This window comes from Winogradskyella sp. HaHa_3_26 (assembly GCF_019278425.1).
Taxonomy (GTDB): Bacteria; Bacteroidota; Bacteroidia; order Flavobacteriales; family Flavobacteriaceae; genus Winogradskyella; species Winogradskyella undariae.
In genome coordinates this window covers 2,747,844-2,978,529 of record NZ_CP058981.1, presented here as the reverse complement: position 1 = coordinate 2,978,529, position 230,686 = coordinate 2,747,844, and the positions used below count along the sequence as shown (strand labels likewise).

The following is a 230,686-nucleotide window of genomic DNA, read 5'->3' as shown; positions in this document are numbered from 1 at the left end:
TTAACCTACATGGGATTTTCGGGATATATAAACCCATTTACAAATGAAGCTCAAGTCAACGGATTAATTTCCACTTATAAATATCCAACAACATCTTGCCACGAAGTAGCACATCAATTAGGTTACGCAGCAGAAAACGAAGCTAATTTTATTGGTAGTTTAGCGGCTATACATAATGATGATTTATATTTTAAATATTCGGGGTATACCTTTGCGCTTCGGTATTGTTTAGGCGAAATTTTTAGACGCGATCCAGAAGTTTATGCTACAATTTTGCCATCTATAAACAAAGGTATTCTTATAAATTACCAAGAGTCTCAAGATTTTTGGAAATCTTACGAAAACCCTATCGAGCCTATTTTTGAAAAAACATTCGATAATTTCTTAAAAGCGAATAATCAATCTGCAGGCATGAAAAGTTATAGCTATGTTGTTGCACTTTTAGTGAATTATTATGAAGATAAAAGCTTATAAATAATAAAACTGAGTGTTTTTAAACAAATTAAGCAAAGTTCTAAAAATGTTAAAACCTTTAGATTACAAGAACTGAAACGCTTAAATTCCTATATTTAAAATTCTAACAAAACCAGCCACAATATGATTAAAGTACATTTACGGCTGCTCATTTTCATGTGCAGTTTTTCATTATTTGCACAAGATTACTTTCCTAGTAATACTGGAGTAATAGCCAAAAACACTAACTATACGGCTTTTACTAATGCAACAATTCACGTATCACCAACCGAAACTATTGACAACGCTACACTTCTTATTAAAGATGGAAAAGTGGTTAGCGTAGGGAAATCTGTAAATATTCCTAAAAACACAACTAAAATAGATCTTTCAGGAAAAACGATTTACCCTTCTTTTATTGATTTACATACCACATTTGGTGTCGAAAAACCCAAACGAGGTGGTAACGGACCACAATATGGCCCGAGCAGAAGTGGTTTTTATTGGAATGACCACATTATGCCAGAACAAGACGTAATGACGAGTTTTAAATACGATGAAAAAACAGCAACCGAATTACAAAAATTAGGTTTTGGAGTGGTAAATACACATATGCCAGATGGTGTTGTTCGTGGTACAGGAGCTTTAATTGCTCTGAATAATAATGCAGATAATTCTATGCGAATTATAGATAGCAAAGCATCGCAGCATTTATCATTCAGCAAAAGTGTGAAGTCACAACAACGTTATCCTTCTTCTATTATGGGAAGTATGGCCTTATTACGCCAGATGTATAGTGATGCCAAATGGTACGAAGCAGGCCACATTGACACTAAAGATTTGTCTCTAGAAGCTTTAAATGCCCATAAAAACTTACTTCAAATTTTTGAAGCAGGCAGCAGAGCAAACTTAATGCGAGCTGACAAAGTGGGTGATGCATTTAATATTCAATACACTATTCTTGGTGGTGGTGATGAATATGAACGTATTGATGAAGTTAAGGGCACAAATGCTACAATTATTTTACCTATCAATTTTAAACTCGCTTATGATGTTGACGATCCATTTTTAGCAAGCACATTAACGTTAAGTGATATGCGTGCTTGGAATCAGGAACCACACAATCCAGGATTATTAGCAGAAAACGGAATTAAATTTGCTTTAACAACACACGGATTAAAATCTACTAAATCATTTTCTTCTAACTTAATAAAAGCGATTGAAAGTGGATTATCTAAACAAAAAGCACTTGAGGCATTAACTACAGTTCCTGCTGCATTATTAGGGAAATCTGATCTTTTAGGAACTTTAAAAACAGGAAGTTACGCTAATTTCTTAATTACAGATGGTGATATTTTTGAAAAGAAAACAAAGCTTTATGAAAATTGGGTACAAGGAGAAGCAAATATTCTTGAAGATATAAATACTAAAGATATTGATGGAGATTACACCTTTAAACTTGCAGGAAGTGATTTTAAGCTATCCATCTCTGGAAGTACAAGTAAGCCTAAAGCTAAACTTGAAAGCAATGACAAAAATTTAGGCACAAAAATCAATTATTCAGACGATTGGCTAAATCTTACATTTAAAACAACTGATAGTACTAAAAATGAATATACTAGAGTTGTCGCTAAAATTACGAATCTAAAAACCTTAAATGGAAAAGCAATATTACCAGATGGTAATGAAATTTCTTTTGTTGCCCTTAAAAAAGATAAAGAAGCAGCAGACAAAAAAGGGGCTAAAGCAAAGAAGGATGAAACTGTTAACAAAGCTTCAATGTACCCTATAACATATCCTAATTTAGCTTATGGATTTACAGAACAACCAAAATCTGAAACTTTACTATTTAAAAACGCGACCGTTTGGACCAATGAAAAAGAGGGGGTTTTAGAAAATACAGATGTTTTAATTAAAGACGGAAAGATTTCAAAAATAGGTAAAGATCTTTCTAGTAGAAATGCAAAAGTTATTGATGCTACAGGAAAACACATTACTGCAGGTATCATTGATGAGCACTCGCATATTGCAACTTCATCTATAAACGAAGGTGGTCAGAATTCTTCTGCAGAAGTAACGATTGAAGATGTTTTAGACGAAAAAGACATTAATATTTATCGCAATTTAGCAGGTGGCGTAACTTCTATTCAAGTTTTACATGGTTCAGCAAATCCTATTGGAGGTCGCTCTGCTATTATTAAATTAAAATGGGGAGAAACAGCAAATGGTTTAATTTATGATGATTCACCTAAGTTTATAAAATTTGCTTTAGGAGAAAACGTAAAACAATCTCGCTATAGCACCAATGCACGTTTTCCTCAATCTCGTATGGGTGTAGAACAAGTTTTTATTGATTATTTTACACGAGCCAAAGCTTATGATGCATTAAAGAAAAGCGACAAACCTTATAGATACGATGCAGAAATGGAGACACTTGCCGAAATTTTAAACGGTGAGCGTTTTATTTCATGTCATTCTTACGTACAAAGTGAAATTAATATGTTGATGAAAGTTGCAGATCAATTCGATTTTAAAATCAATACTTTCACACACATTCTTGAAGGTTATAAAGTAGCAGATAAAATGAAAGCTCATGGCGCAGGCGGATCTACATTTAGTGATTGGTGGGCTTATAAATACGAAGTAAATGATGCTATTCCGTACAATGCTGCCATTATGCATAACGCAGGGATTACAGTAGCAATTAATAGTGATGATCCTGAAATGTCTCGCCGATTAAACCAAGAAGCTGCTAAATCTGTAAAATACGGAGGCGTTAGTGAAGAAGAGGCTTGGAAATTTGTGACTTTAAATCCGGCAAAACTTTTACATCTTGATAACAGAGTTGGTAGTCTTAAAGTAGGAAAAGATGCTGATGTGGTTTTATGGACAGACCACCCATTATCTATCTATGCTAAAGCTGAAAAAACAATTATTGAAGGTGTTACCTATTTTGATTTAGAAAAAGATATGCAAATGCGAGACGCTATTAAAAAAGAAAAAAGTGAGCTTATTAATTTGATGCTTCAAGATAAAAACAAAGGTGTAAAAACGCAACCTATTAAGAAAAAAGAGCATCACGATTTACATTGTGACTCTATGGATTCTCACAACTAAAACTATTTAAAAATGAAAAACTTAAATAAAATAAACACCTTATTGTTTTTGTTGTGTATCTCATTAGGATTCGCACAACAAACACCAGCACCAAAGCAAACTAAAGATTTTGCTATTGTTGGAGCCACAGCTCATATAGGAAATGGTACGGTTATAGAAAATAGCATTATTGTAGTCAGTAATGGTAAAATTATAACCATAGGACCTGAGGCTTCTACGCCACTGACCAAACAAGCTATGGATATTATTGATGGAAAAGGCAAGCATGTTTACCCCGGATTTATTGTTGCAAATGGAACCTTAGGATTAGTAGAAGTAGATGCCGTAAAAGCCTCTAATGACTTATCTGAAATGGGAACTTTTAATCCACATATAAGGAGTATTATTGCCTATAATACGGAATCTAAAGTCACAGAATCTATGCGACCAAATGGTGTATTGCTTGGGCAAGTTGTACCGAGAGGTGGACGAATTTCAGGAACCTCATCTGTAGTGCAATATGATGCTTGGAACTGGGAAGATGCAGCCATTAAATTAGATGAGGGTATTCACATTAATTGGCCAAGTACATTTAGACGTGGCCGCAGATGGTTGGGAGAAGATCCAGGTTTAAAACCGAATGACGATTACGCCAAACAAGTTAAAGAACTAAACGATTACTTTAACGAATCTAAAAGCTATAACAACGGTAGTAAAGCCGAACGTCATTTACCTTATGAAGCTATGGCTGGTTTGTTTGATGGTTCTAAACATCTATACATCAATGCCAATGATGAAAAAGCCATTACAGATGCTGTAAACTTTGCAAAATCTCAAAATGTGGCTCATATCACTATTGTTGGTGCTTATCAATCTGGAAATTTAGCTGAGTTTTTAAAACAAAATGAGGTATCTGTATTTTTAAGACGTGTACACTCTAGACCTGAATTAGAAGATGACGATTATGACTTACCTTACAAATTGGCAAAAAAACTAGTCGACGCTGGTGTTTTAGTCGCTTTAGAACCGAGCGGACAAATGGAACGTATGAATTCTCGAAATCTTCCGTTTTATGCAGGTACAACGGTTGCTCATGGCTTAACTAAGGCACAAGCTTTACAACTCATTACAGAAAACCCTGCAAAAATAATGGGTATAGATGATTTATACGGAATTTTAGAAGTTGGAAAAAGTGCTACTCTTTTTATAAGTGAAGGTGACGCGCTAGATATGCGAACCAATATTTTAACCAAAGCATTTATAGATGGTAGAGAGCTAAGTTTAGAAACACACCAAACGGAACTTTGGAAACGCTATTCTGAGAAACCTAGTCAAGTAGATTAATAAAAAAAAGCGGGCCAAATGGCTCGCTTTTTTTATGCTTTATAAATATTAATATTACTAATCTATAACCTTAGCACTTTCTGGTTTTGAAAACATTGATTTATCTAATGTTTTTTCAGAAAGCATTACATCTGTAAATTCAACTGTATTTCTTTTTTCAGTTGGCAAGTTGTTTTCAACGTTATACCAATCTATACTTTTAGGTATCACTAAACCATTAACACTTTGCCAATTATTATATCTGATAAAATGAAAATCTGGATTTCCTTCTGCTTTTCCAAAAGTAACCGTATAAGCCAACCATTGCATTTGGCCTGTTTCTGCATCATAAAAAATCTTATACTGATCGTCTGAAGACTCTCCTACTCCAGCTTCAAAAGAAATTAGAATTCCTGGATATGTTTTTCCTTCAAAAACTAATGGCTCCGTTTCTTTATAAGACACTCCATCATCACCAAAAACGAAAGGCATTCCGTAGAAATAAAACATTAAACCTTTATAAAATTGAGGTTTTCCTTTATATGCATTACCATCTTTTTCATTAATCCAAAGGGTTTCACCATCAAATCCTTGTGTATATGTTGGTGTGTCTATTAATTCTGCTCTAGTTTTTAAATCTTTGGTCGTCTTTTCTATTCCTGTAGGTTTTGTTATAGAAAAAGAAAGCGTTTCCATTTTATTCCAAGTATCAATACCACCATGTGCATCAAAAACTTTAGTTATAGATTCTGGATAGATACTTGTGCTCACATCTTCTGTTGTCATTTTTTCAACTTCAACAGACTTTGTTGCATCTTGTTTTGTTTCATTTTTGCAAGCCATTGCAAATACAGCTAAAAGGAATACGTAAATTGTTTTTTTCATAATAGAGTTTTAAGTTGACGTCTTTGACGAAATTTATTTTAAAGCATTACAAAAAAAGCCTCAAGAATTACTTGAAGCTTTTCATTTAAAATAAGTTTTCAACCTAATTAATCCACAATTAACTTTTGAATCATTACAGAATTCTCAACAGTCAACGTTACAAAGTACAAGCCACTTTCTAAACTAGAAATATCTAAAATCGAAGAATTTCCTTCAAAATTAACAGGTTTCAAAATTGCTTTTCCTTGAATGTTGTAAATATTTACGCTTCCAGTTTCAAAATTAGACGATGCCAATTGAATGGTGACGTTTTCTTTTGCTGGATTAGGAAAGAGACTAAAACTATTACTATCAAAACCATTTACAGATAAGGTTTCTACAAATTCAGTTTGAAACGTATTGGTGATAATAGGTTCATTAAAATCGAAATAAATAGCTGCTGTATTTTCAATGACATCACCAATAGCATAACCTGTATTTGGTTTTATTTTAAAATACACATAACCATTACTGCCTGCTTCATCATCTTGTTCTGCTGGTAAGTTGATGTTATCAAAATTCCATTCTAGATTACGATCTGTTCTCGTAACCACATAGTTATGACTTGAACGTAACATATGAAAAGTCGATTCATCTAATTGTGTATCTAAAACATCTTCAATTCTAACATTGATAGCTTCTGCTGTACCCACATTTTGAAAACGAATGGTGTAATACAAATATTCATCTGATGCTGCAAAATCATCAAACAAAATATCTTTTCCATGGGATTCCATTTTATCGTTAGGATCGTAAGAACCGATGACTTCTTCGGTAACAGAAGATTCATTGTTCTCTGAAACTATATCATTCGAAGACGTTGTATACGTTGCCGTGGTGGTAACTAAATCACCAAGGTTCGCAGAGGTTGCAGTTTGTAAATTTACATTCACAATTATCGTTTGTTGAGGTAATAAATTAACAAAATCGAGACTAAAACCATCGGCATTTAGTGTAGTTGTATAATTACTATTTGTACTTATATAACTGATACTAAGATTTGAATCTAAGCTATAATTAATAGTACCTGAAGTTGTTGTTAAACCTAAATTTTGTATTATTAAATAGTTAGTATGTGCAAAACCTGGTCTTGGAGATTGTTCATTTATAAGATACACCGAAATATCTTCACAACTTTGCTCGTCTACAATTGGAAATTCTACAGCTATATCTTCTCCATTTAACACAGTGATATCTTGAAATGATGCTATAGAAACATCATAACAATCACTATATTCATCATAGAAATAATAATTGATATCAATAGTATCGGTGTCGTCATAACTCGCAATAGTAAAGTTTCCTGTAGAAGATGCTACTGCATTAATTATACCATCGTTATTGGCTTCATACGTAAAATAACCATTTGCATAATGGGTTTCATTTGAATCGAAAACAGTATTCTCGTTATCATCATAAAAAGCAGACACATTGATTAAGCCCACATCGTCACAGTTATTAAATGTTATGATAATGTCATCGGTAGAACTTGAGGAACATAAGTCATTATTTACAACAACACTATATGTGCCACTTTCCGTAACCGTCAGTGTAGCATTAGTTTCCTCCGGAATTAAAAAACCGTCAGAATACCATTGATAACTATTACCAAATTGTGTTGTTGCATCTAATTGATAAGCGTTTACACCGCATAAATTTTGATCAGTCCCTAAATCGATTTCAAAATCTGCCTTTAAAGATCCCGAATCAGGTTGACCAAAATTAGTTTGACTAATATATGTAGTCCCTTCCTGGTCGGAATAATTAGTGGTTAGAAGAATATAAATTTCATCTGATAATGCATTAGTAATCGTGAAGTTTTCTACTGAAGATACTGAATAACTACAATCGATAATATTTTGACATGAAGTACAACCTTCAACTATTTCGTCGCATGCATAATCTACCGAGTCAAAAGGCCCAAACAATACAAAATCAACATCTAAATTAGTGCCTTCAGTGCTTAACTGACTAATTTCAATTTCAATAGCTCCGTCATCATCAATTTGAAGAATATTCCAAGATGGGTTTGGTGCTGAAGCTAAACAAGACATACTATAAGAACTCGGTACTCCTGTAATATTAGGTGTTGTAATTTCATTACCATTAGAGCAAAATGCTACTGCACTTTCACATACAGTATTTGCAACGGCCTCTTTTATACACAATTCAAAAGTAGAGGTTTCGGACACCATATCTGCCGAGAAAACTCTTACATAATATGTGTTTCCAATAATTAAATTTTGAGCAACAATAGATGTACTTTCAGAACAACTTAATTCTGTCAATGCTCCACAAGTTCCCTCGAATAGTGTTAGGTTTAAATTATAGGTCCCTCCTGCTATATTTTGGATTAAAATATTTTGTATTTCAGATAAAGCTGTAAAAGAAAACCAGACATCGTCGTTTGGTACTCCAGGACAATTGTAATTTGAAACACCAGAATCCGTAGCTAAATTTATAGTACCAGAAGTTAAAACATCACAAGATATTCCACTATTAACAGGTACAACAATCGCCGCACCACATTCGTCATTAGAAGGAGGGCAACCTAAAACTTGAATGATTGAGCTATTGACACTACAAGTTTCATCTTGGTCATTGTCCACGGTAACAATTACATCAACTAAAAAAGGAAAAGGACCTATTTGATACACTCCTGTTGCTGTTACAGACGTTGTTTCTTCATTATTATTATTTGAAATTGTTAGTGAAGTGGCATCACCCAAACTCGTCACATCTACATCGATTAAAAATTGCTCTCCATTTTCACAATCATTAACCGCTTCAAATGTCACTCCTGGATTAATGCATGTAGCACAAGAAACCGTATAATTAATACCTTGTGACACACTAGAATTACTACTTTGGCAACTCCAAGAAGCATCCGAATTAATATAAAATGAAATGGAATCTCCTGTAGATTGAAAGGTAAGTCCACCGATATCACCTCCGTTTCCGTAATTTTCATCTTCTGCGGCATAACCTGGAAATGGTACACCATTAGAATCTAATACCACTAACTCATCCCATGCAGTTTCTACACTACCAGAATTAAAGGTTAAATTAAGTGGCGTACCATCTGCACTTGTGTAAGTAAGTATGATTGGATCTGTTGCCCCACCATCACCGTAACAGTAATCTTGAGTAAGTGAACCGTCTCCAACACAATCTATCACTATATTTGTTTGAAGTGCTGTTGCGAATGTAAACGGTCCTGCAAAGTTTGAATTTTCTTCGCCACATACCGATTGTACATAATAATCGTATTCAGTATTATTAGTTAAGTCTGTTACACTATAAAATGTTTCAGTAAGCCCATTAATCATGGTTCCTGTTCCTAGTGTAAAGCCTGCAACGCCATATTCTATATTCCACGAGGTTGCTGTTCCTTGTTCTTCCCAGCTTATATCTGCCGAAGTAAAGTTTAAATTATTAGCATTAAGCGCTATGGGCTCAAAACAAGTAATCAAATTTCTCACTCTAAAATTATCGACAAATACTTCTACATCTTCAATATCATCGATTTCGCCTTCTGAAGCTAATATTCCAAATTGAACGATCTCACCACTATAAGCTGTTAAATCTATAATGGGATGTTCACCTTCAACGGATACCTCTGAGTTTTCATCATAAGTTAATAGCGGTATCCATGTTGTACCACCATCATTGGTTAATAACAATTGAACCGTATCATCAGATCCCAACGTACCTGCAGTGGAATTACTATCCCATGCCATGATACCAAAATCAAAATCCACTTGAAAAGGACCACCTGACAAATCAAACTCTGGAGATAAAAGCCAATCACTTTTATTAGCTAAGTATAGGTTTATGCGATATGCACCACTTAATCCATTATTTAAAAATCCTTCTGCCAACCAAGATCCAGATCCTATATCCATAGGTCCAGATTCAGCATCTCCACTATCTGCTTCTTCCCAACATTCATTAGGTATTACAGAAAAGTCTTCATAATAATTTGGGGTAACGATATCACATTGCGCTGAAGCAATCATCGTAAAAAATATTGTAATAAAAAATAAAAGTAGTTTTTGTTTCATAATGAAGTTATTTGGGGTGGTTAAAGATATAAGAAAATATCAATTTCTTTTGATAATAAAAAAAGCCTCAGAATACACCTGAAGCTTTTCTATTAAAATATCAATTCATCTTAACTCACAATTAATTTCTGAATCGTTGATGTATTTCCAACAGTCAACTCTACAAAATACAAGCCGCTTTCTAAACTTGAAATATCTATTGTTGAAGCATTTGTTTCTAACTTAATATCATTAAGAATGATTTTCCCCTGAATGTTGTAAATATTTACGCTTCCAGTTTCAAAATAAGACGATGCCAATTGAATGGTTACGTTTTCTTTTGCTGGATTTGGGAACATGTTAAAGCGAGTGACATTAAATTCATTTAAACTTAAAGCTACTGAACTTTCAAGATAATCTGGAATCGTGTTGCTATTTGTATCATCATCCGTTGGATCTCCGTTATCATTATAATCTTCGTCTATCGTTAAAATGCCATCACCATCATCGTCGTCATCTAAATAATTCTCTATCTCATCTTCATCTGTATCCACAAATTGGTGTATTGTGTTATTAGATCGTCCTAAAACAATATTAATTTCATCTATAGTTGCAACGTTATCTCCGTCATCATCACTGTCTAAATAATTTGGAATGTTATCACCATCGGTATCATCATCTTCTAAATCTCCATTGCCATTTATATCTTCATCACTATCAATAACGCCATCGTCATCACTATCTGTACAAACTATTTCTTCAACATTAATCAAAATTATAGTTGTTCCACATCCTAATAAAGAAATAACTGAAACTTCATAAAAACCTGATTGTGTTACTGTAAGAGACGCTTGCGTTTCATCTGGTATAGGATTACCATTTAATGCCCATTGAAAACTATAATCTAAAGTAGATAGTTCTGAATCTATTACCAATGTATCTCCGACACAAAAAGAATAACTACTTTCAAAATTTAAATCAGGTAACGAATCTACATAAATATCAAAATCAACTACTGCAAAACAGCCCGTAGTATTGTTTGTTACTCTAGCATAAATAGTTTGTGGTGAAACTGTATTAGAAAATTGCGTTGGGTCTGAAATACTATTAGAACCCGAAAACGCGTCTGACTCACTGACATGATAGGTAATTGATGTTCCTGGTTCTCCGTTAAAAATAAGAAGTTCATTTACTGTTAAATCAAACACTTCGACTTCATCTCCTGTATTAATTTCATCACATAAAACTAGATCTGGTATTGTATTACTAGGTGTTGGATTTGGTAATACTCTAATAGTTAAAGTTGTAAAACCTAAACAACCTGCATTAATATCAGTCACTACAACAAATAAAGTTTGTGGATTAGCTCCATATCCATTTACTGAATTATTTGTATATGCCGTTGGATTTGTAATAACGTTGGTCTGTGCTTGTGCATCTGCATTGGTTTCATAATAAGTCACGGACCAATCTGTATTACCATTGGTAATCTCAGCATCTTTTATCGTTAAATCAAATACAGCAATCTCATCGGCATCATCATCACATAACTCCAAAGACGTTGATGCCGTAACTATAGGTGTTGGATTTACAACCAATGATAATTCAGTAGTATCATAACTTCCTGTATTATTATCTTCTAATCGCACATATATAATTTGTAACCAATCAGTATTATTGACATAAAGATAATAAAGCGCATTAATTCCATTAATGGCATCACTCTGCGTTTCGTGATATGTTATCGTATAATCTTCGGCACTTTGACTTCCTAAAACTTGTACATCTACATAAGTTAAATCGAATAAAGCAAAACCATCATTGTCATCATCGCAAACCACGTAATCATTTGGTTGATTAGCCACCTGAGCAAATGAAGTTATACTGATTATTAAGAATAGAAATAGGTTAAGTAGTTTTTGTTTCATAATAGGTTAAATTTGTGCTTCTCAAATATAGATTAAATAATATAATAATGGGTAAATCAATATCTAGCGTCCAAAATCCACTTATAAAACAACTCGTTTTACTTAAAGAAAAATCGAGACAACGTAAAAAAACAGGACAGTTTTTAATTGAAGGGAAGCGCGAATTATCTCTTGCTATTAAAGGCAATTATAAAATTGACACCTTATTGTTTTATCCTGAATTATTTTCAGAAAGCGAAGCCAATGCGCTATCACAACATGAAATAGATTGTATTGAAATTTCAAAAGAGGTTTTTCAAAAATTAGCACACAGAGACACTACTGAAGGTGTTATCGCTGTAGTAAAAACTAAAGACCATACACTTGAAGCTTTAAAACTTCAAAACAAAAATCCATTAATATTAGTAGCTGAAGCACCCGAAAAACCAGGGAATATTGGTGCAATATTACGTACCGCAGATGCTGCCAATGTAGATGCTGTGATTATTGCGAATCCTAAATCAGATTTATACAATCCTAATATCATTCGCTCTAGTGTGGGTTGTGTATTTACCACCAAAATTGCTATGGGAAGTAGCGAAGACGCTATTGCTTTTCTAAAAAAATATAATTTCAATATTTTTTCTGCTATTTTACAGGAATCGGAACCGTATCATACCCAAGATTATACTTTACCAACCGCAATTGTAGTAGGTACAGAAGCAACAGGTTTAACCGAAGAATGGCGACAAGCAGCTACCAAAAACATTAGCATCCCTATGCAAGGCGAAATTGACTCTATGAATGTCTCTGTAGCAGCAGGAATTCTTATTTTTGAAGCTAAGCGACAACGCGATTTTAAATAATTATAAACGTCAGTTCGAATGATTTTCGAAGTATAAGAAAATTGTATCGAGAACCATTATTACTAGAAAGCTTCTCTATACAAAATTCCTAAAAAAGGAATTTAACTTGAAGTGACAGAAACACACATAAAACATCATAATGACAGCACAAATACTTTTCTACATCATTATAGCCATTATCATCATCAATTTTATAAAAGATAAAGTCCTCGATGCTATAAATGCCAAACATTACAGTGACCCAATTCCTGAAACACTAAATGATGTTTACGATACCGAAGCATACAAAAAATCGCAAGCTTACAAAACCGTTAATTACAAATTTGGAATTTGGACATCATTGTTTTCATTTGCCTTAACGTTAAGTTTTTTACTTTTAGATGGTTTTGAATACGTCGATAATATGGCCAGAAGTTATACCGAAAACCCAATTCTTATCGCTTTAATTTTCTTCGGAATTATTATGATTGCTAGCGATATTATTACCACACCATTTTCATATTATAAAACTTTTGTGATTGAAGAGAAATTTGGGTTTAATAAAACAACAAAAAAACTCTTCATCTTAGATAAGTTGAAAGGTTTAGTTATGATGGCTATTATTGGTGGTGGTATTATTTCATTAATCATTTGGTTTTATCAACTTACAGGAAATCAATTTTGGTTATACGCTTGGGGAATTATAACCGTATTTACTGTCTTTATGAATATGTTTTATTCTAAACTTATTGTACCACTATTTAATAAACAAACACCTTTAGAAGATGGCGACTTACGAAACAAAATTTCAGCTTATGCCCAATCTGTTGGTTTTAATCTCGACAAAATATTTATCATTGATGGTTCTAAACGAAGCACTAAAGCCAATGCTTACTTTTCAGGTTTTGGAAACGAAAAACGGGTAACGCTTTACGACACTCTAGTAAATGATTTAGATGATGAAGAAATTGTTGCTGTTTTAGCGCATGAAGTTGGTCATTATAAAAAGAAACACATCATTTTTAATTTGGTGACTTCTATCCTACTCACCGGATTCACACTTTTTATCTTATCTATCTTTATTTCTAACCCCTTATTATCAAATGCTATTGGTGTAGAGGTTCCAAGTTTTCATGTCGGACTAATTGCTTTTGGATTGCTCTACTCACCTATTTCTGAACTTACAAGTTTGATAATGAATTACGCCTCTCGTGTTTTTGAATACCAAGCTGATGATTTTGCAAAAAATACTTATAAAGCAGAACCTTTAATTACGTCTTTAAAGAAATTATCTAAAAATAGTTTGAGTAATTTAACACCTCATAAAGCTTATGTTTTTATGCATTATTCGCATCCTACGCTTTTAGAACGCGTTGAAAATTTGAAGAAGTAACGTACTTGATTTAGATCCTCAAAATTAAAAATCTTGAATAACTCCGACACAGAATATTCTTATGTAAACACAAATGTTATTGAAGCACCTGAGTCTGATTATTTATATATTCAGCCTTCACAAATTAAAAATGCAGGTAATGGTTTATTTACAGCTATGGAAATCTATGAAGATGAAATCATTTCGTTGTTTAAAGGTGAAATTATTAACAACCAAGAAGCTGCAATTAGAGCAAAACAAGGTAATGACCGCTATTTCATCAACCTATTAGATGATACTATTTTGGATAGCATGCATACAGATTGTTATGCCAAATATGCTAATGACGCTGAAGGTTTATCTACATCTAGTAAATTTAAAAACAATACAACAATCACTTTAGATGAAGATTATAATGTTTGTATAAAAGCTTCTAGAAACATAGAACCTGGAGAAGAATTATTTTGTGGTTATGGAGAATCGTATTGGGAGAAACATAGTTAATCATAACTTAAATTCTAAATTCATATAATTTAATCATCACTCTATACCCACATTCTAAAAACAAGTTAACAATTTATTAAAGTAAATCTCGCTGATTTCACTTTATAAACAATCCATTTTTCTTAACTTTGCTAAGGATTTAAAACATTAAATAATGACTGATTTAAGAAATAAAAAAGCACTAATTACTGGAGGCGGAAGAGGCCTAGGAAAAGCAACTGCCTTAGCTTTTGCAAAAGAAGGAATAGACGTTGCCATTACAGGTAGAAATGAAGCGGTTTTAAAAGAAACAGTTTCTGAAATAAAAGCTTTAGGTGTAAATGCTATTTATTCTGTATTTGATGTAACCAATTATGAAGACGTTCAAAAAAGTATTAAAACGATAGTTGAAACACTTGGATCTATAGATATTTTAGTTAACAACGCAGGTATCGCTGCTTTTGGAACTTTAAATGATATGCCTGCTGATCAATGGAGTCAAATTATACAAACAAACGTTATGGGTATGTATTATGTCACTAAAGAAGTTCTTCCTTATTTAATAGAAAAGAACGAAGGTGAAATTATAAACGTTTCTTCTACAGCTGGATTAAACGGAAATGCAACAACTTCTGCATATTCTGCATCAAAATTTGCAGTAATCGGAATGTCTCAATCATTGATGAAAGAGGTTCGCAAAAACAATATTAGAGTTTGTACATTAACACCAAGTACAATTGCTTCAGATATGTCTATAGAATTAGGTATCGCAAGCAAAGGTACTGAGGATAGCGTTTTACAACCCGAAGATTTTGCTGAACTTATTGTAGCTGGTTTAAAATTACCTAAAAGAGCTATGTTGGCAAACGCATCATTATGGTCTACTAACCCATAATTTATTTTTACATAAAAAAAACAATAAAACCTGCATCTTATGTAGGTTTTGTTGTTTTTATAAATCATATAATTTTAACTACCTTAGAGTTCTTAAATCATAATAATTGTCATTATAATTTTAAATAAAATAAATGCTACCAGAAAACCCTTTATTTCTAATTCCTTTTTCTTCAGGTGTTATTTTTATAATTGTGGGCTTTATTATGCTCAAATTTCCACCAAAAGCAATTAATAGCATTTACGGCTACAGAACTAATGCTTCAATGAAAAATCAAGAACGATGGGATTTTGCACAAATCTATTCCTCTAAGAAAATGATAAAAATTGGCACCTTACTATCTATTATCGCTTTGACTGGATGGATTTATCAACCATCAGAAAATATTGCTACCATATTAGGCTTCTGCATATTACTTTTTGCTATAATATTTTTAATATCTATGGTTGAAAAAAAATTAAAATCAAAATTCTCAAAAGATTTATAACATTTAATTATTCTCATTATCCTCAAAAAAATTATTGCCAATTAACAACAGATTCACTACATTAGATATATGACAGAGGAAGCTATAGAAAAAGAAAATAAAGCCATTGCTAAGGCTTACAAAGATTTACTAAAAGTAAGTTACCAAACTTTAACTGATGAGGATAAAAAATTAATCCGACATGCATTTGACGTTGCTGTAGACGCACACAAAGACCAACGAAGAAAATCTGGTGAGGCGTATATTTTTCACCCTATTGCTGTTGCAAGAATCGTAGCTAAAGAAATTGGTATGGATGCGACTTCTATAGCTGCAGCTTTACTTCACGATGTTGTAGAGGATAATCCTAACTACACCATTGATGATATGGAGCAGTTATTTGGGGAAACTGTAGCGAGAATTGTTGATGGACTTACCAAGATATCTTCGCTAAAAAAAGACATGGATGTGTCTTTACAAGCTGAGAATTTCCGAAAAATGTTGTTAACGCTAAATGATGATGTTAGAGTTATCATTATAAAGATTGCAGATCGTTTGCATAACATGCAAACTATGGATTCTATGCGACCAGACAAACAGGTTAAAATCGCCTCTGAAACCTTATATATTTATGCCCCTTTAGCCCACAGAATCGGACTCTATAATATTAAAACAGAATTAGAAGATTTAGGTTTAAAATATACAGAACCAGAAGTCTACAATGATATACTAAGTAAAATTCAAGATAGTAAAGAAGACCAAGACGCTTATATTAAAGCTTTTTCAAAAGTTCTTGAAGACTCTTTAAATACAGAAGGTTTAAATTATGAAATAAAAGGACGTCCAAAATCAATCTTTAGTATTCGAAGAAAAATGCTAAAACAAGGGGTTTCTTTTGATGAAGTATATGATAAATTTGCTGTTCGAATTATTTATAACTCCGATACAGCTAACGAGAAATTCTTAGCTTGGAAAATATATTCGATCGTTACAGATCACTTTACGCCTAATCCTATTAGACTTAGAGATTGGATTTCTTCGCCTAAATCAACAGGATATGAAGCCTTACACATTACCGTTGTTGGACCAAAAAGTCGTTGGGTAGAAGTTCAAATCCGTAGTATGCGTATGAACGAAATTGCTGAAAAAGGCTATGCAGCACACTACAAATACAAAAATGCAGATGCTAAAGAAGATAATTTAGACCTTTGGATTAATCGCTTGCAAGAAGCTTTAGAAAGCAACGAAGCAGATGCTGTAGATTTTGTAGAACAGTTTAAACTTAACTTATATTCTAAAGAAATATTTGTCTTTTCGCCTAAAGGAGATTTAAAATCATTGCCTAAAGGAGCCACACCATTAGATTTTGCCTTTGGAATACATACCGAAGTTGGATTAAAAACACGAGGTGCAAAAGTAAATGGTAAATTAGTTCCTTTGAGTCACGTATTGCAAAGTGGTGATCGTGTAGAGATCATGACTTCTGAGAATGCAAAACCAAATACAAACTGGTTAGATTATGCAACCACAGCTAGAGCACGAACTAAAATTAAATCGGCTTTAAACGAAGACACAAAATTAATTGCAGAAGAAGGAAAAGAGATTTTAAGACGAAAATTAAAGCAACTTAAGATTACATTAAACGAAAGTTCAATAAATCAACTTGTAAGTCACTTTAAACTCAACACCTCTTTAGATTTATTTTACAGAGTTGGTATTGGTACTATAGACAATACTAAATTAAAAGCATTTGCATCGTCTAGAAGTAATGCATTTGTAAGCTATTTTAAAAATAAAATATATAAACCTAGCGTCCCGAAAGATATTCATAAAGAAGAAATAACTTCTAAATATGATATGTTAGTTTTTGGTAAAGAAGAAGAAAAACTAAACTATACATTGTCCAATTGTTGTAACCCAATTCCTGGAGATAAAGTATTTGGCTTTTTAACTATTAATGATGGGTTAAAAGTTCATAAAATGAATTGTCCTAATGCGTTAAGCCTACAATCTAATTATGCTTACAGAATTATGCAAGCAAAATGGATAGACTCATCACAACAAGTTTATACCTCACAGATTATTTTATCTGGTATAGATAATATGGGATTAGTAAACGAAATCACTAGACTTATTTCAGAAAACATGCATGTTAACATGAAAAGCATAAGTTTCTCTAGTGACGATGGTATTTTTACAGGAAAAATAACCGTTCAAGTTAAAAATCAAGACATGCTTAAAAAGCTAATTAAACACCTTAAAAAAATAAATGGAATTGACAAAGTAACTAGGGTATAAATTGTTATTAACTATTAATTTAAAACTTGTTCATTTCTTTCATTTTTTATCCTACTTTTTATAATTCATATCCTATAAAATTTGCTTAAATTTGCCGCTTAATTATGAATGCAACCACAGAAGAGAGTAATCAGGAAATTGTAAAGCGCGTATTTACACAATTCCTTGAAGATAAAGGTCATAGAAAAACACCTGAGCGTTACGCTATACTTCAAGAAATTTACGATAACAAAGAACATTTTGATATTGAATCTTTATATATCAAAATGAAAAACAAAAATTATCGTGTAAGTAGGGCTACACTTTACAATACAATTGAGCTACTTTTAGAATGCGCCTTGGTTCGCAAACACCAGTTTGGACAAAGTCAGGCACACTATGAAAAATCGTATTTCGATAAAAATCACGATCATGTGATACTTACAGATACAGGTGAAGTCATAGAATTTTGTGATCCTCGTATTCAATCCATAAAAAAAACCATAGAAGAGGTTTTTGATATTCAGATAACTAATCATTCATTATATTTTTACGGTAATCGTAAAAAGGACGACTAACTCAATTTAAAAATGGCAGTAGATTTACTACTTGGATTACAATGGGGAGATGAAGGCAAAGGAAAGATTGTCGATGTATTTACCTCTAATTACGACATTATTGCACGCTTTCAAGGTGGACCAAACGCAGGACACACCCTAGTATTTAACGGCAAAAAACATGTATTACATACCATCCCATCTGGTATTTTTCATGAAGACAAAGTTAATCTAGTCGGTAACGGAGTTGTTATTGACCCTGTTATTTTCAAAAAAGAACTAGATAAGCTTGAAGAGCAAGATGTGAATTACACAAAATCATTATGTATTTCACGTAAAGCTCACATTATTTTACCTACGCATCGTTTATTAGATGCTGCAAGTGAAGCTTCAAAAGGAAAAGCAAAAATCGGATCTACATTAAAAGGTATTGGCCCAACTTATATGGACAAAACTGGTAGAAATGGTATACGTGTTGGTGATATTGAATTAGAAGATTTCAAAGACAAATACAGAGCTTTAGCAGATAAGCACGAAGCAATGATTGAATTCTACAATGCAGATATTGAATATGATCTTAAAGAATTAGAAGCTGATTTCTTTGATGCAATAGAAACTTTAAAGTCTTTAAAATTTATTGACTCTGAAGAATACATTTATCAAGCACAACAATCTGGTAAAACAATTTTAGCTGAAGGAGCTCAAGGTTCTTTATTAGATATTGATTTTGGTACTTATCCTTACGTAACATCATCTAATACAACTGCCGCTGGTGCTTGTACAGGTTTAGGTGTTGCTCCGAGTCAAATTGGCGAAGTATTTGGAATTTTTAAAGCTTACACTACGCGTGTTGGTTCTGGACCATTCCCTACTGAATTATTTGATGAAGACGGAGAAACTATGGGTCGTGTTGGTCAAGAATTTGGAGCAACAACAGGAAGATCTAGACGTTGTGGTTGGTTAGATTTAGTAGCTTTACGTTACGCTTGTCAAGTTAATGGTGTTACACAATTAATTATGATGAAAGGTGATGTACTTTCTGGTTTTGAAACCTTAAAAGTATGTACTGCATATAACTATAAAGGTGAAACAATTACACATTTACCTTATAATATTGAAGAAGAAAATGTATCTCCAATATATACAGAAATAAAAGGATGGGCTGCTGATTTAACAGGAATGACTGAAGCATCAGAGTTACCCGAAAACTTAAATGGATATATTGAATTCTTAGAAAAAGAATTAAACCTTCCTATTACTATAGTATCTGTTGGACCAGACCGTAAACAAACAATTACGAGAAAAACAGTTTAATTAGAACACTATAAATTAATTGGTTTTTTTGTAAAATATAGAGTAAAGATCTTAGGTCTTATCTTGAATATTTTATAAAAAAACCTTTTTTTGTTTACAATAATCTTTAAAATAAGCTCTTTTCTGTTAAAAAAAACCTTAACAGATGCTAAAGCAATTCTAATAAGTGTTATTTTGTGAAAAATGTATGCCTCTTGAAACAATTTAAAAATCTATTAGTTCTTATTTTCTTCACCATTGCTTGCTTTAGCTTTGCTCAAGAAAAAGAAAATATCACCATAGAATATGCTGGTCAATTATTTACAGACCAAAATATTGAAGAAGGTGCTAAAGTATTTGTTAGAGATAAATCTAAACAAGTTCATTTTGTCCACAAAGGAATAAACATGTGGTGCGATAAAGCTGTTTATTACGAAGATCAAGATTTTATTGAAGCTTACAGTAATGTGGTAATGAAACAAGGAGATACCATAAATATGGTTGCCAAATACGTTGAGTATAGCGGCATATCTCAACTTGCATTTGCTAGTGGAGATGTTGTTTTAACAGAACCACAATCTACACTTAAAACAGATACACTTCATTTTGATAGAATAAAACAACAAGCATATTACAATACGGGAGGTACTGTTGTTAGAGATTCATCTGGAACAATTACAAGTCAGATTGGTCGTTATTATATGAATGATAGCAAATATCAATTTGTTAATGATGTAGAATTAGTAAATCCTGAATATACATTAAACACTGAACGCTTAGATTTCTTTACCGAAAACGGACATGCTTATCTTTTTGGGCCATCTACTATTGTTGGAGAAACAAGTACTATTTATTGTGAACGTGGTTTTTATGATACCAATAATGATGTTGGTAATTTTCAACGAAATGCTAAAATAGATTACGACAATAGAACCGTTGAAGGAGATAGCCTATTTTTTGATCGTGCTAAAAGTTTCGCCTCTGCTACAAATAATATCACCGTTACAGACACTATAAATAAAAGTCTTGCAAAAGGCCATTATGCAGAAGTTTGGCGAGAAAAAGATTCTATGTTTATTACCAAACGAGCATTAGTAATCACAGTTCAAGAAAGAGATTCTATTTTCATGCATGCAGATACCTTAATGGTTACAGGTAAACCTGAAAATAGAATTACACGTGCTTATTATAATGCACGACTTTATAAAAGTGATTTAGCAGGAAAATCAGATTCTATACATGTTGATCATAAATTAGGCATAACTCAAATGATTAATCTTAGTAGGTTTAGCTCTAATGACGCCTTTGCACTTCAACGAAAACCCGTACTATGGAATATTGGTAATCAAATGACCGGAGATACCATTCATTTAATTTCGAATCCAATAACAGAACAACTCGATTCTTTAAAAGTATTTGATAATGCTTTCTTAATTAGTAAAGACACAATCGATGTTAATGCGTTCAATCAAATTAAAGGACAACGCTTAATTGGCTTATTCAAAGACAATGAAATTTATAATATTGATATCATTAAAAACGCAGAAACAATTCGTTATTTAAGAAATGATGACACGCAATTAATAGGAATTCAAAAATCAAAATCAGGAAGTATTAATGTTAAAATTATCGATCAAGTTATTGACGAAGTTCGCTTCATAAATCAGATTGATGGTAATATTTTCCCGGATTCAAATTTCCCTAAAAGCGGAAGAAAATTTAGAGGTTTCGACTGGCGAGGTGAAGAACAACCATTATCAGTTGAAGATTTATTTAAAGACGATCCCCCTTTAGATTTACCTATAATTGAAGGCTTAAAAGAATATGTTCCGTCTGAAAATTTTATAGATGATGCAACTAATGAGCGTATTGAAGAGGCAGGAAAGAAAACACCAGAAAAAGCAAATAAGGCTGCTCGAAATCTTCCTGAAAAGAAAACAACGACACCTTTAAAAACAATGCCTCAAAAAGAATAAAACCTTAAAAAGTAACGAGACTAAAGAGCAAAAAATTGAAACAAGACTTTTTTAAATATCAAGCTCAAACGACACCACATCCATTAGCTATGGAAATTAGTCGTGCAAAAGGATCTTATATATATGATACTAATGGCAAAGCTTATCTCGATTTTGTAGCCGGTGTATCAGCATGTAGTTTAGGACATTGTAATCCCAAAGTTGTCAATGCCATTAAGGAACAAGCAGATCAATATCTTCATGTCATGGTTTATGGTGAATATATTCAGACACCTGCTGTAGAATTATCTAAACTAATAGCAAAATATTTACCCGAACCTTTAGAAGCAACTTATTTAGTAAACTCTGGTACAGAAGCTATTGAAGGAAGTTTAAAATTAGCGAGACGCTTTACGGGACGTTCAGAAATTATAGCGGCAAATAAAGCTTATCATGGTAACACAATGGGTTCACTTAGTCTTATGGATTATGAAGAACGCAAAAAACCTTTTTTACCTCTAATACCAGATATTAAACATATTGAATTTAATTCTGAAAGTGATTTAAATAAAATAACGGAACAAACAGCTGCTGTTATTCTCGAAACTATTCAAGGAGGAGCTGGCTTTATAGAACCAAAAGATAATTATCTAACAAAAGTACAAGAACGCTGCAATTCCGTAGGTGCACTTTTAATATTAGATGAAATACAACCAGGAATAGGAAGAACAGGTAAATTATTTGGTTTTGAAAATTACAACTGCCAACCCGATATTGTTGTAACCGGCAAAGGTTTAGGAGGCGGATTACCTATCGGTGCTTTTACAGCTTCAAAAGAAATGATGGATTCGCTAAGCGATAATCCTAAATTAGGACATATAACAACCTTTGGAGGAAATCCTTTGATTGCTTCTGCAGCACTAGCAACATTAAAGGAAATTACGGAATCTAATTTAATGGTTGAAGCCTTAGAAAAGGAAAAATTAATTAGAAAACACCTTCAACACAAACACATTAAAGAAATTAGAGGTCGAGGATTGATGTTAGCCGCATTAACTGAAAATGAAAATATTACAAATGACGTTATTTTACGTGCCCAAGATGAAGGATTAATTCTGTTTTGGTTACTTTTTGAAACCAAAGCAATCCGAATTACGCCTCCACTCACTATTTCAAATAACGAAATAATAGAAGGATGTAACATCATAAAATCTATTCTAGATTCAATATAACCACTAATTAGTCACATTACACAGCTAAAAACAATACTTTAACTCACTATACATCAAGTGTTTTTACAATGTTAATTATTTTGTTAAGAACATTCGTTAAAAAAATGATGTAACTTAAAGTATAACTGTATTTTTATTACAGCGAATTATTAAATATTTATGCAATACAGTCAAGAAGACGAAAACTTTTCACTTACTCGATTTGAATCGATGTTAAAGACAAATAATATTTTGTTCTTTGACTCGAATGAGTTCGAAAACATCATACATCATTACCTAGAAAACGGTAAGATTGCATTGGCTAAACGCGCTATAAAATTAGGTTTAGAACAACACCCAAGCTCTGTTAATCTTAAATTATTTAAAGTTGAAATTTATATTTTAGAAAATAAATTTCAGCAAGCTGATGATCTTTTAGATGGGCTACATAATTTAGAACCTAACAACGAAGAAATTTTTATTCAAAAGGCTAACGTTTTATCTAAACAAGATCAACATCAAAAAGCCATTAACACTTTACTTATTGCTATAGATCTTTCTAATTCACCAGAAGATGATGCTGATTTATATGCATTAGTTGGTATGGAATATTTGTTTTTAGAACAATTTGAAAATGCCATAGTCTTTTTTCAAAAATGTTTAGAAAGTGATACTACAGATTATGCTGCGCTTCATAATATTGTGTATTGTTATGATTTCTTAGACCAGAATTCTGAAGCTATAGAATATTTAAATTCATATTTAGATATAAACCCTTATTGCGAAGTTGCATGGCATCAATTAGGAAGACAATATTTTACAATAAAAGAATACGCTAAAGCTAATTCTGCTTTTGATTTTGCAATTATATCAGACGATACTTTTGTAGGTGCATATATTGAAAAAGGAAAGGTTTTAGAAAAGCTAAAAAAGTATGAAGAAGCTATTGAAAATTACAAAATAACATTAGCCTTAGACGACCCTACCTCTTTTGCCTTATTACGCATTGGTCATTGTTATGCGAAACTTAAACATGAAGAATTTGCGATACAGTTCTTTAAGAAAACAATAAGTGAAGACGTTTTACTAGACAAAGGTTGGATTGCTATTACTAAATTTTACATGAAGCAACTCAATTATCAAAAAGCTTTATATTACATTAATAAAGCGGTAATAATTGATGGAGAAAATGTAATTTTCTGGAAACTATATGCAACTGTAAATAAACGTTTAAATTTTCTTGAAGAAGCAGAACGCGGCTATAAAAAAGCGTTAGATTTAGGAAATTTTGAACTTGATACATGGCTAAATAGATCTGATGTTTTAACGACTTTGGGTGAATACGAAGCCGCTATTTTTAATTTAATTCAAGCGTCTGAATTCTACCCAGAAAATGCTGAAGTAGAATACCGTTTAGCTGGATTATATTTTTCAACTCACCAATCAGAAGAAGGACGTTTCCACCTAAAAAATGCAACACGTCTTAATATTGATTATAACTTTATTATTTCTGAATTATTTCCACAACTTACAGAAAAGCCTCTTATCAAAGCAATAATTACAGAAGCTAAAAAGACTTCTAACTAAAAGAAAATAATCTTACCTTAGCATCTGATATTTTATAACCGAATGCAAAGAAGATTTTTAGATTATTTAGCCATTACTTTAAAAGGTATTGCTATGGGAGCTGCCGATGTTGTTCCAGGTGTTTCAGGAGGAACAATAGCTTTTATCTCTGGTATTTACGAAGAACTTATTGAAAGTATTGACAAAGTAAATTTTAGTGTTCTAAAAATCTGGAAGAAAGAAGGATTTAAAACCGCATGGAATTCTTTTAATGGTAATTTCTTAATTGCTCTTTTTTCTGGTATAGCAATCAGTATTTTATCCTTAGCGAAACTAATAAAATGGTTACTACATAACGAACCAATATTACTTTGGTCCTTCTTTTTTGGACTTGTATTAGCCAGTATTCTATACATTGCAAAACAAATAAAAGGTTGGTCTATTAAGTTAGTAATAGCTATAATAATAACCTCTATTCTTTCTTTTTATATAACGTTAGCAGAACCCTTTGCTTCACCAGATAGTCCTTTTTATCTTTTATTCTGTGGTTTTATAGCTATTATAGCAATGATATTACCTGGAGTTTCAGGAGCTTTTATTCTATTAATTTTAGGTGCTTACCAAACAGCTATTGATACCATTAATAATTTAAGAGATGGATTATTAACGGGTAATATGGAACTTTTTAAAGATGCATTTTTAAACTTTTTACTTTTAGCAATCGGAGCTATTTTTGGACTTAAAATATTCTCAAAAGCTTTAAACTGGATGTTTAAACATCATAAGAATCTAACTTTAGCAATATTAACCGGATTTATGATAGGGTCTTTAAATAAAATTTGGCCCTGGAAAGAAGTCTTAAAAACAAGAATTAACTCTGAAGGAGAAGTCGTTACCTTATTAGATAGAAGTATATTACCAACATCTTATTCTGGAGAAAACGAACTTTTAATGGCTGCTGTTTTTATTGTTATTGGTTTTGCTGTAATTCTTATCTTAGAAAGTTTAGGAAAACAAAAAAATAACGTGTAATGCAAAGTACAAGAACCCTTATAGATCGCATATTTTTGGTCATTAAAGGTTTGGCCATGGGTGCTGCAAATAAAGTCCCTGGTGTTTCTGGCGGAGTTGTTGCTTTTGTTTCAGGTTTCTACGAAGAGTTCATTTACTCATTACAACGTGTAAATAAAAATGCTTTATTACTTTTAATAAATCTTAGATTTAAAAGTTTCTATCAATATATAAATGGTAAATTTTTAAGCTTACTCTTCTTAGGAATGATTGTAAGCTATTTTAGTGTTTCTAAACTACTAGATTACCTTATTGCACATTACGAACTGTATGTTTGGAGTACTTTTTTTGGAATGATCTTAGGTTCAATATACTATTTAAGTAAAGATTTTAAAGAGTGGAACAAAACAACAATACTATCCCTAACACTTGGTGTTATAGCAGGAGTAAGTGTTAGTTTTTTAGATCCCGCAACAGAAAATGACAATCTCTTTTTTGTGTTTTTCTGTGGTATTATAAGCGTATCAGGTATGACTTTACCTGGTTTTTCAGGTTCATTTATATTAATTCTTTTAGGAAATTATGTTTTATTATTAGTGGATTCTGTAAATGCACTTTACGATACGATGTTCGATATTTTTAGATGGAATTTTGAATTTGTAAATGATGTTGTCCGCATAAGAATGTTAAAAGTTTTAGCGGTATTTACATTAGGTTCTGTTGTAGGCTTAGTCACTTTTTCTCATATATTAAATTACATTTTAAAACATTATAAATTTATTACGCTTGCAACCATAATGGGTTTCATAATAGGATCTCTTGGTGTTGTTTGGCCTTGGAAAGAAACAATTTACAAAACACAAATTGACGGATCTCTAGTCTTAGATTCTGCTGGAAGACACATCATTACTAATTACCATCGTTTTTTACCTGAATTCAACAGTCAAACTTATATAGCAATTGCTTATATTGCCTTAGGAATCTTTATAGTTTTAGGATTAGAATGGTATGGAAAAAACACAAGACAACAACGTAAAGCATAAATTTGGTCTTTTAGGGCGAGATATTTCATACTCATTTTCGAGAGGATATTTTGCTAAAAAATTTGAAAAAGAAAAATTACCACACACTTATGTCAACTTCGATTTACAAAAAATCGAAGAACTTAATGATATTCTTAAAGACACATCAAATATAAAAGGGATCAACGTTACCATTCCCTATAAGGAAGAAGTAATCCCAATGCTTGATAGTCTAAACAAACGTGCAAGAAAAATTGGAGCTGTAAACACAATTAAAATCACAGGTAAAAATAAATTAGTTGGTTATAACACCGATTATTATGGTTTTAAAAATTCTTTAAAACCACATCTAAAAAAACATCATAAACGAGCACTTATTTTAGGTACAGGTGGTGCATCTAAAGCTATAGCTTATGCGCTAAAAAAATTAAAAATCAAATATGATTATGTCTCTCGTTCCAAAAAAGAAGGTGTTACTTATACGTATTCTGATCTAAATGATGCCATTATAGCTAAGCATACGATTATAATTAATTGTACACCCATTGGTACTTTCCCTAATATTAAGGACTGTCCAAACATTCCTTGCGACGCTATTACTAAAAAACATATTTTATATGATCTTATATATAATCCGGTGCTAACCAAATTTTTAGCTCATGGAAAATCAAAAAATGCAATCACTATAAATGGGGCTGAAATGCTAAGGTTACAAGCAGAAAAATCTTGGGAAATCTGGAATAAATCATAAAATATAACCAACTAGGCATTTCCTTTGTAATTAGGCTACTAGTTAGTATCTTTAACAACTTATATATTAAATAATTTGACACATGTCTGAGAATGATAACCTGCAAGAAGCAGATGGAAAAAAAGAAGTAGAATCAACTGAATCTACGCCAAAAGTACAAACTGAAATAAAAACAGAAGTCGTTTCTGAAACTGAAAAAACAGAAGTTATAGATACTGCTGAAGTTATCAATGAAGAAGTCGAAGCAGAAACTACTCCTGAAGTTATTAAGGATGACTCAGTTGATGAAATAGAAGCTTCAAATGCCGAAGATGCCGAAGACGAATCTAATGCAGAGCGTCATGAAGTTGAAGAAAAAGATTATCATGCCATGTCAATGGATGAACTAGTCGCTGAGACTAGCAGACTGTTAGAAAAACATAAAGTTCAGACGATATCTAAACATATCAATGAAATAAAAAGTGAGTTTAATTCTAAATTCAGTGAACTTCTAGAAGAGAAAAAAGAAGAATTTATTGAAGAAGGTGGAAACGAAATAGACTTCTACTATACAAACGACACTAAAAAGCAATTTAATACGCTATACAAAGATTATAAGCAAGCTATTAATTCTTATTACAAGGAACGCGAGCAAAATCTTCAACAAAACCTTGACAATAGACTACAAATTATTGAAGATATTAAAGGTTTACTTAGTGTTGAAGAAAATATGGGTACTACCTATAAAAACTTCAAAGAACTTCAAGAAAAATGGAGAACAGCAGGACCAATTCCTAGAGATAAATACAATAATGCCTGGAATACTTATCACCATCACGTAGAACGTTTTTACGACTTTTTACACCTCAATAATGATTTGAGAGATATGGATTTTAAGCATAACTATGATCAGAAATTAAAAATCATAGAACGTGCTGAAGAATTAGCTGAAGACGAAAATACGAATCGTTCTTTTAGAGAATTACAAGTATTACACAAGCTTTGGAAAGAAGAACTTGGACCAGTAGGAAAAGAGCATAGAGAAGAAATTTGGGAGCGTTTTAGTAAAGCTACTAAAGCCATACACGATAAGCGTCAGGCTTATTTTGTAGACATGGATAAAGCTCATGAAAAAAATCTTGAGCACAAAGAAGAAATCATTGCTAAAATAAATGCCATTGCAGAAAAGAAAGTTAATTCTCATAGCGCATGGCAAAGTAATATTAAAGAAATCGAAGCTTTAAGAGATGCTTTCTTTAAAGCAGGAAAAGTGCCTTTAAAAGTTAATGAAAGTACATGGTCTAAATTTAAAGGAGCTGTAAGAACTTTTAATAGAGGTAAAAATAGTTTCTATAAAGATTTAAAGAAAGATCAATTTGATAATCTTAAAAAGAAGAAAGCTTTAATTCAAATTGCAGAAGACAATAAAGATAATGACGATTTTGCAACTGTAACTCCATTGATGAAGAAAATTCAAGATGAATGGAAAACAATAGGACATGTTCCTAGACGTGACAGTGATAAAATATGGAAACAGTTTAAAAAAGCTTGTAACCATTATTTTGATAAAATGCATACAGAGCGTAAAGCAAAAGATCAACATTTATTTGATGCATTTGATAAAAAAGTAAAACTTTTAGATCAACTAAAAACATTAGAACCAACTGAAGATCCTAAAGCAGATATTAAAGCATTACAAGAAAAAATTGCTGAGTGGAAAGAGGTTGGATATGTACCACAAAACAAACGCTATATTGATGGTAAATTTTACAAAGCCATAGATGATGCTTTTGATAAAGTGAAGATGGAAAAATCTAAAGTTGAAATGATTAAGTTTGAAAGCAAACTTGAAAATTTAGCTGATCCTGAAGATACTAGGTTATTAGATAACGAATATAACTTTATTAAAAAGCGTATTGACGAAATCAAATCTGAAATTAATCAATTAGAAAATAACTTACAGTTTTTCTCTAATGTAAAATCAGATAACCCTTTAGTTAAAGACGTTCATAAGAATATAGAAAAGCATAAAACTGAACTAGAAACTTGGAAAGCAAAACTGACTAAAGTTCGCGGAATGTATAATTAAAATTTCTATAAAACTCTACAAGAGATTCATGCTTATGACAACTCCTTTTGTCATAAGCATGAATCTCTTGTGCTAAACAATAAATCAATCAGCTCCTTTTTATTTACATAATAACATGTAGCCTATAATCAATTTAAACATCTATATATTATGAGGAAAATTTTACCCTTTTTACTATTATGCCTACCTACTATCGTAGTTTCACAAGTTATCTTAGATCAAGTTGATGACTTTGAAGATTATACTATGAGCAATTGGACTAAAACAAATTCAATTCCAAATGAAAATATTTATAACGGAGGTCCATCTGGAGAAGAAGATAATTTTTTAAGAATTACTTCTAGTGGTTCTGGAGAAGATCTTGAATTAATGACTAAAAACAATGCGCAATGGAAAGGTGATTACTACCAAGGTAATCTTTCTGGTCGTATCAAATATATATCGATGGATGTAAGAAATTCTGGTAGTACAGTTATCTTTTTAAGGCTAGCTTTTCAAACCGATTATGGCCTTACTTATAGATGCAGTACTACTAATGCCATAGCTGTTTTACCAAACGAAGGATGGAAACGAATTTCCTTTTCTATACTTGAAGATAACATTACAGCACTTTCAGACCCCTTTAATTATGCAGTTACATTTGGTAGTGGTAGTCAAGGAGTAGAAGAAATGAGAATATTACATAATGATGTCCCAGCCTGGGAATCTGACCCTATTGATGCTATATTAGATATAGATAATATTATGGCTGATAGTGAAACGCTAAGCACAAAAGATATAGCGATTAGCTCTCAATTAAAACTATATCCAAACCCTAGTAATAATACCATTACAGTAATTAGTAATGAAAACGTAACTGAAGCAATTTCATACAACATTATAGATGCTTTAGGAAGAACTGTAAAAACAGGGGACTCAAAATTAAATCAAGAAATACATATTCAAGATCTCACGAATGGCAATTATATTGTTGAAATCAAAAATGATAACGGAAATATCTTAAGAAAAAAAATTATAAAAAATTAGTAGCTATTACCTATGCTGCTATCTTTTTAGCGATAGATGAAAACCCGTATACTAAGATGTCAAATATCAAAACCCATCTGATTCAACAGATGGGTTTTGCCCTAACTAAACTAAATTTTAATCTTAATTATAACCGCTAAATAATAATTAAGACTTCCTACTAAGAATACAAAAACAGGTTATGTTTTTATATATAGTAATTACGGTCAGCAAATACTTTTGGATGTTTCGTTTTTCGCTTTATGATAACTTTAACAAATCAACAAAAAACAGTAATTAACTACATCTAAATTATAAGTGATTCTAGATATATATTAAAGCAAGTAAACAGGTAGAAAGTCACATCAAAAAAAATGACAGACAGTTTACGTATTAAATAATAAGCATATTGTAAGTGAGTAGATTACTCCTTTATCAAGAATGATAAAAATAAATTATTAAAGTAATTTTGCCTCTTCCCAAAACACATCCATTTCAGAAAGTGTCATATCTTTTAAAGATTTATCTAGAGACTTCGCTTTAGTTTCAAGATATTTAAAGCGTTTTATAAATTTTTTATTTGTGCGTTCTAAAGCGTTTTCAGGACTAATATTAAGGAAGCGTGCATAATTAATCATAGAGAACATAACGTCACCAAACTCGCTTTCAATAGCGTCTTGATCACCTTTTTCTACTTCAACTTTTAACTCTTCAAGCTCCTCCTCTACTTTAGCATAAACTTGTTCAGTTTCTTCCCAATCAAAGCCAACACCCGCAACTTTTTCTTGTATACGACTTGCTTTTACCATTGCTGGTAAACTTCTTGGCACACCTTCTAAAACACTAGTTTTTCCTTCTTTTAACTTCAGTTGTTCCCAATTACGCTTTACTTCAGCTTCATCTTTAACAACAACATCTCCATAAATATGTGGATGGCGACTTATAAGTTTATCGCAGATGCTATTACAAACATCTGCGATATTAAAAGTATTAGTTTCACTTCCTATTTTAGAATAAAAAACAATATGTAGTAAAACATCTCCCAATTCCTTTTTAACCTCTTCTAAATCATTATCTAAAATAGCGTCACCAAGTTCGTAAACTTCTTCAATAGTAAGATGACGTAAGGTTTCCATCGTTTGTTTTTTATCCCACGGACATTGCTCACGCAACTCATCCATGATAATTAACAAACGTTCAAAGGCTTTTAATTGGGCTGTTTTGTCAGACATTTTTATTCTTCTTCTGAAGTATCTTTTTCTTTTTTCTCTTCTTCAAGTGCTCCTAAAAGCTCATTTTTTTGAAGTAAATTATACCATTGAATAACCTTCTTAATATCTGAAGGATATACACGGTCTTCATCATAATCTGGTAAAACTTCAAAGAAAAATTCTTCTAAAGCATCTTTACCATCTTTATGACTAATAGAAGTTGGCTCACCATTTTCTTTTTCCTTAATTTTTTTAAGGACTTCTCTTAATGGCACTTCTTCTGCTAATGTATAAATAGCGATTTCGCTAAGAATACTAATATTACTGTGCGCACCAACTGTGATACGTTTTTTATCTACTAAAGATTCTACAATGGCACCAGATCTTGTCTGTGCTACAATTTGGTATAAACCAGGTTTACCTGATATTGATAAAATTTTGTCTAAGCTCATATATATTTTATTAGCGTTTTTTACTCATAGCAGGAAAACGCATTCTGTAATCTATTTTAATCTTACCTTTTGAAATATTGGTAAGCTTTCCTTTTATTAATCGTTTTTTAAATGAAGATAATTTATCTGTAAACAGAATACCTTCAATATGGTCATATTCATGCTGAATTACACGAGCAATTAAACCATCATATTCTTCAACATGAGTTTCAAAGTTCTCATCTTGATATTGAATTTTAATTTTCGGCTTTCTAAAAACATCTTCTCTTACATCCGGAATACTTAAACAACCTTCATTAAAAGCCCATTCATCACCTTCTTCTTCTAAAATTTGAGCGTTAATAAATGTTTTTTTGAAGTTTTTCATTTGTTCACTCTCTTTTTCAGAAAGATCCTCATCATCTGCAAAAGGACTTGCGTCTATTACAAATAAACGAATTGCTAAACCTATTTGAGGTGCAGCTAAACCAACACCATATGCACCATACATTGTTTCGTACATATTTTCGATTAGTCCTTGTACTTTTGGATAATCTTTATCAATTTCTTTAGCCTCTTTCTTTAAAACAGCATCGCCGTAGGCTACGATAGGTAAAATCATAATTCTATTATTTTCGGGTGCAAAAGTACCAAATTCTGTGATAATATTCGAAATTTCAAAAACTAAATTCTAAAGCTTTTCATGTAAAAAGCTAAAATTTAAAGCTCTATGTTTTAAATCGTAATTTATAAATTAAAAAATATCAGTTCTATAATTACTGAACACTAGAAAGATAACTTTGTAAAATAAGTGTTGCACTAATCTCATCAACCAAAGCTTTATTTTTTCGTTGTTTTTTCTTTAATCCACTATCAATCATCGTCTGAAAAGCCATTTTTGAAGTAAAGCGTTCATCAACACGATCTACGGGGATTTGAGGAATTTCTTTTAATAAAAGTTTTAAGAATTTTTGAATATAAACTTCACTTTCTGAAGCTGTATTATCCATTTGTTTTGGTAAGCCTACAACAATCTTTTCAACATTTTCAGTTGAAACATATTTTTTTAAATACTCTAGCAATTGCTTTGTATCTACTGTAGTAAGGCCAGATGCAATAATTTGCATTTCATCTGTAACAGCTAATCCCGTTCGTTTTGTACCATAATCTATGGCTAATATTCTTCCCATAATACAAAGATAAGATAATAAAAAACGCTTCTTTATAATAAAGAAGCGTTTTTAAACAATCAATTTAACTAAATTAATGTAATGATTTTATCCCTCTAAAAATAAATCATATCCATAACCTATTATTAAGACACTGCATTTTCTGACAAGTCACATTTTTTTCTTAAAGAATTTTAGCTTCAGTTATTATAAAAGTATCTTTGGTTCCTAAAAAAAAATTGAAAACTTATGAAACAACTACAAACTATAATAGAAAATGCTTGGGACGATCGTTCACTTTTAACAAATGAAGAAACTATTAACGCTATTAGAAGTGTTGTAGATTTAGTTGATGCTGGTACTTTACGTGTTGCAGAACCTACTGAAGATGGTTGGCAAGTTAATGAATGGGTAAAAAAAGCCGTAGTATTATATTTCCCAATTCAGAAAATGGAAACTTTTGAAGTTGGTATTTTTGAATATCACGATAAAATTCCTCTAAAAACTGGTTATGCAGAAAAAGGAATTAGAGTTGTACCAAATGCAGTAGCAAGACATGGTGCTTACATTTCTGCTGGTACTATTTTAATGCCAAGTTATGTAAATATTGGTGCTTATGTAGATGAAGGAACTATGGTAGATACATGGGCAACCGTTGGTAGTTGTGCACAAATTGGTAAAAACGTACATCTTTCTGGAGGTGTTGGTATTGGTGGTGTTTTAGAACCATTACAAGCTGCTCCTGTAATTATTGAAGATGGTGCATTTATTGGTTCTCGTTGTATTGTTGTTGAAGGCGTACGCGTAGAAAAAGAAGCTGTTTTAGGTGCTAATGTTGTTTTAACAATGAGTACTAAAATTATAGATGTTACAGGAGACAAACCTGTAGAAACTAAAGGTGTTGTACCTGCACGTTCTGTAGTGATCCCTGGTAGTTATACTAAAAAGTTTGCCGCAGGCGAATTTCAAGTACCTTGTGCACTAATTATAGGTAAACGTAAAGAAAGTACGAATAAAAAAACCTCTTTAAACGATGCTTTACGTGAATATGATGTAGCTGTATAATACGTTACTTTCTATAAATTGAAAAAATATAATAATCCAACTGTGACAAATTGATTTACAGTTGGATTTTTTTTAACTTTAAGTATGAAAATTTTAGTTATTCAACAGAAAATGATTGGTGATGTTTTGGCGACAAGTATTTTGTTTGAAGCCATTAAACAGAAATATCCAAATTCAGAATTACATTATGTGATTAATTCACATACATTTCCTGTAGTTGAAAATAATCCCTTTGTTGATTACTTTCATTTTTTTACTCCAGAGCATGAAAAGAGTAAATTAAAACTTTTCAAATTTGCTAAAGATTTAAACAAAGAAAGTTTTGATGTTGTTATTGATGTTTACATCAAATTATCGAGTAAACTAATCACTTTTTTATCTAAAGCTAAAACTAAAATATCAATTGATAAAGGTCAAAAATCCTTAATCTACAATCACACTTTTAAACATAAATTAAAAGCTGACACCAATGCGGGTTTAGCGATTGAAAATCGTTTACAACTACTAACCCCTCTAGATATTGATCCTTTAAAAATTGTAAGGCCAAAAATATATCTTACAGAGAATGAAAAAAATGAGGCTAAACTATTTTTAGAATCTAATAATATAGATTTAGAGAAGCCATTATTTATGATTGGCGTTTTAGGTAGCGGAAGTAACAAAACCTTTCCTTTTGAATACATGGCAAAAGTGATAGATCAGATTGTTTTAGAGCAACCTGATAGTCAAATTTTATTTAATTACATTCCTAAACAAGAAGCTGATGCTAAAGCCATTTTAGATTTATGCACAGCAAAAACTAAGAAGAAAGTTTATTTTAACGTTTTCGGAAAAAGTTTAAGAAGCTTTTTAGCAATTACATCTTACTGCGATGCTTTAATAGGAAATGAAGGTGGCGCAATTAATATGGCAAAAGCATTATATATACCAACATTTACTATATTTTCTCCTTGGATTAAAAAAGAAGCTTGGAATATGTTTGATGATGGGCAAAAACATGTTTCTGCCCATCTTAAAGATTTTAATAAAGCGCCTTATCAAAATATTAAACACCCAAAAATTTTAAAATCAAAAGCTTCAGAATTATATTTAGATTTTAAACCTTCTTATTTTGAAAGTGATTTAAAAGAATTTTTAAAACTATTGAATTAGGCTTTCTTAATTCCAAACTCTGTCCATTTTAAGTTTTCTTTTTTCACTTTAGCTCTAATCGCTAAGTTTCTATCTAAAGATTCTTGAGTTTTATAACCTCTTGCGTGGTCTAAATGTAAAACGATTGCCTTATAACGAATTTGCTTCGTCTTCATTCCAAAATTAACTAAGCGTTCTCCTAATTCTCTATCTGGCCCACCATATTGCATACGCTCATCGTAACCATTAATAGCAATTAAATCTGCTTTCCATGCAGAAGAATTACAGTTATTAAACGTTGCTCCTGTTGGTGTAACGACATCTAAAAAACTAGCTAAACCATCTTTTACAGATAATTTTAACGTGTTTTTACTTCCTAATTCTCCTTTAGATTTTAACCATTTTACATCAAAACAATTGTGAGATGTAATATCATCTTCAGAAATAGTTTCACTTAAATCCATATTAAGTTTACAATACCCGCCAGATAAGAAATAACCTTTTTCTGCAAACTTAGCATGTGTTTCTACAAAATCTTCACGCGGAATGCAATCGCCATCTGTAAATAAAATATATTCATTTTTAGCCATAACAATGGCTTCATTTAATATTTTTTGACGTCTATATCCTTTATCTTCATGCCAAGCATGTGTAATATTTACAGGGTAATTTTCTTTAAATTTATCAATAAGAACTTTGGTTTCATTGGTAGAACCATCGTCTGCAATAATAATATCAAAATCTTTATAAGTCTGTACACTATAACCGTATAGAACTTTCTCTAACCAATCTATTTTATTATAGGTTGCAATAATCACTGTTATTTTAGGTAGTGCCATTGTCTATGCTTTTATTATACCAAAATTGGTATAGGTTGCTTTATTCTGTTTTGTTTCTTTCCTTATTTGCTGATTTAAAGCTAAAGCTTTTTCATTTTTATAAGGTCTATCGTGATGCAAATGTACGCAAATACAACTATAACGTACTTGTTTAAATTTAACACCATTGTTCATCATGCGCTCCCCTACTTCCCTATCTAATCCGCCATATTCCATTCGTTCATCAAAACCATTCACCTTTAAAATATCGGTTTTGTAACAAGACGTATTCATACCATCAAAAGTTGCCTTTGTTGGTGTAATTGTATTTAAAAAAATAGCTTTTTGATTTGATTTGGTTAGCTTATTAAGCTTAAAACTTTTGGGCTGACCGACTTTTAGAAGCCAAGACTTATTAAAACAATCTTGTTTAGAAATAACGCTTTTACTCATTAATTCTGTAACACTTTCTACCAACTTAAAATAGCCACCAGAAAGTGCTCTGTTTTTTTTACGTAAACGCAAATGTGTTTCTACAAAATCTTGTCTTGCAATACAATCGCCATCAGTAAAAATGAGATAATCTGAATTTGAAGCCATAATAGCTTTATTCAGAATTTTAGTTTTCTGAAAACCTTCGTCTTTATGCCAAACATGAATCACTTTTAATTCTGTTTCTGAAGAAAATTGGTCAATTATGGTTTTAGTTCTTTCATCTGATCCATCATCTGCAATAACAATTTCAAAATCAGTTACCGTTTGTAAGCTATAACTATAAAGCACCATTGCTAACCAATTTGGTTTATTGTACGTACTTATAATTACAGAGGCTTTAGTATTAGATTGCATAGCGCAAAAATACTATTTTTACAACTGTAAAAACACAAGTATGCTTAAACTATCTGGAGTTATAATTACATTTAACGAAGAATTAAATATTGAAAAATGTTTAAAATCTCTGGCTAATGTTGTTGATGAAATAATAGTTGTAGATTCTTTTTCTACCGATAAAACTAAAAGTATTTGCGAAAAGTATAATGTCACTTTTATTGAGCAAAAATTTTTAGGCTATACAGAACAAAAGAATTTTGCCTTATCACAAACAACATATAATCACGTGGTAGCTTTAGATGGAGATGAGGCCTTATCAGAAATGCTTCAGAAATCGATTATAAACCTAAAATCTAATTGGAAATTTGATGGCTATTACGCCAATCGTTTTAATAATTTTTGTGGACAATGGATTAAGCACACCACTTGGTATCCTGAAAAAAAATTACGTGTTTTTGATAAAACAAAAGCGTCTTGGTCTGGTCATAAAATACATGAGACGGTTAACCTGAACTCTAAAGATTCGAAAGTAGGAAAATTAAAAGGCGACATTTTACACCGTAATTATCAGTCGTATTCTGAGCACAATCAACAAATTGAAAAATTTACATCAATTTCTGCTCAAGCTTATTACGATAAAGGAAAAAAATCATCACTTTTTAAAATTATTGTAAATCCGACTTGGGCCTTTTTTCAATCTTATGTAATAAAACTAGGCTTTTTAGATGGCTTTAATGGTTTCTATATTTCTGTACAAACTGCTCATATTCGCTTTTTGAAGTATGCAAAATTACGCGAGTTGAATAAAAAATCTTAATGTTTTTTCTTTCTCCAGAAAAAATACTTTCTCTTAAAAGCTTCTTTCTTTTTAAAGCTTAGTGAAAATTTTTGAGAGAAAAACAACATGCGTTCTTTAACTTCATCGTGAGGTTTACCAATAAGTTTGGCATATTCATCACTTAAAACTTCAAGCATATAATCTTTAGGTGATAAACGTGCAAAATTAGCTAAACGCTCATCATAACTTAAAGTTTTAAAATCCATTCGGTTAAGATCTACCAAATAAAATTTATAATCATCACCTTCTTTTTTAATTAGCGTATTACCTGGCGAATGGTCTAAGAAATGAATTCCGTTTTCATGCAAGCTATAAGTAAACTGTGTAAACTTTCTTAGAATATTATCGTAATCATCACATGTTGGATCATCTACAAGCTTTCTAATTGTAAAATCGTATTCTAACTGTTTGCTAATATAATAACTACTCCCAAAGGTAAAAGCAGACTTATACTCTACAAAAGCCTCTGGCATTGGTGTTAAAATCCCTGCTTTAAGTAAGCGCTGTGCGTATAAAAAAGAACGTTCGGCTTTACTTTTTCTAAAAAAACGATAAACAATTTTATTTACCAAGTTAGGCACCTTAAACTCCTTAATATTATAACGTTCACCGCCAATCGTCAATATTTTTATAACATTTCGGTAACCATTACCAATCATTTCACCTTGTTGGTCAAAGTTTTCGATGGCATGCATTAACTGTTCTTTCGTTAATGTTGAATTATCTTGAATTTTTACGGTTACAGACATATAATAAACAATAGTAATCTTAGGCTGCAAAAGTAGGTATTTAATTCTTTGGACGAAAGATTAAAAGCCGCTTCAATTATAGCCGAAAGACTTCCAAATATTTCTGTAAATTTGTCCACACTTAATAATTTTCAATGTTTAAACACTATCTCATCACTCGTTTTAATCTCAAAAATAAAAATTGGGATGTCACTAAGAATAACGAAACGTTATTAACACGTGAATGGATGACGCATAGAATTGGATTATTTAGTAATTTTTGTCTTCCTTCAGTTGCTAGTCAAACCAATACCAATTTTAAATGGTTACTTTTTTTTGACGCCACAACAGATGCTGATTTTAAGACTGAAATTGAAGCACTTTTAAAACCTTATCCACATTTTAAGGCTTTTTATATTGACGGAATGGATGCTTTTCATTCGTCTATAAAATCATATATAACCGACGACAGTAAAAATACTCCTTATATTATTACATCTCGAATTGATAATGACGACTGTATTCACAAGGATTATATCTCAACCATTCAACAGCAGTTTAAATCACAAGATTTTATGGCTATTGACATATTAAAAGGTTATTCTCTTCAAGTTTCACCAGACATCATGTTAGGTAAGAAAGAACATATTTTTAACCCTTTTATTAGTCTGATTGAAAAAAATGAGACACCAAAAACCGTTTGGTTCAGCGACCATAACATGTGGAAAAAAGAATCGAGACGTATAGAAATTGCAAATCAACGTTTATGGATGTCTATTATTCACGAAAAAAATAAAGTAAACGAATTTGATGGTTACGACAATGTAAGTTGGGAGGATATAAAAACCGACTTTATTGTTTCTGATGAAATTAACACAAAAGTTTCAGAAAACATTATTCCTCATAAAGAATGGCGCTACTTAAGTTTTAAAAACAAGCTTTACGTTAATTACGTCTTAATGAGTAAGAAATTAAAAAAAGCAGTAGGCTTATATAAGATTAAGTAAGCTTATAATCCTTATTTTTACAGTAATCAATTACTACAATCAAACCTTATCTTTAATGCGATTAATACAATTTACAGCCTCTAATGGTTGGCGTGGACACGAACAAAAAATCATCTATTTATATGAAGCTTTTAAAGCTGAAGGACATGTAGAAGATCAATGGATTGTTTGTCCTATCGATTCTGAATTATATCGTATTGCAACTGAGAAAGGAATGCAAGTTATTCCGTTTGAATATAAATCGGAATACAGTTTGTCTTATGCTAAAGAATTTAAAAAATTAGCAAAAGAAAAAAGAGCAACTGTAGTATTTATTCATAGTAGCAAGGCACATACGTTAGCTGTACTTTCTCATTTTATCTACGGTATGAAAGTACCTTTAGTCCTTTGTCGTACACTTATAAAACGTGTAGACACTAACTTTTTTAGAAAATGGAAATACAATTACAAAGGCATTAAAAAAATTATTTGCGTATCTCAGCCTGTTGTAGAATCCTTAAAATTTGCAGTTAAAGATCATAGCAGACTGTCTGTTATTGGTAGTGTTACTGATATTAATAAGTTTCAGAAACAAGCACCTACGGGAATGTTACATAAGGAATTTAATATTCCTGAAGATTATAAATTAATTGGAAACATTGCTGAATTCACAGGTTTTAAAGATCACTATACTTGGGTTGATACTGTTGAAATTTTAGTAAAAGAAAATAACTTTAAAGCTAAATACATCTTAGTTGGAAAAGGGAGTATGGAACAAGACATCAAAAATTATGTTGAAGAAAAAGGCTTAACAGAGCACATTATCTTTACTGGTTTTAGGCGCGATGTTCCTGAAATTTTACCTGAATTAGATTTATTTCTATTCACTTCTAATAATGAACCTACAGGTGGTGTATTATTAGAATCTTATGCTTGTAAAGTTCCTATTGTTGCTGCTGATGCAGGAGGAATATCTGAAGTTATTGTAGATGGTGAAACCGGTCTTTTAGCAGAAGTTGGTACACCTAAAGATTTTGCTTCTAAAGTAACCTTATTAATGAATGATAAAGCACTTCAAGAGAAGTTAACAACCAATGGTTACCAATATCTTTTAGATAATTTTACCAAATCCGTTATTGCTAAAAAGATGTTTTATGAGTTAACAAAACATGAGATAAAATAAAACATGCGTATCCTTTTTTTTACAAATGAATATTCTCACCCCAAATTACCGCCAAATGGTGGTGTTGGCACATTTTTTAAAACTGTATCTCATGAATTGATTGCAAATGGACATGAGGTATATATTTATGGGTTTTCTAAAAAAAAACATAATATTAATGATAACGGTATAAAGATTAAATTTTTTAAACAATATTTTAAGGCCAATCCTTTAGCCGAACTTATACGTTCTTTAAGTTCACGATTAGGATTTCCTCAAATTACTGAATACTGGTTAGCGAAAGAGCGTAAATACTTGGCTAAAAAGTTAAAATTTTATGCTTTAAAAAATAATATTGACATCATTCAGTCCTTTACATTTAATGGTTATACAGCTTATTGGGATAATAGTATTCCATTAGTAACGCGATTTCATGGTTCAAGAGGGTTTTGGCATCATTATCTAAACAAAGGTAAAGAAGAATTAAAAATTACCATGGAAAAAAAAGCACTTTTAGCAACACCATACATCGTTGCAAACAGCCATTTTTCAAAGGAATTTATAAAAAATTATTATGATGTGGATGTGGATATCGTTATTCCTAATGGCGTCAATACAACTATATTTTCACCTGATGCAACAGTAAAAAAAATTCCGAAATCGATATTTTATATTGGTACATTATCTGAAGCAAAAGGAGTAAAAGATTTAGTAGAGGTTTTCAATTCAGTAATCATAGATGAACCTAAAGCTAAATTACACCTTATAGGTAGAGGTGAAAAATACTGGGAATTTTTAAAAACAGAAGTGTTTTCAGAACAAGCATTAAAAAACACCACATATTTCAACCATATTTCTTTTTCTAAAATTCCAAAAAAATTATCTGAAGCTTCAATTATTGCTGTTCCATCTAAAGGAGAAACTTTTGGTTTTACAATTGTAGAAGCTATGGCTTTAGAAAAAGTAACCATTGTATCCAATATTCCTGTTGCTGCAGAAATTATAAATGATGGCATAGATGGCTTTATTGCGAAAAATAATGAAGATTTTAAAAATCTAATTTTAAAAGTATTTAAAAATCCTGAAGATTATAGAACTTTAGAAAAACAAGCACGTAAAAAAGTGCTTACTCATTTCACTCAAGATAAAATGACAAGTGATACATTAGCTTATTATAAAAAAATTATTAGAAAACAATAAATCTAATTCTAAAATATTGATTATAAATGACGTCAACTTTATTCTATCTTTATAGCCTTAACGAATAAAGACGACCATTACCGTTTTCTACATTGTATAAACGCATGTATTATTTTAGCTTTAAATGAACGAGAATCAAATAAAAAATAACGTTTTAAATCTTATAGATAAAATAAATTATTTGAGTACGATTTAAAGAACTACGGCAATAAATTAAACACTATCGTTTCATCTTCAAGATTTCTAGTTCTTGGTGGCGCAGAAACTATAGGACAAACTAGTTGGAAAAGGGAGTATGGAACAAGATATCAAAAATTATGTTGAAGAAAAAGGCTTAACAGATCACATTATCTTTACGGGTTTTAGGCGTGATGTTCCTGAAATTTCACCTGAATTAGATCTATTTCTGTTCACTTCTAATAATGAACCTACAGGTGAGGTGGTGTATTATTAGAATCTTATGCTTGTAAAGTTCCTATTGTTGCTGCTGATGCAGGAGGAATATCTGAAGTTATTGTAGATGGTGAAACCGGTCTTTTAGCAAAAGTTGGTAACCCTAAAGATTTTGCTTCTAAAGTAACGTTATTAATGAATGATAAAGCACTTCAAGAGAAGTTAACAACCAATGGTTACCAATATCTTTTAGATAATTTTACCAAATCGGTTATTGCTAAAAAGATGTTTAATGAGTTATCTAAACACCAACTTTAATAGGTAATTGTATTAAGTCTCCAAGCTCTTTGTTTAATTTTTCTACTGACAAACGTTTTAAAGCTCCTGTTGGAAAAAAAGTAAGTTCTCCAAAATAGATTTTACCACTAATTGAATATAAATCGACTCTAACAAAAATAAATTCTTCAGCTAACTTTTTTGCTATAGTAACAAGTTCTTCAAAATTATCAGGCTTGGGTAAATCTTTACAAAAAAAACCTTTAGATTCTTTTGTGTTTTCTAATTTATTCCAATTTAAATCATAAACACATTTCTTATACCCATCACTTGTTAAGGTTCTAACTAATATATATTTCGGATCTCCGTGAATACAATAAAATTTATAATCAATTATATTTTCACTATCGGTTTGATCTAAATAATGTTCAGCTAAAATTCTTGGTTTAACTTTTTTATAGATACGCTCTTTATACTTATTGTAGTAATTAGATTGCATATATTTTTTCAATCTACATTTTACCTCATTAACATTAATAGTACTCTTATCACTTACAATAACATTATAGCCCGAACCATGAGTTCCTTTTAACGCGAATTGATTTGGTAAAGCATCAAAATCAATAGCTTCAACAGTATCAAAGACGTCAATAAAATCGACTAAAAAGCCTTTACCTATTTTCTGCTCAACATATTTTCTTACTTCATATTTATCTACAAAATCCTTATAATCTTCATTATATAAATTCTGATTTAGCCATTGTAACTTCTCCACAAACTCAGTTGGATTATCTAAATCTAAACGTTTTTCGTTTTTTAGATAATATTGTGCTTTTATATACGAAATATCAGAATTAGGTTTATTCTTTAAATATTTCGAAAATAATTGATAATATTTCCGCTTGATGAAGTTCATATAACAAATAATTAATCGTGTAAATGTATCAATTAAAGCTTTTAATCCGATTTTTTTACACAAAAAAACTTAACAAAATAAAAAAAAATATTGCTAGCTCGTTTCATAAATAATTATTTTTCTAATATGATATAACTTTTGATTATGATTTGTGAAGCAAAAAATAGAACTGAAGCATAATTCACAGAAGTCATAATTTGCAATAACCATATTAAATTTTAACCCAAATAAAAATATGGCACTATTTAAAGATATAAAGCTCAATCTATAATATATTTTCTAAATTTATATCCTAAAAAGTTCTGATAAACATTAGTAAAAACACCTATTGAGATACCTAATTTACAAAAGTAATGAGTAATAAAATATTTTTAGATTTACATCACATAAGAAACACAAAAAAAGGATTTGGGCAATATGCTCTTAATCTTGCTAAAGGTATTTTACAGAATGACACAGATGGATTAAATCTTTATTATTATGTTCCTCTAAAATGGTATAAACGACTTAGTAATTCAATAAACTATAAAATATATTTAGGCTTACATAGAAGGAGAAACAACTTCAATAATTATGATGTATGGCACAGTTTAACACACCTTAGTAAAGTAGAACCTCAAGATCTTGAGAAAACTAAAATTATATATACTGTTCACGATGCTATTTTTACAATCATAAATATTTCCGAAGAAAAAAGACAACCTTCAATAAAAAAATTACAAAGACAAATAGATAAAAGCAGTTGTCTTGTCTTTATTTCTAAATTTACTCAAGATTGTATTCGTAAAAATTTCACCATAAATGATAACATTCAGCAGTATGTAATTTATAACGGTAACCCAATGGAAGGTGTTAAGCCTATAATTAGCACCTCTAATGACCAGCCTTACTTACTCTGTGTTGGTGAATATAGAAAATACAAAAACCATGCTGCTCTAATCCCTATGCTCTCTCACTTAAAAGAGAACATTAATCTTGTTTTTATGGGTAAATATTCTAAAGAAAATCAAGAAAAAATACTATCTCTAGCAAAAGAACACAAGGTTGAAAATCGCATTATTTTTAAAGCTTCTGTGAGCGAAAGAAAAAAGATCGAATTGTATAGCAATGCCGAAGGTTTAGTTCACCCCTCATTAGCCGAAGGTTTTGGGTTCCCTGTTGTTGAAGCGATGTCTTTAGGTATTCCTGTATTTATTTCAAATAATACAGCACTTCCTGAAGTTGGTGGTACTGCAGCACATTATTGGGATCATTACGAACCTGAGTATATGGCAAAAATAGTAACTGAAGGTTTAGAAGATTTTAGAAAAAATAAAGAAACTAGAAAACAAGAATTATTGCTTCAAGCTTCAAAATTTTCATGGAAAAATATTTCTAAACAGTACTTAGAAGTTTATAAAGCGGTTTTAAATAATACACCTGCCTCAATCAATAAACTGAATTAGTTTTATGATAAACTCCTATGAAGAATAAAAAACAAACTTTAGAAGAAAGTGTATTAAATATAATCGGTAGAAAAACCGAATTATTCATTAGTGATATCAATAAATATCACAACGAATTAAACACTGTTGTTTCATCTTCAAAATTTCTAGTTCTTGGTGGCGCAGGAACTATAGGACAAGCTGTGGTTAAAGAAATATTTAAGCATAACCCTGTTAAATTGCATGTTGTAGATATTAGCGAAAATAATCTAGTGGAATTAGTTAGAGATATTAGAAGTTCTTACGGTTATACCAATGGTGATTTTAAAACCTTTGCTTTAGATATTGGTTCTATTGCGTATGATGCATTTATCAAATCTGATGGGAAATATGATTACGTCCTTAACCTTTCTGCTTTAAAACATGTTCGAAGTGAAGAAGATCCTTTCACCTTAATGCGAATGATTGATGTAAATATTTTTAATACCGAAAAAACCATTCAACAATCTATAGAAAATGGTGTAAAAAAATACTTCTGCGTTTCTACAGATAAAGCGAGTGACCCTGTTAATATGATGGGAGCTTCAAAACGAATTATGGAACTTTTTTTATTCCAAAAAAGTAAAGAAATCAGTATTTCTACAGCTCGTTTTGCAAATGTTGCTTTTTCAGATGGTTCTTTATTATATGGTTTTGAACAACGCATTAAAAAGCAACAACCTATTGTAGCGCCAAACGATGTAAAGCGTTACTTTATAAGTCCTGAAGAATCTGGTCAACTTTGTTTAATGTCTTGTTTATTTGGAAATAACAACGACATTTTCTTTCCTAAATTGAATGAAAATTTTAAACTATCTAGCTTCTCTGATATAGCTATAAACTTTATTAAAAACTTAGATTACGAACCTTATTTATGTAAAGATGAAGATGAAGCAAGAGCCTTGGCTAAAACATTACCGCTCTCTGGTAAATGGCCGTATTTATTAACAAAAAGTGACACCACTGGCGAAAAAGAAATAGAACTATTTTTTACAGAGAATGAAACTTTAGACTTAAATCGTTTTAATTCTATAGGGATTATTAAGCCCAATTCTGAACTGAACTTCAATGATAAAACAGCATCATTTACCAAGTCTATAAATCATTTAAAAGCAGAAAAAAGTTGGACAAAGGAAGATTTAATCACTTTATTCCATAAAATATTACCGAACTTTACCCACAAAGAAACAGGTAAATATTTAGACCATAAAATGTAACGGATGCATCATAAAATAGAAGTTGTAATTATGGCTGGTGGTAAAGGAGAGCGTTTAATGCCTTTAACCGCAAACACACCAAAACCACTCTTAAAGATTGGAGACAAACCTATAATTGAATACTGCACCGACCGTTTAGCTTCATACGGAATTAAACATATAAACATAACAGTCAATTATTTAAGCAACCAAATAATTACCTATTTTAAAGAGAACAATAAACATCAAATTAATTTTAATTACATTAAAGAACCTAAGTCTTTAGGTACAATTGGCGCTTTAAAATTAATTAAAAATTTCAGTAAAGATTACCTCTTGGTAATGAATGCCGATTTACTTACCAATGTAAATTTCGACTCTATTTTTAACGATTTTATTTCAAAAGAAAGTGATGCATTAATCGCAACTGTTCCTTACAACGTAGTTATTCCACATGATTTGGTTGAAATAAAAAAAGGATTAGTTACTCATTTTAAAAAGAAACATTCTTACTCATATAACTTAAACGCAGGTATTTATATCTTTAAAAAAGACTGTTTAGATTTTATTCCAGAAAACACTTTTTTTGACGCTACAGATCTCATTGAAACCTTATTAGAGAAGGAAAAAAAAATCAGCAATTACCAAATTTCAGATTACTGGTTAGATATTGGTAAACACGACGATTTTAAAAAAGCACAAGAAGACATAAAGCGTCTAAAACTTTAGCCTTTTTACAGGTGTTTTTAAGAATTATTAAAATATTTTAATTCTAATTTATTCTTCTATGTTAAAAAGGGTAATATTCATTTTAAAAAATTGGCCTTGTGTCGTATCTTTGCGCAGCTAAAAAATACAGTTCCTTTTTAATTCATTTTAGAGCCTCTGTACTTTCAATTATCCTATGAATCACAAACAAGCATTAAAGCACAGCATATTTAAATACATCACTCAATCTGCAGAAGAATTGCAAGTAGAAAGCTACGTCATTGGCGGCTTTGTACGCGACTATCTTTTAGAACGAGGTGATGCAAAAGATATTGATGTGGTTGCTGTAGGTAGCGGTATTGAATTAGCTAAACAAGTCGCTAAAAATTTACCAAACCATCCTAAAGTTCAGGTTTTTAAAACTTACGGAACAGCAATGTTACGTTATGATGATATTGAAATTGAATTTGTAGGTGCGCGTAAAGAAAGCTATAACGAAAATAGTAGAAATCCTGTTGTTGAAAATGGCACGCTTAAAGATGACCAAAACCGACGCGATTTTACGATTAACGCTTTAGCTTTAAGCTTAAATGAAAACAATTTTGGAGAACTTTTAGATCCTTTTGATGGCCTTAGTGATTTAGACAAAGGGATTATTCGTACACCTTTAAATCCTGATATTACTTACAGTGACGATCCGTTACGCATGATGCGCGCAATTCGTTTTGCTACACAACTCAATTTTAAAATTGAAGAGACATCACTTAAAGCTATTGCTGATAATAAAGATCGCATTACAATTATTACCAAAGAACGTATTGTTGTTGAACTCCATAAAATTTTAGAAAGTAAAACACCTTCTATTGGTTTTATTCATTTAGAACAAACAGGACTTCTTCAATATATTTTACCAGAATTAACAGCGCTTAAAGGTATTGATGAAATTGAAGGACAACGCCATAAAGATAATTTTTATCACACTTTAGAAGTTGTAGATAATATTGCTAAAACTACCGATAACCTTTGGTTACGTTGGGCTGCATTGTTACATGACATAGGAAAAGCACCAACTAAAAAATTCCATAAAAAAATTGGTTGGACTTTCCATGCACACGAATTTGTAGGTTCTAAGATGGTTTTCAAACTCTTTAAGCGTTTAAAAATGCCATTGAATGACAAAATGAAATTTGTTCAGAAAATGGTTTTTATGAGTTCTCGACCTATTGTTTTAGCTTCAGAAGTTACCGATTCTGCCGTACGACGTTTGGTTTTTGATGCAGGAGATCATGTAGAAGATTTAATGACGCTTTGTGAAGCAGACATAACAACTAAGAACCCAAAGAAATTTAAAAAATATCATAATAACTTTCAGAAAGTTAGAGATAAAATTGTTGAAGTTGAAGAACGCGATCAAGTTCGAAATTTTCAACCACCTGTTTCAGGTGAAGAAATTATGGAAACCTTTAATTTAAAACCTTCAAGAGAAATTGGGTTAATTAAAGAAACGATAAAAGAAGCTATTTTAGAAGGTGAAATCCCTAATGAACATGCAGCCGCTTTTGAGTTGATGTTGAAACGAGGGAAGGATTTGGGTTTAACTGTTGCGTTAAAAAGTAACAAAGACACAAAGTAGCAAAGACACAAAGATGAAAAACGACCATACATATCGTAAACTTTTAGTTTGGCAAAAGTCAATGACTTTAGTAACTGAAATTTATACTGAAGTGAAAGTTTTTCCATCTGATGAATTATATGCTTTAACATCTCAAATTAAAAGATCAGCAACTTCAATACCTAGCAATATTGCAGAAGGATATGGTAGAGATGGAAAAAAAGATTATTTAAGATTTTTAAATATTGCTCTTAGTTCGTTATTTGAGTTACAAACACAATTAGAAATTTCCTATAATTTGAAATTTTTAAACGAAGTTAGTTTTAATAAACTTTATAACGACACAAAAGAAATTGAACGAATGTTAACTAGTTTCATAAGAAAAATTAAAGGTTAAACTTTGATGCTTTGAAACATTAAAACTTTGAAACTTTGAAAAAAAACAAAGATAATAAGGCAGTTATTTACTGGTTATTGACCGGTTGTGCTTTAATTTTCATCATGGTTATTGTCGGTGGTATCACTAGACTAACACATTCTGGCTTATCAATCTCCAATTACAAATTAATTTCAGGGACGATTCCCCCAATGAATGAAGTAGAATGGAATGAAGCCTTCGAACTTTACAAGCAGTATCCTGAATATCAAAAATTACATAATCACTTCAACTTAGAAGAATTTAAAGATATTTATTTCTGGGAATGGATTCATAGAGTGATTGGTCGTTTTATCGGTATGGTTTTTATCATTCCTTTTATTTATTTCTTAATTAAAAAACGACTATCTAAATCTACTATCAAGAAATCTGTTATTCTACTTATTTTAGGAGGTTTTCAAGGTTTTTTAGGTTGGTATATGGTAAAATCGGGTTTAGTAGATGAGCCTAATGTGAGTCATTTTAGACTAGCAGCACACTTAACGACAGCATTTTTAACCTTTGCTTACACATTTTGGGTTGCTTTAGATTTAATGCTTCCTGAGAAAAAAGTGATTGACAAAAAATTAAGAAACTTTATAAGAATTGGTTTAGGCGTTCTTATTATTCAAATTATTTATGGCGCTTTTGTCGCTGGTTTAGACGCTGGTTGGATTCATAACCATTGGCCATTAATGAGTGATGGTAAATGGATACACGAAACTGTATTTATTGAATACAGCCCTGTTTACCTTAACTTTTTTGAAGGTAAAAGTGGTGTTCAATTTGTACACAGAACGATGGCTTATGTTGTGGTAATTTTTATCCTAGCAATTTGGTATAAGGCAAAACGAACTAAATTAACTGCTTTGCAAACTAAAGGGATCAACTTGCTTTTAATAATGGTTGGTGTTCAGTTTTTATTAGGGGTTTTAACCTTAGTTCTTGCAGTTCCGGTTATGTTAGGTGTTCTACATCAAGTTGGTGCTTTTATTTTATTAAGTGCAATGACTTTTACCCTACATCGCTTTACTAAATAATTAAAAAATATTTAACTTTGCAGCATGATTTACAGATTTAGAATTATACTAGACAACGATACAGAAGAAGATGTATTCCGCGATATAGAAATCCGCGAAAGCGATACCATGGAAGACCTACATAATACTATTACTCAATCTTTTGGGTTTGATGGTATGCAAATGGCCTCGTTTTATGTTAGTGATGACCAATGGAATCAAGGTGAAGAAATCGCTATGATGGACATGAGTGAAGCTGGAAATGAAGTAAAAATGATGAACGAAACCATCATTAATTCTTTGATTCACGAAGCTGCAACACGTTTAATATACGTTTACGATTTTATGAACATGTGGACATTCTACGTAGAATTAGGTGAAATTGTAGAAGAAGCCGAAGGTACCGATTATCCAAATTTAATGTTTGTACACGGTCAAATTCCTGATGAAGCTCCAGAAAAAACTTTTGAAGCTGAAGAGGATGAAGACGAATACAATGAGTTTGACGACGATTTAGATCTTGACGATTACGATAATTTAAATTTTGATGAAAATTGGAATTAAAATAAACTAAAGAAAATTTTTCATATTAATGCCTTGGTAATTTCGTTTCACGAAATCTAAGGCATTTTTTAGTATACTGCCCATACCTTCACTTCGTCTAAACTCTAAATCGTGAGTAAAATTATAAATTTCTTCTCGTAACATTTCAATATGTTCTTGCGTAGAAAGCGTATCATTCATCATACAATCTAACAGCAAATTTATTCTACTATTAAAACTAATCATACGTCTTGCAACAATAGAGCGTTCTTCAATTTTATATTGATCTACTGACTCTTTCTGAATTTTACGTCTCACCAACTTAACCATGTCGTGATTCTCTTTAAAAAACTGAGGTCTATAAATATTAAGCTTCCCCTCGTAACTTTGCTGATCAAAATCTATGGCTCTAATTTTATAAACAACATGATCAAAATCGTGTGTTGGCACAATGACATAATTGTAAGAACGCATATCTCCTAAAAGTCTAATTAAACAACGTTCATTAAACTTTACAAATTCTTTAGCTATTTGAGACTGCTCTACCGGAGTACATTTTGGCAGCATATCTTTCATAAAAACATCTCCAGGAATCCCTGCAATATGTTCCTCTACCAAAGTATCTTTATAAACTAAAAAGTTAAGATAATGAGGAGACAACATGTGTTCTAATTCTAAACCATAAACTCTAGAAGCATCAGCTTTTTTTACATAGAAATTAGTGTAATTATCATTCAAAATATTTCGAACCTTAATTCTAAAAGGCTGAGAATTACCGAAGGTGCAAAAATCAATAGAATCGACATTTAAATACTTAAAAATGTATTCATTTCCATCAGAAATCAAGTTAGAATATACCCGTTTTAAAGCAAAATCTATTTCTTCTCTTTCTGAGTCACTATAATAGACTCTAACCCATAATGTATCCTCATCATCCTCGTCGTAAACCTCTACAGAACCTTGAAAACGCAATAAATCGTCGTAAACAATAGGCGAACGCATATTTCTATCATATCTTTCCAGATATGATTGCAGCTTAGGGCTTATTGGGTATGACGGTTTCTTTTTTGAAATTTTTAAATCTTCCATAACATTAAATTCAGAACTAAATTAATACTTTCTATTTTTATGCTGTAACAATATAACCATTAGTTCGTCTTATTTTATAACTAACCAATCATTATCAATTTGGAACCAATACTTACAATCAGTAATCTTACAAAGAAATTCGGCTATCTAACGGCTGTTAAAAACCTAACTTTCACCATTAACAAAGGCAATGTGTATGGTATTTTAGGACCTAATGGAAGTGGTAAATCTACAACATTAGGTATCGTTTTAAATGTTGTAAATAAAACTCAAGGTGATTTTCATTGGTTTGATGGCAATATTACAACTCACGATGCGCTTAAAAAAGTTGGTGCTATTATAGAAAGACCAAATTTTTACTCTTATATGACAGCAGAACAAAACTTAAAACTTGTTTGCCGCATAAAAGGTGTCGATCATAGTAAAATTGAAGAAAAACTAGATATTGTTGGTCTATTAGACAGAAAAACACACAAATTCAGAACTTTTTCTTTAGGTATGAAGCAGCGTTTAGCCATTGCTTCTGCCCTACTTAATGATCCAGAAATTTTAATTTTAGATGAACCTACTAACGGATTAGACCCACAGGGAATTCATCAAATACGTCAAATTATAAAAGATATTGCAGCCAATGGCACAACCATACTTTTGGCCTCTCACCTTTTAGACGAAGTAGAAAAAGTGTGTACACATGTTGTGGTCTTACGTAAAGGAGAAAAACTATATTCTGGTCGTGTAGACGAAATGATTAATAGTCATGGTTTCTTTGAGTTAAAAGCTGAAAAGCAAGATGAATTATTAGGAGCCTTAGAACTGCATGATAATTTTGGAAAAATAAAAGTTGAAGGCGAATTAATTACCGCTTTTTTAAATGAACCAATGTCGGCTTCCGATTTTAATCAATTAATGTTTGATCGAGGTATTCTACTTTCTCATCTTGTAAAACGAAAAGAAAGTTTAGAAGAACAATTTTTACAATTGACAGACAACAAATAAAATCAATCCAAAAACAACAGCATTCCTTTAGCTTTAGGGATATGTAAAACTCATCATATATGTTACGTCTAATACAACTAGAATTACAAAAACTTTGGCTTAATAAAGCCAGTAGAGTATTAATTATAATATCGTTTATTTTACCATTTACCGTTTTAATCCTTTCATCAATAAAAATTAATTTCTTTGGTTTTTTCACTTTAGAACTTGGTGAATTAGGGATTTTTAACTTCCCAATCATCTGGCATATTACCACCTTTTTTGCGGCTCAATTTAAATTTTTCTTTGCCATAGTAGTAGTGAGTATGATTGGTAATGAATATAGCAACAAAACGCTAAAACAAAACCTTATTGATGGATTGAGTAAAAAGGAATTTATACTTTCAAAATTTTATACCATTGTATTCTTCTCTTTATGCGCAACCCTTTTAATTGGTTTAGCAACATTTGCAATTGGAATGTATTATTCAAGTTACACAGAAGCTTCAATAATATTTAGAGAGGTTGACTTCTTACTTGCCTATTTTGTAAAGCTTGTAGGTTTCTTTAGTTTGTGTCTATTTTTAGGCGTACTTGTAAAAAGATCTGCATTTGCTTTAGGTTTTCTTTTCATATTATTCATTGCAGAATCTATTATTTACGGAATAATGAAATGGAAAATCAATGGAGATATTGCCGATAAGATTCATGATTTATTCCCTTTACAATCAATGTGGAATCTAATTGAACAGCCAATTCAAAGAATTATAATGACTAAATTTCCAGATAATACGGATATGGTTTATGATTTTGCCGTGCATTGGTACGAGATTTTTATTGTCTTAGGATGGACTGCTATTTTTGTCTTCTTTTCTTTCTTCTTATTAAAAAAGAGAGACCTATAATTTATTAGAGTAACTACCTAAATTCTATAAGCTTATAATAACTAGAAGTTTTAAAAAATCTAGTTATTATATTGCTTATTTTATGTGTAATTTACACCTTTGGGATTTATGAAAAAATTACTCTTATTTTTACTCTTTTTATCTACTAGTATACAGTTATTTGCACAAAATGAAGCTTCCTTTTGGTATTTTGGAAACAATGCTGGTTTACAATTTAATGCACAAGCAGGTACTGTTACAGCCATAACAGACGGTCAAATAAACACTTTAGAAGGCTGCACTTCTATTTCAGATAGTGACGGGAATTTACTTTTTTATTCTGATGGACAAACCGTTTGGAATCAGGATCATCAAAAAATGGCTAATGGTGATTATTTTGCTGGCACAGGTCTTTATGGAGATCCTTCAAGTACATCTTCAGGTCTTATAGTTCCTAAACCAGAAGACCCTGACAAATATTATATTTTTACGGTAGATGAACCTCATCAGGATAATGCTAACGCTTACCCTAACCAATTTACAGGCACATATGCAGAAGGAGGATCAGTTCCTTATCAAGATGATGGTTTTAACAACGGCTTCAACTATACTTTGATAGATATGACACTTAATGGAGGATTAGGTGATGTTGATATCAATCAAAAAAATATACATTTAGTAACTTACGATACATCTATCCCCATAGAAAACCAATATAAATGCTCAGAAAAAATTACAGCTGTACGTGCTGAAGATTGTTCTTCTTTTTGGGTTATTACACACTTCGGAAATAAATTTTACGCTTTTAAAATTGATGAAAACGGAGTAGAATCAACACCCGTAATTTCAGAAATTGCCCCATATGTTCCTATTGAAGGTTACAGACGAAATTCTTTAGGTTATATTAAAACCTCTCCTGATGCTTCAAAATTAATTGCAGCCAATTACGGAGAAGCAACAATTACAGGCGAAAATGCTAGTGGTAATATCTTTTTATATGATTTTAATAATGAAACCGGTATCATTTCTAATCCACTAGAAATCTATAGTGCAGAAAATGGTAACAGCCCTTATGGTGTAGAATTTTCAGCAGAAAGCAAAAAAGTTTATGCTACCGTAAGTGAAGGTGCTTCTGGCTCTGGTACTAGTTATGTATTACAATGGGATTTAGAAAGTAGTGATATTCCTAATTCGCAACAAACAGTACATACTTCAAATTCTATTAGTTCTGGTGCTTTACAATTAGGAATTGATAAGCGTATATATAGAGCACAATTAAGCTACAACGGACATCCTACAATTTCAAAATATCTTGGTGTTATTACCAATCCTGAAGCCGATGGATTAAATGTAAATTATAACGAAGAAGGTGTGCTTTTAGATATTAATGGCTCAAATCAAAATACAAGTCGTATTGGCTTACCGCCTTTTATTCAATCTTTATTTAATTCGGAAATTGATATTATTCAAAATGGAATAAGTACTACAGAATTAAAATTATGTACTAACGATACTTACACTTTACAAGCTATTGATATTACCGGAGCAGATTATGTATGGTCCTTAGATGGTGTTCCTCTAGCTGAAACATCTTCACAATTATTGATTGACACACCTGGATTTTACGAAGTATATATTGAACCAAATAATGGAGAATGCCCTATTGAAGGTAATGCTGTTGTTGGTGTTTTTGATATTCCTGTTGCCTACCCGCTAGCAGATGTTAAAGCTTGTTTTGATACAAATACAGAATTTTACAGTTTCAATTTTACAAATAAAAATTCTGAAGCCTTATTAACTCAAGATCCTTTACTTTATAATGTGCGTTATTTTGAAACAGAGGAAGATGCTAATGCAAATACTGATGAAATTACATTTCCATATTTCAACACAAGTAATCCTCAAACCATTTTTGTTAGAGTAGATAATAACGAAAACAGCAATTGCTATGCTATTAATTCTTTTAATCTTGAAATTTTTACCACACCACAAATAGCTGAATTAAATACTATTGAAATTTGTGATAATTATGGCGATTTTATGGACGGTATTTCTGTAATTGATTTAAATCCTTTAGTTCCTACAATTAGAGGTGAACAAGATGAAAATGAAACCACAATTACGTTTCATGAATCTCAAAATGATGCAGAAAATAAATTTAATCCATTAAGCTTAACTTACACTAACACAACGGCTTTTAACGACACTATTTATATTAGAATTGAAAATACTTTAAATACAAATTGTTTCAGTACAGAAAGTTTCAATATTATAATTAACCCAATACCTGTTGCTAATACTATTTCTATTTTGCAATGTGATGAAGATGGTATACCTGAAGGATTTACCACCTTTAATATTAATGATAGATTTAGTGATATTACAGACAACACAAGCAATACTATTGAATTCTATTTATCTTCTACAGATGCCGAAAACCAAGAAAATGAAATAGACGGTAATGCTTTTAATAACTTCTTTAATCCACAAATTATTTACACCAGAGTCACTAATTCTGCTACAGGTTGTATTAATTTTAGTGAAATATCTTTAGAAGTCAGTACAACCTCATCTAACAATACAAGTTTAGAAATTTGTGATACTAATGGTATTGAAGATGGTTTTATGCAATTTAATCTATCAAATGCTGATGCTAATATTTTGGCAGGCTTATCCACAGGATTAGATTTAAATTACTACGAAACTTATGAAGACGCCTTATTAGAGACCAATCCACTAGGCACTACTTTTACAAACACGACTGCTTACCACCAGATCATTTATGGAAGAGTAGAAAATGCGAATGCATGTTACGGTATAAGTGAAATAGAACTTATTGTTTTAGAATTACCACAAGTAGAAACCGAATTTGAAACTCAATATTGCATCAACTTGTTTCCTGAAACTATGACCATTGATGGAGGTATTATTAATGACTCACCTAATAATTACTATTATTTATGGTCTACAGGTGAAGATACTTCGACCATTCAAATTGATACTCCAGGAACTTATACAGTAAGAGTCACAAATACTAATGGTTGTTTTAAAGATAGAACGGTTACTGTTTTACCTTCTAATATTGCTACCATAACTAATATTGAAGTTGTAGATGCGACTCAGAATAATTCCATATCTATTTTAGTAAGTGGTGAAGGAGATTATGAATATGCGCTTGATGATAAAAATGGATTATACCAAGATTCCAATACATTTAACAATGTACAGCCTGGTTTATATACTATTTTTGTGAGAGACAAAAACAACTGTGGTGTTACTGAGAGTCTAGTGTCCGTAATAGGATTCGCTAAGTTTTTCACCCCTAACAATGATAATGCTAATGATTATTGGCAGGTTAAAGGCATCACAGAACAGTTTCAACCAAATTCAACGATATATATATTTGATAGATACGGTAAATTAATAAAAGAACTTAACCCCTTAAGTCCTGGCTGGGATGGCACTTTTAATGGTGAAAAAATGCCAACTAGCGATTATTGGTTTAAAGTAACCTTAGAAGATGGACGCACATACACAAATCATTTCACATTAAAACGATGACAAATACCCCTACTATTTTTTTTAAGTTTATAATTTTTATTTCTTGCCTTATATTCTGTTTTACGGCAGTAGCACAACAACCTAGTGACTGCCAGTATGCCGTAACCGTTTGTGGAAGTTCTAGTTTTAGTTTAGATGTAAATGGAGTAGGAACACAAGAACTTAATGGCTCTAACACCTGTGCGAGTCAAGAAAACAACAGTATTTGGTTAGAAGTTAATATCGCGGAGGCAGGGACGCTTGCCTTTACTTTAACCCCAAGCAGTTCAAACATCTCTGAAGATTACGATTTCTTCATTTTTGGACCTAATGTGAGTTGTGGAAATATTGGACAAGCCATAAGATGTTCTACAACAAACCCTGCTGCTGCAAATCAAGGAAATAACTTAACCGGACTTAGCTCTGCATCTACTGAAACCTCTGAAGGTCCTGGTGCTGCTGGAGATGGTTTTGTAAGTGCTATTGATGCCAATGCCGGAGATAGTTATTTTATTGTTATAGATAGACCTGTAGGAAATAGCCCATTCTCTATAGAATGGACAGGTACTGCAACTTTCCCTGATGCTCCATCAAACCCTTTAACCAATACCACATCAACAAGCTTACCTAGTATTGATGTCTGTGATGATTTAGCGCCTTTTAATGATAATATTAGACAATTTGATTTCACTCAAATGACTCAAGATATAACTAACGGAGAATCGGATATAAATGTTACTTATCATACTTCTGAAAGTGATGCTAATATAAATATTGATCCATTAGGTGATGTTTTTAATAATACCACTAGTACTGAAACAATATATATTAGAATAGAAAATACAACGACCGGCTGTTATATCCTTAATGATGTAGATATTAGTGTTTCTGCACTTACTAATTTTAATACACCATCGGATTATGAGTTATGTGATGATGATTCAGACGGTGATGATCAAAATGGTATGGTAACTTTTAATTTTGATATAAAAACACAAGAAATCATAAACGGAATTACTGGTGCTAATTACGACATTAGCTATTACTTAAATCAAAGTGATGCAGAGACAGCTACTAGCCCTTTACCGACAAACTATGCAAATACAGCAGCAACGCCAACTGATATATTTGTTAGAATTGAAGATTTAGATACAGGTTGTATAGGTTCTACTTCCTTTAATATTAATGTAGTTCCTAAACCAATAGCAAATAATATCTCACTATTACAATGTGATGAAGATGGCATTTCTGAAGGTTTTACAACCTTTAATATTACTGAGATAACTAATGAAGTTACAGGAGGAAATACAGATTCTACGATTTCGTATTACCTTTCTCAAGTTGATGCTGAGAATGAAGAAAATGAAATAGATGCTAGTGCTTTTAATAATTTCTTTAATCCACAAATCATTTATACTAGAGTCACAAATTCCACTACAAATTGCGTGAATTTCAGTGAAATATCTTTAGAAGTCAGTACAACCTCATCTAACAATACAAGTTTAGAAGTTTGCGATACGGACGGCACAGAAGATGGTTTTATGGAATTTAACCTTACAGATGCTGATACTAGTATTTTGGCCGGTTTAACCACAGGATTAGATTTAAACTACTACGAAACTTATGAAGATGCCTTATTAGAAACCAATACTCTAGGCACCACTTATACAAATACAATTGCTTACAATCAAATCATTTACGGAAGAGTAGAAAATGCGAATGCATGCTATGGTATAAGTGAAATAGAACTTACTGTTTTTGAATTACCACAAATAGAAACCGAATTCGAAACTCAATATTGCACCAACTTATTTCCAGAAACTATGACCATTGACGGAGGTATAATTAACGACTTACCTAATAACTATTATTATTTATGGTCTACAGGTGAAGATACTTCGACCATTCAAATTGATGCTCCAGGAACTTATACCGTAAGAGTCACCAATACAAATGGGTGTTTTAAAGATAGAACAATTACTGTTTTACCTTCAAATATTGCGACCATAACGGATATTGAAGTTGTAGATGCAACACAGAATAATTCAATCTCTATTTTGGTAAGTGGTGAAGGTGATTATGAATATGCCCTTGATGATGAAAATGGAATATACCAAGACAGTAATACCTTTAACAATATAGAACCTGGTTTATATACAGTATATATCAGAGATAAAAATAACTGTGGAACTACAGATGCTTTAGTATCCGTTATTGGTTTCCCTAAGTTTTTTACACCTAATGATGATGATGTTAATGATTATTGGCAGGTTAAAGGAATTTCTGCACTCTTTCAATCTAATTCTTCGGTATTAATATTTGATAGATATGGAAAATTACTAAAAGAGCTCGATCCTTTAAGCACTGGTTGGGATGGCTCATTTAATGGAAAAATAATGCCTACTAGCGATTATTGGTTTAAAGTTAAACTTCAAGATGGACGCACATTTACCAATCATTTTACTTTAAAGTTATAATTTAAAATTGTTATTTTAGTACTTTAATTAAGTTAACGTATTGAAAAACAAATACTACATATTATACTTCTTTTTATTTGGCATCATAATCCCAATACATGCCCAAGACGTTTCTTTATACCAACAATTTAACGGTAGATACGATTATACAGCTATTGGTAACACGATGAATACAGTTGAAAATGGTACTTCAGGGCCTTGTACTATTTTAACCTCATCATCTGCAGACTTAACACTTAACAGTGATCAAAATGTCGTTGCAGCTTATTTATATTGGGCAGGCTCTGGTAATGGTGATTTAGACATTTCTTTAAACAATATAAATATCACAGCAGAGCGCACCTTTAGTTACGCCTTAGACACGCAACGTGTTTTCTTTGCTGCTTTTGCTGATGTAACAACAATTATTTTAGATCAAGGAAGTAACAATTATACACTTTCTAATTTTGATCTCACCAATGTAATTGCACCCTATTGTTCAACAGGAACAAATTTTGGTGGTTGGGCCATAACCGTAATTTATGAAGATACTAATCTTCCACTCAATCAACTTAATGTTTATGACGGCTTACAAGCTGTACCCGATTTCTTAAATATTACATTAGATAACTTAAATGTATTAGATAACGAAAATGCTAAAATAGGTTTTGTAGCATGGGAAGGAGATAGTTCTATTGCCGTAAACGAGCAACTCACCATTAATGGAAATATAATTAGTAATGCCCCATTAAATCCTGCTAACAATGCTTTTAATGGTACTAACTCATTTACAGGAGATACAGACTTACATAATATGGATATTGATGTTTATAATATTCAAGATAATATAAACATAGGAGATTCATCTGCAACTATTACGCTAACTTCAGGACAAGATTTAGTAATGATAAATAATATTATTACGGTTTTAAACAGTCAATTACCAGATGCAACTATTGAGATTGATAATTATATAGTGAATTGTGGCGATAATAATATCGAAGTCTTTTATACTGTAAATAACTTTAATAGTACTGATGTTTTACCTGCTAATACGCCTATCGCTTTTTATAGTAATGGAATTTTTATTGCACAAAGTGAAACCATAAATGACATCGCTATAAATGCAGTAGAAAGTAATTCTATTATCATTAATCTCCCTGAAGATATTGATCCTAACGTAAATATTTTAGCCATAGCAGATGATGACGGAACATTAAATGGTATTGTTACAGAAACTAACGAAAACAACAACAGTACTTTTATTGACATAGAATTACTTGTCGTTCCCGAAATAATAACACTCCCTAATCTTATAGGTTGTAACCAAGGTTTTGAAACCTCTACCTATAATTTATTTGAAGCACTTGAATCTATAGATTATAATACCGAAGCGGTTAGCTTTTACCGATCTCTCGATGATTTAGAATCTGAAGTTAATGCTATAAACATCCCTACAGATTATAACAACATTTTAAATCCTGAACCCCTATATATTAGAATTCAACAATCCCCATGTTACGAAATCTATAAGTTTAAATTAATTATTGAAAATTGCCCTCCACGTATTCCTGAAGGGTTTTCTCCAAATAATGACACTAAAAATGACTGGTTCAATATTCAAGGTTTATATGATATCTTCACAAACCACCAATTACAAATTTATAACCGTTATGGAGAACTAATATTTGAAGGTAATAATGACAAACCTTGGTTAGGAAAAACAAATAGAGGTCTTAACAATATAGGGAATAGAGTTCCTGTTGGCACTTACTATTATATTTTGAATTTAAATGACTCTAATTACAAACCTTTTGTCGGTTGGGTTTATGTAAACTACTAAAAAGTCAAAATTTTAATCCATTCCTCTTATTTTTTTGAAATAATATTCAACGTACTCTAAGTATCAGAAAATTTATCCTATTATTTTACTCTAAAAACTTTAAGAATCCACTTCTACTCTATTCTAAAAATAATGACTTTATAAACTTGTTATTTTCAAAATAAACCAAAATTATCACCTCTTTAAACCAAAAAGCAGTAATATTCCATACACTAAATAAGAAAACTTACTGATTTTCAACACATAAAACACCTTACTTTTCTCTATATTTCACTAGTTCAACGACTCTTTTAGTGTTTTTATGTTAACATTTAGTGTATTTCATCGTATTTTATTGTACTTTGTCTTAATATAATCTATTTTTGAACCTGATTACAGAATGTGTTTGTGCTGACCCCAAATCTACCCTTCACTAAAAACTTAATCCTAAACTAAAGAATGACCTATTTAAAATACTCCCTCAGTTTATTTATTGGCCTAATTTGTAGTATAACTTTTGCACAACAAGTTACCGTAGATAATACCCTTTCTCCTCAAGATTTAATTCAGAATACACTTATAAAAGGTTGTGTAGAAGTTTCAAATATTTCATCTCCTTCAAATGGATCTTCAATTGGTATTGGCAGTTTTGGTTATTTTGAACGTGCAGCTTCTAATTTTCCATTTGAAAATGGAATTGTACTTTCTACAGGAAATGCAAATTCAGCAGGAAACGGACAAAATAATGATATTTTAAATGAAGGCGATACAACTTGGTTAACAGATACAGATTTAGAATCTACTTTAGGAATTTCAAGTACCGTAAATGCAACATCTATAGAATTCGAATTTATTTCAATATCTAATCAAATACAATTTAATTATATTCTAGCTTCAGAAGAATACTATGGAAATTTCCCCTGTGAATACTCTGATGGTTTTGCTTTTCTTATTAGAGAAGTTGGAACTGGCGCTCCTTATAGTAATATAGCTTTAGTACCTGGAACTACAATTCCTGTGAATACAAATACAGTTCACGATGAAATTTCAGGATTTTGTGCAGCTTCAAATGAAGACTATTTTGAAGGATACAATCTTGGTGACACAAATTATAATGGAAGAACAAGCGTACTTTCTGCTACAGCAACAATTCAACCTAATGTTCAATATCAAATAAAGCTTGTTATAGCGGATCAAAATGATCAAAATTATGATTCTGCTGTATTTATAGAGGGAAATAGTTTTGATGCTTCTGTAGACTTAGGTGAAGATTATTCGACTTGTACTGCTAGTGTGGAATTAGATGGAAACATTGCCAATACTAATGCAACTTACATGTGGTTTTTTAATGACACTTTAATGCCATCAGAAAACCAAGCTACAATTACCGCTTCACAATCTGGAAATTATCGTGTAGAAATTCAATTACCTCTAGCTGATGGCTCTTGTATTATTGAAGATGAAATTAACGTTACTTTAAACACCACAGAAATATCAGATCCTATTTCTGATTACTTATTATGTGATGATCCAAGTAATGATGGTATTGAAACCTTTGATTTATCTACTAAAGATTCGGAAATCTTAGCTTCCGTTCCTTCTTCTAGTTATACAATCACTTATCATTATTCAGATACCGATGCTATTAACAATAGTAATGCCATCACAACTGCTATTCAAAATACAGAAAACCCACAACCTATTTATGTGAGAATCGAAGATACTGTTAATGGTTGTTTAACTTTTTCAACTTTCAACTTAATAGTAAATACATCACCTACAATTTCAGCCCCAACACCTTTAGAAGTTTGTGATAGCGATAATACAGCTGATGGTATGACCGCTATGGATCTTAATTTACTTATAGATGACGAAATCATACTTTCTCAACCGAATCTTGTTGTAAGCTATCATAGTTCTGCCGCAGATGCAACTGCGGGTGTAAATGCTTTACCAATGCCTTATACAAATACAAATCTTACAGAACAAATATTTGTAAGTGTTAAGAATATTGAAACAGGCTGTATTAGTACTACAACTCTAGATCTTAGCGTTATTGAGAGTCCTGCAATTAATAACGAAAGACATTATATAGATGCTTGTGATGCGGATTTAGATGGTTATGCTAATTTTGATTTAACGTCTATTATTCCTGAAGTTTTAGATGGATTAACAGGGGTTACGGTTTCCTTTCACACCACAGAAGAAGATGCGATCTCTGGATTAAATCCTATTATTGATGAAACCAACTACGCTAATGTAGGTTTTCAAGAACAAATTATATACATTAGAGTAGAAAGCACTAGCTCTAGCTGTGCTTCTGTTACTCCAATTGAATTACATACCAATCTCTTATTAACCGCTACAAACATTAGAGATATAAGCGCTTGTGATATTGGTGATGATGGTACTGAAGATTTTATTTTTGATGATATTTCGGTAGGTATTATTAACTTATTACCAGATGTTGAGATTACATACTATGAAAGTGAAAATGATAGAGACAACGGAATTAACCCTATTGATGCTTCTGTATCCTATAGTTCTACAAGTGATCCGCAAACTATATACATCACATTAGAAAATTTAACATGTTCTGAAGTTGCACAATTTGATTTAATCTTATATCCAATTATTCAATTTGAATCTGTAATTGACCTAACAGTTTGTGATGAGGATCAAGATGGATTTACAACAACAGATTTATCCGTTTTAAGTGGAGACGTTACAAATGGTGAAGAAGGTTACGAAGTCACTTATTTCTTAACAGAACAAGATGCTATAGACAATACAAATGTGCTACCTAATTCTTACACAAACACGACTAATCCTTTTACCTTATTTCCTAGAATTACATTTTCTGAAACAGGATGTTATGATTATAATTCTTTTGAAGTTACTGTGTTACCAGCTCCAGAAAGCGAAAAACCAGTAGATATTATAATCTGTGATGCTGATAGAGACGGAATATCTCAAATTAATTTAAACAATAGTATTCCTAATTCTATTCTAACAACTCCAAACCGTAATACCCGTTTTTACAATAGCTTATTAGATGCACAATCTGGTACTAATGAAATAACAAACATTGCGAATTATAATGCACAAACAGAAATAGTTTTTATGCGTGTAGAAAACGCAAGTACGGGATGTTTTACTATTGAAGAATTAAATATTATAGTAAATACATTACCTTATGTTGGAGATTTATCGAACTATATTGAAGATTATATTTACTGTGAAAATGCATCAGATGGTATTGGTGAATTTCTTTTTGAAAATAAAGATACAGAAGCTTTAGATACACAAACAGAAAAAGACGTGAGTTATTACCTAAACGCAAGTGATGCAAACAATAAAACTAATGCTATAGATAAAACAAGCGTTTATCAAAACATTAGTAACCCGCAAAACATCTATGTTAGGGTTGATAATCTAACGGATGAATCTTGTTACACAACCGCTTCTTTCTCTATAGAAGTTGGAACAAACCCAATATACAACGAACCAATAGATTGGCTTGTGTGTGATGATATTTCAAATAATGGATCTTCAGTTTTTGATTTTTCTATTAAAGCTGAAGAAATATCAGCAGGTATTCCGGATATAGAAAATGTAACATTCTATGCTTCTGAAAATGATGCTATAAATAATACAAATGCATTACCGCTTGAATATGAAAATATTGTAAATCCTCAACAGATTTATGTAAATATAGATAACGGTTCTCTTTGTCAATCTATAACATCATTTGTAATTAATGTATTTTCTGTTCCAGATGTTAGTCCTGTAGATCCAATTATAGAATGTGATACTGATACTGATGGTATTCTTCCTTTTGATTTAACTGTTGCTGAGGCTAATGTATTAGATGTAAGACAACAAAATATTGTAATTGCTTATTATACTAATTTTGAAGATTCTGAAACTGAAAGTAATCCTATTACAGATCCTAATAATTATTCAAACGTATCAAACCCACAGACGGTTTATATGAGAGTTTCAAATTCAATCTCTAACTGTTATGTAGCATTACCAATAGAGTTAATTGTAAATCAACCGCCTATTATTAATGATTTTCAAAACTATACAGCCTGTGCAAATGATACTAATACTGTTGATTTAACTGAAATTAATCCAATAGCAACAGATATTACATACAATGTATTATTTAGTTATTTTTCTAACGAAGCAGATGCCAAAGCAAACACAAATGCTTTAAATACTAATTACACCTACCAAACTAATAATGACAGTTTATTTGTAAGAGCAGAATACAGTACTACACATTGTACAATGTATTATGAATTTAATTTAAAAATTGTGCCTTTACCAATAGCAAATCAACCAAACAATTTAATAGCGTGTGATGATGATTTTGATGGTCTTTTAGACTTTGATTTATCCCAACAAGATTCAAGTATTTTAGGTGGTCAAAACCCTAATTTATTTACCGTTACTTATCACAATACAGAACTTCAAGCAAACGAAAATAATTCGGAATTAGATACAGATTACATAGCTTATGATAGTGAAATTATCTACGCTCGTATAACAAATAACACAACAGGATGTTATAGTATTACTTCATTCTCTGTAACTATAAATCCTTTACCTATAATCGATCTTGATAACCAAGTTATTTGTATCGATAATCTGCCTTTATTAGTATCTGCAAATACTAATTACTCAACAGATTCGTACCTGTGGTCTACAGGAGAAACAACACCTGAGATAGACATTACAGTTATTGGTAATTATTGGGTAACAGTCACAACGCAATCAGGTTGTGAAAGCACAAAATATTTTGGAGTTACCGAGTCTGAAACAGCAACCATAGAAACAACAGAGGTTCTCGATTTTTCAGACCCAAATAATATTACTGTTACTGTAAGTGGAATAGGAAATTACCTTTATCAATTAGATGATTTAGAACCTCAAGAATCAAACTTTTTCAACAATGTAGCTATGGGATACCATACCGTTACCATTATAGATTTAAATGGATGTGCTAATATTACTAAAGATGTTTTAGTAGTAGATATCCCTAAGTTCTTTACGCCAAATGCAGATGGTGATTTTGACACTTGGCATATTGTAGGTATTGAAACAATCCCGGGAACTATAATTAATATTTTTGATCGTTATGGGAAACGCATGAAACAATTAACTTCTACATCACCGGGTTGGAATGGCTATTATAACGGACAAAGAATGCCAACTAGTGACTATTGGTATATTGCTGAAATAAAAAGAGGATCAATTGCTTTTGAAGTTAAAGGACACTTTACATTGAAACATTAGAGAATCAAATTTGATTATCAATCATAAAAAAATTCAAACTTTAATACTCTAATATTTTCTATAACATCCTTTTTACGACACATAAACCAATGTTTATTTAAAGCCATAAAATCTTATAAGAAAGCTTTATGACTTTGAATCATAGTAAAAAAAATTCTTATGTTAATTAAATTTAGAGTCTCCTTTTTAAGATTACAGATTAACTCTTGAAGTCATTCTCGTTCAGAATATAAATAACAATTTCAAATTAATATTTATCTCTGTATTAAAATGAGCACTTAGATTATAAAATAGCAGTATTATCTATCTCTTTAAAGCAAAGTGACCTGTATACTGCTGGCCATCTAATAATCGGGTTACAAACCAATAATCATCACTTGGTAAGTCTGTACCATTTAGTGTACCATCCCATGCAAGATTACTCGGGTTTAGCACTGTAATTAGTTTTCCGTAGCGATTAAATATTTGAACGGTTTCTACTAAACTAAATTGTGGATTCTCACCAATAACAGTCCAAATATCATAGTCGCCATCTGCATTAGGCGTGAAGAATTTTGGGAATCCTAAAACTGAAATTTCTTGTTCAAGAATTTCACACCCATTATTATCTTTAACATAAACCGTATAAAAACCTTCATTAAGATTAGTAAACACATTACTCTGCTGATAATCACCATTAACATCATCTAAAGCAAACTCATAATCACCATCACCAGAAACATTAATTGTTACCGTATTGTTAGGCGCTGCTCCTTCAACAAATATGTTTTCTATAATTGCACTACTCGATGGGCTCACGGTAATTGTTCTACTAGACGAACATCCATTAGGGTCAGTTACAATCACAGTATAATCTCCTATTTCATTAATTTCATTAAATGTAGTATTGACTGAGGTAGATTGACCATTAAACAACCATTCGTAATAATAATTATTAGGTAAATCATTAAGCACACCACCTAAAATTCTAATGGTTTCCGGATATAAATTTGTGCAATAATATACTGTTTCATCAGCTTCTAAAAGCGGTGTGTATACCACACTTAAGTTTACAGTAGAAATACTAAAACATTGATTTCCATTTTTAACTTTCACATATATCGTTTGAAAATCTACCGTTGTATTTTCATAGGTATTTGGCAATGCATTACTTTCATTAAAAGCATCGTCTTCCGTTTCATAAAAATCTAACGAAGCTCCTACAGGTATTTGATTTTGAATAACAACTTCTATATCACTTAAATTAAAATCTGAAAACCCATCAACTACATCTCCATCACAACCTAATAAATCTGGAATGATCAACATATTATTAGAGGTTTGAAGTTCTACCTCTGCAATTTCATAACAATTAGCATCATTAATGACAAATGCATAAACGATTTGAGAAGCCACAGAATTATCAAAACTCTGAGGATTTAAAATAGGATTCGTATAACTTAAAGCTTCTGCTTCTGTTAAAAAGAAATCTCTAATATTTAAATCATTATCATTATTGGTAATATCATCTGAAGCTTCAAATAAATTAAACGTTGTTAATCCATCTTGATTCACATCACATTCAATTAAAACAGCATCAGATACAACAGGTAATGGCGAATACTCTATAACAACTTCACCATAAGAAACACAGCCATTAGCCAAACCAACCTCAACAGTATAAGTTCCTTCTTCAGTTACTGTATAAGTTCCACAATTAATACAACCACTAGGTTGAGAATCTACTAAAACTCCATCTTTAAACCAATCGTAAGAAGGTGTTCCAGATTCGTTTACACTTAATTCTAAAGTTTCACCTTCACATAGCGCATTTTGTGTTGCAATTAAACGATTAGGTCCCATATCTGTAGATAACTGAAAACTACCCGCTTCTAAAAAGACTACAGAATCATATCTATAATTTTGTTCGTCAGCAATAACAAGTTTTACATGGTATGTTTCATTAGGAACAACATTAGCGATTGCTGTTAGTACGGCTGTTTGTCCGTTAAAATTTATCGGCGCATTAGAATCGTTATAACTTCCAAAATATGTTTCGTTTAAAGGCGGACAACTACCAGAAACACCAGGTGTAACTGTTGTTGCTTTAACAGGCGTATTTGTATCCGGAACTAATGCTATATTTTCATACTCTATTTGACCTGTACCTGAAGTAGGACGAATTAAAAAACCAAATAAGTCAGAATACAGACAACTGTTAGAATTTCCTTCCTGGTACTCTTCCGAAGCAAAAATATATCTAAAACTAATTTGAGAGGCTACCGATGTAAAATCGAATTCTAAAATTGTAGCATTTATAGTTCCTGATTCGTTAAGTGCATTTTCTAAATCGGTATCTCCTCCCCAACCCGATGCATTATCATCGCTTATACTTGTGTTTGGACCTGGAACATTTTGAAGCCTTCCTGTACTTAAAACTAATCCACTTTCAAAAGGAAAAGTAGTACCAGAGGCATCAAAAAAACCATAACTCTGTTCTGCACTATTAAAATTTCCGCCAGAAACATTAGTAACAACAACATTATCAATACAGTTACTATCGATAAGAATATCTTCAATAAGCTGTTGAGGTGTGTATAATTGACTATCTACTGAAATATTCTGTGCAGAATTCAATAACGTAAATAGAAGGGCTATTATTAGAGAAATGCTCTTTACTTTCATTTTTATTTTTAAAGGAAGGCAAATATACATATCAAAGATTTACTAAAAACGAAATAAGATGTTAAAAAAAAATTCTAAAATTCACTAAATCTATTCATTAACTTCTTTTTTTAATAGGCTTATTTTTTCATTTATTTATGTAATACATATTTTAAATACATTATTAATTCCTTTACTTTAGCCAAGCTGTTATCGTAACTATTACTTAACAAATGGGAGCTTTTAATTATATACTTTTGCCGACCATTTTTATCTATTTTTAATGAAAAAACATATCTTTTTACTATTACCTCTTGTCCTAATTTTAAACGGTTATTTTTTAACTAACACTACAAATCACAGAACTTATAATACCAAAAATGTGACTTGCCCGGCTCCAACAATAAATACAATGAGCCCTTTTAGTGGACCAGAGAACACTGAAATCACACTAAATGGAACGGATTTTATAACTATAACAACTGTAGATTTCGATGGTATAAATGCTAATTTCACAATAATTAATGATTCTGAAATCACTATTAATGTTCCTTCTGGAGTTTCTAACAATACCAATATAACACTCACAACTAATGGAGGATGTTCTGCAACAGCACCTAATAGTTTTACTTTAATGAGTTCTGAATGTAACGTTGCCGATGAAATTTATATATCAGAAGTTTATGATGCCGTTTCTGGTGCTTACGGAGTTATAGAGATTTATAACCCAACAAACTCAACAATTAACGTAGATACTAATTACGAAATACAACGTTTTGGTGATATTGGTAATGCTGCTCCAAGTAATACAATTCCGTTAACAGGTTTAATAGCGCCACTTAGCACCTATATTATTGAAATGGGTGGTAATGGAAATTCTTGTGGTGTATTATCTACAGATGTTAGTTTTAGTACAGGAATTAATGAAGATGACGAAATTAGATTAGTTAAAAACGGTACCTCCATTGATGTTATGCATACCGCTGAAGATAGAGGTTACACCTTTATAAGAAATGCTGATGCTTCTGCACCAAGTACAACATATACACCTAGCGAATGGTTATATTTAGATACTGAAGATTGTACTGATTTAGGAGTACACACAGCAAACAACATTTCTACAACAACACCAAATTTAACACAACCTAATAATCAAGAAATTTGCAAAAACAATACTGCTACGTTTTCTGTTTCTGTAAATTCTGGTACTTATACTTACCAATGGCTAGTATTAGATAATTCAGGAAATTGGGTAAATGTTACTAATAACAGTAATTATTCTGGTGCAACAACAAATACTTTAACGGTTACAAATACCCCTGAAAGCTTTGATAATAATCAATACTATTGCATTATTACCTCATCAGATTGTAATTTAGTTTCTAATGCTGTTCAACTTTTAGTTTCTAATCCAGATGTTGACACACTATCTAATCAAACTGTGTGTTACCAATATATTTTACCAACTTTAATTGACGGTAATTATTTTACAGGAACTAACGGAACAGGGACTCCTCTTTTTGCAAATGATGCAATTGCAACTTCACAAACAATCTATATTTATAATGAAGTTGGTACGGCTCCTAATATTTGTACTAACGAAAGTAGTTTTGAAATCACTATTTCAGGAACTATAGATGTAGACACACTGCCTAACGTATCCGTTTGTTCAGAATTTACATTACCCACTTTAACAGATGGTAATTATTTTACAGGAACTAATGGAACAGGAACTCAACTGAATGCTGGAGAAACAATAACAACTTCTCAAACAATCTATATTTATAATGAAGTTGGTACAGATCCTAATACTTGTACTAACGAAAGTAGTTTTGAAATCACTATTTCAGGAACTCCAAACATAAACAATTTTAATCCTACAAGTGGGCCAGAAAACACCTTAATCACCATTAATGGTAGTAATTTTAATGATACTAATTCTGTTTCTATTGGAGGAATTAACACTGCATATACAATTATTAATGATTCTCAGATAACAGCAATTGTACCTACAGGAGCTGCAAATTCTTCTCAAATTTCTGTTTTTAGTAATGGAGGTTGTTCGGGAGATTCATTATCAGATTTTACGGTATTAGATTCAGATTGTAACGTTGCCGATGAAATTTATATTTCAGAAGTTTACGATGCTGTTTCTGGTGCTTACGGAGTTATAGAAATTTACAATCCAACAAACTCAACAATTACAGTAGATGCCAATTACGAAATACAACGTTTTGGTGATATTGGTAATGCCGCTCCTAGTAACACAATCCCCCTAACAGGTTCAATAGCTCCGCTTAGTACTTATATAATTGAAATGGGTGGTAATGGAAATTCTTGTGGTGTATTATCTACAGATGTTAGTTTTAGTACAGGAATCAATGAAGATGACGAGATTAGATTAGTTAAAAACGGGACTACGATTGATGTTATGTATACTGCAGAAGACAGAGGTTACACCTTTATAAGAAATGCTGATGCTTCTGCCCCTAGTACAACATATAATCCAACCGAATGGTTATTTTTAGAAACTGAAGATTGCTCAGATTTAGGATCACATACATCAAACAATAATTCAGCTACACCAAATATAACACAGCCTAATAATCAAGAAATTTGCGAAAACAATACCGCTACGTTTTCTGTTTCTGTAGATTCTGGTTCTTACACTTACCAATGGCTAGTATTAGATAATTCAGGGAGCTGGGTAAACGTTACTAACAACAGTAATTATTCTGGTGCCACAACAAATACTTTAACGATTACAGATGCCACGGAAGATTATAGTGGATTACAGTATTATTGCATCATTTCATCAGACGGTTGTAACCTTGTTTCCAATGCGGCTCAACTTCTAGTTTTAAATCCTGAAGTCGATATACTTAATGATGTATCGATTTGTTCAGAATTTATCTTACCAGCTCTAACCAATGGAAACTATTATACAGAAACTAACGGAGCAGGACTATTACTTAATGCAGGAGAAACAATAACAACCTCACAAACAATATATATTTATAATGAAGTTGGTACAACTCCAAATACTTGTACTGATGAAAGTAGTTTTAATATTACAATTTTTCCTTCTGTAGATTTCACCCTTAGTGATTCAAATATTGAAATAAATGAAGATACAATCACTATAACGATGGCTGACACTTCTGTTAATTATGAATATGCCATAGATAATTCAAGCTTTCAAACAGAAAATATGATTTCTTTTATTTCCGAAGGAATTCATACTTTATATGTGCAAGATTCTAATGGATGTATAATAAAGTCTCTAGATTTTGAAATCTCAACTATTGTTGAAGAATTAATTATACCTCAAGGCTTTTCACCAAATAATGATAATAAAAACGATTGGTTTAATATTCAGGGATTATATGATGTTTATCCTAACCACAAATTAGAAGTTTACAACCGCTATGGAACTTTAATTTTTATAGGTAACAATAATAACAAATGGTACGGAAAAGCCAATAAAGGCTTAATGAAAACCGATAAAATTTTACCTGTAGGAACTTATTTCTACGTATTACACTTAAATGAACCTAATACGGAATCTAAACCTCTTACAGGTTGGGTTTACCTTAATAAATAACCTCTAATTATTTTTCACTCCTAACTTAAAATAATGAAACGTATTAATTTATTAATTAACTGCATATACGCCTTGTGCTTATTTTTTACAACAACGGCGTATGCTTCAACAGACAAAAAAGCGTTAGCAGAAAACACTTTTTGTCCGGCTCCAATAATTAATACTTTCAATCCTACAACAGGACCAGAAAGCACATTAATTACTATTAATGGGAGTAATTTTAATGATGCTAATACTGTTTCTATTAATGGAATTAGCACCACTTTTACAATTATAGATGATTCTCAAATCACAGCAACTATACCAACAGGAGCTTCAAGCTCTTCAAATATATCTATTTTAAGTAATAGTGGTTGTACAGGAAATTCGTCATCAGATTTTACAGTTTTAGAGTCCGATTGTACGACTGCTGAAATTTATATTTCTGAAATTTATGATGCTTTTAGTGGTAGCTATGCTATTATAGAGCTTTATAACCCAACTAACTCTCCTGTCATTATAGATAACACTTATGTTATACTTAGATATGGAGATGTAGGCAATGTAACTCCTAACAATACTTTCGATCAAATTACAGGAACAATTCCTCCGTTAAGTACATTTGTAATTCAAATGGGAAGTGGCTCAGAATGTTCTCCCTTAAGTGTTGATTTTTATATCACTACAGGAATTAATGATAATGACGAATTTGAACTCTTAAAAAATGGAGTCTTAATCGATGTTGTAAATTCACCTAATGAAAGAGGTTATACGGTTATAAGAAATGCAGATGCACCCATACCACAAACGACTTACGATAGTAATGATTGGTCTATTAATTCAAATGAAAACTGCTCTGATTTAGGTTCACATACCGCAGATCCTATTCCCGATAATACCCCAACGATAACAAATCCAATTTCAAAAACAATTTGCGAAAATGGAACAGCTATTTTTTCAACCACAGAAGATTCTGGTACGGCTACATTTCAATGGAAATCTCTCAATGCTTCAGGTAATTGGGTCAATCTCACCAATAATGCGACTTATTCAGGTACTCAAACAAATACTTTAACCGTAAATAATGCCCCTGAGAGTTTAGATGAAAGTCAATATTATTGTGAAATATCAACAACATCTTGTACCTTAATTACAGATGCTGCTCAATTAATTATTGATGCTCCTGAGGTTGATATAATTGCAAACCAAACGGTATGTATAGAGTACATTTTACCAACTTTAACTAACGGAAATTATTTCACTGCAACAAATGGTGGGGGAACTCAATTAAACGCCGGTGATGCAATTTCAACTTCACAAACCATTTATATTTATAATGAAATTGGAACAGCTCCTAATAACTGTGATAATGAATCAAACTTTACTGTAACTGTAAGCGGAACTCCTAATGTTGACACTATCTCAAATCAAACCGTATGTGCGGAGTACATTTTACCAACTTTAACTAACGGAAATTATTTCACTGCAACAAATGGTGGGGGAACTCAATTAAACGCTGGTGCTTCAATCACAACTTCACAAACCATTTATATTTATAATGAAATTGGAACAGCTCCTAATAACTGTGATAACGAATCGAGTTTTACTGTAACCGTAAACGGAACTCCTAATGTTGATTCGATATTGAACCAAACCGTATGTGCGGAGTACATTTTACCAACTTTAACTAACGGAAATTATTTCACTGCGACAAATGGTGGTGGAACTCAATTAAACGCTGATGATGTAATTTCAACTTCACAAACCATTTATATTTATAATGAAATTGGAACAGCTCCTAATAACTGTGATAACGAATCGAGTTTTACTGTAACAATTTCATCAACACCAAACGTAGATACACTTTCTAACCAAACGGTATGTTCAGAATATATACTGCCTACACTTACGGATGGAAATTATTTTACAGGTACTAACGGAACAGGAACTCCGCTTTTTGACGGTGACACCATTTCAACTTCACAAACCATTTATATTTATAATGAAGTTGGTACAGCACCAAATAACTGCTCTAATCAATCTAGTTTTTCTGTTACTATTTCATCTACATTAAATGTAGATACAATGCCAGATCAAATAGCATGTTCTAAGTATATTTTACCAGAACTCACCAACGGAAATTATTTTACAGGTACTAACGGAACAGGCTCACCGCTTTACGCTAATAATACCATTTCGGCTTCTCAGACTATTTATATTTATAACGAAATTGGAACAGCTCCCAATATCTGCTCTAACGAATCTAGTTTTTATGTTACCGTAAACGACGCTATAGATTTCTCTTTAGACCAATCTAATATTTCTATAAGTAACGGAACTTTAATTGTTACTATGTCAGACCAAAGTATAGATTATAACTACGCTGTAGATTACTCTAACATCCAGACTTCAAATATTTTTAGTGATCTTTCACAAGGTAGTCACACACTATATGTTACGAGTGAGGATAGCTGTATTATTAAATCACTTTCTTTTGAAATTGAATCTGAACTCTTTATTCCATTATTTTTCACGCCTAATGGAGACAGAATGAATGATTCATGGACTGTTATTGACAAAAATAATATGGTAGAAAAAATTCTTATTTTTAACCGTTATGGTAAACTTTTAAAACAATTAATCCCAAATAATTATTCATGGGATGGGTTTTATAACGGACATCTATTAGAATCTAATGACTACTGGTATCTTATTACACTAAAAAACTCAAAGGAATTAAAAGGACATTTTGCTTTAAAACATTAAACACTTGGTGCAAATAACTTGTATCAATCTTTTGTTTTTAACATCATTGTAACGCTTACAGCATTTAAAGTCTAAGTACATTATTGTAACTTTGCTTTATGCGATTTAAAATTGAGTCCGAATTTAAACCAACAGGTGATCAGCCACAAGCTATTAAAAAACTAGCAAAAGGCATCACAGAGAAAGAAAAGTACCAAACACTTTTGGGTGTTACAGGTTCTGGTAAAACATTTACCGTTGCCAATGTTATTGAAGAAGTACAACGGCCAACACTAATCTTAGCACATAATAAAACCTTAGCAGCACAACTTTACTCTGAGTTTAAGCAATTTTTTCCAGAAAATGCCGTTGAGTATTTTGTATCTTACTATGATTATTACCAACCTGAAGCATACATTCCTGTTTCTGGTGTTTATATAGAAAAAGATTTATCTATCAACGAAGAAATTGAGAAGATGCGTTTAAGCACCACCTCTTCCCTACTTTCTGGTCGTCGTGATGTTATTGTCATTGCCTCAGTATCTTGTTTATATGGTATTGGAAATCCTGTAGAATTTCAAAAAAATGTAATTTCTATAGAACGAGATCAAGTTATTTCTAGGACTAAATTGTTACACCAACTGGTTCAAAGTTTATATTCAAGAACTGAATCTGAATTTAAAAACGGAAACTTCAGAATCAAAGGAGATACTGTAGATGTTTTTCCTGGTTATGCAGATCATGCATTTAGAATTCACTTTTTTGGAGATGAAATTGAAGAAATTGAAGCTTTTGATGCTCGTACAAATGAAATTATAGAACGCTACGATCGTTTAAATATCTATCCTGCAAATATGTTTGTAACATCACCCGATGTTTTAAATGGAGCAATAAAAGATATTCAAGACGATTTAGTAAAACAGTTTGATTATTTTAAAGAAATAGGAAAACATCTTGAAGCTAAACGACTAAAAGAACGTACAGAATTCGATTTAGAAATGATTCGTGAATTAGGTTATTGCTCAGGAATTGAGAATTACTCTAGATATTTAGACGGAAGATCTCCAGGAACACGACCATTCTGTTTGCTCGATTATTTTCCTGATGATTTTTTAATGGTCATAGACGAAAGTCACGTAACAATCTCTCAAGTTCATGCCATGTACGGTGGTGATAGAAGCCGAAAAGTGAATCTTGTAGATTATGGTTTTCGTTTACCTGCTGCCATGGATAACAGGCCTTTAAAATTTGAAGAATTTGAAGCGCTTCAAAATCAAGTTATTTATGTTTCAGCAACTCCAGCAGATTACGAGATGCAGAAAACAGATGGAGTTTATGTTGAACAAATAATTCGTCCTACAGGATTATTAGACCCAATTATTGAAGTTAGACCAAGCTTAAATCAAATTGATGATTTAATTGAAGAAATTCAAAATCGTGTTGAAAAAGACGAACGTACTTTAGTAACCACCCTAACTAAAAGAATGGCTGAAGAGTTAACAAAGTATTTAACTCGTATTTCAGTCCGAACAAGATATATACACAGTGATGTAGACACTTTAGAACGTGTAGAAATTATGCAAGATTTACGAAAAGGTGTATTTGATGTGTTAGTTGGAGTAAACTTACTGCGTGAAGGTTTAGACTTACCAGAAGTTTCTTTGGTTGCGATATTAGATGCCGATAAAGAAGGGTTTCTACGTTCTGCACGCTCATTAACACAAACGGTTGGTAGAGCTGCAAGAAACCTTAACGGAAAAGCTATAATGTATGCTGACAAAATTACCAAAAGCATGCAAAAAACAATAGACGAGACTAATTATCGTCGTGAAAAGCAAATAGCTTATAATACCAAACACAACCTAGCGCCTAAAGCGTTAAATAAAAGTTTAAATAGTGCTTTAAGTCAAAATTCTGTAAGTACATACAGAACAGAATTAGATGCTAAAATTGCAGCAGAACCGGAAAGTGAATACTTAACGAAAGGTGAATTAGAAAAGAAAATTAGAGAAAATAGAAAATTAATGGAGCAAGCTGCAAAAGCATTAGACTTTTTAGAAGCAGCACGTTTTAGAGATGAAATTACAGCGTATCAAAGTAAGTTAGAAAAAGTGAAATAGTTACGCAACATTTGAAAAAAAAGAAAGAAAAAAAAAAAAACGAAAACGAAAACGAAAACGAAAACGAAGATGATACGAAATTACTGGAATGAAGAATGGAAAGAAATCGAATTTGATGATAAAATTTCGGAAAAAGAAAAATTTAAAATATCAAATTACGGTAGAATTATAAACTGTAAAACAGATGAGGAATTTATTGTCAAAGAATATTTTATAAACGGATATCAAAATTTACCTCTTAAACAAAAAAAGAACGGAAAACAGACTAGTAGATACGTTCACAAACTTGTTGCAGAACATTTTCTGGAAAAAAACAACGGAATCTGTGTTATTCATTTAAATTATGACAAAACCGATAATCGAATTGAAAACCTAAAATGGGCTACTAAAAGAGAAAAAGAACTTCATCAATTTAACAACCCAAAATGGGAAGGAATTGTTAAAAAAAGAAGTAAAAATATTGGGAAATTAAGTGAAGGAAAAGTAAAGATCATTAAACGTCAATTAAAAAACAATAGAACTAGAATTAACATTATTGCAAAACGTTTTGGAGTATCTAACACGCAAATTAATAGAATTAAAACAGGAGAAAATTGGAGTTCTGTAACTGAATAAAAACGTTGATAAAAACATACTTAATCAAAGTATTAAGCTAATAAGTTATCATATATTTAATCGGAATTTTTAGATGTATAATATATAGATAAGAAAATATGATTGAAAAAGATTATATAATGCGACTTATTCAAACATTTTTTGATGCTATCAATAGAATTGTAAACAGTATTGATAATGATGATATTGAAGGAGCCAAAATACAGTTAAATAATTCGTATGGATTATTAGGAAACAAAGAAGATTACTTTCTTAATACGGAATATGAAGAATTAATTAAGTTTTTTAAATTAAAAGATGGAAATTATTTAAAACGCGTTGAGTTTTTAGCTGAATTAATTTATTTAGATGCTACAATTGAATCTAAAAAAAATCGTAAAATTGAAAAATTAGAAAAATCACAACAACTATTTCAGCATTGCGTTGACTATTCAAACGAATACTCTTTTGAAATAAATAATAAATTAATTTTAATTAATAATGAACTTGAAAAAATAGAATGATTAACTTCACTCAAACAGCATAGACATTAAACAATTAAATATCAATATCCTATATATTAATTTACTATTTTAGATTAAAGATTAAAACAACTTCAGCTCAGTAATTAAATTATAAAGAAATATGGAAAACATTATTATAGGTGCAATGATATTAGTAATCATTTTTTCAAATTTATTCAACACATAAAAACGTTAATAAATTAGTCAAACAAACAGAAGAGTTAAAAGAAAAATAGGTGATTAAAAAAATAACATCTAAAATCATTAGTTCAAAACCGAATAAAATGAACAAATTATCAACAAATAGAAACTTAATAATTGCGAATTTTACAGTTGTATCTTACTTTATATTAATTGGGCTCATTAGTATGTATAAAATAGATGCTGTTTTAATTAGCGTTTTTAAAGAGATATTTACGATACCCTTTTTAATTGCACAAATAATATTATTAGTAATTGGAACACTATTTTTAATTAAAAACAAAAAAAGTACATTAACAATAGTTAGCTTTTTGTCATTAGTAATTTGCTCTATTATAACAATCAATAGTTTCTTCTAAATAAGACTTAAAAAGTTACTGAATTAAAAAAATAGAGATCTAGTACTAATTATACTGTACCTTAAAAATATCAATTAAAAAATCTGCTGGTACCATTTTATTTGGAAAGCTCTCCATTAAATCAAGAACTCTATTTATAGAATCATGGCTTAACCCCATACGTAATCCAAAATTATGAATTTTAACCAATTGCTTAGGTGCTACTTTATGATCTAGGTTCATTAAAAGAACCAATCTATGAAACTGTACAATACGCTCACTATGCGATTTAAGATGCAAATAAGTTACAGGATGCTCAAATAAATATTGAAAATCTTCTTTAGAAATATCTAATTGCTTCGCGATACTATATAAAAAATTATATTCAATAGAATTTACACTATCTTCTGTCTGTGCAAATGCAATCATCTCAGAAAGTAAACTCAATTTCTCAACGCGATTCGTCATAATTATAAGGGATTAAATTATACTGTAAAGTTACAGAGGTCCATTATTTTATTGTCGTTGATATAATGTATCTTGTCGAAAAATTAAACGTACTTAGTCGATTTTATTAAACGTTTATCAAATTAAAACAGTAATTATACAATAAAAAAACAGTTTGTTTTTACTATATGATTAGTGTTGAAACAAAATAAACAACACAACCTAAAATACTGAAAAACAATTATTTAACCAAAAAACTAACTAACTATAAATTCAATATTTTTAATCAAAATCATTTAACTATATTTACTTATATTATGCGAGAATTATAAAAAAGCAGATTTCGCCTAGCTTGAGATAAATATTTATAATGGTAATAATCTAAATATGATTTCTATAATAGTTAGAAATCAAAATTAAAATTTATGACAAATAACGACATATTTAAAAAACTAAGAGTAGCTCATAAGCTAAGAGATGATGATATAGTAAAAATCTTAGAATTAGTAGATTTTAGAATTTCTAAAAGTGAATTAAACGCTATGTTTAGAAACGAAGACCACCCGAAATACATGGAATGTGGAGATCAAATTTTAAGAAATTTCCTTAATGGATTAATTATTCATTTAAGAGGTCCAATGCCTAAAAAGAAAGATTCTAATAAACCTAAATAAAAAAAGAGCAACATTAAAATGTTGCTCTTTTTTATTTATATATCTACAAGGTTAAAAACCTTTTAGAAAATAGCTTATGCTAATACTTCTTGCACTTTATCTGCAGCTTCTTGGAATTCAGTTGCACTCATTACATCTAAACCAGAATTATCAATTAATTCTTTAGCGATGTCTGCATTTGTTCCTTGTAAGCGTACAATGATTGGTACACTAATGTTACCCATGTTTTTGTAAGCATCTATTACACCTTGTGCCACACGGTCACAACGTACAATACCTCCAAAGATGTTAATTAAAATAGCTTTAACTGCAGGATCTTTTAAAATAATTTTAAAAGCTGCTTCTACTCTAGCTGCATCAGCAGTACCACCAACATCTAAAAAGTTAGCTGGCTCACCACCTGCTTGCTTAATTAAATCCATAGTTGCCATAGCTAAACCAGCACCATTAACCATACAACCAACATTTCCGTCTAAATCAACATAGTTTAAACCTAAAGCACCTGCTTCAACTTCAATTTGATTTTCTTCACGTAAGTCACGTAATGCAGCTAAATCTTTATGTCTGTATAATGCATTAGCATCTAAAGTTACTTTAGCATCTACAGCCATTATTTTACTATCACTTGTTTTTAAAACAGGATTGATTTCAAATAAAGAAGCATCAGATTTATCGTAAGCAGTATATAATGCTGTAACAAATTTTGTCATTTCTTTAAAAGCAAGTCCAGATAAGCCTAAGTTAAAAGCTATACGACGCGCTTGAAAAGGTAAAATACCTGTAGCAGGATCTATTTCTTCGTTATGTATTAATTCTGGTGTTTCTTCAGCAACAGTCTCAATATCCATTCCTCCTTCAGTAGAATATACAATCATATTTCTACCTGTAGCACGGTTTAATAATACAGACATGTAATATTCGTTTGGCTCAGATTCACCTGGATAATAAACATCCTCAGCAACTAAAACTTGGTGCACACGCTTTCCTTCCGCAGAAGTTTGAGGTGTAACCAAATCCATTCCTATAATTTGTCCTGCAATTTCTTCAACTTCTTTAAGGTTTTTGGCTAATTTTACTCCTCCACCTTTTCCACGTCCACCTGCATGAACCTGTGCTTTAATCACATGCCATCCTGTTTCTGTTTCAGCTGTTAATTGCTTAGCTGCTTCAACAGCTTCTTTAGCACTTTGAGCTACAATACCGCGTTGAATACGTACTCCAAAACTGCTTAATAATTCTTTTCCTTGATATTCGTGTAAATTCATTTTAATCAGAAATTTATTGGTCGCACAAAAATAAGCATACTAATAGTTTTTAGCAATAGTTTTTATTATTGATTTAAACTACTGTAAATTTGCAACATAGCAGTACATTTATTTTTATCTAACTAAGTTAAACTTTATATTTTTAAGTCTTTTATCACAGAAAATGCTTTATCTACTAAATAATCCTCAACAACTACCGTAAATTCATTTGTTGTAGATACCACTTCATATAATGTTATATTTTCCCAAGCCAAACGCTTAAAAATTTGATAATACAAACCTACGATTTTAGAATTACCATTGGGCAGATAAATACTAATTGCAGATAACTTATCTTGTAATCCTATTTGTGTTTCATTTTTAAATATCTTTAAAATACTTTCTTTTTCGGTAGTAGAAATAATAATATTACTTTCAAACATTCCGCGAGTAAAGGCGTAAAATATTTGATTATTAGCACCTATTCTATCTAATATTTTAGAATGACTTTCAATAAGTGTTTTTGAATTTTGAAATGTAAAATCACTTAAATTTGAACGTACCGTAATATCTCCTAATTGATTAAAAATCTTTTGTAAACGACTCTTATTTTCAAAATTTAAGGGTTGTTGAAACCTTCTAAGTGCCATCATTATAGCACCGTCTTTAACCGGTTTTCGTAACATTTTTGAAATTGGCTCATTTAAATCTTTAGCTAAAGCCGAAAAATTAATAATCTCTCGAGATAAGCCTTCTTCTAAAAATGGACTAGAGACAATAATCTCTTGAACACAGGATGCAATTGTTTTCATTTGTTAAATATATAACATTTTGTGTAAAAATAGATATTTTTTTACATTTATATGTTTTAAATAAGGATTACATTTACTTTTGTCCAACTAAAATCAATAATATCTAATAAAAAGATGGAACAAAACACCTTATTACAAATTGCGAAGGATTTCGGAAGTCCGGTATATGTATATGACGCTGAAAAAATCGAATTTCAATACAAACGATTAACTAATGCATTTAGTAAGGTAAAGCACTTAAAGCTAAACTACGCTGTTAAAGCACTTTCTAATATTTCAATCTTAAAGTTATTTAATTCTTTTGGTTCTGGTATAGATACCGTTTCTATACAAGAAGTTCTATTAGGACTTAAAGCAGGTTTTAAACCTGAGAAAATTATTTTTACACCAAACGGTGTTTCTTTAGAAGAAATTGAAGAAGTTGCTAAACTTGGCGTTCAAATAAACATAGACAATCTATCTATATTAGAACAATTTGGGACTAAGCATCCTAAAACTCCTGTCTGTATTCGTATTAACCCGCATGTTATGGCTGGTGGAAACACTAATATTTCTGTTGGACATATTGATAGTAAATTTGGAATTTCTATTCACCAAATTCCACTTTTACTTCGTATTATAGAGAATACCCAAATGAATATTAATGGTATTCACATGCATACAGGAAGTGATATTTTAGATATTGATGTATTTTTATATGCAAGTGAAATTTTATTTGAAACTGCTAAAAATTTCAAAACCTTAGAATTTATTGATTTTGGATCAGGATTTAAAGTACCCTATAAAGATGGTGATATTGAAACTAATATTGAAGAATTAGGTGATAAATTATCGAAACGTTTTAACCAATTCTGTAAAGAATACGGAAAACAATTAACCTTAGCTTTTGAACCAGGTAAGTTTTTAGTCAGTGAATCTGGTATCTTTTTAGCAAAAGTAAATGTGGTTAAACAAACAACCTCTACTGTTTTTGCTCAGATAGATTCAGGATTCAACCATTTAATAAGACCAATGCTTTACGGTTCTCAGCACGAAATAGAAAACATCTCTAACCCAAAAGGACGCGAACGTTTTTATTCTGTAGTTGGTTACATATGCGAAACAGATACTTTTGCCAATAATAGACGAATCCCAGAAATAAACGAAGGCGATATTATTTCCTTTAAAAACGCTGGTGCTTATTGTTACTCAATGGCTAGTAACTATAATTCACGTTACAGACCTGCAGAAGTTTTATTATATAAAGGAAAACCTCATCTTATAAGAAAGCGTGAAACTTTTGATGACATTTTAAATAACCAAGTTGAAATCACTATTTAAATAATATGAATAACGTTAATATTAATTGCGTTAATTTTTTCTTTTTTTAGAGCATAAGAGTAGGTCGTTTACAACTATATTTGATTAGTTATAAAACCCTATACACATGAAACAAATTGCGCCTAAAATTATCCGTCAAATATTCATTTTACTATTAATCATCCTCTCCGGAAGTTTAATCTTTAGTGAAATGCTACCCTATTTGAGTGGTGTTTTAGGCGCAATTACATTTTATATTTTACTCAGAAAACCAATGAAAAGCCTTGTAGATAAGTATAACTGGAAGTCTTCATTAGCAGCACTAATGCTGATGACGGGATCTTTTTTTCTTATTTTAATTCCGCTTTCTGGATTTGGTATTATGTTAGGTAATAAAATATCTGAGCTCTCTAAAAATAGTGGAAAAGTAATTGATGCTTTTAAAGAACAAATTGGACGATTTAAATTTAAAACAGGTATTGATATTAACTCTCAAATAGATACTGAAGGAATAACGACGTGGCTATCTGATGGATTACAAAATATGGCTGGTAATACATTTAACTTGTTTATTGCCATTAGTATCATGTATTTTATACTTTATTTTATGCTAACGAATCGGAAAGAATTAAGACAATCACTGCGTGATTATATTCCTATGAACACAGATAATTTAAGTGAGATTGGCACTGAAATACAAGCTATGATTAGATCTAATGCCATAGGTATTCCGCTAGTAGCCATTGCTCAAGGTATTATTGCTTTAATAGGGTTTTTAATATTTGGCATTGAAGATCCTTTCTTTTGGTTTGTAATTGTTACTATTGGATCTATGATTCCTTTTATCGGAACTTTTGTAGGTATTATACCCGTATTTATATTAAGTCTTTCTTCTGGTGACACCTTCCAAGCATGGGGTGTATTACTTTACGGAATTATCGTAGTGGGGACTACAGATAATATTATTAGATTATATGTATTACAAAAACTAGATGATGTTCACCCTTTAATCACATTAATCGGTGTTATTATTGGTGTGCCTTTATTTGGATTTATAGGTCTAATTTTCGGACCACTTTTAATCAGCATATTTATGGCTTTAGTTAAAATTTACACCAAAGAATATGGCAAATCTGTTGAGGGTCAAACCAAAGAGCAGCTATAAAAAAATTAATCCCTTAGTTTACCTGTAAAATGGTTCACTTTTTCATTTATTGGATTACCAGTAATTCTTCTGTAAACGACCAATTGGCCACAATGCCAAATAGAATCTGCTATTGGACCATTAACTTGGTTCCAAAATGGAATTTCTCGTTCGCCAAAAATGATTTTGTATTGAGAAATGTCTTCACTTGTTTTTAAAATATCAGAAGCTATTTTTAGATTGTTTAATATTCTAGTACGTAATTCGATATAAGATAATTCTTCTTTTTCATTAGAATTAGACTTCTTTAATGTTGAATTTACTATACGTTGAGATAAACTATAAATATGTTCTATAGTCTCTTTTGCAGACATACAATCTTCATTTGCCCTATAAGACAAATCTTTTACTGATAAATTATCTGTAGCCCAATAAAACCGAAACCCTAAAGCATCAACCATACGCGCAGCCATTGTTCCTGCTGTAAATTTATCAGCATATTCTGGCATTTCTGAATATGGAAGTTCTTCTTTGTTTTTACTCATTTTCTAATCTCGCTTTATAGTCATCAATTTTAGCTTTTTCTTTCGCTGGTAATTCCGGCTCCTTAATATCTGTATATTCTTTAAGTGTATCATAAAGAATTTTAGCTACAATATACCTTGCTGTTGGTTTATCGTCAGCAGGAAGATTATACCAAGGTGCATGAGGCTTTGATGTTTTATTAATAGCTTCCTGATAACAAGCTTGGTAACTCTCCCAACATTCGCGTTCATCTAAATCATCTGGTGAAAATTTCCAGTTTTTATTGGGTTTATTTAAACGTCTCAACAGGCGGTTCTTTTGCTCTTCTTTGGAAATATTTATAAAAAATTTAAAAATGATAGTGCCATTGTCAGCAATATGCTTTTCAAAATTATTAATTTGATCGAATCGCTTTTCCCAAAAAGAATCATCTACATCCTTAACAGAAGTTATATCAGGAAGGTTTTCTGACATTAAATATTCTGGATGCACTCTTGTAACTAGTACATTTTCGTAATGCGTTCTATTAAAAATCCCGAATTTACCTCTTGCAGGCAAAGCCTTAACGTGTCTCCAAAGATAATCGTGTTTTAACTCTAAATCTGTTGGCTTTTTAAAACTATGAGCAATAATTCCTCTAACATTAAATTCTTTAAATACTTCACGAATTAAACTGTCTTTACCCGCAGTATCCATTCCCTGAATACAAAATAGAACAGAATACTTACCATGCGCATACATTGCATTCTGAATTTCAGCTAAATCTTCGCTTACTTTTCTTAATTTCTTTTCTATCTTTTTTTCACTTGACTCTAAATCAAATGTTGTGGGTAAATCTTCAATCTTAATTTGAGATGATATTTTAAAATCTTCAATCTTAATATCCTTCATAATCAGTATGTTTTATTTTGAAGCAAAAGCTTTTACATCACTTTCACTAACTTCATTTCCTCCTAAAATAATGAGACGTTCAATAACATTTCTCAACTCTCTAATATTACCTGTCCAATCATAATTTTGAAGTAATTTAATGGCTTTATCAGAAAATGATTTTTCAATATTTCCGTGTTCTTTAGAAATCTTTTTAGCAAAATAATTTATTAATAAAGGAATATCTTCTCTTCTTTCATTAAGAGAAGGAACTTCAATTAAAATAACAGCTAATCGGTGGTATAAATCTTCTCTAAAGTTACCTTCTTCAATTTCCTTTTTAAGATTCTTATTGGTTGCTGCTACAACTCTAACATTGACTTTAATGTCTTTATCGCTTCCTACACGTTGAATACGACTTTCTTGTAAAGCACGTAAAACTTTAGCTTGTGCAGACAAACTCATATCGCCAATTTCATCTAAAAATATAGTTCCACCGTTTGCAGCTTCAAATTTACCTGCTCTATCTTTTGCCGCTGATGTAAACGCACCTTTAACATGACCAAACAATTCACTTTCTATAAGTTCGCTTGGTATTGCAGCACAATTAACCTCAATCATAGCGCCTTTAGAACGGTCACTTTTTTGATGTAACCAGTGTGCAACGAGTTCTTTTCCTGTTCCGTTTGGACCTGTAATTAAAACACGTGCATCTGTTGGTGCTACTTTATCAATCATGTCCTTAATACGCGCTATCTTATCACTCTCACCAATCATCTCGTAGTTTTTGCTGACTTTTTTCTTCAGCATTTTATTTTCTACGACAAGCTCTTTTCGATCTAAAGCAATACGAACGGTATTTAATAATCTATTAAGATCTGGTGGTTTGGAAATATAATCAAAAGCACCTAAACGCATTGTATTTACTGCCGTGTCTAAATCACCATGACCAGAAATCATAACCATCGGAATTTCAGGCTTTATTTTTTTTGCTGCCTCTAAAACTTCAACACCATCCATTTTTGGCATTTTTATATCGCATAGCACAAGGTCGTAATCGTTCTTTTTTATTTTCTCAATTCCTACTAAACCGTCTTCTGCTTCTTCTACTTGATAGGTGTCATTTTCTTCAGATAAAATTTTAACTAATACACGACGTATTGCTGCTTCATCTTCAATTATCAATATTTTTGGCATAATTATATTTTAAATTTTATTCCTGTTCTTAAGTAAAATGAATTTGAATCATTTAACGGATAGACTTCATCCCTATCTTCATTTCTAAGTACATTTTTAAACCTAAATGTGTGTCCACTGTATACATAAAGAACTAAATGTTTTGAAAAACAATATTCATATCCCAAACCAGATAAGGCAACAGACATTGATATATTATCTACTTTTTTTCCATTAATTTCTAAAGGGCTTTGTAAATGTGCTAAGTAACCGTCTAAGCCAACAAAAACTTGAGTCATACTTTTTTCACTAAAATAATGCTTTAAATTAGATTTTGGAACACCTAGATTAAAAGACCAAGACTCATTAACACGCCTAAAATAACTAACAAAAGGCAATGGAAAAGGCGTTCCCGCAGTTGAATTATAGGTTATTCCTAGAATTAAACGATATGGTTTCTCTGCCGTTTCGTCTCTTCTTCTATCATTAATGGTAAAAATACCTCCATTAAGAAAAATATCTTCATTAGTGATCTGATGCGTTAATGTTGATGCTATACGTGGATTAAATTTAATTCCATACCTCCAAAACTCACTTGTTTTAAAGGTATAAGCGATATTTAAATCTATAACATTGAGTGTTTGAAATAAAGAACTATCAAACGGATAATTATCTTCAAGGTTTAAAATAATTCTATTATACTCTGCTCCAAATACCAAATAATTATCTTTCTTAATTTCAATTGGATAATTAACTAAAGCCCTCAATCGTGTGTACTGATCTTGAGATTTACTTTTAGGAATAAATGAATATTCTAACCGAGCTAAATCAGTAACCTGACCTATAACAAGTTTTGAAAAACTTAAGGTTAATACTATAATTAAAATCTTAAAAGACTTCATACTCATGAATTAAATGTTTCTTTTTCTATGATTCATTACCGCTATTAATAATATGAATATCTCGCTGAGGAAATGGAATAGCAATATTATTTTCTCTAAAAAGACGATCAATTTCAAAACGAATATCACTTTTAGGAATCTGTGCTGTAAAACTATCTCCTAATGTAAAAACTAATTTAAAATCTAAAGAACTATCTCCAAAATTTGTAAAAACGACCGTCGGTGGTGGACTAGGTAAAATTTTAGGGTGTGTACTTGCGGCCTCTAATAACAACTTTTTTACCAACTGCACATCACTTCCATAAGCAACGCCAACCTCTACACTTTCGCGAGTTGTAGTTCCGTTTTGTGTCCAATTATAAAGTGAATTGGTTAAATAAAGATGATTTGGTATTATTAATACTTTATTATCTATGGTTACTGCTCTTGTAGTTCTTAGTTTAATTTCTATAATTCTACCGACTTTACCTTCAATTTCTATAATATCATCTACATGAACAGATTGATCTATTAAAATAAAAATACCAGAAATAATATCTTGAAATAAAGTCTCTAACGCTAACCCAATCCCGATTAATAAGGCTGCAGATGCTGCAAAAACAGCAGTAACATTAACACCAACACTACTTAATGTTACAAAGAGAATTATTACATATACTAACCAACGAAAATAACCGTAAACGACATTAAACTTTCCTTTGTTCTCACTAGGAATGTTTCTAGTAATGATTTTAAGAACAATTCTTAAAACAATTGTAGTGATAAAAATAGCGGTAATAACAATGATAACATCAAGTATTGAAATACTGATATTTTCACCAATTGTCATATTTTTATTGAGAAATGCCTTAGTCGTTTCCCAAGCGCTACTCTCCGTAATCGTTTCACCAATATGTTCTAAATCTTGAATCATAGATTAATATTTCAACCATTTAAAAAGTTCTTTGTAGGTTGGTTTTTTTCCGTACATCAAAATTCCTACTCTATAAATTTTAGCTGCAAACCAAACGGCAAAAACAAAGCTTGCTAGTAATAGCACTAATGACAAAGCTTGTTGCCAAAGTGGCACACCAAACGGAATACGCATTAACATAACGACAGGTGACGTTAATGGAATAAAAGAAAAAACCGTAGATACTGTTCCATGAGGATCTTCTATAACTGTAAACACACCAACATAAACAGCCAACATAAGAGGCATTAAAATTGGTAACATAAATTGTTGTGTATCTGTTTCGTTATCAACAGCAGCGCCAATAGCAGCGTATAATGAACTGTATAATAAATATCCACCTATAAAGAAAAACAAAAAGGCAATAACCAAGTTTGCTAATGGAAGATTACTAATGGCATTAATTAAATTTTCTGCCATAACTTGTGGGTCACCAGCCTGCATAGCTTGATTTACCATTTCTTGTTGCGGTGACTGCACTTGCGCTAAATCTATACCGAAAATAGCAGAAACAACAAACATTAAAACGGCTCCTAAAATGACCCAAATTACAAATTGCGTAATTCCGGCTAATGAGGTTCCTATAATTTTCCCCATCATTAATTGAATTGGTTTTACAGACGAAATAATAACTTCTATAATTCTACTTGTTTTTTCTTCAATAACACTACGCATAATCATGTTACCATAAATAATGATAAACATAAAAAGTAAATATCCTGCAGCACCACCAAAAGCTAGCTTTACAACATTGTCTATTTTAGAACTTTTTTCTCCATCAAAACTTTCTTGTGCAATATCAATATTAATTTGAGAAGCTTCTATTTGTGCTAAAGAAACTCCGTCTAACTCCAATTTCTTTTCTTTAAGTCGTTTTTCAATCTGACGTTCTAAACCAGATATAACACTTAATGAAGGTGAATCTTCAGAATAAAAATTTACATGCCCTGTAACATCATCTAGAGAATTTGTTTTAGAGATATATAAAAGTCCATAATCTTCCTTCTCTTTCACTAAAACAATAGCGTCTTCTAGACTTAACCCATTAAGATTGGTATAATTTGTATGTTCTGAATCTATAAATACATCTTTTAAATATCCTGTTTCATCTAAAACCGAAATGGTACGTTCCTTTTCATTATTTAGCTGTGATAAATAAGCTACAACTGCAATAAGCGCAATCATTATTAAAGGACTTAAAAACGTCATTACAATAAATGATTTGTTTTTCACTTTTGTAAAATACTCGCGTTTTATAATTAATGGTAAATGATTCATTATTGATTGTTGTTTACAGTTTGAATAAAAATATCACTAGCAGATGGAATCACTTCAACAAAGTGATGCACTTCTGATTTTGAGGTTAAAAATGACAATAAATCATTTGGTGATGTTTGTTCATTTATTTTAATATTCAATTTTATATCATCATTCAAGTTTTTAAAAGTTGCCGGAAGCACTTCAAATTTATCTTGAATTTCTAATAACACTTTTTCTTTATTTAAAGACTCTAATCCAACTTCGAATGTATTGGTTTTATACTGACGTTTAATATCGTTTAACTTTCCGTCTAAAACTTTATTAGATTTATGAATTAATGCTATATGATCGCATAGCTCCTCTACAGACTCCATTCTATGCGTCGAAAAAATTACGGTAGCTCCTTCGTCTCTAAGTTGTAAAATTTCGTCTTTAATTAAATTGGCATTTATAGGATCGAAACCTGAAAATGGCTCATCAAAAATCAATAGCTTAGGTTGATGAAGCACCGTAACAATAAATTGTATTTTTTGTGCTTGACCTTTACTTAACTCTTGAATTTTCTTATTCCACCAATCTCCAATTTCTAGCTTATCGAACCAATATTTTAACCGGTCTTTTGCTTCCGTTTTAGTTAAGCCTTTTAATTGTGCTAAATACAAACACTGCTCGCCTACTTTCATTGATTTATATAAGCCACGTTCTTCTGGCAAATAACCAATATCTCTAACATGGTCTCCTTTTAGCGGTTGGCCATCTAATAAAACAGAACCAGTATCTGGCATTGTAATTTGATTTATAATACGTATCAAAGTGGTTTTACCTGCCCCGTTTGGGCCAAGTAAACCAAAAATGCTGCCTTTTGGCACAGCGATAGACACTTCATTTAGTGCTTTAAAATTCCCGAAACTCTTAGACACGGAATTAGCAACTAATAAGTCATTCATATTAATCTAAATTTTAGAGGTATGGTTAGTCTGTAAATATATTAAATGTTAGAGATTCTAAAATAAGAAAGTGCTACTATTTATTTAAAGTACTAATAATTCTTTCACTCCTATAAAAGTGAAGCTTTAATTTAAACAATATATTTTAGATCTAACGAAAAAAGCTTTCTGAATAAAAAGAACTCATAAAACACGATAAATCGCTAGTTCGATTTAGAATCGAATTGGTAAAAAAACAAAACCCACCCTCATGGTTAGATAAGGATGGGAAAAAATTGCTATGAAAAAGAAAAATTACCGCTAATAAGATTAGCGATAATCAAATATACTAATTTTTATTCAATAGAAGTAGTTTAAGAAAACATATCTTTCACCTTTTCAAAAAAAGACTTGTCAGTGCTTTCTGGCTTAGGCTCAAAATGCTCATCATCCTTCATACTTTCAAAAAAGGCTTTTTGCTTCTTATTTAAAGTCTTTGGTGTCCAAACATTTACATGCACTAGTAAATCTCCACCTCCATAGCCATTAATGCTAGGAATACCTTTACCACGTAATCTTAATATTTTACCAGACTGCACACCTGGCTCTATCTTAATTCTAACTTTACCTGTAACAGTATCGATCTCTTTAGAGTTACCTAAAACGGCATCTGGCAAACTAACATACATATCGTAATGTAGATTATCACCTTCTCGTTTTAAAGTAGGATGCTCTTCTTCTTGAATTGCTACTAATAAATCTCCTGCTATACCATTTCCGGGTGCATCATTACCTTTTCCGGTAACTTTAAGCTGCATTCCGTCAACAACACCTGCTGGTATTTTAACTGTAACCGTTTCTTCTGAAACTTTTAAACCATGTGCATCTGCATCTGCTGGTTTTTTGTCTATAGACTGTCCTGCTCCTCCACAAGTAGGACAAGCAGAAGCTGTTTGCATTCTACCTAAAATAGTATTGGTTACTCTAGTAACTTGACCAGAACCACCACAAGTACTACAAGTTTTATAAGTAGTCCCTGGTGCTTGTATTTTACGTTTTACTTTAATTTTCTTTTCAACACCGTTAGCGATATCTTCTAATGATAATGTAACACGGATTCTTAAGTTACTTCCTTTAACAACGCGTTGTCTTCCGCCACCGCCAAAGCCGCTACCGCCTCCAAAGCCACCGCCTCCAAAAATATCACCAAATTGACTAAAGATATCATCCATATTCATACCTCCGCCACCGAAGCCTCCTCCGAAACCTCCGCCGCCACCGCCGCCATCAAAAGCTTGGTGTCCAAATTGGTCATAACGCGCTTTCTTATCTGCGTTACTTAAAATCTCATAGGCTTCTGCTGCTTTTTTAAACTTTTCTTCAGCTTCATTATCATCTGGATTTTTATCTGGATGATATTTTAAGGCCATTTTACGATAAGCTTTTTTTATTTCGGCATCAGATGCTCCTTTACTTATTCCTAATATGTCGTAATAATCTTCTTTCATCAACTAATTTATTCTTGATATTTTGTAAAAAAACGGTGAACCTTGTTATTATCTATTATTGTCCGATTACAACTTTAGGAAAACGAATTATTTTATCACCTAATTTATAACCATGCTCTACAACATCAATAATTTTACCTTTTAAATCTTTTGAAGGTGCTGCTATTTGAGTTATAGCTTCATGAATATCTGCATTAAAAGTATCGCCTTGTCTTACTTCTATTTTAGTTAACCCTTTATTCTCTAAAGTATTAACTAATTTATTATAAATTAACAAAACTCCTTTTCTTAATTCTTCTGCTTCTTTATCTTCCTCTATATGAGATAAAGCACGTTCAAAATCGTCTAATACAGGAAGCATAGCCACTACGACTTCTTGACTTGCTGTCTTAAACAGTTCAATACGCTCTTTGTTAGTTCGTTTTTTATAATTTTCAAACTCAGCAAATAATCGCATAAACTTATCTTTTTCTGCGACTAACTGATCTTGAAGTTGCTCTTCTACCGATCTAACTTCATTTTGCTCTACTGAATCTGCTTCTGCAGTAGTAGAATTTTGATCCTCTACATTAGGATCTTCAATATTTGTATTTTTATCTTCTTTACTCATTTTGAGTTCGTTTTTTGCTTTCAATAGTATTGGCAAAAGTACTGCCATTATTATAATAATGTCAAAATGTCATTAACATTTCTTTATCTCACTTTAACCTTTGTTTTTATATCTTCGTATTTTTAAACGAAATCAAATAAACACAAAAGATGAAGACTAATTTTTTAAGGATTTTTACATTAATTACTTTTATTGCATTTACAAGTTGTGGTGATAAAGCAAAAGAAGCCGACACCAAACAGGCTGAGGATGTTGCAGGTTCTAAATCCGATATTGTTACTTATAAAGTAGATACCGACAAATCTGTAATTGAATGGAAAGGTTTTAAACCTACAGGTTCTCACAATGGAACAATTGCAATTAAAGGTGGAAAAATAAGCACTAGTGAAGGTATTGTAAAAGGCGGGAAATTTGTTATTGAAATGAATGGTATTATTGTTAAAGATATCCCCGTTGAAGAAGAGGGGAATGCAAAATTAAAATCTCATCTTGAGAGTGCTGATTTTTTTGATGTTCAAACATACCCAAATTCAATGTTTGTAATCACAGGCTTCAAAACAAATAATGAAAGCGTGATGATGCTTTCAGGTAATTTAACGTTAAAAGAAACGACAAAAAACATAAGTTTCCCTATAAAAATAAAATCTATTGATGACAATTCAATTATGATCCTTAGTGACTCATTCACAATAGACCGTTCTAAATGGAATATCAAACATGGATCAAAATCATTTTTTGATAATTTAGGTGATAAATTTATTAATGATGAAATTGAATTAAAAATAAATTTGACAGCTACAAAATAGTAGTGTAAAGAAAATAAGTTTTAGTAAAAATGCAATCATTAAAATGATTGCATTTTTTATTCTTAATAACTTATTCTATTTAATAATTATTTAAAACTTCTATTAAAAAAAGAAAAACACCTATTTCTAGGTGTTTTTTTTCACTTACTGATTATAAGCTTTTAAATTCCCCTAAAATTTATAGACTATCAGTAAGACTAACAAAAATATAATTGTATTAATCTTCAACTAAAAATTTAGTAGCAAATAATATCTTCTCGTTAATTTGTTGGCTTAAATAAATTGATATTATTCCATTTTATAAATCTACTAACTATACTAAATCAAAAAAATACCCAATAACGGGTATTTTTTTATTCAACTATAAAATGAATTATTATCTATATAATGGAATTTTAAGACCAACATACACATCTGTAGTTTTAGAGCTACTAGATAAAAGATTTGTAAATACAGAACCAGAACCCACAGTTAAAGGTCCTAAACGAAAACCTCCACCAAAAGACACATCTCCATACTGTCTAAAACTAAGTGGTGCATAAAAACTAAACCATCTTGTTTCTAATCTTGGAGCTAACGTTGCAGTATTAAGAACAGATGTACTTAACTCCGATCCTTTTTCTACCATAGATAAATCTGCTTGAGCACTTACAAACCATTTTTTTGATAACCTATAATCTACAAGTAAATGAAGTGCCGTTGGTAATTTTATTTTTGCAGTTTCGGTTGTTTCCACTCCTAAGTAATTATTATCTAAGAACTCTTCTATATCCTCCTCATAATTTGCTGTACTTGCTGAGGCATCTAAATTATATCTACTTACTTTAGCTTCATCATAACTAATAGATCCAATATCTGTAATAGAAACTCCCACCTTAAGTTTATATTGGTTTTCATTAATTGAAAAATTATTATTAATTTTCTCTTTATACCACTGGTATGTAAAACCAATATCTAGACCTACACCTGATGTTAAATTACTAAAATCTAAATCGTCTGCATCAAAATCTTGACTTGTACCATAATTAAAGTTCCCTTGAGTTACCAATGTTTCTGAATTTGCAGAGAATTGACCTTGCAAGCCTGGACTACTCATAAACGCACTACCTGCACCTTGTAAGTATTTTAAAGTAACACCACCTTTTAAAACATGATTTGGTTTTTCAATTAAGATTCTTCCATAAGCCAAACCTATCTCTGACCAAGCGTGTATCGTACCATTTAAGTTTTTTGAATCGAAATTAAAATCATCATTAACATCAAAATCATCAACAACAGCCTCATATAATTCACCGTTTATATGATTTATATTCATATTAGCTCTAACTCTAGTAACTAAACCAATACTATTTTTTTTATTTATGTTAAACATAAAGGAAGGTCCTAAAACATCTACATTAAAAAAGAAATTATTAGCATTACTTGGAAACTTTTCACTGTCTTCTTCAAAATCGAAGCCACCATCAGAACTCATGATATCGCTAAGATTAATTCCGAAATAATCACTACCTCCAAAGACACTTGCAGATAATAAATTAACGTCGGCTCTTAAATTAGACCCAACAATACTAGATGGATTGTAAATAATACCGTGAACACCAGAATAATTATCTATAGAATGGCCAACATAGCTTTGTCCATAAGATAAACTCATAGTTAATAGAAAAACCGACAAAGTTAATAATTTTGTGTATTTCATAATTTAGTTTAGGTTGATTGACGGCGAAGTTAGAATTATAATTGATTTTAAAAAATATTATTTTTAACATGTAACACACACGTTATCAAAAATCCAACAATTATATAAAATAAAAAATACCCGATATTGGGTATTTTAATGACATACAAAAAGAAATAAAAAAAGGCTTAAAATTTATATTTTTTTTCTATTGCAAAACGCATCAATTCTCCTTTGCCTTGAAGTCCTAAAATTTTAATCATATTTTTTCGATGTGTATCTACGGTATATATACCTATAAACAATTCGGTTGCAATTTCCCTAGAGGTTTTACCTTGTGCCACTAAATTTAAAATTTCAATTTGTCTTTTTGTTAATAATCCTTTTGTCTTTTTATTACTGTTGTTCTCTGCTTCAATTTGAATATTTGAATCAAAATAAGTTTCTCCATTATAAACTGCACGTATCGCCTTTAAAACCTCATCTAAAGGTGAACTTTTCAACAAATACCCTGAAGCACCAGCATCTATCATTTGTTTAATTGCTGCTTTTTGATCGAACATGCTAAAACCTAAAATTTTAGTACGTGGCAATATTTTTTTTATTTTATTAGTTACAGCAATACCATCCATTTTAGGCATTCTGATATCAGTAATAACAACACTAGGTTCTTTTAATTGTACTAATTTTAATAGTTCTTCTCCATCATTTGTAGTCCCTACGATTTCGATATCCTTTTCCCTTTCTAAAAGTAATTCAATCCCATCAATAAAAGATTGATGATCTTCTGCTATTGCAATTCTTATCATACTGGTATATCTATTATTATTGTAGTACCATTATTAATTTCTGACTCAATTGTTAATTGTCCTTCTAAATGCTCTACACGCCTATCAATACTACTAATCCCCATACCTTTTGTAGTTTTTGATAATTGTTTGGAATCAAACCCAACTCCATCATCTTCAACCATAATATTAAGATTATTTTCGTAATTAGTTAAATGTATAATAGCATGAGTTGCCCTAGCATGTTTTATAATATTTGTTACCAATTCTTGAATAATCCTAAATATCAAAATTTCTATTGCATTCTCTAAACGTTGATCTAGACCAAAACTTTGAACTTCAAATTTTAATTCATTTTTACTTGATGCATTTTTTGCTAATTTTTCTACAGCAGGAAGAAGTCCATCTTTAGCCATCACACCTGAATTCTTTAAATGTGCCATAGCTCGAGTTTCATTGTAGGCGTTATCTAAAAGTAGACTTATCTTTTTTTCTAAATCTTTTGAATCTTCATCATTAATTTGATGTTTCATTAAATATTCGAACTGTAATCTTGCCGCTGCTAAAGTAGCACCTACACTATCATGCAAATCAGAAGCAATACGCTGTCTTTCCTTTTCTTGACCTCTAATCATTGCATTAATTGATGAGATCTCTAAACCTTTTAAAAGTTTTTCTTTTTCTGCAATTTGTTGTTGTCGTTCTTCTTTTGCCTTGTGTTGTTTTCGTTTCGAATTTCTATAAACTATAAACGTTAAAACAGAAAGGATCAATAAACTAACTCCCCAAGCTAATACTAAATTTGTTTTCTCATTTTTGTGCTTAATCCCTAATTTTAAAGTATTGTTTATATTAATTAGACTGTCTTGTGTTCTATGATTATCAATTTTTATTTTCTCTAAGGTTTGCACAGTACTAATATCATCAATAGTCGTTCTTTGATCACTTCTTAAATCTTGATATTTAATAGTTAAATCAAAATCTCGTTTTCCTTTATAAGCCTGAAAAAGGAAAAAATAAGCACCATCTATCATAGCAAGGCTAGATATTTTTTCAGCATAAAAAAGAGATTCATTAGCTGCTAAGATGATATTATCGTAATCTTTCTGCTTATAATAACCAAGAGCTAAAACATTATTTGCATGAGCTAAAATATTATAATTCCCAATAGAGTTCCCTATTCTTATTGCATCTTCGGTATATGATCTAGCTTTTTCAAATTCTTTTTTTTGAATGTAAGAATTACTGATATTAATTAATGCTAAAGCTTCTTTTTGTTCATTTTTAATCGCTCTAGACAATTTTAAACTTTCCTCATAATAAGTGATCGCTTTATCAGACTTGTAACGCCAACCATAAATATTCCCAATATTAACTAAAGTCTGAGCTATTAGAGTAGTGTCTTTAATTGATTTACTTAACTCTAATGAGTGTTCGTAATATTTTTTTGCTTCATCAAGGTTATAAATCTTCCTATAAGAAACGCCTAAATTATTGATAGCATTTGCCTGACCTCTAATATCATTTAATTCTTTATAAAGCTTTAAACTCAATCCAAAATTCTTAGAAGCTTTGGTATTATCTCCAAAAATATGCTCTATTCCTCCTAAAAGTATTAACGCATCTGCTTTTTGTTTTTTTAAGTTTCTAGCTTCTGAAAAATCAAATAAATCTAATGCCATAGCATAAGCACTATCTGTTTTGCTTTCAAAATAATTTTTAGTTATAAAATCATTGTAAGCATCTGCTCTTAAAGCGTCCTCTAGCTTGGTGTTTTCCCAAATAATTAATAAAGAATCCTTTGATTGTATTTGACTAAAACAAAAAAAAGGAAATAGAATAAGACAGAGGCTAATCTTGATATTAGTGACGTTTACTTGCATTAAATCTGTAGGGTTTTAGAATTTCCTCAGTTAAAAACTTTAATTATTTAGTTTGAATAAAGATATAATAAAACTTTATCTCAAAAAATAAATCACTAAAAACCAGATAGTTTTATAACAAAAAAAAATTACAACACAAATATCCAATATAAATACACAGCATAATATACCCAATAAAAGGTATATTTTTAGAAAAGAAATTATAAACAAGAATTGAATTAAAGCGCAATCCAATCCACGAGTTCTGACTACATAAAAACAAACTTAATAGCAGCAATCATACCTATAAAGCCAAGAAAAGCAAGAAGAACCCAAATGGTACCTTTATAATATTTTTTATGAAGTTGAAGATCTTTACGATATTGAAAAGCAATAACAATCACAAATGCAATAAAAAATAATATTCCAAAAATCAATTGACCAGTCGTAAACATCTTCTTATTTTTATGCAAAAATAAGGATTAGTATACTAATAAACCACAACTATGCAAGACAAAATAGATGCAGTAAAAGCATTTCATACCGCCTTTAAAATAGGACATCGCGAAACACCTAAAGCAGACTTAGGTCTAGACAAAAACGTGTTGCGCCATGAGCTAATGCGCGAAGAAAATGAAGAATACTTAGAAGCAACAAAAAATAATGATTTAGTAGAAGTGGCAGATGCCTTGGGTGATATGCTATATATTTTATGTGGCACTATAATAGAGCATGGTATGCAACATAAAATCGAAGAGGTTTTTGATGAAATACAACGTAGTAACATGAGTAAACTAGGAGCTAATGGCGAACCTATTTATCGTGAAGATGGTAAAGTTTTAAAAGGGCCTAATTACTTTAAACCAAATATAAAAGAGATTTTAGAATCATAAAAAAAAGCAGCCAATTGGCTGCTTTTTTATTTATTTTGTTTGAAGTTTATTTTACTTCATATTTCCAACCATGTTTATCTTCAGATAAATTATGTTGAATATCTAATAATGTTTTCTTGAATAATTTAGCATAAGAATCTTCAATTTCTGGGATTTCGAATAACTCCTCTTTATGCTCAAATGCAGAGATCACACTAATAATTGCTGCTGTACCTGTTCCAAAAACTTCTTTAAGACTGCCGTCTTTAGATGCTGCCTTAATTTCTTCAACAGTAACACGTCTTACTTCACAAGTAATCCCCATATCTTCAGCTAACTGAAGCATCGTTTTACGCGTAATTCCATCTAAAATTCGATCACTTGTAGGCGCAGTAACTAATTTATCACCTATTCTAAAAAACACATTCATTGTTCCTGCTTCTTCCAAATAAGTGTGAGTACTAGCGTCTGTCCAGATAATTTGTTGAAAACCTTTTTCTTGTGCTAAACTTGTTGGGTAAAACTGAGCTGCATAATTTCCTGCTGCTTTTGCAAAACCTACACCACCATCTGCAGAACGACTATATTCTTCAGCAATTAAAACACGTATTGGCGTGTTATAATAAGATTTTGCTGGCGAACAAATAATCATAAATCTGTAATTATTTGCTGGTGAAGCAGAAATTGCAGGTTCTGTAGCAATTACAAACGGACGTAAGTATAACGAGTTTCCAACGCCTGGCTTAATCCAATCGCTATCTAATTTTAATAAAGTTTCTAATCCTTCAAAGAAATAGTTTTCAGGAAAAGCTGGCATTGCCAAACGAGCTGATGATTTATTAATTCTTTCAAAATTTTGCTTTGGTCTAAATAGAAAAACTTTACCGTCTTCATCTTTATAAGCTTTCATACCTTCAAAAACAGCTTGCCCATAATGAAAAACACGAGCTGAAGGTTCATAAGACATTGCTTGATATGGCATCACTTTTGGAGTTTGCCACTTGCCGTCTTCATAATCACAGACAAACATGTGGTCTGTAAACAAACGACCGAAGTCTAAGTTGCTGAAATCTACCGTGTCAATTTTAGAAGTTTTAGCTGTTTCAATGCTAATCTTTTCTGTGTGCTGAGCCATAATTATATATGATTTTCAAACAAAAGTACATAATCAGCACCTTTAATAAAAGGTTATATTCCCTTAAATTGACTAAATTTGTAATTCGATAACAATTCAATTCAAAATCTATTAATAATGAAAAAAATCATTTTACTTTTAGCGATTTGCTTAACTATTTTTTCTTGTAAAAATGAATCTAAGACCGTGGAATCTACCGCTGAAGACACAAAACCTGAAATTGCTTATGCTTCTTTTGGTAAAGAAATTACAGATACAGATGCCTTAACTGCAGAGCGTATGATGGAACATTATAAGAACTTAAAAGCTGGAGATACTGTTAATTCTAAAGTAAAAGGAAAAATCATTGAAGTTTGTTCTAAAAAAGGATGTTGGATGACTTTAGATATGGACGGAGAAAACCAAGTCATGGTTAAATTTAAAGACTACGGATTTTTTATGCCATTAAATGCTGAAGGAGATGTTGTAATTAACGGTAAAGCTTTTGTTAGCGAAACGTCTGTTGAAGAATTAAGACATTACGCAGAAGATGCAGGTAAAACTGAAGATGAAATTGCGGCAATTACAGATCCTAAGTTTGAATATGGTTTTGAAGCTGATGGCGTTTTACTTAAAAAATAAATACATCTGTTTTTTATTTCTTTCCCTTTTTATACTGTCAAGCTGTAAAAATGAAGAAAAAATAACAGAAGAACCTATTAAAAAGAACGTTGAATACGAAATGTATCAGCGTTCTGAAATGGCAGGTTTTATGAATGCCATGTACGCTTACAATGTACAATTAAAAGCACAAATTATCGCAGGAGAAACACCAAGCGCTTTACCTTTAGATTTAATTAAATTGCACTCAGCAGAAATGAGCAAGGGCGCATCTAGAACTAAAAATTGGCTAAGCTTTGTAAATGTTTTTATAGAATCTCAAGAAGCCGTTGTAGATACGCTTTCTAATATTGAATTAAAAGAACGTTACAATGCCGCGATTAGCAATTGTCTTAATTGTCATAAAACAGAGTGCGTAGGACCTATTCCGAAGATTAAAAGATTACTGATTCAATAATTTTGAAACATATAAATAAAGTATCATTAAAAATACTGCATATGTTCCATGTGATTGAAAAGCAATACACATAAAAAAAAAATGAAACGTAATATTATTACCACATCAGACGGTTCTAAAACCATACAGATAGAAAAATGGAATGAACAATACCATTCTATTCATGGTGCCATACAAGAAGCAAACCACGTTTTTATGAAACATGGTTTACTTTATTATTCTGAAAAATTAGATAATAAGCTTACAGAAACCAATACTGAAGAAATCAGTATTTTAGAAATAGGTTTTGGTACGGGGCTCAATACTTTTCTAACACTAATTGAAGCTGAAAAATTAAAATTAAACATTAATTATGTTGGTGTAGAAGCTTACCCTGTTCAATTAGAAGAGATTCAACAACTTAATTATATTGAACTTATTTCGGAAACCCATAAAGCTGTTTTTGAGAAATTACACGAAACACCATGGGAAGAACCTCATCTTATTACTTCTAATTTCAAATTAGAAAAACAACAAAAATTCTTTAAAGATATAAATGCAGAAAATAGATTTGATCTTATTTATTTTGATGCTTTTGGTGCTCGTGTACAACCAGAATTATGGACTGAAGACATTTTTAAAATCATGTACAAAGCCTTAAAAGAAAATGGTGTATTAGTGACTTATTGTGCCAAAGGAAGCGTAAGACGTGCCATGCAAGCTGTTGGCTTAACAGTAGAACGCCTCCCTGGACCTCCAGGCAAACGTGAAATGTTGAGAGCAACGAAACCATTCAGCGAAATGAACAATGAACTAAATGCTAAGAGCAACGAAAATAACTTCAACATATAAATCACAAGCCTATACTTAATTTTACGTCACTTCGAGTGAAATTCTTTTTTTAGAATTTTGTATCGAGAAGTTTTCAAAGTAAAAAAGTCTTGATTTTAATAATACCTTAAAGCAATTCAACCTCTCTAAAGTGTTCCTATATATTACCATATAAAGTATATACTACTGATTACCCAAACGTTAAATCAAAACTAAACTCCATACACAAAGGAGATAGCTTTTGTACCTTTACAAAAAAAGGAGAATGACGGTTTTAATAACAGGAGCCACAGGTTTAATAGGACAAGAAATTGTAACACAATGCCACGAAGCGGGTATTGATGTTCATTATCTTACAACTTCAAAATCTAAAATTAGCAAAGAATCAAACTATAAAGGTTTTTACTGGAATCCTAAAAACAACGAAATTGACCATCTTTGTTTTCAAGGTGTGGACGCTATTATAAATTTGGTTGGTGCTTCTATTTCCAAACGTTGGACAGACAGTTACAAAACGGAAATTCTAGAAAGTAGAACAAAAACAGCACAACTTTTACAAAACACTATAAAACTACACAATTACACGATTAAGCAAGTTGTTTCTGCCAGTGCTATTGGTATTTACCCAACAAGTTTAGTTCATTATTACGAAGAAACTAATACCGAAATTTCAGAAACATTTTTGGGTAAAATAGTCCACCAATGGGAAGCGGCAGTAGATGGATTTGAATCTTTAGGTAGTAAGGTTGCAAAAATTAGAATTGGCTTAGTTTTAGCAAAAGATGGAGGTGCATTACCCGAAATAACAAAACCAATAAAGTTTGGAGCTGGTGCAGCCTTTGGAAGTGGAAAACAATGGCAAAGCTGGATCCATGTTGAAGATTTAGCCGCATTATTTGTATTTGCAGTACAACAAAATTTTGAAGGAATTTATAATGGTGTAGCACCAAACCCTGTAAGCAATAAAGAATTTACAAAAGCAGCTGCACGTGTTATGGAATGTCCCTTAATATTACCAAATATTCCGAAATTTGTTATGAAAACCATATTAGGGGAAATGCATATTTTATTATTTGAAAGCCAACGTGTCAGTTCTCAAAAAATAGAGGCTGAAGGTTTTGATTTTAATTTTCCGAATCTAAAACCTGCTTTAGAAGATTTATTATGATCTTTCAGAATTAAAAAATATCACTTCACTTTTATTTTCATCATATTACTCTGTAAATTTCTAAAAAGATAATTTCTACTTTGAAATAATTTTATATATTTACATCATTTTAACATATGTGCTATTTCACATGTGTAAAACATAGAACATGGATAATTATATTAAAACCTTTAAAGCTTTATCAGACCCAACAAGATTAAAAATTGTTTGGTTGCTTACTAATATAAACGAAAAAATTTGTGTTTCAGAAATTGTAGAGGTATTAGAAGAATATCAATATAATGTATCTCGCCATCTAAAAGTTTTAAAGAAGGCCAATTTAATTGAAGAAGTAAAAGAAGGTAAGTGGGTTTTTTACTACTTATCACCTATTAAAGATGAGTTTAGTCATATCATAAAAAATTCCATTAGCTCTATACCCGAAAAAGAAATGATTAAAGAAATGACGAAATGTAAAGCACTACTATCACATCGAGAAAAAAAATAAACTAATTTAAATAAGAATTGCTTTTTTTTACAATATCATATGTGATTTAACACATATGTTAAATATAACCTTTAATTAAACTTAATATTATGAATGAGAAATTTAATTTAGCTTTAAATGAATTTATGCACGTGGGCATAGCACTATTATTAATAATAGCCTTGGTATCTGTACTTACTGGTTTGGTAAGGGCATTTATTCCGCAAGAGAAACTACAAAAAAGATTAGCAAAAACAGGAAAGTATAGCGGGCTAATGGGAGCTTTATTAGGTATACCAACTCCATTTTGTAGTGCATCAATGGTACCTGTATCTATGGGTATGATAGAAATGGGAGCTCCATTTGCAATGGTTTTCTCTTTCTTACTTTCGGCACCGTTAGCAAACTTTGTCGTTGTCGGTTTTATTTTAGGGGTTTTTGGGTGGAAAATTGCCTTAGTCTATTTCCTTATTGTATTTATAGGCTCTGTATTAATTGGAACACTGGTAGGTAAAACATCTATAAAAAATGAAGTAAAATTAATTAATATAAATTCTAAGAAATTTAGTTCTAAACCAACAGTAACCAACTGTAGTTCTACCATTATTGAAGAAGAAAAACAAAATGAATGTAGTAATAACACAAAAGAAAAGCACAAATCCTCATCGTGTTCAACTTCAACTTGTAATGAAATAAATGAAAAAAAATCAAAATATAAAGAAGCATTAAAATTTGGATGGTCTTTATTTAAACGCATATTCCCTTACGTTTTAATTGGTGCTTTAATTAGTGCTGTTTCAACAATTTTTGTAACGGATACATGGGTTCAAAAATACTTAGGTAATGATAGTCCATTTGCTATTCCTATTGCTGCAGCTGTAGGAGTACCATTATATCTACGTATTGAAATGGCAATACCAATATTAAAAGCACTGATTCTAAAAGGGATGAGTATGGGAGCTGCAATGGCATTAATCATAGGTGGAACTGGTGCTAGTTTACCAGAAATAGCCATCATTTCTTCAATGTTAAAACCAAAAGCAATAATAGCATTTATACTTTCAGTAATGCTTATGGCAATTGTAGGTGGGTATATATTTTATTTTTTCTTTTAACGCAAACAGATACAATGAATACTATTTCAAAATTAATTAAGCAGGTACTTAATAACTGCCCTTATACCATAGCTGGTAAAAAATGTATTAGATTAATTAACGGAAATAAAAATGTTTCTAAAAAATATCTAACAAAAACATTGAAATATAGAAACGGTATAAAAACTGGTTGTAATATTTCCTTAGTTGGTATTTTTTGTCCTTTTTTTTGGTATGCTCTATTAACAGGAATGAATCAAAAAATTATAATATTAAATGCAATACATTCCTCTATCGTTATAACTATTGGGCTTATAGTTGTAATTATAAATTATTCGATACTACTTTATCATAAAAGAAGTGCTTAACTTTTTAAATTATACTACACCTTAAATTTTTAAAATTTAAAGTGTAGTATTTTAAAGTATATAATTTTCTCCAAGTATAACAGAATAATCAACAATGCGTTTCACTATTTTGTTAGGATCTTTACGGCGCCAATTAATAAACAAATCAACTTTATTAGGCAACTCTATAAATCTTACGTTTTGATTATTGGCAAACTTAAAAGAATAAGGCAAAATAGAAATTCCTAGATTTTTAGCAACAAGATTTAAAATTACACTTCCAAAATCGGATTCAATTGTGGTCTTAGGTTCAAAGTTACTCGCATTAAAAACACTACGCAATAAAGTTGAAAAATAGGTGCTATTATGCAATGCTGAAATGATAAAATTCTCATTTTCAACCATTTTTAAATCCGTAAAATTATCTTGTGTTAACCAATGATTTATAGGAACCACGAGGCAAATTGATTCTGAATATAACTTTTTTGACATGATGGTTGGATTCAATATTTCATCCCGACTTATAGCAATGTCAATGTGATAATCTAAAATTAATTTTTCGTGATTTAAATCGGTAGGCTCTGTTAATTCAATTTTTAAATCAGGCATTTCTTCAGTTAAAACATTCATCAACCGAGGTAAGAAACCCGATGAAATAGAACCTGGGTAAGCAATTGATATACTGCCCGAAGCCCCAATATCTATTTTTTTTGCTTGTATATGAATTCGGTCTAATTCATTAATTGAATCCGTCCAATGTTCTCTAAGAAATTTACCCGCAGCTGTAAGTTTTACATTTCTTTTATCGCGTTCAAAAAGTTGAATTCCTAATTCATCTTCTAAAGCTTGAATTTGTCTACTTAAGGTCGATTGTGAAATTGAAATCTTCTCTGCTGTTTTCCAGAAATGTAACTCGTTAGCAAGTTCTAAGAAATACTTTATTTGTTGAATCGTCATGATTAATGCATTTATCGCATTAGTTAATCAAAAATATGTATTTTTTAAGTTGTACCAAAGCATTTCCTTTGTCGAAACTTAATGTTTGATTCTAAATAATTTTGATCATGGGAATAGAAAACTTTATCACTTTTATATTTACAGCTTTTATTTTTGTAATAACACCAGGTATTGACACAGTTTTTGTACTAAACAAATCTATAAGTCAGGGTAAGAAATCGGGAATACATGCAGCACTTGGCATTAACTCAGGTATATTAGCTCACACATTATTTGCAGCATTAGGCTTATCTGTTTTAATTTCTAAATCAGACTATGCGTTTACAATTATTAAATATTCAGGAGCTGTTTATTTATTATACATGGGGATTTCTAGCCTTATAAATAATAAATCACTTATCACTTCTGAATCAAATAAAAACCTAGAAACTAAGAGAAAAAGTGATTTTTGGTCTGGATTTATAACCAACTTATTAAATCCGAAAGTTGCATTATTCTTTTTAGCTTTGTTTCCTCAGTTTATAAATCCTAATGACTTAGAGAATCCTATCCCTTTCATTCTTTTAGGGATTACTTTCTCTGCTATTGGAATTATTTGGTATTTATCTTTAACCTTATTTGCAGGATTATTTTCTCAAAAATTTAAAGAGAATCCTAAAGCTGGTTTATGGCTTAATAAAGTTTCAGGATCTGTTTTTATTTTAATGGGACTTATGATTGCTTTAACCTAATAGCGGAACTTTAGTTTTTATTAATCACATTATCAATCGCATAAGAATTATCCTTAACATGATGAATGATATAAGCAACAAAACCAATATGTATAAATTGTGCTGTTATGGCACCCCAGTTTTCAACGAGTGTAGAACCAAAAACAAGTGACAACAAAACAATGCCAATAGCAATTGCTGAGATTCTCGTAAATAAGCCTAACAAAACACCTAATCCAAAAATCAATTCTGCTATCGGTAAAACATAGCTAAATGGTACCGTTAATAATTCAGGAAGCATAGAATTTTCAAAAGAGGCTACTAAGCCTTCACTAAATTTCTGAAGTTTAGGCATACGAACTAATCCGTGACCGAACATGCTTAATCCTAAGGCTAATCTTATTATTAAATAGGAAGTTTTATTATGCATTATTTAGTTTTTTTGATTAAAACAACTTATTAAAAATCTTGTTTTAGTAGTGAAGCCTCTAATTTAGTAATAAAAAAAATCGAATACAAAATTCGATTCTTAAGTTATTAGAAAATGAATTAATTGGTCTGTTTATTGCTCACTTTTCAATAGTTGAATAATTTCATCATTGCCTTGTATTTCTGCATGATTTAACGCTGTATTTCCTCTGCCATCTTGGATAGATAGATCAGCATTTTTATTCAATAATAATTTAGCAATTTCTGTATGACCAAAAGTACTTACATAAATAAGTGCTGTAGCTCCATTATAATTTTGTTGGTTAATTGCAGCTCCATTTTCAACTAGAATTTCAGCAATATTTAAATATCCTTTAAAGCAAACTCCCATTAAAGCTGTGTTTCCGGATAAATCTTTAGCATTAACATCACTTCCGTTTTCTAATAAATAAGTAACAATTTCGTCTTGTTCATTATATGCAGCAAGAATTAAAGGTGTAAAACCTTTGCTATCTGCAGTGTTGATAATTGCATTATTTGAAGTATATAATGCTTTAAGTTTTTCTAAATCCCCATTTCTAGAAACTTCAAAAACAGTTTGTCCGTAACTCCCTAAAGTAAAAATTAATGTAAGAGCGAGTAAAATATTTTTCATTGTATTTTTTTTAAAATAAATAGAGAGGTCGCACTGGCAGCTCCCCCTCTACTCACCAATCATGTACTGTTATTTCTTCATAAAATCTTTAGCAGAAAAACCTAATGCTTCTGCAATACGCATTCCATAATCTCTATCTGCCTGATAGAAATAACCAATCATTGTCATCTGGATATTTTTATCTGTAACCTGACCTAAATCACCACTTAAGTTTTTAATCAAATTGTTTTGTTCTTTCTTAGTAAGCGATCTGTAAAAATCACCTGCTTGAGCAAAATCATTTGTTTTAGTAATTTTCTTTTGCGTGATGGTTACATTAGTAAGCGTCGTTTCTGATTGCTTATATTGAGTATCTTCAGATAAAGATGCTTTACTACTTGGTTGGTAGTTAACATCTGGATTTTCAAATCTTTTATTACCGGCACTATTCCAGCTATCTGAATTATAGTTTTTAGGATCTTCTAGCGGTTGGTTAATTTTTAATTGTTGAAAATTTGGTCCTAATCTGTGTCTTTGTGTATCAAAATAAGAGAATAAACGACCTTGTAGCAACTTATCTTCTGATGGCTCGACTCCTGGAATTAAAGCTCCTGGTGAAAAAGCAATACTTTCAACTTGCTCAAAATAATTTACCGGATTTTGATTTAAAGTCATGGTACCAATCTTAATTTTTTCAATTTTATCTGCTGGCCAATCTTTGGTAGCATCTAAAGGCCAAAAATCAAAAGAATGAATATCTTCAGGCTTTATCATTTGCACATATAAATCCCATTGTGGGTAATTTTTATCAGCAATATCTTTTCTTAAGCTAACTGTTGCATGTTGCCAATCTTTTCCTTGTTGAATTGATGCTTCTTCAGCAGTAAGATTTTTTTCACCTTGTTTAGATATCCAAGAGTACTTTACATAAGTTACTTTTCCTGCTTTATTAATCCATTTATAGCCATGTACGCTACTTCCGTTCATAAATTGGTAGCCTTTAGGAATTCCTAAATCAGTCCACAACCTTGTAATCATATGTGTCGCTTCTGGTACATGAGAAAAGAAATCGAAAAAACGATTTGGATCTTGTTTATTTGTTTCAGGTGAAGGCTTTAAAGAATGCACCATATCTGGAAACTTAATTGCATCTCTAATAAAAAAGATAGGCAGGTTGTTACCAACAATGTCATAATTACCTTGTTCTGTATAAAACTTTACTGCAAAACCTCTTGGGTCTCTTGCAGTTTCAGGTGAACCTTTTCCGTGTATTACAGTAGAAAAACGTACTGCTAAATCTGTCTTTTTTCCTGCTTCAGCAAATAATACAGCTCTAGTATAATCTGACATGTCTTTTGTTGCTTCAAAATATCCAGATGCTCCAGCTCCTCTTGGGTGAACAACACGTTCTGGAATACGTTCTCTATCAAAAGCGGCTAGTTTTTCTACTAAATGAATATCTTCTAATAAAACAGGTCCATATTCTCCAACTGTTTTAGAGTTTTGATTGTCTCCAACTGGCGCACCATTGTTGGTTGTCATTGTTTTCTCACTTTGTGAAAAACTTACCAAGCCTATAGATAGGATGACTAAGGTTGTAATTATTCTTTTCATGAATGCTTTTTTTATTTGTTAATGCAAAAATGGATAGATTCATAATATTAATCAAATTAATAATTTTTATATTTACATTAATAAAATCTATATAATGACACTTCAACAATTAGAATACATCATCGCTTTAGACACGTATCGGCATTTTGTAACTGCGGCAGAAAAATGTTTTGTAACGCAACCTACTATTACTATTCAAGTTAAAAAGCTAGAAGATGAAATTGGATTTTTAATATTCGATAAGAGTAAGTCACCTTTTAAACCTTCAGCTTTAGGCGAATTATTTATTAATAAGTCTAAAATAATTTTACGAGAAGTTAATGAGTTAAAAAATATGGTGAGTACCGAATTAGATAGCTTAGTGGGCGAATATAAAATAGGCGTTTTACCAACGGTTTCACCTTATCTAATTCCCTTAATTTCAGGATCTTTTGCTAAAAAATATCAAGATACGATACTTATTATTGAAGAAATGCAGTCCGATCAAATTATCTCGGCATTACAAAAAAAAGAAATTGATATTGGTATTTTAGTAACACCACTTAATGAACCTTTCATCAGAGAGATTAAATTGTACAATGAACCTTTTGTATTTTACGGACAGAAAGGAACATTTAATGACAAGAAAGAGGTTTCTGCCAGTGAAATTGAAAACTTAGATAATTTGTGGCTTTTAAAAAATGGGCACTGTTTTAGAAACCAAGTTTTAAATATTTGTTCTCAAAGTACAAACCCACAGAATATTCAATTTCAGAGTGGATCTATAGAAGCTTTAAAGAAAATGGTAGATAGTTATGGTGGATTTACTTTAGTCCCTGAAATGGCCATTAATAAAAACGACAGCGGTTGTAATATTAATTTTTCAGAGCCAAAACCGATACGCGAAGTAAGTTTAGCAGTACATCATTCGTTTGCAAAAGATAGTTTAATTGATGCCATACGTTTAGAGGTTTTAGACAAAATACCTAAAGGATTTGTGAAGAATGATCGCTTTATTAAAATTAATTGGCGTTAAGATTTCATATAAAATATGAATACCTATTAGAAACTATTGTCTAGGCAAAAATCTTATAGTATGGTTTATCTAAAATATCCTTTTGGTAATGAATAAAAAAATCCCCATAAATTCTATTAAAGAATCATGGGGATAATAAACTTTATAATTCTAATTATTAATTCTCAATAATTAGTTTTGATAATGCTTCAGGATAACCGCGCTCAATAGTTAATTGCGAAGCTAATTGATCAATGTCTTCTTTAGAAACTTGATCTAATAAAGCGTTTTGATTTGTTCTTTCTGTTATTACAGGAATAATTTCTTCTTCTTGAATCTTAGTTATAATTTGATTGGCTACCGTCAATGCAGAAGATGCTTTAACAATTTCGCTTCGAGCGTAAGATCTGTATGGAAAACTAACTTCCCCTACTCTTAAGCTTGGGTCATCTCCCGGTATTTGCTGTGCACCAAAAAGAGGCGGACCACCAACAGTGGCAGATTTAAACGACGGAACAAATTTTGTAACAGACTCGATTGCATTTTCTGTTCTAGTATTGATATCATCTGTTTTCCAACCACGAAATAATTTCTGATTAATGTCTTCTCCAAACTGAGGCTGTGCTTCATTAGTCTTAGACTGTATTAATCCATCTTTAAATAGCGTGATATTTTCTGTCATGCCATGAATCTGATAATAGTCATCACTATAAGGTGTTAACTGCACCATACCATGCGGTGTACCACGTTCTCCATGAAAAATAAGTTCAGGAATTAATCCGGGTATCGGCTGCCATTTAGAGACATAGGCTGCTTTAAATTCAATTAAACGCTCTGTGTTAATGTGTAAGGATTCGTCAAATTTCCCCGTTTTAAACCCACAAGAATTTACCAAATAATTTACTCTATAAACTTCATCTTTTGTGTAAATTTCCCAATTATAATCTACATTTTCATTTCTGACATCTTTAATATCAATTACTGAAGTATTAAGCTTTAAATTACAATTTTCGGTTTTATTTAAAGCCAATTGAGCTTGAGCTGCTAACCTAAAAAGATTCCATCCATATTCTTGAACTAAAGTTACTGGAGTCTTTAATTTTTCGTAATCAACTAATTTAATTGTATTAGAAATCCACTCGTCAGGAGTGTTCGGTCTTTCAACATTAGGTTGTTCTGCTAATTCAATTAAATCTTGTTTAGAATAAATTTTATAATAATCATCTGGGCTACCAAGAATTTCATTTAATGGATCTTCATCTATTAATGTTTTGTAGTACGCTACCAACATGTCTAGACGATTTTGAATGATATCTACAGCATATTTTTCTGATTTAGGAATGCTAATAAATGTAGGTCTTTTGTCTATAGATTCTGGAAATAAGCGTGCCATATCGATGGATTGCTTCATTAATATTCTACATTGCTCATCAGAAATATCGGGATAGAGGTTTCCACCTGCATGCAAGTGGCAAAACGGAGGTCCGTTTACAACACTTTTTTCTTGTTCAAATAAAATATTATCTATTCCGTATTTGGCCAACTCTAAAGCTGTAACTACACCCGAAACACCTCCACCTATAACACCAACATTATAAATTTTATTCATCTTAAAAAAGTTCTTGTAAATCTGCAAAACTATCGACCACTATTGTTGGGTTATAATCTGCAATATTTTCGTTATAATTATAGCCATAGCTAACACCAATACTTTGCATGTCTGCATTTTGAGCTGCAAGAATATCATTTTTAGAATCGCCAACCATTATGGTTTTCTCTATACTTGTGTTATTCTCTTTAATTAAGTGAATGAGAGGTAGTGCACTTGGTTTTTTTTCAGATAAAGAATCTTCACCAATCCAATTCTTGAAGAATTTTCTAATTTCTAATTTATCTAAAATAGGCTGAATAAAATCGAAAGGTTTATTAGTACATATCGCCATTTTATAACCTTTTTCATCTAGATAATTCAAAGTCTCTAAAACACCAGGATACATAAAAGTATCTATACAAGTTACTTCTTTATAAGCCGATAAATAAATATCAAAAGCTTCTTCTAACAAAGTTTCTGAGAGCTCTTTTTTCTTAATTGAATGCTCTAGAGATCTACGCACCAAAGGTTTTGCTCCATTACCAATAAAAGGAGTCACTTGTTCAATTGTTAATGGCGAATAGTTATAATATGCTAACATTTTATTTATGGCCAAAGTAAGATCTGGAATACTATTAATTAGTGTTCCATCAAAATCGAATATAATAAGTTCTTTTTCTTTAAAATTCACGATGCTAATTTTAAGACAAAGATGCGGAAGTTTTAATATACTTTTGAGTATTTATGTTAATATTAGGAACTATATTTTCATTGATTACTATTACAAAGGAATCAAAAAAGTAAAGCGATATAAAATAAATTTTATATCGCTTCTGTTATTTATAGATAATTCTATCAATTAAAATTACGCCTTAAAAAGGCCATCTATAGAAAGGTAGCGTTCTCCTGTATCGTAATTCATTGTCAATATTATTTTTTCGTTAGGTATTGTTTCTAATTGTTTTCTAACAGCAGCTAAAGATGCTCCTGTAGAAATACCAACCAGAATACCTTCTGTTTTTGCTATATTTTGAACTTCAGAAAAGGCTTCTTCTTTTGTTATTTTAATAGCTCCATCAATTAAATCTCTATTAAACGTTTCTGGAAAAAATCCTGGACCAATGCCTTGTAAAGCATGTGGCCCTGGTTCTCCACCCGAAATGACTGGTGAATCGCTAGGTTCTACAGCAAATACTTGTAAGCCTGTAAATTTTTCTTTCAACACTTTAGACATACCTGATATATGCCCACCAGTACCAACACCTGTAATTAAATAATCAATACCTTCTGGGAAATCGTTAGCAATTTCTAAGGCGGTTGTTGTTTCGTGTATTTTTGGATTTACCATATTTGTAAATTGAGAAGGCATCCACGCATTTTTGTTATTTTCAACAAGCTCTTTCGCTTTTGCAATCGTACCTCCTAAACCTAACTCTTTTGGTGTTAATACTAATTTCGCCCCGTATGCAGCCATTAAAGCTCTACGCTCAACAGACATAGATTCTGGCATGACTAACGTAAGCTTATATCCCTTTACTGCGGCTACCATAGCTAAACCAATACCTGTATTTCCTGATGTAGGTTCAATGATTTCCGTATCTTTTGTTAAAATATTTCTTTTTTCTGCATCTTCAATCATTGCTAATGCAATCCTATCTTTTATGCTACCGCCTGGATTAGATTTTTCAACTTTCATCCAAACATTTGCATTCGGAAATAATTTATTTAATTTCACTACAGGAGTGTTACCAATACCTTCTAAAATATTATTGATTTTCATAATTAATTATTTTTATTTTTTAAATAATTCAAAATGAGTTTAGTCTGATAAATAACATCTTTTTAAACTCATAATTTTTAGAGTTATAAAATTAATGCTTTTAAGTGGTAACAAGTAGTGATTGGGAATATCTTAAGATTTTTAGAAGTAGATTTTAAAGGAGAAAACTTAATTATTAAGATGTATTAAATCAAAAATTCACCAACCTACATTTATAGTATTGCAACTCTGTGTTTTTAATCTGTATCTGTAATATTGATGACGATAACCTCATTTGTTCTTTTATCAAATAATACTATAGAGTAATCCCAAGGAACATGAAAAAACCATGCTGAATCCTCTAAGTGATATGTGAATCTGTTTATCTCATTAAACCTATCATCATACTCATCTTTCACAAAATTTATGGCCGTTTTCCAAGCGTCTTTTACTTTTAAATTTCCATAAGCACCACCGTGGTGTAGTAATCTAGAAATGATTCCTGATAAATCAAAAATATCACTAGACCATTCCTTTTCTTCACAATTAGGTTGATCGTTTTCAATTTCTAAATCAGCTCGGCAATTAGCTAATTCTGGTCTATTAAAAAATCTTTTGATAAAAAATATTTCACTTAGCCTATTTCTAGAAGCAAACCATTGGAAGCAATAATGGTCTGATATTGAATATTTGTGAAGCTGGATACCGCCATTAATATGTGTTTTAGAAAATTTAGCTCTTAATTCTTCTGCACTTTTAGACCAATCATTTAATTCGGTAATAGTAATGTCTTCCCACATTTGAACAATTTCTAGATCCGTAGGAACTTCAGAAGTGTAATTTACTTTTAGTCTATTTGTCATATGGATTGCGCTGAAGCGGTATGTACTATTTATTTTAATACTATTTTACTCTTCGCATTTATTTCGATCCCAATGTTCTTTTAAGAACTTATTAAACACTTGTTCTTTCTGTAAGTTATCACTTGCAATAAACTCGCCACCATAAGGATTTTCTATATGCCCACAACCAATCATCGTTTCTCCGCTTAATTCATATTCTGTTTGTCCTTCGAACATTATTATTTTCAATATACCAGGGTCCATTCCGCCACGGCACATTAAAGCATATGTCATCGTTATTTCAGTTATTCCGTCATTGTCTAAATCCGTGATTGTTGTTGCTTTTGGTGTAAAACAGACAGAGAAATCTTCACCAAAACATTCAATGTAATCATAAACTCTCCACTTTTTTTTAAACACTTTTTTAGAATTACTTTTTTCAAATAAATAGACGTATAATTCAGATTTGTCATGAAGCTTAAATTCAGTTGAATTTTTATTATAATCTTTCCTTTTGAAACTTCCAGAGACTGTTTGAATTAAAATATTTTCTCCGTTAGAATCTGTCCATTTAAGGGCTTCTACAACGGTTCCTCTAAAATCAAGAGATTTAGGTATTTCATCATAATCGAGATGATCAATCTTAATTGATTTATCTGAGTTCTGTTTGTCCAAAATTCCTAACCCAATGTAAGGTTCTAATGTTTTGACTTTTTCTTTATTAATTTCAGTTTGACCAAATACAGAGTTTGAGATTATGAAAAATAATAAGATTATTAATGTGTGTTTTTTCATTTTTAGTTGTTATTTACAGCTATAAATATTACTCGTTTATTATTTTATTCCTATGAGATAAGCCCCATTCTCTCATTGTTTCAATTACTTTGTCTAAAGATTTTCCATAATCTGTAAGACTGTATTCAATTGAAGCAGGTATTGTATCAAACACTTTTCTGTTTACTAAACCATTTGTTTCTAATTCTTTGAGTTCTTTAGATAACATTCGAGGTGTTATTCCTTCAATTTGACGTTCTAATTCTTTAAATCTATGAATTTTAAAAGAAAGTGCTATAATGATAGGTAACCTCCATTTTCCGCCAACGATATCTATAACATCGCGAACAGGAAGGATGAATTTTTTACATTCTGTTGGTGTATAAATATCCGTTTCATTCTTTTTTTTATTCATATTTAAAATTGACTTTAGAAGACATACTGTACTAGAGTATATTGCTATACTTTAGTATAGCAGTATATTTTGTATATCAAATTTAATATAAATTTGCCTTTAATAATAAAAGAATATTAAATATGAAAAAGACACTAATTATAAGTTATACTCCAAGAGAAAACTCAAATACAAAACGAATGCTTGATTTCTTCATTGAAAATAATCAAGATAAAACAGAGATAACGTTTGTTGATTTAGCAGCAGAAGCTCCAGATTTATTATTAAAAGAAAATTTGAATCTTTATGTCAATCGAAATTTTGGTGGTGTAGCACTTACAGAAGAGGAGCAGAGTGTTTTAGCAAAAAACGATAAATTTAGGGATCAATTACTAGCTACAGATTTTGTAGTATTGGCAAGCCCCATGTTTAATTTTTCAGTCCCAGCAACCATAAAAGCTTGGTTTGATGCCGTTATACAATCAGGAAAAACCTTTACATATACAGAGACAGGCATTAAAGGGTTATGTGAAAATACTAAAGCTTTGATATTAATGACAAGTGGAAGTGATTTTGAAATTGAGCCTTATAAGAGCGTTAACTTTGCAACTCCGTTTTTACTTACAGCTTTTGATTTTATGGGAATTACTGCTGAAGCTATTAATAAGTTTGGAATGATACAATATGCTGATAAATCTGAACAAATGATAGAAGAGGCAAAAGAAAACATTAGAACTATTAGCGACAAATGGTATGTTTAGTGCAAAATTTTGTGAAATTTAGTTTAATGTCATTTAAGAAGAATAAACAGTAAGATGTTTATATATGAATAATGGTGTAATTAAGCACACAATTAAATACAAATTGAATATAAAGTCCTCAAATATTTTATTGCTTAGGATAAGGGTTAGTAATAAATTATATTGAGGATTATTTAATATCTTTTTTGTGCAATGAACTTAAGCTAATATTCTTCTAACAATTGTAAATACAAATTCGCTGTAAGAACCTAGCTCTGATGATACTGTAATTTCACCTCCTAAACTTACTACAAGATTTTTTACCGTAGATAAACCTATACCGTGTCCTTTTTCTCCAGTATTATCTAAATGCCCTGTCGTAACAAATAATCCAAAAATAGTTTCAATTTTGTCTTTTTCTATTCCTCTACCGTTATCACGAACTTTAAATTCATAAAACTTGTCATCAACGCTTGCTTCTATTTCTATAATAGTTTTTTCTTTATCACTATACTTAAGACTGTTACCTATTAGATTTATAAAAATCTGCTGCAACGCCGTACTGTTACAATTAATATCAATGTTTTTTTCAGGAGTTAAGATTTCACAGTTATCTTTAATACTCATTAAATCTATAACGCCTTCTAACAAATCATTAATTCCAAATTGTTGGGTATCATCGATATCGTATGAGATGCATTCGTAATGGTCTAATATTTTTGTAATATAATCGCTCATAGAAAGGGATGACTTTTTTAAATAATCTAAATATTCTTTTCCCTTGTCATCGATTAAGTTACTATATTTCTTTTTTACAATATCTGAAGTAATTATTAAATTGGCCAATGGCATTTTAAGGTCATGCGATACTACAGCTGCAAACTCTTTAAGAAGTCCGTTATGTTTTTTAAGGCTTTCTTTTGTTATCGTTAACTCATTATTTTTTGTCCGTAATAATAAGAGTCTTTCAACTTGAGCCCCTAATTTCTTTAATGCCTCTTTTTGTTCGTTATTAAGAGAATTGGGTTTATGATCTATGACACAAAGTGAGCCTAAAGGCACTCCGTGTTCTGTTTTTAAAGGTATGCCTGCATAAAAAACCACAGGCTTTTCCTGCTCTGTTAGCGGATTATTTATAAACCGTATGTCGTTTCTTGCATCTGGCACTTCTAAAATATCTAAAGGATCTAGAATGGCATGCGCACAGAAGGATACATCTCGTGAAGTTTGGCAAGCTGTCAATCCTTTTTTTGATTTAAACCACTGTCTATCTTTATCTACTAGTGAAATCAGTGAAACAGGTGTACCACAAATAAAGCTTGCAAGTTCTGTGATGTTATCATAATCATCATCAGCAACTGTATCTAAAATTTTAAGACTATTTAAAACTTCTAGGCGCTCTGTTTCGTTGTCTGGTAATTTAGCAGAAATCATTTTTTATATGGATTGATTTATCGAAAATAAAGTAAATCATTTTCTTATTTATTGAAATTTTTGTTCAATTGAATGAGACTTCAAATTGAAGGTAACGTTTTTTTGTGTATCGTTAATTAAATAGATTAGTAACCAAGTTAACAAATAACAACTTAATACACAATTTACTTTGCTCAATTAAACAACTAAAAAACATTTAATTACTCTATGATCCGTATGTATTTTTTAAGCCGGTAATTTGTTAGCCTTTTTTATCTTTTAAATATTTCAAGAAATCAACAAGATGTTGTTCTGAGTGATTTTGCATTAAATCTTTAAAACACCATTTGGCATATTTCTCACTCGCGTTTTCAAATTGCCATTTAATTTCTAACATATCCTTAATGATATCACTTAAATCGTCAATTGCATCACCTGTCACCAAGTACGCATCTGGTATTATTAAGTGAGATTCAAAAACTGAATGATACCAACCAAGATCAGGGAAATTCTCTTCAATGTTTTTCTTTATTGAGTCATAATCAAAAGTCGGATTATCTTCAAAATCTTCATCATCAAATTCTACTTCTAAATTTAGATATTCAGAATAAATCCCTACTAAGAGTTGTTGAATTTCAAGCTCTTTATTAGTCGACTCAACTTTGTCATTAAGTCCAAATTCTGTGATTCTATCTATGAGTTTCTTTAAATTTTTCAATGCTTATTTTAAATTTGTTTCAAATGGTTACAAGCATATAAAGATACACGAAATTCATCATTATTTTTAGATAAGATGCATTTCTATAATTAGGAATTATTATAAAAGAAAGCCATTCTGCAATACTGCAAAATGGCTTTCAAAACTAGGGGTACTCTTTAACTAATTAGCTAATTCCATCCACCACCTAAGGCTTGGAAAATTTTTACGTTGGCCAAAAATTGATCTCTTTTGGTTTCAATAATTTCAATTTTAGAATCTAAAGCTTCTCTTTGTGTCATTAAAACTTCTGTGTATTCTGCTCTTGCAGATTTAAAAAGTTGTATTGACAAGTCAATAGCTTCTGTCATGGCATCTACTTGTTTGGCTTTTAAATCATAATTTTCTTTCAAATTCTTAATATTAGAAAGCTCATTGGCTACTTCCATATAACCATTTAAAATTGCTTTTTCATATTCAAAAACGGCTTGTAATTGTCTACTGTTTGCATTACTATACTCTGCTTTTATAGCATTTCTATTAATTAATGGACTTACAACATCGCCAACTAAAGAGTACAAAAGGGATTCTGGTGTACTTGTTAAATATTTTGTTTTAAAAGCCTGTAATCCAACACCTGCTTGTATACCAATAGAAGGATAAAAATTAGCTTTGGCTATTTTAACATTTAACTTTGAAGCTGCTAATTCATATTCTGCTTGTTTAATATCCGGTCTATTAGCCAAAAGCTGAGAAGGAATCCCTGCCTGAATAGCATCAATAGGGCGATCAATAAAATCACCTGAATCTCTATCAATGGTCTGAGGATAACGACCTAAAAGAAAATTGATTTTATTCTCAGTTTCTACGATGCTTTGACGGATTTCAAACTTATTACTTTGGTTTTTATAAACCTCAGCTTCAAAACGTCTTACAGCTAACTGTGTAGCTCTTGCTGCTTGCTTTTGTAATCTTACCATTTTTAAAGCATTTTTCTGAATCTCTAAATTCTGCTCTATAATGTTTAACTGATTATCTAAAGCTAAAAGCTCGTAATACGAATTTGCAATTTCCGAAACGATGTTGGTCACCATGAAATTCTTACCCTCGATAGTGCTTAGATATTCTAAAACCGCTGCTTTTTTACCGTTACGCAGTTTTTTCCAAACATCTAATTCCCAAGACACATTTAAGCCTACAGAAAAATCAGTTAAAGGCTCAGGAAACTCTTCGCCATCACGAATATCTAAATTATGCTCTACAGCACCATCTCGAGTATATTCTCCTACTTTTTCAACTTCAGCACCAGCATACACATTTACAAAAGGTAAGTATTCTCCTTTTCTCACCTTAACCTCATTATTAGCCATCGAAATTTTCTGTAGCATAATGTTAAGCTCTTGGTTATTGGCCAAAGCCGTATCAATTAAAGCTATCAATTTTGGATCAGAGAAAAACGTTTTCCATTGTACAGTAGCGACATTAGAGGAATTTGATGTTTCATTTTTATACTGCTCTGGCATTGCCTTATTTTCTTCTCTTATCGCTTTTTGTGTTGGCACACAAGAAAAAAGTAACAACAAGGCGAGAACACCAAATAATTGTGATTTTCTTATCTTTATTATATTATTCATCGTCTTTATTTTTACCAAATTTTTTGAAAAGTTTTGTGAGTTTACTAATGTTTTCAGCATTAACTTCACTTTGATTAACAGCTTCACTTGCATGCATCATTTCTTCAGAAATAGGCTCACTAGCTTCATCTTTAATCAAGGTTTTACCTTCTGCCATTTTAGCAAAAATGTAATACAAACCAGGAATAATTAAAACCCCAAATAAAGTTCCTATTAGCATACCTCCTAAAGCAGAACTACCAATAGTTCGGTTTGCAATAGCACCAGCTCCTGAAGCTATGATTAAAGGAATTAATCCGGCTATAAAGGCGAATGACGTCATTAAAATAGGTCTAAATCGGGCTTTAGAACCTTCAATAGCAGCTTCTAAAATTGTAGCTCCTTGCCTTTGTTTTTGTACAGCAAACTCTATAATTAATACAGCATTTTTACCGAGTAAACCAACTAACATTATTACACCAATCTGTGCATAAACATCGTTAGCTAATCCCATACCTTTTAACATAATAAACGATCCAAAAACCCCAATTGGTAAGGATAAAATAACAGCTAAAGGCAATAAGAAACTTTCGTATTGAGCGGCTAGTACAAAATATACAAAAATGAGCACCACTAAAAAGATGTAAATAGATTCGTTACCCCTTTGGGCTTCATCAAAACTTAAACCTTCCCAAGCAATATCATAACCTTTTGGTAATTGTGTTGCAGCAACTTCTTTAATGGCTTTAATAGCATCATCACTCGTAAATCCTGGTGCAGGCAACCCTCTAATTGAAGCTGAATTGTAAAGGTTATAACGTGTAATTTCGTTAGGTCCTAATTTCTTTTCAATACTCATAAAAGCAGAATAAGGCACCATTTCACCTTCTTCATTTTTCACAAATAACTTCTCAAGATCCGTAGGTAAGCGTCTATATTCTGGTGCAGCTTGCGTGTACACTTTAAAGAAACGACCAAAACGAATAAACCCTTGCTCGTACGTACTACCAATTAAAATATTAAGGTTTTCCATGGCTGCACCAATAGTAACCCCTTTCTGCATAGCAATTTTATTGTTTATTTTCAATTCGTATTGCGGATAATTCGCAGAGAAAAATGTAAATAAACCTGAAAGTTCTTCACGTTCAGATAAAGCTTCCATGAATTCATTATTCACGCTTTCAAAATGATGATAATCTGTTGAATTTGTCTTATCTAATAAACGCATTGCAAATCCTCCAGAAGATCCGAATCCTGGAACTGCAGGTGGTTCAAAATATTCTATAATGGCACCTAAATCTTTAGTTTTTTCTTCAAGCTCTTCCATGATTTCATGAACAGAATGCTCACGATCAGACCAAGACTTCAAGTTAATTAAACATGTACCTGCATTAGACCCACGTCCTTCTGTCATAATCTCATAACCCGCTAAAGAAGAAACAGATTGAACACCTTCAGTATCTTCACATATTTTTTGAAGTTTCTTAGCCACTTCATTAGTACGCTCTAAAGTTGCACCTGGTGGTGTTTGAATAATTGCATAAATCATTCCTTGATCTTCGTTAGGAATAAATCCTGCTGGTAATACTTCATTTGTAAAGAAAATACCCGCACAGAATGCTAATAATATTCCAAAAGTAATGAAGCGTCTAGCTACTATTTTATTTAAAATCGTAACGTAACCACCTGTTAGTTTATCGAAACCTCCGTTAAACCAATCAATAAATTTATCTAATGGAGATGTGCGTTTTTTACCATGATTATTTTTTAATAACATCGCACAAAGCACAGGTGTTAACGTCAATGCAACAATGGCAGAAATTACAATAGAACCCGCCATGGTAATGGAAAATTGTCGGTAGAAAACCCCAACAGGACCTGTCATAAACGAGATAGGAATAAATACAGAAACCATAACCAAAGTAATGGCCACAATAGCACCACCAATTTCACCTAAAACTTCAGAAGATGCTTTGTATGGTGTAAGATTTTCTTCGTGCATTTTTACGTGGACGGCTTCTACCACCACAATAGCATTATCAACCACAATACCAATGGCTAATACTAAGGCGAAAAGTGTAATAAGGTTAATTGATAACCCAAACATCTGCATCACAAAAAAGGCTCCAATTAAGGAAACGGGAACAGCAATAATAGGAATTAAAGTTGAACGCCAATCTCCTAAAAATAAGAACACCACAATAGCTACAAGAATAAATGCATCTCTTAAAGTATCTATAACTTGATCGATTGAAGCATCTAAAAAATTAGAAACATCATAACTAATTTGGAAATCAATTCCTGGTGGTAAATCAACTTCTAATTCGTCTAGTTTTTCTTTTACAGCATCAATAACATCACTACCATTACTACCAAAGGTTTGTTTTAATACAATAGATGCCGAAGGTTTTCCGTCTAAGTTAGAGTAGATATCAAAAAATTCACTTCCTAATTTAACATCTGCAATATCTGCAAGGGTTACAACCTGGCCTTCTTTATTGGCTTTAATAATAATCTCTTCGTATTGCTCTGGTTCGTTATATCTGTTTTGATACGTTAATACATACTCTAAAGATTGAGCAGTTTTCCCAGAACTACGACCTAAACGACCAGGTCTCGCCAAAATACTTTGGTCTTCCATGGCTTCTAATACTTCTTCTGCAGAAATATTATAAGCACGCATACGATCTGGTTTTAACCATACTCGCATTGCATATTTTCTACTTCCTAAAATCTGAGCACTTGCAATACCATTGATACGCTGTATTTCTGGAATAATTTTAGTGTAAGCATAGTTATAAAGAAACTTTTCGTCATTGTCTTTATTTTCACTCGATAGGTTAACGTACATTAACATACTTGGCTGAACAGGAGTAATAATAACACCTTCACGTTGTACCAGTTCTGGTAATAACGGCATCACCTGATCGACTCTCGTTTTCACCCTTACTACGGCTTCATTAGGATCTGTACCGGGTTCAAAAATAACACGTACCGTTCCTTCACCTGCACTTGTAGCATCTGAAGCAATGTAACGCATATCTTGTACACCATTAATTGCTGTTTCTAATGGGATTAATGTTGAATTTACTAATACATCAGCACTAGAACCTGGATAAGCAATAAAAATATTAACCGTTGTAGGTGCAATTTGTGGGAATTGAGATATAGGTAATTGCTTTATTGCAAGGCCACCTATAAATATAATGATCACCGAAATGACAATAGCCAAAACGGGTCTTTTTATAAATCTTTTAAACATAATTTTTATAGATATAGTTAGATTTACTCTGCGTAAAGCGCTAGGTTAGATAGTACAGTAACAGGATCTACAGTTTTTGTATGAATTTCTTCTTGATCTCTTACCATTTTAATACCTTCTAATAAGATGGTATCGTTTTCAGTTAAACCTTTATCTACAATAAATAAATGTGGTAATTCTGCTCCAATTGTAATCTCTCTTTGGTGAACAACATGATCTTTATCAATTACAAAAACATATGTTTTATCTAAGATTTCAAAAGTAGCTTTCTGTGGTACTAGGATTACGTCTTTGAAAGGAACAGTCATTAAGATACTTCCTGTTTCTCCATTTCTTAAAATTCCATCAGGATTTGGGAATGTGGCTCTAAAAGCAATATTACCAGTTTCACTATCAAATTCTCCTTCAATAGTTTCAACAATTCCTTTTTGATTAAAACGCTTGTTATTCGCCATTAAAAGCTCAACATCTTTGTTGTTCTTTTTGGCTTCACTTGTAATGTAATCTAAATATTCAGCTTCAGGAACATTAAAGTAAACCCACATTTTACTGTTGTCAGATAAAGTGGTAAGTAATTCTCCTTCGTCTAAAAGACTTCCTTCTCTAGCTTCTAAATGATCCATAATACCATCAAAAGGAGCTTTGATACTAGTAAAACCTAAATGGGTTTGCGCTAAATAAACTTCGGCATTGGCTTTGTCTAATGTTGCTGTTGCCATTGCTAATTCGTTTGGAGAAACAACATTACCGTCTGCTAATAATTGTGTGTTTTCTAGTTCGATTTTTGCAACTCTAGATTCTGCTTGAGCACTTTGCAATTCGGCTTGATAGATGTTTGGCATAATCTGAAACATCCTTTGTCCTTTTTTTACGTGTTGTCCTTCATCTACATAGATATTTTTTAGATATCCTTTCTCTAAAGCTCTTAATTCAATATGCTTTATAGAATGAATTTGACTCACATAATCCTTTGTAATCGTTGTATCTTTTTTTATCGGATTAGTAACTAAAAACGTTACTTCTTCGTGTTTTTCTTCTTTGTGTTCTTTACAACTTGCTAGACCTAAAAGCATAACTAGCCCTGTAAAAACGGTTGTTTTTTTTATGATATTCACGTGTTTAAATATTTTATAAAATGATATAATTAATGAACAAAGCCCATAGGAAATGCTCTTCTAGAGTTCTGGTCTAAACTCTAAAAACTAAAAATTAGTAACAGACATTTTGAAGTGGTGTCTGTATTATATTATCAAATTATAAAAACTTGGAATTGTATATGAAGCCTAAGATTAGCTTCATGGATATCACTTTGAGGGCGATATATATTTCTTTCTAGATGATTAGAAGAATGCTCAAAGACTAATGCATTAATAAAAGCTATTTCTAGAATATCTTTATAATACAATTTCTTTACTGAAGCTTCTTCATCTTCGGCATTATTACTTTCAATAATCTCAACATATCTTCTATCATCATTATTTTTATGATGACTAATAAAAGTTGTTTTATTAAGAGCTTTACCTAAGTTAACCGCAGAATTTATCGATACACTTAAATGGTGTATTGCAGAATTGTAAGCTTGACTACTATTAACCTCATTGGCTTGTAAATGTCCAAATATACTTAGTAGTAAAACAACAATTAAAGATAGATATCTACGGAAAGTGTTTTTCATTTCAGGACTCAAAACTATAGTATTAGATTAATAATACCAAAAGAGTGTTGTTTAAAATTTTTATAAAACACATAATTAACTTTTTTTAACAAACTTACATACTACATAAATTAAGCTATTTAAACTTTATAACTGATAGCTTCGAAAAATAAAATTAATATAACTTCTTAGTTTTCAACTTACTCTCAAAAGAATATTTTAAACCGACATTTATATAAAAGCTGTTTGGTATATCAAAATCATAAACCTCATCATTATTATAATCTGTAAATTGTAAACTGTTGTAAACGGTATACCCTCCGTCTAAAGCAACATCAAAGTTTTTCCATAGTTCTAATTTGTAGCCTAAACCCAATATTGCACTTGTCTGTGTTAACATACCGGTATAATCATCTTTGTATACTTCTAAAACATCATTCAAATTACCTGTGAAACCAGACAAAGTAGCAAAACCTTCAACTTCATGTTTTTCTGCAAAAGACCATTTAACACGAGAATCTGGTACACCTATTTTATAAGCCCAATTCTCATCTATTCTTTTGGTATATGAAATTACAGGTATCGGATAATTTAAACCATACTTTATATCATAAACAGCTCCAAATGTCCAAATAGAATTATTTGCTTCACTATATTTTTCAAAAGTAATCAGCCCATTAAAAAATAAATCTTCAGACTTTATTTCATTTTCACTAAAATTTGAAGAGACCTGAGATTCTCCCATTAAATTAAAAGCCCAACTATCGCTTAAACTATGTTGGTAATTAAGTTTCAAACTAAAAGATTTAAAATTGTCTATTTCACCAGTTTCAAAAGGAACATCTTCATCAATAAAATCAAAATTTACACTTTGAACTTTACCTCCAATACTTAATTTATTCTTTTCAGTATTAATTATAGGGTAATTTAAACCTGCTTCTAATTTAGTTACACTACTAACATCAGAACTTGGCAAAAACTCTGATTTTACATAAATACCATCTGCTTCTTGAGCATACGCCATGCTAGCACCTATTACTAACATAAGAATTAATACTTTTTTCATATTCTCTAATTAAGGTTTTAAAAAAGAATGCTTAAAATCCATTCTTGTAGAATACAAAAGTGTTTAAAACAAGACACGAAAACAATTGTAATAGATAAACAGGAATACTTCATAGAACAAAATGGCGATTTTATCTACCAAAAAAAATCAGGACTACAAATCCATTAATCGCTTGTAAACACTAGGATTATGAAGAAAAAAAATTAACGAAACTTTATATAAAAGAAGGCAATAAATTTAGTTTCATACTTTTTTTGGCTAGAATAACCAATCCCTATTCTAAGTAGGACTTAAACAATTATAATTTAAACACAAAAAAGCACCTACATTTCTGTAAGTGCTTTTTAAAATTAAAATTTTTATAAATTAATTTACATCAGGAAGGTTATTATAAGCCTTACTGTAGTTTAACATTTGTTCTGTAAATGTTTTTGGCTGTGTTACTTTAATTGCAGTAATTTCACCAGCATCATTTGTATCAGGAACTAAAACAGGGTTTACAAAACCACTATAAGGTGGTGAAGGAAATTGTTTATTACGTTCTAAAACCTCAGCATGTAAAGCTTGATCTACTTTTACACCATAACCTTCTACTAAAGCTTCAACAGCTGCAAAATCACCTTCAGATTTAATACGTTGTGTTTCTCTTAATAATTGACCAAAAAGCTCATGTAACTTTTTATAATCATTAATGTTATAATACGTTTTTCCGTCTCTTGTAATTTTTTCAATGACGTTATCTGCTTTTCCTTTTTCAAAAACCCAAGCCGATACCCATTGTCTATTTCTCATGTGAGCTTCCTCAACATCATCACCAAGATTTAAACGAATCAATTGCGTCATTAAACCATTTCTGATGTAACCATCATAAGCAGCTTTTCCTACTTTTTCCCAATCTTCAACTAATCCTAATTCTTGTAATTTAGAATCGTATAAATAATATAAACCAACTAAATCTGCACGTCCTTCTTCTAAAGTCGAAGCATAATTTTTAAGCGTTTCTTTAGTTTCACCTACTCCAGGATTTAATTGCCCTGATGCATGCCCAATTACTTCGTGTAATGCGGTGTGTAATTTGTCTGCTAATTGTCCGTATTCTTCTTCTAAAAGAATTTCCTCTTCATCATTCGCAAATTCTTCTAAACGACCAGTACCTCCTGCATTATTGTATGCATTGATAATGTTTCCTAAAGACACCGATTTACTTCCTACTGCAGCTCTAATCCAGTTAGCATTTGGTAAATTAACGCCAATTGGTGTGCTTGGAGAAGAATCACCTGCTTCACCAGCAACGTTTACAACTTTGTAAGTTACACCGACTACATTTTTCTTTTTATGCTCGTCCATTAAAGGCGAATTATCTTCAAACCACTGTGCGTTTCCAGAAACAACAGCCATTTTCTTAGACATATCAAAATCATTAATCTGAACTACTGTTTCGTAAGATCCTCTGTAACCCAATGGATCGTTATACACTTCAATAAAACTATTAATATAATCTACATTACCTTCTGTTGCAGCTGTCCAAGCTACATTATAATCATCCCAAGTTTGTAAATCTCCTGTTTTGTAATATTCAATTAATAACCCTAAAGCATTTCCTTGTGCTTCATTTTCTGCAACACCTTGTGCTTTTTCTAACCACTTTACAATTTCATCTATAGCAGATCCGTATAACCCACCTGATTTATAAACACGTTCTACTAAAACTCCATCTTCTTTTACCAATTGAGAATTTAAACCATAAGATAATGGCTTCTTTGGATCTGGAGAAACTTTAGTTTTGTAGAAATTTGCAACATCTTCGTTTGTTACATCTGGTCCGTATAAATTAACAGCAGATTCTAATACATTATCTACACCTTTAGCTTGGTTTACTTTCTTAGCATCCTTATCATTAAATAACACATCAAACGCTTCACCTTCTAAAGTAGTATTGGTTGCTGTTAATAATTCATTTAAATAATCTTTATCAAAACCAGGTTTTAATTTGGCATTAGAATAATGATGATGAATACCATTACTAAACCAAACACGTTTTAAATAACTTTCAAAACTAGACCAGTTCTCTGTTGTTTTATCACCATCAAACGTAGTATATACATTTTCTAATGCATGTCTAATTTTAAGATTATGTCTATAATTCTGATCCCAAATAATATCACGACCTGCAAGACCTGCTTCTGTTAAGTAATACACTAATTTTTGCTCTTTCAAGCTTAAATTTTCCCATCCCGGAATTTGATATCTTAAAATTTTAATATCTGCAAATTCCTCTACATTGACATCAAAACCTGTTTCAACGGCCTCAACAGTTTCAACGACTTCTTTTGGCTCCTCTTTTACTTCTTCCTTACATGCTACTATAAACAATGCTAAAAGAGAAATTTTAAATAATGATTTTAATTTCATTTGATTATTTTTTTGTTATTCACAAATGTAATACTTATATCACATATCATAAAATCACTATCTTTGAAAAACCACTAAATACATCCCCTAAAATGAAAGCTTTAAAAAACGTCTTATTGCTAGTGTTAATACTTGTTATTGGCTTTTCAATCTATATTGCAGTACAACCAAATTCTTTTGATTTAACACGTAAAAGAACGATAAAAGCACCTCAATCTGTTGTTTACAATAATGTGATTGATTTTAAAAATTGGGAGTCTTGGAGTCCATGGACAGAGGCAAAACCAGAGATAAATATTACATTAAGTGATAAAACAGAAGGTATTGGTGGATCTTACAGCTGGAATGATAATGAAGAACTTGGAAATATAACGACAACAGCTACTATTCCTAAAACATCTATTACACAAGAAATGCAATTTGGTGATTTTCCAAAATCTGAAGTTAATTGGACATTTGAATCTAACAATGATGGCTCTACCGATGTCACCTGGTCTATTACTGGCAAAAATTTACCTTTTGCTTTTAAGATGTATGCTGCTTTTTCAGGTGGAATGGAAAAACAAATTGGACCAGATTACGAAAGAGGTTTAGAAAAACTAGATAGCGTAGTACAAGCCCAAATGAAAGTTTATAGTATTAATATTGAAGGTGTAACTCAGCATAGTGGTGGTTATTACTTATATAATACGATTTCTTGTAAATTCAACGATTTTAAAGATAGTATGAAAACTGCTCTAGGTCAAGTTGGTTCTTATGCTATAACACACAATATCACTATGGCAGGAAAACCATTTGTTTTATATCATAAATGGGATGAAGAAAATGATGCTGTTATTTTTTCAGCGGCAATACCTACAAATTCTCGTATTATTTCTGAAGAACCACATGTATTAACAGGGCAATTAGAATCTTTTAGAACTGTAAAAACAGTTTTAAAAGGAAATTACACAAATTTGAAAGAAGCTTGGGATAAGACCATGGATTACATTGCTTTTAATAATTTAGAAATGATTGAAAGTGGCCCAATGATTGAGACCTATTTAACAGATCCTAAAACCGAACCAAACCCTGCTAATTGGGTTACTGAAATTTATATCGCTATAAAATAAGTGAAGACTGAAAGTTTTCAATAAAAGCAAAAACAAAAAATAAATTTTAAGCTTTATTTTTACAACAAAAAAGCAAGAGAACAAATAACAAAAACTCGAATTTTGAACAGAATAAATCAAAAATTAAAAGAAGACCATAAATTATTATCCATATATTTCACTGCTGGTTACCCAAATATTAATGATACGGTTACTATAATAGAAAATCTTGAAAAAAGCGGCATAGATATGTTAGAAATAGGATTGCCTTTCAGCGATCCATTAGCAGACGGACCAACAATACAAGCTAGTTCTACAAAAGCTTTAAATAACGGAATGACAACTGCATTGTTATTTGAACAATTAAAAGATATTCGTAAAACAGTTTCTATCCCTCTAATCATTATGGGATATTTTAATCCTATGTTACAATATGGTATTGAAGCCTTTTGTAAAAAATGTGAAGAAATAGGAATCGACGGACTGATTATTCCAGATTTACCTGTTGATGTTTATAATGAAGAGTATAAATCTATTTTTGAAAAACATGGTTTAGCTAATGTGCTTTTAATTACACCTCAAACATCAGATGAACGTATTCGCTTTATAGATTCGGTTTCTAATGGTTTTATTTACATGGTAAGTTCTGCTAGCGTAACAGGAGGCAATTCTGGTTTTGGTAATACGCAAACAGATTACTTTAAACGTATTGCAGATCTAAAATTAAAAAATCCTCAAATTGTTGGTTTTGGTATCTCGGACAATGAAACTTTTACACAAGCTACAGAACATGCAAAAGGTGCTATTATAGGAAGTGCTTTTATAAAACACTTAACTAAAAACGGAGCGACTAATTTTGATGCTTTTGTATCTTCAATTAAAACTAAATCTTAAAACACTTTAACGTTTTAGCTCTAGGTTTTATGAAAGCCTTATGATAGAAAACACCCCTAATTTGTTATATTGAAGTGAACAAAAAAACAAATTATGGGAATTATAAAAGACGAAAAAAAGTTTAGAAGAAAAACGAAACAAACAAATCCTACAAATCTCACGGGAAATATAAATCAGAAAACTAATACTTTTGATATTAACCCAAACACAATAAAAGAGCAACAAACAAAAAAGTAGTTGCTGAAACATAAAAATTATAAAGTCTATTCTTATCTTTGAATAGACTTTTTTTATACTATGAATTTTCTCAACGATTGGCGATTAATAATTTTACTTTGCCTTACTCTAGGACTTGCACCCTTTTTCCCTGAACCTCATCTTCTTGGAAAAATACGCTGGATTGCAGGTGGAGCAAATGGCATGACTATTAAAGATTATTTTGATGTCTTATTTCATGGATTCCCATTTATATTATTGATCCGATTTGTCATTTTAAAAATCACTACAAAAGATTCTAAAGTTGACAATTCGTCAAAATAAAAGATTACTTAAAAGCAACTAAAATTATGTCATTAAATATTGTTTTAATAGAGCCTGAAATCCCAAACAATACAGGTAACATAGGCCGTTTGGCACTCGCTAGTGGTTCTGTTCTACATTTAGTAAAACCTTTTGGATTCGAAATTGACGATAAACGTCTAAAACGTGCAGGCCTAGATTACTGGCAACATTTAGAAGTTATTTATTACGATAACATTGAAGAATTCTTCGCTAAAAACAATGTTGAAAAAATGGTTTTCTTATCTAGTCATGGTACTAAAGATCATTGGGATATTGAATTTAAAGATGATATGTTCTTAGTCTTCGGAAAAGAATCTGTTGGCTTACCAAAACCACTTATCGAACAACACAAATCTCAACTCTTCAAAATACCGCTTTATAGTGATTCTATTAGAAGTCTAAATTTAGCAAACTCAGTAGGTATTGTTGTTTATGAAGGCTTACGAAAAATAAAATAATTAAGGCTTATTTGATGATCTTAATATTTGTGCCGTTTTTTGATGTTTCTTAATCTATAAAAAAAGGATATCAATTATGAATGACAAAGAAGCTAAATATAAAATTAGAATAAAATCTAATTGTAGTATTAATTTAGTTTTTAATTAAAAAAACTAATCTTTCTTATTCTTCTTTAAATAATTTAAATACATCTGTTCAACCTTAGTTCTAGCCCAAGGTGTACGTCTTAAAAACTTTAAGCTAGATTTTATAGAAGGATTATCTGTAAAGCAACGAATCTTAATTTGATAACCCATATATTCCCAACCATAATGAGCTTCTAAATCAGTTATAATTTGCTCTAGTTTTACGCCGTGAAGTGGATTATTGGGTTGTGTAGACAAACTATTGATTTTTAACTAATTCTTTAATCTTTATGGCTTTTTCAAAATGATCTAACTGATGTGTTTTTATCCACCAAGTTGCTGCTTCCATCAATAATGCTGGATTATCATTTTTATTTTTAAAAAATGCGTAAAAGGAAACACCTACGTGGGTTCCCTTTTGTGCTATTTTTTTATCACAGACTTCTAGTATGGTCTTTTTTAAATCAGCAGTCATAGCTTATCGTCTACTATCGTTACTTCGACTACGGCTTCTATTTTTATTTCGATCTGAATTTGAATTTTTAGACTTTCCTGAAGAGTTTCTTGAGTTTGAACTTCTTCTACGTCCCTGATTTCTATTTTGACCTGGTTTTATAGGTTCTGTTGAAGCATTCGGATCGGGTTCAAAACCTTCTACAATTTCAACCTCAATAGATTCTCCTATTAATTTTTCAATACCTTTCAAAAAAGATGTCTCATCAGCACTCACTAATGAAATCGCTTGTCCTTCTGCTCCTGCTCTACCTGTCCTTCCTATTCTATGAACATAATCTTCAGCAATATTTGGTAACTCATAATTAATTACGTGTGGCAACAAAGGGATATCTAAACCTCTAGCAGCAATATCAGTAGCAACTAAAACTCTAATAGAACCATTTTTAAATCCGGTTAAAGCCTTTGTTCTAGCACCTTGACTTTTATTTCCATGAATTGCGGCAGCAGTAATCCCTGCACTAATCATTTTTTTACAAAGGTTATTAGCACCATGTTTAGTTCTCGTAAACACTAAAACTTGTTTCCAATCCCCTTCAGAAATCAACTTAATAATAAGTCCGGTTTTCTTCCCTTTAGCAACTCTATATACTTTTTGCTCAATAACCTCTACAGCTGTATTTTCTGGCGTAGCCTCAACTTGAACAGGATTATTAAGAATAGAATAGGCTAATTTTTTAATATCCTTAGAGAACGTTGCCGAGAACATAAGGTTTTGTCTCTTTTTAGGTATTAGTTTCATTACGCGTTCTATATCACGTAAAAAACCCATATCTAACATACGGTCTGCTTCATCTAAAACAAATATTTCAACATGTTTTAATGATAATAAACCTTGGTTTTCTAAATCTAATAAACGTCCTGGAGTTGCCACCAAAACATCAATACCCTGACTTAATTTATTAACTTGTGGTTTCTGATTTACACCACCAAATATTACAGTACTTCTAATATTTAGAAACTCGCTATATTCTTTTACATTAGCATGAACTTGTGCTGCTAACTCACGTGTTGGAGTTAAAACCAAAGCTCTAATTGGCCTGTATCGTTGCGCAGAACCATTAGTAGAAAGATTATGAAGTAACGGTAAAGTAAAACCTGCTGTTTTTCCTGTTCCGGTTTGTGCTGAAGCTAAAACATCTTTTCCTTCTAATACTAGAGGAATTGCTTTTGCTTGAATAGGTGAAGGTGTTTCGTATCCTTTTTTTTGGATAGCTTTTAGTATAGGCTCAGAAAGGCCCAATGATTTAAATGACATAAATAGTGTTTATGAAGCAAACTCTATTTATTTAGGTCACTCCTTTAATTTGGTGCGAAGTTACAGTTATTTTGTCCTAACTCGACTAAATACACCATTTTATTACAAATACTAGGATTTACGCCATTGTTTAAATTTAATAAAAGGATTTGTCTTATGGTTTTTAAAAGCATGAATAGCGCTGCTAATAGTTAAAATCGCTGCACTCACAAAAGCAACATACGTAATAGTCTCTACTGTTAATTTATTAGCATTCCCTATGCCTATTAATGCCCAAGCACCAACTAAAGCAAACTCTCTCATATTTCGTTTCCAAGTTACTAGCAAATTAACAACTACAGCTATAAAAATCATTACAATTGTCCAAGTTATATGAGCGTACCCTAAACCACTCCAATCTATTTTTATTAAATAAGTAGAAACATTAGCAATACTTGCCACAGTAACCCAACCTGAATAAATAATAAACGGCCACCAAACAAAAGCAATGATAGGAAACGGTTCATCATCTAATTCCATTCTATTATTCATTACAATTTTTAATAGCGAAAAGAGCAATAAAAAAATAAAGATACAAGACACACCTGTGTATTCATAAATCCAAGCAAATACCCAAAGTGAATTAAAAAGACAAGACCATATAAACCACCATCCTGTTTTTAACACAAAATCATCGTTCTTAACTTTCACAAATAAACTTCTACCTTGATAAATAGCAAAACCTAGAAGTAACAGATAAATTATTCCCCAAATAGCAAATGTATAACCTGCAGGTGTAAATAATGATTTATAGCTATTAGAAACTTCACCTATTGTAGTGTTATTTAATAGCCCTGTATTAGACAGGTAATTAATAACTATTGTTGCAACTAGAGCAATACCATTACCTATTTGTAAAACTTTTTTCATTATACTTATATTTTAAATTGAAATAAAAAACATTCATTATATCAGCTTTTATATGCTTTGATTCTGAATGCATTTATCATTTTATTTTGCGTTTGGCCTAAAGAATTAATTAGTCTCCATAAAGTTAATTTTGTATGTTTAACTGTGAGATAAAACTAGTACATAAATCTAAAGAAATATCATGAAAACCTTAATCTATATCATCCTATTATTACCGCTATACATTATAGCCCAAGAACAAACTAGTTCAGAAAAATTCTGGAAACAACTAGAAATACATTGTGGAAAAGCATACCAAGGTAAAATTACGGCAGGCGGTGCTGAAGGTGACGGTTTTACAGGTGAAAAATTAGTGATGCATGTGCGATCTTGCGAAACCAATACAATTAGAATTCCTTTTTTTGTAGGTGAAAATAAATCGCGAACCTGGGTTTTACAAATGAATGCAGATAAGATAATGAGCTTAAAACACGATCATCGTCATGAAGATGGTTCTGAAGAAAAACTAACTCAATATGGTGGCACAAGTGCAAATGAAGGACTACCAAATCTTCAAATGTTTCCTGCTGATCAACATACTTCAACTATTTTACCAGCAGCGTCAACAAATATTTGGTGGTTTACTATAGATGAAACAAGCCTAACGTACAACCTTCGTCGCATAGGATCTGACCGATTATTTACAGTTCAATTTGATTTAACTAAAACAATTGAAACACCAAGCGCTCCTTGGGGAAGTGAGGATTAGATTATAGTACTTTACTTTTAATTTTATGCTCTAAGATATTTCAACTAACTTTCAATCATTATTATCAAGAGTTACCAAAAGTGATGTTTTATTATAAATATCCCCCTTTTAATTAGAATAGTATAATTCATATCAACTAGATAAATATTATTATGGCTAAAAATCATTTTAAATTCATTGCAATAGGATCACTATTAGTAATCTTTTCTGCTTGCAAAAACAATGTTGCTAGCTCAGAAACTACATCCGAAGATGAAGTTGTTATAACGGTTAAAAGTGATAACTTTTTAAATGAAGGATTAGCAGAACCTATTACAATTGAAAGCAGAGAACTCTCTGACGGCACTACTGCTGATTGTTACAAAATTGTTGTGACTTCAGTACCTACAGATCATGACATGGGACCTTGGTGTCCAGATAATATATCAGATGATGCTTCTGCTGGTGGTATTTGGTTAAATGATGGAAAGGTTTATGATGTAGATGGTGATTTTGTTAAAAACTTAGCTACTTTTTATGACGATGATACTTGGATGTTATACGACCAAGAAACTGGTAAAATCACAAAAACACAGACTAAGCAAGAATGCGAAGATGCTGCAAACCCCAATGTTGGAGAAGAATATCAAAATTTCTGTGTAGAATGTTTACCTTCTTACGTTACTGGAATAACACACACTTATTATATTCCTGTAACTCCTAAAAAAGCAAAATCTGCTTATAGTTTTTCTAGAGGTCCTCAAGGAAGAGGTCCAGGAGGACCACCACCAGGACATGAAAGACCTGAAAATGGAGAAAAACCAGAAAGACCAGAAGGACATGCTGGTCCACCACAGAACAACTCAACAATGCCATCTAATAGAGGCTTAGCATTTAACGGTGTTATTTTTAATGCACCAGCTCCTGTAGATAACATTTTAAGCGCCTACACTTTAGCACCTTTTGATGATGCCGGTGGACATATAAATTTAAATGAAGGCTACCATTACCATGCTGCCACAGGTATTTCTACAAAAATTAAACAAGAAGATAAGCACGCAGCAATGATTGGCTATGCTTTTGATGGTTATGGTATTTTTGAAAACACAGATGCAAATGGTAATGAAGAAACAGAGTTAGATGAATCTAGAGGACATTACGATAGTATAAGAGGTTATCATTACCACGTAGATAAAGCTGGAAATAATAATTTTATAGACGGCTTACGTGGTGAATATGCTTTATAAAAAAACTTTATTAAACATATTATTTTTTTGTTGGATGTTAGTGAGCAATTTTATTTTTGCTCACAGTCCTGATTTTTCTAATATTATTATTTCTAAAACGGAAAGTGGACAAATCATTTTACAAGTCAACACCTCACTAACCGCTTTTCAACAGGAAGTAAATTACGTTAACGGAGAAGGTGCTTACAAAAGCCCTGAAGAATTTCAAAAATTGGTGCTTAACCATTTTTATAATAATTTTTCAATTGTTATAAATAATAAAGACACTTTACAGTTTAAGAACCCAAAAGTCTATTTAGGTCATGAAACTAAATTAATCGCTGAAATAATTGGACTACCAAAAACCATTAGTTCCATTTATATTAATAATAACTTATTTAAAGATATACACCGAAGTGAATCAATCGTTATATTCTTATTAGAAGGTTTCCCTAAAGAAAAACACACCCTAAACCGTTCTAATAATTACGAATTAAATATTAGTTTGAAAAATGAGAGCTGGGAAAATATGACGATTGGTGATACGCCCCCTAATTTATCATATCTCTTATATCTCTGTATTTTAATTATAATAGTCTTAATCTTCTTTTTTATTCGAAAAAAATTCAACTAACAACAGTCCTTTCCTAATACATTTAAATAACCTAAGCCATTCTTAGATCTAAACTTTTATCTTTACTTATAAATTACTCACATACTTTAATTTACAAAAACACAGTATTCACGGGAATTAATAGACCTTAATTCATCTTCAAAAATATTATTTAGATTTATTATAAATAATTTGGTTAATAAATATTACATAAATACATTTGCCAAAATTAACTATTTATATTAAGTCTAAATAAAGCGTAAGATGAAAAATATTTTATCCAGTTTAATACTCATTATATTATTTACACAACTAGGTTTTGCTCAAAACGCAAGCCTATCTGGTACAGTTACGGATAATAACAAAACCTCACTGATTGGTGTAAACTTATTAATTAAAAATACCACAAAAGGAATACAAACTAACGAGAATGGAACATTTGAAATAACAAATATTGAAAATGGAGATTACACACTTTCAGTTTCATACATTGGATTTAAAACAAAGGAGATTGAATTTTCAATTTCTAATAACGAAAACTTAACGCTAGATAACATCATTCTTTATGAGGGAAATGAAATTTTAGAGGAAGTTGTTTTAGATGTGAATCGAAAAAATAAATTTTCACGAAAAACAAGTGCCTATGTTTCTAAAATGCCTTTAAAAAATATTGAAAACTCTCAGGTTTACAATACAATTACCAATCAATTATTAATATCTCAATCCGTTAATACTTTTGAAGACGCCTTAAAAAATGCGGCAGGTATCACTAAACTATGGTCATCTACAGGAAGAAGTGGTGATGGTGCTGGTTATTATTCTAGTCGTGGTTTTGCAGTACAACCACAATTAGTCAATGGTGTTGCGGGTATTACAAACGGATTCATTACCCCTTCAAACGTAGAACGTGTAGAGGTTATTAAAGGACCTTCTGGTACATTGTTTGGTAGTTCTGTAACTTCTTATGGTGGTTTAATAAACATCATTACAAAAAAACCTCATAGCGGAACAGGTGGAGAAATAACAGTTGCTGGTGGTTCTAACGATTTTGCAAAATTTAATGCAGATATTAATGTTAGTCCTACTGATAAATTATCTTTTCGTATCAATACAGGTTTTCAGCAAGAACATAGCTTTCAGGATGCTGGCTTAAAAAAATCAGTATTTATAGCCCCTTCAATTTCTTACAAAGTTAACAATGACCTTACGCTTAACTTTTCTTATGAAGCATCAGATAATGAACAAACTAACGAAACTTTCTTATTCTTAAACCGTTATGCTCCGTTAGCGTTTAATTCTATTGAAGAGTTAGATTATAACACAGACTTATCTTTTACAAGTAATGATGTTACTATTAATAACATTACACAAAACTATCGTGGAGAGGTTGCTTGGAAAATTTCAGACCAATGGTCTTCTCAAACCTTAATCTCAGGTGGCTTAGCAAAATCATTAGGGTATTATACTTATTTATGGAATGGCTCTGATGCACTTTTTAATTTATATGCTCAGGATACGGACTCGAGAACTAAAACAATTAATCTTCAACAAAATTTTACAGGTACTTTTAAAATTGGTGATTTAGAAAATAAATTATTAGTTGGTGCTGATTATTTAGATTATAACATTATTGACAATAGCTCTAATTGGGGTTATTTACACACTATAAATATTGATGGAGATTTAGTTTATGGTGAACCAGAAATTAACGAAGAAAACTTAAGCGCTGCTTTAACAGGATTAGGCTATTTAGATAGTGATATACGTCAAAATGTATTTGGAGCATATGTTTCTGATGTTATTAATATTCTACCTTCTTTATCTGTAATGGCTAGTGTACGTTACGATAGATTTGATTATCAAGGAGACAGAAATACAAACACTGATGATGACAATGAATATACAGAATCTACATTCTCACCAAAATTTGGAATTGTTTTTCAACCTATTATTGATGAATTATCAATTTTTGCCAACTACCAAAATGGCTTTTCTTACGTCAACCCTGAATATATTACAGATTACGATACTGGAGATGTAACATTACAAGCTTTTGATGTCGAACAAGCCAATCAATTTGAAGTTGGAGCAAAATCGAACCTTTTCAATAATAAATTAGAAGCGACTTTAAGTTATTACAACATTAATGTAGACAACGCATATTATTGGGCAACAAAAACGCAAGATGTAGAAGTTAACAGTCAAGGTGTTGAGCTAGAAGTAAATGCCAACCCAATAACTAACTTAAACATTCACTCTGGGTTTAGTTACAACGATTCTGAAATAACAGATTCACCTAGTGCAACTGAATTGGAAGGAAATCGTTACGGAGAATCTGGTGCAGAGTTCACATACAACTTTTGGGCAGACTATAAATTCTTTAAAAACTTTGGTATAGGAGCTGGGTTTAACGGTCAATCTGAATATGATACTATGACGGATTACAAAGCTGTTACTGGTAGTTTTTATATTCCTGCTTATACCATATTTAACGCTTCTATTTATTATGAAACGAGTAAGTTTAGAGTTAGTGTAAAAGCAAATAACATTACAGACGAAACTTATTTTTCTGGTTGGAGTACAGTAACACCTCAGCAAAAGCGTGTAATATTAGGTACTTTTTCATATAAATTTTAATTAACTCATACTTAAAGAGCAAGCTTAATTTGTAAGTTTGCTCTTTTTTAATTTAAAAAACAATATGTCCGTAAAAAAAATCATTTTTCAACTACATAAAATTTTAGGTTTAGCAACCGGACTCGTCGTATTTGTTGTTGCTATTACGGGCTGTTCTTGGGCATTTCGAGAAGAAATTGAAGGATTATACGACGATTACAAATATATTGAACCACAGGATGCAGCTATTCTGACGCCCACCGAAGCTAAGGATTATGCTAAAGTGGTTTTTCCTAATAATACGATTCATGGAACAGTTTTCAAAAAAAATAAAGACGCTATAGAAGTCATTTTTTATGATGCTGAACCTGAATTCTATCAAAGTGTATTTCTTAATCCATACAATGGAGAAGTCATACAAGTAGATGACCATCTTACGGGTTTTTTCGCTTTCATTTTAAAAGGTCATACACGTTTATGGTTACCTAAAGAAATAGGCGAACAATTGGTTGCTGCTTCTATCTTAATTTTTATTCTAATTATTATATCTGGGTTTATTATATGGATCCCTAAAAAGCGTAAAAACCTAAAACAACGTTTAAAATTTGATTGGAAAAAGACAACACGATGGAAACGCAAAAACTTCGATTTACACACTGTTATTGGATTCTACATCTGTTCATTAGCTTTGATAGTCGCGTTTACAGGTTCTGTTATTTCTTATAATTGGTTAAAGTATGTTGTATATAAATCTGTTGGTGGAGATAAAGTTCCTGCATTTATTATTCCCGAAAATAAAAGTGAAGCATTAAGTGATAACAGCACGATTCCGATGGATTATCTTATTGTAAAACTTCAAAAAGAATCGCCTGAAGCTGTAGCCTACGAATTACATTATCCTAAAACCGAGGACGAAAGTATCTACGTCGAAGTTTCTAATAGCAAAGGGCTTTATTACGATTCCGATTTTAGATTTTTTGATCAAAATACTTTAGAAGAAATTGAAACACCAGCCATATACGGAAAGTATAAGGATGCTAAATTTGCAGATAAAGTATTACGAATGAATTACGATATTCATATCGGAGCCATTGGTGGTATTGTCGGTAAAATTATAGCCTTTATAATTAGCTTATTAACTGCGACATTACCCGTAACAGGGTTCTTGTTATGGTATGGAAGAAATTATAAAAAGAAGAAAAAATAACTAAAACTGTTTCCTAACTTATTTTAGAGAAGACAACAAACGCTCTACCTCAACAATAGTACTTCCGTATAACTTTTGGTTAGGTTTTGTTAAGCTTTTAGATTCCATAGAAATTTCATTTAACAACGCCTTTCCTTCGGAAGCTTTATTGTTATCTAAATAAAACTTAGCAAGCTCTAAACGTTCTGCATAATTAGAATACGGTCGATCTATGGTTTTTAATTGCACTTCTGCTTCTTCTCTTTTACCCAATTCATTTAAAGCTAAACCATAACAGAACTGTTGCTTTGAACCTTTAAATTCGTGCTTATCCTTTATCAATTCAGCTTGAGTAATTACAGCATTATAATCACTTAATTGAAAATTACACAAGATCAGTTTTTGTCTCGCATATAAAGGATCTTGAACCGTATCTTCTAAAGTTATGTTATAATTAAGAACGGCTTTATCAAAATCTTTATTTGCGTAATAAGCATCTGCTAAATCAATTCTGTTGGTATAGGTGTCAATAAATTTTAGCTTAGCTTCTAGGTCTTTAATCCGTTTTGTAGGATTTAAAACGGTTGTAATTTCCTCTTGTATTTTTTGAGTGTCATTTCTATTATACACCTGAGTGATAATATATATTAATGGCCCCAATATGGGAACAATAAATATAATGAGATACCAATAAAAAGGTTTGTTGTTTTTAAAAGCATGATAGATACAATACGCTTTAAGCGCTAAAAGTAAGAAATAATACATAGCTGCAAAATTAGCTATTTATATTCACTTTATCTGGTAAACACCAACTCATTTTCTGAAGACAACGCATCGCTAAAACCATAATTCTCATAATTAAAAGCTTTAATATCATCTACCGTTTTTACATCTGTATCAATAATATATCTGGTCATTAATCCTCTTGCTAATTTGGCATAAAAAGCAACAATTTTGTATTTATCGTTTTTAAATTCTTTGAAAACAATATTTACAACAGGTACATTTAAAGCTTTAGTGTCAACGGCTTTAAAGTACTCGTTACTTGCTAGGTTTATAAAAAGTTCATCGTCTTCTAATTCTTCATTCAACGCCCTAGTTACCTTCTTTTGCCAGAATTCATACAAATTCTTGTTTTTACCTACAGGCAATTTAGTTCCCATTTCTAATCGGTAAGGTTGCACTAAATCTAAAGGTTTTAAAATTCCATATAAACCTGAAAGAATACGTACAGTATCTTCTACTTTATCTAATTTCTCCGTATCAATTGTATAAGCATCTATTCCTCTGTAAACATCACCACTAAACGCGTAAATAGCTGGTCTGGCATTGTCTTGGGTAAATGGTAATTCCCATTCTTGATTTCGTTCAAAGTTTAACTGCCCTAAGTTATCTGAAATGTGCATCAGCTCTGATAAATCCTTTGCTGATTTCTTTTTCAAGACTTTATTAAGCTGATCTGCTTCTTTTAAAAATTGACCATCCGTCGTTTTGCTAGTTGGCAATTTTGTTTCGTAATCTAAAGATTTTGCTGGTGATAATACTAATTTCATATATAGTGAACTGCAAAAGCAGGTGTTTTATTAATGGTTAAACTATTTTCTTTCTCTATGTAAAAATACAATCTATATGAAAGAATTTCAAATATTACTGAACACTAATCTAGATAACGATATAAGTATTTCCTATCGAAATAATAAAAACATAGAAAACATCAATAACACCAAGGAATGTACTTTTTTATTTTTGAAGAAATAAATTGAAGAAGATCTATTTGAATGATACGCTTCTATCACATTCAAAATAAAATATATAAAAAAAAACAACTCATTTTTTCTATTAAGCTTTAGAAGCTATTGTAGAAAAAATGAGATGCTGATATAAATAAAAGATAAGTTTACCTATGCATCCATATGCCTTGCATAATGGCGCCATTTCTCAATACATAAAGTCATATCTTCAGGAACTTCAGATTCAAACCTCATAAATTCATTTGTGGTTGGATGTACAAAACCTAACGTCTTAGCATGTAGCGCTTGTCTTGGCAAAATTTTAAAACAGTTATCTACAAACTGTTTATATTTTGTAAACGTTGTTCCTTTTAAAATACGTTCACCACCATAACGCGCATCGTTAAATAATGTATGTCCAATATATTTCATGTGCACACGGATTTGGTGTGTACGTCCCGTCTCAAGCTTGCAACTCACTAAAGTAACATAACCTAAACGTTCTATCACCTTATAATGTGTTACAGCATGTTTTCCTTGCTCTTCATCATCGTCTACGAAAACAACGTTTTGTAATCTATTTTTTGGATGGCGACCAATATTACCTTCAATAGTTCCTTCATCTTCTTCCATATTACCCCAAACAATAGCAACATATTCGCGCTCACTTGTTTTCTTAGCAAATTGACTAGAAAGATGTGCCATGGCTTGTTCTGTCTTAGCAACCACTAATAATCCACTGGTATCTTTATCGATTCGGTGTACTAAACCAGGTCTTTCACTTGAGTTATTTGGTAAATTTTCAAAATGAAAAATCAAGGCATTAATTAAAGTCCCAGAGTAATTACCATGACCAGGGTGTACTACCATTCCGGCAGGTTTGTTCACCACTAACAAGTCATCATCTTCATAAACCACATCGATATCAATATCTTCTGCAACCAAAAGATTTTCATGTGGAGGATGCTCAAATTTTACAGTAATAAAATCATTAGGCTTTACTTTGTAATTCGATTTTACGGGAACGTTATTTACAAAAATACTACCGTCTTTCGCGGCAGCTTGAATTTTATTACGTGTTGCGTTTTCAATAAAATTCATTAAGTATTTATCGATACGAAGTGGTTGTTGACCAGCAACAACTTTAAAAGCATGATGCTCGTATAATTCGTTTTCTGCATCGTCTGAAATTTCAGGAATATTTGGCATTATATAAATTTAAAGTTTACCGTTACCCACTACTAAGTCAATCTTAGAAGTTAATGGTAATAATGTGCCTGGCTTTAATGTTTCTCCGTCATGTGACATAGAAATAACACCTTCACCAATGGCATCTTTATAGGTTATTTTTCCAATTGTAAACTCTAAGGCTTCTAATTGAGGTTTTGCTTGTCTAAAGGTTCTTTTCAAAATATTTGGCACTTCAACCTTTCTGTAACCAGAAGGATTTAAGATTAAATAAATTTTTCTATTCTCCTTAACATTAGATCCTGCTATTGGATTTTGTTCAATTACAGAATACTTTGGGTATTTTGGATTATAATTTGCAGAATCTTGAATTTCTAAGGCTAAATGATTATCCTTTAACTCGATCCCAACAGTTTCTAGGGATTTACCTTTTAAATCAGGCACAGTTATAAACTCACCATGATTGGTGGTTACACTTAACCATTTCAAGGCTATAAAACACATAACTACAACAGCTATAATAGCTAATGCAATTTGTTTTAAAAAAACTTTACTAGTAAGAAACTTAACAAAACTCATAAGAAAATAATTGTTGGCAAAATTAAGAAATAATAACGACACATATATAAAATACGTACGAACAACTCATTTAGTTTATAAAAAATATATTATACATTTACACTCGGGCTTTTTTAAACTGAAAGATGAAGAAAAATATTGCAATTATAATGGGCGGTTATTCTAGCGAATACAAGATTTCCCTTAAGAGTGGTAACGTGGTTTTTAACACTTTAGACAAAAATAAATATAATGCATACCGCATTCATATCTTTAAAAACAAATGGGTATCTGTGAATGATTTGGATGAAGAATTTCCGGTAGATAAAAATGATTTTTCTGTTTTAGTAAACGATACCAAGATAAAATTTGATTGTGTTTTTAATGCCATTCACGGTTCTCCCGGTGAAGATGGCTATATGCAAGCGTATTTTGAATTACTAAATATGCCACAAACGAGCTGTTCTATGTACCAGGCAGCATTAACGTTTAATAAACGTGATTTATTAGCAACACTTAAACCTTTTGGTATTAAAACAGCTGAAAGTTATTACTTAAATTTTGGTGATATTGTAGATGAAGATGCTATTGTCGCAAAAGTAGGTTTACCCTGTTTTGTAAAAGCAAACAAAGCTGGTAGCAGCTTCGGAATTTCTAAAGTATATAAAAAAGAAGAGCTACAAACTGCCATTGACAACTCATTTAAAGAAGATAATGAAATTATAATAGAACAGTTTTTAGATGGTGTAGAAGTCTCTGTTGGTGTAATTACTTATAAAGGAGAAACTCTCGTTTTACCAATCACCGAAATTGTTTCAGAAAATGATTTCTTCGATTACGAAGCAAAGTATTTAGGTAAATCTCAAGAAATAACACCTGCTCGTATTTCTGATGATTATGCAAGTAAAGTGAATATTGAAGCCAAAAGAATTTATGAAACCTTAAACATGAAAGGTTTTTCTAGAAGTGAATTTATCTTTAAAAATGATGAACCTTATTTATTAGAAGTAAATACAGTTCCTGGTCTTATCAATGAAAGCATTTTACCTCAACAAGCTGCACAAGCCGGAATAAGTATGCAAGATTTATTTGATAGTGCAATTAAAGAAGCTCTGAAATAATAATTATCTTTGAATCTATAACGTCTATTTATTTAACGTAAACCACAAAACATTATCACCGATGAAACGAGCCATATTCCCAGGATCTTTTGACCCGCTTACAAACGGACATTACGACATTATAAAACGTGGTATTAAACTTTTTGATGAAGTTATTGTTGCCATCGGTATTAATTCTGACAAGAATTACATGTTTTCATTAGAAGAAAGAAAACAATTTATTGAGAAATCTTTTGAAGACGAACCTAAAGTAAAAGTAGTTACTTATAAAGGGCTAACTATTGATTTCTGTAGGGAAGTTAATGCCGAATTTATATTAAGAGGTTTACGAAATCCGGCTGATTTTGAATTTGAAAAAGCCATTGCTCATACCAATAGAAAACTCTCTAAAATAGAAACCGTATTCTTATTAACCTCTTCTAAAACTTCTTTTATATCCTCTTCTATTGTACGTGATGTACTTAGAAATAATGGAGATTATACGGTTTTAGTACCAGAAAGTGTTAGAGTTTCTAAAAGCTAAATAATTTAGAGTTTTATATATTTAACCTTCAAACAAATAAACGATGAAAAAGTTAAACATACTCTATTTTATTTTTCCTTTATTTTGTTTTGCTCAACACAGTGATTTCATTCATATTGATCAATTTGGTTACAGAACAAATGCGACTAAAGTTGCTGTTATTAGTAATCCGGAGATTGGTTTTAATAGTGATTTAAATTACACACCAAATAGCACACTTGAAGTTCGAAATGCACTAACAGATAATATTGTTTTTTCAGATACTATTCAACAATGGAATAATGGAAATATACATTCGCAATCTGGTGATATCGGTTGGTGGTTCGATTTTTCATCTGTAATTACCAATGGCAGCTATTATATTTTTGATACTTCTACTAACGAATCTTCAGCAATATTTGAGGTTAATGATACTGTTTATGATAATATTATTAAGACAACCTCTAAAATGTTTTATTATAACAGAGCGGGTATTGAAAAAGCTGAACCTTATGTTTTAGCGCCTTATGTAGATGCTATTTCTTTTACTCAAGATACAGCTGCTCGCGATGTTTATGACCAAAATAATACAGCAACGACAAAAGATATGAGCGGTGGCTGGTTTGATGCAGGCGATTATAATAAATACGTAACCTTCACAGAATCTACAATACATAATTTATTATGGGCTTATACAGAGAATCCCCAAATTTTTGGTGATGATTTTAATATTCCTGAATCGAATAATGGAGTCCCAGACCTTATAGATGAAATAAAATGGGAACTCGACTGGTTACTAAAAATGATAAATACAGATGGTTCTGTACATATAAAAATGGGGAGCAGAAATTATAACGAAAATACGAGCACGCCACCAAGTACAAATGCCGACATTAGATATTATGGTACTACTTGTACTTCCGCAGCCATTTCAACGGCCTCTGTACTCGCACATGCCTCTAAAGTATTAAGTCAATTTCCTAGTTTAACAACTTATGCACAAACTCTAGAAGATCAAGCAATTTTATGTTGGAACTGGTCTTTACCCTATTTAAACACGGACACACTTCAAGAAAACTGTGATGATGGTGCAATTGTTGCTGGTGATGCAGATAAAACTAGAGAAGAACAACGCCAAATGGCTATTACAGCAGCTATATATCTCTATGCTTTAACGGGCAATAACACATACGATCAATATTTAATTGACAATATTGATGACTCAGCTGTTATTGCTGATGGTGCATGGAATAATTATAATATTTCAAATATTGATGCCTTATTACATTACACGACTTTAAATACGGTAAATACGGCTTTAAAAACCACTATTATTAATTCTGCTCAAACGGCTGCTTCTAATAATTATAGCGAGTATTTTCAATTTAACACGTTAGATTTATATAGAGGATTTACTAATGATTGGATCTACCATTGGGGAAGTAACCAAGCAAAAGCTAATACAGGAAATCTTAATTTAATTTTTAAAAAATATAATATTAACACCTCTAGCACTTCAAGCTATAATCTTAAAGCAAAAGAAATGCTTCACTATTTTCATGGTGTTAATCCATTAGATCTTGTTTACCTAAGTAACATGAATAGTTATGGTGCAGAAAATAGTATTAAAGAAATCTACCACACTTGGTTTTATGATGGGTCTCAATGGGATAATGAAGACATTACAGACTATGGACCCGCTCCAGGCTTTTTAGTTGGAGGTGCTAATGGGGATTATACTGCTAATACTAATTTAATTCCGCCTTATAACCAACCTCTTCAAAAAAGTTACTTAGATTTTAATACTGGTTATCCTGACAACTCATGGGAATTTAGTGAACCAGCCATATACTACCAATCGGCTTATATCCGATTATTAGCAGCTGTATCTCGCATGGAAGAAGACGACACCTTAAACAATGATGACTTTACAATATTAGAAAAGACGCTTAAATTGGTACCAAATCCATCTAAAAATACTTTTAAAATTGAAACACCAAATTTTAATTATGCAAACGTAAATATTATTAATTTGAATGGACAAAAAGTATTAGAATTATCAAATTTTGAAACTAGAAAACTTATTGATGTTTCAAATCTGGCTGATGGATTGTATATTGTTTCCTTAGAAGTAAATGGACAGCTTACTAATTTGAAATTTATTAAAAATTAAAAGCACTTTCTTAAGCCTCTATTTTGAATCTTACTCAAAATTAAAAAAAGGATATTCATGTTGTAAATCTTCAATATCAACTTGAAGTTTCTGCAAAAAAACTAGATGAGCTTCAGAGTTGGGATTAAATGGCCGATGTGCTTTTTTAGCTTGAATGGTAGAAATGATTTTTGAGGTTTTCAGAGCCTCATCAGATAACCATACCGTTTTAAATTTCTCCCAGATATAATCTATAGCCAATTGATTTGGGTGAATCATATCAGCATTATAAAACCTGTAATCTCTTAATTCATCCATCATAATTTCATAGGAAGGAAAATAATACAAATGTTGTCTGGGTTCTACAACTTGATTAATCGCCGTGATTAAATGAGATTTACTCAATGTATTTTCTACAAAACCATCTTTAGTATGTCTAACAGGAGATACGGTAAATAAAAACGAAACTTTAGGATTAATACTTTTTACTAAGCTGATAATTCCTTCTAAAGATTCTGAAATTTGATCTACTGAAAGTAATTCTTTTAAAAATTGTTTTTGTGGTAATTTATGGCAATTCGCAACAATTTTATCAGATTCTATATGTCTATAAACCCAACTTGTTCCTAATGTAATTACAATATGTGTTGCATTAAGCAAATCATTACAAGTCTTATCTAGTTGAGAATTTAAAACTTTTAATAATTCTTCTTTTGAGGTTTGATTTAATTTTGAATGCGCATCTAAACAAAACCATTGTTCATTATAAAACTGTAAATCTTCTTCTGTGTAATAATCCTTATTAATTGCTCTTGTTATAAGATTTTCAATCGCTAAAGGATGAAATAATATCCCAAACGGATTAACTACTGTTTGAAATTTATGATACGTAAACTTGTTTCCAATATTCTCAGAAAAACACGAACCAAATAACAGCAATCTAGAGTTATAGTCTATTTGATTGTATTGCTGTGGTTGTAATGGTATTTGTGTTTGTAGTTTCATGTATTCTCAAAAAAGTCGCAGAGACGTAAAGGTTTATCCTATTATTTACTATTCATATTATTGTTACACAGAGATTCGCAGAGTCTCACTGAGTTTCACAGAGAGAGTTGTGATAAAAACATTATCTTCCATTCTATGCTAAACAATATATCCCTCTGTAAATCTCTGTGCTTTTCTCTGTGTATCTCTAAGTAATTTCTATTTTACAAATATCCCTTAGCAGCCTCTAAAGCAGCTTCTATTCCTACTGGATTTTTACCTCCAGCGGTTGCAAAGAAAGGTTGTCCTCCACCTCCACCTTGGATGTGTTTTCCTAATTCTCTTACAATAGTACCCGCATTTAAGTTTTTACTCGCTACCAATTCTTTAGAAATGTAACATGACAGAATTGCTTTCCCATCATTCTCAGCTCCAAATAATAAAAATAAGTTATCAAACTGACTTCCTAATTCAAAACAAACATCTTTAACTCCGGCAGCATCTAAATCTAATTTCTTAGCTAAAAACTGAACACCATTAATTTCGGTTAATTCATTTTTAAGCTCCCCTTTAATATTCTTTGCTTTATCTTTTAAGAATCCTTCAATTTGTTTCTTTAATTCAGCATTTTCATCTTGAAGGCTTACTAAAGCTTTTACAGGTTCTTTTACATTATTTAGCAAGGCTTTCATTTGAAGAAAAGCAGAGTTATTATCGGTATAATAATCTCTAACAGATTTATTTGTTATCGCTTCAATTCGTCTAATTCCTGCTGCAACAGCTCCTTCAGAAACTATTTTAAAGTGCCAGATATCTGCAGTATTCTTTACATGAATTCCTCCACATAATTCCATAGATTTTCCAAAACGAATCGTCCTTACGGTATCTCCATATTTCTCACCAAATAATGCCATTGCACCTTCTTCAATAGCTTTTTCCATAGGAACATTACGTTGCTCTTCTAAAGGAAGCTTTCCTTCTATTCTGGCATTTACAAAATCTTCTATTTCTTGTAATTGCTCTGAAGTTACTTTTGAAAAATGAGAAAAATCAAAGCGTAATGATTTGGGTTTTACTAAGGATCCTTTTTGTTCAACATGCTCTCCTAAAACGGCTCTTAATGCTTGGTGTAATAAGTGTGTTGCAGAGTGATTACTAGAAGACAATGCTCTGTGTTCTGCATTAACTACCGCCTTAAAACCTTCATTAATATGCTTTGGTAAATCTTTAGTTAAATGGATAATAACGTTATTTTCCTTTTTAGTATCTAAAATATAAACCACATCGCCATGTGCATCTTGCAATGCTCCTTGCTCTCCTACTTGACCACCACCTTCAGGATAAAACGGTGTTAAATTAAATACCAACTGGTACATTTCACCATCCTTTTTAGAAGTCACTTTTCGGTATCTCGTAATTTTCACATTAGCCTCTAATGCATCATAACCAATAAATTCTTCAACATCATCTTCTGCTAAAACCGTCCAATCTTCCGTAGAAGTTTCACTTGCAGAACGCGATCTTTTTTTCTGTTTTTCTAATTGTTCCTTAAATCCTTTTTCATCGAGTTTTAAATGCTTTTCAGAAAGAATTAAAGCCGTTAAATCTATAGGGAAACCATAAGTATCATATAATTCAAATGCTTTTTCACCAGAAACAGTATCGCCTTTAGTTTCTTCTACAACTCTATTTAATAAAACTAATCCTTGATCTAAAGTTCTAAGAAAAGAAGCCTCTTCTTCTTTAATTACATTTTCAATTAAAGTTTGTTGTGCTTTTAACTCTGGGAATGCATCTCCCATTTTTTTACTCAATACATCTACTAAACGGTAAATGAAAGGCTCTTTTTTATCTAAGAAAGTAAAACCATATCGTATAGCTCGTCGTAATATTCTACGAATCACATAACCAGCTCCTGTATTACTTGGCAATTGACCATCAGCGATAGAAAACGCTACAGCTCTTACGTGATCTGAAATAACACGAACAGCTACATTTATTTCCTCTTGTTCTTTAGGTAAATTGCTCGATTTCCCTACGTATTTTTTATCTGTAATGGTTTCTATTTCACGAATAATCGGTGTAAAAACATCAGTATCGTAATTAGATTGTACATTTTGTAACACCATACATAAGCGCTCAAACCCCATTCCCGTATCAATATGTTTATTTGGCAATGCTTCTAAAGAACCATTGGCTCTTCTGTTGTATTGCATAAATACCAAATTCCAGATTTCCACAACTTGCGGATGATCCATATTCACCAAAGATTTCCCATCTACTTTTGCTTTTTCTTCAGCAGAACGGATATCGACATGGATTTCACTACAAGGTCCGCATGGTCCTTGATCACCCATTTCCCAGAAATTATCTTTCTTGTTTCCTTTTAAAATACGATCTTCAGAAATAAATTGTTTCCAAAGGTCATAAGCTTCCGTATCCATTTCTAAGTTATCAGCATCATCGCTTCCTTCAAAAACAGTAACGTATAAAATATCTTTGTCTATTCCGTAAACCTCAGTAAGTAACTCCCAAGCCCAAGCAATTGCTTCTTTTTTAAAGTAATCACCAAAACTCCAATTCCCTAACATTTCAAATAAAGTATGGTGATACGTATCATAACCAACCTCTTCTAAATCGTTATGTTTACCCGAAACACGTAAGCATTTCTGAGAATCTGTCATTCTATTTTTCTTAGGTTCTGCATTTCCTAAAAAGTACTCTTTAAAAGGCGCCATCCCAGCATTAACAAACATTAACGTTGGATCATCTTTTAAAACCATTGGTGCAGAAGGAACAACAAGGTGTTGCTTTCCTTCAAAGAAACTTAAAAATTTAGAACGTATATCTTGAGACTTCATATATTGAAATTAGATCTTGTTTTTAATTAATTGTCAAAAATGCAAAACTATTTTTTTATCTTTGGACGTTAGGCTAATTAAAAAGCTTATTTACTGCCTTTATTAGATGCAAAAATAGTATAAATTCAAACATGGCTAAAGTAAAATATTATTATGATTCTGAAACGCTTTCTTATCGTAAAATAAAGCGTAAAAAATCAACAACAGTTAAGTATGTAAGTGTGTTTTTAACTGCTGCTGCGCTCTTTGGATTTCTTTTTGTCCTTATTGCTAGTCAATATATTGAATCGCCAAAAGAACGAGAAATGGCTCGAGAATTGCAAAACATGGAATTGCAATATGAGTTATTAGACAAACGCATGGACGATGCTATTGCCGCATTAGAAAATGTTGAAGAACGCGACAATGCTATTTACAGATTATATTTTGAAGCCAACCCAATACCAACAGAACAAAGACGCGCTGGTTTTGGAGGAATTAATCGTTATAAAAAATATGAAGGCTTTGATAATTCGCAATTAATTGCAGAAAGCAATAAACGACTAGATATTTTAGAAAAAGCAATTGTTGTACAATCTAAATCTTTAGATGAAATAGCGAAACTAGCTGATCATAAAGAAAAATTTCTTGAAGCTATTCCTGCAATTCAACCTATAAATAATGTAAATCTAACACGTATGGCTTCTGGCTATGGTTACAGAACAGATCCATTTACAAAGGTTCGTAAGTTTCATTATGGTATGGATTTTACAGCACCTCGTGGAACACCAATTTATGCTTCGGGAGATGGTGTTATAAAACGTGCGGATAACAGATCTACGGGTTATGGAAATCATATTCGTATTGATCATGGTTATGGTTATGTCTCATTGTATGCCCACATGTACAAATATAATGTTAAGGTAAATCAACGTGTAAAACGAGGAGATTTAATTGGATTTGTTGGTAGTACAGGACGTTCTGAAGCCCCACATTTACATTATGAAGTTTTTAAAGATGGGGAACGCATTAACCCTATTAATTTCTATTACGGTAACTTATCAGCTGAGGAGTATGATATTTTATTGAAGAAAGCATCATTAGAAAATCAATCTCTAGATTAAGATGTATATAGATTTACCAGATAAACTTTATTATAGCATTGGGGAAGTTTCCAAAGCTTTTAATGTAAATCCATCACTAATCCGTTTTTGGGAAAAAGAATTCGATGTTCTAAAACCAAAGAAGAATGCCAAAGGCAATAGAAAATTTACACCTGAAGATATTAAGAATCTTAAATTTATTTATCACCTTGTAAAAGAAAGAGGCTTTACATTAGAAGGTGCAAAAACACACCTTAAAGAAGAAAAAAAACAAGCTCTAGAAAAATTTGAAATCATTGAAAAGCTTGAAAGTATAAAAGCACAATTAAACAAAATAAAAAATCAACTTTAAAACTAAATTATCATGAAAAAATGGTTAGTTCCTGTAATCGTAATCGCAATATTAGCTTTTGGTATTTACAAATGGGCTGTAGGATTTAATAATACAGCAGTAACTTATGAAGCTAATGCTAAAACAACATGGTCTAATGTAGAAAGCTCTTACCAAAGACGAAATGATTTAATCGGTAACTTAGTAAAAACGGTACAAGGTGCTGCTGATTTTGAAAAAACTACTTTAACAGCAGTTATTGAAGCAAGAGCAAAAGCAACTTCTACGACAATAGATGCAAGTGGACTAACAGCAGATAATATGGCGCAATTTCAACAAGCTCAAAGTGGCTTAAGCGGAGCATTATCTAAACTTTTAGTTTCTGTAGAACGTTACCCAGAATTAAAAGCAAATCAAAACTTCTTAGAATTACAAAGTCAGTTAGAAGGTACAGAAAACCGTATTAACATTGCGAGAGATCGTTATAATGAGTCTGTAAATATCTATGATATCCACATTAAAAAATTCCCAGGATCAGTTTTAGCAGGATGGTTTGGTTTTGAAGAAATGCCAAGATATAAATCTGACGCAGGAAGTGAGAATGCAGTAGATGTTAATTTCGACTTTTAATAAAATCTAATTATGCCAAATATTGAACTTTTCTTGACTTCTAACGAAGAAGCTGAAATTGTTGAAGCTATTAGAATTGCTGAAAACAAAACCTCAGGTGAAATCCGTGTACATATTGAACAGAAATGTGATATCGATGCTTACGAACATGCACTAGAGGTTTTTCATCTTTTAAAAATGAATAATACCCAACAAAGAAATGGAGTATTAATCTATGTTGCAGTAGACAATAAATCTTTTGTCATTTTAGGCGATCAAGGAATTAACAATATTGTTGGTGCAGATTTTTGGAATTCTACTCGCGATAAAATCTCTAATCGATTTAAATCTGGTAATTTTAAACAAGGTTTAATTGATGGTATAACAGAAGCAGGAAAAGCACTTTCTCAACATTTCCCTTGGAATGATGATGACAAAGACGAGTTAGATAATTCAATTTCTAAAGGATAATGCAACAATCAAAACACATTTTATTTCAAGTTTTATTCGTTTTATTTTTAGCCAGTCCTTTTATAGGAATGGCACAATACGACATTCCTGAAAAACCAGAATTTCAAACCAGTGTTTACGATGATGCTATTCATTTGTTATCCGCTGCACAAAAAAGCAGTTTAGAACAAAAACTTATTCGTTATTCAGACTCTACCTCAACACAAATTGTGGTGGCAATAATTAGCTCTACAAATGGTGAATACATTAACTATTTGGGAGCACAATGGGGTGAAAAATGGGGAATTGGTCAAGCAGATAAAGACAATGGTATTTTTATTCTTTTAGCTAGAGATGACCGAAAAATAAACATTAGCACAGGTAAAGGTACCGAGCATCTATTGACTGATGCGATGAGCAAGCGGATTATTAATAATGACATTATACCTTATTTTAAACAAAACGATTATTACGGCGGATTAAATCGTGCGACAGATGCCATATTTGAAGTCATGACTGGCGAATATAAAGGCACAAGACAAACTACAGAGAGTGATTTTCCTCCTCAAGTAATATTCTTCTTAATTATTATATTCATCATTTTTGTTATTGCTATTTCTAAAAGTAGCCGTGGCGGAAACGGTGGTAACGGCGGAAACCGATCTGGCAACAGAGGACTACTCGAAGCTATAATTTTAAGCAATATGGGACGTGGAAGTTATTCTAAAGGATCTTCAGGTGGTTTTGGAGGTTTTGGCGGTAGCTCTGGCGGAGGAAGTTTCGGAGGCGGCGGCTTCGGCGGTGGTTTTGGAGGCGGAAGCTTTGGAGGCGGTGGTGCTTCTGGAGGATGGTAGTTGAGCTAAAAACTACTTGTCACAAATATTAATAACATATATCAATGCCATTAAAATACATTTTTAAGCTTCTTATTTTGATGCTTTTATTTTCGAGTTGCAAAGGAAAACAACCAGAAACAACAGCTATTTCTTCGTCATTTCCTTTAAACGAATCTCAAAGTAGAGTTGTAGACTTATCAAATTTATTTTTAAATATTGAAAAAGATTCTTTAACACAAAAAATTCTTCAATATGAAGAAGAGACAACCAATCAAATTGCAATTCTAACCATAGATTCAATCCCCCAAAATAATACTATTCAATATTATGGAACTCAAGTTGCAAATTCTTGGGGAGTAGGACAAAAAGATAAAAACAATGGTCTTTTAATTACAATTTCAAAATTCGATAGACAAATGGCAATCTCTACCGGAATTGGAACAGAACAAACAATTACGGATAACGACTGTAAAATCATTATCAATCAATTAATGATTCCTGAATTTAAAAACCAAGACTATTATAAAGGTGTTGATAAAGCTATAGATTCTTTAATTCTGCTTTGGGATTAATCAAAAAAGATAACTCCACTATCATCTGTTTCTCCTTTACTACCTAAACTATTAAACTTATAACTTAAGCTTAGCATAAAGTATTGTCTTAATACAGTACTCTGCTTGTCTTCAATATAATCTTGAGTTGCCGTACGACTAGCATTTGTATTTTGATTTAACAAATCGTACACTTTTAATGTAACAACAGCTTTATCTTTAAACATGCTATAAGCCAAAGTTGAGTTCCAGAACCAAGCACTTTTCTGAAAACCATCAGCAATATCAGGATTGTAATTAAAGCTAATGTCATTTCGCCACTCAAAGTTTTTAGGTAAAAAAGTAGCCGTTCTAACTCCTGCATTATGACTTGTAAATTTACGATCATCAAAAGCCTCTATATCATAAGCCGTATTAGTAAAGTTTATCTGATAATAAGGTTTAAATTCTAACACTTTATCCCATATAAAATCTAAACCTAATCTAGGTGACACTCTATCTGACTTACTTGCGTATTTAACATCATTATTAAAATTAATACTTTCGGATATGTTATAATTTGCTCTCAATTTTAATTTAATAGTTCTTAATGTATCAATTTTAAAATCTTTACTATAATCTCCCCATATACCAAAATTATAATTACCATCTACATTAACATAAGTCGTAGTTCGCTTAAGTGTTTCATTATTTATAGTAGTTTTAGACACCACTTGATTATCAGAAACACTAACATTAGCTCCCACATAAAAACCTGTACGTTTTTGCCAATCAAATCCGTTATATCCAAGATAAAACTCGTGGTTATTTGAAGGTTCTAAATTAGGGTTACCAATTATAGTTTGAAGCGGATTTGATACATCCTCGTAAGCTTGAAGTTGCCTCAATCCTGGCGGCTGATTATCTAACCAATAATTAACATAAATAGAAGACTTAGGACTAAACCTATAGTTTAGATAAGAATCTACTTCTAGATTTTCAAAATCGCGTTCTACATTAAATTCTGGTCTTAATAAATCTTGATTTTTTAAAGTTCTAATGTTGTAACCTAAATCGAAACTCCCTGATAATTTTTCACCTCTATAAGACAAACCTACTGACGGTATACTTCTATAATCTGTATATTGAAAATCCGTACTTAAATTGGTATTAAAATCTGTAAAGTCTTGTGTACTATTATTGAAATCGAAAGTACTCTCTCTATTATTATCTTTATCTCTAGCGTATTCATAATCAAAATTTAAGAAAAACTTCTTTGATACTATTGGTAATCTATAAGATAATTTTGCAGAAACACCATAGCTATGCTTTTCTCCATCTGTGAACTGATTTCTATCTATAATTTCTGGATTACTACCAAAAATCTCTGTATTAGATTCTAAAAAGTCATCACTTTCTTGTTGATTAACACTCGTTTCTAACTCAGCCTTAATAAAAGCACCTCGACTCCCTAATCGCTTAGTTATAGAGATATCATTAGAAAATCTTCTTACATCACTCTCTACATTTGAGTTAACATTAGATTGATTTGTTAATAACATATCTTCGTCTAAACTTTCTTCGTTACTTAGATAACGTGTTCTAGATTTAGAATAACCAAAAGAAGGTTCTATATTAATTTGAAAGGTCGAATCCGTTTCTATTTCGAATTCTAAATTAAAAGAATGATTATCCGTATCATTATCTGATCTAGAATTTGAATTGGTAAAATATCTTGAATCAGATAAAATAGTCTCACGTTCAGATGACGATTCATTTTCAGAATTACTTGATGAGAAAAAATAATCTGCAGACACATCTGTTTTTTCTCCTATAACATCAGCATAGTTAACACCTGCATTTTGAGATGTTGTAATGCCCTCACCTCCTCCAAAAGAGCGACCGCCTAAGCTAAAAGAACCGTTGCTACTAAAAGAAACACCTCCTCCTCGTCCAAACATTTTTGAGATTTCACCGAAACTAAATCCTGGCGAGTTTGTATTATTCCCTCCTGCAAGCACACTTACTCTTCTGTCATTATCAAAAAGATTAACCATGCCTGCAAACTCGTAACGATCATCTGTACCTGCACCTGCGGATACACGACCAAAAACACCTTTATTATTCTCCTCTTTAATAGTAAGGTTAATGGTTTTGTTTTCTTGATCACCTTCTTCTCCTGTAAAAGCTTCTGACTTTGTTTTAGTATCTACAATTTGAATTTTTTCAATAATCTCCTTAGTCAAATTCTTAGTTGTAATTGTTGTGTCATCACCAAAAAAGGGTTTACCATTTACTAAAATTTTATTTACAGGTTTTCCATTTACAGTAATTTTCCCTTCTTCATCCACTTCAACACCTGGCAATTGCTTTAGTAAATCTTCAACATTGGCATCTTTTTTTGTTTTAAAAGATTTTACATTAAATTCTAAAGTATCTTTCTTTATAGTTATTGGAGCTGTAGATTTCACTAAAACTTCTCCAAGTTGATTATCTAGAGACATTGAGATTATTCCTAAATCTATCTTCTCTTTATTTATTTCTACTTTCTTAAAGTAAGTACCGTAACCAACATATGATACATAGAAATTTAATGCTTGGTCGTATGTTGAATTTTCAATTTTAAACTTCCCATTTTTATCTGTAATAGTATAAGTGACCACTGAACTATCTTTTACACGTTCTAAATAAACTGTAGCAGACTCTAAAGGTAATTGTGTGTCTTCTGCTTTTAATGTTCCTGTAAGTTCGAATGATTTTTCTTGAGAGAATGCATGTAATGCAAATAAGAATGCTAATACTAAGGTTAGTTTCTTCATGTAGTTTGATTGATTGATTGATTGATTGATTGATTGATTGATTGATTGATGATTTTCTAGGATAAAAACGCAAGAAAGTTATAAATGTTATTAAAACTCTTAAAATTATTATAAAATAACACTCTAAACAACTAATGACAAACACTTATCATAAAATGTCATTTTAACATAACCACTATAAACTGACTGTACTTAAAATAAAAAACTCCTCCTGAAAATCATTTCAGAAGGAATATATTATATCATTATGATGTATAAGAAATTTTATTTCTTTCTCATGTAAACACTTACAGGTACACCATTAAAATCAAATTCATCACGCAACTTATTTTCAAGAAAACGCTTATAAGGTTCTTTTACATATTGAGGTAAATTACAGAAAAATGCAAATTGTGGTTGCGGTGTTGGCAACTGCATAATGTATTTAATTTTTACAAATTTCCCTTTATATGCTGGTGGTGGCTGATTCTCTATTATAGGTAATAAAGTTTCATTTAACACACTTGTTTTAATACGTTTTGTACGGTTTTGATAAACCTCAACAGCTGTTTCAATAGCTTTAAAAATACGTTGCTTATTTAATACAGATATAAATACAATTGGCACATCTGTAAATGGCGCCATCTCTTGTCTTATATGTTGCTCAAAAGCTTTAGCTGTTTTTGTATCCTTTTCTATTAAATCCCATTTATTAACAAGAATTACAATCCCTTTTCTGTTACGTTCTGCTAACCAGAAAATATTTTGAACTTGGCCATCAAAACCACGAGTTGCATCTAAAACTACTAAACAAACATCACAATGCTCGATTGCTCTAACACTACGCATTACAGAATAGAATTCTAAATCTTCCTTTACTTTAGATTTACGACGAATACCTGCCGTATCTACTAAATTAAATTCAAATCCAAAACGATTATATTTTGTATCGATAGAATCTCTAGTTGTTCCTGCAATATCTGTTACGATATAACGCTCCTCACCTATTAATGCATTTATGAAAGAAGATTTTCCTGCATTTGGTCTTCCTACTACAGCAAAACGAGGCAATTCATCTTCTTCAACTTCTTCTACTTCTGGTAAAGCCTTTACAACAGCATCTAATAAATCTCCTGTTCCACTTCCATTGATACTCGCAATAGTATAATATTCCCCTAAACCAAGAGAATAAAATTCAACAGCATCTTCAGCACGTTTGTTGTTATCAACTTTATTTACGACTAAAAAAACAGGTTTATCTATTCTTCTAAGCAATTTAGCAACATCTTCATCCATACCAGTTACGCCAGATTCTACATCCACCATAAAAATAATGGCATCAGCTTCTTCAATAGCTAACTCTACTTGCTTATCTATTTCTGCTTCGAAAACATCATCACTACCAAGGACATATCCACCGGTATCAATTAAAGAAAACTCTTTCCCATTCCAATCCGACTTTCCATAATGACGGTCTCTTGTTACACCACTAACGGCATCTACAATAGCTTCACGTCTTTTAATAAGACGGTTAAAAAATGTCGACTTCCCTACATTTGGACGACCTACTACAGCGACAATATTACTCATTGATTTTTATTTAAGTCTACAAAGATACTATATCCTTATCTCTTATAGAGCACTATTTATGACTTTTCACTCCTTAATATAGCATAAATAATTTTTATTGCATAAAAAATAAATTAAAAAACCAAATAAAAATTATTAATCCCCTCTTGATAACATGTATTAATTTAGGAAAGTTAGCTTAATTTTTAGTAATTTTATCACCTATAATAAACAGGTTTTTTTTACACATTTTTTAATGATTGTATAGATCTATTTTTTTTTAGGAACAGCCCCAATTCCTACAGATTTATCATAACCTACAATAATAAAAACACACATTATTTATCACCTAAAAAATAATGTGTTACGCCTAATAATTCAAAAAAAATAATGAAGAGATTACTTACACTTATCTTAATTTTAGCTTTCAATTCTTATGCACTATTTGCTCAAGAGGACTACAAAGAGCATGTTGTTAAAGAAGGGGAAAATATCTACATGATATCTAGACAATATAGAGTAACTCCTAATTCTATTTTTAAGCTTAACCCAGGATCTGAACAAGTAATTTATGTAGGAAGTATTTTGCGCATACCAAATTCTTCCTCGACTAACAATAACTCAAGCAACAATAAACCTACAGTTACAAGTGGCAATAACGACACCGTAAAAAATTATGTAGTACAAAAAGGAGACACAAAATTTAGCCTTTCTCGTCGTTTCGGTGTCAGTATTAATGAATTAGAACAACAAAATCCTCATATTAGAAATATGCTTCAAACAGGGCATATTATCAATTTAAATAACACTAAAACCGAAGCAGAAGAAACGACTTCAACCATAAAAGAAACGGTTATTACAGAAACAAATACCACGACCCCTTCTATTACAACCGACACTACCACTATCACGGAGGTAAAAACAAAAATCAAAGGATATAAAGACTACGTAATAAAACCAAAACAAACACTTTATAGTCTCTCTATGATGACAGGGATGTCTACGGAAGATTTGATTACCCTAAATCCAAAATTAAAAACAGCAGTTGTTACAGGAGATATAATAAAAGTGCCTACCAATATAACGCAAACTAATGATGTAAAAAACACATTAAACAATTCTGATTCCACTAAAAATATTGAGACAGAAAAGCCACCAAAAATTATAACCAACAATAACGAGGCTTTATATGCTAATTTAGTTAAAAACACAGCTAACGGAATTTATTTTTATACTCCTTTTTCAAGCGATGAGCTAAGTTCTCCTGAGGGGCGACAAAAAACACTAGAAGTTAGTACTGACTATAAAAAATATATTGATTTTTTCCAAGGAGCTCAAATAGCAATTGACTCCGCTAAAGCTTTGAAGCTTGAGTTTGATGTTACTTTAATAAAAAAGAATATAGCAGAATCTAAATTAACAGTTAACAGTCCTTATAATAAGAATATTATTTTAGTTCCATTTTTAGATGGTAACTCACAATTTCCAGAAATTAAATCTGATAAATCTGTTTCAATTATTGACATAAAATCGAATCTAAACAGTAGTGATAATATTAATATTTATAAATCTATTCCGTCAGACACTATTCAGAAAACAAAGACTTTAAATTATTTGGCCAAACAGAATGCTAATACAATTGTGGTTAGCGATTTAGATGAAGCTAAAAATAAAACTCTAATTAAAAAGATACTTCCTGATTCTAAATTTTTAAAAGTAAATAATTCTGGTTTTTTTAATTCTGAAAAACTAAAAAGCACATTAGATAAAACCAAGCTTAATTATATTGTTTTAGACAGCGACAAAACGATCATTCTATTAAATACAACTACGGCCTTGATGAGAGAATTATCAGAATATGATATTCAATTGGTTATGATAGAATCTGAACTGATCTCAAAACAAAATCAAGTTTCAGAGATGAGATTTAAAATATTGAAACTCATTTTTCCTTCAAACACAAATTCTTTAAATAAGTCTGACATTACAGATTTTGAAAACAAATACAAAAGTATTTTCGATACAGCACCTACAGAAAATTCTATTCTAGGTTTTAATGTCACTTTAGATGCTTTATTAAGAATCTCTCAAGATTCATCATTTGAAGAAACAATCAATAATATCATCTCTACACAACCTCATTTAAAGTTTGAGTATAAAAAAATAAAAGATGGTTATTATTTTAATAAAGGAATTTATTTAATGCAATATAATTCTGAAGAAGGCATATTAGAAGTCGATTAATTGCTCAAAACAGCTACATAAATAAGCATCATAATTATCTTAAATTACACAAAAAAAACTTAAAATCTTATTCAATATACTCACTAAAAGAGCTCTTTTCCCCAAAAATCCATCCGCAAAATACACAAAACAACGACAAACAACACGTTTTGTTTTACTTAAAAAATTTATAAAAATCTAAAAAACAGGTATTTAACCCCAAAAAACACAAGAATCCAAAAAACAAAAACTGCAAGGCTTTAATTTTGTTATATTTAAGCTAATTACATATATTTGTTTCCCTTCCCCACAATTTGGCAAGAAGATAGTTTTATTTTGAATTTGCTGCTCTATGCCAATTTCAACAAAAAATAATTATTACAAATTTATGAGAGCCAAAAAGTACAGTTTTAAAAGTTATACTACGTTTTTAGTGTTTCTTACGTTGTCAATTAACGGCATACTTACACCTGCTTATGCTCAATGCCCTACAGTAACAGAACCTATACAATCATTATGTAATGTACAATCTGTTTTAGTTAGTGACTTACAAGCAACTGACACAGGTGGAGGTATTGTTTGGTACGATTCGGCAACCTCGACAACTCCTTTATCAAATTCACAAGGTCTAATTAGCGGTGAAGACTACTATGCCGATAATAACGCAGGTACTTGTACCACAAGAGCTCGAGTAGATGTCATAATCTACAGTGCTCCCGTTGGAGATAATTATCAAGGTATTTGTATAGATGATCCTTCACTTGCAACTGTTAGTAGCTTAAACGCTGTAGGAAATGATGTACAATGGTATTTAACATCATCAGGTGGGCTTCCTTTAAATGAAACTGATGTTCTAATAGATGATACTTTATACTATGCAGATCAAGCAAGTCCTGATGGAAACTGTAGAACATCAAGACTATCTGTTTTAGTTAATGTTGGATCCACACTTTTACCTGAAGGAGATCCAATTCAACAATTTTGTATTTCTTCTAGTTTTCAGCCTACACTTAACGATTTAGTTGCTACCGGCAATAATAATTGGTATAACTCCTTATTTTCCGCTGTAACTCTTCCTCTTTCAACACCTTTAGTTAATGGACAAACTTATTATGCCACAGCTGTAGATCCTCCCTGTGAAAGTACTGCTAGATTAGCTATAACAGTAATTTTAAATAATTTCCCTGATGCAGGTGAAAATGCAACAGTAGATATCTGTGAAAATAATAATTCAACAATTAATTTATTTACAGCATTAGAAGGAACACCTAATACTGGAGGATTTTGGTCACCATCACTTAACAGTGGCACGAATATATTTGATCCCGCTATAGACCCTAGCGGTATTTACACATACACTGTTGGTGCACCTGCTACTTGTGGTTATGCTACCGCAACAGTTAATGTATCTTTTTCTGATAATGAAGACGCAGGTGAAGATGGAGCTATAGAGGTTTGCGAAAACAATGGCACTTTTAATCTTTTTAATAGTTTAAATGGCACACCAAACACTGGTGGTACTTGGTCTCCTGCTTTAAATAGCGGAACTGGACTTTTTGACCCTAATTTTGATACAGCAGGAACTTATACCTATACAATATTAAGCACTACCTCTTGTCCTGATTCTTCAGCAAACGTAGAAGTTTCTATTTTACAAGAACCTGATGCTGGTTCTAACGCTATACTAGATATTTGTAGTAATAATGAAAATACAATTAATCTATTTGAAACTCTTAATGGAACACCTGAAAATGGAGGTTTTTGGTCACCGTCTCTTAATAGTGGAACAAATATATTTGATCCTGCTATAGACCCTAGTGGTATTTACACATACACTGTTGGTTCTCCTTCTTCTTGTGGTTATGCTACGGCAACAGTAGATATATCTATTTCAGTTTATGAAAATGCAGGTGAAAATGGAGTTATAGAAGTTTGTGAAAACGACAGTCCTTTTGATCTTTTTAATAGCTTAAATGGCACACCAAGTACTGGTGGTACTTGGTCCCCTACTCTTAATAGTGGAACTGGACTTTTTGATCCCTCATTTGATACAGCAGGAACTTATACCTATACAATATTAAGCACTACCTCTTGTCCTGATTCTTCAGCAAACGTAGAAGTTTCTATTTTACAAGTACCTGACGCAGGTTCAAATGCAGTACTAGATATTTGTAGTAATAATGAAAATACAATTAATTTATTTGAAACTCTTAATGGAACACCTGAAAATGGAGGTTTTTGGTCACCGTCTCTTAATAGTGGAACAAATATATTTGATCCTACTATAGACCCTAGTGGCATATATACTTATACTATTGGTGACCCTTCTTCTTGTGGTTATGCTACGGCAACAGTAGATATATCTATTTCAGTTTATGAAAACGCAGGTGAAAATGGAACTGTAGAAGTTTGCGAAAACGACAGTCCTTTTAATCTTTTTAATAATTTAAATGGCACACCAAGCACTGGTGGTAATTGGTCTCCTGCTCTTAATAGTGGAACTGGACTTTTTGATCCCTCTTTTGATACGGCAGGAACTTATACTTACACAATATTAGGCACAGCCTCTTGTCCTGATTCTTCAGCAAACGTTGAAGTTTCTATTTTACAAGTACCTGACGCAGGTTCAAATGCAGTACTAGATATTTGTAGTAATAATGAAAATACAATTAATTTATTTGAAACTCTTAATGGAACACCTGAAACCGGAGGTTTTTGGTCACCATCTCTTAACAGTGGTACAAATATATTTGATCCTACTATAGACCCTAGTGGCATATATACTTATACTATTGGTGACCCTTCTTCTTCTTGTGGTTATGCTACGGCAACAGTAGATATATCTATTTCAGTTTATGAAAACGCAGGTGAAAATGGAACTGTAGAAGTTTGCGAAAACGACAGTCCTTTTAATCTTTTTAATAATTTAAATGGCACACCAAGCACTGGTGGTACTTGGTCACCGACCCTTAATAGTGGAACTGGACTTTTTGATCCCTCTTTTGATACGGCAGGAACTTATACCTACACAATATTAGGCACAGCCTCTTGTCCTGATTCTTCAGCAAACGTAGAAGTTTCTATTTTACAAGAACCTAATTCTGGTACAAACACTACAATAGATATTTGCAGTAATGATATAGTTAACCTATATGAAAGCCTTAATGGAACACCTGATATTGGAGGAACATGGACTCCTTTATTAAATAGTGGAACAGATATATTTGATCCTAGTATTGATGTAGCTGGCACTTATACATATGAAGTAACTAATTCATGTAGTACAAGTTCTTCTAGTATGATTATAACTATTTCAAATCCAAATGATGCAGGTGCTAACGGTTCTGTTGAATTCTGCTCAGACGAATTAAACACGATTGATTTATACGATGTTTTAGAAGGTACACCTCAACTAGGAGGAGAATGGAGTCCTGCATTAACTAGTGGTTCAAGTCTTTTTGATCCTAATGTTGATGCGCCTGGCATTTACACTTATACTGTTTCAAATACCTCATCTACCTGCCCTGAGGCAACAGCTTCTGTTACTGTTACACTTATTGCACCACCAAATGCGGGTAATGATAACATTATTAATATATGTTCTAATGATACTATTACTGATTTATTTGATAATCTAGGTGGTACTCCAGATGCAGGAGGAATATGGACACCATCATTAGCTAGTGGAACAGGAGAATTTGACCCAAATATAGATCAAGCTGGTGATTATACATACACATTAACTTCTACTGAGTGTAATATTACAGATACTGCAACAGTAACCGTAACAATACTAGAAATACCGAATGCTACGGGACTAACATTACAAATGGATGATAATTTTGTTTGTCAAAACAATGAAGACATTGTCATTAATATAACAAATGCGACTCAATTAACCGATGCTGATTATTCTATAGAATACTCAATAACCGGATCAAACAATTCTATTAATACAACAATAATAACAATAATTGATGGTAATGCTGCTCTAGTAATTCCTGCTTCATTATTAAGTAATCCAGGAAATAGTATAATAACAATAATTCATCTTTTTGCATTAAATCAGAACTGTAGTGCAATAACAGACACTTTAGAGCCATTTGAAATTGAAATCCAAGAATCATTAATACCTGAAATTATAAATAATGACATTGAATATTGTTTAGGGGATATTTTAACTGTTGCCGATTTAACAAACAATATCGTCTCTGTTGAAGATAATGATATAATTTGGTATGACGAATCAACAAATGGAACCCCATATGATTCTACAGAAACCCTAATAAATGGCTTAACGTATTATGCTGCTTATCAATCCGAATATGGTTGTCAAAGTAACACTAGGTTAGAGTTTACTCTTAATTTAGTTTCATGTGTTGAAGAACTCTTAATACCAGATGGATTCTCACCTAATGGAGATGGAATTAATGATGTTTTTGATATTTTATACTTAAATGATTTATACCCAAATTTTAAATTAAGCATCTATAATAGATATGGTAATATATTTTATGAAGGGAATATTAATTCACCTAAATGGAATGGAACAGGCAAAAAGGACAACTCTGTATTACCTTCTGGTGTCTATTTTTACATATTAGAGTTTAATGATGGAGAACGAGAACCAAAACAAGGGAGGGTCTATTTAAATAGATAATTAAATGACAAATAAAATAACATATAGTATTGCGATAATAATCTCATTATTAAGCTTCTCATTGCATGCACAACAAGATCCGCAATTTACACAATATATGTATAATATGAGTGTAGTGAATCCTGCGTACGCTCTTGATGATGATACTAACATAAATTTAGGCATACTTTACAGATCACAATGGGTTGGCTCTGTTGGTGGCCCTACAACTGGAACATTTTTTGGTCATACAAAACTTACTGATCAATTAGAAGGAGGTATTTCTATTGTACATGATGAAATTGGTGATGTTGTAAAACAAACTAGTGCGTATGCTGATGTTGCTTATGTGCTTCCTATTGGTCTAAATTCAAAATTGTCTTTTGGAATAAAAGCAGGAGCAACATTTTTTAGTACAAATTTTGATGGTTTTACTTATTCTGATCAAGTTAATGAAGATCCCGCTTTTTCTGAAAATATAAATAGAACCTTCCCTAATATTGGTGCTGGTCTATATTATTTTTCTGAAAAATATTATGTAGGATTATCTGCACCAAATTTACTACAATCAAAACACCTTAAAGATGAAAGTGGTGTTGTCTCTGAAGCTTCAGAAAATGTACACTTATTTTTCACAGGAGGTTACGTTTTCAATTTAAATGAAAATTTAAAATTTAAACCTGCTTTTATGACAAAGTATGTTAATAGCGCACCTATATCAGTAGATCTTACAGCAAACATATTGATGTATGATAAACTAGAATTTGGTGCAGGTTATCGCTACGACGATTCAGTTACTGGAATGATTAATTTCTCAATATCATCCGCAATTAGAATTGGTTATGCATACGATTACACACTCACTAACTTAGGAGAATTTAATTCTGGCTCTCACGAAGTCTTTTTATTATTTAACATAGAAAAGTTCGGTAAAGGCTATGATAAATCTCCAAGATTTTTCTAATCAAAAACAGATGAAAACACATAAATTTTATATCATATTAGTCCTTTTAATGATCAGTACGCTCTGTTTTTCTCAATCACAAAGAAGAGCTGATATTTTATACAAAAATAAAGCTTACTTAGAAGCAGCTGAAATCTTCACAACGCTTCCTAAAACGTTAGAAAATTTAGAAAAATTAGGTGATTGCTATTATTATAATACGGATTATGAAAAAGCCTATAAAACGTATAAAAAGATTTATAATACAAAAACAAACAAAAATCTAACAGAGTCTTTCTATTTTAAATATTATGAAGTTTTAAAAGGAACAAAAAATTACAAACAAGCCGATGAGATATCTACATTATACTTAGACGACAAAATAAATACCCCAAATTTTAAAGCTTTATTAGAAAAAATAGTTCCTTATAATTACGAATTAAAAAATCTTACAGAAGATGTTGGAGGGTCTAATTTTGGCATAGCACTAAATGCAGATAAGATTGTTTTTGCCTCAACAAAAAACATTAAATACCCAAACTATCATTGGAACGGCAAACCTTACTTAGATTTATACGAAACTAAACTCTCTGAAGAAGGTGAAATAGACTTAGATAGTATTCAACCCTTAAGTAAAGAGATTAATAAAGAAAAACAACACGAAAGTAATGCTGTATTTACAAAAGACGGCAAAACAATGTATTTCTCTAGAAATTTAAAAAAACGAATTAGTTTAGACTCTACAAAAATTTCTGTCGTAAGTATATTTAGCGCCCAATTAATTGAAGGTCAATGGACAAATATAAAACCTGTCTCTTTCTCTAGTGATACTTATTCAACCATGCACCCTACCCTTAATAAGAAGGAAGATAAATTATATTTTTCAAGTGATATGCCTGGAACACTTGGGGAATTTGATATTTTTTATGTCGACTTATTCTCAGACGGATCATTTGGTCAAGCCATTAATTTAGGAAGCTCAATTAATTCTGTAAGAAGAGAACAATTTCCTTATATCGCAAAAGACACTACCCTATATTACTCTTCTAATGGTAAGCACGGATTTGGTGGTTTAGATATTTTTGCAAGTAGTTTTAAAAACAATAAATTTTTAGAAGCTTTAAATTTAGGAGAAACTATAAATAGTGAAAAAGATGACTTTTCCTTTGTACTTATTGATTCATTAAATACAGGTTTCATTTCGTCAAACAGAGCTGGTCTAGACAATATTTACACTTTTAAGCGCTTAGAGAAAGAAAGACACTATTATTTAGAGGGCTTAGTTACAGATATCGTAACAGGTCAAATACTACCAAATACCATCGTTGTTTTATATGACAAAAAAGGACATAAAATTGGAGAAGAAATCGTTGATAAATATGGTAAATATAAATTCTTAATAAGACCTAATCAAAGCTATTCTATAGAAGGATACCAACCTAAATACATTCCTCATATTGAATATTTTGATACTAATGACAAAGGTAATATTCAATTTAATATTCAATTAAAAATTAGAGCTTATAAAGATGCTGAAGAAATTGTAATTGATGATGGTAATGGTAATACTTATATTGAATTAGAAAATATTTATTTCGATTTTGGTCAATGGGATATTAAACCTCAAGCAGCAAAAACTCTTGATGTATTAGTGGAATTATTAGTAAAGTACCCAAGAATGGAAATTCAACTTGGTGCACACACAGATTCTAGATCAAGTGAGCTATTTAATTTAGAACTCTCTGAAAAAAGAGCACTTGCTACATTAGAATATTTAGTAGAAAATGGAATAAAAAGATCACGTTTAAGATCTAAAGGATACGGAAAAACCCGCCCCTTAGTTCCTTGTGGCGATAACTGTACAGAAACAGAACACTCTATTAACAGACGTTGTGAATTTCTAATTTTACGTTAAAAGAATTTTTATTTCAAAAAAAATATGACAATCTCTAATGAAATCGTTCTAAGACCACGTTTTAAACTGGAAATTCCGGCAAATAACAATTCTATATTAGAAAGTTTTGAAGAGAATAAAAAAAATCAAACAGAATTTATAGTTTCTAGAGTAGATAACCATGTATTTATAAGGTTTCTTAAAAAAAACCAACATTTTTGGTCACCGCAGTTACATCTAGAAATTAATGAAGCTAGTGAAGATAGAGCTATTGTAAGTGGCTTATTTGGTCCAAACCCTACTGTTTGGACCATGTTTATGTTTTTTCATTTTATTGTAGCTGCCTTATTTTTTGGATTTGGCATTTGGGCTTACACAAATGCGAACCTAGGAAACTCTTTTGCATTACAATTATCCCTGTCACTATTTATGATCCTTATTTGGTGCTTACTATATTTTGCAGGAAGAATAGGTCGCGCAAAAGGAAAGCCAGAAATGCAGCTATTAAATAGCTTTATGCATAAAATACTTAAACCTTATCGTTGATTATAACCAAAACGTTTTAATTGCGACTGATTACTTCTCCAGTTCTTATTGACCTTAACATACAATTCTAAGTGTACTTGTTTCCCAAAGAATTTCTCTAAATCTTTACGTGCTTCAATACCAACACGTTTTAAAGCAGATCCTTTATGACCAATAATAATCCCCTTTTGGGTCTCACGTTCAACCATAATAACAGAACGCATTCTAATGATCTCATCCTCTTCAAAAAACTCTTCTGTATCGACTTCAACTGCGTACGGAATTTCTTTTTTGTAATGCAATAATATTTTTTCTCTTATCGCCTCATTTACAAAAAAACGCTCTGGCTTATCTGTTAATTGATCTTTTGGATAAAATGCAGGAGACATAGGTAATAACTCTATAATTCTATCAAATACATTCTGAACATTAAAGCCTTCTAAAGCTGATATTGGAAAAAACTCTGCATTAGGTACTTTTTGTTGCCATAATTGCGCTTGTTCTTCTAATTGCTCTTGATTAGAATTATCAATCTTGTTTAATAATAATAAAACAGGAATTTTAGAATTGGTAATTTTATTAAAAAAGGCTTCATCTTTCAACTCTTTCTCGCCTATTTCAACCATATAAATTAAAACATCAGCATCATCAAAGGCAGACTTTACAAAGTCCATCATAGAAGCCTGTAATTCATAAGCGGGCTTAATAATACCAGGCGTATCACTTAAAATGACCTGAAAATCTTCGCCATTAACAATTCCTAAAATTCTATGTCTAGTTGTTTGCGCCTTAGATGTAATTATTGATAATTTTTCACCAATAAAAGCATTCATCAATGTAGACTTCCCAACATTAGGATTTCCTATAATATTTACAAAACCTGCTTTATGCATTTTAATCTATTTTAAGGTATAAAGGTAGTACTTATAAGTATGACTAACTTTTTTAAATTTTTATGATGTAGTAAGATAGTAATTATATAAACTCAAACATATCTTAAAAACAAAAAAGTCTTTCCAAAAGGAAAGACTTTTTAATATCGTTGAAAGAAACAATAATTATATTGCTGCAACATGTTTAGTTAACTGAGATTTTAAATTCCCAGCTTTGTTAGAATGAATAACTTTATTCTTAGCTAATTTATCTAACATACTAATCACAGAAGGTAACATTGTTTGAGCTTCCTTAGCATCTGTAATTTCACGTAATTTTTTTATAGCATTACGAGTTGTTTTATGTTGATACTTGTTAAGAACACGTCTTTTTTCGTTTCTTCTTATTCTTTTTAAAGCTGACTTATGATTTGCCATTGTTATCTCTTTCTTATTAAAATTGTAGCCCGTAGGGGAGTCGAACCCCTCTTACATGGATGAAAACCATGCGTCCTAGCCGATAGACGAACGGGCCATTTTGTTGTTTTAATATTTTAATGAACCAGCAACGTTTCCATTGCGGGTGCAAATATACAACTCTTTTTTACTTCTGCAACAATTATTTCATTTTTTTTTAAAATAATTTAATAAGCCTTTGCAAAAAGCACCCTTTCTTGTGATGGTTTACCACTAAACACACATACCCCATCTTCCTTAACATTGTCCATAGGAATGCATCTAATCGTTGCTTTTGTTAGTTCTTTGATCTTTTGCTCGGTCTCTGCAGTACCATCCCAATGCGCTGAAATAAATCCTGTTTTATTTTCTAAAACTTTTTTGAAAGTTTCAAAATCATCAACTTTAGTGATATGTTCATCTCTATAATTTAAAGCCTTCGCATATAACGCATCTTGAATTACCGTTAAAAGATCTTTTATAGTTGAAGCAATACCATCTATTTGAACGACCTCTTTCGTTAAAGTATCACGTCGAGCTAATTCAACAGTATTATTTTCTAAATCTTTTGGGCCAATTGCAATACGTAACGGTACACCTTGCAATTCATGTTGAGCAAATTTAGCCCCTGGTCTGTGTGTCGTTCTTTTATCAAACTTACAGCTTACGCCTAAAGCTTTTAATTCTTTAATAATAGTTTGAGCTTTCTCTGAAATTAATTCGAATTGTTCATCCGTCTTAAATATAGGAACAATAACAACTTGAGATGGCGCTAAGTTTGGAGGTAATACTAAACCTTTATCATCACTATGCGTCATTATTAAGGCTCCCATTAATCGTGTAGACACTCCCCATGATGTTGCCCATACATAATCTTGCTTTCCTTCGTTATTTGTATACTTAACATCAAAGGCTTTTGCAAAATTTTGACCTAAGAAATGTGAAGTCCCTGCCTGAAGTGCTTTTCCATCTTGCATTAAAGCTTCAATACAATAGGTATCAATTGCTCCTGCAAAACGTTCACTTTCTGTTTTCACGCCTTGTATAACAGGAATTGCCATAAAGTTTTGAGCAAACTCTGCATAAACATCATTCATCTGCTCTGCTTCTACTAGCGCTTCTGCTTTTGTTGCATGAGCTGTATGACCTTCTTGCCATAAAAATTCTGCTGTACGTAAAAACAAACGTGTTCGCATTTCCCAACGTACTACATTTGCCCATTGATTAATTAAAATTGGCAAATCTCTATAACTTTGTATCCAACCTTTATAAGTGTTCCAAATAATAGCTTCACTTGTAGGTCTAACCACTAACTCTTCTTCTAGCTTAGCTTCAGGATCTACTCTTAATTTCCCTGGGTTATCTGGATCGTTCTGTAATCTATAATGTGTTACAACAGCACATTCTTTAGCAAAACCTTCTGCATTCTTTTCTTCTGCTTCAAATAAACTCTTTGGTACAAATAATGGAAAATAAGCATTTTCATGTCCTGTCTCTTTAAACATTCTATCTAATTCTGCTTGCATCTTTTCCCATATAGCATAACCATAAGGTTTTATAACCATACAACCTCTAACAGCTGAATTCTCTGCTAAATCAGCTTTTACAACTAATTCGTTATACCATTTTGAATAATCTTCAGCTCTACTCGTAAGATTTTTACTCATTTTCCGTGTTTTGGCACAAATATTGCGCTTATGTTAAATGTATTAAATAATACAGCAAAACTAACTATTTTTGCTATGTTCAACAATAAAATAAAAGAGATATGCAATTTAAAACTATAATTACCCAAAAATTGCCATTTTTTGTTGCTCTCGGTTTCATTACCGCGTTAACTTCTTGTGGTTCGTTTCAATATGTAGGCTATGATAATGATGGGATTTACAGCACAGAAGAACAAGAAGTAGTTGTTGAAGAACTCGTAGTTACAACCTCTACAAACAACTCAAATTATTATAAAAACTATTTCGCTGAAAACTCAGCAGAAGTAGATGCCATACAAGAAGAATCTGAAATTTTTACAGATATTGATTCTTACGAAGGTGAGTATACTGAACAAGCAGCAGATTATACTGAAAATCAAGTTGCTTATGGTGGTTGGGGACAAAACACTAATGAAATAACAATTAATTATGTAGATAATGGTTGGTACGGCTATAACGATCCTTGGATGTGGAATACGGGGTTTAGTTATGGTTACTATGGTTGGAATAGACCATGGGGATATAACAATTATGGATACAGTTGGAACAGACCTTGGGCATACGGTGCATATTACGGTTACGGTTACAATTCTCCTTGGCACAATGGTTATGGTTACAGTAATTATGGATGGAATAATAATTATTATAGAAATAGTAGATATGCTTACAACAACTCTAGAAGAGGATCTGTACTTTATAACGAACGTTTAAGTCGTAGTTACAGTAACAACAACACCTTAAGTCGTAGAAGTAACTCTGCAATATCAACTAGAAACAACTATTCTACAAGAAGACTATCAAATTCGTCAAGTACAACTAGAAATAATTCAAATACAAGAGCTAGATCTGGTAACTATCCTACAACAAGAAGAACAACTACAAGATCTAGTAGAGTAACGAGACCTACAACGACAACAAGGTCAACAAGATCTACAACTACAAGATCAACAACCCCTACAAGAAGCACAAGATCATCAGGAACAACTAGAAGATCAAGCTCAAGCAGCTCTAGATCATCAGGAACAACGACTAGATCGAGTTCTAGTAGTTCTAGATCTAGTAGTGGTAGTAGCTCATCTAGCAGTAGCAGACGTAGTAGAGGATAAAATTATTAAGTTCTAAATTATAAAAAACTAATTATGAAAAAGTTACTTATGCTAGGTATAGGCTTAATAAGCACGTCCTATATTATAGCTCAAGATATCACAGATGCTGTTAGATATTCAATGGACGAAATTCAAGGTACAGCACGTTTTAGAGCCATGGGTGGTGCTTTTGGTGCGCTTGGAGGAGACATGTCTAGTATAAATATTAACCCAGCGAGTTCTGCTGTATTTAATAACAGTCAAGCTTCTGTATCATTAGGTTTATTTAACTCTAAGGAAAATATTGGCTATTTTGATGGAAGCAATTCATCATCTAATTCTAATATTGATTTAAATCAATTAGGTGCCGCTTTTATCTTTAAAAACACAAATCCTAATTCTGGTTGGAAAAAATTCTCTTTAAGTTTTACTTATGATCGATCTGCAGACTATGATAATGACTGGGTGGTTAGTGGAACAAACCCTAACCAAACTATAGGTGATTATTTTTTAAATAATGCACAAGGATTGAGGCTAGATGAAATTTCTGCTTTTCCAGGTGAATCATACTCCCAAGCATATTCTGAAATAGGATCTTTCTACGGTCAGAGAAATCAACAAGCATTTTTAGGGTATGAAGGTTATATTATTAACCCTATAGATGATACAGACGAAAATACAAGCTATGTCTCTAATATAAATGGAGGTGATTACAACCAACGCTACGCATATGCTAGTAGAGGTTATAATGGGAAATTAGCTTTTAATATCGCAACTAGCTATAACGATAAAATCTATTTAGGATTGAACCTTAATAGTCATTTTATAAATTATGACCGTACTACATTTTTAAATGAATCTAATTCAGGTTCTTCTATTAGTCAAGTAAATTTCGAAAACAATTTATCAACCACAGGGAGCGGTTTTTCATTTCAACTTGGTGGAATTGCTAAAATAACAGAACAATTAAGAGTAGGCTTATCTTATAACTCTCCAACTTGGTATCGTATTTCAGACGAAACTTCTCAATATTTAGCAACAACGAGATCAGAAGGTGGTTCTGACATAAATCAAGTTGTAAACCCTAACATTATTAATATTTATGAAGAATATAAATTACAAACCCCAAGTAAGATTACAGGTAGTTTAGCTTACGTTTTTGGCAAAACAGGTTTATTAAGTTTTGATTACAGTTTAAAAGATTATAGTAATACTAAATTTAAACCAACATCAGATGTTGTTTTCTCTAGTATAAACAATACTATAAGTAACACATTAGACACTGCTGCATCTTATAGACTAGGTGGAGAATACCGTTATAAACAAGTTAGTTTCAGAGGAGGATACCGTATTGAAGAAAGCCCATATAAAGACGATGGTTTTTATGGTGATCTAAAAGGATACTCTTTAGGTTTAGGATATGATTTTGGTAATCTTAATTTAGACCTTGCTTTTAGCCAATCTGAACGTGATTACAATTATCAATTCTATTCTACAGGCTTAACAGATGCTGCTCAAATTGAATCTAAGTATTCCGATTTTATTTTAACATTAGGGTTTAGGTTATAAAAACCAAATCTAAAAATCATAAAAAAGCCCTGAATATTACAATATTCAGGGCTTTTTACTTCGCTACATTTTCTTAAGAAGAATAAAACCTTGTTATGCATCCACCACTACTAAAGGTAATTTTCAATCACATGTAACATCAATAAGTTTGACTATATAATTAGCTGACTTTCCATACTCTTTAAATCTTCATGCTTCACCAACTACAAACTCCCCTATTCTATCTTCTAAACCTTTTACACATATATGTATTAACCTGAAAACTTATCTATAAAAGAACCGTGTAATTTTAAACTTTACCAGACTAGAGAACAAAATAAAGCCTGAACATAATTAAATGTTCAGGCTTTATATATTTATTCTATTCTACTTATCGTTTCAAAGAAAAATGAGCTTTAAATTCTTTGCGCTCTCCTGTGCTTGGCTCATCGTACTCTACTGTAAACCAGTATCCATCTGTTGGCATCAGTTTACCGTTATACGTGCCGTCCCAGCCATCACCATCTGGACTTACCTGTTGTAACAACTTACCATATCTATCATAGATATAGATCTCAGCACTATCACCAATACCTTCAATGTTCCAAGTTTCATTATTTCCATCTCCATTTGGCGTGAAGAACAATGGATAATCAAGTACAAATTTTGATGTTGATCTTAGTCCACATCCGTTTCTATCTCTTGCAGTGATCTCATGATCTCCTGATGATACATTGCTAAAGATTCCTGAGTCTTGCCATGGACCGTCATCTAAACTGAACTCATAGACTCCGATTCCTATTGCTGTTGCTTCTAAAACGTGATTATCTGCAAAAGCTTGTGTTAAAAGTTCTATTGTTATACTTGGTGGCTCACTTTCTATAACCTCTGTACTATCACTAATAACACAACTAGTCACTGATGATGTAGTGACATCTGTTACATCAACGCTATATGTTCCTTCTTCTAATGGAACAATACTTGGTCCTGTTTCCCCTACCATTTCCACAGCATTAAAATACCATACAAAAGTATAATCTACTGCAGATAAATAAGTATCTATAACTAAAGGCTCTAATACTTCTGTGTCATTAGTATTGATACAAAGGATATAACTATCATCTAAATCTAGATCTGGTAATGGATTAACCTCTAATGTTAATTCAGCTACAGCATAACAAATTGATGTGTCGTTACCTGTGGTTGCATCTGGAGTATCATTATCTACTCTTGCATAAATTACTTGCGGATTTACCGTGTTTTCATACAAGGTTGGTAATGGATTCTCTTTTAAATCAGCATCTTCTTGAGTTCCATAATAAGTTACGATATAATTTAAAGGGTCTTGAAGATCTAAGATATCTGCATCCATTGTAGTTAAATCGAATTGAGCACTACCATTGGTATAATCTCCATCAATTTCATCGTCACATATTTCATATAATATTGGATTAGTATCCGGATTGGCTTGTGCCGCCTCATGAACTTCAATATAAAAACTCTGTGTACTTATTGAACAACCTGTTACGTTATTTGTGATTGTAACAAAGATTTCTTGTGGGTTACTTGTATTACTATATGAACTCACTAAGCCATTCATTCCTGCTTCAGCATCAGCTAAACTTTCGTGATAACTTACTATGAATTGTGTTGCGTCTTGACCGTCTAGTACTTCTTCATCTTTTGTTGTTAAATCAAAACTATCTATTCCATCAGTAAACAATTCACATTGTATAAAATCTGTAACAGGAACTACTGTTGGTAAAGGATGTACTACAATAGTAAAATCGACTAACGAATAACATCCTGTACTGTTTCTTGTTATTCTTACATAGATTTCTTGTTCTGGGGTATCTATATTAGTGTACTGTGTTGGATCTGGTATCACATTAGAGTCAGCATTCGCATCTTCTTGAGTTTCATAATAACTTGCCGTTACGCCTGCTTCTCCGTTTAGGATTAAAACTTCATTTTCTGTTAAATCAAAAATCTCTACGCCATCTCCTGTATTTACATCATCACATAACTCGATGTTTGGAATATCTTCACTTGGTGTTGGCGTTGGATTTGGTAATACACGTATGGTCAGTGTTACATAATCTACACAACCCGTATTTGTATCCGTAACTACCACATAAAGCGTTTGCGGATTCGCATTTAATCCATCTACAGATGTATTAGTATACTGTGTTGGATCTTCAATAACATTGATTTGAGACTGTGCATCGGCATTAGTTTCATAATACGCTACAGACAAACTTCCGTTACCTCCTGTAATTTCATCATCTTTTACGGTTAAATCAAAAACTGTAAACTCATCACCTGGTGTTTCTCCTAAATCATCACATAAACTTAACTGTGTGGGCTGGATTGCTACAGGAGGTAAATTAACTTCTAATTGAAATTCACCAGTATCTTCACAACCTAATGATGCATTAAATAAACGCACATAAATAGTTTGAGGATTTACAGTATTTGTAAAACTATTAATATTAATGATTGGATTTGCTCCTGTTTCTGCTTCGGCTTCATTGATGTGATACGTAAGTGAAATAGCTGAAACATCTTGTGCCCCTATAATTTCTGCATCTTTCGTCGTTAAATCAAATTGTGTAAACCCATTAGCATCTGTATCACATAATACATATGGAGCTATTGCTGTTGGTACTTCTGGAGAAGCCACAACAATAAGTTCCAACGTGTTTTCGGTAAGACTATAACAACCTGTTAATGTATTTTCTGAACGTACATAGATCATTTGATTGTTAGCTACCGTATTAGTATATAATCCCGTAATAGCATTATCTCCTGTTTCAGCATCTGCCTCTGATTCGTGATAAGTAATTTCAACATCAGATTCACTATTAGTGATCTCTGTAGTACGTTGAGTTAAATCAAATTCGGCAAAGCCATCATTATTATCGTCACAAACTTCTATTGCTGTTGGATTTGGTTCTGGTGAAGGCACCGGATCTATATGCAGGGTTACCGTCACAGTATTATAACAGCCGGTTGTATCATTTTCGGCTCTTACAAAAATAATTTGATCATTCCCCGTATTTACATAAGGACTCGCTATAGCATTAGTTGCACTTTCTGCATCTAATAGCGTTTCGTAATACGTTAGAGTGAGACCTGTTTGACCATTTAAGATCTCATTATCAGCATCTTCTAAAGTAAAAGCTTCTTGCTCATCCCCTGGATTGTTTACATCACAAAGTTCTAATGGTGCCGGCGTATTTAATACAGGCAATGGGTTAACGATAAGTTCTAAACTTATTGTTTTATAACAACCTCCTGCAGTTGTATTATCCTCTGCTCGAATCCAAATGATTTGATTAAAAGCATCAGTATTTGTATAGGCTGAATAGTTAGTTATTGGATTACTTGCTGATTCTGCATCCGCTTCACTTACATAATAACTAAGAATGTATTGCGTCTCATTTTGACCGTTTAATACCTCTTGTGACTTCGTTGATAAATCAAAAATAGCATAACCATCTGCTGAAACATCATCACAAACTTCTAATGCACTTGGTGCTATTAATTGTGGCGTTTCTTCGACTATTAATTCTACTACAACAATCGTAGCACAAGCTGTAGTTATTGTTGAGCTTTCTATACGTGCATATAATGTTTGAGCATCTTGAACAATATTTTCGTAATCTACAGATGTGTCTATAGCATTTACTCCATCATCTGCATTGATCTGCGTTTCATGATAAGTAACATCTAATCCTGAAGCACCTCCGGTAATTTCAGTATCTAAATCACTAAGTATAAATATTCCTAATCCATCGTTGTCTGGATCACAATAAATAAGAGGTTGTGGTGTATACGCAATAGGAGCTTGTTGTACAACTAACTCTAACCTTGTAGTAACATAGCACCCTGTATTGGCATCTTCTACGCGTGCAAAAATAAATTGTCCGTTACTTGTATTTGTATACAGCAGTGGTAATGGATTAGTACCTAATTCTGCTTCTGTTATTAACTCATGATAAGTAATTATATAATCTGGATTATCACCTGTAATTTCTGAATTCTTCAAAGTTAAATCCATTTCAGTAAGGCCATCTGGTGTACCATCGTCACAAACTTCTAATGCTGATGGATCAGTGATTACGGGTAATGAATTTACTATTAAATCAAAAGATGTCGTTGCATAACAACTTGGATATAATGGATCTTCTACACGAACATAAATTGTTTGTTGATTTGGTGAACTTGTATTTTCATAACTTGTTGGTAAAATTCCTACATTATTTTCTGCATCATCTTGACTAGCATGAAAACTAACATTAAAAACAGAAGCATCTTGTCCGCCTAAGATTGTTGTTTCTTGGTTACTTAAGTTAAAAGTAGCAACACCATCTCCACTAAGATCATCACACATGTCTAGGTCAATTGGAGCAGTTGCCAATGCTCTTGTGTTGACTATTAGATTAAATAAAGGTATAACTGATGTAGCATAGCAGTCAGTATCAGCAATACTAGTTACTCTTACGTAAATAGGCTGTGGATTTGCAGTATTAGTATAAGTTAACGGTAAAGCGTTGTTTCCTAAATCTGCATCTTCTGCTGTTAAATAATAAGTCACTTCAAAATCTGCCGCAAGTTGTGATCCTAAAATTGTAGCTGTTTGATCGCTTAATTCAAAAGTTGATAAACCATCATTAGAATCATCATCGCAGATTGACATATCTGATACTGGATTGATAATTGGAGCTTCAGATATAGCTAATGTTATAGTACTCGTTGAGAAACATGCTGCAACACCCGCTATCTCAGCTCTAACATAGATAATTTGACCTTCTGTACCCGTATAAGAATCCGAATCACTAATAGGAGACGAATTATCTTCTGCACTAGTTAAATCCTCATGAAAAGAAACTACATAATCATCTACAGATAAAGGGCTTAATATATTTACAATTTCATTATCTAAATTAAAAATAGCAGAAGTAGCAGTACCGCTACATTCTGAAACTGAAATATCATTTAGAACAAATGTTTCTCCTATAGAAATCACAATTTCATCTTGAGCTGAACATGGATCTCCATATACAGCATCCAAACCTTCAGCTAATAAAGTGTAGGTCCCCGATTCTGTAACAGTTAACGAAGAAGTCGTTTCGCCCGTAATTGGAACACCATCTTTTTGCCATTCAAAAGTATTAAAAGCACCTGTGTTATCTGAAATAATAGTATAATCTCCACCACTACATAATTCTTGATCTTCTCCTAGATCTACTTTACAAATAATATCACAATTTGTAGTTGCATTAGAACCTGGAAGATCATTAGAAACTAAATTAATATAACCTGCGGACTGACTATAATTTGTTACTAATAATACGTAATAAGAATTAGCTGGTGCATCTGAAATAAAAATATCTTCAGTAGCACTTGCTGAGAAACTACAATCAACTTGAGTTGATGCATTTAAACTAGAAGGTCCACATTCTGGTTGATCAAATGGACCCCATAAAATAAAATCGACATCATTACCTGTCCCTGTTCCATTTTGACCTGAATTTTGAGTTAGTGTAAAACTTAAATCTCCTGCAATATCACCTGTTTGCATAAAATACCATCTAGGTCTAGGCTGAGAACCCAAACAACCATAATCAATACCTGCTTGAGCTGTACCCGCACCAACAGGGGACGGAATATTAAGTAAATCTCCACAAATAGGCAACGCACCTACACAGGCATCGTTATCTAACACAAAAACCTGAATAGAACTATCAGAATCTGAACACCCAATAATATTAGTATCTGTAACCGTTAATGTCACCGTATATGTTCCTGGTGTTGGATATGCATAATTAACAACTAAACCATCTAAAGTATCACCGTTACCAAAATCCCATGTATAAGTAGCACCAGTACCATCATCAGAAAATATAGCACTACCTTCAAAAGTGACTAAATCTCCTGGATCCACTTCAACAACTCCTGACGCATCAGGTACAGGAGTTACATTATCAATAGAAGCGGTTATTGTTTGACAAGGTGTAAAACAATTAACACTAGCTTCCCAACCCGGGTTAGTACCAGAAGCATTCGAAATAAATTCTACAGTTAAACACCCCGATGTATTTGTATCAGATGCAGAAACAATCCCGGGAGAGCCCCCCCCTACATAGGTACCAATTAAAGGTGCAGTAATATCATCTCCATCATAGATTTTCATTTCATCTCCATCTGAACCAATAAAGAAAAATGAAAAATCTAATTGAATAGCACTACCTTCGACATCTGCACAAATTGTTGCTAGATAATTCTCATTTGAACCATAACCAACATATTGGGTTCCTGAGTCATAAAACATTCCGCTACATTGGCTAAATGTACCGTTGTCCATAATTATGTCTTGAGACACTACTAAATTAGTCGTTATAAAAAGTACTAGTAGAAGTATATATTTTTTCATCATACTGATTTATCAGTTCGTATTTTATTTAAATTTTCTGTATTGAGATGTCACCTGTATAAAATAATTGGTGTTATCAATTTGATAGACGTAAGTACCATTAGCAAAGAAATCTAACTGATACTTTAAAGGATTAAAATTTTCAACATTAAACTTAGTATCACGCTTAAAATTCTTATTGTAAGTCTTAAAAAGTGGTACATTAGAAAGTAGTTTTCCTTTTTTCTGAGTTTTTGGATCAACATCTTCATATATCAAAATTCTATTTCTCAAAAGATGTTTTATATCTTTTAAAAACGATTCATTATCATAAACCATTTCTTGAGCTTGAAGTTGATATACTTCTTCAATCATACTTTTCTCCTTCTTTGTCAGAGGAGTATCTACATTATTGGGATAATTAATTTTTGCATGTGTTTGGTTTTGACTAAAACTCAAAAGACATAAAAATAGAACTGGTAATACTAAGAGGGATTTTAACTTCATTTTTTTGTAATTTAATCTGGCAAATTAATAAATATATAAAGAAAAGAGTGTTAATTCATCAAGGATATTGGCACTTTAACGCTTTTATAGATATAACAGTTATAATTATAAAACCCCTACCTTATACTAAGTGTTTTTATTGTTTATCTTTGCTTCTCGTTTTTTTAAACCGATAACTAATAATTTTATAATGAAAATCGAAAGTGATTTTAACGATATAGATCCTATAGGAGATGACCATATAGGAACATCTAGCGACACCCCTTTAAGAGCTGATGCTTTTAAACTTTCTGATCAAGAAAAAATAGAAAGTATTAAAACAGATGTTAAACATATATTAGAAACCTTAGGTTTAGACCTAACAGACGATAGTTTAAAAGGCACCCCTAATAGAGTTGCTAAAATGTTTGTCAATGAAATTTTTAGTGGATTAGACCCTAATAAAAAGCCAAGTGCTTCAACATTTGATAATAAATATAAATATGGTGAGATGTTAGTTGAAAAAAACATCACCGTATATTCAACATGCGAACACCACCTACTACCAATAGTTGGGCGCGCACATATTGCTTACATTTCTAATGGCACCGTTGTAGGTTTGTCTAAAATGAATAGAATAGTTGATTATTATTCTAAAAGACCACAAGTACAAGAACGTTTAACCATTCAAATCGTAAAAGAACTTCAAAAGGTTTTAGGAACAGATGATGTTGCCTGCATTATTGATGCAAAACATTTATGTGTTAATTCTCGTGGTATTAGAGATATTGAAAGTAGTACTGTAACTTCTGAATTTGGTGGTAAATTCAGTGAAAAAGAAACAAGAAGAGAACTTCTAGACTATATTAAATTAGAAACAAAGTTTTAATCTAAAAAATATTAAACTTATTTATTGATTCATTTATTTAACCTATTTCCATGTCTTTATATCATACGCAACAAATAAAATTATACAATACACTAACTGGTGAAAAAGAAATTTTCCGACCTATAACAGAAGGCTATGTTGGTATGTATGTTTGTGGACCAACAGTGTATAGTAATGTACATTTAGGTAATGTAAGAACTTTTATGTCTTTTGATATGATTTTTCGCTACCTAAAACATTTAGGCTACAAAGTGCGCTACGTTCGTAATATTACAGACGCAGGGCATTTAGAGAATGATGCAGATGCAGGTGAAGATAAGATCACTAAAAAAGCACGTTTAGAAGCTATAGAGCCGATGGAAATTGTACAGCGTTATACCGTAGATTTTCATAATGTGCTTAATACTTTTAATTTTTTGCCTCCAAGTATTGAACCTACCGCAACAGGACATATTATAGAGCAGATTGAATTAATACAATCTATTATAGATAACGGTTTTGGATACCTTGTAAATGGCTCTGTCTATTTTGATGTACACAAATACAATGAGTCTAACGAATACGGTATTTTAAGTAAACGTAAATTAGAAGATTTAATACATAATACAAGAGCATTAGACGGACAAAGCGATAAGAAAAACCCACAAGATTTTGCTCTTTGGAAAAAAGCAGAACCAACACACATTATGCGTTGGCCTTCACCTTGGAGTGATGGTTTTCCTGGCTGGCATTTAGAATGTACTGCAATGAGTACCAAATACCTGGGTGATTTTTTTGATATTCATGGAGGAGGAATGGATCTAAAATTCCCACATCACGAATGCGAAATCGCACAAAACCAAGCTTCTAAAGGACAAGCACCTGTTAAATATTGGATGCATGCTAATATGCTTGAATTAAACGGAGCTCGTATGAGTAAATCTACTGGAAATTATATTAACCCAGCAGAATTACTTTCGGGAAACAATAATATTATGTCTAAAGCATATAACCCTAGTGTTATTCGCTTTTTTATAATGCAAGCTTCTTATAGAAGTATTTTAGATTTAACTGATGATGGATTATCTGCTGCTGAAAAAGGATTCCATAGACTTATGGACGCTATTAGCTTAATTGATAATTTAAAAACAGGAACAAATTCGTCTATTAATGTTACCGATTGGAAGCAGAAATGCTACAATGCTATGAATGACGATTTTAATACGCCAATTTTAATTGCAACACTTTTTGAAGCTGTAAAATTAATCAATCAAATCAAAGATGGAAGCGCAAGCATAACTCCAGAAGATTTAGAGATTTTAAAAGAAACCCTTAACACTTTTGTTTTTGACGTTTTAGGATTGGTTAATATATCGAAAACAAACACAGGCACAGATAAATTATCTAGCGCTGTAGAAATTCTTATAAACCTAAGAAAAGAAGCCCGTATAAATAAAGACTTTGCTTTATCAGATAAAATTAGAGATGATTTATCTGAAGCTGGAATTCAGTTAAAAGACAGCAGAGAAGGCACAACATTTACGACCAACTAAATCTGTGAAAAAACTCTTAACATATCCTTTTCTTTTTTTAATTAAGGTTTACCAAACTGTAATATCACCATTTACACCGGCCACTTGCAGATACCAACCTACATGTTCTCATTACGCTAAAGAAGCACTTGAAGTTCATGGTTTTTTTAAAGGCGGATGGTTAGCAGTGAAAAGAATTTTTAGTTGTCACCCATGGGGTGGAAAAGGATTTGACCCAGTTCCTCCAAAAGAAGATTAATATAACGTTAATCTCATTTTCAATCCCTATCAAAATATTATATTTACCGAATAAATAATATGTCTATGTTTTTATTATCGATTGATTGGGATCCTATAAAATTTATTGATCTAGGATTTTTTAAACTTCATTTTTACAGTCTTATGTGGATTACAGCCTTCATTTTAGGCTTTTATGTCACTAAACGTATCTATAAAAAAGAAGGACAATCTGATGAATCTTTGGATTCTTTATTTATATACTCTGTTGTAGGTATTATGCTTGGTGCGAGATTGGGACATGTTATTTTTTATCAACCTGAACTGATAACTGAAGATTTTTTCAGCATCTTTTTACCTTTCAAGTTTAAAGGAGGGTTTGAGTTTACAGGGTTTCAAGGTTTAGCGAGTCATGGTGCTGCAATAGCTATGATAATTTCTATGTATTTATACAATAAGAAAGTATTACACAAAACAGTACTTTGGATATTAGATCGTGTTGTAGTTCCAGTTGCTTTAGGTGCTGTATTTGTTAGGATTGGTAACTTTATCAATTCTGAAATCATAGGAAAATATACAGGAAGTGATTTTGGTGTCGTTTTTAAACAATTAGGAGAAACACAACCAAGACATCCAGCTCAATTATACGAAGCATTTTGTTATGTATTTGTATTCATAATCTTATTTTATTTCTATTGGAAAACAAAAAAATCTGAACAACAAGGTTTTTTATTCGGCCTATTTTTAGTCTTACTTTGGACGGTTAGATTCTTTGTTGAGTTTGTTAAAGAAGCTCAGAATGTTGAACGTGCAGATTGGGCTTTAAATACAGGTCAATGGTTAAGTATTCCTTTTATTATTATAGGACTTTACTTTATGTTTATCTATAAACCTAAAACAAAACTTAACTAATGCGATCTCATTTATTTTTAAAATCTATACTTATTGTTTTTTCATTAGCATTGTTTTCATCTTGCAAAGAAGAAAAGAAAACTACATCTGTGGATAAAGTTGAAGTAAGTTTTAAAAAAGAAGGTACGCTAACGTTAAACAAAGCAACATCAGACTCTATCATAAAAACTATAGATATTGAAATTGCAGATGACGAATACACTACGCAAACAGGTTTAATGTACAGAACAGAACTTGAAACAAATCAAGGAATGTTATTTATGTTTCCAGATTCTCAAATGCGAAGTTTTTATATGAAGAATACTAAAATCCCTTTAGACATCATTTATATAGATGAAAACAAAACTATTGTTAGCTTTCAGAAGAATGCGAAGCCAATGGATGAGACATCACTACCTTCTGAAGCACCTGCCAAATATGTGTTAGAAATATATGGTGGACTTAGTGATGTATGGAACCTGAATGTTGGAGATACTATTTCTTTTGAAACTCTATAACAACTTATCACCATAAATAAGATTAATATCTTATCTTAAAATTAAAATCCCAGGTTAAATATTAATCTGGGATTTTTTTATTTTAAATTTCATACTCTTACTACTTAAATCCTCAAATAGATATATAAGTTTTAGAAACTGGTTAATTACAAAACTAAACTAGTCAACCTTTTAAATAAGTCAATTACTGACACTGTTAAGTCTTAAATAAAAAATATTCTATAAGAGGACACAACTATAAAATAGCTCCTTAAAACAAACTCTAATTCAATCTTAAATAGAGATTTCTTACTCTGACACTAATCAGAATAAACGCACATTCAATAACACCAATATCCTCTTTTAAGCAAAAAAAATGCCCTTCAATTACGAAGGGCATTTTAGATTCTAAACGAAATTCAGAATACTTATGTTATAAAGACTTAAGCTTCCTCAGCTTCTTCTTTAGCTTTATTCTTAAGCGCTTCTGTAGCACTACCTTTTCTAGCAGTATCGTACATAATTGGTGTTGCAATAAACACTGAAGAATATGTACCGACAATAACACCTACGATTAATGCAAATAATAAATCTTTAAGTGAATCTGCTCCAAATAAGAACATCGCTAATAACACTACTAAAGTTGTTAAAGATGTATTTAACGTTCTACTGATAGTACTGTTTATAGAACGGTTAATTGTTTCACCAAATTCCCATCCAAGATTATCATTAAAGTATTCTCTAATTCTATCAAATACAACAACGGTATCATTCAGTGAATAACCAATTACGGTTAAGATCGCTGCAATAAATGTTTGATCGATTTCCATGCTAAAAGGCATAAATCTCCAAGTTATTGAGTAGATCCCTAATACAATTAATACATCATGGAATACAGCCGAAACTGCACCAAGAGAGAATTGCCATTTCTTAAATCTTAATAAGATATATAAGAAAACCACTACTAAAGATCCTAAAATAGCCCAAATAGATGATTTCTTAATATCATCTGCAATTGTAGGACTCACTTTACTTGATAACATTTTACCAATTTTCTTATCACCTGAACCATCTAAGAACTCAGCATAAGTCATACCATCTGGAAGGTATTTTCTAAGTGTTTCAAACAACATAGACTGTACTTCTTCATCAGCTTCTGTAGAGCTATCTTCTACTTTATATTTCGTAGATATTTTTAATTGGTTTTGTCCACCAATAGTTTTTACCTCAGCACTTTCAAATACTTCATGAAGATCAGCTTTCACTTCTTCAACACTCATATCTCTATCAAAACGCACTTGGTAAGTTCTTCCTCCAACAAAATCAATACCTTGATCTAATCCTGTAGTGAAAAGAGAACCTAAACTCGCTAAAATTAATGCTCCAGAAATAATGTAAGCAATTTTACGTTTTTTCAAGAATTGAACATTTAAGTTCTTAAACAAGTTTTTAGTTAAACCCGTAGAGAAATCTAATTTACCACCTCTGTTAACATACCAGTCTACTAATAAACGTGTAATGAAAATCGCAGTAAATAAAGATGTTAAAATACCAATAATTAATGTTGTAGCGAAACCTTTAATTGGACCTGTACCAAATACAAATAAAATTAAAGCTGTTAAACCTGTTGTAATGTTAGCATCTAAAATTGAAGATAATGCATTAGAAAAACCATCTTTAATAGCTTCTTTTTGTGTTTTACCTTTTGCAATTTCTTCTTTTATCCTTTCAAAAATAAGTACGTTAGCATCAACAGACATCCCTATGGTTAATACAATACCAGCAATACCAGGTAACGTTAATACTGCTCCTAAACTTGCTAACACACCAAAGATTAATAAGATGTTTAGTAATAAAGCGATATCTGCAAATCCACCAGATTTTCCGTAGTAAAAAATCATCCAAAGTAATACAAACGCTAAAGCGATAATAAAAGATTGCATTCCGCTATCAATAGCTTCTTGACCTAAAGATGGCCCAACCTCATCTGCTTGTACAATTTGAGCAGAAGCCGGTAATTTACCAGCTCTTAAAACGTTTGCTAAATCGACTGCTTCAGCTAAAGTAAATGAACCTGAAATCTGAGATCTACCTCCTGCAATTGCTCCAGTAGAAACACTTGGTGCAGAATACACTGTGTTATCTAATACAATAGCAATATTACCTTGAGTTTCATAAGCTTTTTTAGTCATTTCTTCCCAAATCTTAGAACCTCTAGCATCCATTTGCATACTAACTGCAGGTCTACTTACTTGGTCATAATCTTGAGTTGCATCTGTAATAACAGCACCACTTAATTCTGGTTCACCATCTCTATTTCCTTTAATAGCATATAATTCAGAAAATTCAGAATCTTCATTTTGAAGTCCCCAAACAAATCTTACATAACGCATATCAGCAGATAAAGACGCTCTATGTTTAGACGAATTTAATTCTGCCATTACTCTTTCTTTATCTTTAGATAAGAACATAGCAACTACAGAACCACCGTTTCCGTATCCCTGAATTCCTAAAGGATTAACATCTGCTACATTTGTAGAATCTGTTTCAATCTGCCCTGTTAATTCATCAATAGCATCTGCTGTACCTTCATCTTCAGTTTCTGTTGCTTCTGCAACTTCTTCTTTAGGTTCTGCTTTTTTATTAGCTTCTACTAATTTTTGGTTAACCTCTAATAAATAAGGAACAACTTCTGCTGTTTTATACGTTTCCCAAAACTGTAATTGCGCTGTTTTAGTAACTAAATCTTTAACACGCTCAATATCTTTAGCTCCTGGTAATTCTAATAAAATACGACCAGAATTACCTAAACGTTGAATGTTTGGAGATGTTACACCAAATTTATCGATACGTTTACGTAATACTTCAAATGCAGAAATGATTGACTCATCGATTTTTGTTTCAATGATACTTTTAACTTCGTTATCTGACATGTCAAATTTAATCTCATCACTTAACGTACGATTAGCAAAAATATCTGGTGAAGCTAATTTAGTATCTCCTTTAATAGCATCAAAAGCCGTAAAGAAAGATTGTAAATAAGAATCTTGTGAATCTTTTTGTAATTCTTCAGCATCATCTAAAGCTTTGTTGAAAATTGGATCTTTACTATTATCAGATAATCCTTTTAAGATATCTCTTACTGAAATTTGAAGAATAACGTTAATACCACCTTTAAGGTCTAAACCAAGATTCATGGCATTGTTTTCAACTTCAGTATAAGAATACTGAGCGATACCTAAATTATAAACTTCAATAGGCTCAAAGTTATCACCTACTTTAATTTTTGAAGTTTTTAAAGAATCTAAGTAACGAAGTTCTTCTACGTTTCTTTTAGATTGGTAATCTGGTTCTGTGTCAGCATATTTTGCAATTGCTGCTGCTTCTGCTGTATCTTCTATTTGTCCGGCTTTGAAAGTAAATGATAATTGATAAATACTGACTAAACCAAATAAAATCGCAAAAAGCTTAATTATTCCTTTGTTTTGCATTGTGTGTTTTATTTAATTTCTATTATTAACTAATTTCAATTTTTATTGAAACTAGCGCGCAAATATATAGCTTACACCATAATTCGCAATGTTTTTTTAATAAATTGATTTTACGCTTTTGATTGATAAAAGCTTTATGAAGTAATAAGGAATTATTTTAGATTATTTAATTCCTTATGAAGTAATTGGGCCAGCTCTGACTTCAGGAATGATATAGGAAACTATATCAATAATAGCAGTTAAGTCTTTACGATTAACCTCTAAAATTTCAGTTTCAAAATTATAAAGTATATTTTGATTTTGAAACCCTGAATTGTTAGTCTTAAAATAAGATAAACGATCTGTTTTTTGATTAAGTTCTAGAACCTGTATTACATTAAAATCCCAATCAGTACTACTGCTAGTCTTTATTTCTGAAATATCAATTTGATAATCCTTATAAAATTTTGAATTTGGAAGATGATCTGGTTTCTCTTGAGAAGAGCTGTATCCGATGCTTAATTCTTCAATATTAAAAAGTACATGCTGAATATATTCTATATCAGTATCACTATGATATGTAATTCGAAGTTTACCTTGATTATTTTCTCCTACTTGAATATGAGAAACACCTATATTTTGTAAGTTATTCTGAATCTCAGCTATAGCACTTTCAGCATTTTCTATAGAAATCTCTTTATCCGAGAACTGAATTACAATTTGCTGATTAGGAACTGTGTATTGCTCTACAAACGTTCCTAAAAACGCCAAGAGTACAGCTAATATGCCAAAATGTAATTTGGTTTTCACACGCCAAATATAGACAAAAAAAAGACTGTATTTCTACAGCCTCTTCTTAAATTTTTAACTAAATAGAATATTAATTACATTCCTTCCATTTTAGTATAACCTGCAGCAGGTGTTAAGCTTACTTTATCATCAGAAACAGTTTCTTTCTTAATTTCAATGATCTCTGATGTCACTTCTATATTTGCTCCCATCTGGTTCATTTTCATAACAAAATAAAGAGGAAACCCTTCTACTTTATCTCCCATTGCTGTTGTATTTTGACTCACAGCTGAAATTTTGTCTGTAGTAAACATTTCCATTTTTACATCTTGACCGTTTTGTTTCATACTAATCATATACTGTTGGCATAGGTAACCTAATACTGTTTTAGTTTCAGTTCCTTTTGTAACAGTTACTGATTTTAGATCTTCTTCAGTTGGTTGAAAAGATTGTAATACATACTTCTTTCCCATTCCTGGCCTATCCATCATCATTAACATTTGCTTATCTGCAGCATCCATAATAATAACCATATCACCAGTCATAGGACTACTTGTTTCACTACGTGACTTTTCACCCTTAAAATAAGTTTTAGCCATTGTTTCTCCTATAGCTTTAAGCTGTGAATTCATTTGTTCATTATCACTAAACATTGTTTGCTTTGCGATAAGAATACCTTCGTTTATTTTTTCTTGAGCAATAGCACCAATACTTAAGGTTAATGCTAAACTTAATAATAGTAATTTTTTCATTCTTTTATTTTGTTTAATTTTTTTTTATGGAAAAAACCTTACCAATAAAATATCGGTAAGGTTTTTATAAATTAATTATTTTTTATAATGGTCTATAATTCTAATAATCCATTAGTTTTCTTAACACCTTCTGCACTTGCTTTCATGTGTTCTTTTTCTGCATCACTTAAAGATACATCAACTATTTTTTCAATACCATTTTTACCTAAAACAACTGGTACACCGATACAAAGATCACTTAAACCATATTCACCATCTAATAATGTAGAACAAGGGTAAATTTTCTTTTGGTCGCAAGCAATAGCTTGTACTAATCCACTTACTGCTGCTCCTGGCGCATACCAAGCTGAAGTTCCTAATAATTTAGTTAATGTTGCTCCACCAACTTTAGTATCTTCTGCTACTTGTGTTAAACGTTCTTCTGATAAAAACTCAGATACTTTAATACTATTTCTTGTTGCATGAGAGATTAATGGTACCATACCGGTATCACTATGTCCACCAATTACCATTCCGTCTACATCACTGATAGGCGCTTCTAAAGCTTCAGCTAATCTGTATTTGAAACGAGCAGAATCTAAAGCTCCACCCATACCAATAATTCTATGTTTAGGTAAACCTGTAGTTTTATGAACTAAATAAGTCATTGTATCCATTGGGTTACTAACAACTATAATGATTGTATTAGGAGAATGCTTTACTAAATTTGAAGATACTGTTTTAACAATACCTGCGTTAATTCCAATTAATTCTTCACGTGTCATTCCTGGCTTACGAGGAATACCTGAAGTAATAACACAAATATCACTATCTGCTGTTTTAGAATAATCGTTTGTACTCCCTGTTACTTTAGTATCGAATCCGTTTAAAGAAGCACACTGCATTAAATCCATTGCTTTACCTTCTGCATAACCTTCTTTAATATCTAAGATTACTACTTCTGAAGCAAAATTCTTAATTGCGATATACTCTGCACAACTTGCTCCTACGGCACCTGCACCAACTACTGTTACTTTCATGTTTATTATATTTTAATGTGAAACTAAGTGTTATAATTTACCGTAAATTTACGAATAATATTACTGTTAGAGAAGAAGCTTAAGGGTAAATATCTCCCTTTTTTAAAAAAAATACAAGACTTAAAGAGTGTACAAAAAAGAAAATTTAAATATCACAATATCATTATAAATTTAATAAAAACACAACTCTATATTAATCTTACACAAACTCCTCAATAGATTAAATAACAACAAAATATATCACAAAAAAAGCAGCCACATAATTATGTAGCTGCTTTAAAATTTAATAATATAAGCTTAATTAATTATGCATCAATATTTGCATAAATAGCATTCTTTTCTATAAATTCTCTACGTGGCGGAACCTCATCACCCATTAACATTGAGAACACACGGTCTGCCTCTATTCCATTTTCAATTTGAACAATACGCATCGTTCTAAATTCTGGATTCATAGTGGTATCCCAAAGTTGTTCTGCATTCATTTCCCCAAGACCTTTATAACGCTGAATTTTTGAATTTTCACCAAATTCTCTTACAATACCATCACGCTCTTGATCTGACCAAGCATATTGCTTTTTAGCTCCTTTTTTAACTAAGTATAATGGTGGAGTTGCGATATAAATATGTCCGTTTTCTACTAATTCTTTCATATATCTAAAGAAGAACGTTAAGATAAGTGTAGCAATGTGACTACCATCAATATCGGCATCACACATAATAACTACTTTATGGTATCTTAATTTTGAAAGATTTAAAGCTTTACTATCTTCTTCCGTTCCGATGGTAACACCAAGTGCCGTAAAGATATTCTTAATTTCTTCATTTTCAAAAACCTTATGTGTCATGGCTTTTTCAACGTTAAGAATCTTACCTCTTAATGGTAAAATGGCTTGAAAAGCTCTATCACGACCTTGTTTAGCCGTACCACCTGCCGAATCTCCCTCGACAAGGAATACTTCACATTTAGAAGGATCTTGCTCAGAACAATCTGATAGTTTCCCAGGTAAACCACCAATACTCATAACGGTTTTACGCTGTACCATTTCACGAGCTTTTTGAGCTGCATGACGTGCTTGTGCTGCTAAAATTACTTTTTGAACAATGATCTTAGCATCTTCTGGATGTTCTTCTAAATAATCCGTTAACATTTCTGAAACTGATTGACTAACAGCTGCAGAAACCTCACGGTTACCTAATTTAGTTTTTGTTTGCCCCTCAAATTGTGGTTCTTGTACTTTTACCGAAATAATAGCAGTTAATCCTTCTCGGAAATCATCACCAGCAATATCAAACTTTAATTTGTCTAACATTCCAGATTCATCTGCATACTTTTTAAGGGTATGTGTTAAACCACGACGGAAACCAGAAAGGTGAGTACCACCTTCATGGGTATTAATATTATTTACATAAGAGTGTAAATTTTCTGCGTATGATGTATTATAAATCATAGCAACCTCTACAGGAACTCCATTTTTTTCACCTTCAAAAGAAATAACATCTTTCATTAAAGGTTCTCTTGTTTCATCTAAAAATTTGATAAATTCTTTAAGACCTTCTTCTGAATGAAAAGTTTCGCCTTCAAATTCACCATCTTCTTTTACACTACGCTTGTCAATTAAGTGAATTGTAATTCCTTTATTTAAGTAAGCTAATTCACGTAAACGACTCGCTAAAGTATCGTAACTATAATCTAAAGTTTGTGTGAAAATTGTAGGATCTGGCTTAAACGTAACAATTGTACCTCTTTTATCAGTTTCACCAACCTTTTTTACAGGATACATGGCTTTACCTCTTTCGTACTCTTGCTCCCAGATTTCACCTTTTCTGTAAACAGTCGCTTTTAAATGCTCTGATAATGCGTTAACACAACTTACACCAACACCGTGAAGTCCTCCAGAAACTTTATAAGAATCTTTATCGAATTTACCACCTGCACCAATTTTAGTCATTACAACCTCTAGAGCAGAGACACCTTCTTTTTTGTGTAAATCTACAGGAATACCACGACCATCATCTTCTGTAGTAATCGAGTTATCTTCATTTATAGTAACACTAATATTGTCACAATGACCAGCTAAAGCTTCATCAATTGAGTTATCTACAACCTCATATACTAAATGGTGTAAACCTCTCACACCTACATCTCCAATGTACATGGAAGGACGCATACGCACATGCTCCATCCCTTCAAGAGCTTGGATGCTATCTGCGGAATAATTATCCTTGTTAAATTCTTCTCTTTTCTCGCTCATTATTTTGAATACGTTTTAATTCGATTTATGGCATAAAAAAATGACACGTGTGTATCATTTTTGAATACTAACAAATATAAGGATTTAAAAACGCATTTCAAAAGCTTTTTAACGACTCTAAACAATAATCATCATTATTTTCAATTATCACGAAAATGTCTTAAATCGCTTGAAAAGTAGATTAAATCGGATTTCAATGTTTTCAATTCAACATGTAATCTTAAAAAATAAAAAGATGGCTCAGAAGCTTTATTTTGAACCTTATTATTTTATTCATTTAATGCTTTTTCTTCTAAAACAAAGCGTAAATTTAAAATGAAGACTAAACAACTTACTCCTTAGGTCTTGATAATTAATTACACTATTCTAAATACCCAAACTTGCCTGTATTAAAATCTTGAAAAGCTTCTACAAGTTCTTCTTGTGTATTCATTACAAATGGACCGTGAGCTGCAATAGGTTCATTAATTGGTTCTCCGCTTAATACTAAAATAATAACATCAGTTAAGGTTTCTACTGTAAAAGTTTCACCGTCCGAACTAAATAATACAAAGTGATCTGCTAACACTTCTTCGCCATTAACCGTGGCGCTTCCTTCAACCATTAATAATGAAGTTGTATAATGTTTTGGAAACGTTAATTGTGTTTTTGTACCTTTCTTCAATTTTAAATTGAACATATTCATTGGCGAAAATGTAGATGCTGGTCCTACAACTCCTTCATATGAACCTGCGATGACCTCAACTTTACCTGCTTCATTTGGCAAAATCACTTTTTTTATTTCTGCATTAGAAATCGCTTGATATTTTGGCGGACTCATTTTATCCTTAGCCGGAAGATTCACCCATAATTGAACCATTTGAAATTCTCCACCTGTTTTACTCCATTCGGTTTCATGAAATTCTTTATGTAATACTCCTGATGCCGCAGTCATCCATTGTACATCTCCTTCACCAATTACACCTCCACCTCCTGCACTATCTCCATGTTCTACACGACCTTTGTAAGCAATAGTAACCGTTTCGAATCCGCGATGTGGATGTACACCAACTCCTTTTGGCTTATCTGTTGCTGGAAAATTATATTTTGAATTATAATCTAGCATAATAAAAGGATCCATACGCTTCATAGTTGAAGTTCCTGGAATAAAATTATGTACTCTAAATCCATCACCTACAAAATGAGGTGTTCCTGGTTTTATTATCTTTTCTATAGTTCTTAGCTTCATCGTACTTTACATATTTATTACTGTAAAATTAATAGAACAATAAAGCCTAAGCATTGACCTATGATAAGTAGTTAAAGCCTGAATTAATACGGTTTAAAGTTCTCTTTAGATAAAGCTTTACGAACACGACTTAAGCTTTCGGGTGTTATTCCTAAATAAGAGGCGATCATCCATTGTGGTACGCGCAACATAATATCGGGGTACATATTTACAAAATACAGATAACGCTCTCGAGCTGTAGCGCCTAGTAATTGACTTATCCTTTTATATAAATGTCTAATATGATTTTGTAATAGTTTTTCGTTTTCCTTTCTAAAATGAGCATTAACACTTGCTACTTTATTCACAAAATCTTCATCTAACAAAACCGTCACGACATCTTCTATTGCATCTATATAATATGTAGAAGGTTCTTGAAAAAACACACTTCCACGATCGCTAACAATCCAACTTTCTGTAGCAAACTGAAGTATATTTTCCTTTCCTTCTTCATTTAAAGCATAGAATCTTAAAACACCTTGTTCTACAAAAAAGGAATAATTACAAACCACACCTTGTTTAAGTAAAAATTCGCCTTTAGAAATCTTCTTTATTTTTATAAAGGGTTCAATTTCTAAAAATTCAGCTTCAGATAATCCTCCTTTTTCAATAAGGTATTTCTTAAAATTAGGTAATAACATAGTTTCATTTAAAGTTATGAATTTACAATATTACTAGACATAAAAAAAGACCAATCTTTTAATTAGATTGGTCTTTACTATAAAAATTATTTTTCTTGAAATTATGCTTTCACATAAGAATCTGAATGCACTTTAGCGACTGCTCTACCAGAAGGATCATTCATGTTTTTAAATGCTTCATCCCATTCTAAAGCTGTTGCTGTACTACAAGCTACACTTGCTTCTTGCGGTACACTTAATGCCGCAGCATCACTAGGAAAATGACCTTCGAAAATAGTTCTGTAATAATACTCTTCTTTGTTTAAAGGCGTATTAATTGGAAAACGGAATTTAGCATTTTCTATTTGCTCATCTGTAACTTCTTTATCAACTAATTCCTTTAAAGTATCAATCCAACTGTAACCAACTCCATCAGAAAATTGTTCTTTCTGTCTCCAAGCTACACTTTCTGGAATCATATCTTCAAATGCCTTACGTACTACCCATTTCTCCATGCGTTCTCCGTTAATCATTTTATCTTGTGGATTGATGCGCATAGCGACATCCATAAATTCTTTATCTAAAAATGGAACACGACCTTCAATTCCCCAAGCTGCTAAACTTTTGTTAGCTCTTAAACAATCGTACATGTGTAATTTATCTAATTTACGCACGGTTTCTTCATGAAACTCTCTAGCATCTGGTGCTTTATGAAAGTATAAATACCCACCAAATAATTCATCTGCTCCTTCACCAGACAATACCATTTTGATCCCCATAGATTTAATAACTCTCGCCATTAAATACATTGGTGTAGACGAACGAATCGTCGTAATATCGTAAGTTTCGATGTTATAAATAACATCTTTAATAGCATCTAATCCTTCTTGGATGGTGAATTTAATTTCATGATGAACCGTACCAATATGATCTGCTACTTTCTTAGCCGCAGCTAAATCTGGCGAACCTTCTAACCCAACAGCAAAAGAATGTAATTGTGGATACCAAGCTTCTGAAACATCATCACTTTCAACACGTTTTTGAGAATATTTTTTTGCAATTGCAGATACTACTGAAGAATCTAAACCTCCAGATAATAATACACCATAAGGCACATCACTCATTAATTGTCTATGCACAGCAGCTTCTAACGCTTCTTTTACTTCAGCAATACTTGTTTCGTTATCTTTTACAGCATCATATTCTGCCCAATCTCTTTTATACCATTTTACAAATTCTCCATCTTTGCTAGACATATAATGTCCTGGAGGAAATAATTCAATTTTAGTACAAACACCTTCTAAAGCTTTTAATTCTGAAGCCACATAAAAAGTTCCACTTTTATCCCATCCTATATATAAAGGAATAATTCCCATATGATCTCGAGCAATAAAATACTCATCTTTCTCAGCATCATAGATCGCGAAACCAAAAATACCGTTCATCTCATCTACAAAGTCTGCACCTTTTTCTTGATATAAAGCTAAGATGACTTCACAATCACTTTCTGTTTGAAAATCGTACTTACCTTCAAATTGCTTTCTTAACTCTCTATGGTTATAGATTTCTCCGTTTGCTGCTAAAATTAACTTCTTATCAGGACTTAACAATGGTTGTTTTCCTGAAGCAGGATCTACAATTGCTAAACGCTCATGCGCCATAATCACTTTATCGTCACTATATATTCCGCTCCAATCTGGACCGCGATGACGAATTGATTTAGCCATTTCTAATACCTGAGGTCTTAAGTCATCAGTTTTTTGTTTTATATCGAACGCACATACTATTCCGCACATAACTTTTATATTTTTTGAATTAGGCTTGAATTATAATAAGCCGTTTAATTATTAATTATAGTACAAATATGAACACAAACTTTCATATTAAAAACATAAATAGCAATAATGGTTATAATATGTAACTTTTAAAAACAAATACATAGTAATATAAAATCAACATGACAAAAAATTCATAGATTAACTATTAATCTGTAAATTTTAATAGATCATTACGACTTACGACACATATAATATTCTAATTTAATCAAACAAAAATTTAATTCTATTTATGAAAACCTCAAAATTATTAACTACTATTAGTCTAACATTCGTAATGCTTATCTCGTTAAATGTTAGTGCTCAAGAATTTGACCAAATGGACAATAGCACAATGGATCGTGCTTACTATCCTTCAAACGCTCCAAAAAGAACATTTGAAAAAAGTGATGAAGCTAAAAAACAAGCTGAACCACAAATTAGAGTCACTTACTCTAGACCGGCTAAAAAAGGAAGAGAAGTTTTTGGTAAACTTTTAAAATTTGGAAAAGCATGGAGAGTTGGCGCTAATGAATCTACAGAAATATTATTTGTTAATGATGTTATGTTTGGAGGAAAAGAAATTAAAGCGGGACGTTACAGCGTTATTATCATTCCTACAGAAAACGAATGGACTCTTAAATTAAATACAGGATTAGACGGTTGGGGTAATTACGGTTACGATGAAACTAAAGATATTGCAAGCGTATCAGTACCTGTAACAAAAAGCGATAAGGAAATTGAAAATTTATCTATAGCATTATACAAAACTGCTAAAAATACTGTGAGCTTAAAAATTGGATGGGATACTACAATTGCTGAATTTCCTATTACTCTAAAATAAGATACCTATTACACATTTTAAACTTTAACATCCATTTGGCATATTTAATATAATATTAAGAACAATGGGTTTTATCTTTATCGAATTCACAACCAAAAAAAATTGATTTTATTATGAAAACATCAAAATTATTAACAACCATTTCTTTTGCATTTATGATGCTTATTTCTTTTAATGCTGAAGCACAAAAATTTAGTGGTTTAGACAAAAGTCCTTTAGACGTAGCTTCTTTTGGAAGAGGTGGTGACCAATTAATTAAAGTATATTACGGTAGACCACAACTTAAAGGAAGAACTGTAAAAGAATTAACTCAAAAAGATAAAGTATGGAGAACAGGTGCTAACGAAGCAACTGAACTTATTCTTTTTACTGACATGAAACTGGGTGGAAAAACAGTTAAAGCTGGTACTTATTCATTGTTTACAATTCCTGGAGATAAAGAATGGACTGTTATTGTAAGTTCGGATGTAAATAACTGGGGAGCTTCTGGATATAAAAAAGACAACACTGTAGCAAGCATCACGGTTCCTGTAACAGAAGGAAAAGAATCTTTAGAAGCGCTTTCTATTGCTTTTGATAAATCTGATGACGGTGTACATATGTTTATCGGTTGGGGTACAACTAGAGTTGCAGTACCTTTTACAAAATAAAAAGCTAGAAACTAGAAACTAGAAACTAGAAACTAGAAAAATAAAAAGTTCCGATTATATTAATTTATAATCGGAACTTTTTTATTCTGTCTATTTAGTATTCTAAGGAATATTTAAATATTTATGTGTCTGTAATGATACTTTCCACTTAGGATTAGCCATTACATAATCTACTATTTTAGGAATTACCTTATCACGCTTACTCCATTCTGGTTGAAGATATAAGATACAATTATCATTAACCTTAGCCGCTTCTTCTTCAGCAAACTTAAAATCGTCATTATTATATATAATACATTTAAGCTCGTGTGCTTTTTCGTAAACCTCCTTAGTAGGTAATTTCATTTTCTTAGGAGATAAACAAATCCAATCCCACTCTCCTGTTAACTTATAAGCACCAGAAGTTTCAATATGTGTTTGTACACCTTTAGCTTTTAATTGTGCTGTTAAAGGCCCCATGTCCCAAGTCAATGGTTCACCACCAGTAACAATAATAGTATTACTGTGTTTTACAGCATTCTCTACTATCTTTTCTGTTGGCGTAGGCGGATGTAATTCTGCCAACCAACTTTCCTTAACGTCGCACCAATGGCAACCGACATCGCAACCACCAATTCTTACAAAATATGCTGCTGTTCCTTTATGAAACCCTTCGCCTTGAATTGTATAAAACTCTTCCATCAAAGGCAGTAATAAGCCTTTATCTATTAACTCTTGTCGTTCTCTTCTTGTCATAAGACCGCAAAGATAGTTATTTAGTTTTCAGTCTCTATATCTGTTTGCTGTAAACTATTGCTAAAATTCAATATTTACATGTTCAAAAATACATCTTCACACTATAAGCTTCTCTAATTATGAGGTTGAAAACTATTTCATACGTAACTTAATTACATTATTTTTATACAAATTTTCTGATCAATGAACAATTCTGAAGCTTTCGTAAAAGAAATTAACGAAGGAAACACCTGTAAAGGTGACTATATTACACTAGGTTCTGCCATGTTAGATGGTAAAACGATGACCAATACCTTTGTAAATGTTCCTTTAAAAACCATGAACAGACATGGACTTATTGCAGGAGCAACAGGAACCGGAAAAACAAAAACATTACAAGTTTTAGCTGAAAACCTTTCAGAAAAAGGAGTTCCGGTTTTACTAATGGATATTAAAGGGGATTTAAGTGGATTAGCAAAACCAAGCCCCGGTCATCCTAAAATAAATGAACGTCACGAACAAATTGGTTTACCTTTTGAACCAAAAGCATTCCCTGTTGAAATGCTAACACTATCCGAACAAGATGGGGTACGTTTAAGAGCAACTATTAGCGAATTTGGTCCTGTTTTAATTTCTAGAATCTTAGACGTTACCGAAACACAAGCTGGAATAATATCAGTTATTTTTAAGTATTGTGACGATAATCATTTACCATTATTAGATCTTAAGGATTTTAAGAAAATTCTTCAATACGCCACTAATGAAGGAAAAGAAGAATTCCAGGAAGCCTATGGCCGTATTTCAACAGCTTCGACAGGAGCAATTCTCAGGAAACTTATTGAAATAGAACAACAAGGTGGGGATTTATTCTTTGGAGAAAAATCTTTTGATACAGATGATTTATTACGAATTGATGACAATGGTCGTGGTTACATAAATATTCTTAGATTAACGGATATACAAGATAAGCCCAAGTTATTTTCGACATTTATGTTGAGTTTATTGGCTGAAATTTATTCTACTTTCCCAGAACAAGGTGATACTGGAAGACCAGAGTTAATCATCTTTATTGACGAAGCACATTTAATTTTCGATGAAGCTTCTGGAGCCTTACTCAATCAGATTGAAAGTATGGTAAAACTGATCCGCAGTAAAGGTATTGGTTTATATTTTGTAACTCAAAACCCAACAGATGTCCCAGAAGAAGTTTTAGGACAATTGGGATTAAAAATTCAACATGCCTTAAGAGCATTTACAGCAAAAGACCGAAAAGCGATAAAACTAACTGCTCAAAATTATCCTGATTCTGAATATTATGATACTGCAGAAATGCTAACTTCTTTAGGAATTGGTGAAGCTTTAGTATCTGCTTTAGATGAAAAAGGAAAACCAACACCATTGGCAGCAACCATGCTACGCGCACCAATGAGCCGAATGGATATTTTAACAGAAACAGAACTCAGCAGCTTAATATCGCAATCGCAACTCGCAAAAAAATATAATGAAGAGATTGATCGTGAAAGTGCTTACGAAATGTTGAATAAAAAAATTAAACAAGCTGAAGCCGAAGAATTAAAACAAAAAGCTAAAAAAGAAAAAGAAGATTTAAAACGCGCCGAAAGCAAAAGAACCACAAGAAGACAAAGCACACGTATGAATCCTTTAATAAAGGTTTTAACAAGTGCTACAGTTATCCGAGGAGTTCTAGGAATTTTAAGTAAAATGATTAAATAAATATAGTAAAACAAAACATGAACAAAACCTTTTTAGCAGCACTTACTGGTGCGCTTATAATTACAAGTTGTACAACAGATAAACCAAATCCTTTTTTAATTAAAAAAAATAATATTGGATTATTAAACGATTCAACTCAAGTTAAAGAATTAGATGCTATTTTCAATAATGATTCTGTTGTCCGCTATATTGCAGGAGATGAGTTTTCAGGCTCAGCAAATATCATTGAAGTTTTTGAAAAAGGAGGAAAAAAATTATTAGATCTGTCACCGAGAGAACCTTTAGATTCAACTTCAGTCATCTCAACAGTTCGCATTATAGATGAGCGATATAAAACAGATAAAAACATTACCACTTTAAGTACTTTTAAAGACATTAAGGATAATTATAAAATAACTAAAATCAATAATCTTATCAACGCTATTGTTATTACTGTAGATGACATTAATGCTTCTTTCACCATAGATAAAAAAGAATTACCAGCTAGTTTACGCTTTGATATGAATCTCAATATAGACCCAATTCAGGTTCCTGAAAAAGCTAAAATCAAATTTTTTATGATCCACTGGTAGAAAACTAAAGATTAAGTAATACAATGAAAAAATATAAAATTCAAAACTCACCATTTGTTGTTCCGACAACCGATGGTAAAATAATCAAAGAACACTTTGGCAATGCTACTGACGGTAATTCTGAAATTAGCATTGCACATATGGTTGCTCCTGCGGGTTGGTCAGAACCGTTTCAGACACCAGAATTTGACGAATACACTTTTATTATTAAAGGAAAGAAGCAGTTTATAATTGAAGATGAAATTATTATTCTAGAAGCCGGACAATCCATTAAAGTAGACAAGAACACTAAACTTCAGTATTCAAATCCATTTACAGAACCTTGTGAGTATTTAGCGATTTGTTTACCTGCATTTTCAATCGAAGCCGTTAATAGAGAAGACGAATAGATATGAGTAGTTTTATAGTAAAATCAATAGGAGGAGCACTTAACGCTACAAGTTTAATCTCATCAAAATTTGCATCAAAAAGAGCAATTAATTTATTTGCATCACCAAGAAAAGGACGCTATAATGAAGAGCAAAAACAAATTATTGACTCTGCATTTTTTGAAGAGACTCATTATAAAAACATGGAAATTGCAACTTACCGCTGGGTAGGAAAAGGTAAAACTGTCTTATTAGCGCATGGTTGGGAAAGTAACACATCGCGTTGGAATTACATTCTAAAAGATTTAATTGCACAAGACTATAACATTATAGCTTTAGATGCACCTGCCCACGGAAGATCAGACGGAAAGCAATTTAATGCCATTCTTTATTCAGAATTCATCGCTGCTATTGCTAAAAAGTTTCAACCCGATGTTTTAATAGGCCATTCTGTAGGTGGTATGGCTAGTGTTTTCTCTTTACACGGAAACAAATTACCATCTATTAAAAAATTAGTTTTACTTGGTGCACCCGCACATTTTATAGGTGTTTTTGATCGGTATAAAAGCATGATGGGGTATAACAAAAGAATTTCACAAGGTTTAGATTCAATTATTTTAGATCGCTTTAACCAACCCGTATCTTATTTTTCGACTGCAAATTTCACAGAAACTATAGAAGCTAAAGGCTTAGTTATCCATGACAAGAAAGACAGAATAATTCCTTACGAAGACGGACAATTAATTGCTAGTCACTATAAAAATTCTGAATTTATTACCTCTTCTGGTTTTGGGCACGGATTAAAAGATGTCTCTTTAACACCAAAGATCATTGACTTCATTAATGATTAATCTTTATTGTACTTTTGCAGCATGTCACAAGAATTAAAACGCCTTAACAAATACCTCAGCGAAGCCGGATATTGCTCTCGTAGAGCCGCAGATCGATTAATAGATGCTGGCCGTGTAACAATTAACAATGTTGTACCAGAAATGGGAACAAAAGTGAGCTCTGAAGATATCGTAAAAGTCGATGGAGAAATCATCGGAGAACGCCAACAAGACTTTGTTTACTTAGCTTTTAACAAACCTGTTGGTATTGTTTGTACTACAGATACACGTGTTGAGAAAGATAATATTATAGATTATATTAATTACCCAAAACGTATTTTCCCTATTGGTCGATTAGATAAACCTAGTGAAGGTTTAATTTTACTTACTGATGATGGAGATATTGTAAATAAGATTTTAAGAGCAAGTAATAATCACGAAAAAGAATACATTGTAACTGTTGATATTCCTATTTCTCAAACTTTTATTGAGCGTATGTCTGGCGGAATCTATATTGAAGACTTAGGCAAGCGTACTAAAAAATGTAAGGTTAAGAAAATAGATAAATACACGTTCAGTATTATTTTAACTCAAGGTTTAAACCGTCAGATACGTAGAATGTGTGAGTACTTAAATTATGAAGTACAAACCTTAAAGCGTGTGAGAATAATGAATGTAAAGCTTGATATATCTTCAGGTCAATATAGAGAATTAACGAAAGAAGAATTTAAAGACTTAACGGAATTGATTAGTGACTCTGATAAAACATTTGAGGAAAGCCAAGAAACCATTAGAAAAAACGGACGTTAACTATAAAGCTTAACTCAGATGTTTCTTTAAAATAAAAAAGGGCAATAATTAAAATTATTGCCCTTTTTAAATACTAACTAATTCTTAGTTATTATTTCTATGTTGATCTCTTGCTATTAATGTATTCTTTAATAACATAGCAATGGTCATTGGTCCTACTCCACCAGGAACAGGTGTTATAAAACTAGCTTTTTTACTCACTGTAGCAAAATCTACATCTCCAGTAATATAGTAACCTTTTTCAGAATCATCAGGAACTCTTGTAATTCCTACATCAATAATTACAGCATCATCCTTAACCATTTCTGCCTTTAAGAATTTAGGAATTCCTAATGCTGAAATAATAATATCTGCTTGAGATGTAATTTGTGTAATATTTTTAGTGTGACTGTGTGTTAGTGTCACTGTAGAGTTTCCTGGAAAACCTTTTCTTCCCATTAAGATACTCATAGGACGACCAACAATGTGAGAACGACCGATAACAACCGTATGCTTTCCTTTAGTCTCAACACCATAACGATCTAATAACTCTAAGATTCCAAATGGAGTTGCAGGAATGAACGTTGACATATCTAAAGACATTTTACCAAAGTTCATTGGGTGAAATCCGTCGACATCTTTATTAGGATCTACTGCCATTAATACTTTTTGTGTATTAATTTGAGGAGGTAATGGTAACTGAATAATGAAACCATCAATATCATCGTTAGCATTTAATTCTGCGATCTTGTCTAATAATTCAATTTCGCTAGTTGTGCTTGATAATCTTACCATGGTAGACTCAAACCCAACACGCTCACACGCTCTAACTTTACTACCAACGTAAGTTAAACTTGCTCCATCATTACCAACAATAACAGCTGCTAAATGTGGTACTTTTTCACCATTAGCCTTCATCTTATCGACCTCAGCTTTGATTTCGTTTTTAATATCGTTACTTACTTTTTTACCGTCTAAAATTGTCATGCTTTTGGTTATTGTTTTCTTGCAAAAGCGCTATTGCGCAAAAAATTACTGGTTTATAAATTATAATATTTTAAAATCTACTAAAGTTTCTTTTAAAGACGAATGCTTTAAACTCTACTTAGGCATATTCTGCATCATCTGCATCATACGTTTTCCGCCTCCGCCTTGCATCATCTTCATCATTTTACTCATCTGAGTAAACTGCTTTAAGAGTTGGTTTACTTCTTGAACTGATGTTCCTGAACCTTTACCAATTCTCTTTTTACGACTTGCATTTATTACTGCAGGATTAGCACGTTCTTCTGGTGTCATAGAATGAATAATGGCTTCAATTCCTTTAAAAGCATCATCATCGATATCGATATCTTTCATCATTTTTCCTGCCCCAGGAATCATGCCTACTAAATCCTTCATATTACCCATTTTCTTGATCTGCTGAATCTGTTTTAAGAAATCATCAAAGCCAAACTGGTTTTTAGCAATCTTCTTTTGAAGTTTTCTTGCTTCCTCTTCGTCAAACTGCTCTTGTGCACGTTCAACTAAAGAAACAACATCTCCCATTCCTAAAATACGATCTGCCATACGTGAAGGATAGAAAACATCAATTGCTTCCATCTTTTCACCGGTACCAATAAATTTAATTGGCTTGTTTACTACAGACTTAATAGAAATTGCAGCACCACCACGTGTATCACCATCTAATTTGGTAAGGATAACACCGTCAAAATTTAAGATATCATTGAAGGCTTTTGCTGTATTAACAGCATCTTGCCCCGTCATAGAATCCACAACAAATAATGTTTCTTGTGGCTTAATTGCTTTATGAATGTTAGAGATTTCAGTCATCATGGCTTCATCTACAGCTAAACGACCTGCGGTATCAATAATTACCACGTTGTGTCCGTTTGCTTTAGCATGAGCAATACCTGCTTCAGAAATTGCAACAGGATCTGTATTTCCTCTATCACTAAAAACCTCAACACCGATTTGATCTCCTACAACATGTAATTGATCTATTGCAGCAGGACGATAAACATCACAGGCTACTAATAAAGGTTTCTTAGTTTTTTTGTTTTTTAAATAATTGGCAAGTTTACCAGAAAAAGTAGTTTTACCAGATCCTTGAAGACCTGACATTAAAATTACACTCGGATTACCAGAAAGATTAAGTCCTTCGGCATCACCACCCATTAATTCAGTTAACTCATCTTTTACGAGTTTCACCATTAATTGACCTGGTTGTAACGTCGTCAATACATCTTGACCAAGTGCTTTTTCTTTTACACGAACGGTAAATTCTTTAGCAATTTTAAAGTTAACATCGGCATCTAAAAGCGCTCTTCTTACTTCTTTAAGTGTCTCGGCAACATTAACTTCTGTAATGCTTCCATGACCTTTTAATACGTGTAACGCTTTATCTAACTTATCACTTAAATTATTGAACATGTTTCTAGTATTCTATTTTCAGTCTGCGAATTAGCAGTCTGTGTTATTTTAATAAGTTGCAAATTTAAGAATTTATGAGGGAATTATGAATGTGTTTAAGAAAATGATTTTAATCTAAGTGTGAAAGACTAAAAATTATTAAAATAGTTTCCCGAAAGAATCATTATTTTCTTTCAATTTAAATGAAATAAACCCATAAAAAAAGAGCTACTCATGGCAAGCAGCCCTTTTTCCGAATCAACTAACTTAAAATTTTTATTTATTCACAGGTACGATCTAGTACTATTTCGAGATCACTATTTGTAATACTATGCAAAACCAGTTGGTTTTCCGTACATTCTACAATTAACCAACTTCCGTTTATAGCTTGTATGTTTGGTGCGGCAACATTTGAAAACGCTATAACAACACCATCGTCTGTTTGAGATAGTGACCAACCAGCATCTATTATACTATCAGCACCATAAACAACCATAATCCCTGAGTCTTGTTCAAAATCGAGATTATAACTCGCTAAATTATCACTTCCATTATAGTTGATTATATTCCATAGGCATGAAGTAAGTATAACTTCTATATCTCCTTCAGTGCAACTTCCCGTATTACAATCTTCTGCAATTAATGTTATCCCGTAGATTTCATATTCACCATTTATGGCTTCAATTCTTAAATATACTTGACTGACTAAAGTTTCAAACGCCTCTGTATTTTCTATAGCATTGGTGTTATTTTCTGCATCTATTAGTGTTTCATGAAAAGAAGAAAAATAAGGAACAATACAATCTACTAATCCAATGGTATTAGCACTTAAATTGTAAATAGGAATGTTATTAGAACCATTACAAGTTGTGATTTCATAATTACTAAAACAGCTAAATGGGTTGTTTAAATTGCAATCTTGTTCTAAAGTAAATTCTAAATCATCTCGAATAATTTCTAATCGACCATCTTCACATTCTACAATAAGCCAATCACCTTCTAGTGTTTCTTGAAATGCTGTTAATTCGGATAAGGTTAAAACAACACCATTTTCTGTTGTAGATAAATCCCAACTTCCATCAATTGCAGATGCTGCCATTCCTTCAGAAATTTGTAATTGCCCATCAGCATTAAAAATCATCCAATTATTTTGAAAATCTCCAGAGCCATCAGTAAAAGTCCAAGCACACTCCATTAAATCTATCAAAATATCATCTTCTACACAGTTATCATTTCCATCTTCACAAAATTGCTCTGCAGCCTCTATGGCATCACTTAATTCTTCATTAGTATTGACTTCAATAGTTTCTCCATCAGCATATTCTAAATTAATAGGATAATTTAAACTGACTATTAATGTATTATCCTCTTCTTCTAAATCATTTAAAAAGTTATGCAATGCTTGGTCATTATTAACAACAACTGTCTCAATTAAACTAAATTCCGAATCAAAAACAGAAAAAGACAATGGGTAAACAAAATCTGCACATTCTATATATTCTTCTTGAATCTCAGAACACTCATTTATTAAATCTATAAGTTGCTCGTCGTTTTCTATCACAATCTCACTATAATCAATAAAAATTACAGTAATTGGATATTCAACATCTATGTCCTCTTCATCAATACTAAAATCACCATATAATTGTTCTAGCTGCACTAAGTCAACTTCGCTATCAATAATAAAGCTCATCCCATCAACAATAACTGTCACAGGTAATTCTACAGAAAAGCAACTACCTCCGTCTAATAGATCATCTGCAGCATCAAAATTAGCAGTCATACTACTCATTAGATTTGCCAATACAGAGTTCGGAAGGATCGTTTCTTCACTGGTAGGATTTTCAACTTCATTAATTTCATCTTGACAAGATGTAAGACAAAAAAGGGCAAAAAGGAAATAAAGTAGGGTTTTATTAAAATTCAAAATCATAAGATTTGGGTTATATCTTTTTACTATGTAACAAGTTACATTAAAAATCCCCTACCCTACAAATTAAAAAATTTATTTCTAATTTGTAAGCCCTATAAAAAACCATGAGTCAACCTTTGCATGATAACATTTGTGAATCGCAATTATTTGAGCGTTTATACAAAAAGCACGCTAAAAACTTGCACAATTTTCTGTACTACAAATTTGGCGAACACTTAAACCCGCAAGACAAAGTACAAGAAGCATTTATTAAACTTTGGCAAAATTGTAGCAAGGTAGCACCGCCTAAAGCGAAGAGTTTTTTATTTACAACAGCAAATAATTTAATGCTTAATGCTGTTTCACACCAGAAAGTTGTTCTAAGATATAATGAAAAACCTCAGAAAAGAACAACTAACGAAACACCTCTGTTTGTTTTAGAAGAAAAAGAATACCATATTAAATTACAAAAAGCTATTAGCAATTTAACAGAAGCACAACGTGTCGCTTTTTTAATGAATAGAGTTGAAGGTAAACGTTTTAAAGAAATTGCTGAACTCTTAGATATTTCCGTAAAAGGGGTTGAAAAACGAATCTATGGTGCTTTAAAAAGATTAAGAGAAGAAATAGAAGAACTTTAAAAAAGTAGGTGTTTTTAAGGTTAAACTGTTATATAGTTGAAATCATATTTTAAAACGCATCTAATTATGATTGTTATAAATGACAATGAAATAAATGAATAGAGAAGAACTTATAAAAAAATGGCTAGATCACAACCTCAATACTGAAGAGCAAATTGCTTTTGAACAGTTAGAGGATTATTCGCAGTTGATAAAAATGGATTCTATTCTAAAAGATTTTAAAGCTCCAGATTTTATTACTGAAGCGTCTTATAAAACTTTACAACCTCAGCTTAAACCCAAGACAACTAAAACATATACTTGGCTAAAGCCTTTATTTAAAATTGCTGCAATCTTAATGATAGGACTTAGTGTTTATTATTACACCACAACTCTAAATACCGAAATTCATACAGAAATTGCAGAGCAGTCAATCATTAAATTACCAGACGCTTCAAGTGTAAATCTAAATGCAAACTCAACAGTCATTTTTAATGAAAGTAATTGGAATAAAACTAGAGCTGTAAAACTAAAAGGTGAAGCCTTTTTTAAAGTTGCTAAAGGTCAAAAGTTTGATGTTATCACAAACGATGGCACCGTTAGTGTTTTAGGAACACAATTTAATGTAAAACAACGTGGCTCTTACTTTGAAGTGACTTGTTTTGAAGGACTTGTTTCTGTAGCACATAATGGTAAAACGGTAAAACTAAAACCTGGAAACAGTTTTAAAGTTATAGATGATAAACAAATTACTGAAGGTAAAGAAAACATATTACAACCGCTTTGGCTTGAGGGAGAAAGCAGTTTTAAAAGTGTACCTCTTAAATACGTCATTACAGAATTAGAAAATCAGTATAAAGAAAGTATTACAACAGAAAATATTGACACGTCTCGTTTGTTTACCGGAAGTTTTACACATAATAATTTAGATTTAGCACTAAAGTCTATTACAATACCTTTAAATTTAAGCTACAGTAAATCAGGAAAGTCTATTTTATTAAAACGTGAATAAAAAATTAAAGCTTTTAGGTTTTTTATTTTTAATATTTTCTTTGTGTAACCTAACTCATAGTCAAGGACAACAGGAAGAAAAACCACTTGCACAAATTCTTACAGAATTAGAAAAAAAGCATAATATTAAATTTTCTTTTGAAACTAAAATAATTGAAGATATTTCAATTATTCCATTAAACTCAAACTTTTCATTAGAAGAAACAATAAGTCAATTAAACCTTGTCACTAATCTTAATTTTAAAATATTAAGTGATCGATTTGTAACCATATCTAAGCAAAACGAATTAGATCTCCCAAACGGTATTCAACAACTTAAAGAAGTTATTGTAACGAACTATTTAACCAAAGGGATATCTAAAATGAACAACGGAACAATCGAAGTTAACACTAAAGCTTTTGATATTTTACCAGGACTTACAGAGCCCGATGTTCTACAAATAGTTCAAAATTTACCAGGTATTATAAGTGTTGATGAACGTGTTTCTAACATTAATGTTAGAGGTGGCACAAATGATCAGAATTTAATTTTATATGAAGGCATAAGAATGTACCAATCGGGCCATTTTTTTGGATTGATATCTGCTTTTAACCCTTACCTTTCTGAAGGCATTACAATTTCTAAAAACGGAACTAGTGCAAGATTTGGAAATGCTGTATCGAGTACAATAGCTATTAAAAACACTGATGAATTAGATCAGAAAAACAGAATCAGCCTTGGCGGAAATCTTTTAAGTGTAGATGGGTTTGCAAAAATAGCTCTATCTAAAAAAACAGAGATTCAAGTATCTGCAAGACGCTCTTATACGGATATATTAGTTACCAAAACATACGACTCTTATTTTAATCGCATTTTTAAGGATTCAGAATTAAACGAATCAAACACAAGCAACAACCAACTAGCTTTGGATGAACGTTTTATTTTCTACGATTTTAATGTTAAGTTTTTATATGATATTGATAACACATCTAAATTTAGACTTAATTTATTAACACTCTCTAACAACTTAGATTATAACCAAGCCTTTATAACATCGGACCATGAGTTACAAGAAACCAGAAGCGAATTAAACCAAGAAAGTCATGGAGCGAGTGCTAATTATTCTAAGAGAATGAATAAAAAATTTAAGCTATCCGCACAAGCCTATTATTCAGGTTATAATTTAGATGCAACAAATCAAAATTCATTAAACAACCTGTCTTTAACTCAAGAAAATAAAGTTGAAGACTTTGGTTTAAGAATAGACATAACAAAAAACGTTAGTGATGATCTCAATTTTAATGCAGGCTACCAGTTTAACGATGTTAGCGTTACCTATTTTGAAGATGTTACAAACCCGAATTACACTAGTCTTAATAAAGAAATTATTAGAACACATTCACTTTTTGGAGAAATTGAATGGTATTCACCGACTCGAGATACACATATCAGACTAGGCTCTAGAGTCAATTATTTCAGTAAGTTATCTGATTTTTTAATAGAACCCCGGTTTTCTATAAATTATAAATTTCTAGATTATTTTAGACTAGAAGTTTTAGGCGAACTAAAAAGTCAATCTATAACACAAATTATTGATTTACAACAAGATTTTTTCGGTATTGAAAAACGCAGATGGCAACTTGCAAATGGAGATGACGTTCCTTTAATTACTAGCGAACAATTCTCTCTAGGCCTCAGCTATAATCAAAACAACCTGCTAATATCTTTAGAAGGCTATTACAAAGGCGTAAATAACATTACAGCGAGGAGTCAAGGATTTCAGAATCAGTTTCAATTCACTAATGATATTGGGAGCTACACCGTAAAAGGCTTTGATTTTCTTATTAATAAACGTTTCAATAACTTCAGTACTTGGTTGGGTTATACTTGGAGTAAAAACGATTATATTTTTAAGACGCTTAATTCAGAAAAAACATTTCCCAACACCTTAGACATAAGACATGTTGCAAATGCATCAATCACTTATAATATTGCTCATTTAAAAATAGGCTTAGGCGTAAACTGGCACTCGGGAAGACCTTACACTTCAATATTAGACACTCAAAACACCAACAGTACAACTATAGAGTACAAAACACCAAATAGCTCTCGTTTAGACGATTACTTTAGAACAGATATTTCAGCTATTTATGACTTTTCAATTTCCGAAGGTGTGCAAGCCGAACTAGGGGCTTCTGTTTGGAATATCTTTAATCAAACAAACATCATTAATCGTTATTACAATATAAATTCTGATGAAGAAATTAAAGAAATAAATAATCAATCTTTACAATTCACTCCAAATCTTAGCTTTAGAATCAATTTTTAGTTGTTAATTGTGACACTAATCAACCTCAATCAATGTATTCTAAAGCCTTTAAAATCTTCTATTTTTCAATAGGAATTGTTACTCTATTATATCAAAATTGCTACTCTCAAACAATACAAAAAGAGAATGCTTCATTTTTAACTCCTGAAATTCTTATCGGAAAAACATTAGAAGCGAATACAGATTTTCCTGAAACCAACCTTCAAAAAAACTTATTTTTAAGTCTAGGGTGTTATAATTTTAAACCAGATAAAGAATGGGCAGCAAGATTAAATTATCCTATAACAGGAATCTCTTTTGGTTATACAGACTTTGGAAACACCGAAAATATTGGTCACGCTTATAGCATTTTACCTTTTATTGAAGTTTCAATATTAAAAAGACAAATAGATGGTCTAAACTTACATCTTGCTTTAGGAAGTTCTTACATGGACACTCAATATAATATTGCAACAAACGGATTTAATAAAGCTATAACAACTAAATTTAATTGGTCTTTTAGATCATTTTTATATTATGATGTCGCTAAAACAAAAACTATAGATTGGAGATTTGGCCTCGGCTTATTACACCATTCTAACGGACATAGCAAATTACCTAACCAAGGTTTAAATTCTTTATTAGCTAGTATTTCCGCAAAAATAAATAAGCAACAAAACAATTTATCTGACTTAAAAAAAACGGACTTCAAATCTAAATCACAAACTTATTTATCTTTTAGATTTGGACTAGGACAAAACGTATTATCTAAAGAGTTTAATACTAAAAAGGAGGTTTATACTGTTTCTGCTTCGGCTGGAAAAATACTTAATAACACTTTTAAATTTGGAGGAGGATTCTATTACCGATTCTACGAACATTATTACGACTATATAAAAAATAATGAAACCTTAGTTGAAGAACAATTTCCGCACTATACAGAAAATCCTTATGGATATGCCACTGCTTTTGGATTGTTTGCCACGTCAGAATTATTAATTGACCATATCGGAATAGAATTGAATTTAGGCCTCAACATTTACAAACCTTTTTACAAAATAGATTGGAAAATTAATCAAGGTTATGATTATCAAGATGCACATAACGAAACCGTAGACGTATTAGGTGAACTTAATTGGTATTATAAAATAAAACGAACCGTTTCTGCTAGAATGGGACTAAAATATTATTTATGGACGACCAACAAAGCTCCTGAACACAATCTTTTTGTTGGTGCACATATTAATGCAAACCTAGGACAGGCTGACTTCTCAGAACTTAGCTTAGGTTATGTATATCGTCTTAATAAGGTAATAAAAGATTAAACTAAAAAACGTCTACCTTTTATAGATAGACGTTTTTATAAACTTAATTATTGATATAAAAATATTTAAAATCTTACATACGCTCAGGAACTGCAATTCCTAAAAGGCTTAATGCATTCTTTATCGTTTGGCTCACTGTTTTAGATAAATCTACTCTAAAACTTTTTTCTTCTTCAGTATCTGCACCAAGGATAGATACATTTTGATAGAATGAATTAAATCCTTTAACCAACTCGTAAGTATAATTAGCAATTAACGCAGGACTATGTTGTTCTGCTGCATTTTGTATTATCTCAGGAAATTGCTCTAATTGCTTAATTAATTCCTTTTCTTTTTCATGAAAAGAAATATTAGCTGCACTTAAAGTAACATCAGCACCGATATTTGCTTTTCTTAATATCGATTGTATTCTTGCGTAAGTATATTGAATAAAAGGCCCTGTATTTCCTTGAAAATCGATAGATTCTTTAGGATCAAATAAAATTCTTTTCTTAGGATCTACTTTTAATATGTAATATTTTAAAGCCCCTAAACCAATCGTTTTATAAAGATCGCTTTTTTCTGCTTCATCGTATTCTTCAAGCTTCCCTAATTCTTTAGAAATTTCTTCAGCTGTATCTGCCATTTCTTGAATTAAATCATCAGCATCTACAACAGTTCCTTCTCTACTTTTCATTTTTCCGCTTGGTAAATCTACCATACCATAACTTAAATGGAATAGATTTTTTGCCCAGTCAAAACCTAATTTCTTTAAGATTAAGAATAAAACTTTAAAATGATAATCTTGCTCATTTCCTACCGTGTAAACCATACCTCCAACATCTGGGTAATCTTTAATACGTTGAATTGCTGTTCCAATATCTTGAGTCATATAAACCGCAGTACCATCACTACGCAAAACAATTTTTTCGTCTAATCCGTCTTCAGTTAAATCACACCAAACTGAACCATCTTCTTTTTTAATAAAAACACCTGTTTTTAAACCTTCGGCTACAAATTCTTTACCTAATAAGTAGGTATTACTTTCGTAATAATAAGTATCAAAATCAACACCAATATTTTTATAAGTAACATCAAAACCATCATAAACCCATTGATTCATTTTAGTCCAAAGTGCAACAACATCTTCATCACCTGCTTCCCATTTAATAAGCATTTCTTTAGCTTCTAATAATAAAGGTGCATTCTTTTTAGCCTCTTCTTCAGACTGACCTTGTGCCATTAATTCTGAAATTTCAGCTTTATATTCTTGGTCGAACTTCACATAATAATTCCCGACTAACTTATCCCCTTTTAAATCTTGAGTAGGCACTTCACCTTTTCCAAATTTTTGATAAGCCAACATACTTTTACAAATATGAATTCCTCTATCATTAATAATTTGAGTCTTGTAAACTTTTTTACCTGAAGCTTTTAAAATTTCAGCAACACTATATCCTAAAAGCACATTTCTAACATGGCCTAAGTGTAATGGCTTATTTGTGTTTGGCGAAGAATACTCAACCATTACCGCATCATCCTCCTTTTGATCAACAAAACCAAATTTAGCGTCGTTTTTTATAGATTGAAAAAAATCGAAGTAATAACTATCATTAATTTCAATATTTAAAAACCCTTTTACAACATTGAAACCTTTTACTAAATCTACATTATCCAGTAAATATTGACCAACTTGCTCACCTATAACAACAGGGTTACCTTTAACCACACGTAACATTGGAAACACAACAACCGTAACATCCCCTGCAAATTCTTTGCGTGTTGCCTGAAATTCTACTGATGGTAATTCCGATTGAAACAACGCTTTAATCGCTGCTTTTACATGTAATTCTAAAGTCTCTTGAAGCTTCATATTTTGCTGTATTTTGGTATTTTAAAACGTTTGCAAAGATAGCGGTTTTATTGTTTTATTAAACCTCAGCACGGACATAATTATTCAACTTATATAACCAATAGGTCTAATCAATACCCTAACTATTTTCAAAAACAACCTGTTAAAAATCAATATTATAAACCAACAACGAGATTCATCGATAAAACACTATTAATTACGTTAAATTAACACTTAATAAATCAGTTATAAATTTACCGAAAAAAAAAAAAAAAACATTTCAACTAATATATTGGTATTAAATCTTAAATATTAGTGTATATCCATTCTTAATTGCACTTTTGAAAGGCTATTAATATATGTCCCAAACATAAATGAAGCTTAGTAATCAAACATTAACAACGTTGTTATTGTTTTGTGTTAACTTACTTTTTTGTCCCTCTATCAAAGTTTTTAAAAACAAAACAGCGCAGTTCGTTTTACGCTATTTTAAGATAAAGCTATTATCAACATTAGCTATTTGTCTTTTATCGTTATCTGTTTTTTCTCAAAATGAAAAAATAGACAAACTAACTGTACAATTAACATACTTAAAAGCAGACTCTACAAAAGTAGACCTATCCCTGATGCTTATAAATGAACTTTACAAAAATGAAAATTACAGTAAAGCATTACTTTATATTAATAATAGCTCAAAACTAGCCGAAGATCTTAATTATAAAAAAGGCTTAGCTGAAAGCTGTTACTACAGAGCATTAATTTTCACACAACGTGATGATTATTTAAACGCCATTGATAATTACAAAAAATCTAGAGTTTTATATTTACAAATAAAAGATACAATAGGAGTTGCTAAAGTGAGTAACAGTATTGGACTTATTGAAATAAAACGCGGAAATTATTATGTAGGCTTACAAAACTCATTATCGGCAATAGATATTTTTAAAGCACAATCACTAAACGAAGAATTAAGTTTAGCGTATAATAACCTTGCTGAAGCCTATTATAAGACCAATCAAATAGACAAATCTATTGAGTTTAATTTTAAAGGTTTAGAAATCAAAAAGCACATTAAAGATATAGAGGGAATAAAAATCTCTACAAAAAACATTGCTGAACTCTATTCGCTTTTAAAAGAGCACCGAAAAGCTATTGAATACTATGAAAAAGTTCTGGCTCTTTTAGATCCTGAAACAGATAAAGATTTAAAAGGTGAAATTCTCCCTAAACTAGGCAGTGAATACTTACGTTTTAATGAATATGATAAAGCTTCACAATATTTAGAAGAAGGGTTAAAACATAATAGAGAACAGAATAATAAAGAAGGTATATTAAGAACCTTAAATGCTATGGGAAATTTAAGCCTTCAGAATAAAAATTTAAAACAAGCTCAATACCAACTAGACGAGGCTTACATTATTGCACAGGAAACAAATAATAAAACAGAGCTTTTAAAAAACTATAAACTACATATTGCATTGGACTCTACACGTGAATATTTCCAAACAGCATTCTTTTGGCAGAATAAATTTCACAATCTAAAAGATTCTTTAAATAAAAAAGTTTCACCTGTAATTCCAACAGAAATAGAACATTTAAATTTAATTGAGGATGACATAAAAATTGAAATTACAGAACAATCTTCAGCACCAGTATTAGAGGCAGGATGGCACAACAAACCTTCTATTTTATATAGTACTACTGCAATAATTATTTTTTTGCTATCCCTTTTAATTTATAGCTTATTAAAAACTAAAGCACATAAAATTAAATTAAAAAAACAAGAAAATAAGCTAATTGAAGAACACGAAAAAACAGAAGCTATATTAGAACAGATACATCACTTAGAAGAAGTTAACAAAGTAAAAGATAAACTTTTCTCAATTGTTTCTCATGACTTAAAAGATTCTATTTCTTCTATCAAAGCCTTTTTAGATTTATTAAAAGAAGATAATATTTCTAAAGAAGAATTTAACGAATTAATACCAGAGTTAAGTGAAAACGCTAATAATGCTTCAACCTTATTATTTAACTTATTAAATTGGTCTAAATCGCAACTACAAAATTTAGAACCTAAACCAGAATTGTTCAACATTCAAGAAGTGTTTCATAATAAAATGGCACTAGTTGAACAGAAAATTGAGGATAAGCGCATTATTTTAATTGATGAATCTCAACGCGATTTTATTTATGCTGATAAAAGCATGATAGAAATTGTTATTCAGAATTTAATTACTAATGCTGTTAAATTTTGTAGAGTTGGGGATATCATAACGATTTCTAATAAAAATGTAAACGGAAAATCCTTAATTGTCATAGAAGATTCAGGTATTGGGATTTCTAAAAACAATATAGATAAATTGTTTGCTTCTAATAAAAACTTCACAACCAAAGGAACTCAAAACGAAAAAGGAACCGGACTAGGTTTAACTATAGCCAAAGATTTAGTAGAACTAAACAACGGAAAAATTTGGGTAGACAGTACTGAAAATATAGGTAGTAAATTCTTTGTAGAGCTACCTAAAGCAGAATCCCTAGCATAAATTTCACTATAATATTTAAGTAAGTTAGAAGTTAGGTATTAGTTTTTAGGTAAAAAGACCTCTGCCATCATACAGCGCGCACTTCCTCCTCCACATGTTTCAATGGTCTCTAATGAACTTGAAATAATAGCACAATGCTTTTCAATACTGTTTATTTGAGATTTAGATAAACTACTATGAGCTGCTTCACTCATTACTAAGAAACGTTTATCATTTTCACCTTGCAACTGTAACATATTACCCGCAAAACTATGCATCTGAGCTTCTGTGATAGAAATGATTTCTTTTCCGTCTTGTCTTAAATGCTTTACAATACTTTTACGCTCTTTTTTATCATCAATACTATCTAAACAGATTACAGCAAAGTTTTCTGCGATACACATCATTACATTAGTGTGGTAAATAGGTAATCTTTTATTTTCAACAGACTGATAAGCTGTAAAAATCACAGGACTATATTCAAAATCTTCACAAAACTCTATAAATAATTCTTCATCTGCTCTTGGAGATAATGCGCAGTAAGCTTTTCTATTTACGCGATCTAAGATTACACTCCCCGTACCTTCTAAAAAATAGCCTTCGTGTTCTGCAGAAGTATAATCAACTATATTCTCTATAACAAAGCCTTCTTTCTCGAGCCTAACAAAAACTTCTTCTCTACGTTCCTTTCTTCTATTTTCTGCAAACATTGGATATTTTGCAACATCTCCATTGCTATGAAAACTTACCCAATTATTTGGAAACACAGAATCTGGAGTATCGTTTAATTTATCATCTTCTTCAACAATAACATTAATACCGACTGCTCTTAGCTTTTCTACAAAAGCATCAAATTCATTCTGAGCTTTAGCATTAATTTCAGCATTTTTTAAATCCAAATCTTCTTGAAAATAATTATTGACAGCCGTTTGTTCATTCATCCTGAAGTTAATAGGACGAATCATTAATATAGTGTTAGTCGTTTGTTGCATTAAATATAAATAAGGGTGTAAAATTAAACGCGAAGTTATAATTTTTTATATACAAATAACGTTAAAATCCCCCCTGTTCTTCTAACCTATTTACATATAGAAAACACCTCATTTAATTAGATAATTATTAAATTCTCTTAGAGCACCAAAATAGAGTATATATGTTTTCATGTTAATTATTATAAGTAAATTGTCACTCTAATTCTACATAATGAAAAAAATATTATTCCTAACGTTATTATTAGTTGCTTGTAACGAAAAGACTGATAAACCAACTGAGCCTGTTGATCCAGAAACACAACCCAAAACTGATTTTACGACTGTATTTGAAAAAAGCGAAGGATTAGAAACGGCAACATATACCGAAACTATTACTTATTATGAAGCTTTAGCAAATACTTATTCTGAAATATCAATACAAGAAATTGGTAATACAGACGCAGGCAAACCTTTACATATTGTTACTTTAAACATGAAGGGTTCTAGTGACGATTTTGAAATCTTAAGAAAAGACAATAGAATTCTTTTAATTAATAATGGTATTCACCCAGGAGAATCTGACGGAATTGATGCTACCATGATGCTTTTTAGAGATATTGTTGATGGTAAAATAGAAGCTCCAAAAAACACAATTGTGGTAACTATTCCTATTTATAATATTGGCGGAAGTTTAAATAGAAACTCTACAACGCGTACCAATCAAAACGGGCCAGAAGAATATGGTTTTAGAGGTAATGCTCGTAATTACGATTTAAATCGTGATTTTATAAAATCGGACACTGAAAACGCTAAAACTTTTGCTGAAATTTTTCATTTAGTACAACCTGATGTTTTTATAGATAACCACGTTAGCAATGGTGCAGATTATCAATATACGCTAACTCATTTATTTACTCAGCATAATAAATTAGGAGGACCGCTTGACCAATTTATTCACACGAAAATGATGCAAACATTAGAACAAAAACTAGAAGCTAAATCTTGGGACATCACACCATATGTCAATGTTTTTAACCGCACACCAGATTCTGGATTTTCACAGTTTTTAGATACACCTCGTTATTCTACGGGTTACACTACTTTATTTAACACGCTTGGTATGATGGTAGAAACTCACATGCTTAAACCTTATAAGCAACGTGTAGAAGGCACTTATGAAGTTATGAAAAGCATGATTGAAATCACTGAAGAACAAGGTGAAAAAATAACGAAACTCAGAAAGGAACAAGCTAAATTATGGACTGCTGGTAACCATTACCCTTTAGCCTGGGAAGTTGACACCACTAAATCATCAACAAGGGATTTTAAAGGTTATGAAGGCGAAATGATTCCGAGTGAACTTACCGGAGCCACACGTTTAAAATACGACAGAGCTAAGCCTTTTACTAAAGAAATTAATTATCAAGATTATTTTAAAGCTACAGATTCTGTTACCATTCCTAAAGCCTATATCATTCCACAAGGATGGCATAACGTCATTGATTTATTAAAATTAAATAATGTGGCATTCACTCAATTTGAAAACGATACAACACTAACCGTTGAATCTTATAAAATAGGAAATTATGAAACCCGAAAATCACCTTACGAGGGGCACTACGCTCATTACAATACAGAAGTAACAACGTCTAGCAAAAAAATAACATTTAGAAAAGGTGATTATTTGATTTCTACAAATCAAAAGGCAATACGCTATTTAATTGAAACATTAGAACCAACTGCTATAGATTCATTTTTTAATTGGAATTTCTTCGATACTATTCTTCAACAAAAAGAAGGATTCTCACCTTACGTTTGGGAAGATAAAGCTGAAGAACTTTTAAAAGGAAATAAAAAACTTCAAATGGAATTTAATGTAAAAATCAGCTATGATGATGAATTTGCAAATAATTGGTACGCACAATTAGATTGGTTACATAAACAAAGTAAACATTATGAGAAGGCTCATTTACAATATCCTGTTTATCGGGTAAAATAAACCTTGCGTAATAATAATAATAATATATTTAACTTTCTGAATTACAATAAATAATCATATCATGAAAAATAAAATTTTTAGCCTATTCTTTTTGGTTCTAATAGTTAGTTGTGCATTAGAATCTAAATTTGGTTTACCAAATGATGAAAAAATCAATACCGAATTAATAGGAACTTGGCTTGATATAAAAACTAACGAAACCCTTTTGATTAAAAAAAACAACGAAATGAGTTATAAGCTGATTCCTAACGACAGTACAGAACTTATTTCTTATTCTAAAAAAATTAAAGGGTTTAATATTTTAAATATGGTTACAAATGGCAACGGAGTTAAAACAAATTCCTTCTTTGGTTTTGAACTTAGAAATGACACATTAGAATTCTCAGAAGTAAATAAAAACCTCAAAAAAACCGATTTTAATTCTCAAGCTGAATTAATTAAATTTTTCAATGAAAATATTGATAAAAAAGGATTCTTTATTAATCCTACAATAGTAATTAGAGAGTAAAAAACGATATACAGAACTAATTTAAGACCTTATTTTCAACACATTAAAATCTGAAAAATATTTTTAAACGAATGTAAAAGCAATTAAAAAATAATATACATTTACTTAAAATTATAATAGCGTAATGCGCTCTAAATGAATAAATATATTGTTGTAAATCAACCTGAGAAATGGAACTTTTCAATTGATAATATAACTGTAATTTCTGCTCAAGATTATCTTACAAATCCTAAGTATTCTTTATTAAAAAATGCACGTATTTTTAATTTGTGCAAAGATTACTCGTATCAATCTAAGGGGTATTACGTATCACTTTTGGCAGAAGCCAGAGGTCACTTACCAATTCCAACTACAAAAAACATTGTAGATCTTAAAGCTTTAAAATTAGTAAGAATAGTCTCTGATGAATTTGATGACGTTATTCAACAAAGCTTAAAGAACATTAAATCGCAAGATTTTACGCTAAGTATTTATTTTGGACAAAATGTAGCTCAGAAATACAAAAACTTAAGTGCTTTGTTTTATAAGCATTTTCAAGTTCCGTTTTTACGTGTTAATTTTAACCATACAACAAAATGGAACATTCAGGGTATTAAAGCGATTTCAGAATCTGAAATTCCAGAAGAACACAAACCTAGCGTTCGCGAATTTGCTAATCAGTATTTTTCTAAGAAAAGATATGACACTGCTAAAGTTGCCAATCATGATTTTGACTTGGCTATTTTAGTTAACCCCAATGATCCGGCTCCACCAAGTAATCCTAAAGCCTTAAAAAAGTTTATAGAAATTGCTGAAAAGATGAATATCTATGCAGAGATTATTGAACCCAAAGATTTATCGAGACTCTCTTCTTTTGATGCATTATTTTTAAGACAAAGCACGGAGGTGAATAATGAAGCCTACACTTTTGCCAGAAAAGCACAACAAGAAGGCATAGCGATCATTGATTATCCAAATGCCATTTTAAAATGCTGCAACAAAGTATATATGGCAGAAGCCATGAACAATGCAAACATTAGTACACCAAAAACAGTCATTGTACACAGTAATAATCGGAATTCTGTTTTAGAACAAACAGGATTACCTTGTGTGTTAAAAGCACCAGATTCTACTTTTTCGTTTGGCGTTAAAAAAGCACAAACACAAGAAGAGTATGATATTCTAGTAACAGAAATGCTTAAAGAATCTGATTTAATAATTGCTCAAGAGTTTTGTCCTTCAGATTATGATTGGCGCATTGGTATTATAGATAACAAACCTTTTTTTGCTTGTAAATATTATATGGCAAAAGGACATTGGCAAATTTATAATTGGAAAGCGACCAACAAAAATGAACAAGATGGTGACGCCGATTGTTTAGCTATTGAAGAGGTACCAAAAAACGTTATTGATATAGCACTAAAATCCGCTAAATTAATGGGACTAGGCCTTTATGGTGTTGACATAAAAGTTGTTAATGGTAAATTAATGGTTATTGAAATTAACGACAATCCTAATATTGATTTTGGTGTAGAGGATGCACATTATGGAGATGTCGTTTATAAAAAGATCCTTACTGCACTTAAAAAACGATTAGAGTAAATTAATGATTAAAAAATATCACTTATTCGAAGTTTATGGTATTGAACTCGAATATATGTTAGTTAACAATAAAACATTCAAAGTTGCGCCTCAAGTTGATGAACTACTCACCTTAAAAGCTGGTAAATTAGAAGCAGATATTGATAACGGAGCTATTGCTTGGAGTAACGAATTGGTTGCGCATGTCATTGAACTAAAAACTAATGGACCAGTAAAAAATACAGATGATTTATCCGACAAATTCCATGCTAACATTTTAGAAATTGATACACTTTTAAAGCCATTAGATTTACAGCTTCTGGGCTCTGCATCTCACCCTTTGATGAATCCAAACACAGATACACAACTTTGGAAACACAGTTATAGTAAAGTTTATGCACTTTATAATACTATTTTCAATTGCAAAGGTCACGGTTGGAGTAATGTGCAAAGCACACATATTAATCTACCATTTTATGATGACAAGGAATTTGAAAAACTACATGCAGCAATTAGAATCATCTTACCTATTTTACCAGGATTATCTGCGAGTTCACCAATTTTAGAAGGGAAAATAACAGGATTTAAAGACACAAGATTAGAGTTTTATAAAACGAATCAAAAAGAAATCCCTGAATTAACGGGTCTGGTAATTCCGGAACGGACATTTTCAAAATTAGATTATTATGCTACAATTTTAGAACCTATAAAACGCGCCATTCAACCTTATGATAAAGACAAAATTTTAGATCAACATTTTCTAAATTCTCGGGGTGCTATTGCTCGTTTTGATCGTAATGCTATTGAAATTCGTTTACTTGATATTCAAGAATGTCCCAAAGCAGATATTGCTATTTGTGCATTAATCATTGAAGTTTTAAAAGCTTTAGTCAATAAAGAATTTGGCACTATGAAAGATCAAAAATCATGGACTAAAGAAGACTTATTTCCTATTTTGACTGACTCTATAAAACACGCCGAAAATTCTAAAATTAAAAATAAAGACTATTTAAAATTATTCGGAATAAAAGAGTCTTCAAGTGTTAGTGATCTTTGGAAACACTTATACCAATCTGTAAAACCAAAGTTGCACCAATCTCATTATATTGCCATTGAATTAATTTTGAAAGAAGGCACTTTGGCTACAAGAATACTCAAAGCAGTTGGTACTGAAAATAATGACACTCATATTATTTCAGTTTACAGACAGCTTCAAAAATGTCTGCAAGTTAATGAATTATTTCAACCTTGAAACTCATTTTAACCTGTGAGCATGGCGGAAACGAAATCCCTACGGCTTACAAAAAGCACTTTAAAAACAAAGCTATTTTAAAAACTCATCGTGCTTTAGACTTGGGTGCTTTAGATCTATTTCAAACTTTAAAACCGCTGTCTGATGCTTTCTATTTCAGTACAACATCACGTTTATTAATAGAACTAAATCGTTCATTGCATCATAAAAATTTATTTTCTGAGTATATAAAAGACCTCGCTAAAATTGAGAAAACAAAAATTATAAATACCCATTATTTACCGTACAGAACATCTGTAGAAGATAATATTAGAAGCTTTATTAAAAAGGGGGATTCAGTACTTCATTTATCTATTCATAGTTTTACACCTTCTTTAAATGGAGAAAATAGAAACTGTGATATTGGCTTATTGTATAATTCTTCTAACAAACAAGAAAAACAGTTGTGCAAACAATTAAAGTTAGAACTTTTAAAACAAGACCCGAACTTAAACGTAAGATTCAACTATCCGTATTTAGGAAAAGCTGATGGGTTTACAACCTATTTAAGAAAACAATTTTCAGTACATTATTTAGGAATTGAAATTGAAGTGAATCAGAAATTCACAATAGACAACGTATTTGATTCTGACACAAAAACAAAGTTGTTTAATGCTATTTCGGTATTAAACACTAAATAAGATATCTTCACGACATAATGCAGCAGTCCGTTAAAGTGAAATATTTTCGTAAAAGACAAGGGGAAAATCTACTAAGAAGTACTTTTAATTTAAGTTAAAAAAAAAATCGTTTTTAAAATTACAGGTACATAATTTTGAAAACGATTTTTTAACGACACAATAAAGCTGTTTTAAACTAAAATTCTAATATTAGCATAACTATTCTCTAAAGCTTTTTGAGATGCTTTATCATCTAACCACTCTACTTTAGTAATACCCTCTTTTTCTTGAGGAAACAATTGACCATCAAAACTTGTTTTCATTTCAAACCAATGGGTAATTTTTATTCTAAGTTTACCATGACGTTTAAAAATATGATAAGTCGTCGGTATTGCTTTAATAATTTTTAGACCCTCAACACCTGTTTCTTCTTCAACTTCTCTAATCGCTGTTTCTTCAATGGTTTCGTTACGTTCAGCTTTACCTTTTGGCAAATCCCATTTGTCGTTTCTATAGATAAAAAGAATTTCACCTTTATCATTATAGACTTTACCTCCACCGGCAACAACATTAGGTAAAAGCTTTAAAAACTTTTTAAGCAATTTACCTTCATTCTTATGAATTAAGTGCACCGCCTTTAAATCCGTATTATTTAAGGTTTTAATCACCTTACCAATATTTACAGATTTCAGAAGAAAAGATTTAAAATCAGTTTCTTTAGTATTTTCTGTAGTTAAAATTATAGGCTTATCACCTACATATATAGTATACATCGTTTGGGTTGTTTCAACTTTCTATATGTAAAAATATTATTTTTTTCGAGAAACTATTTGAAATGAAAATTTAATTAATTTAAAATTTCTTAAGATTTAAAAATCATTATTTTTGTAACATGATTTTTAACAAAGATATCGCCAAAAAAACAGCCGAGGTTTTATTGCAGATTAATGCTATAAAATTACAACCCGAAGACCCTTTTACTTGGGCTTCTGGGTGGAAATCTCCAATTTATTGTGATAATAGAATTGTATTATCCTACCCACTCGTAAGAAATTACATTAGGGAAACAATAGCTAGAAACATTGAAACACTCTATGGTAAGCCAGATGTAATTGCTGGTGTTGCTACAGGTGCAATAGGAATTGGAGCTTTAGTTGCAGAATATTTAAACCTACCTTTTGTTTACGTTAGACCAGAAGCAAAAAAGCATGGTCGTCAAAACCAAATTGAAGGTTATATTGAAAAAGGACAAACTGTTGTTGTTGTAGAAGATTTAATCAGCACAGGAATGAGTAGTCTTAATGCTGTTACTGCTTTAAATGAAGCAGAAGTTAACGTAAAAGGCATGGTTGCAATTTTTTCTTATGGATTTGATGTTGCTCAAAAGAATTTTGAAGAAGCTAATGTAGAATTACATACACTTGGTAATTATGAAAATTTATTAGAACAAGCCGTAGATACCTTTTATATTACTACAGAACAACAAGACATTTTAGCACAATGGAATGCCAATCCTAGCGAATGGAACGCTAATTGATGTAAATATCGTAAAGTTGCTTTATATAGATTTATTAAATAAATTTTATCAATTCAACTAAGCAGCTTAACAACAAACGGTTTTACACTATAATATACATAAGAATATGAAATTAGAATCTCCAAAAGTAACTTTAGATCAATCAGCAGAAACAACCTTTAACTTTCTATCTGATGTTAAAAATTTTGAAAGCTTAATGCCAGAAAACATTAGCAAATTTGAAGTTTTAGACAATGATAAATTTCTATTTGCGTTAAAAGGAATGCCAGAGATTGTTTTAAAGAAAAAAGAGGCAACTCCTAATAATAAAATTGTTTTGGGTGCTGCAGGTGGAAAATTAGATTTTTCATTAATTGCAGATATCACGGAAATTGAAGCTAATAAAACTGAGGTGAAATTAAATTTTGAAGGAGAATTTAATGCTATGATGGGCATGATGATTAAAGGCCCAATTAGTAAATTTATTGAGACTTTAGTGACTAACATGAAAACTAAAATCTAAAAACCTATAGTTACAAGTTTGGATTTAATATAGCAGTTTTATTTCTTTTAGGTCAAAAAACTCAACAACGTTATCTTCCATCCAAACTTGTAATAATCCAGTTTCAGAAACTCCTTTTATAATTCCAGAAAAACGCTCGTTTTTAGAATTCACAAAAGTTGAAGGTTTGTCTTTTCTGAATAATAAATCTTCATACGCTAACTTAATCTCTTCAAATTTCTGAGATTCTAATATTTTAAAATAAATTTTCAGCTGTTTTAAAACTTCCAAAAGCACTTCATCTTTACTATATACAACTCCTGTTAATAAACTCATAGAAGAAGCTTGTGGTAAATTTTCGAAAAATTTCTGGTTTACATTCAACCCAAACCCAATAATAGATCCTTGTAATTTGTTTGTTTTTATGACATTTTCAATTAAAATACCACATATTTTATTGTTTGATGACAAAATGTCGTTAGGCCATTTAATATGCAATTGAGGTATTTTAAAACAATTTAGTGCATTGGTAATTGCTAAAGCAACAGCCATACTTATGTAAAACTGATCCGTTACTTTAAAATCAAGAAGCCTTTTAAATACACTAACAGTAAGACTCTTGCCTTCTTCAGAACTCCATTTTGCTCCCATTTGGCCTTTACCATTCGTTTGTAAATTAGCCACAACAACCGTATAATCTTTAGGTAATGACACAGTTGCCAAGTCCTTAAGATAGGTGTTTGTAGAGTCAATGGCATTAAGTTTGATTATGTACATTTAATAGACAAATTTATTTTATGGTTTTCTTATGACATTATGCACTCACAAGAACTAAAAAAATAATAACTTTGCACAAAATTAATACAAATTAATGACGAAAGATAAAATACCTACAGACCAACTCATTACAACTATCCTTGGAGGTATAGAAGAAGTTAAAGGAAAAGAGATTACAATATTAGATTTACGAGAAATAGAAAATACAGTTTGTGACTATTTTATTGTTTGCGAGGGTACTTCTAACACACAAGTAAACGCAATCGTCAATTCCGTTCAAAAACAAGTTAGTAAAACATTAAAGGATAAACCTTGGCATATTGAAGGTACAGACAATGCTGAATGGGTTTTAATGGACTATGTTAACGTTGTAGTACATGTGTTTCAAAAACACATTAGAGAATATTACGATATTGAAGAGCTTTGGGGAGATGCAAAAATCACCAAAATAGAAACGAGTTACTAATAAAGACAGACGCTTAGAATGGCAAAAGACAATAAAAATTTAAACAAAAAACCGAAATTAAACCCTTATTGGATTTACGGAATTATCATTGCTGTATTTATTTCAATACAGCTTTTTTCTGGTGGGTTTGGTGAATCTACAGGAACACAAACAACTCCTGCTCAATTCTTAGATTATTTAAATCAAGGACAAGTAAAGAAAGTAGAAATTGTAAATAAAAGAGAAGCTAGAGTTTTCTTAACTGATGAAGCTAAAGAACAAGCGCCTCACAAAAAAACAAATTCTGAATCTATATTCCCTTCAGTTACTGCTGCTCCAAACTACAAGTTT

At 31.4% G+C, this 230,686-nt stretch carries 192 protein-coding genes, 1 tRNA gene and 1 pseudogene (2 of these 194 only partly in view); 112 read left to right on the top strand and 82 right to left on the bottom strand.

Features of this window, described 5'->3' with window-relative positions; genetic code table 11:
- The 3 genes from H0I32_RS12820 to H0I32_RS12810 all read left to right on the top strand — a co-directional run.
- On the top strand, positions 1 to 474 hold the end of the coding sequence (locus H0I32_RS12820; protein WP_179313802.1) for a DUF3810 domain-containing protein. 594 nt of this gene lie to the left of the window's left edge; 474 of the gene's 1,068 nt are visible here — the last part of the coding sequence; its start codon lies off the left edge, out of view; the stop codon is at positions 472 to 474.
- A 123-nt stretch (positions 475 to 597) separates the two neighbouring features.
- Positions 598 to 3,570: an amidohydrolase family protein gene (locus tag H0I32_RS12815; protein WP_246293606.1), complete on the top strand. Its 2,973-nt coding sequence runs from the start codon at positions 598 to 600 to the stop codon at positions 3,568 to 3,570.
- Between the two features lie 12 nt (positions 3,571 to 3,582).
- Positions 3,583 to 4,893 carry an amidohydrolase family protein gene (locus tag H0I32_RS12810; RefSeq protein ID WP_179313801.1) on the top strand — a complete coding sequence of 437 codons (1,311 nt, stop codon included), beginning with the start codon at positions 3,583 to 3,585 and terminating at the stop codon, positions 4,891 to 4,893.
- Between the two features lie 57 nt (positions 4,894 to 4,950).
- Here the strand turns inward: H0I32_RS12810 and H0I32_RS12805 are convergent, their stop codons facing one another.
- The 3 genes from H0I32_RS12805 to H0I32_RS12795 form a co-directional block, all read right to left on the bottom strand.
- Complete coding sequence (locus H0I32_RS12805) at positions 4,951 to 5,757, bottom strand: DUF6503 family protein (RefSeq protein WP_179313800.1); 807 nt, start codon at positions 5,755 to 5,757, stop codon at positions 4,951 to 4,953.
- A gap of 107 nt (positions 5,758 to 5,864) precedes the next feature.
- A complete protein-coding gene (locus tag H0I32_RS12800) occupies positions 5,865 to 9,860 on the bottom strand; it encodes a T9SS type A sorting domain-containing protein (RefSeq protein WP_179313799.1) in 3,996 nt (1,331 codons plus the stop codon).
- A 110-nt stretch (positions 9,861 to 9,970) separates the two neighbouring features.
- Positions 9,971 to 11,767 (bottom strand): T9SS type A sorting domain-containing protein, encoded by a 1,797-nt coding sequence (locus tag H0I32_RS12795; RefSeq protein WP_179313798.1) that lies wholly within the window; start codon positions 11,765 to 11,767, stop codon positions 9,971 to 9,973.
- 47 nt (positions 11,768 to 11,814) lie between these two features.
- On the opposite strand from H0I32_RS12795, the gene H0I32_RS12790 reads away from it, so the two are divergent.
- The 16 genes from H0I32_RS12790 (at position 11,815) to H0I32_RS12715 (ending at position 30,544) form a co-directional block, all read left to right on the top strand.
- Positions 11,815 to 12,612, top strand: a complete 798-nt coding sequence (locus H0I32_RS12790) for a TrmH family RNA methyltransferase (RefSeq protein ID WP_179313797.1) — start codon at positions 11,815 to 11,817, stop codon at positions 12,610 to 12,612.
- Between the two features lie 139 nt (positions 12,613 to 12,751).
- A complete protein-coding gene (locus H0I32_RS12785) occupies positions 12,752 to 13,984 on the top strand; it encodes a M48 family metallopeptidase (RefSeq protein WP_179313796.1) in 1,233 nt (410 codons plus the stop codon).
- A gap of 33 nt (positions 13,985 to 14,017) precedes the next feature.
- Positions 14,018 to 14,467, top strand: coding sequence for an SET domain-containing protein (locus H0I32_RS12780; protein ID WP_246293605.1), 450 nt, complete (start codon positions 14,018 to 14,020; stop codon positions 14,465 to 14,467).
- A gap of 154 nt (positions 14,468 to 14,621) precedes the next feature.
- Entirely contained in the window at positions 14,622 to 15,341 is a 720-nt protein-coding gene (locus H0I32_RS12775) for a 3-ketoacyl-ACP reductase (RefSeq protein WP_173588066.1), read from the top strand.
- A gap of 133 nt (positions 15,342 to 15,474) precedes the next feature.
- On the top strand, positions 15,475 to 15,828 hold the full coding sequence (locus H0I32_RS12770) for an SdpI family protein (RefSeq protein ID WP_179313795.1): 354 nt from the start codon (positions 15,475 to 15,477) through the stop codon (positions 15,826 to 15,828).
- Positions 15,829 to 15,897: 69 nt separating this feature from the next.
- The gene (locus H0I32_RS12765; protein ID WP_173588064.1) at positions 15,898 to 18,105 is read left to right on the top strand and encodes a RelA/SpoT family protein; all 2,208 of its coding nucleotides are present in this window, start codon (positions 15,898 to 15,900) and stop codon (positions 18,103 to 18,105) included.
- 104 nt (positions 18,106 to 18,209) lie between these two features.
- Positions 18,210 to 18,662, top strand: a complete 453-nt coding sequence (locus tag H0I32_RS12760) for a Fur family transcriptional regulator (RefSeq protein ID WP_092468045.1) — start codon at positions 18,210 to 18,212, stop codon at positions 18,660 to 18,662.
- Between the two features lie 12 nt (positions 18,663 to 18,674).
- Positions 18,675 to 19,955, top strand: a complete 1,281-nt coding sequence (locus H0I32_RS12755; protein WP_173588062.1) for an adenylosuccinate synthase — start codon at positions 18,675 to 18,677, stop codon at positions 19,953 to 19,955.
- A gap of 194 nt (positions 19,956 to 20,149) precedes the next feature.
- Positions 20,150 to 21,910, top strand: a complete 1,761-nt coding sequence (locus H0I32_RS12750) for an OstA-like protein (protein WP_173588061.1) — start codon at positions 20,150 to 20,152, stop codon at positions 21,908 to 21,910.
- A 35-nt stretch (positions 21,911 to 21,945) separates the two neighbouring features.
- Positions 21,946 to 23,121 carry an aspartate aminotransferase family protein gene (locus H0I32_RS12745; protein ID WP_179313794.1) on the top strand — a complete coding sequence of 392 codons (1,176 nt, stop codon included), beginning with the start codon at positions 21,946 to 21,948 and terminating at the stop codon, positions 23,119 to 23,121.
- Between the two features lie 159 nt (positions 23,122 to 23,280).
- Entirely contained in the window at positions 23,281 to 24,687 is a 1,407-nt protein-coding gene (locus tag H0I32_RS12740) for a tetratricopeptide repeat protein (RefSeq protein ID WP_173588059.1), read from the top strand.
- 42 nt (positions 24,688 to 24,729) lie between these two features.
- Positions 24,730 to 25,698 carry a DUF368 domain-containing protein gene (locus tag H0I32_RS12735; protein WP_173588058.1) on the top strand — a complete coding sequence of 323 codons (969 nt, stop codon included), beginning with the start codon at positions 24,730 to 24,732 and terminating at the stop codon, positions 25,696 to 25,698.
- The gene (locus H0I32_RS12730) at positions 25,698 to 26,720 is read left to right on the top strand and encodes a DUF368 domain-containing protein (RefSeq protein ID WP_179313793.1); all 1,023 of its coding nucleotides are present in this window, start codon (positions 25,698 to 25,700) and stop codon (positions 26,718 to 26,720) included. Before H0I32_RS12735 ends, H0I32_RS12730 begins: the two co-directional genes overlap by 1 nt.
- The gene (locus H0I32_RS12725) at positions 26,686 to 27,450 is read left to right on the top strand and encodes a shikimate dehydrogenase family protein (RefSeq protein WP_179313792.1); all 765 of its coding nucleotides are present in this window, start codon (positions 26,686 to 26,688) and stop codon (positions 27,448 to 27,450) included. The genes H0I32_RS12730 and H0I32_RS12725 overlap by 35 nt, the downstream gene beginning before the upstream one ends.
- Positions 27,451 to 27,532: 82 nt before the next feature.
- Positions 27,533 to 29,518, top strand: a complete 1,986-nt coding sequence (locus H0I32_RS12720) for a DUF349 domain-containing protein (protein WP_179313791.1) — start codon at positions 27,533 to 27,535, stop codon at positions 29,516 to 29,518.
- Positions 29,519 to 29,668: 150 nt separating this feature from the next.
- The gene (locus H0I32_RS12715) at positions 29,669 to 30,544 is read left to right on the top strand and encodes a T9SS type A sorting domain-containing protein (protein ID WP_179313790.1); all 876 of its coding nucleotides are present in this window, start codon (positions 29,669 to 29,671) and stop codon (positions 30,542 to 30,544) included.
- Between the two features lie 437 nt (positions 30,545 to 30,981).
- On the opposite strand, the gene mazG is transcribed toward H0I32_RS12715, so the two are convergent.
- The 4 genes from mazG to ruvX all read right to left on the bottom strand — a co-directional run bounded on the left by mazG (position 30,982) and on the right by ruvX (position 33,355).
- Positions 30,982 to 31,755: a nucleoside triphosphate pyrophosphohydrolase gene (gene mazG / locus H0I32_RS12710; protein WP_173588053.1), complete on the bottom strand. Its 774-nt coding sequence runs from the start codon at positions 31,753 to 31,755 to the stop codon at positions 30,982 to 30,984.
- Positions 31,756 to 31,757: 2 nt separating this feature from the next.
- Positions 31,758 to 32,186 carry a DUF5606 domain-containing protein gene (locus H0I32_RS12705; protein ID WP_173588052.1) on the bottom strand — a complete coding sequence of 143 codons (429 nt, stop codon included), beginning with the start codon at positions 32,184 to 32,186 and terminating at the stop codon, positions 31,758 to 31,760.
- A gap of 10 nt (positions 32,187 to 32,196) precedes the next feature.
- Entirely contained in the window at positions 32,197 to 32,787 is a 591-nt protein-coding gene (def, locus tag H0I32_RS12700; RefSeq protein WP_179313789.1) for a peptide deformylase, read from the bottom strand.
- A gap of 154 nt (positions 32,788 to 32,941) precedes the next feature.
- A complete protein-coding gene (gene ruvX, locus H0I32_RS12695) occupies positions 32,942 to 33,355 on the bottom strand; it encodes a Holliday junction resolvase RuvX (protein ID WP_179313788.1) in 414 nt (137 codons plus the stop codon).
- A gap of 228 nt (positions 33,356 to 33,583) precedes the next feature.
- Here ruvX and H0I32_RS12690 point away from each other — a divergent pair, with 228 nt between their 5' ends.
- Both H0I32_RS12690 and H0I32_RS12685 read left to right on the top strand, forming a co-directional pair.
- Positions 33,584 to 34,399, top strand: coding sequence for a 2,3,4,5-tetrahydropyridine-2,6-dicarboxylate N-succinyltransferase (locus H0I32_RS12690; protein ID WP_173588049.1), 816 nt, complete (start codon positions 33,584 to 33,586; stop codon positions 34,397 to 34,399).
- A gap of 84 nt (positions 34,400 to 34,483) precedes the next feature.
- Positions 34,484 to 35,551, top strand: a complete 1,068-nt coding sequence (locus H0I32_RS12685) for a glycosyltransferase family 9 protein (RefSeq protein WP_179313787.1) — start codon at positions 34,484 to 34,486, stop codon at positions 35,549 to 35,551.
- Here H0I32_RS12685 and H0I32_RS12680 read toward each other — a convergent pair.
- On the bottom strand, positions 35,548 to 36,369 hold the full coding sequence (locus tag H0I32_RS12680; protein ID WP_179313786.1) for a glycosyltransferase family 2 protein: 822 nt from the start codon (positions 36,367 to 36,369) through the stop codon (positions 35,548 to 35,550). The two genes, H0I32_RS12685 and H0I32_RS12680, sit on opposite strands and share 4 nt — an antisense overlap.
- 3 nt (positions 36,370 to 36,372) lie before the next feature.
- Entirely contained in the window at positions 36,373 to 37,197 is an 825-nt protein-coding gene (locus H0I32_RS12675; RefSeq protein ID WP_179313785.1) for a glycosyltransferase family 2 protein, read from the bottom strand.
- A gap of 40 nt (positions 37,198 to 37,237) precedes the next feature.
- Here H0I32_RS12675 and H0I32_RS12670 point away from each other — a divergent pair, with 40 nt between their 5' ends.
- A complete protein-coding gene (locus H0I32_RS12670; protein ID WP_179313784.1) occupies positions 37,238 to 37,996 on the top strand; it encodes a glycosyltransferase family 2 protein in 759 nt (252 codons plus the stop codon).
- Here H0I32_RS12670 and H0I32_RS12665 read toward each other — a convergent pair.
- Positions 37,993 to 38,796: a lipopolysaccharide kinase InaA family protein gene (locus H0I32_RS12665; protein WP_246293604.1), complete on the bottom strand. Its 804-nt coding sequence runs from the start codon at positions 38,794 to 38,796 to the stop codon at positions 37,993 to 37,995. The genes H0I32_RS12670 and H0I32_RS12665 overlap by 4 nt on opposite strands.
- A 104-nt stretch (positions 38,797 to 38,900) precedes the next feature.
- On the opposite strand from H0I32_RS12665, the gene H0I32_RS12660 reads away from it, so the two are divergent.
- The 5 genes and pseudogenes from H0I32_RS12660 (at position 38,901) to H0I32_RS12640 (ending at position 42,804) form a co-directional block, all read left to right on the top strand.
- Positions 38,901 to 39,752, top strand: coding sequence for a glycosyltransferase (locus H0I32_RS12660; RefSeq protein WP_179313783.1), 852 nt, complete (start codon positions 38,901 to 38,903; stop codon positions 39,750 to 39,752).
- Between the two features lie 55 nt (positions 39,753 to 39,807).
- Positions 39,808 to 40,914, top strand: coding sequence for a glycosyltransferase family 4 protein (locus H0I32_RS12655; RefSeq protein WP_218747074.1), 1,107 nt, complete (start codon positions 39,808 to 39,810; stop codon positions 40,912 to 40,914).
- Positions 40,915 to 40,917: 3 nt separating this feature from the next.
- Positions 40,918 to 42,093, top strand: a complete 1,176-nt coding sequence (locus H0I32_RS12650; protein ID WP_179313781.1) for a glycosyltransferase family 4 protein — start codon at positions 40,918 to 40,920, stop codon at positions 42,091 to 42,093.
- 289 nt (positions 42,094 to 42,382) lie between these two features.
- Positions 42,383 to 42,547 (top strand): annotated as a pseudogene (locus tag H0I32_RS12645) (glycosyltransferase); the annotation flags it as partial.
- A 23-nt stretch (positions 42,548 to 42,570) separates the two neighbouring features.
- Complete coding sequence (locus H0I32_RS12640; RefSeq protein WP_173588212.1) at positions 42,571 to 42,804, top strand: glycosyltransferase; 234 nt, start codon at positions 42,571 to 42,573, stop codon at positions 42,802 to 42,804.
- Here H0I32_RS12640 and H0I32_RS12635 read toward each other — a convergent pair.
- Positions 42,788 to 43,678 (bottom strand): ATP-grasp fold amidoligase family protein, encoded by an 891-nt coding sequence (locus H0I32_RS12635; RefSeq protein ID WP_173588040.1) that lies wholly within the window; start codon positions 43,676 to 43,678, stop codon positions 42,788 to 42,790. The genes H0I32_RS12640 and H0I32_RS12635 overlap by 17 nt on opposite strands.
- Before the next feature lie 353 nt (positions 43,679 to 44,031).
- On the opposite strand from H0I32_RS12635, the gene H0I32_RS12630 reads away from it, so the two are divergent.
- The 7 genes from H0I32_RS12630 to H0I32_RS12600 all read left to right on the top strand — a co-directional run bounded on the left by H0I32_RS12630 (position 44,032) and on the right by H0I32_RS12600 (position 50,655).
- Positions 44,032 to 45,123, top strand: coding sequence for a glycosyltransferase family 4 protein (locus H0I32_RS12630; protein ID WP_179313780.1), 1,092 nt, complete (start codon positions 44,032 to 44,034; stop codon positions 45,121 to 45,123).
- 17 nt (positions 45,124 to 45,140) lie between these two features.
- Positions 45,141 to 46,358, top strand: a complete 1,218-nt coding sequence (locus H0I32_RS12625; RefSeq protein WP_179313779.1) for a UDP-N-acetylglucosamine 4,6-dehydratase — start codon at positions 45,141 to 45,143, stop codon at positions 46,356 to 46,358.
- A gap of 3 nt (positions 46,359 to 46,361) precedes the next feature.
- Positions 46,362 to 47,066 carry a sugar phosphate nucleotidyltransferase gene (locus tag H0I32_RS12620; RefSeq protein ID WP_179313778.1) on the top strand — a complete coding sequence of 235 codons (705 nt, stop codon included), beginning with the start codon at positions 46,362 to 46,364 and terminating at the stop codon, positions 47,064 to 47,066.
- A gap of 175 nt (positions 47,067 to 47,241) precedes the next feature.
- On the top strand, positions 47,242 to 48,678 hold the full coding sequence (locus tag H0I32_RS12615) for a CCA tRNA nucleotidyltransferase (protein WP_179313777.1): 1,437 nt from the start codon (positions 47,242 to 47,244) through the stop codon (positions 48,676 to 48,678).
- Positions 48,679 to 48,691: 13 nt separating this feature from the next.
- A complete protein-coding gene (locus tag H0I32_RS12610) occupies positions 48,692 to 49,054 on the top strand; it encodes a four helix bundle protein (protein ID WP_179313776.1) in 363 nt (120 codons plus the stop codon).
- 35 nt (positions 49,055 to 49,089) lie between these two features.
- Positions 49,090 to 50,112 (top strand): COX15/CtaA family protein, encoded by a 1,023-nt coding sequence (locus H0I32_RS12605; RefSeq protein ID WP_179313775.1) that lies wholly within the window; start codon positions 49,090 to 49,092, stop codon positions 50,110 to 50,112.
- 24 nt (positions 50,113 to 50,136) lie between these two features.
- Positions 50,137 to 50,655, top strand: a complete 519-nt coding sequence (locus tag H0I32_RS12600; protein ID WP_173588034.1) for an IS1096 element passenger TnpR family protein — start codon at positions 50,137 to 50,139, stop codon at positions 50,653 to 50,655.
- Positions 50,656 to 50,661: 6 nt separating this feature from the next.
- Here H0I32_RS12600 and H0I32_RS12595 read toward each other — a convergent pair whose 3' ends face one another.
- Positions 50,662 to 51,723, bottom strand: coding sequence for a hypothetical protein (locus H0I32_RS12595; protein WP_179313774.1), 1,062 nt, complete (start codon positions 51,721 to 51,723; stop codon positions 50,662 to 50,664).
- Positions 51,724 to 51,822: 99 nt separating this feature from the next.
- Between H0I32_RS12595 and H0I32_RS12590 the strand changes: the two genes are divergently transcribed.
- The 6 genes from H0I32_RS12590 (at position 51,823) to H0I32_RS12565 (ending at position 66,704) form a co-directional block, all read left to right on the top strand.
- A complete protein-coding gene (locus H0I32_RS12590; protein ID WP_179313773.1) occupies positions 51,823 to 52,719 on the top strand; it encodes an ABC transporter ATP-binding protein in 897 nt (298 codons plus the stop codon).
- 59 nt (positions 52,720 to 52,778) lie between these two features.
- A complete protein-coding gene (locus H0I32_RS12585; RefSeq protein ID WP_173588031.1) occupies positions 52,779 to 53,603 on the top strand; it encodes an ABC transporter permease in 825 nt (274 codons plus the stop codon).
- Between the two features lie 108 nt (positions 53,604 to 53,711).
- Positions 53,712 to 57,143 carry a T9SS type B sorting domain-containing protein gene (locus H0I32_RS12580; RefSeq protein ID WP_179313772.1) on the top strand — a complete coding sequence of 1,144 codons (3,432 nt, stop codon included), beginning with the start codon at positions 53,712 to 53,714 and terminating at the stop codon, positions 57,141 to 57,143.
- Positions 57,140 to 59,599, top strand: a complete 2,460-nt coding sequence (locus H0I32_RS12575) for a T9SS type B sorting domain-containing protein (protein WP_179313771.1) — start codon at positions 57,140 to 57,142, stop codon at positions 59,597 to 59,599. Before H0I32_RS12580 ends, H0I32_RS12575 begins: the two co-directional genes overlap by 4 nt.
- A 40-nt stretch (positions 59,600 to 59,639) precedes the next feature.
- Positions 59,640 to 61,421 (top strand): gliding motility-associated C-terminal domain-containing protein, encoded by a 1,782-nt coding sequence (locus H0I32_RS12570; protein WP_173588028.1) that lies wholly within the window; start codon positions 59,640 to 59,642, stop codon positions 61,419 to 61,421.
- A 438-nt stretch (positions 61,422 to 61,859) separates the two neighbouring features.
- On the top strand, positions 61,860 to 66,704 hold the full coding sequence (locus H0I32_RS12565; RefSeq protein ID WP_179313770.1) for a T9SS type B sorting domain-containing protein: 4,845 nt from the start codon (positions 61,860 to 61,862) through the stop codon (positions 66,702 to 66,704).
- Positions 66,705 to 67,007: 303 nt separating this feature from the next.
- Here the strand turns inward: H0I32_RS12565 and H0I32_RS12560 are convergent, their stop codons facing one another.
- Positions 67,008 to 69,368: a T9SS type B sorting domain-containing protein gene (locus H0I32_RS12560; RefSeq protein WP_179313769.1), complete on the bottom strand. Its 2,361-nt coding sequence runs from the start codon at positions 69,366 to 69,368 to the stop codon at positions 67,008 to 67,010.
- Between the two features lie 262 nt (positions 69,369 to 69,630).
- Here H0I32_RS12560 and H0I32_RS12555 point away from each other — a divergent pair, with 262 nt between their 5' ends.
- The 5 genes from H0I32_RS12555 (at position 69,631) to H0I32_RS12535 (ending at position 78,913) form a co-directional block, all read left to right on the top strand.
- A complete protein-coding gene (locus H0I32_RS12555; protein WP_179313768.1) occupies positions 69,631 to 72,951 on the top strand; it encodes a gliding motility-associated C-terminal domain-containing protein in 3,321 nt (1,106 codons plus the stop codon).
- 33 nt (positions 72,952 to 72,984) lie between these two features.
- Positions 72,985 to 75,696 carry a T9SS type B sorting domain-containing protein gene (locus tag H0I32_RS12550; RefSeq protein WP_179313767.1) on the top strand — a complete coding sequence of 904 codons (2,712 nt, stop codon included), beginning with the start codon at positions 72,985 to 72,987 and terminating at the stop codon, positions 75,694 to 75,696.
- Between the two features lie 98 nt (positions 75,697 to 75,794).
- Positions 75,795 to 77,795: an excinuclease ABC subunit UvrB gene (gene uvrB, locus H0I32_RS12545; protein ID WP_179313766.1), complete on the top strand. Its 2,001-nt coding sequence runs from the start codon at positions 75,795 to 75,797 to the stop codon at positions 77,793 to 77,795.
- Positions 77,796 to 77,864: 69 nt separating this feature from the next.
- A complete protein-coding gene (locus tag H0I32_RS12540; RefSeq protein WP_173588016.1) occupies positions 77,865 to 78,410 on the top strand; it encodes an HNH endonuclease in 546 nt (181 codons plus the stop codon).
- Positions 78,411 to 78,529: 119 nt separating this feature from the next.
- Entirely contained in the window at positions 78,530 to 78,913 is a 384-nt protein-coding gene (locus tag H0I32_RS12535; protein ID WP_179313765.1) for a hypothetical protein, read from the top strand.
- A 605-nt stretch (positions 78,914 to 79,518) separates the two neighbouring features.
- Here H0I32_RS12535 and H0I32_RS12530 read toward each other — a convergent pair.
- Entirely contained in the window at positions 79,519 to 79,920 is a 402-nt protein-coding gene (locus H0I32_RS12530) for a TerB family tellurite resistance protein (protein WP_173588014.1), read from the bottom strand.
- Positions 79,921 to 80,324: 404 nt separating this feature from the next.
- On the opposite strand from H0I32_RS12530, the gene H0I32_RS12525 reads away from it, so the two are divergent.
- Positions 80,325 to 80,573 (top strand): DUF1456 family protein, encoded by a 249-nt coding sequence (locus H0I32_RS12525; protein WP_173588013.1) that lies wholly within the window; start codon positions 80,325 to 80,327, stop codon positions 80,571 to 80,573.
- Positions 80,574 to 80,647: 74 nt separating this feature from the next.
- On the opposite strand, the gene sucC is transcribed toward H0I32_RS12525, so the two are convergent.
- Both sucC and H0I32_RS12515 read right to left on the bottom strand, forming a co-directional pair.
- Positions 80,648 to 81,838, bottom strand: coding sequence for an ADP-forming succinate--CoA ligase subunit beta (gene sucC, locus H0I32_RS12520; RefSeq protein WP_173588012.1), 1,191 nt, complete (start codon positions 81,836 to 81,838; stop codon positions 80,648 to 80,650).
- 134 nt (positions 81,839 to 81,972) lie between these two features.
- Positions 81,973 to 82,629, bottom strand: a complete 657-nt coding sequence (locus H0I32_RS12515) for a hypothetical protein (protein WP_173588011.1) — start codon at positions 82,627 to 82,629, stop codon at positions 81,973 to 81,975.
- Between the two features lie 114 nt (positions 82,630 to 82,743).
- On the opposite strand from H0I32_RS12515, the gene lysA reads away from it, so the two are divergent.
- The gene (lysA, locus tag H0I32_RS12510; protein ID WP_179313764.1) at positions 82,744 to 83,949 is read left to right on the top strand and encodes a diaminopimelate decarboxylase; all 1,206 of its coding nucleotides are present in this window, start codon (positions 82,744 to 82,746) and stop codon (positions 83,947 to 83,949) included.
- A gap of 106 nt (positions 83,950 to 84,055) precedes the next feature.
- Entirely contained in the window at positions 84,056 to 85,093 is a 1,038-nt protein-coding gene (locus H0I32_RS12505) for an AI-2E family transporter (RefSeq protein WP_179313763.1), read from the top strand.
- A gap of 5 nt (positions 85,094 to 85,098) precedes the next feature.
- Here the strand turns inward: H0I32_RS12505 and H0I32_RS12500 are convergent, their stop codons facing one another.
- The 9 genes from H0I32_RS12500 to H0I32_RS12460 form a co-directional block, all read right to left on the bottom strand.
- Complete coding sequence (locus tag H0I32_RS12500) at positions 85,099 to 85,617, bottom strand: hypothetical protein (protein WP_173588008.1); 519 nt, start codon at positions 85,615 to 85,617, stop codon at positions 85,099 to 85,101.
- Complete coding sequence (locus H0I32_RS12495) at positions 85,610 to 86,488, bottom strand: PPK2 family polyphosphate kinase (RefSeq protein WP_179313762.1); 879 nt, start codon at positions 86,486 to 86,488, stop codon at positions 85,610 to 85,612. The genes H0I32_RS12500 and H0I32_RS12495 overlap by 8 nt, the downstream gene beginning before the upstream one ends.
- 12 nt (positions 86,489 to 86,500) lie before the next feature.
- The gene (locus tag H0I32_RS12490) at positions 86,501 to 87,664 is read right to left on the bottom strand and encodes a sigma-54-dependent transcriptional regulator (RefSeq protein WP_173588006.1); all 1,164 of its coding nucleotides are present in this window, start codon (positions 87,662 to 87,664) and stop codon (positions 86,501 to 86,503) included.
- A 2-nt stretch (positions 87,665 to 87,666) separates the two neighbouring features.
- Positions 87,667 to 88,545, bottom strand: coding sequence for a DUF6268 family outer membrane beta-barrel protein (locus tag H0I32_RS12485; RefSeq protein ID WP_173588005.1), 879 nt, complete (start codon positions 88,543 to 88,545; stop codon positions 87,667 to 87,669).
- A gap of 25 nt (positions 88,546 to 88,570) precedes the next feature.
- A complete protein-coding gene (locus H0I32_RS12480) occupies positions 88,571 to 89,458 on the bottom strand; it encodes a mechanosensitive ion channel family protein (protein WP_179313761.1) in 888 nt (295 codons plus the stop codon).
- Positions 89,459 to 89,461: 3 nt separating this feature from the next.
- Positions 89,462 to 90,775 (bottom strand): ABC transporter permease, encoded by a 1,314-nt coding sequence (locus tag H0I32_RS12475; protein WP_179313760.1) that lies wholly within the window; start codon positions 90,773 to 90,775, stop codon positions 89,462 to 89,464.
- Positions 90,775 to 91,704: an ABC transporter ATP-binding protein gene (locus H0I32_RS12470; protein ID WP_179313759.1), complete on the bottom strand. Its 930-nt coding sequence runs from the start codon at positions 91,702 to 91,704 to the stop codon at positions 90,775 to 90,777. The genes H0I32_RS12475 and H0I32_RS12470 overlap by 1 nt, the downstream gene beginning before the upstream one ends.
- A 353-nt stretch (positions 91,705 to 92,057) precedes the next feature.
- Positions 92,058 to 93,191 (bottom strand): molecular chaperone DnaJ, encoded by a 1,134-nt coding sequence (gene dnaJ / locus H0I32_RS12465; RefSeq protein ID WP_173588001.1) that lies wholly within the window; start codon positions 93,189 to 93,191, stop codon positions 92,058 to 92,060.
- Positions 93,192 to 93,246: 55 nt separating this feature from the next.
- The gene (locus tag H0I32_RS12460; RefSeq protein ID WP_173588000.1) at positions 93,247 to 93,801 is read right to left on the bottom strand and encodes a nucleotide exchange factor GrpE; all 555 of its coding nucleotides are present in this window, start codon (positions 93,799 to 93,801) and stop codon (positions 93,247 to 93,249) included.
- Positions 93,802 to 93,950: 149 nt separating this feature from the next.
- On the opposite strand from H0I32_RS12460, the gene H0I32_RS12455 reads away from it, so the two are divergent.
- Positions 93,951 to 94,607 carry a YceI family protein gene (locus tag H0I32_RS12455; RefSeq protein ID WP_173587999.1) on the top strand — a complete coding sequence of 219 codons (657 nt, stop codon included), beginning with the start codon at positions 93,951 to 93,953 and terminating at the stop codon, positions 94,605 to 94,607.
- Between the two features lie 376 nt (positions 94,608 to 94,983).
- Here H0I32_RS12455 and H0I32_RS12450 read toward each other — a convergent pair whose 3' ends face one another.
- The 4 genes from H0I32_RS12450 to H0I32_RS12435 form a co-directional block, all read right to left on the bottom strand.
- Positions 94,984 to 96,306, bottom strand: coding sequence for a DUF5723 family protein (locus H0I32_RS12450; protein ID WP_179313758.1), 1,323 nt, complete (start codon positions 96,304 to 96,306; stop codon positions 94,984 to 94,986).
- A gap of 167 nt (positions 96,307 to 96,473) precedes the next feature.
- A complete protein-coding gene (locus H0I32_RS12445) occupies positions 96,474 to 97,094 on the bottom strand; it encodes a response regulator transcription factor (RefSeq protein ID WP_179313757.1) in 621 nt (206 codons plus the stop codon).
- Positions 97,091 to 98,956 (bottom strand): sensor histidine kinase, encoded by a 1,866-nt coding sequence (locus H0I32_RS12440; RefSeq protein ID WP_179313756.1) that lies wholly within the window; start codon positions 98,954 to 98,956, stop codon positions 97,091 to 97,093. Before H0I32_RS12440 ends, H0I32_RS12445 begins: the two co-directional genes overlap by 4 nt.
- A 248-nt stretch (positions 98,957 to 99,204) precedes the next feature.
- A complete protein-coding gene (locus tag H0I32_RS12435) occupies positions 99,205 to 99,390 on the bottom strand; it encodes a hypothetical protein (RefSeq protein WP_179313755.1) in 186 nt (61 codons plus the stop codon).
- Between the two features lie 51 nt (positions 99,391 to 99,441).
- Between H0I32_RS12435 and H0I32_RS12430 the strand changes: the two genes are divergently transcribed.
- Positions 99,442 to 99,828 (top strand): nucleoside triphosphate pyrophosphohydrolase family protein, encoded by a 387-nt coding sequence (locus H0I32_RS12430; RefSeq protein ID WP_179313754.1) that lies wholly within the window; start codon positions 99,442 to 99,444, stop codon positions 99,826 to 99,828.
- A 46-nt stretch (positions 99,829 to 99,874) separates the two neighbouring features.
- On the opposite strand, the gene H0I32_RS12425 is transcribed toward H0I32_RS12430, so the two are convergent.
- Complete coding sequence (locus H0I32_RS12425; protein WP_179313753.1) at positions 99,875 to 100,942, bottom strand: branched-chain amino acid aminotransferase; 1,068 nt, start codon at positions 100,940 to 100,942, stop codon at positions 99,875 to 99,877.
- Positions 100,943 to 101,059: 117 nt separating this feature from the next.
- Here H0I32_RS12425 and H0I32_RS12420 point away from each other — a divergent pair, with 117 nt between their 5' ends.
- The 7 genes from H0I32_RS12420 (at position 101,060) to H0I32_RS12390 (ending at position 105,905) form a co-directional block, all read left to right on the top strand.
- Positions 101,060 to 101,563, top strand: coding sequence for a DUF4920 domain-containing protein (locus H0I32_RS12420; RefSeq protein WP_179313752.1), 504 nt, complete (start codon positions 101,060 to 101,062; stop codon positions 101,561 to 101,563).
- On the top strand, positions 101,541 to 101,999 hold the full coding sequence (locus H0I32_RS12415) for a hypothetical protein (protein ID WP_179313751.1): 459 nt from the start codon (positions 101,541 to 101,543) through the stop codon (positions 101,997 to 101,999). The genes H0I32_RS12420 and H0I32_RS12415 overlap by 23 nt, the downstream gene beginning before the upstream one ends.
- A gap of 81 nt (positions 102,000 to 102,080) precedes the next feature.
- Positions 102,081 to 102,830: a tRNA (5-methylaminomethyl-2-thiouridine)(34)-methyltransferase MnmD gene (gene mnmD / locus H0I32_RS12410; RefSeq protein WP_179313750.1), complete on the top strand. Its 750-nt coding sequence runs from the start codon at positions 102,081 to 102,083 to the stop codon at positions 102,828 to 102,830.
- Positions 102,831 to 103,074: 244 nt separating this feature from the next.
- Complete coding sequence (locus tag H0I32_RS12405) at positions 103,075 to 103,977, top strand: TIGR01777 family oxidoreductase (protein WP_179313749.1); 903 nt, start codon at positions 103,075 to 103,077, stop codon at positions 103,975 to 103,977.
- A gap of 148 nt (positions 103,978 to 104,125) precedes the next feature.
- A complete protein-coding gene (locus H0I32_RS12400) occupies positions 104,126 to 104,464 on the top strand; it encodes an ArsR/SmtB family transcription factor (protein WP_173587989.1) in 339 nt (112 codons plus the stop codon).
- Positions 104,465 to 104,553: 89 nt separating this feature from the next.
- The gene (locus tag H0I32_RS12395) at positions 104,554 to 105,558 is read left to right on the top strand and encodes a permease (protein WP_173587988.1); all 1,005 of its coding nucleotides are present in this window, start codon (positions 104,554 to 104,556) and stop codon (positions 105,556 to 105,558) included.
- Positions 105,559 to 105,572: 14 nt separating this feature from the next.
- A complete protein-coding gene (locus tag H0I32_RS12390) occupies positions 105,573 to 105,905 on the top strand; it encodes a hypothetical protein (RefSeq protein ID WP_179313748.1) in 333 nt (110 codons plus the stop codon).
- 51 nt (positions 105,906 to 105,956) lie between these two features.
- Here the strand turns inward: H0I32_RS12390 and H0I32_RS12385 are convergent, their stop codons facing one another.
- On the bottom strand, positions 105,957 to 106,841 hold the full coding sequence (locus H0I32_RS12385; protein WP_179313747.1) for a LysR family transcriptional regulator: 885 nt from the start codon (positions 106,839 to 106,841) through the stop codon (positions 105,957 to 105,959).
- Positions 106,842 to 106,948: 107 nt separating this feature from the next.
- Between H0I32_RS12385 and H0I32_RS12380 the strand changes: the two genes are divergently transcribed.
- Positions 106,949 to 107,572, top strand: coding sequence for a LysE family translocator (locus H0I32_RS12380; RefSeq protein WP_179313746.1), 624 nt, complete (start codon positions 106,949 to 106,951; stop codon positions 107,570 to 107,572).
- Between the two features lie 10 nt (positions 107,573 to 107,582).
- Here the strand turns inward: H0I32_RS12380 and H0I32_RS12375 are convergent, their stop codons facing one another.
- From H0I32_RS12375 to H0I32_RS12365, 3 genes are all read right to left on the bottom strand, one after another.
- A complete protein-coding gene (locus H0I32_RS12375) occupies positions 107,583 to 107,981 on the bottom strand; it encodes a DoxX family protein (RefSeq protein WP_179313745.1) in 399 nt (132 codons plus the stop codon).
- Between the two features lie 132 nt (positions 107,982 to 108,113).
- Positions 108,114 to 108,635, bottom strand: a complete 522-nt coding sequence (locus tag H0I32_RS12370; protein WP_179313744.1) for an ankyrin repeat domain-containing protein — start codon at positions 108,633 to 108,635, stop codon at positions 108,114 to 108,116.
- Between the two features lie 69 nt (positions 108,636 to 108,704).
- Positions 108,705 to 110,228 carry a catalase gene (locus tag H0I32_RS12365; protein WP_317166993.1) on the bottom strand — a complete coding sequence of 508 codons (1,524 nt, stop codon included), beginning with the start codon at positions 110,226 to 110,228 and terminating at the stop codon, positions 108,705 to 108,707.
- 94 nt (positions 110,229 to 110,322) lie between these two features.
- On the opposite strand from H0I32_RS12365, the gene H0I32_RS12360 reads away from it, so the two are divergent.
- Positions 110,323 to 111,243 (top strand): LysR substrate-binding domain-containing protein, encoded by a 921-nt coding sequence (locus H0I32_RS12360; RefSeq protein ID WP_179313743.1) that lies wholly within the window; start codon positions 110,323 to 110,325, stop codon positions 111,241 to 111,243.
- A 157-nt stretch (positions 111,244 to 111,400) separates the two neighbouring features.
- Here the strand turns inward: H0I32_RS12360 and H0I32_RS12355 are convergent, their stop codons facing one another.
- The 6 genes from H0I32_RS12355 to H0I32_RS12330 form a co-directional block, all read right to left on the bottom strand.
- Positions 111,401 to 112,831 (bottom strand): FAD-dependent oxidoreductase, encoded by a 1,431-nt coding sequence (locus tag H0I32_RS12355; RefSeq protein WP_179313742.1) that lies wholly within the window; start codon positions 112,829 to 112,831, stop codon positions 111,401 to 111,403.
- Between the two features lies 1 nt (position 112,832).
- Complete coding sequence (locus H0I32_RS12350; RefSeq protein ID WP_179313741.1) at positions 112,833 to 113,504, bottom strand: phosphoglycolate phosphatase; 672 nt, start codon at positions 113,502 to 113,504, stop codon at positions 112,833 to 112,835.
- A 174-nt stretch (positions 113,505 to 113,678) separates the two neighbouring features.
- On the bottom strand, positions 113,679 to 114,593 hold the full coding sequence (gene cysK / locus H0I32_RS12345) for a cysteine synthase A (protein ID WP_179313740.1): 915 nt from the start codon (positions 114,591 to 114,593) through the stop codon (positions 113,679 to 113,681).
- A gap of 236 nt (positions 114,594 to 114,829) precedes the next feature.
- Entirely contained in the window at positions 114,830 to 115,435 is a 606-nt protein-coding gene (locus H0I32_RS12340; RefSeq protein WP_179313739.1) for a hypothetical protein, read from the bottom strand.
- Positions 115,436 to 115,480: 45 nt separating this feature from the next.
- Positions 115,481 to 116,209 (bottom strand): M949_RS01915 family surface polysaccharide biosynthesis protein, encoded by a 729-nt coding sequence (locus H0I32_RS12335; RefSeq protein WP_179313738.1) that lies wholly within the window; start codon positions 116,207 to 116,209, stop codon positions 115,481 to 115,483.
- 28 nt (positions 116,210 to 116,237) lie between these two features.
- Positions 116,238 to 116,603 (bottom strand): winged helix-turn-helix transcriptional regulator, encoded by a 366-nt coding sequence (locus tag H0I32_RS12330; RefSeq protein WP_173587976.1) that lies wholly within the window; start codon positions 116,601 to 116,603, stop codon positions 116,238 to 116,240.
- 122 nt (positions 116,604 to 116,725) lie between these two features.
- Between H0I32_RS12330 and H0I32_RS12325 the strand changes: the two genes are divergently transcribed.
- Positions 116,726 to 117,343: an FMN-dependent NADH-azoreductase gene (locus H0I32_RS12325; RefSeq protein WP_179313737.1), complete on the top strand. Its 618-nt coding sequence runs from the start codon at positions 116,726 to 116,728 to the stop codon at positions 117,341 to 117,343.
- Positions 117,344 to 117,541: 198 nt separating this feature from the next.
- Here the strand turns inward: H0I32_RS12325 and H0I32_RS12320 are convergent, their stop codons facing one another.
- The 8 genes from H0I32_RS12320 to H0I32_RS12285 all read right to left on the bottom strand — a co-directional run bounded on the left by H0I32_RS12320 (position 117,542) and on the right by H0I32_RS12285 (position 129,439).
- Positions 117,542 to 118,756, bottom strand: coding sequence for a GAF domain-containing sensor histidine kinase (locus tag H0I32_RS12320; RefSeq protein ID WP_179313736.1), 1,215 nt, complete (start codon positions 118,754 to 118,756; stop codon positions 117,542 to 117,544).
- A 241-nt stretch (positions 118,757 to 118,997) separates the two neighbouring features.
- A complete protein-coding gene (locus H0I32_RS12315) occupies positions 118,998 to 119,453 on the bottom strand; it encodes a DUF5063 domain-containing protein (RefSeq protein WP_179313735.1) in 456 nt (151 codons plus the stop codon).
- A gap of 170 nt (positions 119,454 to 119,623) precedes the next feature.
- On the bottom strand, positions 119,624 to 121,066 hold the full coding sequence (locus H0I32_RS12310; protein WP_179313734.1) for a TolC family protein: 1,443 nt from the start codon (positions 121,064 to 121,066) through the stop codon (positions 119,624 to 119,626).
- The gene (locus tag H0I32_RS12305) at positions 121,059 to 124,307 is read right to left on the bottom strand and encodes an efflux RND transporter permease subunit (RefSeq protein ID WP_179313733.1); all 3,249 of its coding nucleotides are present in this window, start codon (positions 124,305 to 124,307) and stop codon (positions 121,059 to 121,061) included. Before H0I32_RS12305 ends, H0I32_RS12310 begins: the two co-directional genes overlap by 8 nt.
- A 23-nt stretch (positions 124,308 to 124,330) precedes the next feature.
- On the bottom strand, positions 124,331 to 125,413 hold the full coding sequence (locus H0I32_RS12300; protein WP_179313874.1) for an efflux RND transporter periplasmic adaptor subunit: 1,083 nt from the start codon (positions 125,411 to 125,413) through the stop codon (positions 124,331 to 124,333).
- 143 nt (positions 125,414 to 125,556) lie between these two features.
- The gene (locus H0I32_RS12295) at positions 125,557 to 125,982 is read right to left on the bottom strand and encodes a hypothetical protein (protein WP_179313732.1); all 426 of its coding nucleotides are present in this window, start codon (positions 125,980 to 125,982) and stop codon (positions 125,557 to 125,559) included.
- 154 nt (positions 125,983 to 126,136) lie between these two features.
- Positions 126,137 to 127,027: a DUF6268 family outer membrane beta-barrel protein gene (locus tag H0I32_RS12290; RefSeq protein WP_173587969.1), complete on the bottom strand. Its 891-nt coding sequence runs from the start codon at positions 127,025 to 127,027 to the stop codon at positions 126,137 to 126,139.
- Positions 127,028 to 127,393: 366 nt separating this feature from the next.
- Complete coding sequence (locus tag H0I32_RS12285) at positions 127,394 to 129,439, bottom strand: dipeptidyl-peptidase 3 family protein (protein ID WP_179313731.1); 2,046 nt, start codon at positions 129,437 to 129,439, stop codon at positions 127,394 to 127,396.
- Between the two features lie 122 nt (positions 129,440 to 129,561).
- Here H0I32_RS12285 and H0I32_RS12280 point away from each other — a divergent pair, with 122 nt between their 5' ends.
- From H0I32_RS12280 to H0I32_RS12260, 5 genes are all read left to right on the top strand, one after another.
- Positions 129,562 to 130,551, top strand: coding sequence for an SRPBCC family protein (locus H0I32_RS12280; protein WP_256928806.1), 990 nt, complete (start codon positions 129,562 to 129,564; stop codon positions 130,549 to 130,551).
- Between the two features lie 102 nt (positions 130,552 to 130,653).
- Positions 130,654 to 131,424 (top strand): tryptophan synthase subunit alpha, encoded by a 771-nt coding sequence (gene trpA / locus H0I32_RS12275; RefSeq protein ID WP_179313729.1) that lies wholly within the window; start codon positions 130,654 to 130,656, stop codon positions 131,422 to 131,424.
- A 93-nt stretch (positions 131,425 to 131,517) separates the two neighbouring features.
- Positions 131,518 to 131,661, top strand: coding sequence for a hypothetical protein (locus tag H0I32_RS12270; RefSeq protein ID WP_179313728.1), 144 nt, complete (start codon positions 131,518 to 131,520; stop codon positions 131,659 to 131,661).
- A gap of 60 nt (positions 131,662 to 131,721) precedes the next feature.
- Positions 131,722 to 131,964 (top strand): hypothetical protein, encoded by a 243-nt coding sequence (locus H0I32_RS12265; RefSeq protein WP_179313727.1) that lies wholly within the window; start codon positions 131,722 to 131,724, stop codon positions 131,962 to 131,964.
- A 26-nt stretch (positions 131,965 to 131,990) separates the two neighbouring features.
- On the top strand, positions 131,991 to 132,443 hold the full coding sequence (locus H0I32_RS12260; RefSeq protein WP_179313726.1) for a tRNA (cytidine(34)-2'-O)-methyltransferase: 453 nt from the start codon (positions 131,991 to 131,993) through the stop codon (positions 132,441 to 132,443).
- Positions 132,444 to 132,596: 153 nt separating this feature from the next.
- Here the strand turns inward: H0I32_RS12260 and H0I32_RS12255 are convergent, their stop codons facing one another.
- The 4 genes from H0I32_RS12255 to H0I32_RS12240 all read right to left on the bottom strand — a co-directional run bounded on the left by H0I32_RS12255 (position 132,597) and on the right by H0I32_RS12240 (position 135,249).
- Positions 132,597 to 132,827, bottom strand: a complete 231-nt coding sequence (locus tag H0I32_RS12255; protein WP_179313725.1) for a VF530 family DNA-binding protein — start codon at positions 132,825 to 132,827, stop codon at positions 132,597 to 132,599.
- Between the two features lies 1 nt (position 132,828).
- Positions 132,829 to 133,044 (bottom strand): DUF6500 family protein, encoded by a 216-nt coding sequence (locus H0I32_RS12250; RefSeq protein WP_179313724.1) that lies wholly within the window; start codon positions 133,042 to 133,044, stop codon positions 132,829 to 132,831.
- Between the two features lie 3 nt (positions 133,045 to 133,047).
- Positions 133,048 to 134,340, bottom strand: a complete 1,293-nt coding sequence (locus H0I32_RS12245; protein WP_179313723.1) for a DEAD/DEAH box helicase — start codon at positions 134,338 to 134,340, stop codon at positions 133,048 to 133,050.
- Between the two features lie 111 nt (positions 134,341 to 134,451).
- On the bottom strand, positions 134,452 to 135,249 hold the full coding sequence (locus H0I32_RS12240) for a tryptophan-rich sensory protein (RefSeq protein WP_179313722.1): 798 nt from the start codon (positions 135,247 to 135,249) through the stop codon (positions 134,452 to 134,454).
- 181 nt (positions 135,250 to 135,430) lie between these two features.
- Between H0I32_RS12240 and H0I32_RS12235 the strand changes: the two genes are divergently transcribed.
- From H0I32_RS12235 to H0I32_RS12215, 5 genes are all read left to right on the top strand, one after another.
- Positions 135,431 to 135,997: a hypothetical protein gene (locus tag H0I32_RS12235; RefSeq protein ID WP_173587957.1), complete on the top strand. Its 567-nt coding sequence runs from the start codon at positions 135,431 to 135,433 to the stop codon at positions 135,995 to 135,997.
- Positions 135,998 to 136,149: 152 nt separating this feature from the next.
- Positions 136,150 to 137,223, top strand: a complete 1,074-nt coding sequence (locus tag H0I32_RS12230) for a YHYH protein (RefSeq protein ID WP_179313721.1) — start codon at positions 136,150 to 136,152, stop codon at positions 137,221 to 137,223.
- A gap of 40 nt (positions 137,224 to 137,263) precedes the next feature.
- Entirely contained in the window at positions 137,264 to 137,836 is a 573-nt protein-coding gene (locus H0I32_RS12225; protein ID WP_179313720.1) for a hypothetical protein, read from the top strand.
- A gap of 243 nt (positions 137,837 to 138,079) precedes the next feature.
- Positions 138,080 to 140,452, top strand: a complete 2,373-nt coding sequence (locus tag H0I32_RS12220) for a TonB-dependent receptor (RefSeq protein WP_179313719.1) — start codon at positions 138,080 to 138,082, stop codon at positions 140,450 to 140,452.
- A 64-nt stretch (positions 140,453 to 140,516) separates the two neighbouring features.
- Positions 140,517 to 141,638, top strand: a complete 1,122-nt coding sequence (locus H0I32_RS12215; RefSeq protein WP_179313718.1) for a PepSY-associated TM helix domain-containing protein — start codon at positions 140,517 to 140,519, stop codon at positions 141,636 to 141,638.
- Positions 141,639 to 141,656: 18 nt separating this feature from the next.
- Here H0I32_RS12215 and H0I32_RS12210 read toward each other — a convergent pair whose 3' ends face one another.
- From H0I32_RS12210 to H0I32_RS12195, 4 genes are all read right to left on the bottom strand, one after another.
- Entirely contained in the window at positions 141,657 to 142,382 is a 726-nt protein-coding gene (locus H0I32_RS12210) for a hypothetical protein (RefSeq protein WP_179313717.1), read from the bottom strand.
- A gap of 29 nt (positions 142,383 to 142,411) precedes the next feature.
- Positions 142,412 to 143,170 (bottom strand): peroxide stress protein YaaA, encoded by a 759-nt coding sequence (gene yaaA, locus H0I32_RS12205; RefSeq protein WP_179313716.1) that lies wholly within the window; start codon positions 143,168 to 143,170, stop codon positions 142,412 to 142,414.
- Positions 143,171 to 143,518: 348 nt separating this feature from the next.
- Positions 143,519 to 144,556, bottom strand: a complete 1,038-nt coding sequence (locus H0I32_RS12200) for an RluA family pseudouridine synthase (RefSeq protein WP_179313715.1) — start codon at positions 144,554 to 144,556, stop codon at positions 143,519 to 143,521.
- 9 nt (positions 144,557 to 144,565) lie between these two features.
- Positions 144,566 to 145,114 carry a PASTA domain-containing protein gene (locus tag H0I32_RS12195; protein ID WP_179313714.1) on the bottom strand — a complete coding sequence of 183 codons (549 nt, stop codon included), beginning with the start codon at positions 145,112 to 145,114 and terminating at the stop codon, positions 144,566 to 144,568.
- A gap of 125 nt (positions 145,115 to 145,239) precedes the next feature.
- Here H0I32_RS12195 and H0I32_RS12190 point away from each other — a divergent pair, with 125 nt between their 5' ends.
- From H0I32_RS12190 to H0I32_RS12180, 3 genes are all read left to right on the top strand, one after another.
- Positions 145,240 to 146,214 (top strand): D-alanine--D-alanine ligase, encoded by a 975-nt coding sequence (locus tag H0I32_RS12190; RefSeq protein WP_179313713.1) that lies wholly within the window; start codon positions 145,240 to 145,242, stop codon positions 146,212 to 146,214.
- A gap of 61 nt (positions 146,215 to 146,275) precedes the next feature.
- Positions 146,276 to 146,737 (top strand): pantetheine-phosphate adenylyltransferase, encoded by a 462-nt coding sequence (coaD, locus tag H0I32_RS12185; protein WP_179313712.1) that lies wholly within the window; start codon positions 146,276 to 146,278, stop codon positions 146,735 to 146,737.
- A gap of 43 nt (positions 146,738 to 146,780) precedes the next feature.
- The gene (locus H0I32_RS12180; RefSeq protein WP_179313711.1) at positions 146,781 to 148,889 is read left to right on the top strand and encodes a glycoside hydrolase family 9 protein; all 2,109 of its coding nucleotides are present in this window, start codon (positions 146,781 to 146,783) and stop codon (positions 148,887 to 148,889) included.
- Positions 148,890 to 148,919: 30 nt separating this feature from the next.
- Here H0I32_RS12180 and H0I32_RS12175 read toward each other — a convergent pair whose 3' ends face one another.
- Positions 148,920 to 149,873 (bottom strand): GSCFA domain-containing protein, encoded by a 954-nt coding sequence (locus H0I32_RS12175; RefSeq protein WP_173587945.1) that lies wholly within the window; start codon positions 149,871 to 149,873, stop codon positions 148,920 to 148,922.
- Between the two features lie 203 nt (positions 149,874 to 150,076).
- A complete protein-coding gene (gene alaS, locus H0I32_RS12170; protein ID WP_179313710.1) occupies positions 150,077 to 152,713 on the bottom strand; it encodes an alanine--tRNA ligase in 2,637 nt (878 codons plus the stop codon).
- A gap of 131 nt (positions 152,714 to 152,844) precedes the next feature.
- Here alaS and H0I32_RS12165 point away from each other — a divergent pair, with 131 nt between their 5' ends.
- Genes H0I32_RS12165 through H0I32_RS12140 form a run of 6 tightly spaced genes read left to right on the top strand, consistent with a single transcriptional unit; the run spans position 152,845 to position 156,593 of the window.
- Entirely contained in the window at positions 152,845 to 153,816 is a 972-nt protein-coding gene (locus H0I32_RS12165) for a M23 family metallopeptidase (protein ID WP_173587943.1), read from the top strand.
- A gap of 1 nt (position 153,817) precedes the next feature.
- On the top strand, positions 153,818 to 154,147 hold the full coding sequence (locus tag H0I32_RS12160; protein WP_173587942.1) for a MerR family transcriptional regulator: 330 nt from the start codon (positions 153,818 to 153,820) through the stop codon (positions 154,145 to 154,147).
- Positions 154,148 to 154,159: 12 nt separating this feature from the next.
- Complete coding sequence (locus H0I32_RS12155) at positions 154,160 to 154,756, top strand: LemA family protein (protein ID WP_179313709.1); 597 nt, start codon at positions 154,160 to 154,162, stop codon at positions 154,754 to 154,756.
- Positions 154,757 to 154,768: 12 nt separating this feature from the next.
- Complete coding sequence (locus tag H0I32_RS12150) at positions 154,769 to 155,206, top strand: TPM domain-containing protein (protein ID WP_179313708.1); 438 nt, start codon at positions 154,769 to 154,771, stop codon at positions 155,204 to 155,206.
- Positions 155,206 to 156,039 (top strand): TPM domain-containing protein, encoded by an 834-nt coding sequence (locus tag H0I32_RS12145; protein WP_179313707.1) that lies wholly within the window; start codon positions 155,206 to 155,208, stop codon positions 156,037 to 156,039. The genes H0I32_RS12150 and H0I32_RS12145 overlap by 1 nt, the downstream gene beginning before the upstream one ends.
- A 44-nt stretch (positions 156,040 to 156,083) precedes the next feature.
- Positions 156,084 to 156,593: a TPM domain-containing protein gene (locus H0I32_RS12140; RefSeq protein WP_173587938.1), complete on the top strand. Its 510-nt coding sequence runs from the start codon at positions 156,084 to 156,086 to the stop codon at positions 156,591 to 156,593.
- Here the strand turns inward: H0I32_RS12140 and H0I32_RS12135 are convergent.
- Both H0I32_RS12135 and der read right to left on the bottom strand, forming a co-directional pair.
- The gene (locus H0I32_RS12135) at positions 156,590 to 159,370 is read right to left on the bottom strand and encodes an outer membrane beta-barrel protein (RefSeq protein WP_179313706.1); all 2,781 of its coding nucleotides are present in this window, start codon (positions 159,368 to 159,370) and stop codon (positions 156,590 to 156,592) included. The two genes, H0I32_RS12140 and H0I32_RS12135, sit on opposite strands and share 4 nt — an antisense overlap.
- A gap of 264 nt (positions 159,371 to 159,634) precedes the next feature.
- The gene (gene der / locus H0I32_RS12130) at positions 159,635 to 160,939 is read right to left on the bottom strand and encodes a ribosome biogenesis GTPase Der (RefSeq protein WP_173587936.1); all 1,305 of its coding nucleotides are present in this window, start codon (positions 160,937 to 160,939) and stop codon (positions 159,635 to 159,637) included.
- Between the two features lie 369 nt (positions 160,940 to 161,308).
- On the opposite strand from der, the gene H0I32_RS12125 reads away from it, so the two are divergent.
- The 5 genes from H0I32_RS12125 (at position 161,309) to H0I32_RS12105 (ending at position 171,163) form a co-directional block, all read left to right on the top strand.
- Positions 161,309 to 163,162 carry a LysM peptidoglycan-binding domain-containing protein gene (locus H0I32_RS12125; RefSeq protein ID WP_179313705.1) on the top strand — a complete coding sequence of 618 codons (1,854 nt, stop codon included), beginning with the start codon at positions 161,309 to 161,311 and terminating at the stop codon, positions 163,160 to 163,162.
- Positions 163,163 to 163,493: 331 nt separating this feature from the next.
- Positions 163,494 to 167,801, top strand: a complete 4,308-nt coding sequence (locus H0I32_RS12120; protein ID WP_218747073.1) for a gliding motility-associated C-terminal domain-containing protein — start codon at positions 163,494 to 163,496, stop codon at positions 167,799 to 167,801.
- Between the two features lie 4 nt (positions 167,802 to 167,805).
- On the top strand, positions 167,806 to 168,744 hold the full coding sequence (locus H0I32_RS12115; protein ID WP_179313703.1) for a type IX secretion system membrane protein PorP/SprF: 939 nt from the start codon (positions 167,806 to 167,808) through the stop codon (positions 168,742 to 168,744).
- A 10-nt stretch (positions 168,745 to 168,754) separates the two neighbouring features.
- Positions 168,755 to 170,638 carry an OmpA family protein gene (locus tag H0I32_RS12110; RefSeq protein WP_173587932.1) on the top strand — a complete coding sequence of 628 codons (1,884 nt, stop codon included), beginning with the start codon at positions 168,755 to 168,757 and terminating at the stop codon, positions 170,636 to 170,638.
- Positions 170,639 to 170,662: 24 nt separating this feature from the next.
- Positions 170,663 to 171,163 (top strand): GTP-binding protein, encoded by a 501-nt coding sequence (locus H0I32_RS12105; protein WP_173587931.1) that lies wholly within the window; start codon positions 170,663 to 170,665, stop codon positions 171,161 to 171,163.
- On the opposite strand, the gene era is transcribed toward H0I32_RS12105, so the two are convergent.
- The 4 genes from era to proS form a co-directional block, all read right to left on the bottom strand.
- Positions 171,154 to 172,035, bottom strand: a complete 882-nt coding sequence (gene era, locus H0I32_RS12100) for a GTPase Era (protein WP_173587930.1) — start codon at positions 172,033 to 172,035, stop codon at positions 171,154 to 171,156. The two genes, H0I32_RS12105 and era, sit on opposite strands and share 10 nt — an antisense overlap.
- A gap of 165 nt (positions 172,036 to 172,200) precedes the next feature.
- Complete coding sequence (gene rpsT / locus H0I32_RS12095) at positions 172,201 to 172,452, bottom strand: 30S ribosomal protein S20 (RefSeq protein ID WP_173587929.1); 252 nt, start codon at positions 172,450 to 172,452, stop codon at positions 172,201 to 172,203.
- A 25-nt stretch (positions 172,453 to 172,477) separates the two neighbouring features.
- A tRNA-Glu gene (locus H0I32_RS12090) sits at positions 172,478 to 172,549 on the bottom strand.
- Positions 172,550 to 172,658: 109 nt separating this feature from the next.
- Positions 172,659 to 174,137, bottom strand: a complete 1,479-nt coding sequence (gene proS / locus H0I32_RS12085; RefSeq protein ID WP_179313702.1) for a proline--tRNA ligase — start codon at positions 174,135 to 174,137, stop codon at positions 172,659 to 172,661.
- Positions 174,138 to 174,238: 101 nt separating this feature from the next.
- On the opposite strand from proS, the gene H0I32_RS12080 reads away from it, so the two are divergent.
- The gene (locus tag H0I32_RS12080; protein ID WP_179313701.1) at positions 174,239 to 175,282 is read left to right on the top strand and encodes a hypothetical protein; all 1,044 of its coding nucleotides are present in this window, start codon (positions 174,239 to 174,241) and stop codon (positions 175,280 to 175,282) included.
- Between the two features lie 33 nt (positions 175,283 to 175,315).
- Positions 175,316 to 176,830 (top strand): OmpP1/FadL family transporter, encoded by a 1,515-nt coding sequence (locus H0I32_RS12075; RefSeq protein WP_179313700.1) that lies wholly within the window; start codon positions 175,316 to 175,318, stop codon positions 176,828 to 176,830.
- 370 nt (positions 176,831 to 177,200) lie between these two features.
- Here H0I32_RS12075 and H0I32_RS12070 read toward each other — a convergent pair whose 3' ends face one another.
- Both H0I32_RS12070 and H0I32_RS12065 read right to left on the bottom strand, forming a co-directional pair.
- Positions 177,201 to 183,248, bottom strand: a complete 6,048-nt coding sequence (locus H0I32_RS12070) for a T9SS type B sorting domain-containing protein (protein WP_179313873.1) — start codon at positions 183,246 to 183,248, stop codon at positions 177,201 to 177,203.
- 24 nt (positions 183,249 to 183,272) lie between these two features.
- Positions 183,273 to 183,734 carry a hypothetical protein gene (locus H0I32_RS12065; protein ID WP_179313699.1) on the bottom strand — a complete coding sequence of 154 codons (462 nt, stop codon included), beginning with the start codon at positions 183,732 to 183,734 and terminating at the stop codon, positions 183,273 to 183,275.
- Positions 183,735 to 183,924: 190 nt separating this feature from the next.
- On the opposite strand from H0I32_RS12065, the gene folE reads away from it, so the two are divergent.
- From folE to H0I32_RS12040, 5 genes are all read left to right on the top strand, one after another.
- The gene (gene folE / locus H0I32_RS12060; protein ID WP_173587923.1) at positions 183,925 to 184,602 is read left to right on the top strand and encodes a GTP cyclohydrolase I FolE; all 678 of its coding nucleotides are present in this window, start codon (positions 183,925 to 183,927) and stop codon (positions 184,600 to 184,602) included.
- Positions 184,603 to 184,652: 50 nt separating this feature from the next.
- Positions 184,653 to 186,134: a cysteine--tRNA ligase gene (cysS, locus tag H0I32_RS12055; protein ID WP_179313698.1), complete on the top strand. Its 1,482-nt coding sequence runs from the start codon at positions 184,653 to 184,655 to the stop codon at positions 186,132 to 186,134.
- 4 nt (positions 186,135 to 186,138) lie between these two features.
- Positions 186,139 to 186,372: a membrane protein insertion efficiency factor YidD gene (gene yidD / locus H0I32_RS12050; protein WP_173587921.1), complete on the top strand. Its 234-nt coding sequence runs from the start codon at positions 186,139 to 186,141 to the stop codon at positions 186,370 to 186,372.
- A 65-nt stretch (positions 186,373 to 186,437) separates the two neighbouring features.
- Positions 186,438 to 187,262: a prolipoprotein diacylglyceryl transferase gene (lgt, locus tag H0I32_RS12045; RefSeq protein WP_173587920.1), complete on the top strand. Its 825-nt coding sequence runs from the start codon at positions 186,438 to 186,440 to the stop codon at positions 187,260 to 187,262.
- Positions 187,262 to 187,759: a DUF192 domain-containing protein gene (locus H0I32_RS12040; RefSeq protein WP_179313697.1), complete on the top strand. Its 498-nt coding sequence runs from the start codon at positions 187,262 to 187,264 to the stop codon at positions 187,757 to 187,759. Before lgt ends, H0I32_RS12040 begins: the two co-directional genes overlap by 1 nt.
- Positions 187,760 to 188,181: 422 nt before the next feature.
- On the opposite strand, the gene secDF is transcribed toward H0I32_RS12040, so the two are convergent.
- The 8 genes from secDF to asnB form a co-directional block, all read right to left on the bottom strand.
- Entirely contained in the window at positions 188,182 to 191,229 is a 3,048-nt protein-coding gene (gene secDF, locus H0I32_RS12035; protein ID WP_179313696.1) for a protein translocase subunit SecDF, read from the bottom strand.
- A gap of 174 nt (positions 191,230 to 191,403) precedes the next feature.
- Complete coding sequence (locus H0I32_RS12030) at positions 191,404 to 192,018, bottom strand: hypothetical protein (protein WP_179313695.1); 615 nt, start codon at positions 192,016 to 192,018, stop codon at positions 191,404 to 191,406.
- A 74-nt stretch (positions 192,019 to 192,092) separates the two neighbouring features.
- The gene (locus H0I32_RS12025) at positions 192,093 to 192,749 is read right to left on the bottom strand and encodes a hypothetical protein (protein WP_179313694.1); all 657 of its coding nucleotides are present in this window, start codon (positions 192,747 to 192,749) and stop codon (positions 192,093 to 192,095) included.
- Between the two features lie 92 nt (positions 192,750 to 192,841).
- Positions 192,842 to 193,768: a malate dehydrogenase gene (gene mdh, locus H0I32_RS12020; RefSeq protein ID WP_173587915.1), complete on the bottom strand. Its 927-nt coding sequence runs from the start codon at positions 193,766 to 193,768 to the stop codon at positions 192,842 to 192,844.
- Between the two features lie 305 nt (positions 193,769 to 194,073).
- Entirely contained in the window at positions 194,074 to 196,023 is a 1,950-nt protein-coding gene (gyrB, locus tag H0I32_RS12015; protein WP_173587914.1) for a DNA topoisomerase (ATP-hydrolyzing) subunit B, read from the bottom strand.
- A gap of 361 nt (positions 196,024 to 196,384) precedes the next feature.
- Positions 196,385 to 197,251, bottom strand: coding sequence for a pirin family protein (locus H0I32_RS12010; RefSeq protein ID WP_173587913.1), 867 nt, complete (start codon positions 197,249 to 197,251; stop codon positions 196,385 to 196,387).
- An 83-nt stretch (positions 197,252 to 197,334) separates the two neighbouring features.
- On the bottom strand, positions 197,335 to 197,931 hold the full coding sequence (locus tag H0I32_RS12005; protein ID WP_179313693.1) for a Crp/Fnr family transcriptional regulator: 597 nt from the start codon (positions 197,929 to 197,931) through the stop codon (positions 197,335 to 197,337).
- Between the two features lie 101 nt (positions 197,932 to 198,032).
- A complete protein-coding gene (asnB, locus tag H0I32_RS12000) occupies positions 198,033 to 199,706 on the bottom strand; it encodes an asparagine synthase B (protein ID WP_179313692.1) in 1,674 nt (557 codons plus the stop codon).
- Positions 199,707 to 199,977: 271 nt separating this feature from the next.
- On the opposite strand from asnB, the gene H0I32_RS11995 reads away from it, so the two are divergent.
- Positions 199,978 to 200,568: a DUF2911 domain-containing protein gene (locus H0I32_RS11995; RefSeq protein ID WP_173587910.1), complete on the top strand. Its 591-nt coding sequence runs from the start codon at positions 199,978 to 199,980 to the stop codon at positions 200,566 to 200,568.
- 113 nt (positions 200,569 to 200,681) lie between these two features.
- Positions 200,682 to 201,218, top strand: coding sequence for a DUF2911 domain-containing protein (locus H0I32_RS11990; RefSeq protein ID WP_179313691.1), 537 nt, complete (start codon positions 200,682 to 200,684; stop codon positions 201,216 to 201,218).
- Between the two features lie 102 nt (positions 201,219 to 201,320).
- Here the strand turns inward: H0I32_RS11990 and H0I32_RS11985 are convergent, their stop codons facing one another.
- Positions 201,321 to 201,953 carry a 7-carboxy-7-deazaguanine synthase QueE gene (locus H0I32_RS11985; RefSeq protein ID WP_173587908.1) on the bottom strand — a complete coding sequence of 211 codons (633 nt, stop codon included), beginning with the start codon at positions 201,951 to 201,953 and terminating at the stop codon, positions 201,321 to 201,323.
- Positions 201,954 to 202,136: 183 nt separating this feature from the next.
- On the opposite strand from H0I32_RS11985, the gene H0I32_RS11980 reads away from it, so the two are divergent.
- The 5 genes from H0I32_RS11980 to H0I32_RS11960 are packed head-to-tail and all read left to right on the top strand — an operon-like array spanning position 202,137 to position 206,246.
- Positions 202,137 to 203,666, top strand: coding sequence for a helicase HerA-like domain-containing protein (locus H0I32_RS11980; protein ID WP_179313690.1), 1,530 nt, complete (start codon positions 202,137 to 202,139; stop codon positions 203,664 to 203,666).
- 17 nt (positions 203,667 to 203,683) lie between these two features.
- Positions 203,684 to 204,238 carry a hypothetical protein gene (locus H0I32_RS11975; protein WP_179313689.1) on the top strand — a complete coding sequence of 185 codons (555 nt, stop codon included), beginning with the start codon at positions 203,684 to 203,686 and terminating at the stop codon, positions 204,236 to 204,238.
- A 23-nt stretch (positions 204,239 to 204,261) separates the two neighbouring features.
- Positions 204,262 to 204,627, top strand: a complete 366-nt coding sequence (locus H0I32_RS11970) for a cupin domain-containing protein (protein WP_173587905.1) — start codon at positions 204,262 to 204,264, stop codon at positions 204,625 to 204,627.
- Between the two features lie 2 nt (positions 204,628 to 204,629).
- Positions 204,630 to 205,457, top strand: coding sequence for an alpha/beta fold hydrolase (locus H0I32_RS11965; protein ID WP_179313688.1), 828 nt, complete (start codon positions 204,630 to 204,632; stop codon positions 205,455 to 205,457).
- 21 nt (positions 205,458 to 205,478) lie between these two features.
- Positions 205,479 to 206,246: a pseudouridine synthase gene (locus H0I32_RS11960; RefSeq protein ID WP_179313687.1), complete on the top strand. Its 768-nt coding sequence runs from the start codon at positions 205,479 to 205,481 to the stop codon at positions 206,244 to 206,246.
- 84 nt (positions 206,247 to 206,330) lie between these two features.
- Here the strand turns inward: H0I32_RS11960 and H0I32_RS11955 are convergent, their stop codons facing one another.
- From H0I32_RS11955 to H0I32_RS11945, 3 genes are all read right to left on the bottom strand, one after another.
- Positions 206,331 to 207,212 (bottom strand): bifunctional 5,10-methylenetetrahydrofolate dehydrogenase/5,10-methenyltetrahydrofolate cyclohydrolase, encoded by an 882-nt coding sequence (locus H0I32_RS11955; RefSeq protein WP_179313686.1) that lies wholly within the window; start codon positions 207,210 to 207,212, stop codon positions 206,331 to 206,333.
- 114 nt (positions 207,213 to 207,326) lie between these two features.
- A complete protein-coding gene (gene ffh, locus H0I32_RS11950; RefSeq protein WP_173587901.1) occupies positions 207,327 to 208,658 on the bottom strand; it encodes a signal recognition particle protein in 1,332 nt (443 codons plus the stop codon).
- A 259-nt stretch (positions 208,659 to 208,917) separates the two neighbouring features.
- The gene (locus H0I32_RS11945; protein WP_179313685.1) at positions 208,918 to 210,570 is read right to left on the bottom strand and encodes a hypothetical protein; all 1,653 of its coding nucleotides are present in this window, start codon (positions 210,568 to 210,570) and stop codon (positions 208,918 to 208,920) included.
- A gap of 104 nt (positions 210,571 to 210,674) precedes the next feature.
- On the opposite strand from H0I32_RS11945, the gene H0I32_RS11940 reads away from it, so the two are divergent.
- The 4 genes from H0I32_RS11940 (at position 210,675) to H0I32_RS11925 (ending at position 215,793) form a co-directional block, all read left to right on the top strand.
- Complete coding sequence (locus tag H0I32_RS11940) at positions 210,675 to 211,190, top strand: RNA polymerase sigma factor (protein WP_179313684.1); 516 nt, start codon at positions 210,675 to 210,677, stop codon at positions 211,188 to 211,190.
- A gap of 94 nt (positions 211,191 to 211,284) precedes the next feature.
- The gene (locus H0I32_RS11935; RefSeq protein ID WP_179313683.1) at positions 211,285 to 212,181 is read left to right on the top strand and encodes a FecR family protein; all 897 of its coding nucleotides are present in this window, start codon (positions 211,285 to 211,287) and stop codon (positions 212,179 to 212,181) included.
- Positions 212,174 to 214,489 carry a TonB-dependent receptor plug domain-containing protein gene (locus H0I32_RS11930; RefSeq protein WP_179313682.1) on the top strand — a complete coding sequence of 772 codons (2,316 nt, stop codon included), beginning with the start codon at positions 212,174 to 212,176 and terminating at the stop codon, positions 214,487 to 214,489. Before H0I32_RS11935 ends, H0I32_RS11930 begins: the two co-directional genes overlap by 8 nt.
- A gap of 32 nt (positions 214,490 to 214,521) precedes the next feature.
- The gene (locus tag H0I32_RS11925) at positions 214,522 to 215,793 is read left to right on the top strand and encodes an acyloxyacyl hydrolase (protein ID WP_179313681.1); all 1,272 of its coding nucleotides are present in this window, start codon (positions 214,522 to 214,524) and stop codon (positions 215,791 to 215,793) included.
- Between the two features lie 73 nt (positions 215,794 to 215,866).
- On the opposite strand, the gene argS is transcribed toward H0I32_RS11925, so the two are convergent.
- Complete coding sequence (gene argS, locus H0I32_RS11920) at positions 215,867 to 217,645, bottom strand: arginine--tRNA ligase (RefSeq protein WP_179313680.1); 1,779 nt, start codon at positions 217,643 to 217,645, stop codon at positions 215,867 to 215,869.
- Between the two features lie 353 nt (positions 217,646 to 217,998).
- Here argS and H0I32_RS11915 point away from each other — a divergent pair, with 353 nt between their 5' ends.
- Positions 217,999 to 220,167 carry a tetratricopeptide repeat-containing sensor histidine kinase gene (locus tag H0I32_RS11915; RefSeq protein WP_218841347.1) on the top strand — a complete coding sequence of 723 codons (2,169 nt, stop codon included), beginning with the start codon at positions 217,999 to 218,001 and terminating at the stop codon, positions 220,165 to 220,167.
- Between the two features lie 38 nt (positions 220,168 to 220,205).
- Here H0I32_RS11915 and ctlX read toward each other — a convergent pair whose 3' ends face one another.
- Complete coding sequence (ctlX, locus tag H0I32_RS11910; RefSeq protein WP_173587893.1) at positions 220,206 to 221,138, bottom strand: citrulline utilization hydrolase CtlX; 933 nt, start codon at positions 221,136 to 221,138, stop codon at positions 220,206 to 220,208.
- A gap of 211 nt (positions 221,139 to 221,349) precedes the next feature.
- Here ctlX and H0I32_RS11905 point away from each other — a divergent pair, with 211 nt between their 5' ends.
- The 5 genes from H0I32_RS11905 to H0I32_RS11885 all read left to right on the top strand — a co-directional run bounded on the left by H0I32_RS11905 (position 221,350) and on the right by H0I32_RS11885 (position 227,116).
- Positions 221,350 to 223,116 carry a M14 family metallopeptidase gene (locus H0I32_RS11905; protein WP_179313679.1) on the top strand — a complete coding sequence of 589 codons (1,767 nt, stop codon included), beginning with the start codon at positions 221,350 to 221,352 and terminating at the stop codon, positions 223,114 to 223,116.
- Between the two features lie 61 nt (positions 223,117 to 223,177).
- Positions 223,178 to 223,624, top strand: coding sequence for a hypothetical protein (locus H0I32_RS11900; protein WP_179313678.1), 447 nt, complete (start codon positions 223,178 to 223,180; stop codon positions 223,622 to 223,624).
- A gap of 135 nt (positions 223,625 to 223,759) precedes the next feature.
- Positions 223,760 to 225,205 carry a RimK family protein gene (locus tag H0I32_RS11895; RefSeq protein WP_179313677.1) on the top strand — a complete coding sequence of 482 codons (1,446 nt, stop codon included), beginning with the start codon at positions 223,760 to 223,762 and terminating at the stop codon, positions 225,203 to 225,205.
- 4 nt (positions 225,206 to 225,209) lie between these two features.
- Complete coding sequence (locus tag H0I32_RS11890; RefSeq protein WP_179313676.1) at positions 225,210 to 226,436, top strand: glutamate-cysteine ligase family protein; 1,227 nt, start codon at positions 225,210 to 225,212, stop codon at positions 226,434 to 226,436.
- Positions 226,433 to 227,116 (top strand): N-formylglutamate amidohydrolase, encoded by a 684-nt coding sequence (locus H0I32_RS11885; RefSeq protein WP_179313675.1) that lies wholly within the window; start codon positions 226,433 to 226,435, stop codon positions 227,114 to 227,116. The genes H0I32_RS11890 and H0I32_RS11885 overlap by 4 nt, the downstream gene beginning before the upstream one ends.
- A 170-nt stretch (positions 227,117 to 227,286) precedes the next feature.
- Here H0I32_RS11885 and H0I32_RS11880 read toward each other — a convergent pair whose 3' ends face one another.
- The gene (locus H0I32_RS11880) at positions 227,287 to 227,868 is read right to left on the bottom strand and encodes an NUDIX hydrolase (RefSeq protein WP_179313674.1); all 582 of its coding nucleotides are present in this window, start codon (positions 227,866 to 227,868) and stop codon (positions 227,287 to 227,289) included.
- Positions 227,869 to 227,987: 119 nt separating this feature from the next.
- Here H0I32_RS11880 and pyrE point away from each other — a divergent pair, with 119 nt between their 5' ends.
- Positions 227,988 to 228,632 (top strand): orotate phosphoribosyltransferase, encoded by a 645-nt coding sequence (pyrE, locus tag H0I32_RS11875; protein WP_179313673.1) that lies wholly within the window; start codon positions 227,988 to 227,990, stop codon positions 228,630 to 228,632.
- A gap of 106 nt (positions 228,633 to 228,738) precedes the next feature.
- On the top strand, positions 228,739 to 229,134 hold the full coding sequence (locus H0I32_RS11870; protein ID WP_173587885.1) for an SRPBCC family protein: 396 nt from the start codon (positions 228,739 to 228,741) through the stop codon (positions 229,132 to 229,134).
- A 24-nt stretch (positions 229,135 to 229,158) separates the two neighbouring features.
- Here H0I32_RS11870 and H0I32_RS11865 read toward each other — a convergent pair whose 3' ends face one another.
- Entirely contained in the window at positions 229,159 to 229,890 is a 732-nt protein-coding gene (locus H0I32_RS11865) for a biotin--[acetyl-CoA-carboxylase] ligase (RefSeq protein WP_173587884.1), read from the bottom strand.
- 94 nt (positions 229,891 to 229,984) lie between these two features.
- Between H0I32_RS11865 and rsfS the strand changes: the two genes are divergently transcribed.
- Both rsfS and ftsH read left to right on the top strand, forming a co-directional pair.
- Complete coding sequence (rsfS, locus tag H0I32_RS11860) at positions 229,985 to 230,356, top strand: ribosome silencing factor (protein WP_173587883.1); 372 nt, start codon at positions 229,985 to 229,987, stop codon at positions 230,354 to 230,356.
- Positions 230,357 to 230,374: 18 nt separating this feature from the next.
- Positions 230,375 to 230,686: the start of an ATP-dependent zinc metalloprotease FtsH gene (ftsH, locus tag H0I32_RS11855; RefSeq protein WP_173587882.1), read on the top strand. Its footprint extends 1,632 nt past the window's final position; only the first 312 of its 1,944 coding nucleotides appear in the window; it begins with the start codon at positions 230,375 to 230,377; its stop codon lies off the right edge, out of view.

Excerpts from the sequence above, each read along its gene's own strand:
- H0I32_RS12495 (WP_179313762.1), bottom strand. The coding sequence starts at position 86,488 with ATGAAGGATATTAAGATTGAAGATTTTAAAATATCATCTCAAATTAAG.
- H0I32_RS12025 (WP_179313694.1), bottom strand. The coding sequence starts at position 192,749 with ATGAAAAAATTACTATTATTAAGTTTAGCATTAACCTTAAGTATTGGT.
- proS (WP_179313702.1), bottom strand. The coding sequence starts at position 174,137 with ATGAGTAAAAATCTTACGAGTAGAGCTGAAGATTATTCAAAATGGTAT.
- argS (WP_179313680.1), bottom strand. The coding sequence starts at position 217,645 with ATGAAGCTTCAAGAGACTTTAGAATTACATGTAAAAGCAGCGATTAAA.
- H0I32_RS12660 (WP_179313783.1), top strand. The coding sequence starts at position 38,901 with ATGTTTAAACACTATCTCATCACTCGTTTTAATCTCAAAAATAAAAAT.
- H0I32_RS12260 (WP_179313726.1), top strand. The coding sequence starts at position 131,991 with ATGTCATTAAATATTGTTTTAATAGAGCCTGAAATCCCAAACAATACA.
- H0I32_RS12285 (WP_179313731.1), bottom strand. The coding sequence starts at position 129,439 with ATGAAATTAAAATCATTATTTAAAATTTCTCTTTTAGCATTGTTTATA.
- H0I32_RS11915 (WP_218841347.1), top strand. The coding sequence starts at position 217,999 with ATGAAGCTTAGTAATCAAACATTAACAACGTTGTTATTGTTTTGTGTT.
- folE (WP_173587923.1), top strand. The coding sequence starts at position 183,925 with ATGAAAATCGAAAGTGATTTTAACGATATAGATCCTATAGGAGATGAC.
- H0I32_RS12135 (WP_179313706.1), bottom strand. The coding sequence starts at position 159,370 with ATGAAGAAACTAACCTTAGTATTAGCATTCTTATTTGCATTACATGCA.
- H0I32_RS11945 (WP_179313685.1), bottom strand. The coding sequence starts at position 210,570 with ATGATTTTGAATTTTAATAAAACCCTACTTTATTTCCTTTTTGCCCTT.
- H0I32_RS11895 (WP_179313677.1), top strand. The coding sequence starts at position 223,760 with ATGAATAAATATATTGTTGTAAATCAACCTGAGAAATGGAACTTTTCA.
- H0I32_RS11865 (WP_173587884.1), bottom strand. The coding sequence starts at position 229,890 with ATGTACATAATCAAACTTAATGCCATTGACTCTACAAACACCTATCTT.
- H0I32_RS12650 (WP_179313781.1), top strand. The coding sequence starts at position 40,918 with ATGCGTATCCTTTTTTTTACAAATGAATATTCTCACCCCAAATTACCG.
- pyrE (WP_179313673.1), top strand. The coding sequence starts at position 227,988 with ATGATTTTTAACAAAGATATCGCCAAAAAAACAGCCGAGGTTTTATTG.
- H0I32_RS12735 (WP_173588058.1), top strand. The coding sequence starts at position 24,730 with ATGCAAAGAAGATTTTTAGATTATTTAGCCATTACTTTAAAAGGTATT.
- H0I32_RS12480 (WP_179313761.1), bottom strand. The coding sequence starts at position 89,458 with ATGATTCAAGATTTAGAACATATTGGTGAAACGATTACGGAGAGTAGC.
- H0I32_RS12070 (WP_179313873.1), bottom strand. The coding sequence starts at position 183,248 with ATGAAAAAATATATACTTCTACTAGTACTTTTTATAACGACTAATTTA.
- H0I32_RS12525 (WP_173588013.1), top strand. The coding sequence starts at position 80,325 with ATGACAAATAACGACATATTTAAAAAACTAAGAGTAGCTCATAAGCTA.
- H0I32_RS12200 (WP_179313715.1), bottom strand. The coding sequence starts at position 144,556 with ATGCCAAATATTCCTGAAATTTCAGACGATGCAGAAAACGAATTATAC.
- H0I32_RS12505 (WP_179313763.1), top strand. The coding sequence starts at position 84,056 with ATGAAACAAATTGCGCCTAAAATTATCCGTCAAATATTCATTTTACTA.
- H0I32_RS12155 (WP_179313709.1), top strand. The coding sequence starts at position 154,160 with ATGAAAAAATGGTTAGTTCCTGTAATCGTAATCGCAATATTAGCTTTT.
- H0I32_RS12105 (WP_173587931.1), top strand. The coding sequence starts at position 170,663 with ATGACAATCTCTAATGAAATCGTTCTAAGACCACGTTTTAAACTGGAA.
- H0I32_RS12040 (WP_179313697.1), top strand. The coding sequence starts at position 187,262 with ATGCGATCTCATTTATTTTTAAAATCTATACTTATTGTTTTTTCATTA.
- mazG (WP_173588053.1), bottom strand. The coding sequence starts at position 31,755 with ATGTCTGACAAAACAGCCCAATTAAAAGCCTTTGAACGTTTGTTAATT.
- H0I32_RS12500 (WP_173588008.1), bottom strand. The coding sequence starts at position 85,617 with ATGAGTAAAAACAAAGAAGAACTTCCATATTCAGAAATGCCAGAATAT.
- H0I32_RS12630 (WP_179313780.1), top strand. The coding sequence starts at position 44,032 with ATGAGTAATAAAATATTTTTAGATTTACATCACATAAGAAACACAAAA.
- H0I32_RS12325 (WP_179313737.1), top strand. The coding sequence starts at position 116,726 with ATGAAAAAGACACTAATTATAAGTTATACTCCAAGAGAAAACTCAAAT.
- H0I32_RS12615 (WP_179313777.1), top strand. The coding sequence starts at position 47,242 with ATGAATCACAAACAAGCATTAAAGCACAGCATATTTAAATACATCACT.
- H0I32_RS11970 (WP_173587905.1), top strand. The coding sequence starts at position 204,262 with ATGAAAAAATATAAAATTCAAAACTCACCATTTGTTGTTCCGACAACC.
- H0I32_RS12755 (WP_173588062.1), top strand. The coding sequence starts at position 18,675 with ATGGCAGTAGATTTACTACTTGGATTACAATGGGGAGATGAAGGCAAA.
- H0I32_RS12415 (WP_179313751.1), top strand. The coding sequence starts at position 101,541 with ATGGCGTTTTACTTAAAAAATAAATACATCTGTTTTTTATTTCTTTCC.
- H0I32_RS12420 (WP_179313752.1), top strand. The coding sequence starts at position 101,060 with ATGAAAAAAATCATTTTACTTTTAGCGATTTGCTTAACTATTTTTTCT.
- H0I32_RS12235 (WP_173587957.1), top strand. The coding sequence starts at position 135,431 with ATGAAAACCTTAATCTATATCATCCTATTATTACCGCTATACATTATA.
- H0I32_RS12805 (WP_179313800.1), bottom strand. The coding sequence starts at position 5,757 with ATGAAAAAAACAATTTACGTATTCCTTTTAGCTGTATTTGCAATGGCT.
- era (WP_173587930.1), bottom strand. The coding sequence starts at position 172,035 with ATGCATAAAGCAGGTTTTGTAAATATTATAGGAAATCCTAATGTTGGG.
- H0I32_RS12390 (WP_179313748.1), top strand. The coding sequence starts at position 105,573 with ATGAATACTATTTCAAAATTAATTAAGCAGGTACTTAATAACTGCCCT.
- H0I32_RS12625 (WP_179313779.1), top strand. The coding sequence starts at position 45,141 with ATGAAGAATAAAAAACAAACTTTAGAAGAAAGTGTATTAAATATAATC.
- H0I32_RS12635 (WP_173588040.1), bottom strand. The coding sequence starts at position 43,678 with ATGAACTTCATCAAGCGGAAATATTATCAATTATTTTCGAAATATTTA.
- H0I32_RS12675 (WP_179313785.1), bottom strand. The coding sequence starts at position 37,197 with ATGCAATCTAATACTAAAGCCTCTGTAATTATAAGTACGTACAATAAA.
- H0I32_RS11905 (WP_179313679.1), top strand. The coding sequence starts at position 221,350 with ATGAAAAAAATATTATTCCTAACGTTATTATTAGTTGCTTGTAACGAA.
- H0I32_RS12330 (WP_173587976.1), bottom strand. The coding sequence starts at position 116,603 with ATGAATAAAAAAAAGAATGAAACGGATATTTATACACCAACAGAATGT.
- H0I32_RS12430 (WP_179313754.1), top strand. The coding sequence starts at position 99,442 with ATGCAAGACAAAATAGATGCAGTAAAAGCATTTCATACCGCCTTTAAA.
- def (WP_179313789.1), bottom strand. The coding sequence starts at position 32,787 with ATGATTTTACCTATCGTAGCCTACGGCGATGCTGTTTTAAAGAAAGAG.
- H0I32_RS12310 (WP_179313734.1), bottom strand. The coding sequence starts at position 121,066 with ATGAATAATATAATAAAGATAAGAAAATCACAATTATTTGGTGTTCTC.
- H0I32_RS12005 (WP_179313693.1), bottom strand. The coding sequence starts at position 197,931 with ATGTTATTACCTAATTTTAAGAAATACCTTATTGAAAAAGGAGGATTA.
- H0I32_RS12240 (WP_179313722.1), bottom strand. The coding sequence starts at position 135,249 with ATGAAAAAAGTTTTACAAATAGGTAATGGTATTGCTCTAGTTGCAACA.
- H0I32_RS12450 (WP_179313758.1), bottom strand. The coding sequence starts at position 96,306 with ATGAAATACACAAAATTATTAACTTTGTCGGTTTTTCTATTAACTATG.
- H0I32_RS12340 (WP_179313739.1), bottom strand. The coding sequence starts at position 115,435 with ATGACAAATAGACTAAAAGTAAATTACACTTCTGAAGTTCCTACGGAT.
- H0I32_RS12175 (WP_173587945.1), bottom strand. The coding sequence starts at position 149,873 with ATGAAACTACAAACACAAATACCATTACAACCACAGCAATACAATCAA.
- H0I32_RS12600 (WP_173588034.1), top strand. The coding sequence starts at position 50,137 with ATGATTTACAGATTTAGAATTATACTAGACAACGATACAGAAGAAGAT.
- H0I32_RS12760 (WP_092468045.1), top strand. The coding sequence starts at position 18,210 with ATGAATGCAACCACAGAAGAGAGTAATCAGGAAATTGTAAAGCGCGTA.
- H0I32_RS12435 (WP_179313755.1), bottom strand. The coding sequence starts at position 99,390 with ATGTTTACGACTGGTCAATTGATTTTTGGAATATTATTTTTTATTGCA.
- H0I32_RS12800 (WP_179313799.1), bottom strand. The coding sequence starts at position 9,860 with ATGAAACAAAAACTACTTTTATTTTTTATTACAATATTTTTTACGATG.
- H0I32_RS11880 (WP_179313674.1), bottom strand. The coding sequence starts at position 227,868 with ATGTATACTATATATGTAGGTGATAAGCCTATAATTTTAACTACAGAA.
- H0I32_RS12400 (WP_173587989.1), top strand. The coding sequence starts at position 104,126 with ATGGATAATTATATTAAAACCTTTAAAGCTTTATCAGACCCAACAAGA.
- H0I32_RS12210 (WP_179313717.1), bottom strand. The coding sequence starts at position 142,382 with ATGTATTATTTCTTACTTTTAGCGCTTAAAGCGTATTGTATCTATCAT.
- H0I32_RS12580 (WP_179313772.1), top strand. The coding sequence starts at position 53,712 with ATGAAAAAATTACTCTTATTTTTACTCTTTTTATCTACTAGTATACAG.
- H0I32_RS12445 (WP_179313757.1), bottom strand. The coding sequence starts at position 97,094 with ATGATAAGAATTGCAATAGCAGAAGATCATCAATCTTTTATTGATGGG.
- H0I32_RS12555 (WP_179313768.1), top strand. The coding sequence starts at position 69,631 with ATGAAAAAACATATCTTTTTACTATTACCTCTTGTCCTAATTTTAAAC.
- H0I32_RS12785 (WP_179313796.1), top strand. The coding sequence starts at position 12,752 with ATGACAGCACAAATACTTTTCTACATCATTATAGCCATTATCATCATC.
- H0I32_RS12145 (WP_179313707.1), top strand. The coding sequence starts at position 155,206 with ATGCAACAATCAAAACACATTTTATTTCAAGTTTTATTCGTTTTATTT.
- H0I32_RS12715 (WP_179313790.1), top strand. The coding sequence starts at position 29,669 with ATGAGGAAAATTTTACCCTTTTTACTATTATGCCTACCTACTATCGTA.
- H0I32_RS12515 (WP_173588011.1), bottom strand. The coding sequence starts at position 82,629 with ATGAAAACAATTGCATCCTGTGTTCAAGAGATTATTGTCTCTAGTCCA.
- mdh (WP_173587915.1), bottom strand. The coding sequence starts at position 193,768 with ATGAAAGTAACAGTAGTTGGTGCAGGTGCCGTAGGAGCAAGTTGTGCA.
- rpsT (WP_173587929.1), bottom strand. The coding sequence starts at position 172,452 with ATGGCAAATCATAAGTCAGCTTTAAAAAGAATAAGAAGAAACGAAAAA.
- lgt (WP_173587920.1), top strand. The coding sequence starts at position 186,438 with ATGTTTTTATTATCGATTGATTGGGATCCTATAAAATTTATTGATCTA.
- secDF (WP_179313696.1), bottom strand. The coding sequence starts at position 191,229 with ATGCAAAACAAAGGAATAATTAAGCTTTTTGCGATTTTATTTGGTTTA.
- H0I32_RS12365 (WP_317166993.1), bottom strand. The coding sequence starts at position 110,228 with ATGAAAAGAATAATTACAACCTTAGTCATCCTATCTATAGGCTTGGTA.
- H0I32_RS12250 (WP_179313724.1), bottom strand. The coding sequence starts at position 133,044 with ATGACTGCTGATTTAAAAAAGACCATACTAGAAGTCTGTGATAAAAAA.
- H0I32_RS12610 (WP_179313776.1), top strand. The coding sequence starts at position 48,692 with ATGAAAAACGACCATACATATCGTAAACTTTTAGTTTGGCAAAAGTCA.
- H0I32_RS12305 (WP_179313733.1), bottom strand. The coding sequence starts at position 124,307 with ATGTTTAAAAGATTTATAAAAAGACCCGTTTTGGCTATTGTCATTTCG.
- H0I32_RS12245 (WP_179313723.1), bottom strand. The coding sequence starts at position 134,340 with ATGTCATTTAAATCATTGGGCCTTTCTGAGCCTATACTAAAAGCTATC.
- H0I32_RS12595 (WP_179313774.1), bottom strand. The coding sequence starts at position 51,723 with ATGGAAGATTTAAAAATTTCAAAAAAGAAACCGTCATACCCAATAAGC.
- H0I32_RS12220 (WP_179313719.1), top strand. The coding sequence starts at position 138,080 with ATGAAAAATATTTTATCCAGTTTAATACTCATTATATTATTTACACAA.
- H0I32_RS12485 (WP_173588005.1), bottom strand. The coding sequence starts at position 88,545 with ATGAAGTCTTTTAAGATTTTAATTATAGTATTAACCTTAAGTTTTTCA.
- H0I32_RS11870 (WP_173587885.1), top strand. The coding sequence starts at position 228,739 with ATGAAATTAGAATCTCCAAAAGTAACTTTAGATCAATCAGCAGAAACA.
- H0I32_RS12395 (WP_173587988.1), top strand. The coding sequence starts at position 104,554 with ATGAATGAGAAATTTAATTTAGCTTTAAATGAATTTATGCACGTGGGC.
- H0I32_RS11890 (WP_179313676.1), top strand. The coding sequence starts at position 225,210 with ATGATTAAAAAATATCACTTATTCGAAGTTTATGGTATTGAACTCGAA.
- H0I32_RS12535 (WP_179313765.1), top strand. The coding sequence starts at position 78,530 with ATGCGACTTATTCAAACATTTTTTGATGCTATCAATAGAATTGTAAAC.
- H0I32_RS12720 (WP_179313791.1), top strand. The coding sequence starts at position 27,533 with ATGTCTGAGAATGATAACCTGCAAGAAGCAGATGGAAAAAAAGAAGTA.
- H0I32_RS12795 (WP_179313798.1), bottom strand. The coding sequence starts at position 11,767 with ATGAAACAAAAACTACTTAACCTATTTCTATTCTTAATAATCAGTATA.
- H0I32_RS12670 (WP_179313784.1), top strand. The coding sequence starts at position 37,238 with ATGCTTAAACTATCTGGAGTTATAATTACATTTAACGAAGAATTAAAT.
- H0I32_RS12810 (WP_179313801.1), top strand. The coding sequence starts at position 3,583 with ATGAAAAACTTAAATAAAATAAACACCTTATTGTTTTTGTTGTGTATC.
- H0I32_RS12375 (WP_179313745.1), bottom strand. The coding sequence starts at position 107,981 with ATGCATAATAAAACTTCCTATTTAATAATAAGATTAGCCTTAGGATTA.
- H0I32_RS11975 (WP_179313689.1), top strand. The coding sequence starts at position 203,684 with ATGAACAAAACCTTTTTAGCAGCACTTACTGGTGCGCTTATAATTACA.
- H0I32_RS11900 (WP_179313678.1), top strand. The coding sequence starts at position 223,178 with ATGAAAAATAAAATTTTTAGCCTATTCTTTTTGGTTCTAATAGTTAGT.
- dnaJ (WP_173588001.1), bottom strand. The coding sequence starts at position 93,191 with ATGAAAGAAGATTATTACGACATATTAGGAATAAGTAAAGGAGCATCT.
- ffh (WP_173587901.1), bottom strand. The coding sequence starts at position 208,658 with ATGTTCAATAATTTAAGTGATAAGTTAGATAAAGCGTTACACGTATTA.
- H0I32_RS12295 (WP_179313732.1), bottom strand. The coding sequence starts at position 125,982 with ATGAAAAACACTTTCCGTAGATATCTATCTTTAATTGTTGTTTTACTA.
- H0I32_RS12685 (WP_179313787.1), top strand. The coding sequence starts at position 34,484 with ATGAAAATTTTAGTTATTCAACAGAAAATGATTGGTGATGTTTTGGCG.
- H0I32_RS12165 (WP_173587943.1), top strand. The coding sequence starts at position 152,845 with ATGGCTAAAGTAAAATATTATTATGATTCTGAAACGCTTTCTTATCGT.
- H0I32_RS12120 (WP_218747073.1), top strand. The coding sequence starts at position 163,494 with ATGCCAATTTCAACAAAAAATAATTATTACAAATTTATGAGAGCCAAA.
- H0I32_RS12460 (WP_173588000.1), bottom strand. The coding sequence starts at position 93,801 with ATGAGTAAAGAAGATAAAAATACAAATATTGAAGATCCTAATGTAGAG.
- H0I32_RS12075 (WP_179313700.1), top strand. The coding sequence starts at position 175,316 with ATGAAAAAGTTACTTATGCTAGGTATAGGCTTAATAAGCACGTCCTAT.
- H0I32_RS12440 (WP_179313756.1), bottom strand. The coding sequence starts at position 98,956 with ATGCAAGTAAACGTCACTAATATCAAGATTAGCCTCTGTCTTATTCTA.
- H0I32_RS12490 (WP_173588006.1), bottom strand. The coding sequence starts at position 87,664 with ATGCCAAAAATATTGATAATTGAAGATGAAGCAGCAATACGTCGTGTA.
- H0I32_RS12705 (WP_173588052.1), bottom strand. The coding sequence starts at position 32,186 with ATGAGCTTAGACAAAATTTTATCAATATCAGGTAAACCTGGTTTATAC.
- yaaA (WP_179313716.1), bottom strand. The coding sequence starts at position 143,170 with ATGAAATTAGTATTATCACCAGCAAAATCTTTAGATTACGAAACAAAA.
- H0I32_RS12455 (WP_173587999.1), top strand. The coding sequence starts at position 93,951 with ATGAAGACTAATTTTTTAAGGATTTTTACATTAATTACTTTTATTGCA.
- H0I32_RS12160 (WP_173587942.1), top strand. The coding sequence starts at position 153,818 with ATGTATATAGATTTACCAGATAAACTTTATTATAGCATTGGGGAAGTT.
- H0I32_RS12725 (WP_179313792.1), top strand. The coding sequence starts at position 26,686 with ATGGAAAAAACACAAGACAACAACGTAAAGCATAAATTTGGTCTTTTA.
- H0I32_RS12530 (WP_173588014.1), bottom strand. The coding sequence starts at position 79,920 with ATGACGAATCGCGTTGAGAAATTGAGTTTACTTTCTGAGATGATTGCA.
- H0I32_RS12125 (WP_179313705.1), top strand. The coding sequence starts at position 161,309 with ATGAAGAGATTACTTACACTTATCTTAATTTTAGCTTTCAATTCTTAT.
- uvrB (WP_179313766.1), top strand. The coding sequence starts at position 75,795 with ATGCGATTTAAAATTGAGTCCGAATTTAAACCAACAGGTGATCAGCCA.
- H0I32_RS12765 (WP_173588064.1), top strand. The coding sequence starts at position 15,898 with ATGACAGAGGAAGCTATAGAAAAAGAAAATAAAGCCATTGCTAAGGCT.
- H0I32_RS12475 (WP_179313760.1), bottom strand. The coding sequence starts at position 90,775 with ATGAATCATTTACCATTAATTATAAAACGCGAGTATTTTACAAAAGTG.
- H0I32_RS11985 (WP_173587908.1), bottom strand. The coding sequence starts at position 201,953 with ATGACAAGAAGAGAACGACAAGAGTTAATAGATAAAGGCTTATTACTG.
- H0I32_RS12775 (WP_173588066.1), top strand. The coding sequence starts at position 14,622 with ATGACTGATTTAAGAAATAAAAAAGCACTAATTACTGGAGGCGGAAGA.
- H0I32_RS12585 (WP_173588031.1), top strand. The coding sequence starts at position 52,779 with ATGTTACGTCTAATACAACTAGAATTACAAAAACTTTGGCTTAATAAA.
- H0I32_RS12190 (WP_179313713.1), top strand. The coding sequence starts at position 145,240 with ATGAAGAAAAATATTGCAATTATAATGGGCGGTTATTCTAGCGAATAC.
- H0I32_RS12140 (WP_173587938.1), top strand. The coding sequence starts at position 156,084 with ATGCCATTAAAATACATTTTTAAGCTTCTTATTTTGATGCTTTTATTT.
- ctlX (WP_173587893.1), bottom strand. The coding sequence starts at position 221,138 with ATGCAACAAACGACTAACACTATATTAATGATTCGTCCTATTAACTTC.
- H0I32_RS11955 (WP_179313686.1), bottom strand. The coding sequence starts at position 207,212 with ATGACAATTTTAGACGGTAAAAAAGTAAGTAACGATATTAAAAACGAA.
- H0I32_RS12360 (WP_179313743.1), top strand. The coding sequence starts at position 110,323 with ATGACACTTCAACAATTAGAATACATCATCGCTTTAGACACGTATCGG.
- H0I32_RS12290 (WP_173587969.1), bottom strand. The coding sequence starts at position 127,027 with ATGAAAAAAGTATTAATTCTTATGTTAGTAATAGGTGCTAGCATGGCG.
- H0I32_RS11960 (WP_179313687.1), top strand. The coding sequence starts at position 205,479 with ATGTCACAAGAATTAAAACGCCTTAACAAATACCTCAGCGAAGCCGGA.
- H0I32_RS12575 (WP_179313771.1), top strand. The coding sequence starts at position 57,140 with ATGACAAATACCCCTACTATTTTTTTTAAGTTTATAATTTTTATTTCT.
- sucC (WP_173588012.1), bottom strand. The coding sequence starts at position 81,838 with ATGAATTTACACGAATATCAAGGAAAAGAATTATTAAGCAGTTTTGGA.
- gyrB (WP_173587914.1), bottom strand. The coding sequence starts at position 196,023 with ATGAGCGAGAAAAGAGAAGAATTTAACAAGGATAATTATTCCGCAGAT.
- cysK (WP_179313740.1), bottom strand. The coding sequence starts at position 114,593 with ATGAAAATCAATAATATTTTAGAAGGTATTGGTAACACTCCTGTAGTG.
- H0I32_RS11940 (WP_179313684.1), top strand. The coding sequence starts at position 210,675 with ATGAGTCAACCTTTGCATGATAACATTTGTGAATCGCAATTATTTGAG.
- H0I32_RS12380 (WP_179313746.1), top strand. The coding sequence starts at position 106,949 with ATGGGAATAGAAAACTTTATCACTTTTATATTTACAGCTTTTATTTTT.
- H0I32_RS12405 (WP_179313749.1), top strand. The coding sequence starts at position 103,075 with ATGACGGTTTTAATAACAGGAGCCACAGGTTTAATAGGACAAGAAATT.
- H0I32_RS12215 (WP_179313718.1), top strand. The coding sequence starts at position 140,517 with ATGTCCGTAAAAAAAATCATTTTTCAACTACATAAAATTTTAGGTTTA.
- der (WP_173587936.1), bottom strand. The coding sequence starts at position 160,939 with ATGAGTAATATTGTCGCTGTAGTAGGTCGTCCAAATGTAGGGAAGTCG.
- H0I32_RS12385 (WP_179313747.1), bottom strand. The coding sequence starts at position 106,841 with ATGACGATTCAACAAATAAAGTATTTCTTAGAACTTGCTAACGAGTTA.
- H0I32_RS12230 (WP_179313721.1), top strand. The coding sequence starts at position 136,150 with ATGGCTAAAAATCATTTTAAATTCATTGCAATAGGATCACTATTAGTA.
- H0I32_RS12790 (WP_179313797.1), top strand. The coding sequence starts at position 11,815 with ATGGGTAAATCAATATCTAGCGTCCAAAATCCACTTATAAAACAACTC.
- H0I32_RS12425 (WP_179313753.1), bottom strand. The coding sequence starts at position 100,942 with ATGGCTCAGCACACAGAAAAGATTAGCATTGAAACAGCTAAAACTTCT.
- H0I32_RS11925 (WP_179313681.1), top strand. The coding sequence starts at position 214,522 with ATGTATTCTAAAGCCTTTAAAATCTTCTATTTTTCAATAGGAATTGTT.
- H0I32_RS12080 (WP_179313701.1), top strand. The coding sequence starts at position 174,239 with ATGCAATTTAAAACTATAATTACCCAAAAATTGCCATTTTTTGTTGCT.
- alaS (WP_179313710.1), bottom strand. The coding sequence starts at position 152,713 with ATGAAGTCTCAAGATATACGTTCTAAATTTTTAAGTTTCTTTGAAGGA.
- H0I32_RS12370 (WP_179313744.1), bottom strand. The coding sequence starts at position 108,635 with ATGAAAAATATTTTACTCGCTCTTACATTAATTTTTACTTTAGGGAGT.
- mnmD (WP_179313750.1), top strand. The coding sequence starts at position 102,081 with ATGAAACGTAATATTATTACCACATCAGACGGTTCTAAAACCATACAG.
- H0I32_RS12770 (WP_179313795.1), top strand. The coding sequence starts at position 15,475 with ATGCTACCAGAAAACCCTTTATTTCTAATTCCTTTTTCTTCAGGTGTT.
- H0I32_RS12550 (WP_179313767.1), top strand. The coding sequence starts at position 72,985 with ATGAAACGTATTAATTTATTAATTAACTGCATATACGCCTTGTGCTTA.
- H0I32_RS11990 (WP_179313691.1), top strand. The coding sequence starts at position 200,682 with ATGAAAACATCAAAATTATTAACAACCATTTCTTTTGCATTTATGATG.
- H0I32_RS12065 (WP_179313699.1), bottom strand. The coding sequence starts at position 183,734 with ATGAAGTTAAAATCCCTCTTAGTATTACCAGTTCTATTTTTATGTCTT.
- H0I32_RS12470 (WP_179313759.1), bottom strand. The coding sequence starts at position 91,704 with ATGAATGACTTATTAGTTGCTAATTCCGTGTCTAAGAGTTTCGGGAAT.
- coaD (WP_179313712.1), top strand. The coding sequence starts at position 146,276 with ATGAAACGAGCCATATTCCCAGGATCTTTTGACCCGCTTACAAACGGA.
- H0I32_RS11965 (WP_179313688.1), top strand. The coding sequence starts at position 204,630 with ATGAGTAGTTTTATAGTAAAATCAATAGGAGGAGCACTTAACGCTACA.
- asnB (WP_179313692.1), bottom strand. The coding sequence starts at position 199,706 with ATGTGCGGAATAGTATGTGCGTTCGATATAAAACAAAAAACTGATGAC.
- H0I32_RS12150 (WP_179313708.1), top strand. The coding sequence starts at position 154,769 with ATGCCAAATATTGAACTTTTCTTGACTTCTAACGAAGAAGCTGAAATT.
- H0I32_RS12010 (WP_173587913.1), bottom strand. The coding sequence starts at position 197,251 with ATGAAGCTAAGAACTATAGAAAAGATAATAAAACCAGGAACACCTCAT.
- H0I32_RS12115 (WP_179313703.1), top strand. The coding sequence starts at position 167,806 with ATGACAAATAAAATAACATATAGTATTGCGATAATAATCTCATTATTA.
- rsfS (WP_173587883.1), top strand. The coding sequence starts at position 229,985 with ATGACGAAAGATAAAATACCTACAGACCAACTCATTACAACTATCCTT.
- H0I32_RS12320 (WP_179313736.1), bottom strand. The coding sequence starts at position 118,756 with ATGATTTCTGCTAAATTACCAGACAACGAAACAGAGCGCCTAGAAGTT.
- ruvX (WP_179313788.1), bottom strand. The coding sequence starts at position 33,355 with ATGGGAAGAATATTAGCCATAGATTATGGTACAAAACGAACGGGATTA.
- H0I32_RS12680 (WP_179313786.1), bottom strand. The coding sequence starts at position 36,369 with ATGGCACTACCTAAAATAACAGTGATTATTGCAACCTATAATAAAATA.
- H0I32_RS11995 (WP_173587910.1), top strand. The coding sequence starts at position 199,978 with ATGAAAACCTCAAAATTATTAACTACTATTAGTCTAACATTCGTAATG.
- H0I32_RS12565 (WP_179313770.1), top strand. The coding sequence starts at position 61,860 with ATGACCTATTTAAAATACTCCCTCAGTTTATTTATTGGCCTAATTTGT.
- H0I32_RS12335 (WP_179313738.1), bottom strand. The coding sequence starts at position 116,209 with ATGAAAAAACACACATTAATAATCTTATTATTTTTCATAATCTCAAAC.
- H0I32_RS12740 (WP_173588059.1), top strand. The coding sequence starts at position 23,281 with ATGCAATACAGTCAAGAAGACGAAAACTTTTCACTTACTCGATTTGAA.
- H0I32_RS12730 (WP_179313793.1), top strand. The coding sequence starts at position 25,698 with ATGCAAAGTACAAGAACCCTTATAGATCGCATATTTTTGGTCATTAAA.
- H0I32_RS12655 (WP_218747074.1), top strand. The coding sequence starts at position 39,808 with ATGCGATTAATACAATTTACAGCCTCTAATGGTTGGCGTGGACACGAA.
- H0I32_RS11980 (WP_179313690.1), top strand. The coding sequence starts at position 202,137 with ATGAACAATTCTGAAGCTTTCGTAAAAGAAATTAACGAAGGAAACACC.
- H0I32_RS12180 (WP_179313711.1), top strand. The coding sequence starts at position 146,781 with ATGAAAAAGTTAAACATACTCTATTTTATTTTTCCTTTATTTTGTTTT.
- H0I32_RS12560 (WP_179313769.1), bottom strand. The coding sequence starts at position 69,368 with ATGAAAGTAAAGAGCATTTCTCTAATAATAGCCCTTCTATTTACGTTA.
- H0I32_RS12110 (WP_173587932.1), top strand. The coding sequence starts at position 168,755 with ATGAAAACACATAAATTTTATATCATATTAGTCCTTTTAATGATCAGT.
- H0I32_RS12265 (WP_179313727.1), top strand. The coding sequence starts at position 131,722 with ATGAATTTTCTCAACGATTGGCGATTAATAATTTTACTTTGCCTTACT.
- lysA (WP_179313764.1), top strand. The coding sequence starts at position 82,744 with ATGGAACAAAACACCTTATTACAAATTGCGAAGGATTTCGGAAGTCCG.
- H0I32_RS12690 (WP_173588049.1), top strand. The coding sequence starts at position 33,584 with ATGAAACAACTACAAACTATAATAGAAAATGCTTGGGACGATCGTTCA.
- H0I32_RS12355 (WP_179313742.1), bottom strand. The coding sequence starts at position 112,831 with ATGAATAAAATTTATAATGTTGGTGTTATAGGTGGAGGTGTTTCGGGT.
- H0I32_RS12195 (WP_179313714.1), bottom strand. The coding sequence starts at position 145,114 with ATGAGTTTTGTTAAGTTTCTTACTAGTAAAGTTTTTTTAAAACAAATT.
- H0I32_RS11935 (WP_179313683.1), top strand. The coding sequence starts at position 211,285 with ATGAATAGAGAAGAACTTATAAAAAAATGGCTAGATCACAACCTCAAT.
- H0I32_RS12815 (WP_246293606.1), top strand. The coding sequence starts at position 598 with ATGATTAAAGTACATTTACGGCTGCTCATTTTCATGTGCAGTTTTTCA.
- H0I32_RS12540 (WP_173588016.1), top strand. The coding sequence starts at position 77,865 with ATGATACGAAATTACTGGAATGAAGAATGGAAAGAAATCGAATTTGAT.
- cysS (WP_179313698.1), top strand. The coding sequence starts at position 184,653 with ATGTCTTTATATCATACGCAACAAATAAAATTATACAATACACTAACT.
- H0I32_RS12270 (WP_179313728.1), top strand. The coding sequence starts at position 131,518 with ATGGGAATTATAAAAGACGAAAAAAAGTTTAGAAGAAAAACGAAACAA.
- H0I32_RS12620 (WP_179313778.1), top strand. The coding sequence starts at position 46,362 with ATGCATCATAAAATAGAAGTTGTAATTATGGCTGGTGGTAAAGGAGAG.